The 230,686-nt window shown below is 47.7% G+C and carries 228 protein-coding genes, 1 tRNA gene, 1 pseudogene, 3 riboswitches and 2 other annotated features (2 of these 235 cut by a window edge); of the genes and pseudogenes, 52 read left to right on the plus strand and 178 right to left on the minus strand.

Annotated features, from left to right (window positions below; all coding sequences use genetic code 11):
* Positions 1–14 carry the beginning of a glycosyltransferase family 2 protein gene (locus ABIC15_RS02035; protein ID WP_012371009.1) on the minus strand. 1,435 nt of this gene lie to the left of the window's left edge, so 14 of the gene's 1,449 nt are visible here — the first part of the coding sequence; its start codon is at positions 12–14; its stop codon lies beyond the left edge, outside the window.
* On the minus strand, positions 1–1,023 hold the full coding sequence (locus ABIC15_RS02040; protein WP_354019604.1) for a HEAT repeat domain-containing protein: 1,023 nt from the start codon (positions 1,021–1,023) through the stop codon (positions 1–3). The genes ABIC15_RS02035 and ABIC15_RS02040 overlap by 14 nt, the downstream gene beginning before the upstream one ends.
* Complete coding sequence (locus ABIC15_RS02045; RefSeq protein WP_354019606.1) at positions 1,020–1,772, minus strand: response regulator; 753 nt, start codon at positions 1,770–1,772, stop codon at positions 1,020–1,022. The genes ABIC15_RS02040 and ABIC15_RS02045 overlap by 4 nt, the downstream gene beginning before the upstream one ends.
* A complete protein-coding gene (locus ABIC15_RS02050; RefSeq protein ID WP_354019608.1) occupies positions 1,773–4,820 on the minus strand; it encodes a hypothetical protein in 3,048 nt (1,015 codons plus the stop codon).
* Positions 4,821–4,970: 150 nt separating this feature from the next.
* Positions 4,971–5,552, minus strand: a complete 582-nt coding sequence (yihA, locus tag ABIC15_RS02055) for a ribosome biogenesis GTP-binding protein YihA/YsxC (RefSeq protein WP_012371013.1) — start codon at positions 5,550–5,552, stop codon at positions 4,971–4,973.
* A 1-nt stretch (position 5,553) separates the two neighbouring features.
* On the minus strand, positions 5,554–7,863 hold the full coding sequence (lon, locus tag ABIC15_RS02060; RefSeq protein WP_012371014.1) for an endopeptidase La: 2,310 nt from the start codon (positions 7,861–7,863) through the stop codon (positions 5,554–5,556).
* 71 nt (positions 7,864–7,934) lie between these two features.
* Positions 7,935–9,200, minus strand: a complete 1,266-nt coding sequence (gene clpX / locus ABIC15_RS02065; RefSeq protein ID WP_012371015.1) for an ATP-dependent protease ATP-binding subunit ClpX — start codon at positions 9,198–9,200, stop codon at positions 7,935–7,937.
* A 233-nt stretch (positions 9,201–9,433) separates the two neighbouring features.
* On the minus strand, positions 9,434–10,726 hold the full coding sequence (gene tig / locus ABIC15_RS02070; RefSeq protein WP_012371016.1) for a trigger factor: 1,293 nt from the start codon (positions 10,724–10,726) through the stop codon (positions 9,434–9,436).
* Between the two features lie 108 nt (positions 10,727–10,834).
* Positions 10,835–11,857, minus strand: coding sequence for a hypothetical protein (locus ABIC15_RS02075; protein WP_354019613.1), 1,023 nt, complete (start codon positions 11,855–11,857; stop codon positions 10,835–10,837).
* 21 nt (positions 11,858–11,878) lie between these two features.
* On the minus strand, positions 11,879–12,403 hold the full coding sequence (locus ABIC15_RS02080) for a hypothetical protein (protein WP_354019615.1): 525 nt from the start codon (positions 12,401–12,403) through the stop codon (positions 11,879–11,881).
* Between the two features lie 102 nt (positions 12,404–12,505).
* Positions 12,506–12,579 (minus strand) — tRNA-Arg (locus tag ABIC15_RS02085).
* A gap of 66 nt (positions 12,580–12,645) precedes the next feature.
* Positions 12,646–13,152, minus strand: coding sequence for a metallophosphoesterase family protein (locus ABIC15_RS02090; protein WP_354019616.1), 507 nt, complete (start codon positions 13,150–13,152; stop codon positions 12,646–12,648).
* A 6-nt stretch (positions 13,153–13,158) separates the two neighbouring features.
* Positions 13,159–13,755, minus strand: a complete 597-nt coding sequence (locus tag ABIC15_RS02095) for an XTP/dITP diphosphatase (RefSeq protein WP_354019617.1) — start codon at positions 13,753–13,755, stop codon at positions 13,159–13,161.
* The gene (gene rph / locus ABIC15_RS02100; RefSeq protein ID WP_290827281.1) at positions 13,752–14,504 is read right to left on the minus strand and encodes a ribonuclease PH; all 753 of its coding nucleotides are present in this window, start codon (positions 14,502–14,504) and stop codon (positions 13,752–13,754) included. Before rph ends, ABIC15_RS02095 begins: the two co-directional genes overlap by 4 nt.
* Positions 14,495–15,310: a glutamate racemase gene (racE, locus tag ABIC15_RS02105; protein ID WP_012371022.1), complete on the minus strand. Its 816-nt coding sequence runs from the start codon at positions 15,308–15,310 to the stop codon at positions 14,495–14,497. Before racE ends, rph begins: the two co-directional genes overlap by 10 nt.
* An 87-nt stretch (positions 15,311–15,397) precedes the next feature.
* A complete protein-coding gene (locus ABIC15_RS02110) occupies positions 15,398–15,661 on the minus strand; it encodes a phosphocarrier protein HPr (protein ID WP_012371023.1) in 264 nt (87 codons plus the stop codon).
* 65 nt (positions 15,662–15,726) lie between these two features.
* The gene (locus ABIC15_RS02115) at positions 15,727–16,182 is read right to left on the minus strand and encodes an acyl-CoA thioesterase (protein ID WP_026827779.1); all 456 of its coding nucleotides are present in this window, start codon (positions 16,180–16,182) and stop codon (positions 15,727–15,729) included.
* Between the two features lie 66 nt (positions 16,183–16,248).
* Entirely contained in the window at positions 16,249–17,055 is an 807-nt protein-coding gene (gene sdhB, locus ABIC15_RS02120; RefSeq protein WP_012371025.1) for a succinate dehydrogenase iron-sulfur subunit, read from the minus strand.
* A complete protein-coding gene (sdhA, locus tag ABIC15_RS02125) occupies positions 17,055–18,818 on the minus strand; it encodes a succinate dehydrogenase flavoprotein subunit (RefSeq protein WP_354019619.1) in 1,764 nt (587 codons plus the stop codon). The genes sdhB and sdhA overlap by 1 nt, the downstream gene beginning before the upstream one ends.
* A gap of 19 nt (positions 18,819–18,837) precedes the next feature.
* Complete coding sequence (locus ABIC15_RS02130) at positions 18,838–19,455, minus strand: succinate dehydrogenase cytochrome b558 subunit (protein ID WP_012371027.1); 618 nt, start codon at positions 19,453–19,455, stop codon at positions 18,838–18,840.
* A gap of 224 nt (positions 19,456–19,679) precedes the next feature.
* Between ABIC15_RS02130 and ABIC15_RS02135 the strand changes: the two genes are divergently transcribed.
* Together ABIC15_RS02135 and ABIC15_RS02140 are read left to right on the plus strand one after the other, a co-directional pair.
* Entirely contained in the window at positions 19,680–20,099 is a 420-nt protein-coding gene (locus ABIC15_RS02135; protein ID WP_354019620.1) for a YslB family protein, read from the plus strand.
* A 107-nt stretch (positions 20,100–20,206) separates the two neighbouring features.
* A complete protein-coding gene (locus ABIC15_RS02140) occupies positions 20,207–20,821 on the plus strand; it encodes a PH domain-containing protein (protein ID WP_354019621.1) in 615 nt (204 codons plus the stop codon).
* 331 nt (positions 20,822–21,152) lie between these two features.
* Here ABIC15_RS02140 and uvrC read toward each other — a convergent pair whose 3' ends face one another.
* Positions 21,153–22,937, minus strand: a complete 1,785-nt coding sequence (gene uvrC, locus ABIC15_RS02145; RefSeq protein ID WP_290827293.1) for an excinuclease ABC subunit UvrC — start codon at positions 22,935–22,937, stop codon at positions 21,153–21,155.
* Between the two features lie 82 nt (positions 22,938–23,019).
* Between uvrC and ABIC15_RS02150 the strand changes: the two genes are divergently transcribed.
* Together ABIC15_RS02150 and ABIC15_RS02155 are read left to right on the plus strand one after the other, a co-directional pair.
* Entirely contained in the window at positions 23,020–24,342 is a 1,323-nt protein-coding gene (locus ABIC15_RS02150; RefSeq protein WP_318927914.1) for a dihydrolipoyl dehydrogenase family protein, read from the plus strand.
* A 22-nt stretch (positions 24,343–24,364) separates the two neighbouring features.
* Positions 24,365–24,742 carry a VOC family protein gene (locus ABIC15_RS02155; protein ID WP_354019622.1) on the plus strand — a complete coding sequence of 126 codons (378 nt, stop codon included), beginning with the start codon at positions 24,365–24,367 and terminating at the stop codon, positions 24,740–24,742.
* Between the two features lie 59 nt (positions 24,743–24,801).
* Here the strand turns inward: ABIC15_RS02155 and trxA are convergent, their stop codons facing one another.
* The 11 genes from trxA to zapA all read right to left on the minus strand — a co-directional run bounded on the left by trxA (position 24,802) and on the right by zapA (position 36,018).
* The gene (gene trxA, locus ABIC15_RS02160) at positions 24,802–25,113 is read right to left on the minus strand and encodes a thioredoxin (RefSeq protein ID WP_354019624.1); all 312 of its coding nucleotides are present in this window, start codon (positions 25,111–25,113) and stop codon (positions 24,802–24,804) included.
* A 166-nt stretch (positions 25,114–25,279) separates the two neighbouring features.
* Complete coding sequence (locus tag ABIC15_RS02165) at positions 25,280–26,242, minus strand: electron transfer flavoprotein subunit alpha/FixB family protein (RefSeq protein ID WP_012371034.1); 963 nt, start codon at positions 26,240–26,242, stop codon at positions 25,280–25,282.
* A 15-nt stretch (positions 26,243–26,257) separates the two neighbouring features.
* Entirely contained in the window at positions 26,258–27,031 is a 774-nt protein-coding gene (locus ABIC15_RS02170) for an electron transfer flavoprotein subunit beta/FixA family protein (protein WP_354019628.1), read from the minus strand.
* An 81-nt stretch (positions 27,032–27,112) separates the two neighbouring features.
* Positions 27,113–27,691 carry a fatty acid metabolism transcriptional regulator FadR gene (locus ABIC15_RS02175; RefSeq protein WP_354019629.1) on the minus strand — a complete coding sequence of 193 codons (579 nt, stop codon included), beginning with the start codon at positions 27,689–27,691 and terminating at the stop codon, positions 27,113–27,115.
* A 71-nt stretch (positions 27,692–27,762) separates the two neighbouring features.
* Positions 27,763–29,436 carry an AMP-binding protein gene (locus tag ABIC15_RS02180; RefSeq protein WP_354019631.1) on the minus strand — a complete coding sequence of 558 codons (1,674 nt, stop codon included), beginning with the start codon at positions 29,434–29,436 and terminating at the stop codon, positions 27,763–27,765.
* 169 nt (positions 29,437–29,605) lie between these two features.
* Entirely contained in the window at positions 29,606–30,499 is an 894-nt protein-coding gene (locus ABIC15_RS02185) for a YitT family protein (protein WP_114595280.1), read from the minus strand.
* Positions 30,500–30,683: 184 nt separating this feature from the next.
* Positions 30,684–31,091, minus strand: a complete 408-nt coding sequence (locus ABIC15_RS02190) for a DUF350 domain-containing protein (protein ID WP_012371039.1) — start codon at positions 31,089–31,091, stop codon at positions 30,684–30,686.
* An 11-nt stretch (positions 31,092–31,102) separates the two neighbouring features.
* On the minus strand, positions 31,103–33,469 hold the full coding sequence (locus ABIC15_RS02195) for an endonuclease MutS2 (protein ID WP_214763397.1): 2,367 nt from the start codon (positions 33,467–33,469) through the stop codon (positions 31,103–31,105).
* The gene (polX, locus tag ABIC15_RS02200) at positions 33,470–35,185 is read right to left on the minus strand and encodes a DNA polymerase/3'-5' exonuclease PolX (protein WP_354019632.1); all 1,716 of its coding nucleotides are present in this window, start codon (positions 35,183–35,185) and stop codon (positions 33,470–33,472) included.
* A gap of 45 nt (positions 35,186–35,230) precedes the next feature.
* Positions 35,231–35,779 carry a CvpA family protein gene (locus ABIC15_RS02205; RefSeq protein WP_214763391.1) on the minus strand — a complete coding sequence of 183 codons (549 nt, stop codon included), beginning with the start codon at positions 35,777–35,779 and terminating at the stop codon, positions 35,231–35,233.
* Between the two features lie 2 nt (positions 35,780–35,781).
* Positions 35,782–36,018 carry a cell division protein ZapA gene (gene zapA / locus ABIC15_RS02210; protein WP_012371043.1) on the minus strand — a complete coding sequence of 79 codons (237 nt, stop codon included), beginning with the start codon at positions 36,016–36,018 and terminating at the stop codon, positions 35,782–35,784.
* 119 nt (positions 36,019–36,137) lie between these two features.
* Between zapA and rnhC the strand changes: the two genes are divergently transcribed.
* Complete coding sequence (gene rnhC, locus ABIC15_RS02215) at positions 36,138–37,058, plus strand: ribonuclease HIII (protein WP_012371044.1); 921 nt, start codon at positions 36,138–36,140, stop codon at positions 37,056–37,058.
* 18 nt (positions 37,059–37,076) lie between these two features.
* Here the strand turns inward: rnhC and ABIC15_RS02220 are convergent, their stop codons facing one another.
* Positions 37,077–38,546 carry a UDP-N-acetylmuramoyl-L-alanyl-D-glutamate--2,6-diaminopimelate ligase gene (locus ABIC15_RS02220; RefSeq protein ID WP_354019638.1) on the minus strand — a complete coding sequence of 490 codons (1,470 nt, stop codon included), beginning with the start codon at positions 38,544–38,546 and terminating at the stop codon, positions 37,077–37,079.
* Between the two features lie 276 nt (positions 38,547–38,822).
* Here ABIC15_RS02220 and ABIC15_RS02225 point away from each other — a divergent pair, with 276 nt between their 5' ends.
* The 4 genes from ABIC15_RS02225 to ABIC15_RS02240 all read left to right on the plus strand — a co-directional run bounded on the left by ABIC15_RS02225 (position 38,823) and on the right by ABIC15_RS02240 (position 42,559).
* Complete coding sequence (locus ABIC15_RS02225) at positions 38,823–39,485, plus strand: response regulator transcription factor (protein WP_012371046.1); 663 nt, start codon at positions 38,823–38,825, stop codon at positions 39,483–39,485.
* Positions 39,469–40,872 carry a HAMP domain-containing sensor histidine kinase gene (locus ABIC15_RS02230; protein WP_354019641.1) on the plus strand — a complete coding sequence of 468 codons (1,404 nt, stop codon included), beginning with the start codon at positions 39,469–39,471 and terminating at the stop codon, positions 40,870–40,872. Before ABIC15_RS02225 ends, ABIC15_RS02230 begins: the two co-directional genes overlap by 17 nt.
* A gap of 68 nt (positions 40,873–40,940) precedes the next feature.
* Positions 40,941–41,378 carry a MarR family winged helix-turn-helix transcriptional regulator gene (locus ABIC15_RS02235; RefSeq protein WP_012371048.1) on the plus strand — a complete coding sequence of 146 codons (438 nt, stop codon included), beginning with the start codon at positions 40,941–40,943 and terminating at the stop codon, positions 41,376–41,378.
* Positions 41,375–42,559, plus strand: a complete 1,185-nt coding sequence (locus tag ABIC15_RS02240) for an MFS transporter (RefSeq protein ID WP_354019644.1) — start codon at positions 41,375–41,377, stop codon at positions 42,557–42,559. The genes ABIC15_RS02235 and ABIC15_RS02240 overlap by 4 nt, the downstream gene beginning before the upstream one ends.
* 171 nt (positions 42,560–42,730) lie before the next feature.
* Here ABIC15_RS02240 and ABIC15_RS02245 read toward each other — a convergent pair whose 3' ends face one another.
* From ABIC15_RS02245 to infC, 10 genes are all read right to left on the minus strand, one after another.
* On the minus strand, positions 42,731–43,423 hold the full coding sequence (locus tag ABIC15_RS02245) for an ABC transporter ATP-binding protein (RefSeq protein ID WP_354019646.1): 693 nt from the start codon (positions 43,421–43,423) through the stop codon (positions 42,731–42,733).
* Positions 43,424–43,427: 4 nt separating this feature from the next.
* On the minus strand, positions 43,428–44,855 hold the full coding sequence (locus tag ABIC15_RS02250) for an ABC transporter permease (RefSeq protein ID WP_354019647.1): 1,428 nt from the start codon (positions 44,853–44,855) through the stop codon (positions 43,428–43,430).
* A gap of 183 nt (positions 44,856–45,038) precedes the next feature.
* The gene (pheT, locus tag ABIC15_RS02255) at positions 45,039–47,435 is read right to left on the minus strand and encodes a phenylalanine--tRNA ligase subunit beta (protein ID WP_012371052.1); all 2,397 of its coding nucleotides are present in this window, start codon (positions 47,433–47,435) and stop codon (positions 45,039–45,041) included.
* A gap of 12 nt (positions 47,436–47,447) precedes the next feature.
* Complete coding sequence (gene pheS, locus ABIC15_RS02260; protein ID WP_012371053.1) at positions 47,448–48,470, minus strand: phenylalanine--tRNA ligase subunit alpha; 1,023 nt, start codon at positions 48,468–48,470, stop codon at positions 47,448–47,450.
* Positions 48,471–48,778: 308 nt separating this feature from the next.
* Positions 48,779–49,534, minus strand: a complete 756-nt coding sequence (locus tag ABIC15_RS02265) for a TrmH family RNA methyltransferase (protein ID WP_012371054.1) — start codon at positions 49,532–49,534, stop codon at positions 48,779–48,781.
* A gap of 3 nt (positions 49,535–49,537) precedes the next feature.
* Complete coding sequence (locus ABIC15_RS02270) at positions 49,538–50,620, minus strand: M42 family metallopeptidase (protein WP_012371055.1); 1,083 nt, start codon at positions 50,618–50,620, stop codon at positions 49,538–49,540.
* Between the two features lie 12 nt (positions 50,621–50,632).
* Complete coding sequence (locus ABIC15_RS02275; RefSeq protein WP_012371056.1) at positions 50,633–51,115, minus strand: dUTP diphosphatase; 483 nt, start codon at positions 51,113–51,115, stop codon at positions 50,633–50,635.
* A gap of 116 nt (positions 51,116–51,231) precedes the next feature.
* Positions 51,232–51,591 (minus strand): 50S ribosomal protein L20, encoded by a 360-nt coding sequence (gene rplT, locus ABIC15_RS02280; protein WP_012371057.1) that lies wholly within the window; start codon positions 51,589–51,591, stop codon positions 51,232–51,234.
* A 37-nt stretch (positions 51,592–51,628) separates the two neighbouring features.
* Positions 51,629–51,823 (minus strand): 50S ribosomal protein L35, encoded by a 195-nt coding sequence (rpmI, locus tag ABIC15_RS02285; RefSeq protein ID WP_012371058.1) that lies wholly within the window; start codon positions 51,821–51,823, stop codon positions 51,629–51,631.
* A gap of 27 nt (positions 51,824–51,850) precedes the next feature.
* Complete coding sequence (gene infC, locus ABIC15_RS02290) at positions 51,851–52,381, minus strand: translation initiation factor IF-3 (protein ID WP_012371059.1); 531 nt, start codon at positions 52,379–52,381, stop codon at positions 51,851–51,853.
* Positions 52,382–52,815: 434 nt separating this feature from the next.
* On the opposite strand from infC, the gene ABIC15_RS02295 reads away from it, so the two are divergent.
* Complete coding sequence (locus ABIC15_RS02295) at positions 52,816–54,285, plus strand: catalase (RefSeq protein WP_012371060.1); 1,470 nt, start codon at positions 52,816–52,818, stop codon at positions 54,283–54,285.
* 45 nt (positions 54,286–54,330) lie between these two features.
* On the opposite strand, the gene ABIC15_RS02300 is transcribed toward ABIC15_RS02295, so the two are convergent.
* The 13 genes from ABIC15_RS02300 to ABIC15_RS02360 form a co-directional block, all read right to left on the minus strand.
* The gene (locus tag ABIC15_RS02300; protein WP_012371061.1) at positions 54,331–55,527 is read right to left on the minus strand and encodes a glycoside hydrolase family protein; all 1,197 of its coding nucleotides are present in this window, start codon (positions 55,525–55,527) and stop codon (positions 54,331–54,333) included.
* Positions 55,528–55,637: 110 nt separating this feature from the next.
* Positions 55,638–57,578 (minus strand): threonine--tRNA ligase, encoded by a 1,941-nt coding sequence (thrS, locus tag ABIC15_RS02305; protein WP_012371062.1) that lies wholly within the window; start codon positions 57,576–57,578, stop codon positions 55,638–55,640.
* A gap of 321 nt (positions 57,579–57,899) precedes the next feature.
* Entirely contained in the window at positions 57,900–58,817 is a 918-nt protein-coding gene (gene dnaI, locus ABIC15_RS02310; protein WP_354019648.1) for a primosomal protein DnaI, read from the minus strand.
* Between the two features lie 12 nt (positions 58,818–58,829).
* Complete coding sequence (locus tag ABIC15_RS02315; protein ID WP_012371064.1) at positions 58,830–60,185, minus strand: replication initiation and membrane attachment family protein; 1,356 nt, start codon at positions 60,183–60,185, stop codon at positions 58,830–58,832.
* A gap of 67 nt (positions 60,186–60,252) precedes the next feature.
* Positions 60,253–60,735, minus strand: a complete 483-nt coding sequence (gene nrdR / locus ABIC15_RS02320; protein WP_114595266.1) for a transcriptional regulator NrdR — start codon at positions 60,733–60,735, stop codon at positions 60,253–60,255.
* Between the two features lie 13 nt (positions 60,736–60,748).
* Positions 60,749–61,117, minus strand: coding sequence for a hypothetical protein (locus ABIC15_RS02325; protein WP_354019649.1), 369 nt, complete (start codon positions 61,115–61,117; stop codon positions 60,749–60,751).
* Positions 61,118–61,223: 106 nt separating this feature from the next.
* Positions 61,224–61,610: an adenosylmethionine decarboxylase gene (gene speD, locus ABIC15_RS02330; RefSeq protein WP_012371067.1), complete on the minus strand. Its 387-nt coding sequence runs from the start codon at positions 61,608–61,610 to the stop codon at positions 61,224–61,226.
* A gap of 258 nt (positions 61,611–61,868) precedes the next feature.
* A complete protein-coding gene (locus ABIC15_RS02335; RefSeq protein ID WP_012371068.1) occupies positions 61,869–62,912 on the minus strand; it encodes a glyceraldehyde-3-phosphate dehydrogenase in 1,044 nt (347 codons plus the stop codon).
* Positions 62,913–63,087: 175 nt separating this feature from the next.
* Positions 63,088–63,675: a dephospho-CoA kinase gene (gene coaE, locus ABIC15_RS02340; RefSeq protein WP_354019650.1), complete on the minus strand. Its 588-nt coding sequence runs from the start codon at positions 63,673–63,675 to the stop codon at positions 63,088–63,090.
* Positions 63,672–64,502, minus strand: a complete 831-nt coding sequence (mutM, locus tag ABIC15_RS02345) for a DNA-formamidopyrimidine glycosylase (protein ID WP_354019651.1) — start codon at positions 64,500–64,502, stop codon at positions 63,672–63,674. The genes coaE and mutM overlap by 4 nt, the downstream gene beginning before the upstream one ends.
* A gap of 24 nt (positions 64,503–64,526) precedes the next feature.
* The gene (polA, locus tag ABIC15_RS02350) at positions 64,527–67,124 is read right to left on the minus strand and encodes a DNA polymerase I (protein ID WP_354019652.1); all 2,598 of its coding nucleotides are present in this window, start codon (positions 67,122–67,124) and stop codon (positions 64,527–64,529) included.
* A 202-nt stretch (positions 67,125–67,326) separates the two neighbouring features.
* On the minus strand, positions 67,327–69,060 hold the full coding sequence (gene pnpS, locus ABIC15_RS02355) for a two-component system histidine kinase PnpS (RefSeq protein WP_354019653.1): 1,734 nt from the start codon (positions 69,058–69,060) through the stop codon (positions 67,327–67,329).
* Positions 69,057–69,764 (minus strand): response regulator transcription factor, encoded by a 708-nt coding sequence (locus ABIC15_RS02360; RefSeq protein ID WP_131502789.1) that lies wholly within the window; start codon positions 69,762–69,764, stop codon positions 69,057–69,059. Before ABIC15_RS02360 ends, pnpS begins: the two co-directional genes overlap by 4 nt.
* A gap of 215 nt (positions 69,765–69,979) precedes the next feature.
* Here ABIC15_RS02360 and ABIC15_RS02365 point away from each other — a divergent pair, with 215 nt between their 5' ends.
* On the plus strand, positions 69,980–70,411 hold the full coding sequence (locus tag ABIC15_RS02365) for a divergent PAP2 family protein (RefSeq protein WP_369835016.1): 432 nt from the start codon (positions 69,980–69,982) through the stop codon (positions 70,409–70,411).
* A gap of 85 nt (positions 70,412–70,496) precedes the next feature.
* On the opposite strand, the gene ABIC15_RS02370 is transcribed toward ABIC15_RS02365, so the two are convergent.
* From ABIC15_RS02370 to dnaE, 11 genes are all read right to left on the minus strand, one after another.
* Entirely contained in the window at positions 70,497–71,636 is a 1,140-nt protein-coding gene (locus ABIC15_RS02370; RefSeq protein ID WP_131502790.1) for a zinc-dependent alcohol dehydrogenase, read from the minus strand.
* A gap of 163 nt (positions 71,637–71,799) precedes the next feature.
* The gene (gene mdh / locus ABIC15_RS02375; protein WP_354019654.1) at positions 71,800–72,732 is read right to left on the minus strand and encodes a malate dehydrogenase; all 933 of its coding nucleotides are present in this window, start codon (positions 72,730–72,732) and stop codon (positions 71,800–71,802) included.
* A 22-nt stretch (positions 72,733–72,754) separates the two neighbouring features.
* A complete protein-coding gene (gene icd / locus ABIC15_RS02380; RefSeq protein ID WP_354019655.1) occupies positions 72,755–74,029 on the minus strand; it encodes an NADP-dependent isocitrate dehydrogenase in 1,275 nt (424 codons plus the stop codon).
* A gap of 70 nt (positions 74,030–74,099) precedes the next feature.
* Positions 74,100–75,212: a citrate synthase gene (citZ, locus tag ABIC15_RS02385; RefSeq protein ID WP_354019656.1), complete on the minus strand. Its 1,113-nt coding sequence runs from the start codon at positions 75,210–75,212 to the stop codon at positions 74,100–74,102.
* A gap of 217 nt (positions 75,213–75,429) precedes the next feature.
* A complete protein-coding gene (locus ABIC15_RS02390) occupies positions 75,430–75,900 on the minus strand; it encodes a DUF441 domain-containing protein (RefSeq protein ID WP_012371079.1) in 471 nt (156 codons plus the stop codon).
* 57 nt (positions 75,901–75,957) lie between these two features.
* Positions 75,958–77,706, minus strand: coding sequence for a pyruvate kinase (gene pyk, locus ABIC15_RS02395; protein WP_354019657.1), 1,749 nt, complete (start codon positions 77,704–77,706; stop codon positions 75,958–75,960).
* 82 nt (positions 77,707–77,788) lie between these two features.
* The gene (gene pfkA / locus ABIC15_RS02400; protein ID WP_326930248.1) at positions 77,789–78,751 is read right to left on the minus strand and encodes a 6-phosphofructokinase; all 963 of its coding nucleotides are present in this window, start codon (positions 78,749–78,751) and stop codon (positions 77,789–77,791) included.
* A gap of 153 nt (positions 78,752–78,904) precedes the next feature.
* Complete coding sequence (locus ABIC15_RS02405; protein ID WP_354019658.1) at positions 78,905–79,840, minus strand: acetyl-CoA carboxylase carboxyltransferase subunit alpha; 936 nt, start codon at positions 79,838–79,840, stop codon at positions 78,905–78,907.
* On the minus strand, positions 79,827–80,687 hold the full coding sequence (gene accD / locus ABIC15_RS02410) for an acetyl-CoA carboxylase, carboxyltransferase subunit beta (RefSeq protein ID WP_354019659.1): 861 nt from the start codon (positions 80,685–80,687) through the stop codon (positions 79,827–79,829). The genes ABIC15_RS02405 and accD overlap by 14 nt, the downstream gene beginning before the upstream one ends.
* Positions 80,688–80,708: 21 nt before the next feature.
* Positions 80,709–81,227, minus strand: coding sequence for a FadR/GntR family transcriptional regulator (locus tag ABIC15_RS02415; RefSeq protein WP_012371084.1), 519 nt, complete (start codon positions 81,225–81,227; stop codon positions 80,709–80,711).
* 102 nt (positions 81,228–81,329) lie between these two features.
* Positions 81,330–84,497 (minus strand): DNA polymerase III subunit alpha, encoded by a 3,168-nt coding sequence (gene dnaE, locus ABIC15_RS02420; protein ID WP_354019660.1) that lies wholly within the window; start codon positions 84,495–84,497, stop codon positions 81,330–81,332.
* Between the two features lie 154 nt (positions 84,498–84,651).
* On the opposite strand from dnaE, the gene ABIC15_RS02425 reads away from it, so the two are divergent.
* A complete protein-coding gene (locus ABIC15_RS02425) occupies positions 84,652–84,846 on the plus strand; it encodes a YtzJ family protein (RefSeq protein ID WP_012371086.1) in 195 nt (64 codons plus the stop codon).
* A 57-nt stretch (positions 84,847–84,903) separates the two neighbouring features.
* Here ABIC15_RS02425 and ABIC15_RS02430 read toward each other — a convergent pair whose 3' ends face one another.
* Positions 84,904–85,842 (minus strand): DHH family phosphoesterase, encoded by a 939-nt coding sequence (locus ABIC15_RS02430; RefSeq protein ID WP_012371087.1) that lies wholly within the window; start codon positions 85,840–85,842, stop codon positions 84,904–84,906.
* A gap of 66 nt (positions 85,843–85,908) precedes the next feature.
* Here ABIC15_RS02430 and ABIC15_RS02435 point away from each other — a divergent pair, with 66 nt between their 5' ends.
* Positions 85,909–86,226 (plus strand): YtpI family protein, encoded by a 318-nt coding sequence (locus ABIC15_RS02435; protein WP_012371088.1) that lies wholly within the window; start codon positions 85,909–85,911, stop codon positions 86,224–86,226.
* A gap of 44 nt (positions 86,227–86,270) precedes the next feature.
* On the opposite strand, the gene ABIC15_RS02440 is transcribed toward ABIC15_RS02435, so the two are convergent.
* The gene (locus ABIC15_RS02440) at positions 86,271–87,581 is read right to left on the minus strand and encodes a DRTGG domain-containing protein (RefSeq protein WP_012371089.1); all 1,311 of its coding nucleotides are present in this window, start codon (positions 87,579–87,581) and stop codon (positions 86,271–86,273) included.
* A gap of 156 nt (positions 87,582–87,737) precedes the next feature.
* Here ABIC15_RS02440 and ABIC15_RS02445 point away from each other — a divergent pair, with 156 nt between their 5' ends.
* The gene (locus ABIC15_RS02445) at positions 87,738–88,841 is read left to right on the plus strand and encodes a M24 family metallopeptidase (protein ID WP_354019661.1); all 1,104 of its coding nucleotides are present in this window, start codon (positions 87,738–87,740) and stop codon (positions 88,839–88,841) included.
* A gap of 59 nt (positions 88,842–88,900) precedes the next feature.
* On the opposite strand, the gene ABIC15_RS02450 is transcribed toward ABIC15_RS02445, so the two are convergent.
* Positions 88,901–89,626: an SDR family oxidoreductase gene (locus tag ABIC15_RS02450; RefSeq protein ID WP_354019662.1), complete on the minus strand. Its 726-nt coding sequence runs from the start codon at positions 89,624–89,626 to the stop codon at positions 88,901–88,903.
* Between the two features lie 152 nt (positions 89,627–89,778).
* Here ABIC15_RS02450 and ABIC15_RS02455 point away from each other — a divergent pair, with 152 nt between their 5' ends.
* Positions 89,779–90,216: a universal stress protein gene (locus tag ABIC15_RS02455; protein ID WP_026827730.1), complete on the plus strand. Its 438-nt coding sequence runs from the start codon at positions 89,779–89,781 to the stop codon at positions 90,214–90,216.
* Between the two features lie 108 nt (positions 90,217–90,324).
* Here ABIC15_RS02455 and ABIC15_RS02460 read toward each other — a convergent pair whose 3' ends face one another.
* Entirely contained in the window at positions 90,325–90,930 is a 606-nt protein-coding gene (locus tag ABIC15_RS02460; RefSeq protein WP_233494505.1) for a 3D domain-containing protein, read from the minus strand.
* A gap of 387 nt (positions 90,931–91,317) precedes the next feature.
* On the opposite strand from ABIC15_RS02460, the gene ABIC15_RS02465 reads away from it, so the two are divergent.
* Positions 91,318–92,256: an IS30 family transposase gene (locus tag ABIC15_RS02465; RefSeq protein WP_354019663.1), complete on the plus strand. Its 939-nt coding sequence runs from the start codon at positions 91,318–91,320 to the stop codon at positions 92,254–92,256.
* Positions 92,257–92,319: 63 nt separating this feature from the next.
* On the opposite strand, the gene ABIC15_RS02470 is transcribed toward ABIC15_RS02465, so the two are convergent.
* The 3 genes from ABIC15_RS02470 to tpx all read right to left on the minus strand — a co-directional run bounded on the left by ABIC15_RS02470 (position 92,320) and on the right by tpx (position 95,171).
* Positions 92,320–93,531, minus strand: a complete 1,212-nt coding sequence (locus ABIC15_RS02470) for an acetate kinase (protein ID WP_012371095.1) — start codon at positions 93,529–93,531, stop codon at positions 92,320–92,322.
* A 120-nt stretch (positions 93,532–93,651) separates the two neighbouring features.
* Positions 93,652–94,560 carry a class I SAM-dependent methyltransferase gene (locus ABIC15_RS02475; protein ID WP_012371096.1) on the minus strand — a complete coding sequence of 303 codons (909 nt, stop codon included), beginning with the start codon at positions 94,558–94,560 and terminating at the stop codon, positions 93,652–93,654.
* Between the two features lie 104 nt (positions 94,561–94,664).
* A complete protein-coding gene (tpx, locus tag ABIC15_RS02480) occupies positions 94,665–95,171 on the minus strand; it encodes a thiol peroxidase (RefSeq protein WP_318091171.1) in 507 nt (168 codons plus the stop codon).
* 164 nt (positions 95,172–95,335) lie between these two features.
* On the opposite strand from tpx, the gene ABIC15_RS02485 reads away from it, so the two are divergent.
* Complete coding sequence (locus tag ABIC15_RS02485; protein ID WP_012371098.1) at positions 95,336–96,151, plus strand: NAD kinase; 816 nt, start codon at positions 95,336–95,338, stop codon at positions 96,149–96,151.
* Positions 96,152–96,185: 34 nt separating this feature from the next.
* Here the strand turns inward: ABIC15_RS02485 and ABIC15_RS02490 are convergent, their stop codons facing one another.
* Positions 96,186–97,745 (minus strand): amidohydrolase, encoded by a 1,560-nt coding sequence (locus tag ABIC15_RS02490; protein ID WP_354019664.1) that lies wholly within the window; start codon positions 97,743–97,745, stop codon positions 96,186–96,188.
* A 66-nt stretch (positions 97,746–97,811) separates the two neighbouring features.
* Positions 97,812–99,518, minus strand: coding sequence for a septation ring formation regulator EzrA (gene ezrA / locus ABIC15_RS02495; protein WP_012371100.1), 1,707 nt, complete (start codon positions 99,516–99,518; stop codon positions 97,812–97,814).
* A gap of 220 nt (positions 99,519–99,738) precedes the next feature.
* Here ezrA and ABIC15_RS02500 point away from each other — a divergent pair, with 220 nt between their 5' ends.
* The 3 genes from ABIC15_RS02500 (at position 99,739) to ABIC15_RS02510 (ending at position 101,695) form a co-directional block, all read left to right on the plus strand.
* Positions 99,739–100,224 (plus strand): GAF domain-containing protein, encoded by a 486-nt coding sequence (locus tag ABIC15_RS02500; protein ID WP_012371101.1) that lies wholly within the window; start codon positions 99,739–99,741, stop codon positions 100,222–100,224.
* Positions 100,225–100,449: 225 nt separating this feature from the next.
* A complete protein-coding gene (gene rpsD / locus ABIC15_RS02505; protein WP_012371102.1) occupies positions 100,450–101,049 on the plus strand; it encodes a 30S ribosomal protein S4 in 600 nt (199 codons plus the stop codon).
* A 118-nt stretch (positions 101,050–101,167) separates the two neighbouring features.
* Positions 101,168–101,695 (plus strand): biotin transporter BioY, encoded by a 528-nt coding sequence (locus ABIC15_RS02510; protein ID WP_012371103.1) that lies wholly within the window; start codon positions 101,168–101,170, stop codon positions 101,693–101,695.
* A gap of 48 nt (positions 101,696–101,743) precedes the next feature.
* Here ABIC15_RS02510 and tyrS read toward each other — a convergent pair whose 3' ends face one another.
* Positions 101,744–102,991 carry a tyrosine--tRNA ligase gene (gene tyrS, locus ABIC15_RS02515; protein ID WP_012371104.1) on the minus strand — a complete coding sequence of 416 codons (1,248 nt, stop codon included), beginning with the start codon at positions 102,989–102,991 and terminating at the stop codon, positions 101,744–101,746.
* Between the two features lie 49 nt (positions 102,992–103,040).
* Positions 103,041–103,242 (minus strand) — a binding site (T-box leader).
* Between the two features lie 150 nt (positions 103,243–103,392).
* Here tyrS and ABIC15_RS02520 point away from each other — a divergent pair.
* The gene (locus ABIC15_RS02520) at positions 103,393–106,026 is read left to right on the plus strand and encodes a transglycosylase domain-containing protein (RefSeq protein ID WP_354019665.1); all 2,634 of its coding nucleotides are present in this window, start codon (positions 103,393–103,395) and stop codon (positions 106,024–106,026) included.
* Positions 106,027–106,158: 132 nt separating this feature from the next.
* On the opposite strand, the gene acsA is transcribed toward ABIC15_RS02520, so the two are convergent.
* The gene (gene acsA / locus ABIC15_RS02525; protein WP_354019666.1) at positions 106,159–107,862 is read right to left on the minus strand and encodes an acetate--CoA ligase; all 1,704 of its coding nucleotides are present in this window, start codon (positions 107,860–107,862) and stop codon (positions 106,159–106,161) included.
* Between the two features lie 146 nt (positions 107,863–108,008).
* On the opposite strand from acsA, the gene ABIC15_RS02530 reads away from it, so the two are divergent.
* The 4 genes from ABIC15_RS02530 to ABIC15_RS02545 all read left to right on the plus strand — a co-directional run bounded on the left by ABIC15_RS02530 (position 108,009) and on the right by ABIC15_RS02545 (position 111,343).
* Positions 108,009–108,641, plus strand: a complete 633-nt coding sequence (locus ABIC15_RS02530; protein WP_354019667.1) for a GNAT family N-acetyltransferase — start codon at positions 108,009–108,011, stop codon at positions 108,639–108,641.
* Positions 108,642–108,652: 11 nt separating this feature from the next.
* Positions 108,653–109,285 carry an acetoin utilization AcuB family protein gene (locus ABIC15_RS02535; protein WP_012371108.1) on the plus strand — a complete coding sequence of 211 codons (633 nt, stop codon included), beginning with the start codon at positions 108,653–108,655 and terminating at the stop codon, positions 109,283–109,285.
* A complete protein-coding gene (locus tag ABIC15_RS02540) occupies positions 109,282–110,475 on the plus strand; it encodes an acetoin utilization protein AcuC (RefSeq protein ID WP_214849446.1) in 1,194 nt (397 codons plus the stop codon). The genes ABIC15_RS02535 and ABIC15_RS02540 overlap by 4 nt, the downstream gene beginning before the upstream one ends.
* A 106-nt stretch (positions 110,476–110,581) precedes the next feature.
* Complete coding sequence (locus tag ABIC15_RS02545) at positions 110,582–111,343, plus strand: FixH family protein (RefSeq protein ID WP_354019668.1); 762 nt, start codon at positions 110,582–110,584, stop codon at positions 111,341–111,343.
* A gap of 158 nt (positions 111,344–111,501) precedes the next feature.
* Here ABIC15_RS02545 and ccpA read toward each other — a convergent pair whose 3' ends face one another.
* From ccpA to ABIC15_RS02565, 4 genes are all read right to left on the minus strand, one after another.
* Entirely contained in the window at positions 111,502–112,512 is a 1,011-nt protein-coding gene (ccpA, locus tag ABIC15_RS02550) for a catabolite control protein A (RefSeq protein ID WP_354019669.1), read from the minus strand.
* Between the two features lie 157 nt (positions 112,513–112,669).
* Complete coding sequence (locus ABIC15_RS02555) at positions 112,670–113,755, minus strand: bifunctional 3-deoxy-7-phosphoheptulonate synthase/chorismate mutase (RefSeq protein ID WP_012371112.1); 1,086 nt, start codon at positions 113,753–113,755, stop codon at positions 112,670–112,672.
* A 123-nt stretch (positions 113,756–113,878) separates the two neighbouring features.
* Complete coding sequence (locus ABIC15_RS02560; RefSeq protein ID WP_012371113.1) at positions 113,879–114,439, minus strand: YtxH domain-containing protein; 561 nt, start codon at positions 114,437–114,439, stop codon at positions 113,879–113,881.
* Positions 114,439–115,008: a DUF948 domain-containing protein gene (locus ABIC15_RS02565; protein WP_114595229.1), complete on the minus strand. Its 570-nt coding sequence runs from the start codon at positions 115,006–115,008 to the stop codon at positions 114,439–114,441. Before ABIC15_RS02565 ends, ABIC15_RS02560 begins: the two co-directional genes overlap by 1 nt.
* A 140-nt stretch (positions 115,009–115,148) precedes the next feature.
* Between ABIC15_RS02565 and ABIC15_RS02570 the strand changes: the two genes are divergently transcribed.
* A complete protein-coding gene (locus ABIC15_RS02570; protein ID WP_354019670.1) occupies positions 115,149–116,261 on the plus strand; it encodes an aminopeptidase in 1,113 nt (370 codons plus the stop codon).
* 52 nt (positions 116,262–116,313) lie between these two features.
* On the opposite strand, the gene ABIC15_RS02575 is transcribed toward ABIC15_RS02570, so the two are convergent.
* The 7 genes from ABIC15_RS02575 to ABIC15_RS02605 all read right to left on the minus strand — a co-directional run bounded on the left by ABIC15_RS02575 (position 116,314) and on the right by ABIC15_RS02605 (position 121,643).
* On the minus strand, positions 116,314–116,754 hold the full coding sequence (locus ABIC15_RS02575; RefSeq protein ID WP_012371116.1) for a Dps family protein: 441 nt from the start codon (positions 116,752–116,754) through the stop codon (positions 116,314–116,316).
* Positions 116,755–116,870: 116 nt separating this feature from the next.
* Complete coding sequence (locus ABIC15_RS02580; RefSeq protein ID WP_012371117.1) at positions 116,871–117,386, minus strand: DUF2179 domain-containing protein; 516 nt, start codon at positions 117,384–117,386, stop codon at positions 116,871–116,873.
* A 171-nt stretch (positions 117,387–117,557) separates the two neighbouring features.
* Entirely contained in the window at positions 117,558–118,853 is a 1,296-nt protein-coding gene (gene murC, locus ABIC15_RS02585; protein ID WP_012371118.1) for a UDP-N-acetylmuramate--L-alanine ligase, read from the minus strand.
* Positions 118,854–118,931: 78 nt separating this feature from the next.
* Entirely contained in the window at positions 118,932–119,783 is an 852-nt protein-coding gene (locus ABIC15_RS02590; RefSeq protein WP_012371119.1) for a hypothetical protein, read from the minus strand.
* A 37-nt stretch (positions 119,784–119,820) separates the two neighbouring features.
* On the minus strand, positions 119,821–120,429 hold the full coding sequence (gene ytpR, locus ABIC15_RS02595) for a YtpR family tRNA-binding protein (RefSeq protein WP_012371120.1): 609 nt from the start codon (positions 120,427–120,429) through the stop codon (positions 119,821–119,823).
* A gap of 53 nt (positions 120,430–120,482) precedes the next feature.
* Positions 120,483–121,280 carry a DUF1444 domain-containing protein gene (locus tag ABIC15_RS02600; RefSeq protein ID WP_012371121.1) on the minus strand — a complete coding sequence of 266 codons (798 nt, stop codon included), beginning with the start codon at positions 121,278–121,280 and terminating at the stop codon, positions 120,483–120,485.
* A 54-nt stretch (positions 121,281–121,334) separates the two neighbouring features.
* Entirely contained in the window at positions 121,335–121,643 is a 309-nt protein-coding gene (locus ABIC15_RS02605) for a thioredoxin family protein (RefSeq protein ID WP_012371122.1), read from the minus strand.
* Between the two features lie 124 nt (positions 121,644–121,767).
* Here ABIC15_RS02605 and ABIC15_RS02610 point away from each other — a divergent pair, with 124 nt between their 5' ends.
* Entirely contained in the window at positions 121,768–122,058 is a 291-nt protein-coding gene (locus ABIC15_RS02610) for a hypothetical protein (RefSeq protein ID WP_214767116.1), read from the plus strand.
* A 103-nt stretch (positions 122,059–122,161) separates the two neighbouring features.
* Here the strand turns inward: ABIC15_RS02610 and ABIC15_RS02615 are convergent, their stop codons facing one another.
* Together ABIC15_RS02615 and ABIC15_RS02620 are read right to left on the minus strand one after the other, a co-directional pair.
* Positions 122,162–123,175: a PTS sugar transporter subunit IIC gene (locus ABIC15_RS02615; protein WP_290827398.1), complete on the minus strand. Its 1,014-nt coding sequence runs from the start codon at positions 123,173–123,175 to the stop codon at positions 122,162–122,164.
* A 135-nt stretch (positions 123,176–123,310) separates the two neighbouring features.
* Complete coding sequence (locus ABIC15_RS02620; protein ID WP_012371125.1) at positions 123,311–124,381, minus strand: M42 family metallopeptidase; 1,071 nt, start codon at positions 124,379–124,381, stop codon at positions 123,311–123,313.
* A gap of 120 nt (positions 124,382–124,501) precedes the next feature.
* On the opposite strand from ABIC15_RS02620, the gene ABIC15_RS02625 reads away from it, so the two are divergent.
* Together ABIC15_RS02625 and ABIC15_RS02630 are read left to right on the plus strand one after the other, a co-directional pair.
* Positions 124,502–124,804, plus strand: coding sequence for a PepSY domain-containing protein (locus ABIC15_RS02625; RefSeq protein WP_012371126.1), 303 nt, complete (start codon positions 124,502–124,504; stop codon positions 124,802–124,804).
* Between the two features lie 60 nt (positions 124,805–124,864).
* A complete protein-coding gene (locus tag ABIC15_RS02630; RefSeq protein ID WP_012371127.1) occupies positions 124,865–125,221 on the plus strand; it encodes a DUF1304 domain-containing protein in 357 nt (118 codons plus the stop codon).
* A 74-nt stretch (positions 125,222–125,295) separates the two neighbouring features.
* On the opposite strand, the gene ABIC15_RS02635 is transcribed toward ABIC15_RS02630, so the two are convergent.
* Positions 125,296–125,811, minus strand: coding sequence for a hypothetical protein (locus ABIC15_RS02635; protein WP_012371128.1), 516 nt, complete (start codon positions 125,809–125,811; stop codon positions 125,296–125,298).
* A gap of 115 nt (positions 125,812–125,926) precedes the next feature.
* Positions 125,927–126,568: a tRNA (guanosine(46)-N7)-methyltransferase TrmB gene (gene trmB, locus ABIC15_RS02640; protein ID WP_012371129.1), complete on the minus strand. Its 642-nt coding sequence runs from the start codon at positions 126,566–126,568 to the stop codon at positions 125,927–125,929.
* Positions 126,569–126,741: 173 nt separating this feature from the next.
* Here trmB and ABIC15_RS15285 point away from each other — a divergent pair, with 173 nt between their 5' ends.
* The 3 genes from ABIC15_RS15285 (at position 126,742) to budA (ending at position 129,431) form a co-directional block, all read left to right on the plus strand.
* Positions 126,742–126,843: a cytochrome bd oxidase small subunit CydS gene (locus tag ABIC15_RS15285; RefSeq protein WP_413230418.1), complete on the plus strand. Its 102-nt coding sequence runs from the start codon at positions 126,742–126,744 to the stop codon at positions 126,841–126,843.
* A gap of 163 nt (positions 126,844–127,006) precedes the next feature.
* Positions 127,007–128,701 (plus strand): acetolactate synthase AlsS, encoded by a 1,695-nt coding sequence (gene alsS, locus ABIC15_RS02645; protein WP_012371130.1) that lies wholly within the window; start codon positions 127,007–127,009, stop codon positions 128,699–128,701.
* Positions 128,702–128,717: 16 nt separating this feature from the next.
* Entirely contained in the window at positions 128,718–129,431 is a 714-nt protein-coding gene (gene budA / locus ABIC15_RS02650) for an acetolactate decarboxylase (RefSeq protein ID WP_012371131.1), read from the plus strand.
* 83 nt (positions 129,432–129,514) lie between these two features.
* Here the strand turns inward: budA and ABIC15_RS02655 are convergent, their stop codons facing one another.
* From ABIC15_RS02655 to pepV, 6 genes are all read right to left on the minus strand, one after another.
* Entirely contained in the window at positions 129,515–130,318 is an 804-nt protein-coding gene (locus ABIC15_RS02655; RefSeq protein WP_012371132.1) for a phosphotransferase family protein, read from the minus strand.
* A gap of 51 nt (positions 130,319–130,369) precedes the next feature.
* Complete coding sequence (gene pulA, locus ABIC15_RS02660) at positions 130,370–132,514, minus strand: type I pullulanase (RefSeq protein ID WP_354019671.1); 2,145 nt, start codon at positions 132,512–132,514, stop codon at positions 130,370–130,372.
* 54 nt (positions 132,515–132,568) lie between these two features.
* Positions 132,569–133,435: a hypothetical protein gene (locus ABIC15_RS02665; RefSeq protein WP_214767108.1), complete on the minus strand. Its 867-nt coding sequence runs from the start codon at positions 133,433–133,435 to the stop codon at positions 132,569–132,571.
* On the minus strand, positions 133,410–133,961 hold the full coding sequence (thpR, locus tag ABIC15_RS02670) for an RNA 2',3'-cyclic phosphodiesterase (protein ID WP_012371135.1): 552 nt from the start codon (positions 133,959–133,961) through the stop codon (positions 133,410–133,412). The genes ABIC15_RS02665 and thpR overlap by 26 nt, the downstream gene beginning before the upstream one ends.
* A gap of 5 nt (positions 133,962–133,966) precedes the next feature.
* Complete coding sequence (locus tag ABIC15_RS02675) at positions 133,967–135,112, minus strand: MFS transporter (protein ID WP_012371136.1); 1,146 nt, start codon at positions 135,110–135,112, stop codon at positions 133,967–133,969.
* 91 nt (positions 135,113–135,203) lie between these two features.
* Positions 135,204–136,601, minus strand: a complete 1,398-nt coding sequence (pepV, locus tag ABIC15_RS02680) for a dipeptidase PepV (protein ID WP_354019672.1) — start codon at positions 136,599–136,601, stop codon at positions 135,204–135,206.
* A 306-nt stretch (positions 136,602–136,907) separates the two neighbouring features.
* On the opposite strand from pepV, the gene ABIC15_RS02685 reads away from it, so the two are divergent.
* The gene (locus ABIC15_RS02685) at positions 136,908–137,126 is read left to right on the plus strand and encodes a DeoR family transcriptional regulator (RefSeq protein WP_012371138.1); all 219 of its coding nucleotides are present in this window, start codon (positions 136,908–136,910) and stop codon (positions 137,124–137,126) included.
* A 109-nt stretch (positions 137,127–137,235) separates the two neighbouring features.
* A complete protein-coding gene (locus tag ABIC15_RS02690) occupies positions 137,236–137,868 on the plus strand; it encodes an SDR family oxidoreductase (RefSeq protein ID WP_318927793.1) in 633 nt (210 codons plus the stop codon).
* Positions 137,869–137,908: 40 nt separating this feature from the next.
* On the opposite strand, the gene ABIC15_RS02695 is transcribed toward ABIC15_RS02690, so the two are convergent.
* Both ABIC15_RS02695 and ABIC15_RS02700 read right to left on the minus strand, forming a co-directional pair.
* Positions 137,909–138,628: a pseudouridine synthase gene (locus ABIC15_RS02695; protein WP_012371140.1), complete on the minus strand. Its 720-nt coding sequence runs from the start codon at positions 138,626–138,628 to the stop codon at positions 137,909–137,911.
* Positions 138,615–140,279 (minus strand): putative polysaccharide biosynthesis protein, encoded by a 1,665-nt coding sequence (locus tag ABIC15_RS02700; protein WP_354019673.1) that lies wholly within the window; start codon positions 140,277–140,279, stop codon positions 138,615–138,617. The genes ABIC15_RS02695 and ABIC15_RS02700 overlap by 14 nt, the downstream gene beginning before the upstream one ends.
* Positions 140,280–140,463: 184 nt before the next feature.
* Here ABIC15_RS02700 and ABIC15_RS02705 point away from each other — a divergent pair, with 184 nt between their 5' ends.
* Positions 140,464–141,723, plus strand: coding sequence for a BaiN/RdsA family NAD(P)/FAD-dependent oxidoreductase (locus tag ABIC15_RS02705; protein WP_214767095.1), 1,260 nt, complete (start codon positions 140,464–140,466; stop codon positions 141,721–141,723).
* 32 nt (positions 141,724–141,755) lie between these two features.
* Here ABIC15_RS02705 and ABIC15_RS02710 read toward each other — a convergent pair whose 3' ends face one another.
* From ABIC15_RS02710 to ABIC15_RS02730, 5 genes are all read right to left on the minus strand, one after another.
* Positions 141,756–142,736, minus strand: a complete 981-nt coding sequence (locus tag ABIC15_RS02710; protein WP_012371143.1) for a hypothetical protein — start codon at positions 142,734–142,736, stop codon at positions 141,756–141,758.
* Between the two features lie 129 nt (positions 142,737–142,865).
* Entirely contained in the window at positions 142,866–145,271 is a 2,406-nt protein-coding gene (gene leuS, locus ABIC15_RS02715; protein WP_012371144.1) for a leucine--tRNA ligase, read from the minus strand.
* A 47-nt stretch (positions 145,272–145,318) separates the two neighbouring features.
* Positions 145,319–145,541 (minus strand) — a binding site (T-box leader).
* 39 nt (positions 145,542–145,580) lie between these two features.
* On the minus strand, positions 145,581–146,225 hold the full coding sequence (locus ABIC15_RS02720) for an HAD family hydrolase (RefSeq protein WP_012371145.1): 645 nt from the start codon (positions 146,223–146,225) through the stop codon (positions 145,581–145,583).
* Positions 146,226–146,277: 52 nt separating this feature from the next.
* Positions 146,278–147,309: a peptidoglycan bridge formation glycyltransferase FemA/FemB family protein gene (locus ABIC15_RS02725; protein ID WP_354019674.1), complete on the minus strand. Its 1,032-nt coding sequence runs from the start codon at positions 147,307–147,309 to the stop codon at positions 146,278–146,280.
* Between the two features lie 167 nt (positions 147,310–147,476).
* Complete coding sequence (locus tag ABIC15_RS02730) at positions 147,477–148,658, minus strand: MDR family MFS transporter (RefSeq protein WP_012371147.1); 1,182 nt, start codon at positions 148,656–148,658, stop codon at positions 147,477–147,479.
* Between the two features lie 178 nt (positions 148,659–148,836).
* On the opposite strand from ABIC15_RS02730, the gene mnmM reads away from it, so the two are divergent.
* A complete protein-coding gene (mnmM, locus tag ABIC15_RS02735; protein ID WP_290827417.1) occupies positions 148,837–149,427 on the plus strand; it encodes a tRNA 5-(aminomethyl)-2-thiouridylate-methyltransferase MnmM in 591 nt (196 codons plus the stop codon).
* A 52-nt stretch (positions 149,428–149,479) separates the two neighbouring features.
* Here the strand turns inward: mnmM and ABIC15_RS02740 are convergent, their stop codons facing one another.
* From ABIC15_RS02740 to metK, 3 genes are all read right to left on the minus strand, one after another.
* Positions 149,480–150,184, minus strand: a complete 705-nt coding sequence (locus ABIC15_RS02740; RefSeq protein WP_012371150.1) for an alpha/beta fold hydrolase — start codon at positions 150,182–150,184, stop codon at positions 149,480–149,482.
* Between the two features lie 83 nt (positions 150,185–150,267).
* The gene (locus ABIC15_RS02745; RefSeq protein ID WP_012371151.1) at positions 150,268–150,753 is read right to left on the minus strand and encodes a GNAT family N-acetyltransferase; all 486 of its coding nucleotides are present in this window, start codon (positions 150,751–150,753) and stop codon (positions 150,268–150,270) included.
* A 145-nt stretch (positions 150,754–150,898) separates the two neighbouring features.
* Positions 150,899–152,107, minus strand: a complete 1,209-nt coding sequence (gene metK / locus ABIC15_RS02750; RefSeq protein ID WP_012371152.1) for a methionine adenosyltransferase — start codon at positions 152,105–152,107, stop codon at positions 150,899–150,901.
* Between the two features lie 127 nt (positions 152,108–152,234).
* Positions 152,235–152,361, minus strand: a riboswitch (SAM riboswitch).
* 232 nt (positions 152,362–152,593) lie between these two features.
* On the opposite strand from metK, the gene pckA reads away from it, so the two are divergent.
* On the plus strand, positions 152,594–154,162 hold the full coding sequence (gene pckA / locus ABIC15_RS02755) for a phosphoenolpyruvate carboxykinase (ATP) (protein WP_012371153.1): 1,569 nt from the start codon (positions 152,594–152,596) through the stop codon (positions 154,160–154,162).
* A gap of 57 nt (positions 154,163–154,219) precedes the next feature.
* Here the strand turns inward: pckA and ABIC15_RS02760 are convergent, their stop codons facing one another.
* From ABIC15_RS02760 to ABIC15_RS02800, 9 genes are all read right to left on the minus strand, one after another.
* Entirely contained in the window at positions 154,220–155,473 is a 1,254-nt protein-coding gene (locus ABIC15_RS02760; RefSeq protein ID WP_012371154.1) for an EAL and HDOD domain-containing protein, read from the minus strand.
* Between the two features lie 167 nt (positions 155,474–155,640).
* Positions 155,641–156,384, minus strand: a complete 744-nt coding sequence (locus tag ABIC15_RS02765) for an alpha/beta hydrolase family protein (RefSeq protein WP_012371155.1) — start codon at positions 156,382–156,384, stop codon at positions 155,641–155,643.
* The gene (gene ytkD / locus ABIC15_RS02770; RefSeq protein ID WP_012371156.1) at positions 156,356–156,829 is read right to left on the minus strand and encodes an RNA deprotection pyrophosphohydrolase; all 474 of its coding nucleotides are present in this window, start codon (positions 156,827–156,829) and stop codon (positions 156,356–156,358) included. The genes ABIC15_RS02765 and ytkD overlap by 29 nt, the downstream gene beginning before the upstream one ends.
* A 131-nt stretch (positions 156,830–156,960) precedes the next feature.
* Complete coding sequence (locus ABIC15_RS02775; protein WP_012371157.1) at positions 156,961–158,310, minus strand: glucose-6-phosphate isomerase; 1,350 nt, start codon at positions 158,308–158,310, stop codon at positions 156,961–156,963.
* A gap of 112 nt (positions 158,311–158,422) precedes the next feature.
* Positions 158,423–159,589 (minus strand): iron-containing alcohol dehydrogenase, encoded by a 1,167-nt coding sequence (locus ABIC15_RS02780; RefSeq protein WP_012371158.1) that lies wholly within the window; start codon positions 159,587–159,589, stop codon positions 158,423–158,425.
* Between the two features lie 125 nt (positions 159,590–159,714).
* Positions 159,715–160,107 carry a S1 domain-containing post-transcriptional regulator GSP13 gene (yugI, locus tag ABIC15_RS02785; RefSeq protein WP_214766120.1) on the minus strand — a complete coding sequence of 131 codons (393 nt, stop codon included), beginning with the start codon at positions 160,105–160,107 and terminating at the stop codon, positions 159,715–159,717.
* A gap of 375 nt (positions 160,108–160,482) precedes the next feature.
* Positions 160,483–161,526 carry a ribonucleotide-diphosphate reductase subunit beta gene (locus ABIC15_RS02790; RefSeq protein WP_012371161.1) on the minus strand — a complete coding sequence of 348 codons (1,044 nt, stop codon included), beginning with the start codon at positions 161,524–161,526 and terminating at the stop codon, positions 160,483–160,485.
* A complete protein-coding gene (locus tag ABIC15_RS02795; RefSeq protein ID WP_012371162.1) occupies positions 161,495–161,983 on the minus strand; it encodes a flavodoxin domain-containing protein in 489 nt (162 codons plus the stop codon). The genes ABIC15_RS02790 and ABIC15_RS02795 overlap by 32 nt, the downstream gene beginning before the upstream one ends.
* A gap of 18 nt (positions 161,984–162,001) precedes the next feature.
* Complete coding sequence (locus ABIC15_RS02800; protein WP_483298751.1) at positions 162,002–164,227, minus strand: ribonucleoside-diphosphate reductase subunit alpha; 2,226 nt, start codon at positions 164,225–164,227, stop codon at positions 162,002–162,004.
* A 317-nt stretch (positions 164,228–164,544) separates the two neighbouring features.
* Here ABIC15_RS02800 and ABIC15_RS02805 point away from each other — a divergent pair, with 317 nt between their 5' ends.
* The 5 genes from ABIC15_RS02805 to ABIC15_RS02825 are packed head-to-tail and all read left to right on the plus strand — an operon-like array spanning position 164,545 to position 167,574.
* Positions 164,545–164,778: a DUF1871 family protein gene (locus ABIC15_RS02805; protein ID WP_214766124.1), complete on the plus strand. Its 234-nt coding sequence runs from the start codon at positions 164,545–164,547 to the stop codon at positions 164,776–164,778.
* A gap of 13 nt (positions 164,779–164,791) precedes the next feature.
* Positions 164,792–165,031 (plus strand): NifU N-terminal domain-containing protein, encoded by a 240-nt coding sequence (locus ABIC15_RS02810; protein WP_012371165.1) that lies wholly within the window; start codon positions 164,792–164,794, stop codon positions 165,029–165,031.
* Between the two features lie 58 nt (positions 165,032–165,089).
* Positions 165,090–165,884: a glycosyltransferase family 2 protein gene (locus tag ABIC15_RS02815; RefSeq protein ID WP_012371166.1), complete on the plus strand. Its 795-nt coding sequence runs from the start codon at positions 165,090–165,092 to the stop codon at positions 165,882–165,884.
* Complete coding sequence (locus tag ABIC15_RS02820) at positions 165,884–166,387, plus strand: Lrp/AsnC family transcriptional regulator (RefSeq protein ID WP_012371167.1); 504 nt, start codon at positions 165,884–165,886, stop codon at positions 166,385–166,387. Before ABIC15_RS02815 ends, ABIC15_RS02820 begins: the two co-directional genes overlap by 1 nt.
* The gene (locus ABIC15_RS02825) at positions 166,384–167,574 is read left to right on the plus strand and encodes an aminotransferase (RefSeq protein WP_012371168.1); all 1,191 of its coding nucleotides are present in this window, start codon (positions 166,384–166,386) and stop codon (positions 167,572–167,574) included. The genes ABIC15_RS02820 and ABIC15_RS02825 overlap by 4 nt, the downstream gene beginning before the upstream one ends.
* A gap of 46 nt (positions 167,575–167,620) precedes the next feature.
* Here ABIC15_RS02825 and ABIC15_RS02830 read toward each other — a convergent pair whose 3' ends face one another.
* Positions 167,621–168,511: a MazG nucleotide pyrophosphohydrolase domain-containing protein gene (locus tag ABIC15_RS02830; RefSeq protein WP_354019676.1), complete on the minus strand. Its 891-nt coding sequence runs from the start codon at positions 168,509–168,511 to the stop codon at positions 167,621–167,623.
* Positions 168,477–168,662 (minus strand): hypothetical protein, encoded by a 186-nt coding sequence (locus tag ABIC15_RS02835; protein ID WP_012371170.1) that lies wholly within the window; start codon positions 168,660–168,662, stop codon positions 168,477–168,479. The genes ABIC15_RS02830 and ABIC15_RS02835 overlap by 35 nt, the downstream gene beginning before the upstream one ends.
* Positions 168,663–168,746: 84 nt before the next feature.
* On the opposite strand from ABIC15_RS02835, the gene ytvI reads away from it, so the two are divergent.
* Entirely contained in the window at positions 168,747–169,871 is a 1,125-nt protein-coding gene (ytvI, locus tag ABIC15_RS02840; protein ID WP_012371171.1) for a sporulation integral membrane protein YtvI, read from the plus strand.
* Here ytvI and ABIC15_RS02845 read toward each other — a convergent pair.
* The 3 genes from ABIC15_RS02845 to ABIC15_RS02855 are packed head-to-tail and all read right to left on the minus strand — an operon-like array spanning position 169,855 to position 172,104.
* Positions 169,855–170,523 (minus strand): DUF429 domain-containing protein, encoded by a 669-nt coding sequence (locus ABIC15_RS02845; RefSeq protein WP_354019677.1) that lies wholly within the window; start codon positions 170,521–170,523, stop codon positions 169,855–169,857. The two genes, ytvI and ABIC15_RS02845, sit on opposite strands and share 17 nt — an antisense overlap.
* Positions 170,504–170,671 (minus strand): hypothetical protein, encoded by a 168-nt coding sequence (locus ABIC15_RS02850; protein WP_354019678.1) that lies wholly within the window; start codon positions 170,669–170,671, stop codon positions 170,504–170,506. The genes ABIC15_RS02845 and ABIC15_RS02850 overlap by 20 nt, the downstream gene beginning before the upstream one ends.
* Positions 170,671–172,104: a leucyl aminopeptidase gene (locus ABIC15_RS02855; protein ID WP_214849468.1), complete on the minus strand. Its 1,434-nt coding sequence runs from the start codon at positions 172,102–172,104 to the stop codon at positions 170,671–170,673. The genes ABIC15_RS02850 and ABIC15_RS02855 overlap by 1 nt, the downstream gene beginning before the upstream one ends.
* A 353-nt stretch (positions 172,105–172,457) precedes the next feature.
* Between ABIC15_RS02855 and ptsP the strand changes: the two genes are divergently transcribed.
* The gene (gene ptsP, locus ABIC15_RS02860) at positions 172,458–174,182 is read left to right on the plus strand and encodes a phosphoenolpyruvate--protein phosphotransferase (RefSeq protein WP_012371174.1); all 1,725 of its coding nucleotides are present in this window, start codon (positions 172,458–172,460) and stop codon (positions 174,180–174,182) included.
* A gap of 336 nt (positions 174,183–174,518) precedes the next feature.
* On the opposite strand, the gene ABIC15_RS02865 is transcribed toward ptsP, so the two are convergent.
* The 6 genes from ABIC15_RS02865 to ABIC15_RS02890 all read right to left on the minus strand — a co-directional run bounded on the left by ABIC15_RS02865 (position 174,519) and on the right by ABIC15_RS02890 (position 182,730).
* The gene (locus ABIC15_RS02865; protein WP_354019679.1) at positions 174,519–176,030 is read right to left on the minus strand and encodes an MDR family MFS transporter; all 1,512 of its coding nucleotides are present in this window, start codon (positions 176,028–176,030) and stop codon (positions 174,519–174,521) included.
* Positions 176,031–176,181: 151 nt separating this feature from the next.
* Positions 176,182–178,287 carry a glucose-specific PTS transporter subunit IIBC gene (ptsG, locus tag ABIC15_RS02870; RefSeq protein WP_214766143.1) on the minus strand — a complete coding sequence of 702 codons (2,106 nt, stop codon included), beginning with the start codon at positions 178,285–178,287 and terminating at the stop codon, positions 176,182–176,184.
* A gap of 132 nt (positions 178,288–178,419) precedes the next feature.
* On the minus strand, positions 178,420–179,943 hold the full coding sequence (ptsG, locus tag ABIC15_RS02875; protein WP_214766145.1) for a glucose-specific PTS transporter subunit IIBC: 1,524 nt from the start codon (positions 179,941–179,943) through the stop codon (positions 178,420–178,422).
* Between the two features lie 217 nt (positions 179,944–180,160).
* Positions 180,161–181,018 (minus strand): glucose PTS transporter transcription antiterminator GlcT, encoded by an 858-nt coding sequence (gene glcT / locus ABIC15_RS02880; RefSeq protein WP_012371178.1) that lies wholly within the window; start codon positions 181,016–181,018, stop codon positions 180,161–180,163.
* A 101-nt stretch (positions 181,019–181,119) separates the two neighbouring features.
* Positions 181,120–181,437, minus strand: coding sequence for a YuiB family protein (locus ABIC15_RS02885; protein WP_012371179.1), 318 nt, complete (start codon positions 181,435–181,437; stop codon positions 181,120–181,122).
* Between the two features lie 81 nt (positions 181,438–181,518).
* Positions 181,519–182,730 carry an NAD(P)/FAD-dependent oxidoreductase gene (locus ABIC15_RS02890; protein ID WP_012371180.1) on the minus strand — a complete coding sequence of 404 codons (1,212 nt, stop codon included), beginning with the start codon at positions 182,728–182,730 and terminating at the stop codon, positions 181,519–181,521.
* A 241-nt stretch (positions 182,731–182,971) separates the two neighbouring features.
* On the opposite strand from ABIC15_RS02890, the gene ABIC15_RS02895 reads away from it, so the two are divergent.
* Positions 182,972–183,967, plus strand: a complete 996-nt coding sequence (locus ABIC15_RS02895) for an NAD(P)/FAD-dependent oxidoreductase (protein ID WP_012371181.1) — start codon at positions 182,972–182,974, stop codon at positions 183,965–183,967.
* 61 nt (positions 183,968–184,028) lie between these two features.
* Here the strand turns inward: ABIC15_RS02895 and ABIC15_RS02900 are convergent, their stop codons facing one another.
* From ABIC15_RS02900 to ABIC15_RS02915, 4 genes are all read right to left on the minus strand, one after another.
* Positions 184,029–184,550 (minus strand): GNAT family N-acetyltransferase, encoded by a 522-nt coding sequence (locus ABIC15_RS02900; RefSeq protein WP_012371182.1) that lies wholly within the window; start codon positions 184,548–184,550, stop codon positions 184,029–184,031.
* Entirely contained in the window at positions 184,547–185,053 is a 507-nt protein-coding gene (locus ABIC15_RS02905) for a GNAT family N-acetyltransferase (protein ID WP_012371183.1), read from the minus strand. The genes ABIC15_RS02900 and ABIC15_RS02905 overlap by 4 nt, the downstream gene beginning before the upstream one ends.
* A complete protein-coding gene (locus ABIC15_RS02910; protein WP_354019680.1) occupies positions 185,050–185,916 on the minus strand; it encodes an NAD-dependent epimerase/dehydratase family protein in 867 nt (288 codons plus the stop codon). Before ABIC15_RS02910 ends, ABIC15_RS02905 begins: the two co-directional genes overlap by 4 nt.
* 133 nt (positions 185,917–186,049) lie before the next feature.
* Positions 186,050–186,400 (minus strand): HesB/IscA family protein, encoded by a 351-nt coding sequence (locus ABIC15_RS02915; protein ID WP_012371185.1) that lies wholly within the window; start codon positions 186,398–186,400, stop codon positions 186,050–186,052.
* Between the two features lie 117 nt (positions 186,401–186,517).
* Positions 186,518–186,658: riboswitch (FMN riboswitch) on the plus strand.
* A gap of 154 nt (positions 186,659–186,812) precedes the next feature.
* Here ABIC15_RS02915 and ABIC15_RS02920 point away from each other — a divergent pair.
* Complete coding sequence (locus tag ABIC15_RS02920) at positions 186,813–187,379, plus strand: ECF transporter S component (protein ID WP_131502143.1); 567 nt, start codon at positions 186,813–186,815, stop codon at positions 187,377–187,379.
* A gap of 63 nt (positions 187,380–187,442) precedes the next feature.
* On the opposite strand, the gene ABIC15_RS02925 is transcribed toward ABIC15_RS02920, so the two are convergent.
* The gene (locus ABIC15_RS02925) at positions 187,443–187,676 is read right to left on the minus strand and encodes a YuzB family protein (protein WP_012371187.1); all 234 of its coding nucleotides are present in this window, start codon (positions 187,674–187,676) and stop codon (positions 187,443–187,445) included.
* A 92-nt stretch (positions 187,677–187,768) separates the two neighbouring features.
* Between ABIC15_RS02925 and ABIC15_RS02930 the strand changes: the two genes are divergently transcribed.
* The gene (locus tag ABIC15_RS02930) at positions 187,769–188,821 is read left to right on the plus strand and encodes an NAD(P)/FAD-dependent oxidoreductase (RefSeq protein ID WP_012371188.1); all 1,053 of its coding nucleotides are present in this window, start codon (positions 187,769–187,771) and stop codon (positions 188,819–188,821) included.
* A 15-nt stretch (positions 188,822–188,836) separates the two neighbouring features.
* Here ABIC15_RS02930 and ABIC15_RS02935 read toward each other — a convergent pair whose 3' ends face one another.
* On the minus strand, positions 188,837–189,142 hold the full coding sequence (locus tag ABIC15_RS02935; RefSeq protein ID WP_012371189.1) for a DUF1462 family protein: 306 nt from the start codon (positions 189,140–189,142) through the stop codon (positions 188,837–188,839).
* 110 nt (positions 189,143–189,252) lie between these two features.
* Here ABIC15_RS02935 and ABIC15_RS02940 point away from each other — a divergent pair, with 110 nt between their 5' ends.
* Entirely contained in the window at positions 189,253–189,480 is a 228-nt protein-coding gene (locus tag ABIC15_RS02940; RefSeq protein WP_012371190.1) for a NifU family protein, read from the plus strand.
* Between the two features lie 45 nt (positions 189,481–189,525).
* Here ABIC15_RS02940 and ABIC15_RS02945 read toward each other — a convergent pair whose 3' ends face one another.
* On the minus strand, positions 189,526–190,290 hold the full coding sequence (locus ABIC15_RS02945) for a TIGR01457 family HAD-type hydrolase (protein WP_354019681.1): 765 nt from the start codon (positions 190,288–190,290) through the stop codon (positions 189,526–189,528).
* A gap of 6 nt (positions 190,291–190,296) precedes the next feature.
* A complete protein-coding gene (locus ABIC15_RS02950) occupies positions 190,297–190,740 on the minus strand; it encodes a DUF86 domain-containing protein (RefSeq protein ID WP_012371192.1) in 444 nt (147 codons plus the stop codon).
* A 154-nt stretch (positions 190,741–190,894) separates the two neighbouring features.
* Between ABIC15_RS02950 and glpX the strand changes: the two genes are divergently transcribed.
* A complete protein-coding gene (glpX, locus tag ABIC15_RS02955; RefSeq protein ID WP_012371193.1) occupies positions 190,895–191,875 on the plus strand; it encodes a class II fructose-bisphosphatase in 981 nt (326 codons plus the stop codon).
* A gap of 36 nt (positions 191,876–191,911) precedes the next feature.
* Positions 191,912–192,187 (plus strand): DUF3055 domain-containing protein, encoded by a 276-nt coding sequence (locus ABIC15_RS02960; RefSeq protein ID WP_012371194.1) that lies wholly within the window; start codon positions 191,912–191,914, stop codon positions 192,185–192,187.
* Positions 192,188–192,231: 44 nt separating this feature from the next.
* Here the strand turns inward: ABIC15_RS02960 and ABIC15_RS02965 are convergent, their stop codons facing one another.
* The 26 genes from ABIC15_RS02965 to ABIC15_RS03090 form a co-directional block, all read right to left on the minus strand.
* Complete coding sequence (locus tag ABIC15_RS02965; protein ID WP_012371195.1) at positions 192,232–192,684, minus strand: general stress protein; 453 nt, start codon at positions 192,682–192,684, stop codon at positions 192,232–192,234.
* An 84-nt stretch (positions 192,685–192,768) separates the two neighbouring features.
* On the minus strand, positions 192,769–193,149 hold the full coding sequence (locus ABIC15_RS02970) for a YutD family protein (RefSeq protein WP_012371196.1): 381 nt from the start codon (positions 193,147–193,149) through the stop codon (positions 192,769–192,771).
* A 104-nt stretch (positions 193,150–193,253) separates the two neighbouring features.
* On the minus strand, positions 193,254–194,153 hold the full coding sequence (gene lipA / locus ABIC15_RS02975; RefSeq protein WP_354019682.1) for a lipoyl synthase: 900 nt from the start codon (positions 194,151–194,153) through the stop codon (positions 193,254–193,256).
* A 63-nt stretch (positions 194,154–194,216) separates the two neighbouring features.
* A complete protein-coding gene (locus ABIC15_RS02980) occupies positions 194,217–195,512 on the minus strand; it encodes a bifunctional metallophosphatase/5'-nucleotidase (RefSeq protein WP_354019683.1) in 1,296 nt (431 codons plus the stop codon).
* Positions 195,513–195,532: 20 nt separating this feature from the next.
* Positions 195,533–196,378: a DUF72 domain-containing protein gene (locus ABIC15_RS02985; protein WP_354019684.1), complete on the minus strand. Its 846-nt coding sequence runs from the start codon at positions 196,376–196,378 to the stop codon at positions 195,533–195,535.
* Between the two features lie 182 nt (positions 196,379–196,560).
* On the minus strand, positions 196,561–197,127 hold the full coding sequence (locus ABIC15_RS02990) for a dihydrofolate reductase family protein (protein WP_354019685.1): 567 nt from the start codon (positions 197,125–197,127) through the stop codon (positions 196,561–196,563).
* An 85-nt stretch (positions 197,128–197,212) separates the two neighbouring features.
* On the minus strand, positions 197,213–198,610 hold the full coding sequence (gene sufB / locus ABIC15_RS02995; protein WP_012371200.1) for a Fe-S cluster assembly protein SufB: 1,398 nt from the start codon (positions 198,608–198,610) through the stop codon (positions 197,213–197,215).
* Positions 198,611–198,642: 32 nt separating this feature from the next.
* Complete coding sequence (gene sufU / locus ABIC15_RS03000; RefSeq protein ID WP_012371201.1) at positions 198,643–199,077, minus strand: Fe-S cluster assembly sulfur transfer protein SufU; 435 nt, start codon at positions 199,075–199,077, stop codon at positions 198,643–198,645.
* Positions 199,067–200,290 (minus strand): cysteine desulfurase, encoded by a 1,224-nt coding sequence (locus ABIC15_RS03005; protein ID WP_214766163.1) that lies wholly within the window; start codon positions 200,288–200,290, stop codon positions 199,067–199,069. Before ABIC15_RS03005 ends, sufU begins: the two co-directional genes overlap by 11 nt.
* A gap of 1 nt (position 200,291) precedes the next feature.
* The gene (gene sufD, locus ABIC15_RS03010) at positions 200,292–201,569 is read right to left on the minus strand and encodes a Fe-S cluster assembly protein SufD (protein ID WP_214766165.1); all 1,278 of its coding nucleotides are present in this window, start codon (positions 201,567–201,569) and stop codon (positions 200,292–200,294) included.
* An 18-nt stretch (positions 201,570–201,587) separates the two neighbouring features.
* A complete protein-coding gene (gene sufC, locus ABIC15_RS03015; RefSeq protein WP_012371204.1) occupies positions 201,588–202,373 on the minus strand; it encodes a Fe-S cluster assembly ATPase SufC in 786 nt (261 codons plus the stop codon).
* Between the two features lie 156 nt (positions 202,374–202,529).
* Positions 202,530–203,756: an MDR family MFS transporter gene (locus ABIC15_RS03020; protein WP_214766167.1), complete on the minus strand. Its 1,227-nt coding sequence runs from the start codon at positions 203,754–203,756 to the stop codon at positions 202,530–202,532.
* 72 nt (positions 203,757–203,828) lie between these two features.
* On the minus strand, positions 203,829–204,662 hold the full coding sequence (locus ABIC15_RS03025) for a MetQ/NlpA family ABC transporter substrate-binding protein (protein WP_012371206.1): 834 nt from the start codon (positions 204,660–204,662) through the stop codon (positions 203,829–203,831).
* Positions 204,663–204,696: 34 nt separating this feature from the next.
* Positions 204,697–205,362 carry a methionine ABC transporter permease gene (locus tag ABIC15_RS03030; RefSeq protein WP_012371207.1) on the minus strand — a complete coding sequence of 222 codons (666 nt, stop codon included), beginning with the start codon at positions 205,360–205,362 and terminating at the stop codon, positions 204,697–204,699.
* On the minus strand, positions 205,359–206,381 hold the full coding sequence (locus ABIC15_RS03035) for a methionine ABC transporter ATP-binding protein (protein ID WP_354019686.1): 1,023 nt from the start codon (positions 206,379–206,381) through the stop codon (positions 205,359–205,361). Before ABIC15_RS03035 ends, ABIC15_RS03030 begins: the two co-directional genes overlap by 4 nt.
* 80 nt (positions 206,382–206,461) lie before the next feature.
* Positions 206,462–206,567: riboswitch (SAM riboswitch) on the minus strand.
* 59 nt (positions 206,568–206,626) lie between these two features.
* Positions 206,627–207,793 carry a bifunctional cystathionine gamma-lyase/homocysteine desulfhydrase gene (locus ABIC15_RS03040; RefSeq protein WP_214766173.1) on the minus strand — a complete coding sequence of 389 codons (1,167 nt, stop codon included), beginning with the start codon at positions 207,791–207,793 and terminating at the stop codon, positions 206,627–206,629.
* Positions 207,786–208,709, minus strand: coding sequence for a PLP-dependent cysteine synthase family protein (locus ABIC15_RS03045; RefSeq protein WP_012371210.1), 924 nt, complete (start codon positions 208,707–208,709; stop codon positions 207,786–207,788). Before ABIC15_RS03045 ends, ABIC15_RS03040 begins: the two co-directional genes overlap by 8 nt.
* Positions 208,706–209,170 carry an S-ribosylhomocysteine lyase gene (locus tag ABIC15_RS03050; RefSeq protein WP_114595157.1) on the minus strand — a complete coding sequence of 155 codons (465 nt, stop codon included), beginning with the start codon at positions 209,168–209,170 and terminating at the stop codon, positions 208,706–208,708. Before ABIC15_RS03050 ends, ABIC15_RS03045 begins: the two co-directional genes overlap by 4 nt.
* A 3-nt stretch (positions 209,171–209,173) precedes the next feature.
* A complete protein-coding gene (locus ABIC15_RS03055; RefSeq protein ID WP_354019687.1) occupies positions 209,174–209,812 on the minus strand; it encodes a class I SAM-dependent methyltransferase in 639 nt (212 codons plus the stop codon).
* A 549-nt stretch (positions 209,813–210,361) separates the two neighbouring features.
* Complete coding sequence (locus ABIC15_RS03060; protein ID WP_131972339.1) at positions 210,362–210,640, minus strand: thioredoxin family protein; 279 nt, start codon at positions 210,638–210,640, stop codon at positions 210,362–210,364.
* Positions 210,641–210,741: 101 nt separating this feature from the next.
* Positions 210,742–211,125 (minus strand): glycine cleavage system protein GcvH, encoded by a 384-nt coding sequence (gene gcvH, locus ABIC15_RS03065; RefSeq protein WP_114595154.1) that lies wholly within the window; start codon positions 211,123–211,125, stop codon positions 210,742–210,744.
* 64 nt (positions 211,126–211,189) lie between these two features.
* Positions 211,190–211,543 carry an arsenate reductase family protein gene (locus tag ABIC15_RS03070; protein ID WP_354019688.1) on the minus strand — a complete coding sequence of 118 codons (354 nt, stop codon included), beginning with the start codon at positions 211,541–211,543 and terminating at the stop codon, positions 211,190–211,192.
* A 36-nt stretch (positions 211,544–211,579) separates the two neighbouring features.
* On the minus strand, positions 211,580–212,035 hold the full coding sequence (locus ABIC15_RS03075; protein WP_354019689.1) for a DinB family protein: 456 nt from the start codon (positions 212,033–212,035) through the stop codon (positions 211,580–211,582).
* A 75-nt stretch (positions 212,036–212,110) separates the two neighbouring features.
* Complete coding sequence (locus ABIC15_RS03080) at positions 212,111–213,895, minus strand: acyl-CoA dehydrogenase family protein (protein WP_354019690.1); 1,785 nt, start codon at positions 213,893–213,895, stop codon at positions 212,111–212,113.
* Positions 213,892–215,082: an acetyl-CoA C-acetyltransferase gene (locus ABIC15_RS03085; protein WP_354019691.1), complete on the minus strand. Its 1,191-nt coding sequence runs from the start codon at positions 215,080–215,082 to the stop codon at positions 213,892–213,894. Before ABIC15_RS03085 ends, ABIC15_RS03080 begins: the two co-directional genes overlap by 4 nt.
* Positions 215,083–215,099: 17 nt before the next feature.
* A complete protein-coding gene (locus tag ABIC15_RS03090; RefSeq protein WP_354019692.1) occupies positions 215,100–217,517 on the minus strand; it encodes a 3-hydroxyacyl-CoA dehydrogenase/enoyl-CoA hydratase family protein in 2,418 nt (805 codons plus the stop codon).
* Between the two features lie 185 nt (positions 217,518–217,702).
* On the opposite strand from ABIC15_RS03090, the gene ABIC15_RS03095 reads away from it, so the two are divergent.
* Entirely contained in the window at positions 217,703–218,344 is a 642-nt protein-coding gene (locus ABIC15_RS03095; protein ID WP_354019693.1) for a class I SAM-dependent methyltransferase, read from the plus strand.
* A 171-nt stretch (positions 218,345–218,515) separates the two neighbouring features.
* On the opposite strand, the gene ABIC15_RS03100 is transcribed toward ABIC15_RS03095, so the two are convergent.
* The 13 genes and pseudogenes from ABIC15_RS03100 to ABIC15_RS03165 all read right to left on the minus strand — a co-directional run bounded on the left by ABIC15_RS03100 (position 218,516) and on the right by ABIC15_RS03165 (position 228,922).
* The gene (locus tag ABIC15_RS03100) at positions 218,516–219,337 is read right to left on the minus strand and encodes a DUF2785 domain-containing protein (RefSeq protein WP_354019694.1); all 822 of its coding nucleotides are present in this window, start codon (positions 219,335–219,337) and stop codon (positions 218,516–218,518) included.
* Positions 219,338–219,571: 234 nt separating this feature from the next.
* A complete protein-coding gene (locus ABIC15_RS03105; RefSeq protein ID WP_354019695.1) occupies positions 219,572–220,489 on the minus strand; it encodes a proline dehydrogenase family protein in 918 nt (305 codons plus the stop codon).
* 84 nt (positions 220,490–220,573) lie between these two features.
* Positions 220,574–221,248, minus strand: a complete 675-nt coding sequence (locus ABIC15_RS03110; RefSeq protein WP_354019696.1) for a TVP38/TMEM64 family protein — start codon at positions 221,246–221,248, stop codon at positions 220,574–220,576.
* The gene (gene trhA / locus ABIC15_RS03115) at positions 221,245–221,910 is read right to left on the minus strand and encodes a PAQR family membrane homeostasis protein TrhA (RefSeq protein ID WP_354019856.1); all 666 of its coding nucleotides are present in this window, start codon (positions 221,908–221,910) and stop codon (positions 221,245–221,247) included. Before trhA ends, ABIC15_RS03110 begins: the two co-directional genes overlap by 4 nt.
* Positions 221,911–222,133: 223 nt before the next feature.
* Positions 222,134–222,749, minus strand: a pseudogene (gene hisIE / locus ABIC15_RS15290) (bifunctional phosphoribosyl-AMP cyclohydrolase/phosphoribosyl-ATP diphosphatase HisIE).
* Positions 222,746–223,495 (minus strand): imidazole glycerol phosphate synthase subunit HisF, encoded by a 750-nt coding sequence (gene hisF / locus ABIC15_RS03130; RefSeq protein WP_354019698.1) that lies wholly within the window; start codon positions 223,493–223,495, stop codon positions 222,746–222,748. Before hisF ends, hisIE begins: the two are co-directional and overlap by 4 nt.
* The gene (gene hisA, locus ABIC15_RS03135) at positions 223,489–224,193 is read right to left on the minus strand and encodes a 1-(5-phosphoribosyl)-5-[(5-phosphoribosylamino)methylideneamino]imidazole-4-carboxamide isomerase (protein WP_026832198.1); all 705 of its coding nucleotides are present in this window, start codon (positions 224,191–224,193) and stop codon (positions 223,489–223,491) included. The genes hisF and hisA overlap by 7 nt, the downstream gene beginning before the upstream one ends.
* Positions 224,166–224,753, minus strand: a complete 588-nt coding sequence (hisH, locus tag ABIC15_RS03140) for an imidazole glycerol phosphate synthase subunit HisH (RefSeq protein ID WP_028105794.1) — start codon at positions 224,751–224,753, stop codon at positions 224,166–224,168. The genes hisA and hisH overlap by 28 nt, the downstream gene beginning before the upstream one ends.
* Positions 224,750–225,331: an imidazoleglycerol-phosphate dehydratase HisB gene (gene hisB, locus ABIC15_RS03145; protein WP_012371230.1), complete on the minus strand. Its 582-nt coding sequence runs from the start codon at positions 225,329–225,331 to the stop codon at positions 224,750–224,752. Before hisB ends, hisH begins: the two co-directional genes overlap by 4 nt.
* Positions 225,304–226,275: a pyridoxal phosphate-dependent aminotransferase gene (locus tag ABIC15_RS03150; protein WP_114595142.1), complete on the minus strand. Its 972-nt coding sequence runs from the start codon at positions 226,273–226,275 to the stop codon at positions 225,304–225,306. The genes hisB and ABIC15_RS03150 overlap by 28 nt, the downstream gene beginning before the upstream one ends.
* Positions 226,275–227,492 (minus strand): histidinol dehydrogenase, encoded by a 1,218-nt coding sequence (gene hisD, locus ABIC15_RS03155; RefSeq protein ID WP_354019699.1) that lies wholly within the window; start codon positions 227,490–227,492, stop codon positions 226,275–226,277. The genes ABIC15_RS03150 and hisD overlap by 1 nt, the downstream gene beginning before the upstream one ends.
* The gene (gene hisG, locus ABIC15_RS03160; protein WP_012371233.1) at positions 227,492–228,100 is read right to left on the minus strand and encodes an ATP phosphoribosyltransferase; all 609 of its coding nucleotides are present in this window, start codon (positions 228,098–228,100) and stop codon (positions 227,492–227,494) included. The genes hisD and hisG overlap by 1 nt, the downstream gene beginning before the upstream one ends.
* A complete protein-coding gene (locus tag ABIC15_RS03165) occupies positions 228,101–228,922 on the minus strand; it encodes an ATP phosphoribosyltransferase regulatory subunit (RefSeq protein ID WP_026827608.1) in 822 nt (273 codons plus the stop codon).
* 130 nt (positions 228,923–229,052) lie between these two features.
* Between ABIC15_RS03165 and hisJ the strand changes: the two genes are divergently transcribed.
* Positions 229,053–229,847: a histidinol-phosphatase HisJ gene (gene hisJ, locus ABIC15_RS03170; protein ID WP_354019700.1), complete on the plus strand. Its 795-nt coding sequence runs from the start codon at positions 229,053–229,055 to the stop codon at positions 229,845–229,847.
* Between the two features lie 139 nt (positions 229,848–229,986).
* Here the strand turns inward: hisJ and hxlB are convergent, their stop codons facing one another.
* Positions 229,987–230,535: a 6-phospho-3-hexuloisomerase gene (gene hxlB / locus ABIC15_RS03175; RefSeq protein WP_114595137.1), complete on the minus strand. Its 549-nt coding sequence runs from the start codon at positions 230,533–230,535 to the stop codon at positions 229,987–229,989.
* A protein-coding gene (gene hxlA, locus ABIC15_RS03180; protein WP_026827605.1) for a 3-hexulose-6-phosphate synthase crosses the window boundary here: on the minus strand, positions 230,536–230,686 show its final stretch. 485 nt of this gene lie beyond the right edge of the window; only the last 151 of its 636 coding nucleotides appear in the window; its start codon lies off the right edge, out of view — the gene reads right to left on this strand; the stop codon is at positions 230,536–230,538.

Consider the following 230,686-nt stretch of genomic DNA (forward strand, 5'->3'; position numbering starts at 1 on the left):
TCAGATGACAACATGTTGTTTCATCTCCTTTGCTAACCGTTCCGTCGCTTTTTGTTTGGCATAACGGTCAGGATGATCTTTTGCGACGAGCGCCAGCTGTTCGAGACCACCACAGGCAAGCAGGGCATCAAAGGCTGCGGTCCGTACCCACCAGGAACGGCTGCCGACGAACGGCAGGATGTAGTCGACAGAATCCTTTGGTGTCACGTTTTCTAGAAAGCGCAATGCTAACATCTGCTCGACCCAACTCGTCTCATCCTCGAGATAAGGCGTATAAAGTTGCCAGTCTTCTTCGAGCCCGACACGCGTCAACGCGCGGAGTGCCCGCTTCCGGATTTCGGGATTGGCGTCGTTCGTCTTCATCCGAACCAGTTCTGCATACTGCGTCTCGTCACGGTCATAAATCAGTTGAAGAATCGCCATTTGAAAAGATTCCGTCAGCTGATCAAATGCTGTCACCCAAGGTGACAAATCGCGACTGCGACCAACAGCCAGTACAGCACCGAAAAAACTGATATCGTTTTGCTGTTTAGCTTCCTCAATTGCCAGATGCGGTGCAATCGATACGAGGGTACGGACAATGACGTCTTCTTCTTCTTTTGATAATTGTTTGTGCAATTTTTGCTGAAGGGTTTCTGCGACCGGACTCAACCGGAACTGAGCGATTGCTTCATAGGCATTCAGACGTCGGTCAATCCGCCGGTGCCGAATCTGTTTTTGATAATAGGTCAGCAGTTTCGTTTCGACATACCGGTAAATTTTCTCTTGATGCGACTCGGTCGCTGTCAAATTGGTCAGGGCAAACAATTCCAATTCAACCAAATCTTCATTTCCTGGTAAAATATCCGGCATCTTCGATTGTTTACTCGTCGCATAATCATAGATTTCATCCCGGAAATGCAGTTGCCAGGTTAACCGGTCATCCTCTTGTTTGGCACGCTTACGTTTTTGAATAACCAGATAAACTAAAGCTGCCACCTGAAGAATGACCAGGATAAGAATGAAAGTAAGAATCCATCTCATTCGTTCATCCCCTCCAGTTTTCTGAGCCATGCCCGAAATTCCTCCACTTTAAGCGGGAGCGTCATGATTCCGTCGACGCCGCGTTCGATTGCGAGCACATGATCCCGTTCCCGGTTGTACATCGAAATCATGATGGCATGAAACGGCATAACACTTTCGGTTTTGGCGCGCAAGAGTAACTCAAGACCATCTGCGCGCGGAAGAGCAGATGAAAAGACAAGAAGATACGGACGCATTGCCGCATGCTGCTCTAAAAATACTTCTGCTCGTTCATACAGGGAGAGGGTTTCAAAGTTTTTTGTCAATTCGCGTTCCAGCAATCGTCTGAGATGCGGATCGTCTGTGACGATTACCGCATCGACGACACGCTGAACACGTTTATACCGGACAATTCGATCCAACAGGACATCCTTGGCCAGATCAGCCGGTACGATTTCTCGTGCATTCTCCAGTAAGTAGAACGAGGCGTCATTCATATCCGGATTCAGGTAAACGACAGGAATCCGTTCCTCCTCTAGCGGTCGACTGGCGAGAATGACATCCGCATAGGACAAGTCCGTTCTTACACATCGCCCTTCTTCAATCAGATCATTGACCGTTTCCGGCATTACACCGACTGTATGAATAAAAATGACTCCTGATGTTGATTCGTTCACATCCTGTTCGGACAAGATATGTGATGAGCTTGTTTCTGTATCAATGGGTTCGATTGTTGCATTGATTAATTTCCACATTTCTTCCCGACGCATTTATCTCACTCCTTCTTTAAACGCCTGTTGCATCGTTTGATATACCGGTTTTAGCGCCTCGCGCTGTTGCGGGTTCGTCCATTCCGACCAATTATAAAAACCGCGGTCTTTTTCCGGAATCCGCGTTGTTCCGATTTGGCCGGTCACTTCAATCCCCTCCGTGATCATCTTCGCCTCAAGCCCATCTTTCCAAAAATCTCCGATGATTTCATGTTTGCTCGGGTCCCGCATATTTAATAACATCCATGGAATCCGAAGTTCGATCTGCTTTTGCTTGATGTCAGAGATATCGGTCAAAATACTTTCCGGCGGTCCTTCATGCAGAATACCTGTGTCCCACTTCACGGCCGGCTTGATGATTTTTTTAGTGACCGGATCTCTTCTTGCATAATCGAGCATTTGGTAGATCGGGTTAAAGTTTCCACTGTTTTGTTTATCTGACGGCGGCTTGACCATCTCAAACGGTTTTTTCAACCCGTAATGGTAGCGGAAGATGTCATACCGTTCATCGACATCCAGGCGCGCTTGATCGCCGATCGTCAAACGATACTCGGCACCTTCGTCCAATTTTAACGGTCCGACTTGCAGATTACCGTCATTCGGCTTCGTCGACAAGGCGAGTGTCATCGGTTCGGCTTTTTTCCGGTCGATCCGGACATACAGATAAGCTTCATCCGATGTCATGTAAATCGCTTGACCGTCCGTTTCCGCTACCGGTGCATAGCCTTTCCAGTCATCCATCTTACCGTCAATCGTAATATCGGCTCTTAAGAAACCAAGCATCCCGAAATGCTGCTCGCTCGTTTGGACATTTGACCAGCGCGGACGTGTGTTAGCGTCATCATAGTCCATCGTATTCCACGTCCGTTTGAACCATTCGTCCTGCCAGATAAAGACCAGTCCGCCGGCCATCTTCGTTTCGACGATGTCTTGATATAACTTGGCTACGAGTTTTCCTTGATTTTTTTCACTGACATGCCCTTGATCAAATCCATTCGGACCCAGATGGGTTTTCCCACGCGAACTCGGAATGCCGAATTCGGAAACGAGTAACGGCATATCATGATAGTCTTTCATCCGCTTCAGATAACGGCTGTACGACTCTGATCCGGTATCCGCTTTGCGTCCAAACTCTTCCTTGATGAACGATGGATAGTACGGGTAAATATGATACGAGGCAAAGACGCCGCCGGCAAAGTCTTTTGTGGCCTGGATATGGTTGAAATCAATCGATACCAGGTCCTGTTCTTCTTCCACTTCCTTCGGATGCGCAAGGGGATCCGTCGTCGGCCAGTTCGTTGCTGCGATGGGCCGGGTCGTTTTGTAGGTATCGAGCTCATGCTGTGTCGCACCGTCCATCCGGCCGGCTAACCATGATTCAAATGGCGAGGCGTCTTTGGTCGTCGTCACGTATTTGCCGTCGTACCGAAGCCCCTTGTTCTTCTTATTCGTTCCGATGACGGCGTCCGGTAACCATTCGATCCCGAACACAAATGCAGAGACGTACTGTGAAACGTCAGACGTATACGTACCGGAAGCATGACCGACAACTTCCTTGACGACAGCATTCCCGTGTATGACATCGACCATCCGTTCGGCTTCCGTATCCGTCATCTTTAAAAATTCCGGTTCGAAGGCATTTTTTAATTCTTCAAACGGTTTTTCTTCAACCCACATGCCTTGCATTAAGTAAATCGGTGTTTTTGCCGTTTCATTGTACGCTTTTAACGCATCATAAAAAGCGGGAGGATGAAGTGTATAAATCCGGATCGTATTGACGCCCATCTCACCCATCTGCTTCAGCCAGCGGTCGTATTCATTACGGCTGATGGCGTGTTCTCCCGGAAAAGCACCCGGGCGGCCCAGTCCGACGTTCACTCCTTTGACGATATATGGTTTCCATTTCCCGTCTTGATACATCTCAAGCGTATCTTGACCCGAGCGCGCCCGCGTCCGGACCGTTTGGTTGTTGATTTTTGTTTGTGCCAGCGGTTTAACCTGCGCCGCCTGCTGTTTCACGACTTTCGTTTCCTTTAAGATACGGCTGATGGTCGGTGCATAAACCTTCCAAAAGAATGCCGTTTCGCTGTCTGCACTGTCGAGAATGAATTGTTTACGGAACCAATCGAGTCCGGCATAACGATAGTAGCGCGGAATATCAGCGACATCTGTGAAATCACCTGCAAAATAATGGCCGCTTCCTTGTGTAACATAGGCGGGGAATTCAAGAGGCAATTGCCGCTCGCGTAACATGGCTTGTGTGTTTTTGGAGGGTTTCCAGGAAAAATGGGCCTGTTGTTCGCCCCCGTCGAGTTCCAATACTTCAAACCAATAGTTGTACCGGACTTCGTCCTTTGCCGATCCCTGATTTTTATCCCATTTGTACAAAAGAGGTGTCTCATCATTGACGAAAAAAACTTCTTCTGTTGAGTCATTGATGAAAACATATCCGGGTCCGGATAATTTAAACGTTTTATCTTTTGCCTGAATCTTTAATTTATCAATGACGGTTTGATCGAGACCTTGTAATTTCGTCAAGTCCGGGAAAAAGCGTCCGATCCAACCCGTCCATGCCGTTCCGAATAATTGCCGAAACGCATTCGAACGGTCGGATGGCGTTGGACTGGCTGCTGTATTGAACTCTGCGACTACTGTCTTCCCTTTTGAAATCGCGTCTGTCGCAAGTGCCACATCCTCAGCTGTCAGTCCGCCACGGTGTTGCTGTTTCCCGTCGACCGTGTAGGATTTTCCATATGTATCCGTAAACAGCAATACATCGGCCTTGGAAGCTTGTTTCAACATCGCTTCACCTTGTGTCCCGTCATACCGGTTGATGTAATCCGTGTATGTATAATTCTTTCCTTCATCCTTCGTGATTTTCAAATGATTCAACAACCAGGTCGTTCCTGCATGTTCCCGTTGTTGTTTTCCCACCGTGTAATCAAACAGGATTACGTTTAATGTCCGTTCCTTTTGTATGAACCAAATCAATAGCGGTGTCAGCATCAGAAGGACTACGATCGCGGCAATCCATTTATATCGCTTCATCTTTACACGTCCCTTTCCGTCACTTTTGTTTTTACCATTGTAACGTGAAAACAATCTACCGCATATATGGGAAGCGTTTATTTCTGAAATGGATATTTTGGATAAAAAAAGAAGCAACTGCCTTCCGGCGGTTGCTTCTTTTTATCTGAATCATAAATGACGATAGATGGCTTCCCATGCTGCGTCGACACCTTCACCTGTTTCTGAAGAAAACGGAATGAATGTGTCCTGCCCGTCAAACTGTAATTTCCGTTTAATCGCCGCAATCTGTTTATCGCGTTGACCACGCTTGATTTTATCCAGTTTCGTCGCTACGACAATGACCGATAAATCATAGTATTTTAAGAAGTCATACATGATGACATCATCCGCTGAAGGTTCATGACGGATATCGACGAGCAAGACGACTCCCTTTAGTATTTCACGTGTCGTGAAATACTTTTCCATCATCTTGCCCCATGCCTCACGTTCGGTTTTCGAAACTTTCGCATAACCATAACCCGGTACATCAACAAACATGACTTCATCATTGATGTTAAAGAAGTTTAACGTTTGTGTTTTACCCGGTTTTGAGGATGTGCGGGCGAGTGCTTTTCGCTGAACAAGTTTGTTGATGAACGACGACTTTCCGACGTTCGAACGTCCGGCGAGTGCCACCTCAGGAAGGAGCGGTTCCGGATAATGTTCCGGATTGACACCACTCGTAATAAAATCTGCTTTATAAATTTTCATGTTACTCTCCTTTTAATGCATGTTCGAGCACTTGATCCATTGTCGCGACCGGTATGAAGCGAATGCCATCCCGAACCGTTTCCGGAATGTCATCGATATCACGTGTATTGTCTTGCGGCATCAAAATCGTCGTCAAACCCGCACGATGGGCTGCCAATGACTTCTCTTTCAGACCGCCGATCGGCAAGACCCGTCCCCGTAACGTAATTTCTCCGGTCATACCGACATCTCGCCGTACCGGACGTTTCGTCAACGCGGAAATCAATGCTGTCGCGATCGTAATCCCCGCCGAAGGACCGTCTTTTGGCACGGCGCCTTCCGGAACGTGAATGTGGATATCTTGTGTCTCATAGAAATTCGGATCGATTTTAAACGCTTCTGCATTCGCCCGAACGAAGCTGTGTGCCGTTTGAGCGGATTCCTGCATGACGTCTCCTAATTTCCCTGTTAACTGCAGTTTTCCTTTACCTGGAGCGAGACTCACTTCAATCGTCAGTGTATCGCCCCCAAATGCAGTATACGCTAAACCAGTCACCGCGCCAATCGTATCTTCAAGTTCACTTTGACCATAACGGTAAATCGGTTTACCTAAGAAGTCCGGTAAATTACGTTTCGTGACCGTAACCCGTTTCTTTTCACCCATAGCGATTTGTTTCGCCGCTTTCCGGCACAACGCACCGATGACGCGCTCGAGACTCCGGACACCCGCTTCCCGCGTATACCGGCGAACCACTTCTTGTAAGGCATCCGGTTTGACCGTCAGCTGACTTTTCTTCAGTCCGTGCTCTTTTAGTTGTTTCGACAATAAGTGCCGGATTGCAATTTCTGTTTTTTCCTGTTCTGTATAGCCGCCGATTTGAATCAGTTCCATCCGGTCAAGCAAGGGTCCCGGAATATTTGAGACATCGTTGGCCGTCGCAATGAATAAGACATTTGATAAATCAAACGGCTCTTCGATGTAGTGATCGGAAAAACTGTTGTTTTGTTCCGGATCAAGTACTTCAAGCATCGCGGAAGACGGATCGCCCCGGAAATCATTTGCCATCTTGTCGATTTCATCGAGCAGGAATACCGGGTTGTTTGTTCCGGCCTGTTTCAATCCGCGAATGATCCGGCCGGGCATCGCTCCGATATAAGTCCGACGGTGTCCTCGGATTTCTGCTTCGTCACGTACGCCACCGAGCGAAACACGAACGAATTTGCGTTCAAGCGCCGTCGCAATCGACCGGGCGAGTGACGTTTTCCCGACTCCCGGAGGACCTGCCAGGCATAAAATCGGACCGCGTAACGAGTCCGTCAGTTGTCTGACCGCTAAGTACTCAAGAATCCGTTCCTTTACTTTCTCGAGACCGTAATGATCTTCATCCAACTGTTCCGATGCGGCTTCGACGTTCAAGAAGTCGTCCGTCGCTTCGTTCCATGGAAGGGAAAAGAACCATTCGAGATAGTTCCGGATTACACCGTGTTCCGGACTCGTTGCCGGCACGACGGAAAGACGATTGATTTCTTTTTCGATATTGATGACTGCCGTTTCTGACAAATCAAGCAGTGCCAGTTTTTCCTTATACTTCACGGCGTCACTTTCTGCCGAGACTGCTTCTCCGCCAAGTTCCTGTTGAATCGTCTTCAGTTGTTCACGAAGATAGTATTCGCGTTGCGACTGTTCAATCGTCTTTTTCGTCCGTTCGCGCATTTCGCGTTCGAGTTCGACGACTTCATATTCATGTTTCATGACATCAAGCAGCATGACCCCGCGTTCAACCGGATCATTTTCTTCGAGGAATTCCTGTTTTTTCGCGATGTCGATCGGCAATTTCGACGCGATGTAATCCGTCAATGAATCGAGTCGTTCATATGTCTCAAAACGACGTCGTTCGTCCGTTCCGATTCCTTTGATGCGTGACACCAATTGTCCGAACTGTTCCTTGATCAAACGGACGAGCGCTTCCTGCTTCGCTCCCTTGATGTCTGCTTTTTCAATCGGTTCGATACTCGCTTGATAGCCTTCATCTGTTTCCGTCACTTGATCAATCCGGACACGTTCTTTACCAATGACCCGGACACGAACCGTATCATTACCCAGTTCACTCATTTTTGCAATCTGGACGAGTGTCCCGATCGTATGCAAACCATCCACAGACGGTTCCGCTTCGGGATCACGTTGCGTGACGACAACCAAATCAATTTCATGCTCTTTCGACGCCAGCAGTGCTTTGAGCGAGACAGGACGCCCGACATCAATCGTCAGACCGATTAAGGGGTAGGCGACGACACCACGTAATGGCAATAATGGATATTGTTTTGTCTTCATCAAAAATCTCCTCCTAAACAAAAAGACTCGGAAAGGCGTACAAGTAGCCTCCGAGCCGATTTGTCACGGTGTTACGCCGTTTCTTTTTCTTTACCATGTTCAATTGTGCCATCCTTCAACTCGAGCGTTGGACCGCGTTTTCCAGTCAACGTTTCTGCTGTGATGATGACTTTCGCAATATCTTCACGTGATGGAATTTCAAACATGATATCGAGCATCGTTTCTTCGATGATTGAACGAAGACCACGCGCTCCTGTTTTCCGTTCGATTGCAAGTTTCGCAATCTCAACGAGTGCATCTTCTGTGAAGTCGAGTTCGACATCGTCCAGTTGAAGCATTTTTTTGTATTGTTTGACGAGTGCATTTTTCGGTTTTGTTAAGATTTGGACGAGCGCTTCTTCGTCAAGCGGCTCAAGTGTCGCCATGACTGGTAAACGTCCGATGAATTCCGGAATCAATCCGAACTTCTGTAAATCTTCCGGTAAAGCAGCCGCAAGAATTTCTTTTTGCGTCAGGTTGCGGTTCTCGGAATCATTTCCGAATCCGATGACCTTTTTCCCAAGACGACGTTTGATCGATTGGTCGATCCCGTCAAAGGCACCACCGACGATGAACAAGATGTTCGTCGTATCGATCTGAATGAATTCTTGATGCGGATGTTTCCGGCCGCCTTGTGGCGGAACGCTTGCAACAGTACCTTCTAAGATTTTCAGAAGTGCTTGTTGCACCCCTTCACCTGAAACGTCACGTGTAATCGACGGATTCTCAGATTTACGGGCGATTTTATCGATTTCATCGATGTAGATGATACCTTTTTCTGCTTTTTCGACATCATAGTCAGCAGCTTGAATGAGTTTTAGGAGAATGTTTTCAACATCTTCCCCGACATATCCGGCTTCCGTCAGACTTGTTGCATCCGCGATTGCGAACGGAACGTTCAGAATACGGGCCATCGTTTGTGCGAGGAGTGTTTTACCACTACCAGTCGGTCCAATCATGACGATGTTTGATTTAGACAATTCCACGTCGTCGGCACGTCCACCGGCATTGATCCGTTTATAATGATTGTACATCGCGACAGATAACGATTTTTTCGCTTTTTCCTGTCCGATGACGTAGTCATTTAAAGTCGCACGGATTTCATGCGGTTTCGGTACGTTTTTCAGTTCGACTTCTTCTTCTGTACCAAGCTCTTCTTCGACGATCTCATTACAGAGTTCGATACATTCATCGCAAATGTAAACGCCAGGTCCAGCAACAAGTTTGCGCACTTGCTCTTGTGTCTTTCCGCAGAAAGAACATTTTAGCTGACCTTTTTCTTCGTTAAATTTAAACATAAAGGTCCACCCCTTTAACGTGGAATTTGTATAGATCCGTTTCGCATCTATTCTCACGTTTTACTATTTATGATTGTAGCATGAACAAGGAAACTCTTTCAAATCTTGGATGAGCGTTTTACAGTTTGATTTGAAAAATATATTTTTGTTTGTCCTTGTTTGACCTATCGTACAAAAAAATCGACTTCAAGACCAGAGATTGGTCTTGAAGTCGATTCTGTTCGGTTGTTTGCTTATTTTGCTTTTGCGTTGTCAACGAGAACGTCGATTGCTTTACGGAACTGAAGATCACCTTTAAGTGTATCAAGTCCGCCTTGTGGTGCAAGCATCGTTTCAAGTTGATCTGCAGGAATGTTGTAGAGTTCAGACATCGATTGAAGTTCAGCTTGCGCTTCTTCTTCAGTAACTTCGATTTTTTCGTCTGCAACGATTTGTTTAAGAACGAGACGAGCTTTAACGCGCTCTTCTGCTTGTTCTTTCATTTCAGTACGCATTGCCTCTTCAGTCGTTCCAGTTAACTGGAAGTACATGTTAAGGTCAATTCCTTGTGACTGAATGCGTTGTGTGAATTCTTGGACCATACGTTCAACTTCGTTTTCAACCATAACTTCTGGAAGATCAACTGTTGCGTTTTTAGTCGCAGCTTCAACCAACTCATCACGCATTGAAGCATCAGCTTCTTGTTTGCGTGTGTTTTCAAGACGTGTACGGATTTTTGTTTTCAACTCATCAAGAGAAGAAACTTCTTCGTCCATTTCTTTAGCGAACTCATCTGTCAATTCAGGAAGTTCTTGTGCTTTGATTTCGTGGATTGTTACTTTGAACACGACTGGTTTTCCAGCGAGTGATGCTTCATGGTACTCTTCTGGGAACGTGACGTCGATATCTTTTTGCTCGCCTGATTTAAGACCAACCATCTGCTCTTCAAATCCTGGAATGAAGTTTCCAGATCCGATGACGAGTGAGTAGTTTTCTGCAGTACCACCGTCGAATTGGTTTTCACCATCGAAACCTGCGAAGTCGAATACGACTGTATCGCCATTTTCGATCGCGCCGTCTTCTTTAACGACGAGCTCTGCACCGCGCTCTTGCATTGTTTTGAGTTCAGCATCGACATCTTCGTCTGTAACGTCTGTTTCGACTGCTGTGTACTCAAGACCTTTGTACTCACCGAGTGTTGCGTCCGGCTCAATCACGAATGTGATTTTGAACTCAACTGGTTTTCCTTTTTCGAGTGTTTCGACGTCGATGTTATCAAGCGCGATTGGCTCGATTCCTGATTCGACGACAGCACCTTCGATTGTGTCTTGATATAAGATATCAAGTGCATCTTGGTAAAGTGCTTCTTCGCCGTACATTTTGTTAAACATTGCGCGTGGCATTTTTCCTTTACGGAAACCTGGTGTGTTCAATGTCTTAACGACTTTTTTGAACGCTTGGTCTACCGCTTTATCAAATGCTTCAGCAGGCGCTTCATACGTGAGAACGCCGAGGCTACCTGATTGTTTTTCCCATTTTGCAGTCATGCTGAGTCCCTCCAAAAATGTCAATTAGCGTACATGTGTGTACAACAAGTCACATTATAGCACAATCGTTCCGAGGATTACCACTGTTGAACGAGCCATTCCCTTGAATTAAAGAAGCAAGGCCTGCTCGTACTGTTTTCCTTCCGGTAACAGGAAATGGACAGCCTGATAAATCTTTTGCGCTTGTCCGCTCAAGTCAGGTGGCGGAGTTTCCGAGGCAAAGTCGGATTCCGCCAATTCTTCGACCGCATCCACCCATTCCTGCCATCTGTCTCCCTGTTCCAGCACTTCGGTCGGAAAGACGATTTGATACCAGTTCATGAACAACAGCGCCTTAAATGGATCCATGCGCTTCAGCCTGAAGGTTTCGTTACTGAAAGACTGAAGCTCAAGCGCCTGTCTCGTCACATGTCTCTCGAGTTGCTCCGGACTTTCAAATTCATGATCCAGCCCAATCGATGGAATCCGGATCCGGACGGGGAAAAGTGCACGATCCGCCGGAAGTTGCGGAAGCAATGTCTGGATGACAAGAGCACTCTGTTCGTTAACATCTTCTCCCGTGAAATAATCCTCGATGAGATAACGGACGAACGAAGGATCTGCCTGTAAATCGAATTGCCCGATCAAACGAAACTGTTCGTCCATCGTCCCGAGCCGGTAACGATCGACCCGATCCCCTGGTACTAGCCGTAAATGGGATTGTTCCCGTACCTTCACATATGAGGAATCATCCGTCTGCCCGATGTTACCTTTCTTACGTGAAAGCGACTGGGTCATTTCGTCTAATTTCAAGGCGAGACCGTAAGGAAGATAGGGAGAGGCTGTCCGCAGGGCCAGATCAAAGGAATACCTCTCTCCCTTCTCGTACATGAAGAGTGCGATCAGTTGCTCGACACCGTCCACTTCAAGGAAAGGGTTCACCACTTGCAGATAGGCTTCCACCTCTTGATCGTTTGTCAAAAAAGCTTCCTGAATTGTATAGAGCACATAAAGAATATCCTCTTCTGTTTCTAAACTTTTCAGTCGTTCCAGCTCAGTTGCCAATTCGTCCTGACTCAATCTTGCGAGCCGCTTCCGCTCATCTGACAACGGTTGTTCCATCCAACGTGATTGCGACTGATTCACGGTCATCCCACCTTTTTCATATCTGTCTTACTTCGTGAACGGATCCAGTAAAGACGTCCAGTTCGTGATTGCTTCCTGTAATTGTCCTGCCTGTTCGATTCCCATTTTATTCAATGTGTCCAAAGAAACATCGGTTTCGAGCAACTGCGTGATATCTTCCGATTGATTCACGTACTGCTCCAATTTTTCACTCAAGTTCTTCAGTTCCGCCGGCGGAGTATCTAAATTCGCAAGCCGTTCATCAATTTTGTTCAACTCTTCGTTCAACTGTTGAACTGTTCCGTCAGTCTGGAGTTTTTCAATTTGCTGATCAAGAGCCTGTTCCGGATTTGCGGCATCCCGCGCTTCAGTCGCTGCTTGATCGAGTTTCGTCGACAATTCAGATGTCACCTTGGACGTATCCTGGGCGATATCTTGCAACTGACTTGCATAATCAACACTGTTCTTTACGTCCGTCACTTGCTGTTTCGCCTGATCGACTGTATCTGTAACCTCGCTGCATCCGGCTAAAGCCACGGTCAGTACGAGGATTCCACTCATTTTCTTTAACATCTTCATCATCCCTTTCAAGTTCATGATACCTTAAGTATACTCGAAAAAACGGATAAAAAAAAGAGACCTCCCTCATAAGGGAAGTCTCTATTTTAATTATAGTGTCCCAAGAGGGATTCGAACCCCCGACCGACGCCTTAGAAGGGCGTTGCTCTATCCAGCTGAGCTATTGAGACGTGTCAACACGAATAAACTATACTAAAACAATTCTTTCGTGTCAATCACATTTGGTAAAACTCTTTTTAAAGTGTACCGTCGAGGTGCAAAGCATTGATTTTTTCACCTGTCAGATCGTAAAAGTCGACTGTGAATTGATCGTTTTCAACCGTCAACAACGCATACGTCTTTTCCGGGCGATGGCGCGGCATCCGGATCGAGCCTGGATTGATAAACAGTTTCCCGTCCCGTTGCTCTGCTTTTGCAACATGCGAATGACCGTACAGAACGATTGACGCCGCTTTTTGATCGGCATGGTGCACCAGCTGGTCGAGGCTGTATTTGACGTCTTGCCGGTGTCCATGGACACATAAGACACGAAACGATCCGAGTTCCTCGGTGACTTCGTCCGGGAAGTCATTCCCGTAATCACAGTTCCCTTTGACAACACGATAGGGATATAACGATTCAGTCGTTCCTGTCAGTTGGGAGTCCCCGCAATGAAAGGCAAAATCTGCTTCTTGGTGGCGGTTGAATATCGTCAATAGTTCCTGATCGAGACCATGGCTGTCACTTACGATTAACGCTTTCATCTAAAATCACTCTCCCAAAAAAGTAGTTAATGCCGCTTCAAGTTTTTTTAAAGCCTGCCCACGATGACTGATCGCCGCTTTTTCACTTTTCGTGAGTTCAGCCGCTGTCTGATTCAACGCCGGGATCAGGAATAACGGATCGTAACCGAAACCGTTTGTTCCTTTCTGCTCAAATCCGATTTGACCTTCCATTGTGCCCCGGACGGTCAGTGTTTCACCGGACGGTTTTGCCAGTGACAAGGCACAGACAAAACGGGCTGTCCGTTGATCGGCCGGTGTGTCCGCTAATTTTTCCAGCAACAATGCGTTATTGGCAGCATCTGATTTGTTCTCTCCCGCAAACCGGGCAGAGTAGACGCCCGGTGCGCCGTCCAGTGCATCGACTTCAAGTCCGGAGTCGTCCGACAATACGGCGTGACCAAAATAAGCTGCTGCTTCTTTCGATTTCAGTTCCGCATTTTCTTCAAAGGTTGATCCGGTTTCTTCCGTTTCCGGTGCCGTGTCGTAATCGAGTAACGATTCGACGTCGTATCCGAGTCGTCCAAGCATCGCTTGAAACTCACCGACTTTACCGGGATTTCTTGTCGCTACGATGATTTTCATTTGTGCTCCACCTCTTCTCCGACATACCACCACGAGGCCCCTAACGATTGTTCAGCCGCGTGAAGGAGTTCTTCAATACCCTTTTCCCCAAGTTCAAGCATATCGAGCATCTCTTTGCGAGAAAAGGTTGCTTCTTCCCCTGTCGCTTGCAGTTCGACGATTTTTCCGGACGAGGTCATGACAAGATTCAAATCGACATCTGCCGCTGCGTCTTCTTCATAACAAAGATCAAGCAATAACTCCGATCCGACTTTCCCGACTGATACTGCTGCAATTCCTTCTTTGATGGGGGTATCCGTTAGCTTACCGCTTTGAATCAATCCGTCGACTGCCAAGACAAGTGCCAAGAAACCGCCTGTAATAGCCGCTGTACGCGTCCCGCCATCTGCTTGCAGCACATCACAATCAATCCAAACCGTCCGTTCACCCAATTTTTCGAGATTGACGACGGACCGTAACGCCCGGCTGATCAATCGTTGAATTTCCATCGTTCGTCCCGTCTGCTTTCCCCGGACGGCTTCCCGTCCCGTCCGTTGTGCTGTCGCCCGCGGCAACATCGCATATTCGGCATTGATCCATCCGTGACGTTTCCCCCGTAAAAACGGCGGCACTTTTTCTTCCACCGTCGCGGTGCATAAGACACGTGTATCCCCGACCGATATCAGTACCGATCCTTCTGCATGCTTATTGACATCGGTCTCGAGCTGAATTTTCCGCATGTCCGATTGTGCCCGTTGATCTAAACGCATTTTTCTTCCTCCGTTCCTAACACTAACCGTTTCGCTTGGACCGGATGATGTAACCAGTCACTGGCGATTCGTTCAAAAGAGCGTGTATCGCCGGTCGCATGATAGACATGTTCCGGAATACGATCAAGATCTGCCGTGATGCCGTTATAATCAAGCAAGGCACTGACTTCAAGCGCCGTCTCGTCTCCTGAAGAAATCAGCTGGACGTTTGGTCCGATGACTCGTCCAATGACTTCTGCCAGTAACGGATAATGTGTACATCCTAAAATCAATGTATCCATATCATAGGAAAGCAACGGCTTTAACGTGTTGGCGACGACACGTTCAACGTATGGTCCACTTGTCTGAGACGATTCAACGAGCGGAACAAACGGTGGACAGGAAAGCGACTCAACGACGACCTGCCCTTCGACGTGACGCAAGGCTTTCTCATACGAATTGCTTTCAATCGTCATTTTCGTACCAATGACGCCGATCCGTTTCGAGCGTGTAACCTTGACTGCCGCCCGTGCTCCAGGATCGATGACACCGATGACGGGAATCGACAGTTTTTGTCGGGCTTCTTTTAGGACAACTGCCGTCGCCGTATTACAGGCGATGACAATCAATTTCACACCTTGAGCGACCAGAAAATCAATCATCTCCCATGTAAATTGACGAATTTCTTCTTCCGGCCGGGGACCGTACGGACACCGTAACGTATCTCCGACATATATGATTTGTTCATGGGGCAGCTGACGCATCAATTCACGCGCGACAGTCAATCCACCAACCCCAGAATCTAATACTCCAATTGATCTATTCACGATTTCCCCTCACTTTCCTCTCATCTCATATGGTAACAAAAAAGGACGACGGTGCAAGACCGGCGTCCAAGAATGTACGATAAAGGATTACTGAGCAAGACCTTCGCTTGTCAGCATATCTGAAAGAGTCGTGATAGCTTCAGAAGCATCGTCACCGTTTGCAACGATTTTGATGTCTGAGTCTTTTGCGATTCCGAGTGAAAGAACACCCATGATCGACTTGAGGTTTACAGTCTTTCCGTTGTATTCCAAGTTGATGTCTGATTGGAATTTAGAAGCTGTGTTGACGAGTTGTGTTGCCGGACGAGCATGAATGCCTGAATCCGCGATGACTTTGAATGTTTTTTCCATGATTAAGAAATCTCCCTCCACTAATAACGTACTAGTGAGTCGTTTTCGAATATGTGAACTCATTATCAAATGATAACGGATTCGAATCGATTCTGCAAGGAATTTTTATAGGCTTCATTCCACGGAAACGCATTTCCGGAACGATCGATTTGGACCATCGAGGTCCGACCTGTAAACATCAATTCCTCTTGTTCGCTGAACGCCGCGTAATGGACATCACACGAAGCCGTTCCGACCTGAACCGGATACGCATAGACGGCAAGACGGGCCCGCGGATAGACTTGGCGGATGTAGTTACACTGCGCATCTGCTACGACGACGATTCCGTCGTCAGCAAGCGAATAACCTGTTTCTTCGAGCATCAGCGTCCGGACATCTTCAAAATAAACGAACGGAACTCGATTATTCATGTGACCGTAAGCATCGGTTTCAGCGAAGCGGACCGCGACATCCAGCCGCGTGCCGTGCTTCATCTGTTCCAACCACTGGTCTAAATCATTGATATAACTGGGTACACGCACAACCATTGCCTCCTTAAAATATAAAAAGAAGGAGCATCGCCCCTTCTTTAATTTTACGTTTTCGTCTTAACGACTGACTGCTTCTCCCGTACGTCCTTCGTCACTGCCGAAGAATTTCTTGAAGGAATGCAATGTCGTCTGACGGTTCATCGCTGCGATGGATGTCGTCAATGGAATGCCTTTCGGACATACTTCCACACAGTTTTGTGCGTTTCCGCACTGCATGATTCCACCGTCTTCCATCAAGGCTTCAAGACGCTCTTCTTTGTGGAACGCACCGGTCGGATGCGAATTGAAGAGACGGACTTGTGAAATCGATGCCGGTCCGATGAAGTTCGACCGGTCGTTGACGTTCGGACATGCTTCGAGACAGACACCGCATGTCATACATTTTGAAAGCTCGTATGCCCATTGGCGTTTGTTTTCCGGCATCCGCGGTCCCGGACCTAAGTCGTACGTACCATCGATCGGTACCCAGGCTTTGACTTTCTTCAAAGCGTCAAACATCCGTTGACGGTCGACTTGAAGGTCACGGACAATCGGGAACGTCTGCATCGGTTGCAAACGGATCGGTTGCTCGAGCTTATCGACAAGTGCCGTACACGACTGACGGGGTGTTCCGTTGATGACCATAGAACATGCACCGCAGACTTCTTCCAGACAACCCATATCCCAGTTGATCGGCGTCGTTTTTTCTCCGGCTGCATTGACCGGGTTACGACGAATCTCCATCAAGGCCGAGATGACGTTCATATTCGGGCGGTAAGGGACTTCAAATGCTTCATCATAGGCTTTACCGTCCGGTCCATCCTGACGTTGCACGATGAACTGAACCGGTTTTTGATTCGTTTTCTGTTCGAGTGGTGTCGCCATTATGCCTTCACCTCTTTCTTCGACTTCTTGCTGTAGTCGCGCTTACGCGGTGGAATCAATGATGTATCGACTTCTTCGTAATAGATTTCCGGATGACCGTTCGTATAGCGGGCCATCGTTGTTTTCAAGAATCGTTCGTCATCACGTTCCGGGAAGTCCGGTTTGTAATGGGCGCCACGGCTCTCGTCGCGTTTCAAGGCTCCAAGTGTGATCGCTTCCGCAAGATCCAGCATATGATCGAGCTGACGGATGAATGATGCACCCTGGTTGCTCCAACGCGCTGTGTCCGTCGCTGAAATGCGTGTGAAGCGGTCGCGGAGTTCCTTGATTTTCTCAAGCGTCTGCTCGAGTTTATCGTTGTAACGAACGACTGTGACGTTATCCGTCATGACTTCACCGAGTTCGCGGTGGATTTGATACGCATTTTCTGTACCTTCCATTGCGAGGATGTCGTTGAAACGGTTGATCTCAGCAATTTTGTGTGCTTCCACGACTTCTTCCGGCATCTCATGAACGGATTGATCGAGATCGTTCATGTAGGCGATCGCTGCCGGTCCTGCGACCATTCCGCCGTAGACGGCAGACAGCAACGAGTTCGCTCCCAGACGGTTCCCGCCGTGCATCGAGTAGTCACATTCGCCGGATGCAAATAATCCCGGGATATTCGTCATTTGATCATAATCAACCCATAGTCCACCCATTGAGTAATGAACTGCCGGGAAGATTTTCATCGGTACTTTTCGTGGATCGTCTCCGACGAATTTCTCGTAAATTTCAAGAATACCGCCAAGTTTGACGTCCAGTTCTTTCGCATCTTTGTGAGAAAGGTCAAGATAGACCATGTTTTCCCCGTTGACACCAAGCTTCTGATTGACACAAACATCAAAGATTTCGCGCGTCGCGATATCACGTGGCACAAGATTTCCGTAAGCCGGATATTTTTCTTCGAGGAAGTACCATGGTTTACCGTCTTTATACGTCCAGACACGTCCACCTTCACCGCGGGCCGATTCACTCATGAGACGGAGTTTATCGTCTCCTGGAATCGCTGTCGGGTGAATCTGAATGAACTCCCCGTTCGCGTAAATAGCACCTTGGCGGTAAACCGCTGCTGCTGCCTGTCCTGTGTTGATGACCGAGTTGGTTGATTTTCCGAAAATAACACCCGGACCGCCTGTTGCTAAAATGACTGAGTCAGCTGCAAACGCTTCGATTTCCATCGAACGTAAGTTTTGACATACCGCACCACGACAAATCCCTTCTTCATCAATGATCGCACGAAGGAATTCCCATCCTTCATATTTTTCTACCAAACCTTGCGCTTCAAACTTACGGACCTGTTCATCAAGTGCATACAACAATTGTTGTCCTGTCGTTGCACCGGCATAAGCCGTCCGGTGATGCAATGTTCCTCCGAAACGACGGAAATCAAGTAATCCTTCCGGTGTCCGGTTAAACATGACGCCCATCCGGTCGAACATGTGGATGATTTTCGGTGCCGCTTCCGTCATTTTTTGAACCGGTGGCTGGTTGGCTAAGAAATCGCCGCCATACACCGTATCGTCCAAATGCTGGTAAGGTGAGTCACCTTCTCCTTTTGTATTGATGGCCCCGTTGATTCCCCCTTGTGCACAAACGGAGTGTGAACGTTTGACTGGCACGAGAGAAAATAATTTGACGGGTACACCTTGTTCTGCTGCTTTTATCGTAGCCATCAAACCGGCAAGTCCTCCGCCGATGATGACAAGATTCTTATTCGCCATGTTGTTAGTTCCCCTTTCCTTACAACACGCCTGCAAACGTCAAGATCGAGCGTACGCCTACAAACGATAATCCGATGAATACGAGGGCTGCCACATAAGACATCGCTTTTTGAGAAGCGGGTGACTGTGTGATTCCCCATGTGATGCAGAACGTCCAGAGTCCGTTTGCCAAGTGGAACGTCGTCGCCAGAATCCCGACGATGTAGAAGGCAAGCATGAATCCGTTATCGACGATATTTTGCATCATGCTCGCATCAACTTCCGTACCCATTGCTGCGGCAATCCGTGTTTCCCAAACGTGCCATGTGATGAACACGACAAGGAAAATACCTGAGAAGCGTTGTAGCACATACATCCAGTTCCGGAAGTATGTATAACGACCTGTGTTCGCGGAACCTGTAAACGCGATGTAAACACCGTAGATACCGTGTAGGATGATTGGAATGAAGATGACAAACACTTCCAAGAACAACCGATACGGAACGCTCCCCACGACTTCCGCAGCCTTATTAAAGTCTTCCTCCCCACGAACGATGAAATAGTTCGTCGTAAAATGAGAAAGTAAAAATAACCCGATTGGAATGACGCCGAGCAGTGAGTGTATTTTACGCCCCACGAAATCACGATGATTCGCCATCCAAATCCCCCCTTTTGTTTGCCAATCAAACGTTGGCGCATTTTGGTAGAAAAGCGCTTTCATAAGGAAATTCGTCTTTTCATCACTTATTCTACTCCTGTCCTTTTTATAAGACAACCCGAGCTGTTGCATTTAACTGCAAATAACTGCAAATTTTTTTAGGAAAACAATGACCGAGGAGAATTACCCCGCTATAATAGTTTCAGAGATAGGAGTGATTGTTGATGGATTCAGTACCAACCCCCTCTTCCACATTCGGAATCGAACTGATTCGTGACTATGTGCTGATGGATTTATTAGGAACAGATTACCGCCATGTCATCTATTGGGCAGGAAAGCGACTGGCACGTGAATTTCCGGTCTTGAGTGCCGAAGAAGCACCTCCCTTTTTCCATGAAGCTGGTTGGGGACATCTCGAACTAAAAAAACAAAAAGGGAACTCTTTGAGTTTTTTGTTAACCCCTCCTGAATCAACGCGTCTCGACCGACCGGCAGGCTACTTCCAGTTAGAAGCCGGGTTTTTAGCGGAACAATTCTCCAGACTGAACGGTTGTGTCGCTGAAGGATACGCGGAATTGAACAAAACTGATGTCCAGATTTTGATTGAGATCGATCCGAAAGATCCGATTGAACGCTCCATTTGAAATCCATACAGGAGTTTTAAGACAGACCTCGAATTCTTGAAACATGAAACCTTTTCGTTTGATTGCCGTATCAGTATTCAGTCGCATCTACTAAAGGAGGAATTTTTATGTTCAAGAAACTAGCAGCCGATTTAACAGGATTCAGTGATATTGGGCAAGTGATTCACCCGGACGATTTTGACAAGGCCGCCGCGGACGACTACGTGTTACACGAAGACGGCGAAAAAATTTATTTTTTAATCAAATCGAAAACAGATGAGTACTGCTTTACGAATTTGGCGCTCGTTCACCTGGACGGCGAAAGTGCGGTCAGTTCAAAACGTGTTCTCTACCGTTATCCATATGCACATTATCCGATTCGTCATGTCATGTTTGAAACAGCCGGCACCGTCGATCTTGATGTCGAAATCAAGTTCGAAATCGGCGGGAAACATTATTCGATTGATGTCGATAAAAAACAGCTCGAGCATGTGAAGGATCTCTACAAAGCACTTCTTGCCATTGCCGAAAAGCAATATGAAGGACAAAAAATGCTTGAGTTCGCCAACAGTTCCCTGAATCATTCCGTCACGATTCTCGGTGGTCTGCGCCAAAGCGATATGAACGTCCCGCAAACGTTCAAAGATTTGTCCCAAGAGTCATTCGACTGGTTACAAGGTCATTATTACAAGTGGAATCAAAAAGACTTTGGTTCATTCTATGAAAAATACATCAATAACTGAACAATTTAAATCAGGTACACCGAATTTCCGGTGTACCTGATTGTGTCTTTGGAATGGAGGAAACTTATGAGCTTTTGGACATGGTTCGCGATTGCAATTGTTTTGATCACCAGCGTGTCGGTAGCAACTTCTCAGAAAAAGGCTTCCCAAAAGCACGCTGCTTTTTTGATTGTCTTTGTAACAGCTGCTATCTTCTTTCTGATCTGGTGGTTCACAAAGTAATTACATACGGCTTGGATGGTACAGCTTTCTTCTGGTTACAAAAAAGAGGCGAACCCGCTATTAAATGATAGCCGGGTCCGCCTCTTTGTCTGCTTCTCTAATTCTAAGTTTATTCCTCATTTGTCTGACTGAGATATTCCGCCACGGTTTCTGCCAATTTGACCGGTAAACCGGCCTCCGTCAGCTGTTCGATGTTCGCTTTTTTTAAGCTCCGCATCGATCCGAAATGACGGATCAGTTGTTGACGACGTTTCGGTCCCACTCCAGGAATGTCGTCAAGCAGCGAGCGGGTCATTCCTTTTGAGCGCAGTGAACGGTGGAACGTGATGGCAAACCGGTGGACCTCGTCCTGCATACGTTGCAGCAAATAAAATGCACTCGAACGCGGATGGAGCTCAATCAACTGCCCGCCTTCCCCGAATAAGAGTTGACTTGTCCGGTGTTTATCGTCTTTTTTCAGTGAACCGACCGGCAGGGATAACCCTAATTCATCTTGAATGACTTCAAGTGCCGCATTTAATTGACCGAGCCCACCATCTATCAGGACAAGATCCGGCAACCGTGCGCCTTCGAGCAATAAACGCCGGTAGCGCCGTCTGACGATTTCCCGCATCGATTCATAGTCGTCCGGCCCTTTGACGGTTTTGATTTTAAATTTCCGGTATTCTTTTTTGAGCGGTTTCCCGTCTTCGAACACGACAAGGGCCGAGACGGCATCCGCTCCTTGAATGTTCGCATTATCAATGATTTCGATCCGCGATAGCGGATGAACGTCAATCGCATCAGCGAGTTCCTGAACGGCTTGAACGGTTTTCTTTTCATCCCGGGCGATCAATTCGAACCGTTCCCCGATTGCATTTTCGGCATTTTTCGTCGCAAGATCGAGCAATTTGCGTTTTGATCCGCGTACCGGCACATGGACACGTACATTAAGCGCCTCTTTGAGAAGCATCTGATTAACGAGGGGCGGGACATAAATCTCGCTTGGCTTGATGTTTTTTTCATAGAACTGGACGATAAAACTTTCAAGTTCTTCCGCCGGTGTCCCGTAAATCGGAAACAGCGAGACATCACGCTCAATCATTTTTCCGCCGCGCAGGAAAAAGACCTGCACACACATCCATCCCTTGTCGACATAAATTCCGAAGACATCCCGCGAGGTCAGATCTGCCGTAATCATATTCTGTTTGTTCATGATCGATTCAATCGCCCGAATTTGATCGCGCAGTTCCCCTGCCCGTTCGAATTCCATCGCTTCCGCTGCACCACTCATCTTGTGTTGCAACGACTGGACCAAGTCTTTTGTTTCCCCCGATAAGAAACGACGGATTTCCGAGACAATCTCTTTTTGATCCCCTTCGAGATTGGGGATTTCACAAGGTCCGAGACACTGGCCGATGTGGTAGTACAAACACAGTTTCTTCGGCATCGGCTGGCATTTCCGGAGCGGATACAGCCGGTCGAGTAGACGTTTGGTTTCATTGGCAGCATAAGCGTTCGGATAAGGACCAAAGTAATGTCCGCCGTCTTTTTTTAATTTCCGTGTCGTAATCAGACGCGGATACGTCTCATTCGTAATTTTGAGATACGGATAGGATTTGTCATCCTTGAGCATGATGTTGTATTTCGGATCATGTTTTTTAATGAGGGTCATCTCAAGAAGCAGTGCTTCGAGCTCACTTCCGGTGATGATGTATTCAAAGTCCCGAATATCGGCGACAAGTCGTTCTGTCTTTAAATCGTGTGCCCCGGTAAAATAAGACCGGACACGGTTCTTTAAATTTTTAGCTTTTCCGACATAAATGACCTCGTCGAATTGATTTTTATGCAGATAACAACCTGGTTCGTCAGGTAAAAGGGATAATTTCGCCTTAATATGTTCTTGATGACTCACAAAAATGTCTCCTTCCACCGTTTCTAGTTTTACGTTATAGGGTAAATATCATACATTGATTATGACACATGGGGGATAAAAAATGCGTACATACGATTGCATTGTAATAGGTACAGGGTCAGCCGGTAACCAAGCGGCTTATAAATTTGCTGAAAAAGGACTGAACGTTGCCATTATCGAAAATTTCACGCCGGGCGGAACATGCGCTCAGCGCGGTTGTGATGCCAAAAAGATTCTGTTGACCGGCAGCGAAGCGAAGGATGCCGTTGAACGTTTACTCGGTTACGGGCTGAAAGGGCTTGTCTCCATCGACTGGCGTCAACTGATGGAACGGAAAAATGAATATACGCGGGCGATTCCGGAACAAACCCGAAATCGGTACGATGAGTTGGGGATTGACTATTACCACGGGGAACCCCGTTTCCTATCCAATAAAAGACTTGTGGTCGACGACATCGAACTGGAAGCCGAACAATTTTTAATTGCGACAGGACTTCGTCCACGCGAGTTATCTGTTCCCGGAAGCGAACGTTTCCTCAACAGCAATGAATTTTTGGAATTGCGTGATGTGCCCCGTCGTTTGGTCTGTATCGGTGGAGGCTATATTTCTTTTGAATTCGCTCACCTGGCACGAATCGCCGGTGCTGAAGTGACGATTCTTCTTCGTTCCAATGCCCTGAAACAATTTGAGCAGGAACTGGTTTCCGTCTTGCTTGAAGCGACACAAGCACTCGGCATTGAGATTCTTCATGAAACAGAAGCGGTTTCCTACTCGGATACGACATTGACGCTTTCCGACGGGACACGCCTGGAAGCCGATGTCGTCTTGAATGCGACAGGCCGTATCGCAAGCATCAAACATTTGCAACTTGAAAAAGCAGGCGTTGTTTACGAAGAAAAAGGAATCCATGTGAATGACTATCTGCAGTCTTCCGCTCCGAACATTTATGCAGCGGGTGACGTCGCCGTCAGCGGAAACCCTGCCTTGACTCCTTTTGCGGGGACGGAAGGACGTCTTGCGGCTTGTAATATGTTGGAGGGTAATACACGACGACTCGAGTTATTGCCTGTGCCGAGCATCGTCTTTACGACGCCGAATCTGGCAAAAGTCGGACAGACGGAAGCCAGTCTAAAACAAAACAATACAAAATACCGCGGAAAATTGATTGATACTTCGGGTTGGCAAACAAATGTCCGGATTAAAGATCCGTTTGCCCGGGCCAAAGTATTGATCGGCGAAGACGATCAGATTCTCGGGGCGCACTTTATCGGCGTCCATGCCGCAGAACTGGCCAATTATTTTTCGTTCGCGATGCAACACCGGATCCCAAGCTCCGCCCTGCAAAAAACAAGTTTTGCCTACCCGACACCGGCATCCGACATTGCTTCATTACTTGAAGACTGATTAAGGAAAGTGAGGTTTCGACATGGTTCACTACGGCTATACGATTCTTTATATTACGGATCCCGTGAAGACCCGTCGGTTTTACAACGGTCTGCTCGGGTTGCCGATTAAAGTGGAGCACGGAAGTTATACGGAGTTTGATACCGGATCGACAATTCTTGCCTTCAACACAAAAGAAGACGTTCGTTCCATGATTCCCTATGAAATCCCGGATAAAACCGTTCAACAATCGATCGAACTCGGTTTTGTGACGGAAGATGTCGCTCATGTGTATGAGCAGATCAAAAATGCCGGTCACCAGACCGTTTTGCCTCCGACTGAAAAACCATGGGGGCAAACAGTCGCCTATGTGCTTGACCCGGACGGTCACTTGATTGAACTTTGTTCACTGATAGATTGATTCAATACAAAAAAGGCATTCCGTCGATTGACGGAATGCCTTTTGAATAGCGTTTAGAATTATTTAGATGTTTCAACGAATTCTTTTAAAGCATCTTTAGGCATGAAGCCCATTGTTTTGTTGACCGGTTGACCGTCTTTGAATAAGACGAGTGTCGGAATGCTTTGGACTTGGAAAGCTCCAGCGACTTCCGGGTTAGCGTCAACGTCGACTTTAACGATTTTAACGTTTTCCATGTCTGCATCAAGTTCTTCGAGAACCGGAGCAAGCATGCGACAAGGTCCGCACCATGTTGCCCAGAAATCAACGAGAACGAGACCTTCTTGTGTATCTTCTTTAAACGATTGGCTAGTTGCGTGTACGATTGCCATTGAGAAAAACCTCCTATTTTTAGACGAGATCGACTTGTGAATCCAACCCATCTTTTTACTGACTTGAGTATAGCACAGCCCTACCTTACAGCAAACGAAACTGCTCAGACAAGTTATACGCAAAAAAAGAAGCAAAGAAGTTGCTCTTTGCTTCTTCCCCCGCTTCTTAATGGACAAGCATTTTTTTGAATTCTGCCGTTAGTAACGGCACGACATCAAACAAATCGCCGACGATTCCGTAATCTGCGACCGAGAAGATGTTCGCTTCCGGATCTTTGTTGATGGCGACGATGACTTTCGCATTCGACATCCCGGCTAAATGTTGAATCGCACCGGAAATACCGCAAGCGATGTATAAGTCCGGTGTGACCACTTTCCCCGTCTGACCGATTTGCAACGCGTAATCGCAATAGTCTGCGTCACACGCTCCACGTGATGCACCTACTGCACCACCGAGCAAATCTGCCAACTCTTGAAGGGGTGCAAAACCGTCTGAACTCTTGACACCACGACCGCCTGCGACAATGACTTTCGCTTCCGACAGATCGACACCACCCGTTGCTTTTCGGACGACTTCTGAAACGATAGTACGCAGATCCTTCAACTCAACGGTTACGGATTCAACCGTTCCTTCTGAAGTTCCTTCCGCCAACGGCTCGATATTATTCGGGCGGACGGTGAAGAGCGTTTTTCCTTCTGAAACTTTTACTTTTTCAAAGGCTTTTCCGGAATAGATCGGTCGGATGAAAGAAGCATCTGCTCCGCTGCCTTCGATCGACGTCACATCACTGATTAATCCTGCCTGCAGTTTCGCTGCGATTTTCGGTGATAGATCTTTACCGAGTGACGTATGACCAAAGACGATGACGTCCGGCGCGACACGTTCCAACAACTGCATGAAGACTTGTCCGTATCCGTCCGGTGTATAATGCTGCAATCGTTCGTCTTCAACGACAAGAACCTGATGTGCTCCTCGTGTCGCGAGTTGTGCGGCATCTGCCGCCACATTTTGTCCGATTAAGGCAACTACGACTTCATCTGCAACGAGATTTGCCGCTGCGATGGCTTCAAATGACACATTTCGTAAATTCCCGTCCCGTGATTCTGCAAGTACAAGTGCTTTTGACATATCGTTTCTTCCCCCTTAAACAACTTTTGCTTCGTTGCGTAATAATGAAGCGAGTTCCTGGACTTGTGTCGACAAATCACCTTCTAGAATTTTACCGGCTGCTTTATTTGGCGGCAAAAAGCGTTCAATCGTCTCAAGACGCGGTGCCAACTCATCCTCGTGTAATTCCAGATCCGATAATTCAAGTTCCTCGAGTGGTTTCTTTTTCGCCTTCATGATACCCGGCAGGCTTGGATAACGAGGTTCATTTAATCCTTGTTGGGCTGTCACGAGCAACGGCAACGATGTTTTAATGACTTCCGTATCCCCTTCCGAGTCACGTGTCACGACGGCATCCGTTCCGTTCAACTCAAGCTTCGTGATTGTTGTGACGTACGGAATATCAAGCAGTTCTGCGACACGCGGAGCGACTTGTCCGCTTCCGCCGTCAACGGCGACGTTTCCGGCGATGATTAAATCGACTGTCTGTTCCTTGAGATATCCGGCCAATACTTCTGAAATCGAATAATGATCGGCTTCCTCAATATCGTCTTCAATTGAGATTCGGACTGCTTGATCGGCTCCCATCGCGAGCGCTGTCCGGAGTTCTTTGTCTGCATCTTCCGGTCCGACCGTTACGACCGTCACGGTTCCAGATTGGGCATCCCGTACACGGATCGCTTCTTCGACTGCATATTCGTCATAAGGGTTGATGATGAATTCCGCACCATCCTCTTCGATTTGACCATTTTCGAGCTGGATTGCTTCTTCCGTATCAAATGTTCGTTTTAACAAGACATAGATTTCCATTCTTCGTTCCCCCTCATATCAACTTCTATTGACCACCATCATTTTTGTATCCGCTTACAAAAAGTTTTTCATGAAAAGGGCTTAACTCAGCCCTTTAATTAGCATGCGATGAATACCGTGACGTGTCTCGAGCAACTCGTATTTAAATCCGCTCGCCATCCAGCTCGTCACGACCTCGTCAATCGTGCCGAATACCATTTGCCGTGCTAAACGGTAATCCAGCTCGTTTGAGAACTCTCCCGATTCCATCCCGTTTCGAATCACACGATCAATCAGATGAAGATACGGTTTTAAAACCGTTGCGATATTATGCCGCATATCTTGATTCGATTGGCGTAACTCGATTTGTGTGACGACAGCCAAATCATAATCAACCGACAATTGTTCGAGATGTGCCTCAATGAGCGCTGCCAGTTGTTGCGTCGCTGACTGATGATGTGCGATTTGCGCTTCTGAATATTCGATGAAGCTACCCATCTTGGCTTGGAACAAAGAAATCAATAAGTGCTCTTTGTTCTTGAAGTAAAGATAAATCGTTCCATCCGCTACGCCTGCTTCTTTCGCGATAGCTGTCACTTTGGCACCGTGGTAGCCGTTTTTCGCAATCACCTTCACTGCCGCATCAATGATGCGATCACTTTTAGACATCGTTCTTTTCATAAGGTTATCTCCTAACACATAAAATGAATGATGGTTCATTCATATTTATTCTATCATGCCATTTTGAACTGTCAACTGCTTTCTTCCAGTTGTTTTGCCCGTTCTTCCTCGACCAGGACACGACGCAGAATTTTCCCGACGAACGTTTTCGGTAACTCTTGTCTGAACTCATACTGCTTCGGCACTTTGAAGGAAGCCAGACTTTTCCGGCAAAACTGATCCAGTTCCTCTTCCGTCGTCTGCACATCGTCTTTCAGTACGATGAAGGCTTTGACGGTTTCACCCCGGTAAGCATCCGGCACACCGATGACGACCGCTTCTTTGACCGCCGGATGTTCGTACAAAATTTCTTCGACTTCCCGTGGATAGATATTGAATCCCGATGCGATAATCAAATCTTTTTTCCGGTCGACAATCCGGAAATAATGGTCCTCGCCGACATATCCAAGGTCTCCCGTATGCAACCATCCGTCACGCAGAACAGCCTGCGTATCTTCCGGGCGTTTCCAGTATCCTTTCATGACTTGCGGGCCACGGACAAGAATCTCTCCGATTTCTCCCGGTGCAGCAGGCGTCTCTCCGTCCGGTTGAACGATTTTAGAGATTGTATCCGGAACAGGAATTCCGACCGTTCCCGGAACGCGCTTATCCCAGATACAGTTCGTATGCGTCACGGGACTTGTTTCCGACAAGCCATACCCTTCGACGATGCGTCCGCCTGTCACCTGTTCAAACTTCTCTTGTACTTCGACCGGAAGCGGTGCTGATCCGGAAATACATGCTTCGATCGAGGATAAATCGTATTTTTTTAGTTTCGGATGATTTAACAATCCGACATACATCGTCGGAGCACCGGGAAACAGACTCGGTTTTTCTTTATCAATCGTCTTCAGGACCTGTTCTAAATCGAATTTCGGCAAAATGATTTGTTCATAGGCATTGAACATGCCGAAGTTCAGGTTACATGTCATTCCGTAGACATGGAAATACGGGACGACCGCCAACAACTTCCGCCCGTCTCCCCGAGAATATTTATAGAACCAATGACTGATCTGCTCGACATTGGCACTGAGATTAAAGTGCGTCAACATAACACCTTTAGGCGCATCGGTCGTTCCACCTGTATATTGTAACACTGCGATATCTTCTTTTGGGTTGATGTTCACCGGTTCAATCATCGTACTTCCGCGATGAGACAGAAACGGAATGGATCCCGTCGTATCAATGATGATGTTATTGTCTTTACGGGACTTGATCGGATACAGTTTATTTTTAGGAAATGAAAGGTAGTCAGCAATGCTTGTCGTGACAACGGTTTTTAAAGACGTCTTTGCTTTGACACGCGATGCTTTCGGATACAGCAAATCGAGTGTGACGAGCATCTTCGCCCCTGAATCGTCCAAAATCTGTTCCAGTTCGCGGTCGGTATACAACGGATTGACCTGAACGACGATTCCACCGGCGTACAACACCGCGTAGTAACTGATCATATACTGTGGACAGTTCGGCAACATCAAACCGACCCGGTCGCCCTTCTCAAGACCGGCATCCTGCAGGACTTTTGCAAAGCTCCGCGCTTCATGGCGCACTTCCTGGAACGTCATTCGTTTCCCGAGAAAGCTAAGCGCTCTCCGCTCCGGAAACTCATCTGCCGCCTCTTCTAGTGCTTGATAAAGCGGTACTTCACGATAATTGATCGATGCAGGTACTTGTTCCGGATAATCCTTTAACCATGCTGAATCCATTCCATTCCCTCCCTGTAACTGAATTACTATTCATTTTTATTATACGTGTATTTCAGCTGACACGGCTAGTCTTCTGTTAAAATAAATTTCATTTTTTCCAAATAATAGATATTTGAAACTCATCAAAAAGACCACTTGCGCTGTTTCACAAGTGGTCTTTAAAATCGGTTTAACGGGATGGATAGGTAAATCCTTCCCCGATGACTTCCCGTACTTTATGAATAACGACAAAGGCACGCGGATCCGCTGCCTCGACGATTTGTTTCAGTGGCGCGAGCTGGCGCTTGTCGACAATCATATATAACATATCGTTTTTCTGTTTTGTAAAATGACCGTGGCTGTGGATGACGGTCGCACTGCGTCCGAGTGTCTCGGTTAAAATCGTGGCGATTTCTTCCTGGCGGTGACTGATGATCGTCACGGCTTCACGGACATTCAATCCTTCGCTGACCAAATCAATTAAATACGAACCAATGATGATTGCAATCAGCGTATAAAGCATCGTTTCTTCTCCAAACAAAAATCCGGAGGCTCCGACGACTGTCACGTCGATGATGAACATCGACACGGCAATCCCTAAGTTTAGGTATTTGTTCATTAACCGGGCGATGATGACACCACCGCCGGTCGTCCCGCCTGCCCGGATGACAAGACCGATTCCAAGACCGATCAAGATTCCGGCATACACCGTCCCGATCAGCCGGCTGTCGGAGCTCGTCGCGAGCGACGCTGTCGACGACAGGACAAAGGATGTCGTTGCGACGGAAATGACGGAATAGATCATCGTTTTCCGACTTAAGAAACGGTAACCGACGACAAACAACAGTGCATTGGCAATTAACGAGACTAAGCCGGTATCCCATCCGTACAGGTAGTAGAAGATGACCGTAATCCCGATCAATCCTCCTTCTGACAAATCATTCGGAATCGTAAAGTAGTTGATGCCGAACGCCAAGATAGCTGAGCCGATGATCACCCAAAAAATATCTTTCCAGGAAATCAGTTGCATCGCTTCAAAGGCGCGGCGCCGTATTTCATTGGTATTGGTTTTTTTGACGTTCATAGTCGTCTCCTCCTTCATTTTTTTGTGTCCTACCAATAAAAATTCCGTACTGAATCGATCTCAGTACGGAATAATCACTTAGCAGAGCCAGTTCTTTTAATTCATAAAAACCCACAGCAGACCGACGACCAAAAAGGCAATCGATACGCCAAACATGATTTTCGCTAATCGTTCTAACACCTGTTCACCCCACTAACGCTGAACCGATCACATAAGACATCCCGATCGATAACGAACAGGAGATGATGCCGACAGCGATATTTCCTTTTTCGATCTCCCGGTCGACCGGAAGATTCGGAGTTAAGAATTCAAAAATCCAATAGGTCGAAATCAACAGTAAAAATCCGAAGGCACTTTCTAAAAAAATCGCCCCGACACGCTGTTCACTTTGGACGGCAAAATGGACGATATTTGCCAAACCGATGATTTTCCCGCCGGTCGCGAGAGCAACAGCAATGTTTCCACTCTTGATATGTTCCCAGTTCCGGTACCGGGTTGTCAACTCAAAAAGTGCCAACCCCATGATGATTAACAGTCCCGCAACCGAATATAAAGCTGTCGTGTAGACATAGACGTTTTCAAAAATATTCACCTAACCGCGCCTCATTTCAATTCGATGATTGTCACACCATGTCCACCTTCACCCTGACCGCCTAAGCGATGGGTTTTGACATGACGGTTTCCACGAAGGTATTCTTGTACTCCTTGACGCATCGCTCCTGTTCCAAGACCATGGATGACACGAATCTGTTCGTAGTTGGACAGCAGTGCCTGATCCATGAACCGATCGAGTTTTGCCAGTCCTTCCTCGACCCGGACACCGCGTAAATCCAACTCGGCTGAAGCAGCAGACTGCTTCGTGATACTTGTTCCGCCAGATCGTTTTTTGGTTTTCGAAGCCGATTTGACTTCCCCGACCTTGGCTAAATCACTCGGCTTGACGTTTACTTTCATGATTCCGACCTGTACTGTATATTCACCATTTGAATTTTGATTGATGATATATCCTTTTTGGTTAAAGGTCGTTACTTTTACTTCTTCGCCTTTGGCAAAGACCGGAGCCTGATTGGTTTTTGCTTTGACCTTGGCAATCCGTTGATCTTGTAACGAAGGTTTCGCTTGCTCGAGCTGTTTCCGGGCTTCAATCAGTTCGTGCTCTTTGACAGCTCCCGCGTCCCGTAATTCTTTCAGGCGCTTAATGACAGCTTCTGCTTCTTTTTGTGCCCGTTCGACGGCACGCGTTGCTTTTTCTTCTGCTTTGGCGAGAATTTCATTTTTCTCTTGATGAATCTCCGCCTGTTCCCGCTCGAACTCTTCCCGTTCTTCCACCAATCGTTGTTGTTCCTGCAGCAATTCCCGTTCCAAGGATTCAGCACGTTGTTTCGCTTCTTCCAGCCGTCCGATCATCGTTTCGACGGACTGCGCATCCGTTCCAACTTGATCACGGGCCGCATCGATGACACGGTCCTCTAGCCCAAGCCGTTTCGAAATTTCAAAGGCATTGGAACGTCCAGGTACACCAATCAGTAACCGGTACGTTGGACTAAGCGACTCGACATCAAACTCCATCGAGGCGTTCACGACACCTTCCCGGTTGTAACCGTATGCTTTCAGCTCCGAATAGTGAGTCGTCGCAGCGACACGCGCCCCGCGTCGTTTCACTTCATCCAAGATGGCAATCGCAAGCGCCGCCCCTTCTGTCGGATCCGTTCCCGCACCGAGTTCATCAAACAGGACAAGACTCATGAAATCAATTTTCCCCATCATTGAAACGATGTTCGTCATATGAGAACTAAACGTCGACAAGTTTTGTTCAATGGACTGTTCATCTCCGATGTCGGCATAAATCGCATCAAAGACACTCAACTCCGTCTCGTCCGCTGCCGGAACGTATAAACCGGATTGAACCATCAATTGCAGTAGTCCAATCGTTTTCAACGTGACGGTTTTCCCGCCGGTGTTCGGTCCGGTGATGACGAGTGAGGTGAATTCCCCGCCAAGCGACACGGTAATCGGAACGACCTCATCATCCGGAATGAACGGATGACGCGCTTCTTTCAGGACGATGTGGCGATTTTCATTTAAACGTGGTTCGACGGCACGAATCGTGTGTCCGTATAACGCTTTTGCCATGATGAAATCGAGCTCCGCCAGGACGTCGACGTTGATGCGAAGCGAATCGCCGACTGAGCCGACAAGCGCTGAAAGTTGAGCTAAAATCCGTTCGATTTCTGCCCGCTCTTTGAGGCGTGCTTCCTGGATTTCATTGTTGGCCGCAACGACGGCTTGCGGTTCGATGAACAGTGTCGCACCGGATGCCGATTGGTCATGGACGATTCCGCCAAAGGCTTGACGGTACTCCTGCTTGACCGGCACACAGTAACGGTCATTTCGCATCGTGACGATGGCATCGGACAACATCTTCGACTTACTGCGTAAGACGCCGTCGATTTTCGACCGGACTTGACCTTCGAGTGAGCGAAGCTGACTCCGTAAAGCCCGAAGTTTGTCGCTTGCCGAGTCTTGAACCGTTCCCTGGTCATCAATCGCATGACGAATACCCTGTTCGATTTCCACCAGCTTTGTAATCTGCTCAATCCGGCTGTCAAGCGCCGGTAAGCGGAGATCCGGATGATCTTCATGCAGACGTTCCTGGAAAGCCTTGACTTGACGTCCGGAATAGACGACGTCTGCCACTGCAAGTAACTCACTGGTTGAGAGGACAGATCCGATTTCCGCCCGCTTGACTTCACTGCGGACATCCGTCAGTCCGCCAAATGGATAACGGTCGCGCAATCGGTAAACGGTCGTCGCTTCTGTCGTCAAAGCGAGTAACGCTTTCACCTGCTCAAAATCTTCCGCCGGCTCCATTTTCCGCACGAACTGAGCCCCCAGTGAACTGGCGGTTTGTTTGGCGAGCAGTTCTTTTAATTTATCGTATTCTAATACACGTAGTGCATTGGCATTCATTTACTTCACTCCTAAACGTTTTCGGTCAAAAAAGGCACGTGCTTCTTTGGCAGTCCACGTATTGATGACATCAGATGGTTCCAAATATGCTTTACGTGCATGAAGGACCCCAAGTTTCATATCTTCCAACATTTCCGGACGATGGGTATCGGTGTTGATCATCAGTTTGACTCCAGCTGCCTTCGCTTTCGCCAGTGACGAGGCGGTTAAATCAAACCGTCCAGGATTCGCATTCATTTCCAGTGCCGTCCCGGTTTCAGCCGCCAGTTCGACCAGTCGATCGATGTTGACTGCATATCCATCCCGGCGTCCGATAATGCGTCCGGTCGGATGGGCAATCAAAGAGACATACGGATTGCGGCAGGCATTTTCAAGACGTTGCATGATTTCCTCTTCCGTCTGATCAAACTTCGAATGGATCGAAGCGATGACGTAATCCATTTCTTTTAAGAAGTCATCCTCATAATCGAGTGATCCGTCCGGTAGAATATCCATCTCAACACCGCATAAAATCGTCATCTCCGGATGTTTCTTTCGTGCCGCTTCAATTTCGACGCGCTGTTTCCGCAATCGTTCTTCCGTCAATCCATTGACGAACTTCATATATTTACTGTGATCGGTAATGGCCATCCAGGAGTATCCCCGTGCCGCACAGGCATCAACCAGTTCATCAACGGATAACGTACCGTCCGACCACGTTGTATGCATATGGACATCTGCTTGAATGTCCTTTTCCTGAATCAACATATTTAAATCCGCTTCGAATTCCTGACGTCCTGCCCGCAGTTCCGGCGGGATGAACGGCAGGTCATAACGGGCAAACAGTTCCTGTTCCGTTTTCGGTTGGAACAGTCCGTCTTTCGTTTCGACTCCGTATTCCGAGATACTTTCACCGCGTTCTTTCGCCAGTTGCCGCATCCGGACATTATGATCTTTTGATCCCGTAAAGTGATGTAACGTCGAAGCAAATGCCAAGTCGTCCACTAATCGGAAATCAACTGCGATGTAAGCATCATCCCGCTTCAAAACGATTGAGACTTTGGTCTCCCCGGCAGCAATGATTTCATCGATTTGTTCAATTTCAAGTAATTGCGCCTTCACTTCTTTTGGATGGTCCGTCGAGATGATGAAATCGAGATCCTTACACGTCTCTTCCGCGCGCCGGAAACTGCCCCCGACTTCAAAACGGATGATTTGATCGATCCCGGCTAACGTCCGCTCCAGCTCACTGACACTCTTTCGCATGACACCGTACGGTAACCGTTCCGGCCGTGTCTCAAATGTTTCCAGTGCCTTACTGTATTTTTCCACGGTCTTTTTCCCGAAGCCCGGCATTGCTTCCACTGTACCATCTGCCAGTTTCTCAGCGAAGGAAACTGCATCAATGACACCGACTTCATGCAGTTTCGCGAGTTTCTTTCCACCAAGTCCCGGAATCTTCAGTAAGGCAATCAATCCTTCCGGGACCTGTTGCTCAAGTTCCGTCAATGCGGTACTCGTTCCGGTTTCACGGAATTCTTCAAGGACCGTTGCCGTTCCTTTTCCGATTCCTTTCATCGCTGTAAAGTCTTTGATCGCCATGAAATCAAGTTCCGCTGCTTCGAGCAGACTTGCTGCCTTTCGAAACGCATTGATCTTAAACGGGTTTTCACCTTTTACTTCGAGATAAACTGAAATTCGTTCCAAATGTCGAATCGCATCTTGTGTCGTCCGCATGTTCAATTCTCCCCTCAAAAAAAGCTCCCATTCAACGGGAGCACGTTATTTTATCAAACCGACTTTTTGCATTAACCAATCTGCGAGGACCGGTGTATGTTGAATCATAAATGACGCTAAACTTGAATCTGCAATGGCATCTTGAATGGACTGAACCGGTGCAAAGGCTGCCAGGAACAAAACCAAGAAGATGAAGATATACATCTCGATGAATCCGAAGATACCTCCCAAGAGACCTTTGACCTGCTTGAGAACCGGAATGTTCGTCAGTGAATCAAACATTGCGATGATAATCGATAACACGATTTTCGTCGCAAAAAACAAGACGATGAACCAAAAGGCTTTATAAAATACTTCATCCAAACCAACCGAACTCGGGATGGAGAACATCGTTAAATCAATTCCGGCATCATCCAGCGTTGATGGGTAGGGAATCCATAACTTGAACTTCTCGGCCAACTCATCGTAAAACGACAAAGCGACAATAAACGAGATGATCAGGCTTAATAAATGACCTGCCTGTAACACAACACCCCGACGGACACCCGTCATCGTGCCTAAAGCTAAAAACAGTAAGATAACAAGAGAAATCATGTTTAAAGTTCACCCAAATTCTTTTTGATTTTGACATAGTCACTACCGATATTGAGAGCTGCTAGAACAGCAATTTGTCGCACGTCGAGTTGTGGTGCCTGGTCTCTGATTTCACGAATTTTTGTATCCACGAGGAGACCCACTTCGCGAACATGTTCAGGTGACTCCGTTCCGACAATCGTATAATCATTTCCTGCAATATGAATCGTCGTCCGGTTCAACCCTTCTGAATCAGCCATTTTCCTGTCCTCCTCATACTTTGCTTCTTTCATATAGTACCATCATTTTTGAAATAGGAAAAGAAGTCCACCATCCGACTTAAGGATGGTATGCTTATTTTCGAAAGGGTGATCATGTCATGGGAACAGTCGTTTTAAAGCTAACAAAAGAAAAACAGGAAACCGTCATTTCCGATTTCACGCGTCATCAAGTTTCGCCTCCGCCTTATGCACGATTCGCCGCACGAACGGCCGGATGTATCGTGACCGTCTATAACTCGGGAAAAGTCATGTTTCAAGGACAGGAAGCTGAAACTGTCGCTGTACGTTACGGTTCGCCGATAGCAAAAAAAACCGTTTCTCCGGCAAGCGGCTCTTTACCAGAAGGATTTGCCAACTGGTCGGTCGTCGGCAGTGACGAAGTCGGAAAAGGTGACTTTTTTGGTCCTTTAGTCGTCGTTGCCGCTTACGTTGACAAAACGAAAATCGAACTGGTCCGGGAGCTCGGAGTCCGCGACTCTAAAAACGTCTCCGATCCGGAAATCCGAACGATTGCTCGTGATTTGCATGCTGTGATTCCTTATGAATACCGGATCCTGCACAATCCGGATTACAATCGAATGCAACGGACGATGACACAGGGCAAGATGACCGCCCTGCTTCATAATTCCGCGCTCAATGGATTACTCACTCGACTGGATGAACCGCCGCAAGCCATCCTGATTGATCAATTCGCTGAAAAAGCTGTCTACTACAAACATCTTTCCGGAGAGACAAACCAGGTCAAGGACAACGTCTACTTTTCGACGAAGGCGGAAGGAATCCACGTCGCCGTCGCCGCCGCCTCAATTTTGGCACGGGCCATCTTCTTAAAAGAGATGGATCAGTTGAGCCGCCAGACCGGGACGGAGATCCCGAAAGGTGCCGGTGCAAAAGTCGATCAGGTCGCTGCTTCGCTCTTATTAAGATACGGTCCTGAACGTTTACAGGAATGGACAAAATATCATTTCGCCAATACTAAAAAAGCGGAAGCTTTAGCTAAGAAAAGAAACCGACCATAATGAAAAATGGTCGGTTTTTTACATGGCCGTCTCCTGACCGGATAACCGAATCAGTTCATCGGTTAAAATCTTGACTTCATCGAACGGCACGTGCTCCGTCCCAATCTGTTCGAACCGTTCATGCCCTTTCCCGACAATGACCATCCGCTTCCCGGTCAATGCAACCTTTGCTGCAATCTGGAGTGCTTCTTTTCGCGACTCATGACAGGTGATGATTTTTCGAGGCGGTATCTCTACCAGAAGCTCTTTAATGATTTGTTGCGGCTGTTCCCGCCTCGGATCATGTACCGTCACGATGATTCCCTCGCAATACTGACCGGCAATCCGTCCCATCACCGCTCGTTTGGAACGATCTCGTTCCCCTGCTGCACTCAGCACCATATATAAAGGTTCGCCCGGAACAGACAATGCTTTCAAACACTTCTCCAATCCGTCCGGTGTGTGCGCATAATCAATGTATACTTCGCACCCTTCAAACGGAATCTGTTCCAAACGTCCTTTCGGAAGACGAAGTTCCGGTATATGGCGGATCAGCTGATACATATTAACGTTACCTGCCTGCATCAGTCCGATGGCTGCCGCAAGATTCGCAGCATTGAAATCGCCTAGAAGAAAGACAGGAACTTCCGTCACTGTCCCGTCAATCCGGACACTGACAGTCTCCTCTTTCCACTCCACTGTGATTGGTGCTTCAGACAGCGCTTTTGTTGCGTACCAGATGACAGGCACGCCTTCTGCCGCTTTTTCCATGACTCGACTCTTCGGATCAGCCTCATTTAGAATGACCGCTTGCCCTCTGCTCGTTGCCACTTGTTTGAACAACAAGGCTTTTGCCTGCGCGTATTCTTCCATCGAGGCATGGTAATCAAGGTGATCGTGTGTCAGGTTCGTAAACGCTGCGGCATGAAACTTTACCCCTTCCACGCGACCTTCCATTAAAGCGTGCGAAGAAACCTCGAGTACACAATCGGTGACCCCCTGCTCGACCATCTGGTATAACAGACGATGCAAAATGATAGCTTCCGGTGTTGTATTCGGTGTATCGATCATTTCTCCGTCAATCATCGCTCCGATTGTGCTGATCATCCCTGCCTTCTGTCTGGCAGCACGAAATAAATCGTATGTCAGTTTGGTCGTCGTCGTTTTTCCGTTTGTACCTGTTATGCCGTAAACCTTCAACTTGTGACTCGGATGATCGTAAAATAAATCCGCCACTTTTCCGGCTGCATGTTTTGTATCCTGTAATAGGACGACGGGAACTTCCACTCCGTCGATGGGTTCTTCCGCTAAAATCGCAACGGCTCCGTTTGCAACGGCCTCTTCAGCGTACTGGTGTCCATCAACGGTATAGCCGCGGACACAAATAAACAGACAGCCTTTTGTCACTTCACGCGAGTCTGTTGCGATGCCCGTGATGGAAGGATTTACTTCGCATGTGAGATGAAATGGCGCAATTAATTCGGACAGGTGTTTATCTAAACGATTCATGATGTATGTTCTCTCCTCCTGAGTTTAAACGAACAGCGACAGTATTCTGACGGGCTTTACCGGTGAACTACTCACCACTTATTTGCTTCGCAAATTGAAGTTTCCTTTTGATTCGTTACACTGATTGTATCCAACAATCTCAGTCTTGAAACACAGGGCGATTCATCTTCCACCTATGCTGGGCTTCGCCCTGAGACGCTTAGAGGTGGGAGAATTCTCGCTAAATTCAGTTAAACTTCAGATAATGATGGTACAACTAAGTATGAGGTGAAAAAAATGACACATATTTTAATTGCGGAAGATGAATTTGATATCCGCGAACTCTTAACTGAACTGCTTGAATCGAGCGGCTATCATGTCACAAGTGCCGCTAACGGAATGGAGGCACTTAAGCTGCATCAGTCAGCGACATTCGATTTGATGATACTGGATATCATGATGCCTTATCTGGACGGTTTTGAAGTCGCGCAACAGGTTCGAAAAACGTCTCAAACGCCGATTATCTTTTTGACCGCTTTACAAGATGAAGACAATCAAGTAAAAGGGTTTGACCTTGGGATCGATGACTATATTGCCAAACCCTTTTCCTTACGCATTTTATTGCGCAGAATCGAAGCCGTCATTCGACGAATCCGGACAAATGACGAAGAACAGCTCTCTTTCCGTGAAATTACCCTATTTCCGGCAAGCTATAACGTTTTAATTTCTGGTAACGCTGTTATTTTGACGTTAAAAGAGTTTCAAATCCTTCATTTATTGTTGGAAAATCCAGGTCGAGTACTGGAACGAGAACAACTGATTCAACAATTATGGGGATTTGACGCTTTTGGGGATACACGTTTTTTAGATACACACATTAAAAACCTTCGCAAAAAAATCAACGTTCCCTACATTCAGACCGTAAAAGGAGTCGGATATAAACTTGAAGCGACTAATTAAACGCCATCGGATAACGTGGAAGTTGTTTTCATTAACGGTTAGTTTGCTGATGATTGCCGTCCTGTCGACTGTCGGCTTTCTATATGCAACATTACCGTCTTATTATCAAAGCTACCGGGAAGATCAGTTTCATACAACGATGTTAACGATCCAACAGACCGCTCAAAAAAAATCCAGTGCCCAATTGATTACGGAGCTCGACCGTCTATCGGATCAAGGAATTCGTTTTTCTCTTTGGACGGAAACCAATCAGTTGTATTATGCACCCGGCTTTGAACGGAGTCCTCTCCGGCAAGCGCGTCCTGTTTCTGACAATGCGCCAAAAGGTATGATTCAAGAATCCTTGACGCTCGACTTGACTGACCAGACTTTGATTTTAGAGGCCAATCAAATGATTCAACCGATTGATGAAGTGAAAAGTGTGATTTTGAATCTTGCCCCCTATATCGTTCTTCCGTTGCTGTTACTTGCTGCTTTAGCCGCTTTTTTGTATTCTCGAACCATTTCACGCCCTTTACTGACGATCAATCAAGCTACAAAAGAACTCGCCCACTTGAATTTTTCGGTACGGACACACCATACCTCGTCCGATGAATTAGGCGATTTATCAGAAAACATCAATCGTCTGGCAACAAAACTGGAATCGACGATGCAGTCGCTGCATACTTCGAACGAACGCTTGCGTCTCGAATCTGAAAAAGATCGGCAACGTGATGCGGAACGGCGTAATTTATTTTTAGCCATCTCACATGAGCTGAAGACACCGTTAACAATCATAAAAGGACAGGTTGAAGGGATGTCACTCAATCTAGGAGCTTACCGGGATCGCGATTATTATTTGGAACGCGCCGGACAAGTCATTGAAAATATGGAGCGATTGGTTGCAGAACTTCTTGAAGTCGCCCGCGTCGAACAAATAGAAGTCAAAAAACATGATATCTCCCTGCATGAAATCCTACAGCAACAACTACGACCACTTGAGAACCTGATTACGGAGCGTCGACTGGACGTCACAGTAACCGGAAATGATGCTTGGATTCAGAGTGATCCTTCTTTGTTGGGTCGTGCCCTTCATAATGTACTCATGAACGCCGTCTCTTACACCGCTGTCACGGGAAACATCCAAATTTCGACAGACACAACGGATACAGCTGTCGTCTTGACGATTACCAATGAACCAACCATTCAAGATACAAGTGAAACCGCAAACTGGTTTGATCCTCTCGTTCGTTCGGAGCAATCCAGAAATCGGATTCATGGCGGGAGCGGTTTGGGTCTGTTCCTCGTTCGTCAAATCATGGACCGGCTCGAAATCATGACTGAACTCAACGGCTCAATCAATCAGGTCACGTTTCAAGCCGTCTTTGCGCTTCCTTCCGAAAAATAACTTGTCATCGTGTTACCGATTCGGTATACTCCTTTAAGTTAACTAGTTAACTTAAAGGAGTTTTTTATATGACCACGTTTCAAGAAGATCTGTTAGGACAGTTATCCAAAGTAGCACGCCTCGCAAAACGTGACATCGATGCGGCGCTTCTGCCTTTTTCGTTACACACCGGACAATGGGGGTTAATCAAAGCGGTCGCCATTCTCGAACCCGTCTCGCAAGTTGCCTTATCCAAATACTTAGTCATTGAAAAACCCGCCGTCACCAAGACGGTTGCACGTCTTGAAGAGTTAGGCTACATCACGCGAACGGGTTCTGGACGTAAACGCCTGATTACTTTAACGCCTTCCGCCCGTCACGCTTATCGTGAAATCGATCAGGCCGTCCAGTCTGCTCATCATGCATTTCTGCAATCTGTATCATTCGACGATCAAAGCATCATTGCGGCAGTCATGACACAGTTACTCGCAACACACCGTCCAGATGAACAGGAGGATTCACTTTGAAAAACCGTTTATTTCATCGTCATTACGTACTGACTTTATTGATCAATCTGTTGTTATTCATTACGTTTTATTTACTCAATGCTTCACTTCCTTTACTTGCCGCTAAACAATTTGATGTTTCACAGGCTGCACTGGGTTGGGTCGTCACCAGCTTTATTTTAGCAACCGTTTGTTCCCGACCCTTGATTGGTCATTGGCTTGATCGCCACGATGTCAAACGGATGCTGTTGATTTCTGCATCATTGTTCACAATGATGAGTGTTTTGTATCTGTTGGTTCTTCCTCTGAATTCTTTTTTGTATCTCATCATCGTCCGTATTTTTCATGGTTTTAGCTTCGGCATGTTGTCTTCATCCATCAGCTTGGCCGTAACGACACTTATTCCGAAAACCCGTCAAGGTGAAGGGATGGGGTATTTTGTTTTATCCATGAATCTTGCCTCTGTTCTCGGACCGGTCATCGGACTTAGTTTGATTCAGCATGATGCCTTTTTCCTTTATTTCATCACGGTCGCATCGCTCGCATTCGTCTCATTCGTTCTGATGATTCGCTTACCGTTAACGAGTCAACATGTACCGAATACGCGCGTCTTCCGGCTTCATCAATCACTTTTCTTATCCCGTCCGTTATTATTGTTTGCCACTGTTTTAGCCGGTGTCGCCATCTCCAGTACAGCGGCTTTCATTTCATTGTATACGGATTCAATTGGTCACATTTCTTACGCGTCTTACTTTTATGCCCTCGTCGCACTTGGCATGGTAGCAATCCGTCCGCTTGCCGGCAAATGGTTTGACCAAAAAGGACCGGGTTTCGTTTTATTTCCTTCTTTCCTGCTGTATAGTCTAGGTTTTATTCTCTTAGGCGTTTTCCCTTCGTTACCCGGGTTACTTTTGGCTGCACTCATCATCGGAATCGGATCTGCTTCGATTTTCCCCGGACTCCAGACTGTCATGCTGACCTACGCTGCACCACATCAAAAAGGAAAAGCCATTTCTACCTTTTTCTTGGCTTATGACAGCGGATTTGGTCTTGGCGCATTATTACTGTCGGGCCTTGCTGCCAAAATCGGTTACTCGAAAATGTTTTTGTTTTGCAGTATCATCGTTCTTACAAGTGGTTTCATCTACTTCATTTTCAATCGTCGAAACGAACCACCGCATGAGCAGGAACTTGCTTCATGATGTTTAGATTTTATCCGGAAAGAAGATCGGTGGTTCACCTCCCACTTTCTTTTCGTTTAGAATCGGCAGTCCTCTCACCTAATTGGGGTAGATACAAAAAAGCACCGGCTGCCTTCCTGTTCTGTCAAGAACAAGAAGATGGCCGGTGTATTCTGTCTCCCGGAATAATGGTCATACCATCTGAGGCTCGGCATTTGTTCTGATTCGGAAGTGTTGTTGTTTCAATTCGATGATATGATCTGCTGCACGGGCAACTTCCGCTGAATGTGTCACGGTAATAATACAACGATTCGATTCATGTGCAAGTCGTTTAAACAGTTCAATGATATCGGCAGCTGTTTTTTCATCCAGAGCACCGGTCGGCTCATCTGCCAAAATGATCGGCGCCTCCGTTGCCAGTGCACGGGCAATAGCTACACGTTGCTGTTGACCGCCACTTAGTTGAAGCACTTTTTTCTCGGCATGTGTTTCATCTAGTCCGACTTGAGCGAGCAGATCTAAAGCGTGACTTCTTTTCGATTTGACCTTTCTCCCACTCAATTCCAGCGCCACGATGATATTGTCAATCGCATTCAGATACGTCAGTAAATTAAAGGCTTGAAATACGGTTGCAGCATGACGTGAGCGGTATCTTGTTAAACCAATTTTTCGCAAGTCTCGTCCATCATACTCAATTTGTCCTTCAGTAGGTGAATCGAGACCACTCAGCAAACTGAGTGCAGTCGTTTTCCCAGATCCCGATTCGCCAAGAACAGCGTAAAAGTGACCGGCTTTAAATTCAATCGATACATTTTTTAAGATATGTTGAATCTTACTTCCCGATGTATAGGCATACGAGACATCATTCATTTTTAAGATAGTCATTGGATTAATCCTCCCGTAACAAAATTTCTTTTGGATTCATACGCAGTAAGGCGACTGATGGGAACAGAACGGACAAGAAGACGATCAAGCTTCCGATCTCCATTACCTGAATTAGTGTCACCCAGTCGATATTAGTCGTCATTTCGGTGATTTGCGGAATACTGTTCAGCATTTGTTGTCCGGGACCGCCCGGACCTCCAAATCCGGTTTGTGTCGCAACCGTACTTGTTGCTTCCGTCACTTCTCGGCTGAGCAGTTGATCTGTCATAAACTGAGAGGTCATGCCGCCTGTTGCATATGTGATCAGGAAAGCAACCGTTGCAACCGCAAACGTCTCAATCAACAATTGTCCCATCAATTTGGAACGTTTTTCACCCATCGCAAGTAAAATCCCCATTTCTTTTCGGCGTTCACGAACAGACAATAAAATCAACAACGCTAAAATCAATCCCCCTGCAATGCTGACGAGATATACAACCGATTTAGAAAACGAAGCAACCTGTTCGATTGGTCCGACCATCTTTTGATAAGCCGCATCATTAGCATCAAGCATATACGTATCCCAGTCCAAATCACTTGCTGCAAGTTGCGCTTCTTTTTTAAAGGTCGCAATCGTTGCCGGATCTTTTAATGTATACACAACACTCGATACACTGACTTCTCCATCTTCTGTCGCAAAATCAGCTAACGTATCATTCGAGACATACATCTGGTTCATCGGATCCATGAAACCGGCGGCCTGGAAACCAGCATCGGATGTCGCTTCCGTCGATGACGACAGACCGATAATCGTCAATTTTTGAGATTGTTTTGTAGTCGTTGCTTTTAATTTAATCGTATCCCCGACCTTTAAATCGTTTTCTGATGCTAAGTTTTCATCAATGACGACACTGTTTTCAGGTGAATCGGTGGTCAACGCTTCCCCCTCGACTACTGTTAAGGTCCCTTCCGTGTAGGCATTTATCAGTTCCATATTCGTGACACCGTTCAGGGAAAAGTCAGGTGTTGTCATCCCTTCCGGCATCTCCATCGTACCAGGACCTTTTTGTTCGGAATCAGACGTTTCCGTCGATTCACTGGTTACTGGATCGACACTACTGGAAGTGGCGGTTGCTTGTGATAAGTAATTGACAGATTTGACTTCGCTGAGATTAGCAACCGCTTCAATCTCTTTCAGACTAATCGCCTGTTGTTCAGGTCGCCCCCGTTCTCCGGATGCTTGTCGTTCCTGCATCTGTTTTTGTCGGTCGACTTGAAGGGTGACGGTCGCTCCGAGTTCTTTTCGTGCTTCTTCCCCTGCATTTTTTGCAGCTTCCTGGATGGCAAATCCGGATAGCACAAGTGACCCAATCACTGTCAAGATGATCAGCATGATCAGCGTCTTTCCTTTTCGTGCAATAATACTTTTTCCTGCCCGTTTTAAAAAATTCATATATAAGCCTCCCTTTTTCTTCTGACTTCATCTTATCGAGCGGACCTGTAGCCAACCTGTAGTCCGACTGTATCTCAAGCGAAGAAAAAAATAGTTTATAGACATATCAAAAAGGGAGCTGGATTTTGATTCATCCAGCTCCCTTTTCCGGGTAATCATTCACTTTTAAAAAGGTATAAACGATTAAGAACGCAATTCGGCTTTAAACGATGATTGAAGGGCTTCAATGACTTGTTGATGAGCTGTCGTGACCTCTTCATCGACGAGTGTCCGTTCTTTATTTTGATAACGGAGCGAGAAGGCAAACGACTTCTGATCCGCTCCAACATTATCACCGGTATAGACATCAAACAGTTCCACTTGCTTCAATAATGGTCCTGCAGCTTGCATGATGACGGCTTCGACTTCGCTCGCAGATACAGAACGGTCGAGAACAATCGCGACGTCACGCGTCATTGACGGGAAACGTGAAATTTCCTGATAGACACGGGCTACTTTAGAGTGTAGTGCCATCGCATCGAGTTCGAAGACATAGACCTCCTTCAGACCGTATTCTTCTTTCGATAAGCCGGGGTGAACTTGTCCGACAAATCCAATCGCTTCCCCGTCAAGGAGAATTCGTGCCGTCCGGCCCGGGTGCATCGACTGCATTGCTGCCGCTTCATACGTTAACGGCACATCAAGCGCCTCAGCCAGCGTCTCGACGATTCCTTTTATGACAAAGAAGTCCGTTTTGACGTGCGTTCCGTGAACACGATGTTGCTCTGCCAGACCGACCATGATGCCTGCGAGCATTTCCTGTTCAAGCGGTAATGTCTCAAGTGAGGCATCACGTTGCAGATAAACACTTCCGAGTTCGTAGTAGGCAAGATCAGCATGTTGTCGTGCCACATTATGTTGTGCGACTTCCAGCAGTCCCGGAATCAAGGATGTCCGAAGCGTGGAACGGGCTTCACTGATCGGCATCGCCAATTTAACCGGATGCAAATCTTGCTGTTCATTGAATTGCATCGCACGTTGCTCACTTGTCAACGAGTACGTGATGGCTTGTGAAAGACCAGCACCTTGAAGAAGCTGACGCATCTTACGACGGTGTTGGTTACGTTTTGGTAAGAAACCGCGGCTTGCTTCGCGCGGCAGGCTCGACGTCAGCGCATCATATCCGTAAAGACGGGCAACCTCTTCCGCTAAATCGGCCGGAATCATCAAGTCTTGACGACGTGTCGGGACACTGACTGTCAATGCATCTGCCGACAATTCGACTTCAAGACCAAGACGCTCGAGCAGATCCTTCATGACCGTTCCTTCGATTTCCATACCAAGGCGGTGATTGATGTACGAAACACTGCCTTCAATCAGATGATCCTCCAGTTGAAGCGTACCGGCTTCAGCCGTTCCGGATAATACTGTACCTCCTGCCAGTTCAGCAATCAGCATCGCGGCCCGGTCCAGCGCTAACACGACACGACGCGGATCGACACCTTTTTCAAAACGCGAGCTCGAATCCGATCGAAGACCGAGAACACGGCTTGTTTTCCGAACCGATGTCGGTGCAAAATAGGCAGACTCAAGGACGATGGACGTCGTCGCAGAATCCACTTCCGTATTCGCGCCCCCCATGACACCGGCAAGCGCCACTGGACGTTCACCGTCTGTGATGACGAGCATCGACGGATCAAGTGTCCGTTCGACTTCATCAAGAGTTTGGAACGTTTCACCGGCTTTTGCCTGGCGAACGACGATTTGTTGCCCCAGTTTGTTGGCATCAAACGCATGCAACGGCTGTCCCGTCTCCAGCAAAACGAAGTTCGTGATGTCGACGACGTTGTTGATCGGGCGGATTCCGTTCGCGATTAGACGATTTTTTAACCAGAGCGGCGATTCCCCGATTGTAATATCGCGAATTTCACGGGCCGCATAAAACGTACAGGCTTCCGAATCCAGTTGAACAGTTACTGCAGTCGACGATGCTGCTTCCGGTACTTCGACAGACGGAAAAACAGGTGTCGTGTTCAAGATGCCGGCTACTTCATGCGCTACCCCATACATGCTCAAACAATCAGAACGGTTTGGCGTCAACCCGAGTTCCAGTACTTCATCGTGGAGTCCAAGCAATTCGAGGACATCTTGCCCGGGTGTGACCGGTTCACGGAACGTATGAATGCCGTCCTGTTCATCTTCCCGGATGTACTTCTTCTCGAAACCGAGTTCTTCAAGGGAACAAATCATTCCTTCCGAAACAACACCACGCAGTTTGGCACGCTTGATTTTAATGCCCGGCAGACGGGCTCCGACGCGGGCAACGATGACATCTTGTCCGGCATCGACATTCGGTGCACCGCAAACGATTTGAACCGGCTCTTCTTGTCCGATATCGACTGTCGTGACATTTAATTTATCCGCTTCCGGATGTTTTTCTTTCGTCAGGACACGACCGACGACGATATTGTTCAAGTCAGCGTCCCGAACCTCGACACCTTCGACTTCAATCCCGCTTTTTGTAATCAAGTCAGCCAATTCCTGACCTGTCTTATGACGAACATCAACAAATTCCTGCAACCATTGTTTTGAGACTAACATCTGTTTTCCCCCTTAAAACTGTTCGCTGAAGCGAACGTCATTCGTATAGAAGTGGCGAATATCATCAACACCATATTTCAACATGGCGATTCGTTCAATCCCCATTCCGAAGGCGAAACCAGACATTTTCGTACTGTCATATTCCGCCATTTCAAGCACGTGAGGGTGAACCATTCCTGCGCCCAAGATTTCAATCCAACCTGTCTGTTTACAGATGTTGCATCCTTTACCGCCACATTTGAAGCACGATACATCGACTTCGACCGATGGTTCCGTGAACGGGAAGAAGCTCGGACGTAACCGGATTTCGCGTGCTTCACCGAACATTTGTTTAACGAATGCTTCAAGTGTTCCTTTTAAGTCTGCCATTGAAATCTCTTCACCGACGACCAGTCCTTCCACCTGCATGAATTGGTGCGAGTGTGTCGCATCATCTTCGTCTCGGCGGTACACTTTTCCGGGACAAAGAATCCGGATCGGTTCACCTTTTGAAGCGAGCATCGTCCGAGCTTGTACCGGTGAAGTATGCGTCCGCATCAAAATCTCATCCGTGATGTAAAACGAATCCTGCATATCGCGGGCCGGGTGATCTTTCGGTAAGTTCAACATTTCGAAGTTGAACAGATCCTGTTCGACTTCCGGACCTTCGGCAATCGTATAACCGAGACCGACAAAGATATCTTCGATTTCATCTGTCACTTGTTGCAGTAAATGGGCTTGACCGACCTGTTTCGGACGACCGGGAAGGGTCACATCAATCGCTTCAAGTGCTAATTTTGCGTCCATTTCCTGTTGTTTGACATCAACAAGACGCTGTTCGAGTTCAGTTTGAATGACACTGCGGACAGCATTCGCAATTTCTCCGACGACTGGTCGTTCTTCAGCTGAAAGTTTTCCCATTCCCCGAAGCACTTCTGTAATCGGTCCCTTTTTCCCAAGGTATTTTACCCGGACATCGTTTAATTCTTTTTGTGTGCTTGCTTGATTAACGAGTTGCAACGCTTCATCACGTAAAGCTTCTAATTGTTCCCGCATGTTCCTCACTCCTTTTCCAAATAAAAAAATCGTCCCTCCGGCAAATGCCGAAGGGACGATTTAATATAATCGTGGTACCACCCTTGTTCAACTTGAAATTCTCAAGTCCTCAAGCGGCGCGGTAACGGGCGCCTCCCGTCACGATTTCTCGTGCGACTCCGGAGTGAATTCAGCTAGCAGATTCGTAAAAAAGCTCTCAGTCTAAGGCTTTTTCTCCCTGATCGAATCGTTTTCTAACCTACTCTGTTCCATCGTTGTCTAGTTAAATATGATGCTGTAACTCACTTTAGCACGAACGTTCCTTGGATTCAATCAGCCGGAGCAAAATGATACAGTAAAATTCCGGCAGCAACTGCCGCATTTAAAGATTCTGCTTTTCCGCGAATCGGGATGTATGCCCGACCATCACATTGGTCGAGCAACTCTGGAGCAACACCTTGTGCTTCATTTCCGATAATCAGACCGATTGCCCCAAGGTTCTCAACGTCTGTGTACGGTTGAGCGCCACGTAAGGCAGTCCCTAAAATGAAGACTCCAAGCTCATGTAAGTCTTGAATAGCTTCTTCAAGTGACATCATGATGACCGGTAAGTGGAAAATCGAACCTTGTGTCGCCCGAAGGACTTTACTGTTATAGACATCCACTGTCCCGTGACCAATGATGACACCGTCAAAACCGGCAGCATCTGCTGTCCGAATCATCGTTCCGACATTTCCCGGATCCTGGAGACGATCGAGTAAAAGATAACGCCCGCGTTCCAAACGTTCTGTCTGCTGTTTCATTTCACAGACAGCAAAAATACCTTGTGTCGTTTCTGTCTCAGAAAGAACTTTTGCGACGGATTCATCAATCGTAATTAAATCAGCAGCATTCTTTTTCCAAGAACCCGGTACTTGAACATCTTCGCGCACGATCAATTCTTTAATGATTCCGGCACGAACGGCTTCTTCCACTAAATGTTCCCCTTCAATCAGGAAACGTTTTGTTTGCAAGCGTCCTTTTTTAGTCAATAATTTTTTCCATTGTTTAACGATTTCGTTTTTTGGAGATGAAATGTGTTTCATGGTTTACCCCTCGTAAATCGCTTGGACCGTCTCTGCATCTAAACGTTTCGTCACCGCGACAATCAAGTCGACGGCAGCTTCGAAATCTGCTTTATGCATGATTGAAACGTTTGTGTGCAGGTAGCGGATCGGAACAGTCAAGGCAAGTGAAGGAACACCCGTATGAGACAGGTGGAACTTCGCTGCATCTGTTCCGCCACCCGGTGTCAGATCCAATTGATATTTAATGTTTTCTTCTTTAGCAACTGTTGTTACAAAATCAATCAATCCGCGATGCGCAATCATCGTCGCATCAAACAGGATGACTTGAACACCTTCTCCAAGTTTGGATAAGGCTTCACGATCCGTCATACCTGGTGTATCACCCGGAATTCCTGTATCGACTGCAAAAGCAATCGTCGGACGAAGCAGATTCGCAATCGTTTGAGCACCACGTAAACCGACTTCTTCCTGTACCGTAGCACCGGCAAAAATCGTATTCGGGTGACCCTCTTCTTTTAAGCGTTTGATCGCTTCGATTGCAATGGCGCAACCGACACGGTTATCCCACGCTTTTGCCATCAGGAAATTATCATTTTTCATCACAGTAAATTCGCAATGCGGAACAACCGTATCTCCCGGTCGGATTCCCCACCCTTCCACTTCTTCTTTCGAAGTGGCACCGATATCAATGAACATCTCTTTGATATCGACTGGTTTATTGCGCGCTTCCGGTGGTAAAACATGAGGTGGTTTCGCACCGATGACACCTGGAATGACTTCACCAGACGATGTGACAATATTCATACGCTGTGCAAGAAGAACCTGTCCCCACCATCCACCGAGTGGCTGGAAGCGAAGGAATCCTTTCTCATCAATCTTCGTGACCATGAATCCGACCTCGTCCATATGCCCGGCAATCAAAATCCGTGGTGCATCTTCTCCCGCTCCTTGACGTTCGGCAAACAAACTGCCTAATCCATCTTGATGGAAGTTTTCTGCATGCGGTTCAAGATATTCACGCATTAATTGACGTACTTCTTTCTCATTTCCGGGAACACCCGTTGCGTCCGTAAGACGTTTCAGCATATGTAATTGTTCATTCATCTGATTTCCTCCTCAGTAACCGTTGTCTTGGCGAACGTGATTCGCCTCGTTTTTTGCGACATAAGCTTTGAAAATCATTTCTTGTGTAAATCCAAGTGTAGCACCTAATGCGAGATAAGCACCAATCAGAACGTCATAACTTTGTTCTGTCCGCGAAATCGCAAACACGTTTGTCTTATTATAGACATCCAAAAACGCATCTGTCGCTGTCAGATAGTAATCCCCTTCGACAAAGTCGTTTTTACGATAGTCTAAAGAAAGTCCTAAAGAAAGTAGAAAATGGACACCGTCGACGTACTCTTCGAGAATCGTAACTTGAGCCGATGGTCCTTTTGTCGACCAGAATTTAAAACAACGCGTTTCGTTCGCAAGTTCACCAAGCTCCACTAATAGCGCCAGCAAACGTTCATCAAATTGATTTCCCGTCAAATTATGTTCTGACTGAATCCGTTTATCCAATTGTTCCTGCATTTCAAAAAGTGTCAACCAGTCCATCTTAATTCTCCTTTTAATCTAAAAAAATTGCCTCAGCCCATAAAATGCGCTTTTTTATTTTACCATGAATCCAAAAAAAACGTCGGAGAATTAAATTCCCCGACGAATTGTAGAACTTAAGCGTTCAATTTTGCTTTTGCTGTATCAGCAAGTGAAGCAAATGCAGTTGCATCTGTAACTGCGAGGTCAGCGAGCATCTTACGGTTAACGTCGATACCTGCTAATTTAAGACCATGCATCATGCGGCTGTAAGAAAGACCGTTGATACGTGCAGCCGCATTGATCCGAGTGATCCAGAGGCGACGGAAGTCACGTTTCTTTTGACGACGGTCACGGTAAGCATACATGAGAGATTTCATGACCTGCTGTTTTGCAACCTTGAAGAGTGTATGTTTCGAGCCGTAGTAGCCCTTAGCTAATTTGAGTTGTTTTTTACGACGTTGACGAGTCGTATATCCGCCTTTTACGCGTGGCATATAAATTCCCTCCTAAATCTGTGTACGATTGGGTAAATTACTTAGCGATCATGTGACGGATACGTTTAAAGTCACCCGATGATACCATGCTAGCTTTACGTAATTTACGTTTCGCTTTAGTTGATTTGTTACCGAATAAGTGGCTTGTGTAAGCACGACCACGTTTCAATTTACCAGAAGCAGTACGTTTGAAACGCTTAGAAGCACCGCGGTGCGATTTCATTTTAGGCATGAGAGATTCCCTCCTACTTCGATTCGATTAGTCTTCTTTCTTTGGAGCAAGCACTAGGAACATGCTGCGTCCTTCCATCTTCGGTCTCTGTTCAATGACACCGAACTCGCTTAATTCTGTAGCGAGACGTTCGAGGACACGTCTACCGATTTCTGAGTGAGTGATGGCACGTCCGCGGAAACGAATACTCGCTTTCACTTTGTTGCCGTTCTCCAAGAATTTCTTCGCATTACGGAATTTCGTTTGGAAGTCATTCTCCTCGATCGTCGGGCTGAGACGGACTTCTTTCATCTGAATCACTTTCTGATTCTTCCGAGTTTCTTTGTCCTTTTTTTGCAACTCAAAACGGTATTTACCGTAGTCCATGATTTTACATACAGGCGGTGTCGCTTGTGGTGCGACCATGACGAGGTCAAGGTCAGCTTCCTCAGCAAGACGTAACGCTTCCGTACGTGATTGGACTCCAAGTTGAGCGCCATCCGCTCCGATAAGACGAACTTCTCGAGCGCGAATGCCTTCATTGATTAACAGATCTTTGCTAATGGTTAGCACCTCCATCGTGCAGAGCACGAAAAATGAATGATATAAAACGCTATAAAAAAAGCGTCGGCAGTTTTTCCCGCCCACACTCATAAAGTATACAATAGTCAGAGAACACTCTACTATCACATATCATCATGATGGACCAGCATAGCTTGCTATACGTGGTGAGAAGCGGGATGCTTCTGCTTTGTTGTCATTTCACTTTGCTATCATAGCACTTGTTTTCCCTCGATGTCAAGCCGCTATATCTGTTCGGTTAGAACGTTGCTCAGATACTTGATTATAATAGCAATCCTCTGTCCGTTTAGCAAGAAGTTTCTAAGTTTGTTCGTCTGGGTAAATAAAAAAAATTCAAAACAAGTTTTCAGAATTTGCAGAGCATTATTCTTTATTTAGAATAATTATTGTTTTATAATCAATGTAATCTTATACATAAGGGGGAGTTATTAATGAGTGAAAAACGATTAACCACAAACCAGGGTGTCCCGATTGGTGACAATCAGAATTCGCGTACGGCCGGTCGTCGCGGTCCAACACTGCTTGAAGACTATCAACTGATTGAGAAAATGGCCCATTTCGACCGGGAACGTGTTCCTGAGCGTGTTGTACACGCCCGCGGTTTTGGTGCACACGGCGTCTTCACGGTAAAAAATTCGATGAAGAAATATACAAAAGCGGCATTCCTTCAAAACGAAGGGACCGAGGTTCCTGTATTCGCCCGTTTCTCAACCGTTATTCACGGTACACATTCTCCTGAAACGTTACGTGATCCACGTGGCTTCTCGGTTAAGTTCTATACAGAAGAAGGAAACTGGGATTTCGTCGGAAACAACTTACCGGTCTTCTTTATTCGCGATTCGATGAAGTTCCCGGATATGGTCCACTCGCTGAAACCGGATCCACGCACGAATATTCAAGACCCTGACCGCTACTGGGACTTCATGACATTACGCCCGGAATCTACAAATATGTTGATGCACCTCTTTACGGATGAGGGAATTCCGGCAAGCTACCGTAAAATGCGCGGTTCGTCCGTCCATGCTTTTAAATGGGTGAACGCTCACGGCAATACGGTTTATGTCAAGTTACGTTGGGTGCCAAAAGTCGGTGTTCATAACCTGTCTGCAGATGAAGCGACAGAGATTCAAGGAAAAGACTTTAACCATGCATCAAACGACACGTATCAGGCGATTGAAGACGGAGAATTCCCGGAGTGGGATCTGTTCGTCCAAGTTCTTGATCCGGCTGATGTCGACAACTTCGACTTCGATCCACTCGATGCAACAAAAGATTGGTTTGAAGATGTCATCCCGTTCCAACACGTCGGAACGATGGTATTAAACAAAAACGTCGACAACTACTTTGCTGAAACGGAATCGGTCGGCTTTAACCCGGGTGTACTGATCCCAGGCATGTTGCCGTCAGAAGATAAATTGCTCCAAGGGCGTCTCTTCTCGTATTCCGATACACAGCGTTACCGTATCGGAACGAACTATCAACAGTTGCCGATTAACTGCCCGTTCGCTCAGGTCAACAACTATCAACGTGACGGTGCAATGCCGGTCGGACAACAAACAAGCCCGGTCAACTACGAACCAAACCGTTACCAGGACGAGCCGAAACAAACGCCGGAATACACGGAAGAAAACCAGCCGTTGTATGATGACATTCACGGTCGTCTTGAAATCGAAAAAACAAATAACTTCGGTCAAGCCGGTGAAGTGTACCGTCGTATGACAGAAGAAGAACAAACGGCACTCCTGAACAATTTAGTGGATGACTTAAAACAAGTCCGCCATGAAAACACTGTCTTGCTTGCCATCTGTAACTTCTACCGTGCGGACGAATCGCTCGGCAAGAAATTATCAGAAGCGTTACAAGTCGATATCCAACCGTTCTTGCAACAGATGCAAAAATAATCTTTTCTATAAAAAAAGTCTATTCCGCAAAGGAATAGGCTTTTTTTAAGGAATAAAATTAAAGCGTTCTGATGTTTCCGCCGAGTAGACACCTAGCTTGGAAAACAATACGACTTGATTTACCGTTGCTTGATTCACTTCATTCTGACGGAAGCTCAGTTTTTCTTTATCTGTGAATCGATTGTAGAGCGGCTTGAATCCATAGTTGACGTGAGGCTGGAATTGAATTGCCCGGTCGACCTTTTCCAGTCGATTATGTTTAATGCTCCCACCGACTACTCCACGTCCTAAAATAGCAATCGCTTTCCCGTCTGCCCGATGTACGTTTCGAATCGTATTGTATTGAATGACGGGTTGGTTCCAGTTCATCATTGAAATCGCATAGTCTTTTGTCCCGTCAATTACATTATTCAAAATGCGCACAGCCGTATGCGGACGATCTTGAGAGTATTGATGTGTTCCGATTGCGACATTGATATTAGTGAAGTCATTGTTTCGAATCGTAATATCATGGTTTGGTGTCCGGTCTTGGGCTGACCATTTCCACTGGAATCCCTTTGTGACCGGATCCGGCGTATCAAGGTTAATCGATTCATTTGGTCCTGTCCCGGCAATCATCTTGGCATCGACAAAATGCATGTTTTCAATGAGAGCTGTTTTGGTCGCATCCAGTTCAATCGCATGTGATCCTTGCTGATGACGAATCGTAATTCCTCCAAGATACAGATTTTCATTATGTGCGATGGCGAAAGCCGAACCACGCGGAAAATAATTTAAATCGATTTGAGCATTTCCCTGCCCGATGATTTTAATATTTTTGGACCCGCTGTATGTCCCGACTGTTTTATTCAATCGTAAAACGGATGGCGGTACCAAATCAAAGATACTCGTCGTCGCTTGAAGTTTTGGTGTGCCGGTCTCATTCGTCTTTTTGATGATGACGCCATCCTCTAAAATGATGGTTGTATTGGAAGGAACGCCGACACGTAACGGAGATTGATACATCCCTTTCGACAAGACCAATGTTCCTCCGCCTTCCGCTTCAATTTTTTCAAGATATGACCGGAGTGTGTAATGATTTCTAGTTTGGGCATTATATGTGGAGTAAGCGCGAAGTACAGGATCGATCGGTTCTGTCTGCGGCGTAATCCGGTAACTTTTCATACTGACTGCATGTTCCGTATCAGGCAGGAGCAGAAAAGCAACAATCAGACATACTGCAAGCATCATTCTTGTTTTCATTCTTTCGTCTCCCTTCTCTGTTCCTATTATCGGTACTTCCATACAAAATCTGTAGAAGACACAAAAAGAGGATGGCTGACAGCCATCCTCTTTTTACTGGTAAGACATGCTTATTTTGAACGGTTCGCGATTTCTTGTTCCAAATCGCTGACGAACTGTTCGAGTGATGCGTTACTTGAATCTTTTGAACCGTAACGGCGGATATTGACTTCGCGCGCTTCAATTTCTTTATCGCCGAGGACCAACATGACCGGTACTTTATTGACTTGTGCTTCACGGATCCGGTAACCGAGTTTTTCATCACGGAAGTCCGTTTCGACACGAATTCCTTTTTTCAAAAGCATCGTTTTGATTTCACGTGCGTAGTCTTCATGTACGCTTGAGACCGGAATCAACTTGACTTGAACCGGTGCGAGCCACGTCGGGAACGCTCCTTTGTACTCTTCAATCAAGTAAGCGACAAATCGTTCCATTGTCGAGACGACACCACGGTGCAAGACGACAGGACGGTGATCTTGTCCGTCGTTTCCTTTGTATGTCAGCTCAAAGCGTTCAGGCAAGAGGAAGTCGAGTTGAACGGTCGACAGCGTTTCATCTTTACCAAGCGCTGTGCGGACTTGTACGTCAAGCTTTGGTCCGTAGAATGCAGCTTCGCCTTCCGCTTCAAAGTACGGCAGCTCGAGCTCATCCATTGTCTCTTTCAACTCACGTTGCGCCATTTCCCAAATCGCATCGTTGTCGAAGTATTTTTCTTTATCCGCCGGATCACGATACGAAAGACGGAATTTATAGTCCGTGATACCAAAGTCGGCATACACTTCTTGAATCAAGTGAACGATGGCTTTAAATTCTTCCTTCATCTGATCCGGACGAACAAACGTATGACCGTCGTTTAAGACCATGTAACGGACACGCTGAAGACCTGTTAACGCACCCGACATCTCATACCGGTGCATACCACCGAGTTCTGCGACGCGGAGCGGTAAGTCACGGTACGACCGCGGTTCATTTTTATAAATCATCATATGGTGTGGACAGTTCATCGGACGGAGAACCAACTCTTCATTGTCCATTTCCATTTTCGGGAACATATCATCTTGATAGTGATCCCAGTGTCCTGATGTTTTGTACAGTTCAACAGAACCAAGAACCGGCGTATAGACGTGCTCGTATCCGAGTTCAAGTTCTTTATCGACGATATAACGCTCGACCGTCCGGCGGATGGCCGCTCCTTTTGGTAACCACATCGGCAGACCTTGTCCGACATCTTGGGATGTGAAGAACAAGTCGAGTTCTTTCCCGAGTTTCCGGTGATCGCGCTCTTTGGCTTCCGCCAAGAAGTGCAGGTGTTGTTTTAACTGATCTTTGTTTGCCCATGCTGTTCCGTAAATCCGTTGCAACATCTTGTTTTTTGAATCACCGCGCCAGTAAGCACCGGCGATGCTCATCAGTTTAAAGACTTGGAGTTTCGCTGTCGCCGGTACGTGCGGTCCGCGGCATAAGTCGAAGAACTCGCCTTGACGGTAGAACGTTAAATCCTGATCGGCAGGAATCGATTCAATCAATTCGATTTTGAGCGGATCGTTTAATTCCTGATAAACAGCTAATGCTTCATCGCGTGAAACGACTTCCCGTTCGATCGGTAAGTTTTCACCGGCAATCTTATTCATCATCTTTTCGATTTCCGGCAGGTCTTCCTCTGTCAGACGACGCTCCATATCAATGTCGTAGTAAAACCCGTTTTCGATCGTCGGTCCGATTCCGAGATGAATCGTCTCGTCCGGGTACAGACGTTTAATCGCTTGTGCCATCAAGTGGGCAGATGAGTGACGGATTAAATCCAGTCCTTCTTCCGAATCCGGCATGACGAGTTCAATTGAACCGTCTTCCTCAATTGGACGACGATAATCGATGACTTGACCGTTTAATTTTGCGGCAAACGCTTTTTTCCGTAATCCCGGGCTGATTGAAGCGGCGACTTCTTCAGCTGTCGTTCCGGCTGTAAATTCTTTTACTGCACCATCTGGAAATGTAAGAGCAATGTTTGACATGACTGCTTCCCCCTATAAATTAAAATAAAAAAGACCCATCCCTCAAAAAGGGACGAGTCTCAATCTCGTGGTACCACCCTCGTTCCCGAACATGTTTCCATGCACCGGCTCGAACACGCGCTAACGGGCGTGACGCGCAAGCGGATTATCCCCGCCTGAGCTATGAGGGAGTAAAGAAATGACGGATTCCATGAGAAGCTTTCACCATCCTTCTCTCGCTTGTTTGGTCCCTGTTCATTTTTCATATCCTCAATCGTAGCTGACATCTATACAGATTGTGTCCTTAGTATAGCCAAAGTCGAACTTCTTTGACAAGAGAAATTAATACCGGCGTCGGTTTTCGCCTAAAAACTCAACCGGATTCGTCGTCGTCCGGATCCGCTCCATCAGACGCATGGCTTTCAGTTTGTCTCCCTGGTCATTCGTAATCCCGAAATGCAGCTCCAGTTCGTCGTACGACAGGTTGGAACTGAACAGGGTCGGCAAACGATGCATCATCCGGTACTGCAGGATGATGCCGAATAATTCGTCACGGACCCATGGACTGATCGACTCTGCTCCGATGTCGTCAATCAACAAAACCGGGACGGTCTGAAAACTTTCCAAAAACGTATCGAAACTATCCGACCGGATCCGCCGCTTCGCTTCCGAGACGAAACCGGGTGCGTGAACCAAAATCGTCGCAACCCGTTCCTTTTTCAACGCATTACCGATCGCTGCGAGCAGATACGTTTTCCCGACACCAAAACTGCCGTGCAGGTACAATCCTTTGACTTGTTGTTTGGAACGGACTGCATTTAAAAACTGTGAAGCGGCACGTAAAGCGAGCTTTCGGTCCGTCGTCGTTAAATCAAAGTCACTGAAGTTCGCATCCCGGACTTCATCCGGTAAGAAGAGACTTTTAAATTTCTTTTCGAGAGCCCGCTCGTTCTCACGGTCCCGTAACGCTTGGGTTTTTTCATAAGCGACCATGATCTGGCCTTTTTCTAAGTGCAGGACAGGCTGATAACCTTCGATGACGGCTTTCTTTTCAATGATTTGATTTCCGTTCATCTGTTCCGCATACTCGTTTAGTTTCAGCATGCCGCGTTCAATCATCCGTTGATCGATTTCAGGATGTGTCCGCAAAAACATGATGACTCCCGGGTGTGACAAGACACGCTGATGAATGGCCCGAACTGATTCTGCCACGTCCGGCCGGTTTAAAATCTTTTCAATCGATGATTGGATATGTTCCATCTCACTACTCCTTTATTTGCCTTTGAGTTCCCGCAGAATCCGTTCCATTTCTTCATCATCCGGCACCTCAGCTTCAAAATCGGCTTTTTTTGTCGCTTCATATTGCTGCTGTTTTTCTTTTTCTTCCTGCAACCATTTCGGATTTGGTCCGGTCGCATTGGAACGGCCTCTTCGTCCTCCGACGGTCTGCCGCGAACGTTCCTGTTTTTGATCCTGTTTTTTTGAAATCAGTTCGTCTTGCTCTTTCGTTTTGGCCAACGCTTCGGCTGCCGTTACGTATCCTTTTTGTTTCCAGTCATCGACGATCGACAACAGGAAGTTTTTACTGAAACGGTTATCCTTTTTAATGACCAACGCATAATAATAAGCGGCGTTGACGATTCCGGACGACATTTCATAGTCGATAATCAATTGCTGAATCAACTCTTCATCACGTTCCGACAACGCTTTAACTTTTCTTAACTTCGCGACGTAATGCTTCGGATGGGTTCCTTCCATCGTCTCGGTTTCACTGAGTTCCCCGACTTCCACCTCTTCGAGAACCGCAACTTTGGCTTTCTTTTCCCGACTGAGCTTTTGCTTCGCCGATAACATCATCTGTTTACATCGTTCCTGCTTTTCACTGTCTGTCATCGGCAGATAGGCTTCATGACGGAAACGGGCGTTCAGGAGTTCTGCCATGAGTGCTTCATTTGATTGTGTGACGTAAGCGAGTTTCAACAGCAGATGATCAATCGATTTCGTATAAAAACTGCGTGGCAAGAAGCGATCGGTTTGACGTTTCATTTCTTCAAGGTCAAACGAATAATCAAATTCATAAGCTGCCCGTTCTTGTTTCGCATATGATTTCGGCTGATGGGCGGAGGCGAGTCCCGCCTTGACGTCAAATACTTGATCAAACCGGACGGTCCGGTCGACGACGTTTTTCGGTAACGGGTCGGTCCGGAACCGATTCTGTAAAGCCCGGAAACGAATCTCCCCGACGCGGTAGAAGAGTAAGCTCGACAACACCCCGTCATTTAAAAATGTATTCGGTGCTAACGGTACACGGATTTGATAGACATAGCGGTAAGCGGCCTGTTTTGCTTCAAACGTCCGAATCAAACCGATTCCTTCGAGCTTAAACAGTTCTTCTTTAAATTCATCGACTGAAAATCCGAGCAGCGTTCCGAGTTCTGCATGCGAGATGTATTGTGATTTCGTCTTCCCCGGAATCATTTCACTCCAAAACGTTTGATACAGCCCAAGGGCCTTTACACCGATGATTGGTTGATACAGATAATAAAGCGATTGATACGCTTCCCGGTCGACGACACCATTACTCATGATCAAGCAGAGATCGGTCCCTGACAATTCACGTTCCATCATTTGCTTCATCCCTTCTTTCGTGAGAAAAAGAGAGGGCGCTCTGAACAGTCAGACGACCTCTCCTTCATTAGGTTTGATTTTCCCGTTCGGTGTCTTGATGACGTTCCATCAATTCGGATAATTCTTGGAAAAAGACATTGATGTCTTTAAATTGTTTGTAGACACTGGCGAACCGGACATATGCCACTTCATCGACAGACGCCAGTTCATTCAGCACGAGCCGTCCGACCTGTTCGCTCGGAATTTCATGTTGCGCCGTCGCCCGCAATGTTTTTTCGACCCGGCTGACGACTGTTTCCAATTGTTCGATGGAAATCGGGCGTTTTTCACATGCCCGGACTAATCCGCGCAAGATTTTGTCCCGATTGAATTCATCACGGGTCCCATCTTTTTTGACGATGATGAGTGGGGTTTGTTCGACCATCTCAAATGTCGTAAACCGGTAGCCGCATGATTCACATTCCCGACGTCTGCGAATCGAACCAAAATCTTGCACGGGTCTCGAATCTAATACTTTTGTCCCGTTATAGTTGCAGGCTGGACAACGCATGTCGTACCTCCATTCACGTAATTTCTTTAGTGCCGATCATTTTTAAACGGTAGGTCGAATCAAGATCCTGATAAATCAATTCAATCCATTTTTCTAAGTCCGGACCGAGCAGACCGTCCCGGTGCAGGAACAGATCCACCGCCGTGCGACCGGATCCGACCATGATGACCGTCGCAAGACCGTCTAATCCGGGTGCTGTAAAGGCCAGTTCTCCGCGCCCCTGATCAATACGTTTGACCGTTCCCTGCTGTTTCGTGACCGTCGCCTCTAATCCCGTAAACAGCATCTCTACCGTTGCTGCATAGTAATGGGTCCGTAACTTTTCATTTTTATGTGTATCCGACGTTTCCATTTGCTTTTGTAATCGTTCTTTCAGTCCCATTCCGTCATCACCTTTTTCTGTTTTCTTCTACTATTAAGAATAACAGACGTCAGACATATTAAAAAGCCCTCGCCATAAGACGAGAGCTTGTTCATTCGTGTTTTTGTCAGTTAACGTGCTGAACCGTAGCAGCTGGAACTTCAACAGGTCCCATACCACGTGGAATTTCGACATTTTCACGGATTTTCGCATCGAGTCCGTCAGCGATATAATGCGCTGCGATGGCTGGATCGATTCGATCGCCACATGTAAATACATCAACCGATGCATAACCATGCTCTGGGAAACTGTGAATCGTTAAGTGCGATTCAGAAATAATGACGACGCCGCTGACGCCGTGTGGAGCAAACTTGTGGAATGCGACTTCGCGTACTTCCGCACCTGCTTGAAGTGCTGCATCAACAAAAAGTCGTTCTACGTATTCCATGTCGTTCAATTTTTCAGGATTACAATCCCAAAGTTCTGCAATAATGTGTCTTCCCATAGTATCCATTTGTGGATCCCCCCTACATTCAATGGTCTTCAAAGTAGTTGATCACTTACTTTGCGCCTGAGTCGTTCGCACCCACGGGGGAAAGTTAGTCCAGAGAGGTCCTAACCCTTTAAGCTGCGATTGCCAGACCGATTGAAGTTCACGATTTGAATTATAGCGAGTATCAAAAAGATACACAAGGATAAATTTCGAATTTTATTATATTTTCTTGAAGAAAACGCTCTACACGTTGATGTAGAGCGATTCTTTGACATTATTTTATTTTAACTCCAGTTGTTTCGCTTCATTTCCAGTCGCTTCAATGTGTGCTCCGACGAGATGAACAAGATCGACGACACGGCAAGAGTAACCCCACTCGTTGTCGTACCAGGCGAGGACTTTGACTTGCCGTCCTCCCATGACCATCGTCGATAGGCCATCGACAACAGTCGACTTCTCTTCCCCGTTAAAGTCAATCGAGACGAGCGGTTCCATCGTTAAGCCGAGGATGCCGTCAAGCGCTCCGTCCGCTGCCTTGACGAACGCTTCATTGACTTCAGCGACCGTCGTATCACGACTGACCTCGACGACGAGATCGACCAGTGAGACGTTTGGTGTCGGAACACGCAGTGCCAGTCCATTGAGTTTTCCTTCGAGATGCGGCAAGACGAGTGAAATCGCTTTGGCTGCTCCGGTCGAAGTCGGAATGATGGACGATCCGCATGCCCGCGCCCGTCGTAAATCCTTATGCGGATTATCGATATTGTTCTGGTCATTCGTAAAAGCATGAATCGTCGTCACAAGACCTGACTCAATCCCGAATGCCCGGTCGATGACCTGGACGACAGGTGCAAGACAGTTTGTCGTACATGAAGCGTTCGAGACAATCGCATCCGTCTCATGGTCATACATCTCGTCATTGACCCCCATGACGATTGTACGTAAATCCCCTTTTGCCGGAGCTGTAATGACGACTTTTTTTGCACCGGCCGTCAAGTGTTTTTCAGCACCCGTTTTCGAATTAAATTTCCCCGTTGCTTCAACGACGATATCAATCCCCAGTTGTCCCCACGGCAATTGTTCCGGATCACGTTCGCTAACGATTTGAATTTGTCGTCCATTCACCATCAATGCCCCATCAATGATGTCGACTGGATATGCAAATTTCCCGTGAACCGTGTCATATTTGATGAGGTGTGCCAATGTTTCCACCGGATAACTTGCATTAATCGCGACGACCTCACTTTTCCCTTCAGCGATCAGACGTCGAAATACCATTCGACCAATTCGACCAAACCCGTTAACTGCCACCTTGACTCCCATTTGCGGATCCCCCTTCAATGTGACGGATAATGCTCCGTTTACAGATAGAACTATATCATGAAATGTAAGCGATTTCATTACGTAATCTAAAAAAAGTGAGAGAAGTTGGTAACTTTCTCCCACTTTGATTCCGAAAATACTTTTGCCGACAGAAAACGGTCATAAGAAAACGGCGTTAGACTGAACGAAGCGTTTTTAACCAGCTATCAATTTGCCGGTATAATGCTTCCCGTGTACTTTCATTGGTCAGAACGTAGTCTGCCAATTGCTTTTTCTGTTCGATATCGAGTTGCGAATTCATACGGGCCTGTGCCTCTTCCGCAGTCAGATGATTTCGTTCCATCAGACGCTGCTTTTGCAATTCGGCAGGACAATAGACGACTACGACTTGATCGACGAGTTGTTTCCAGTCTCCTTCTAGCAATAAAGGGATATCAAAAACGATGATCGATTGTCCGGCCTGTTCCTGCCGACTTGCCATTTCTAACATCTGTTGCCGAATTTTCGGATGCATTAATTCATTCAGTACAGTCCGCTTTTCATTATCGTAAAAAATGATATCGCCAAGCTTTGACCGGACGAGCGCACCGTCGGAAAAAGCAGTCGGAAAAGCGGCTTTGACTTCCTCATAAGCCAACCCGCCCGGTTCGATGACCTGCCGGGCGACAAGATCCGCATCGATGACGACGACACCCTGTTGTTGTAGATAGGCAGAGACCGTACTTTTTCCGGTTGCAATCCCTCCGGTCAGTCCGATTCTCATAAAGCCACCTGTTGACAGGTTGGGCAGAAGTGCGTTCCTCGTCCGCCGACTTTAATTTTTTCGATTGCCGTCCCGCATCTCGGGCAAGGTGCCCCGGTTTGACCGTATACAGCAAGCTGTAATTGAAACTCCCCTTTTCCGGTCGGAGAGACATAACTGCGAATCGTACTTCCGCCGCTTTCAACTGCTTTGGCGAGTACATCAACACCTGCCGCATGAATCCGGGAGATATCATCAAGCGTCAGTGCCCCGGCTTTCGTTAACGGATGGACCCGGGCGGTAAACAATGTCTCATCGACATAAATATTCCCCAACCCCAAAAAAATCGATTGATCTAGCAGAGCCGTTTTGATTGGACTGCGCTTTTTCCGGATCAGGTTCTCAGCCAGGACTTCAGCCGTAAACGTCGGATCAAACGGCTCACGTTCAAGCTGGGCCAGTGGAGGAACCGACATCGCCGTCTCCTTCTCACGCAGCTCCATCGTCCCGAATTTCCGGACATCGTTGTAATGCAGTTCCGAGCCGTCTGTAAAGCGGAAGATGACATGGGTGTGTTTATCTTTTTCAATCGCCTGCGGATAAGGGAAATACTTCCCTTCCATCCGCAAATGACTGACGAGATAAAATCGGTTAAATGTGAACAATAAAAATTTCCCCCGACGCTCCACTCGTTCAATCCGCTCCTGTTTCAAGGCATCAACAAATGGTGCGACTTCCATTCCCCGAATCATCTTCGGATGAAATACTTTAACGGAAGAAATCGTTTTTCCGGAGACCGTCCGTTCCAAGCTTCGTCTGACGGTCTCGACTTCAGGTAATTCAGGCAACTGTTTTCCTCCTCTGACAACTTGTTATTTGGTTTCATACCACGAATGACCGGCATCGCCGTCGACACGAAGCGGAACGGATAATTGAACCGTCTGTTCCATCGCTTGTTTGACCAGCGTCTTGAGGGCATCCAGCTCTTCATCCGGCGCTTCGAAAATCAGTTCATCGTGTACTTGGAGCAACAGGCGGGCACGCAACGGTGACTGTTCAAGCGCCGCATGGACATCGAGCATGGCTTTTTTGATGATATCGGCTGCCGAGCCTTGGATCGGCGTGTTAATCGCCGTCCGTTCCGCAAAACCGCGCAAATTAAAGTTTTTCGAATTGATGTCAGGAATATTCCGGCGGCGATTCATCAGCGTTTCGACAAAACCGTTCATCCGTGCTTTCTCAATCGCTGCATCCATGAACAACTTGATTTGCGGGAACAATTCGAAATAACGGTCGATGAAGTCTTGCGCCTCTTTACGTGAAATATTCAAGTTCTGCGACAAACCGTAGTCACTGATGCCGTAAATGATTCCGAAGTTGACCGCTTTGGCCTGACGGCGCATATTGCCGGTCACATCATTTGGTGCGACACCAAAGACACTGCTGGCTGTCTGCGTGTGGATATCGGCATCATCCAAGAACGCCTGAACAAGCGTCTTGTCTTCCGACATATGGGCCATGACCCGCAATTCGATTTGTGAATAATCGGCAGCGTATAACGACCAGCCCGGTTCGCTCGGAACAAACGCTTTCCGGATTTTTCGCCCTTCCTCGATCCGGACCGGAATGTTTTGCAAGTTCGGGTTAACGGAACTGAGCCGGCCTGTCTGGGCAATGGTCTGCGCAAATCGGGTATGGATTTTCCCGTCTTCTTTAATGACCTTCTGCAAGCCTTCAACATACGTGGATTGCAGTTTTTGAAGCTCCCGGTACAACATGATATGGTCGATGACCGGATGCAGCGGACGGAGTTTTTCCAATACGTCGGCGGCCGTCGAATAACCGGTCTTCGTTTTCTTAAAGGCAGGCAGTTCCATTTTCTCGAACAGGATGACTCCCAGTTGTTTCGGTGAGTTGATATTGAATTCCTCGCCGACTTCCCCGTAAATCAATTGTTCCAAATCGTGCAGACGTCCGGCTAAATCGTGTTGCATCTCCTGGAGCGTTTCGACATCGACACGGATGCCGGTCCATTCCATTTCAGCCAGAACACCCGACAACGGACGTTCAAGTGTTTCATATAACTCAAACTGTTGGTTGGCTTTCAGTTCTTCTTTGACCTTCGGGAACAAAAGCTCAATCATGCGGGCTTTTTCCGCCAAGTATGGATGCAGCACATCGTCTGCCGGAGCAAGACGTTTCGCACCTTTACCTAAGACGGCTTCTTCGTTCGGTGCCATCAGCATATAATGGCCGGCAATCGACGCCAGGGTCGTCCCGCCGCTCAGATTCAATAAATAACCGGCAAGCAGTAAATCATCGAATGCCGTTAATTTCAAACCGTGTTTCCGTAAGGCAAACGCAGCTTGTTTTGCATCCAGACAGATTTTTTGATGGTCCGATTCAATCCAGTCACGAAATGCCGGATCCTCGACGAGTTCAGATGAAGCGACGTAAATTTGATCGGGTGTCGCGATACCAAATCCGATGATATCTTCTTCCATATAGTCTTCACGAAGTTGTTCCACAACGAGAACGGCATTGGTCACATCATTCGGAAGCGAAGTAATCGTTTTGACATTCAACTGTTCTTTATCCGCTTCTTCAACGACAGGTGCAAACCGGTTCGTCAAAGACTTAAAACCAAGCGACTGGAATAACGAATACGGAACTTGTGTATCGACGTCGCTGATCTGTAAGTCGTCGAGCGTGACATCAAGCGGGACATCGAGTTTGATGGTCGCCAGTTCCTTTGACAACCGTGCCAATTCTTCATTCGCGATGACTTTTTCTTTTTGTTTCCCTTTTAAGTCTTCGACATGTTCGTACAGACCTTCGACTGATCCATAAGCAGAAATCAATTTGACGGCTGTTTTTTCACCGATTCCCGGAACTCCTGGAATATTATCGGATTTATCGCCCATCAAACCTTTCAGATCAATCATCTGAATCGGTTTTAATCCGCCGTATGTCTCGGCAAACAGTTCTTCTGTCATACAGAGGACATCGGTGATGCCGCGTTTTGTAATCAACACTTCGACCTGATTCGTCACGAGTTGAAGTAAATCCTTATCTCCCGTCACGATTCGGATTCGATCCGCCGGTATCGTTTGTGCCAATGTCCCAATCAAATCATCTGCTTCATAACGGTGCAGTTCCATCATTTGAATGCCTAACGCTTCACAGATGTCCCGCACAATCGGAAACTGTTCCCGGAGCTCGGAAGGTGTCTTTTCACGACTGCCTTTATATTCCTGATAGACGTCATGCCGGAACGTTTCGCTCGAGGCATCAAATGCGACAAGCATGTGTGTCGGCTGTTCCTCTTCAAGCAGTTTGAGCAGCATCATCGTGAAACCGTAAGCTGCGTTCGTATTGCGTCCTTGCGCATCCGTCATTGGTGGTAACGCAAAAAAAGCACGATACGTTAGTGAGTTTCCATCAATCAATAAAAGTTTGTTTTTCATCATCTACGCCCCTTTGGAAGATTTTCTGTTCTTATTGTATCACTCTACACACATTTGTTCGCTAAAAAAGCAGACAAAAAAAGACGACCGGCTAAAAAGCCAGTCGTCCCTGTGTATCCCGACATGGGAGCTGAACCAGTCGAGGCACAGATGATGAAGAAGGTACTTTAAGCATACGATTCTTCTGTAAAGGAAATATGAAGTCTTATCCCTTTTTCGGTAAACGTATCGTAAAAGTCGTTCCTTGATTTTCTTCGGATTCCACGTCAATCGTTCCGTGATGCAAATCGATGATATGTTTGACGATTGCGAGACCAAGACCGGTCCCGCCTGAATTTCGACTCCGCGCCTTATCCACGCGGTAAAACCGTTCAAAAATCCGTTGCATCTCTTTTGGATGAATCCCGATTCCATCATCCTTGATTCGGAGCATGACGGCTTCTTCCCCGTCCTCTAGACTGACCCAGACATTACCGCCGTTCGGCGTATAGTTCAAGGCATTCGCGACAAGATTGACGACGACTTGCTTTAAGCGATTTAAATCCGCCCGGATAAATACTTCTTCTTCTGTCTCGAGATGAATCGTCATCTGCTTTTCCGTTGCTTTTCGTTGTAACAGTGTTTCAGTTTCACGGAGTAAACTCGTAACGTCGACAATCGTCGTCTCCAGCTGATAATTGTCCTGTTCGAGACGCGACAATTCAAGTAAATCTTCGACCAGCGTCTGCATCCGCTCGGATTCATCATGAATGATGTTCAGGAACTGCTCCCTGATTTCCGGGACGTCCTGGGCACCATCGAGCAGCGTTTCGGCAAATCCTTTGATTGACGTCAGCGGTGTCTTCAGCTCATGGCTGACATTGGCGACGAAGTCCTTCCGCATCTGTTCAAGCTTTTTGATTTCCGTAATATCGTTAAATACGACTGTCGTCCCCTGAACGCGTCCGTTTTTCCCAAAAATCGGTGCCGCACTGACCATGAAAGTCCGACTGTTCAATCCAAACCGGACACTCGATTGTTTCCGGTTCGGTTTTTCCGTCAGATAGACATCTTCGATGACCTGACTCATCTTTTCATTCGGTAAAACCCGGTAGTACAATTGTCCATTCGACTGACCGTAGATATTAAACATTTCCCGGTATGTCCGGTTAACCAGAAGAACATACCCTTTCTCATCAATCAGCATCAAGCCGGCACCCATGTATTCAATCAATGATTCGAGCCGTGCCCGTTGCATTGCTTCGCCGGAAGACGCATTTTCTAAATTCCGGGCTAACAGATTGATTGATTTCCCGAGATCACGCGACTCGTCCGGTGCCGTCAATTCATAGACACGGGATTTATAGTTCCCATGTGACAATTCGTGTAAGACTTCTGTCGCTTCCGCAATCGGTCGTAAAAAACGTTTTGTCGAACTGTAGACAGCGAAGAAAATAATACAAAGCGAAGTCAGAAGAGATAAGATGATGACGGTCCAAATTCGCGAATAAATCATGTTCAAATCTTTTGTATAGCGGATGAAACTGATGTAGACTTCCCCACCGTCAGCCGTCAGGACGGGTTTCGTATATTGAAGACTCGTTTCATCGACTTTCGATTCGAATGTGCCATCGTTTGGGATGGCAGAAAAATTAATGGCCCTAACGTTTAGCTTCGTGACATCGACCGGGGTTCCGGCAATGATTTCCCCGCGACCGTTAAATAAAATCATGTCGAAATTCGATTCAGCATACATCTTATCGACGTAGGCTGCCATATCCGGCACTGTCCGCTCCCGTAAAATGGACTCCACAAGTGAAGTTTCATCCACTAATTTTTCTTTTTCATTATTGATATAAAAATCTTTAAATGATTGTCCAAGCAAAAAGCCCAGTGCGATTAAGACCAGGCTGATGAAAGACAACATTTTCAGAATGAATCGTTTGCGGTATTTACTCATTCCGCTTTCGGCTCCTCCATTTTGTAACCTAATCCGCGAATCGTTTTAATGTAGATCGGCTTTTTCGTATTCGGTTCAATTTTTTCTCGAACATGACTGATGTGCACATCAACGATTCGCGTATCCCCAACGAAGTCATAATTCCAGATGGCGGACAACAATTGGTCCCGCGTCAAAACACGTCCTTTGTTTTTTGCGAGATATACTAACAGCTCAAATTCCTTTGGTGTCAATTCGAGTCGCTCTTCTGCCTTGAATGCTTCGTAGTTATCCGGTACGATTTTGACGTCTCCAATCAGGATCGTTCCATCCGTCACTTCTTCCGCGACATTCTGCTGGTTCATTCGGCGCAGGATGGCTTTAACACGGGCGACGACTTCACGCGGACTGAACGGCTTCGTCAAATAATCATCTGCTCCGAGTTCCAGTCCGAGCACTTTGTCAAACTCATCATCTTTTGCCGTCAGCATTAAAATCGGGGTATTGATTTTTTGTTGGCGTAGTCGCTTGCAGACTTCCAGTCCATCCAGTTCCGGTAACATGAGATCCAGGACAATTAACGCTGCATCTTGTTTCTCCGCTAACTTCAACCCTGTCATTCCATCATGGGCCGTTTCAACAACAAAACCGGCTTGCTCTAAATTAAATTTTAAAAGTGTGGCAATCGAGAGTTCATCATCAACAACGATTATTTTATCTTTCAAGACAGTTAGCCTCCTCAGCACATTTCATCTTTGAATGAGGAATTCCGTGGAATCCGCTTCTTCTGTCTTCATCTTAACGACTTTCGCTACTAAACCACAAATCTTTCTGGTCTTTCTTTACATAATCTTTAAGGTCGGACACTTTCTTCCAGTAGTTTCCCGTGTTGAAATGACGGAATTGGGGAAACAGTTATATATCGTGATTATGTGGAGGAATGAATATGGAATGGAATCACCCGTTGTTTGCAGCAATTACGGCCTGGTTTATCGCACAAGCCGCCAAACTCGTCACCGGTTTAATCAAAACAAAAAAATTTGACCTTGAAATCATGTTTGCTTCAGGCGGCATGCCGAGTTCACATAGTTCGACTGTCGTCGCACTGGCTGTCGTGATTGGTTTTCAAGAAGGCTTTAGTTCTTCCCTGTTTGCACTTGCCGCCATTTTCGCTGTCATCATCATGTATGATGCGACCGGCGTTCGCCAAGCCGTCGGGTTACAGGCCAAGCTGTTAAATGATTATTTCAAAGGAATCCGGCACAAGACACCTTTGCTCAATGAACTGGTCGGACACACCGAGTTCCAGGTCTTCGTGGGTCTTCTGCTTGGTCTTGCCGTAGGTTTCCTTTGGCCCGTCTTGTTCTTTTAATCATACGCCCACCCGGTACATCAGATATAATTTTTCACACAAAAGACCGCTTCGGATGTCAGAAGCGGTCTTTATGCTGGTTGCGTTATGGTTTTAAGATGACTTTAATGCACCCGTCCTCATGATCGTTAAACGTTTGGTAGGCATGGGCTGCCTGTTCCAAATCAATTTTGTGCGTAATGATATCGGTTGGATCAAACTCCTGATTGATGATTTTTTGGAACAATTCGGGCATCAGATGAACGACCGGAGCCTGTCCCATCTTTAGCGTGATGTTCCGCGTAAAGAAATCTCCGAGCGGGAATTGATTGTATTTTTTGGCATAGACACCTGTCAATTGGACCGTTCCAAATTTCCGAACAGCATCTTTCGCGATATTGATGGCACTCAACGTTCCACCTTGCAAACCGATTTTTTGTTCGACTTTTTCAACAGCCGACATCTTACCGTCCAGTCCGACACAATCAATGACGACATCTGCGCCGCCCTGAGTCAGTTCCTTCAGATATTGACCGGTCTCTTTGTGATCCTGCAAATTGACCGTTTCGACGCGGTTCGTCATCTTGGCATGATTTAACCGGTATACTTGCTGATCAACGGCAATGACCCGTTTTGCTCCTTGCATCCAGGCAAATTTCTGTGTCATCAATCCGACCGGCCCCGATCCGAGAATGACGACCGTATCCCCTTTTTTAACGCCGGCATTCAAAACACTCCAGTAAGCTGTCGGAATGACATCGGACAGGAACAGTAAGGCTTCATCTTCCAGTTCACAAGACTCCGGAACAACGAGTGGCATGAAGTTTCCAAACGGGACTTTTAAGTACTCTGCCTGACCGCCCGGATGTCCTCCGAATTCTTCCGTAAATCCGAAGTATCCGCCTGTATCGACGTGCGGATTCCCGTTCGAATTGTCGCATTGACTCTCCATATCATGTTCACAAAAGAAACAATGTCCACACGCGACGTTGAACGGCAGGACAACTCGGTCTCCGCGCTTGACCTTCGTTACATCCGGACCAACTTCTTCAACGATTCCCATCGGCTCATGTCCAATGACATAATCTTTTTTTGCCGGCATATTTCCTTGATAGATGTGCAAATCTGACCCACAGATGGCAGTTGACGTAATTTTGACGATGATATCATCGTTTTTCTCAATCGACGGATCCTGAACATCTTTCACTTCGACATTTTTTGTACCTTGATACGTAACGGCGCGCATGAAATTTCCCCCTTTAAAGTTTTAAAAAACAGGTATACTGTAAAGGTTTACCCTAAAAAACAGACATTCATGTTACATGTTTCTTACAAAAAGAGGATTTTTTAATTCAATACAAAAAGACACCCAATCTTTTGATTGGATGCCTTGTTTACTAAAATTGAAGTCAGAGCATTTCCAACACAGAACGGACCGTTGAAACGGATCGATCCAGCCCTTGCTTTTCTTCTAACGTCAAGTCCAACTCAAGTACCCGTTCCACGCCGTTCCCACCAAGAATGGTCGGAACACCGAGATACAAGTCCTCATACCCGTATTCTCCTTCGAGATAGGCAATCGCCGGCAAAATTCGCCGCTGATCTTTTAGAATTGCTTCTACCATCTCGACGATGGCAGCTGCCGGTGCGTAATAGGCCGAACCGTTCCCGAGTAACTGAACGATTTCACCGCCGCCTTTGCGTGTCCGTTCGACGATGGCAGCTAATCGTTCCGGTGTCAGCAGTTTCTCCAGCGGAATTCCGCCCGCGTAGGAATAACGTAACAACGGTACCATATCGTCGCCATGCCCACCGAGCACGAATCCGGAGATATCCTTAACAGAGACATTGAGTTCCATTGCGACGAACGTCCGGAAACGTGCCGTATCGAGCACACCGGACTGACCGATGACGCGTTCTTTCGGAAAACCGGATGCTTGAAAGACGGTATACGTCATCGCATCGACAGGGTTCGTCAACACGATGATGATCGATTCCGGTGCATGGGTCACGATTTCTTTCGTGACGGCTTTCATGACGTTTGCATTCGTGCTGACAAGATCTTCACGACTCATCCCCGGTTTTCTGGCAATCCCCGCCGTAATGACGACGATGTCAGAACCTTGAATGTCTTGATAATCAGATGTCCCGTTGATCCAGGCGTCAAAACCTTGAATCGGTGCTGTTTCCTGCATATCAAGTGCTTTTCCTTTGGTCACGTTTTCCTGTTGCGGCATATCAACGAGCACGATATCCCCTAACTCTTTTTGAGCGAGGTACAGTGCTGTTGTTGCCCCTGTAAATCCGCTCCCGATGACCGAAATCTTTTTTCGTCGATTCATTGCCCCGTCCCCCTATTCAAGATTACATATTCTTGATGAGTTCATCTGCGAATTCAGAACATTTCACTTCTGTCGCACCATCCATGAGACGTGCGAAGTCATATGTGACGACTTTATTTTCAATTGATTTTTCCATTGATTGAATAATCAAGTCTGCAACTTCATTCCATCCAAGGTGACGGAACATCATTTCTCCTGAAAGAATGACAGAAGATGGATTTACCTTATCAAGTCCCGCATATTTCGGTGCTGTACCGTGAGTCGCCTCGAAGATCGCGTGACCTGTCATGTAGTTGATGTTAGCACCAGGTGCAATCCCGATTCCGCCGACTTGTGCTGCAAGCGCATCAGAAATGTAATCACCATTCAAGTTCATCGTTGCAACGACATCGAATTCTTTTGGACGCGTCAAGATTTGTTGTAAGAAGATATCAGCAATCGAATCTTTGACGATCAACTTGCCCGCTGCTTCTGCTTCAGATTGTGCTTTGTTCGCTGCATCAGCGCCTTCTTCATCCTTGATGCGGTCATACTGGTTCCATGTGAAGACGTGTTCTGCATATTCACGTTCTGCGAGTTCATAACCCCAGTTTTTGAATGCACCTTCTGTGAACTTCATGATGTTCCCTTTGTGAACGAGCGTCAATGAAGCACGTTTGTTTTCGAGTGCATATTCAATCGCTGCACGGACAAGACGTTCTGTTCCTTCTTTTGAGATCGGTTTGATCCCGAGACCAGACGTTTCAGGGAAACGGATTTTGTTGACACCCATCTCTGTTTGCAGGAAGTTAAGTAATTTTTGTGCTTCTTCGCTGCCTGACGCATATTCGATCCCAGCGTAGATATCTTCTGTGTTTTCGCGGAAGATGACCATGTCTGTATCTTCTGGGCGTTTAACCGGTGAAGGAACACCTGTGAAGTAACGGACCGGGCGAAGACATGTATATAAATCAAGTTCTTGACGAAGCGCAACGTTTAACGAACGGATTCCGCCGCCGACTGGTGTCGTGAGTGGTCCTTTGATCGCGATGATGTGTTCGCGGATCAGGTCAAGTGTTTCTTCTGGAAGCCAGTTGCCTGTTTTGTTGAATGCTTTTTCTCCAGCATAGACTTCTTTCCATTCAATCTTTTTTTCACCGTTGTATGCTTTTTCGACAGCAGCATCAAAGACACGAACTGCAGCATTCCAGATATCAGGTCCAGTGCCATCACCGATGATGAATGGAATGATTGGTGAATTCGGTACGTTAAGTGTTCCGTCTGTTACCGTGATGTTTTCGCCTTGAATTGTAGCCATTTGTAAAATCCCCCTTGAATATGATTGATGTCATCAAAAAGCAGGAGAGGATTTCTCCTCTCCGTCTTTTTTAACGTTCGTTCATGGACACGTATGTCCGGTGTGTTTCACCAATATAATCAGCGCGTGGACGAATGAGGCGGTTGTCACTATACTGCTCTAAAATGTGCGCTAACCAACCTGACATACGACTGACGGCAAAGATTGGCGTAAACAATTCCGTATCAAGTCCAAGTGCATGGTATGTGGAAGCGGAATAGAAATCGACGTTGGGTTTCAATCCTTTTTCCGATTGGACGATTTGGTCAATCTTGACTGACATCTCGTACCATTTCGGTTCTCCGATTTGAGCTGTCAATTGACGGCTCATCTCCTGGAGGTGCTTCGCACGCGGGTCGCCGTCTTTGTAGACACGGTGACCGAAGCCCATGATTTTTTCCTTGTTCTTAAGTTTATTATGAACATACTCGTCAACCTTTTCAACTGAATCAATTTCAAGCAACATGTTCATGACCGCTTCGTTCGCTCCACCGTGAAGCGGACCTTTCAAAGCACCCATGGCAGCTGTGACGCCTGAATAGACATCTGACAGGGTTGCAACACAGACACGTGCTGTAAATGTTGAAGCGTTCAGTTCGTGATCGGCATGCAAGACGAGTGCTTGGTTAAAGGCTTTTTCTGCTACTTCTGTCGGCTCTTCGCCTGTCAGCATGTAGAGGAAATTCGCTGCATATGAAAGTCCAGCTTTCGGTGCAACCGGCTCTTGACCTTTTTTGATTCGTGCATATGCAGTCACGAGTGTCGCAATCTGCGCTTGGAGTTTGATGGCTTTAGCGTAATTCGCCTCTGTCGACATATCTTCCGCCGATTCATCATATAATGCAAGTTGTGACAAAGCCGTTCGGATGGCTGACATCGCGTTAGCGGTTTTTGGCGCCACTTTTAATGTCTCAAGGACTGCCGGTGCAACCGTCGCTTCAGAAATCAAAGCTTCTGACAATTGCTTCAGTTCGTCTTCTTTTGGTAAGCGGTCATTCCAAAGTAAAAAGACCACTTCTTCAAATGAGGCGTGCTCCGCCAAATCATCAATTGTATACCCACCATACGTCAACTGACCATCGATGATCGAACTGATCTTCGATGATGTTGCGACGATTCCTTCTAAACCTTTTGTTTGTGTCATACAAAAATCCCCCTTTTTTCCCCCCAGAAATTTAAAACGCTTTCATTTCCGTATTGAAAAAAAGACGTCTAAGCAAGAGTCGTTCCCCACATCGAACCGTTTGCTCCTGAATAGACCATCTTGTTTCTGTTCTTAGTATAAACAAAATTAACCAAAAAGTGAACGAACTTGCATACTATTATCAAAAAATTAATTCTGTTCCCTATTGCAGCATCCCTTAGCCGCTGATTGCTTTGACGATGATGTCCCACATCCCGATGACAAGAGCGGCGATTCCCGCTCCGATTAAAGGACCGACCGGCACACCCCGAAACAATCCGACTGCAAGAATCGTTCCGGCAAGCAACGCTGTCGTGACCAGGGGATCTTCCTTCATCAGACCCACACCGTGGGCTGCAATGATTGCGACAAAAATTCCCGCTAAAAACGAAATGATACCGATATGTCCCCGTACGCTGTTGAGCAGTTCCCTGAATCCGATGTCTCCCGTAGCAATCGGTACCAGGATGGCCGCTGTGATCAACGTGACTCCCCAGGTGATGCCTTTCGCCTGTAAAGACGGAAACAGACGTCCGTCGAGACCAATCGCCTTAATGATCAGCAAAAAAGCAGCTGCAATGATCAATGATTTGTTTTGAGCGATGACACCGATCAACACGAGACCAATCAAAAACAGATAGGCTTCCATGTTAAAACCCCCGATTTGAAAAAACGGATATGGCTTTCGCCACATCCGTTTCAGTGATTATGCGTTGTACAATTTACCTGTTAACGGATCGATTGAAATACGTTGACCATCCGTGAAGATTGTCATGGCGTTTTCAACACCGACGATAACCGGTTTACCGAGTGAAGGACCAACGATTCCAGCATGGCTAGTCAATCCGCCGTCTACTGTGACCATTGCTGCAGCCATCTCGATTGCAGGCATCATGTCGCGATCCGTTGAGTTCGTGACAAGAATCATGCCTGGTTTTGCTTTTGCGTTTGCTTCTTCAGCTGTATGCGCGATGACGACTTCGCCAACGACACCACGTTCACCGATTCCGCGACCGTTTGTGATTTCTTTACCGACGATGTGAATTTTCAACATGTTTGTTGTACCTGCTGTAAGAGCCGGGATACCTGCAGAGATGACGACGAGGTCACCGTCTGTGACGAATCCTGCTTCTTTTGCTGTATCAGCAGCAAGTGTCAACATGTCATCCGTGTTGTCTGAGAGGTGATCGACAACGATCGGGTAAACACCCCAAACGATGTTGAGTTGACGTGCAACACGCGCGCTCGGTGTGACGGCAACAATGTTTGGCTCTGGACGGTATTTTGAAATCCGGGCAGCTGTGTAACCAGACTGTGTCGGTGTCAAGATTGCTTTTGCGTCCAGGTTGATGGCTGTATGCGTAACCGCTTGAGCGATCGCATCCGTCACAGTGTGCTCACTGCGTGTTTGACGATCTTTCAAGAGCATTTTGTAGTCGAGCATTTTCTCCGTACGCTTCGCAATCGTGTGCATCATTTGAACAGATTCAATCGGGTAGTCCCCGGCTGCTGTTTCACCTGAAAGCATGATGGCATCTGTTCCATCAAGAATTGCGTTGGCGACGTCTGATGCTTCCGCACGTGTCGGACGCGGGAAACGTTGCATCGAGTCAAGCATCTGCGTTGCTGTGATGACCGGTTTACCGTAATCATTACAGATTTTGATGAGATCTTTTTGTGTCGGCGTGACTTCTTCAGTCGGAATTTCGATCCCGAGATCACCACGTGCGACCATCAAACCGTCAGAAATCGCGATGATTTCTTCGATGTTGTCGACACCTTCCTGGTTTTCGATTTTCGGGAAGATTTTGATGTGGCTGGCATTGTGTTTTTCGAGCAATTGACGAATCGCAACAACGTCAGACGCACGACGCACGAATGAAGCAGCGATCAAATCGATGTCGCTCTTAATTCCGAACTCGATGTCTGCGATGTCTTTGTCTGTCAAAGCAGGCAAGTTAACTTTTACATTTGGTAAGTTAACCCCTTTTTTCGTTTTAATGATTCCTTCGTTTTCGATGTCGCAAAGAAGTTCACGGTTGTCGAGTTTTTCTGCGACACGGAGTCCGATTAACCCGTCATCAAGCATAATCATTGAACCGACTTCGACATCATCGTATAAACCGTCGTATGTGACAGAGAACTTGTCAGCTGTACCTACGATTTCGTTTGCGTCACCGCTGACGACGATAACTTGTTTGCCGCGTACGAGGAGGGCTTTACCTTCTTCAAACGTATGCGTGCGGATTTCCGGACCTTTTGTATCTAAAAGAATCGTAACTAATTTGTTTGCTTCTTCTGCTGCACGACGGATATCCGTGATGCGGGCACCATGTTCTTCATAGTCACCGTGTGAGAAGTTAAGACGAGCAACGTTCATACCCGCTTCAATCATTTCTGGAAGACGTTTTTCTGACGCCGGTCCAATCGTACATACAATTTTAGTTCTGCGCATATTCCATAAACCTCCTACAATGTTTGGCTGTTCGATCACAATGCCAATAAACCTATACCAATACGACGAATGTCAGTCTACCTTAGATGGATAGTTGTTTTGACAACTCTAAGATTTCGAGATCCAGTTCGTGTTTGTTTTCATCCAATGCTTCGTCGATATCAAGATCGACCATCTTACCGCCGCGTACACCTACGACACGTCCTTGCTTACCTTCAAGCAGGATGTCAATCGCATAGGCACCCATCCGGCTTGCCAGTACACGGTCAGCAGCTGTCGGCGCACCGCCGCGTTGAACATGACCTAATACCGTGACACGTGTATCAAGTCCTGTTTCCTTGGCAATCTCGTCTCCAACATCCTGCGCACGTCCGGCACCTTCCGCTACGATAACGATCGAGTGTTTCTTACCACGATTGACACCGCTTTGAATCCGGTTCAAGACTTCTTTTAAATCTTCCGGACGTTCCGGAACCAGGATTGATTCCGCTCCGCCGGCTAATCCAGCATATAGTGCGATATCCCCTGCGTCGCGTCCCATGACTTCGATGACATATGTCCGCTCATGTGACGACGCCGTGTCACGGATCTTATCGATGGCTTCGAGTGCCGTATTGAGGGCTGTATCGAAACCAATCGTGTAATCCGTACCCGGGATGTCGTTATCAATCGTTCCCGGAAGACCGATCGTCGGGAAACCGAGTCCCGTCAATTTTTGAGCACCACGATAAGACCCGTCACCACCAACGACGACGAGTGCATCGATTTCGAATTTCTTCAGATTGACGACAGCTTTCGCGCGTCCTTCTTCAGTCCGGAATTCCGGGCAACGTGCAGAACGCAGGAACGTTCCACCCCGTTGGATGATGTCACCGACTGAACCAAGGTTCAATTGGACGAGATCTCCGTTAATCAGACCTTGGTATCCGTTGTAGACACCAAACACTTCCAGTCCATGAAAAATCGCCTTACGTGTTACAGCACGCACTGCGGCATTCATGCCGGGTGCATCGCCACCACTTGTTAAAATAGCAATCCGTTTCAAACTCACGTTAATCACCTCTCTATTAATCTTAGTCTAAAATAGCACGTAGTTTTGTTGTTTTACAACAGGGCAGACTGCATAAACTTTCTACAGCAGTTTGTTCATCCTCTCACGAAATAAGGAATGCCAATCATGATAGCGATTACATGCAGGTTATGTGCCAATTTGGTGATATTTTTCTGTACGCTTCTCGATTAACTGTTTTGGTGTCAAACGGGTCAGTTGGGCAAGCTTTTGTTCTAGAACAGATTTTAGTTTGTCCGCCTGTAATGAAACATCTAAATGCGCTCCACCGATGACTTCTGAGATGATGCCGTCCGCAATCCCGAGTCGCAGTAAATCAGGCGCCGTGATTTGCATCGATTCCGCCGCTTTCTCCGCGAGACTGGCGTCTTTCCAAAGAAGGGCAGCTGCACCTTCAGGTGAAATGACGGAGTACGTGGAGTTCTCCAACATCAACAGCTGATCGCAGACACCGATTCCGAGTGCTCCGCCCGATCCGCCTTCGCCGATGACGATCGAAATAATCGGGACCGGCATTCCGGCCATTTCAAACAGGTTTTTCGCAATGGCTTCACTTTGTCCGCGCTCTTCCGCTGCACGGCCGGGATATGCGCCTTTTGTATCAATGAATGTAATGATGGGACGATTGAACTTCACTGCTTGTTGCATCAACCGTAAAGCTTTCCGGTACCCTTCAGGATGCGGCATACCAAAGTTACGGCGGATATTTTCCTTCGTATCTTTCCCCCGCTGATGACCAATCACCGTTACGGCTTGTCCATTCAGCATTGCAATACCTCCGACGATGGCTGCATCGTCATATCCATGCCGATCACCATGCAATTCAATGAAGTCGTCACAAATCAAGCGTACATAATCGAGTGTCGTCGGACGTTCCGGGTGCCGTGCCAGTTGCACACGGTTCCACGCTTTCATATTCCCGTAAATATCGAGTTCTAACCGACGCAGCCGCTCTTCCAATAAATTCAGTTCTTCTTTGAAATCAAGGCCTTGCGTCTCTGCCATATCGTGCAGTTCTAATATTTTTTTGCGCAATGCGATTACTGGTTGATCAAATGGTTGCATGATTGGTTTCCTCCGAGTGCATCATCAGAATTCGTGTGTAGTAGGTTTTCAAGTCGTGTCGCGATACGACATCGTCGAGTTGTCCCGCCTGCAGTAAGAACTCTGACGTTTGGAAGTCTTCCGGTAATTTTTCACGAATCGTCTGTTCAATGATCCGCCGGCCGGCAAAGCCAATCAAAGCGCCGGGTTCTGCGATATTAAAATCGCCTAACATGGCAAAACTTGCCGATACTCCACCTGTCGTCGGATGCGTCATACATGAAACGTACAGCAATCCGGCATCAGAATGCTGTTTCAGGAATAAGCTTGATTTCGCCATCTGCATCAGGCTGACCATTCCTTCCTGCATACGTGCTCCACCTGAAGCTGAAAAAATCGTTACGGGTAATCTTTCTTTTGTCGCGTAACGGATTGCTTCCGAAATCGCTGCTCCGACTGCTGCCCCCATTGAGCCCATCCGGAAACGGGCGTCCATGACACAGGCGACGAGCGGATATCCGTTGACTTGACCGACACCGCAGACAATCGCTTCTTCAAGTCCTGTCCGCACTTGATCACCTTTCAGCTTTTCAGGATAATCCTGAAAATCGAGTGGATCGGCCTTGACTGCCGGTAAATCAAAATACGTAATCGTTCCCCCATCAAATAATTGTTCAAATCGTTCAGTCGCTGTTAACGGATGATGGTAGCCACAGACACAGACTTTTAAGTTCGCTTCGAGTTGTTTCGTATATTGGATCAGTTTGCACTTCGGACATTTTGTCATTAAACCAACCGGCACATCGACCCGCTGTTCCTTTGACGTCAGAGTGACAAATTTTTTAGGTTTTCGAAAAAATGCTTGCACGTTAGTTCCCCCTTGTGGTTCCTACGAGCGTTTTAGAAAAGCTTCCCGTTCCGCTCGCGTATAGAGCTCCCCTTGACCAAAACTTTGATAGAAGGCATTCACTTGCCGCCAGATCCGCTCAAACAAATCATTATCGATTGTAGCGATCAGCGTTTCCCGAAATGCCGCATCGGAATCGACGTGCTCTTCTAGAATGGACACGTCTGCGAGTTGAACAAAAGCTGCCTGTTCAAGCAAACGAAGTGTTCCTGCCAAATCTTCAAATTTTGAATCGCCGGTCACTAAAAATTGTGCGATGATCTGAATGTAGGTATGGTCATCCCGGTTTAAAAGAAAACTGCCTCCCCCGTGCCTTGTCTCGATGATTCCGAGATAAGCGAGCGTCCGAAGTGCTTCCCGCACCGAAGGACGGCTGATCGACAGTCGTTCTGCCAATTCACGTTCTGATGGAATTCGATCTCCCGGCACAAAGCCATCCTTTTCGATCATCGTTTTGATTGCTGAAATATTCGTTTCAAAAGCATTCCGCTTTTTCTCCATTTTGTACAGCACCACCTTCCTGACGCATGCGTCATTTCCTTATTCCGGCGGTCATTGGTCAGACCAATTACCCCTTATTATAACAAATCTTATTACCTACTACTAGTTCGAACGCGGCACATTTTTCAGGATGATATTCGCTTCCCCGAAGCGAATCCGGAGTTGGGCCATCAATTCCTCTTCCTGCTGAACGGCATAAATTCCCGGCAACGGCTTGGTTTCATTCGTATCGGCATAACGTACGACGACCGGAATATCACCCGGGGCCGATTCGAGCATCCGTTCCAGAACAGCGAGATCATTTTTAGACGGCAGTTTGACGAATAAGACGTCCTGCCCCAAAGGACGCAACCGCTCGAGGACGAATTGACGATCTCCCTCACGTTCCTGCACCTTCACTTCAATCAACAGCACGTTTCCGATATACAACGAACGTTTGAACGCGGCATACTGTTGCGGAAAGACAACGACTTCCTCCGTCGTATACCCGTCGACGGCATGAATGACTGCCATTGTCTGGGCACGCTTCGTTTTGAATTCACGGATTTGCTCAATATAACAAACCAAGTAGTTGGTTTGATTCCCTTCCAGCGAGAGGGTTTGGAAATGTGTCGTCTCAACAGGCGGCTTCATCGCGGTCATCAACGGAGAATAGGTCAGCCAAAATCCAAGTGACTCGCGCTCAAGGCGTGCCCAATCGGTTGCTGTCCGGTTCGTTTGTGTTGTTGTTTTTCTCCGTCCAAGGCTTGCGAGTTCGTCCGGAAGCAGCGTATTCGAAGCCATCGTAAAGTAGTCGAGGACCTCCTGTTCTGCAAGCCCCCGGTCTCCATGAGTCGAACGATCAAACGCCCCGCTGTACAACAACAGCTCAATCTTCGCCCGTTCCTTTTTCCCCCACCCGACTGCCGACAATAACTGTGTGATCGTCTGCGAGGTTTTCGCGGCTTCACGTAACGTATGAAAGTCTTTTTCCGTAATTCCCCGAAGCGTCTGAATTCCGAGCCGGATTCCTTTGCCTTCTAATGTCGAACGGAAATCCGACATCCAAATATCGGGCGGCAATACCGGAAGCCGTTTTTCCCGCATGACGCGGACGAGACGTTCCAGTTGATCAATCGATACCAATGAAAAGATTTGCGGATAATGGGCTTTCATATATCCGAGTGCATAACTGATTTTGGTATAGGCAACAGCATGACTGCGATTAAATCCATAACCGGCAAACCGTTCGATTTGATCGTACAACGTTTCGGCAACCGTTAAATCAAAACCGTTTTGCAATGCCCCTTCGATAAAACGTTTCTTTTCCGCTTCTACAGACTGACTGCTTTTTTTCGAAATCGCCCGCCGCAGCAAATCGGCTTGAGCCAGCGTAAATCCGGCAACCCGGCGTGTAATCTCCATGATTTGTTCCTGATAGACGATAACGCCGTAGGTCGCGGTTAAAATTTCTTCTAAAATCGGATGAACCATTTGATAAGGTTGACCGGCTTTTCGTTTCGCATAGAGATCGATGAACTTCATCGGTCCCGGACGGAACAGTGACATCGTCGCGACTAAATCCTCAAACCGGTTCGGCTTGACTTCGCGCAGCGTCTGTTTCATCCCTGCCGATTCAAATTGGAAGATTTGATCCGTCTCTCCTTTGGCAAACAACCGTAACGTCGCTTTGTCCTCGTCCGGTATCCGTTCGACCGAGAAATCAGGGTACGCATGCTGAATCAACTGCTCCATCTGCCGTAACCGTGTTAAATTACGTAATCCAAGCAAGTCGATCTTCAGCAAACCTTGTTGTTCGATTGCCTTCATTAAATATTGTGTGACGAACCGTCCACTTGCATGTAAATCAACCGGTGTCGTCTCGATCAATTCCTCTGAACCGATGATGACGCCGGCAGCATGAATCGAACGTTGTCTCGGTAATCCTTCAATCGCTTGAGCCAGCTGTAACAATTGACGTCGTTTTTCACTGCCCGAGAACCAGCGGTAAATGGATGCTTGTTGCTCGAGCCCTTGTAGCGTCGTCACTTTTCCCAATTGTTTTGCCGCCGCGTCGGTTTCATCTTTCGAAAATTCCAATGCCCGTGCTACATCACGCAGGGCGGCTTTCGCTCCAAGAGTCGATAACGTTCCGATTTGACCGACATGTTGCTTGCCGTACCGCTCGACCAGGTACTCAAGCACTTCCTCCCGCCGCGCATCTTCAATGTCAATATCGATATCAGGCATCGTGATCCGTTCCGGATTCAGGAACCGTTCAAATAACAAACCGTACTTCAGCGGATCGACAGTCGTAATCCCGAGGGCATAACTGACGAGTGATCCGGCAGCCGATCCACGTCCCGGGCCGACACGGATTCCTTCACTTTTCGCGTGGCGAACCAAATCTTCAACAATCAGAAAATAGTCCGCAAATCCTGTTTTTTCAATAACTTCGAGTTCATACTGCAGCCGTTTCGTCGCTTCTTCCCCGACATGTCCATGTGCAAGTAAACCATCGTGCGCCAACCGGTTCAGGGCGTGATTCGAATCATCCGTCACCTGTGGAAGAGGACGCGATTGAAACGGTAACGTCAGCGTCTCCTGCGACTCCGCCCACCGTGTTAACAACCGCAATTCCCGGTCCGTAAACTGATCCTGTAATTCTTCCGTCAGTTTAAGATGAGCCGATCGGCTGACCTTTTGTTCAGCGAACATCGTACCTTCGTCAATGGCACGCAGGGCTTGAAACGCATCTGCCTCTTCGCGAAAGAGATAACGGACGGGATCAATCGGAATCGTTTCAATTCCCAGGGCATTTGCCGCTTGACGGTATCGTTCCCTGCTGTCGCGTTCAACAGTCGAACGGACTGCCTTGACACCAAGTAAAATCGTGGCTTTGTGTGCTGATCCCATCCACTGGGCGACGAGACGCCGCAAGCGCGCTTCATCTTCCGGTGCCTGACGTTTCGGTTCGAGGACGGCAATCAGCTCCGAGTAATCTTCAACCGGCATTTCACTGGCCAGCCGGTAAAGTACTTTTAATCCAAGGCTTGTTTTCGCATACCATAGAATCGTAAGTTCATCCGGTTCTATGACTTGTTCGAATCCGACGATCGGAATCAGTTCCCGTTGCTTACAGCCTGCCATAAATGCCGGGACGCCTGTCAAAGAAGTCTCACAAATCGCCGCAGCCGAAAAGCCGCGTCGCTTCACTTCATCGAGATAACGATCCATCCGAATCGTACTTTGCAACGGACTGTATGCTGTACGGACATTTAGTTGGACCATCCTGTTTCCTCCATCCTCACTTGATTATATTTCGCCTGTAAATGAAACGTTTTCAGAAGTTTCATATCTATGTGTTTCTCAGTCTCGCCATCCCTATCATTTTTCGCTACAATAAAAAGAGAACATCATGACTTGCACGGAAGGAGAGTTTGCCATGATTTTAAACCGTAGCCAAATCGCTCGTGAAAAAGTGGAACAACTGAAATTAGGGGTCACCGCTTTTACCGAGACTGAAGAAATCGCTGAAAAAATTCGTAAGTCTGTCAAAGAACTTGAATTGAATGTCATTGAAGATCATACAGAACGGGGAACTTGGTTCATCCCCCAGGAAGAGGCTACCACTCATTGATGCAAAAAAGGCTGTTCGCCATGTATCCGAAACAGGATGATGGCGAGCAGCCCTTTTTTATTCGAAAGTAAAGGCTTCTGCCACTTCATTTAAACGGGATACGACCTTATCAACTTCCGTTAAATTCTTGATTGTTGCACCTGATGCCATCGGATGTCCGCCCCCATTGAATTCTTTAGCCACCTCATTGATGACGGGCCCTTTCGAGCGCAGACGGACACGCACTTCCTTATCTGTTTCGAGGAACAAGGCCCATGCTTTTAAGCCTTTCAAGCCTGCAAAACTGTTGACAAGAAGAGAGGCCTGTTCAACGGTCGCATCGAACGTCGCCAACGTATCTTGCGTCAACACGACGTAACCGACGCCTGCTTCCGTCAACTGGATGTGTTGCAACACGTAACCTTGTAACTGTAAAGCGACTAGTTCCGTCTGATACATATTTCGATAGAGCCAATCCGTATCAATCCCTGTATCAAGCAGTTGCGCCGCGACGGAAAACGTCCGGCTTGTCGTCCCTCTGAATTGGAAACGACCTGTATCTCCAACGATTCCTGCATAAAATTGAATCGCTGCAGCGGCCGGGATATCGTACTCCCATTCATTTAAAAGATGGACCAACAGCTCTGACGTCGAACTGACGGTTGTATCGACAATCTGAACGTCTGCGTAAGGATCTTCATCCGGATGGTGATCGATTTTAATCGTCTGTTGCCCGTTCAAGGCTTCCGCTCCATCAATCCGACCTTGATTGGCTGTATCCAGTACAATGACAAGCGCCTGTTGATATTCTGTTGCGTCCACCGAATCAAGTTCTCCCATGAAGGAAAGTGAAGCCGCCATTTCACCCACGGCCTTTATTTTTTTATCAGGAAATCGTTTTTGTAAAACTCGTTGCAGTCCAAACTGACTGCCTAACGCGTCCGGGTCTGGACGTTCATGACGATGAATGATGATCGTGGATGCTTGTTCAATCAATTGTCTGATTTGTTCTTTCACAGTGCACAGCTCCTCTAAATATTGATATGATACAAACAGATACAGAAAGAAAAGGAGGTCATCCATATGCAGTTTGTTCTCATTCTGTTAATCGTCTTGTCACTCGGCGGATATCTGCTTGCCAAACGACGTGCGTTTCATACGAAAAGCACGAACCGAAAATTTTTATTTAATACGCAAGCGAGCATCTGGCTCAGCTTGTTCGTCATCTTGTTTGCCGTCAACCAATTCGTCTCCGGTGACGGATTGACGACGACAATCGGAAAAGTCGTCTGTTCGATTTTGATTGTCATCGGTGTTGCTTCGTTCATCGCCGGCTTCATCCGCTATAAAAAAATCTATCCGTATGTCGTCCGTGAAATGGAACAGACGGAACAGTCCTAAAAAAGACGGTATCTACCGTCTTTTTTTGTGGCCTGTTAGTTACGTTATCGATCAATCAGTTGCGAGGTCACGAGGGCTTTCGCAACGATTTGTGTGCCTTGATACATCTCGACATCTACTTTTCCGAACTTCCGCCCGACATCAAAGACATTTGCCCGGATCGTGATCGTACTCTCGATTTGGACGGGTTTGATGAAATAGATACTGACATTCTCGATGACCAGGTCGCCTTTTTTCATATGACGCAACATCCGGGTCGCCCCTTCGACGAGCAAAGTCGTCAACACGCCACTTGAAGCCGTTCCCATGAAGTTCGTCATTTGCGGCGAGACTTCCAGTGAAAGGTAAGGTCCTCTCGCATCTTCCGCCGCCTTGATTTGTCCGGTGATCAAATCATCAAACGTTTCACCGACTTGCGGCTGGCGGTTCGCAAGTTGCAGGGCTTTCAGTACATCCTGTCGGCTGATGATCCCGAGCAACCGGCCGTATTGATCGATGACCGGTAACATCTCAATTCCTTCCCACACCATCTGATGCGCGGAATTCGTCACACTCGTCCGGATTCCGACCGTGATCGGATGACGGGTCATGACTTTTTCGACGGGCCAATCGTGCGGACGGTCAATGATATCCTTCGCCGTCACGACACCGACAACCTTCATCTGTTCATCAATGACCGGATAACGATTATGTTTCGTCTGTTCATTGAGTTCATGCCATCTGGAAATCGGATCGTTCGTTTGTAAATAAAACGTATCGTGTAAAGGAATCAAGATATCGGAGACAAGCAGGATTTCTTTTTTGATCAATCGGTCGTAAATCGCCCGGTTGATCATCGTCGCGACAGTGAACGTGTCGTAAGACGTTGAAATGATCGGCAGCTCCATTTCGTCCGCCAACCGTTTTGCGTCTTCCGTCGTATCAAACCCGCCGGTGATCAGGACCGCTGCTCCTGCATCCAAGACCAGTTCATGTGCTTTTTCCCGGTTTCCGATAATGACGAGACTGTCGACATCGATGTAACGCATCATCGCCTCCAGCTTCATGGCGCCGATGACGAATTTCGTCAACGTCTTATGCAGTCCGTCACGTCCTCCGAGAACTTGTCCATCGACGATATTGACGACTTCCGCGAACGTCAGCTTTTCAATATTTTCTTTTTGTTTCTTTTTGATGCGAATCGTGCCGACGCGTTCAATCGTTGAGACGAACCCTAAATTTTCCGCTTCTTTGATGGCACGGTAGGCCGTACCTTCGGATACCGTTAAGTCCTTTGCAATTTGCCGGACGGATATTTTGGCGCCCACATCGAGATCCTCAATGTGCCGGATGATCTGTTCATGTTTTGTAGGCATGCTGTATCCCTTCTTTTTCCTATATTCTACTCTTCTGTCATTATACTGTACTACTCCAACGAATGAAAAGTGTACTAGTCTCGATTTACGAGAAATGTTTTCCATTTCCAACGATGGTATACTGAATCATGAAACGAACAGAGAGGTGGAAACGATATGTTAGAACGGACAAACCAGATTAGTCGTGTATTAAAAGAATCAGGAATTGACGTTGCATTGATTACGTCAAAAGCGAGTGTATTTTATTTTTCAGGTGTCTATGCGGAACCCCATGAACGCGTGATGGCTGTCATCGTTGATGCGAACGGAAAACGTGCTCTTTTCTGCCCTGCGCTCGAGGCAAACATCGTCGCCGCAAGTCCATGGGACGGTGAAGTCATTACGTATGCAGACCATGAACATCCATTTGATAAAATCAGCGAAGCCCTTAAAACATTTTCGATTTCCAATAACCGGATCGGTATCGAGGGTGAACATATGACGTTCAGCCGGTTCAAAGAGTTGGAAGCCCGCCAGGAAAATGCGGCGATTCTTGATATTGGTCAGCCTTTACAAGCATTACGCCTTAAAAAAGATGCTCAAGAAATTGAGATTCTCCGTGAAGCAGCCGCACTCGCGGACGAAGCGATTGAAATCGGCAAACAGGCGATTCGTCCCGGCGTCACGGAAATGGAAGTCATTTCAACAATCGAGTTTGAAATGAAAAAGAAAGGTGTCCGTGAGATGTCATTCGACACGCTCGTTTTATTCGGAGCGAACAGCGCCGATCCGCACGGTGTCCCAGGTGACCGTGTCATTCAAGAAGGCGATTTCGTTCTGTTCGACCTCGGTGTCGTATGGAAAGGATATTGTTCAGACATCACCCGGACTTTCGTTTACGGAGAAGCCAGTGAAGAACAACAAACCATCTACCAAACCGTTCTTCAGGCACTTGAAGCTGCAACAGAAGCCAGCCAGGTCGGCGTGACCCTCGGCACATTGGATCAAGCAGCCCGGAACGTGATTGATCAAGCCGGTTACGGAGACTACTTCACGCATCGTGTCGGACACGGTCTCGGCATCGACGTGCATGAATTCCCGTCACTCGCATCAAACAATTTGCTGACAGCAGAAGCCGGCATCGTCTATACGCTCGAACCGGGTATCTATGTTCCAAACGTCGGCGGAGTACGAATCGAAGACGATATTCATCTGACAGAAAACGGTCCTGAAGCTTTGACACACTATCCGAAACATCTTCAGTCCATCCCGTCCCACTAAAAAAAGAGATCAATTCCGGAATCAGTCGGAATTGATCTCTTTTTTTGCCTTCCTCTTCTTCAAGGACGTGATTGATGGACGACATTGACGCCACCGGTCACATCTAAAACTGCGCCTGTAATCAGACCGGACTCTTCCGCCAGTAAAAACGAAATGGCTCGGGCGATATCTTCTCCGACACCCGTTCGTCCGATAGGTGTCTGATCATCCGCTGCCGCTTCTTCAATCCGCTTCGATTTATTGTCCCCTACAATATTGCCGGGATTGACCATATTTACTGTGATGCCGTGTTCCGCCTCTTCAAGGGCAACACTTTTCGTCAGACTGACCATACCGCTTTTCGCAGCGGCGAAGGCAGCCCGTTCCACCCACCCGGGTGCAGAAGCGCTCTCCGGAAAACCGTATGTAACGATACGTCCGTATTGTTGGTCGCGCATGATTGGAAGGATTTTTCTTAACAACCAAAAACTGGCCGTCAGGTTACCGGTTACTACTTCATTCCATTCTTCATCCGAATATTCGACGAGCGATTTCCGTTCGAAGATATACGGCCCCGCATTTAAAATCAACGCATCAATCCGATCGTGGACAGCCATCGTCTGTTCAACCGCCTCCATCAATTGATCTTGATTTGTCACGTCTGCTTGAATCAAATGAAGCCGTTCATGGGAAAATGTCGGTTGCGAGCGGTGCAGTGCCGTAACGTGCCAACCTTCTTCAAGCAAACGGCGGGTCACCATCTCACCTAATCCTTTTGTTCCTGCTGTAATTAATGCGTGCCTCATCTCGGCATCGCCTCCTTTCATCTCTTTCCATCTTACGGGTTCCGCTGTCGAAGAACAATTTTAAAATCTCCTTAAATGTTCCTCACCTTCTATTTAAGGGAATGGTATAATAAGGGTGTAAAATCAGACGAACACGAAGGGATGGATACATGATGGCAATCGTATATCATAACATTTTAGTAGCAGTCGACGGATCAAAAGAGGCAGAACGTGCTTTTGAAACGGCGATTGACGTCTCACTTCGAAACAATGCCAAACTCGTCATTGCTCACGTCATTGATACGCGGACTTTCGCGACTGTCGAAGCATACGATCGGACGATCACCGAACGTGCCGAATCCTATGCGAAAGAACTGCTTGATGATTACGTCAAGACGGCTCAAGAACGTGGTGTCAAAGATGTTGAAGTTGCTATTGAATACGGTTCCCCTAAAGTAACCATCGCCAAAAAGCTTGCACCGAATCATAACGTTGATTTGATCATCTGTGGTGCAACCGGTTTAAATGCTGTCGAACGTTTCTTCATTGGTAGTGTCTCTGAAAGTATTACCCGTTATGCGAAATGTGATGTCTTAATCGTCCGCCTTTAATTGAACTTATTTTCAGCACTCCCTCTAAAAAGAGGGGGTGCTTTTTTAAGACAAAAAAAAAAAAAAAAAAAAAATCAATCGCACCGATGTACGATTGATTGAAAAAACTTATTTGTATTTAACAGTGACGTTACGACGACCCCAGTTAAAGGCTTCGGCACGTGAGTAGTACAGAATATCCATCTTCTTGCCTTTGATGGCACCGCCTGTATCTGCTGCTGTGTACGTCCCTTTTAATTTCCCTTTGTAATACACTTTTACTGTTGAGCGAAGCGGAATCACGCGTGGATCAACTGCTACGACTTTCTTTTTCGAACTCTTGATGTTCCAACCGATAGCTGTTAAGTTACCGCTGCCTGGATCATATGGTGTATAAGCTGTCGCACTGACGTTTGTGATTGTTTTCCATCCGCCTGTTGATTGTTTCTTCGAACCGCTTGATGTAACGACTTTAGAATAACGGGCACTGAGGTAAGCTGTTTTTCCTTTATAGCTGACTTTATACCAGTTTCCTGTTTTTGCTTTGTACGGCAATGTTTGATTCTTATATAGAAGACCGAGTTTCTTGGACGCTGTTGTGGCTTTCTGGCGAACAATCAGACTATCGACCGACGACTTGACATTTTTTTTAGTTGCAGCTTCCGCTTGAAGACCTGCAAACGAACTGAGTGCTAACAAGACTGCTAAAACACTAGCGATTATTCGTTTCATCATCATGTAATCTCTCCTCCATAATTGTTCCTGTTTTGTAACTTACATTAATATACATGACAAAATGGAGCAGTGCCGTTACATATAGACCACAAAAAGATGACGCGATTGTTACTTTTGTGTTACAAAAGACTCATTTTTAACGGTTTCGAACCGTTTTTACGACAATAACCGGTTTAACTTTCGTTTTCACGTTTTTTATATGACAACTGTTGTAACAAACGTTTTTAACAACAGCGGCAACCCTTCTGTTTTTAGTCTGTTCAGATGATTTTTTTCAAACGACGAATTGTAATATTAAGTGCAACACCTAGCTGAAAACACAAAAAAAACCCATAACGGCCTCGTGTAGAATAGAGTTACCACACAAAATTCAACGGAGGATTCGTTATGAGCTATATTCATCTTACCATATCAGAAAGAGTCAAAATAGAGACGTATCTCGAGCTAGGTTTCTCTGTCCGAAAGATTGCGGGACGCCTGGGGCGTCAACCTTCTACGATTTCACGAGAATTGAAACGAAATCCTCATTACGATTCTTCTCATGCTGACCAGCGTTATGTGGAGCGAAAGAAGAAGTGCGGTGCACGTACGAAGTTTACGCTCGAAAAAGGAATCTGCATCCTCGAAAAATTACGGGAGACGTGGTCCCCTGAACAAATTGCCGGACGATTATTCCAAGAAGAAGGACTTTCGTTCAAGACAATTTATCGTTGGATTTATAGTGGCCTCGTCGAGGCCGATTCTGGACTTCTTCGGCAAAAGGGAAAGCGTCAGAAACCACGTGAGACGCGCGGACGCTTCAACGTCGGACTGCCAATCAGTAAACGTCCGTCCGACGTCAAAGGGCGTCAAATGTTTGGACATTGGGAGCTTGATACTGTTGTATCGGGTAGAGGAACGTCAAAAGCCTGTGTCGCAACGTTCGTCGAGCGAAAGAGTCGTTTTTATCTCGCTGTACCGATGGAAAATCGGTCCGCTCAATCGATGGAGTCTGCGATTCAAGCATTACATCTTTCCTTCCCGTTGGGAACGTTCCAAACTGCGACGACAGATTGTGGAAAAGAGTTTAGCTGTCATGAACGAATTCGTGACACGTTAGGCTTACCCATGTATTTTGCAGATCCGTATTCTTCTTGGCAGCGTGGTAGTAACGAGAACGCCAATGGTCTTCTCCGTGAATTTTTCCCGAAGGGGACAGATTTCGGAAAGGTCAGTCGTTCTGAAATCGCTCAAGCGCTCGCCTGGATTAATGGGAGACCACGAAAATGTCTTAACTGGAAAACTGCATACGAGGTCTTCACGGAAGAAGTGTTGCACTTAATTTGACAAACCGTCAAACAAAAAAACGCCTGAACACAACTTTCGTTGTCATCCAGACGTTTGATTTACTTATGCGTTTTGTTCAACCAATCCACCTACACGAACTGTATCGCGGGCAATCATCAATTCTTCATTCGTTGGAATGATGATGACTTTGACCGGTGAATGCGGATAGTTGATGAATAATTCTTCGCCGCGTGCACCGTTGTTGAGTGATGGATCCCAGTAAACGCCCATGAACTCGAGACCGCGTAAGACACGCTCACGGATCGAATCCGAGTTTTCACCGACACCTGCTGTAAAGATGATCGCATCGACTCCGTTCATCTCGGCTGCATATTGTCCGATGTAGCCGTGGATCCGGTTCGCAAAGATGCGAAGCGCCATTTCTGAACGGTGATTTCCTTCTTTTGCAGCTGTTTGGACATCACGCAAATCGCTTGAAAGACCAGACAGACCGTAAATACCAGATTCTTTATTCATGACGTTCAAGACGTCTTCTGCTGTTTTCCCTGTCTTCTCCATTAAGAACGGAATCAGAGCCGGGTCAAGTGAACCAGACCGCGTACCCATTGTAATTCCTTCAAGTGGTGTGAAGCCCATCGTTGTGTCAATCGATTCACCGCCGGCAACGGCTGCGATTGACGCTCCGCTTCCGAGGTGACATGAGATCAGACGCAAGTCTTGTAACGGACGGCCGAGCAGTTCAGAGGCACGTTCTGTGACGTACTTATGGCTTGTTCCGTGGAAACCGTATTTGCGGATGCCGTACTCTGTATAGTACTCATACGGCAGACTGTAAAGGAAGTTTTCTTCCGGCATTGTTTGGTGGAACGCTGTATCGAAGACTGCGACTTGCGGTACGTTTGGCAAGATCGCTTGGAATGCGCGAATCCCGATCAAGTTTGGTGGAATGTGCAACGGACCGAGCTCCGTGTACGATTCGATATCTTGCATGACGTCTTCTGTAATGATGACAGAGTCCGCGTATTTTTCCTTCCCGTGTAAGACACGGTGTCCGACACCTTTAATCTCATCATATGATGAGATGATGCCGAATTCCATCAGCTTCTCAAGTGACAATTCAACTGCTTCTTTATGTGTTGCAAGTGGAAGAACGTCTGTGAATTTCTGTCCTTCTCCGTATTTAATCGTAAAGATGGCATCGTCTTTTCCGACGCGCTCTACTAAACCGACTGCAATCATCGTTTCGTTCGGCATCTCAAGTAACTGGAACTTCAGTGACGAACTACCGGCGTTTACTGCCATAATCTTTGCCATGATTTATTTCCCCTTTTCCATTCAAATCGATCGACATTCACATCTGTATGAGTCTTGCTCTTTTTCTGTTCTACACTAGAATAGTCAAATTAACGACAGATTTCAATCACTTTGCGCATTTCATTTTAATTCTGTGTTAATCCATTCATCAATCTGTTTCACCATTCCGCCAAACGCACGGGCATCCGTAAACGACGGTAACTCGGCCAGTAATGCTTGTTTCGGCATCGTCATGCCCGCCAAGTGGTTCCGGACTATCAGATAACTTTTAGCCGCTTGCTCCTGTTTAAACATCGTCAATGGTAATTGGAGGATTCCGACGACATGTGCTTTCGTTTCGAAATACTGCTTCAGTTTACCTTCTGTATCATGTTGAAAAAGTCCATTCGGAATGACAAACACACCAAACCCGCCCGGCTTAACATAATTCATCGCTTGTTCAATCAACAGGAAGTGACTGTAACTCATGCCTTCGTCCCGTTTTAAAACGTACGTTTCTGAAACTTCCTCATCCGGATAGTAGCCAATCGGCAAGTCTGCCATCGCCAAATCGACCGGATCAAGTAGGAGCGGACGTAATGCATCCTGATGCGTATAGTTGACCGGATAATCCATTAATTCCGAAACCGATGCCGATAATCGAATCAACGTTTCATCCACTTCGACGGCTTCGGCAACCGTATCTTTTGGAAGTTGACTGAGGACAGCATGCAACATGCCGCCGGTTCCGCTTCCGAGATCAAGTAGACGGACATCCTCCTTCTTGATTAATTTCCCGATTAAATAACCCGCAAACAATGCAACGCTGTCCGGTGTCGGCAAATGATTCGGTTGCGCTTGTTTCATTCCTTCAAGAATTGCGAGGGAAACCGCTTTGCGGACTGTTTCCGGTTCCACGTTTTCCGTATGCCGCTCATTTAAGCGGTCAATGACTTCCGTTAATCCTTCAAGATAAGGCATGTCCAAATCACGTTCTAACTTACGTGCTTGTTGCGTCAGTTCTTTATATAATTTTTCTAACGATTCCATATGTTTCCCACCCTTTCCAAAACGAAACGGCCCCCGCACTTCTTGGGAGCCGTTTTTTCTCATTACTTTCATTGTAGCGGTTTTACGCTGTTTGTAAACTATTCTTACTTCGTTGCTTTTGCACCTTTAGCAGCCGCAAGTGCCGAATCGAAATCAACTTCGTTCGTTGACTCTTCTAAATATTCCGCGTAGACGACTTCATTTGCCGCATCGATGACGAATACAGAACGGGCGAGTAAACGAAGTTCTTCGATCGCTACTCCGTATTGTGTACCGAATGACAGATCACGGTGGTCAGACAGTGTGACGACATTATCGAGGCCACTTGCTGCACACCAGCGACGTTGTGCAAACGGTAAGTCGTTGGAAATCGTCAAGACCGTCACACCTTCGATCGCTGCTGCCTCTTCGTTGAATTTACGAGTTTGGGCATCACAGACACCTGTATCGATTGACGGTACGACACTGATGATGCGGACTCCTTCATACGTATCGCGTGTCACCGGTGAAAGGTCGTTTGCTAGAACCTCAAAATCCGGTGCCTCTTGTCCGATTTCAACAGGTGTTCCGATTAATGTGATTGCGTTGCCTTTAAATGTTGCCATGTAAATTCCCCATTTCCCAATAGATTCATATGTCGTTTTCCATTCTACTATAAAAATACTGCCACGATAACACAAGATTTCTGCCCGTGCTTTAAGCTATCAGTACCGATTTTTGTCAAAGACAGGTATAATGAAAGAGTTCATGAAACGCTTTCAAGGGGGAATTGACCATGGCTCGAAACAATGTCTACCTGTATTACCGTAATAAACAAAGACACGAGACGCAGGTACGTAAACTGATTGAAGTAGGAAATCGGTATGGATTGAACGTCGTCCAGGATCACAAACAAGCCAACATCATTGTCTCTGTTGGCGGAGACGGTGCCTTTCTTCAGGCGGCCCGCTTCACGGGATTCCGGGAAGATGCCATTTATGTCGGGTTTGGTGAAGGACAAAATTCATTTTACTGTGATTTCGACATCAACGATCTGTCTTCAGTCGAAGCGATTTTCAAAGAAACCGGCAGCCGCGCTTCAGAAGGCGAAATTGAAGTCCGCCGCTATCCGTTGCTTGAAGCTTCGATCAACGGTGGTCCAGCCATGCTGTGTCTGAACGAGTGTTCCGTTAAATCGAGCATCATCAAGTCACTGGCAATCGAAGTTTACATTGACGGTTTCCTGTTTGAGACATTCCGCGGGGACGGTATGGTCATCTCGACACCAACCGGCTCAACGGCGTACAACAAATCATTGTCAGGTGCCATCGTCGATCCATTGATCCATTGTCTGCAAGTCAGCGAGATTGCGTCCGTCAACAACAACCGTTACCGGACACTCGGTTCAGCGTTCCTCTTAAACCGCGGTCGGAAATTGTCTTTACGTATCATCGAAGACGGCAACGACTATCCGATCATCGGAATGGATAATGAGGCGCTCAGCTTAAAACGGACAGATTCTGTCGATATTCAATTATCGGAAAAAGAACTGAAGACCGTTAAATTAACGAATAATACATTTTGGCATAAAATCCAACGTTCTTTCTTATAAAATAAAAAAACTGCCGATTGGCAGTTTTTTTATTTTAATTCATGACCGGTGCCGACTCAAAGACTGTTTTACCTGCTTGAACAGTTTCCAGCAAGCGGTTGTGCAAAACAGCTTCCCCGCGTAACGTATAAAAATCCTGTTCGAAAATGACGAAGTCCGCGTCGTAACCCGGAAGCAACATTCCTTTTCGTCCGTGGGTGTCCGTCGCGATATGCGGATTTTTCGTAAACAATAATAACGCTTCATACATCGACAAAACTTCATTCGTTTTATTGATGTTCCCTGCTGTTCCGGTCGTCGCGGCATACAAGGCCCGCCGGACATCCGGATTCGAGATCGGCGCATCCGATCCGCCACATAGAAGCGCTCCCGTTTCCCCCAGTGACTTCAATCGATAAGCCCAATCGAGACGGTTCAGACCAAGACGTTCCTGCGCAAAATCTGCATCATCGAGCAGGAAGACAGGTTGGACGTCAATCAAGACCGGCAATTTACGAATCCGTGCCAATAGTTCCGGACGGACGACCGTCGCATGAATGATCCGGTCCCGTGTTCCTTTTGGCGCCGGATATTTTTCGAGGACGGCGACAAAACGTTCGACCGCCAAATCGCCGATGACATGTGCCGCCACCGTGAAGCCGTAACTCCGGGCCCGTTTGACGAGTTGTTCCAATTGTTCCGGCGAATGGACTTCGATGCCGCGTGTCGTCGCATCATCCGAGTATCCTCTGCCAAGCAGTGCTGTTCGTCCGCCAAGCGCTCCGTCTACAAAAAGTTTCATTGCGCCGGTCGACAGGGTCGATGGCAACACGGGATTCATCTGAATGAGTTGATCGATGACTAAATGATGAACAAGCAGATGGGCATGGAAGCCTGTTTCTTCCGTCACCTCCCGGTATGCCTGCAGGACTTCTTCTAAATCACCGTGATACGCTAAATCTTCCGTATGCGCAGCAATAATTCCGTGACGGTACAAGTCTTTGATTGCCGACCGCAACGAGGATTTATTCCGCTCGACCGATCCGGATTGTAAGGCGTACAGCGGTTCAATCGCTGCATCGTAAAGGAATCCGTCTGCTTCTCCTGATTCAAGTAATCCGATTTTCCCGCCTTCGACGACAGTTGAGGCTTTATACCCCAGCTGTTTGAATAACACATCATTAACGAGGACTGTATGCCGATCCGTCCGCTTTAAGAGCGCTGGTTCTGTCGGGAACAGTTGGTTTAACCATGCTTTCGTCGGCGCCCGGTCAAGCTTCGTTTCATCGTACCCTTCCGCCACATGTAACCCGTTGATTGCCTCTGCCTCAACAAATGCTTTTCCTAATTCCTCAAGTGTCGCATAGTTTGATGCATCGACCCGCCCGATCGCTTCTCCGTATCCGATTAAATGAATGTGCGCATCCGTGAAGGCCGGGTAAACAGCTTTCCCGTTCAGGTCAACGATTGACAGAATCCGTCTTCCGAACCGCCGGCGTAACTTTCCTTCTTCCCCCATTGCAATGATACGCGTTCCTTCAACGAACATCGCCGAATGAATGTCTGTTTCATGCGACATCGTTCGAATGATTCCGTTCACATACAGTTTCCCCATCTCAATCGCTCCTTTTTTTACAAAAACAGGGTGACCTGGACGGCCACCCTGAATTGTCAGTGATGATTATGCATGCATCGTTTCCGGTTGACCGCATGCTTTTCGAATACGTTCAATCGAATTAGGATCAAACTGTTGTAACACTTGTTCCCCTAACGCAATCGTCCGTTCATAGTCTCCTGCAAGGAACTTCGTCTCAGCAATCGTCAACGACATATGTATCTCGTTATCTTGTCGACGGAATCGATTGGCGTATTGGACGAGTCGTTCTGCATACGTGACTTCGAATACTACTTTATCTATCCGTTCTTGCAATGTTTTAAACGTTCCGTTGACATCTTCACTTTGCGAAACGATGTAATGGACGTTAAACGGCAACTCTTCCAACCGCATCTCGAGTGTCTGCAGTGAACGGCTTGATGCCTGTAAAGCCTCTTCGACGTCTGCCGGAATTTTCGGGAGACCGAGTCGTTTTAAGCGTAATCGGATGGTCGATAACAGTTGGCGCCACTCGGCAACACGTTGACGTACTTCTGTTTCTTCCTTCCGTAATGCCTGCAGTTCAACGGCGAACCGTTCATATTGAAGCATCAGCTGTTCTTCCAAACGGACAGCATCCCGCATTTGATCTTCAAGCATGCTGAAAGGAATGATCCGGCTCGCAATCGATTCATCTAAATCTTTTGCTGCTCCGAACAACATTTCTTCATCACGCTGAATCGATTCGTAATGTTCCCCTAAATCTGCTGAAATCTCATAATTCTCACGGAGCATACTGAATTCCTGCGCCAGTTGATGGACCTTTTCCCGCATCCGTAATGCTTTTTGTTTCAATGATTGGTTTTCTTTTTTGACATGATGTCTTGCATCGACTTCCCGCCGGAACGTATCGTACATTTGATCAATATCCGAAGCGAGTTGTTGCACCTGCTCTTCAAGTCCCGCGATTTCCAGGAATTCGAGTTTTTTGACGAGACTCAGACGTTGTTCTTCAAACCGTTTGATATCCGACTGCATTCCGAGCGGTTCAAGCGGATAACCGTCAAGCGTCATTTCTTTGTACCCGGCACTGAGCTGGTCAATCCGTTGACGTAATTCATGTGCAAGTGTCTTCCATTGTTGTGGAATCACTTCAACGAGTTGGCGTGTTTCTTCTACTTTTGCTTCCAGTAACAGACTGGTCTCATAAGCTTTCGTCACTTCGCCCGCTTCTTCAAAGGCAACCATCTCGACGCGTAACCGGTCGATTTGTTCCGCCTGCTCTTCAAGATTGGGTAATGCAGGTCCGAATGACGTCGCCTGCAACAACAGTGACTTACGAACTTGGCTCGAATTTGTTTCGCCTTGCGCCTTGAGCTCCGCTAAGACCGACTGATTCGTCTTGAACGTTGACATCTCTGCCAGCATTTCATCAATTAATCCTTCCAGTTCGGCAATTAATTGTTCTGTCACTTCCAGATCATTTTTGACCGCAACAAACCGGTAACGATCCAATCCTTCTTCCGCTCGATATAATGTCTCGTCGATTTGTGCGACGTGGACTGTCACGAGTTCCTCCCATGCTTGATGCCAGGAAGTGAATTTCGTCTCCGTCTCACCCGCCATCGGGAGTTCCTTCAGTTCTTGCAACTCCTTCGGAATCGACGCGCTGATGATTCCTTGTTTCCGAAGATCAAGTTCATCGATTTTCGTATAATATTTTTTCCGACTGACCATGCTGAACAGCATGACGAGTAATACGATGACGATGACGCCAATCACCCATGCCCACATTTGCTACGACCTCCACCCTATCAAGCGACTTTATATTTTGAGAAATTCGCTTTAATCTTATCCTTATAATAGTATAGCGCAACCGATTTGCATAGATTTACTCGGGCTTTTACTAATTTCTTCCGGATTTTTAAGTCGGAATTCCTGAAATCAATTGTTTGTCAGTCGCGGGAAAACCCGATAAGATGAATGAAATATGATTTTTCAGGAGGAATTCTATATGTTTGAGACAACGACTTATGACGGCGATCGTACAAAACAATACGAGATGTTGAATAAACAGCTTGATGCTTTGCTGACGGGAGAAACAAACCAGATTGCCAATCTGTCAAATGCAAGTGCACTCCTCGGTCAATTTCTCGACCGAACAAACTGGGTCGGTTTTTATCTGATGGATCAAGAACAAAACGAATTGGTGCTCGGACCATTCCAAGGATTACCGGCATGTGTCCGGATTCCGCTTGGTCGTGGCGTTTGCGGTACAGCGGCACAAGATCAGACGACACAACTCGTCATGGATGTTCATGCGTTCCCGGGACACATCGCCTGTGACGCGGCCACGAATTCGGAAATCGTCGTCCCGTTGATTAAAGACGGAAAAACGATTGGTGTCCTCGATATCGACAGTCCTGAACTCAGCCGTTTCGATGAGACGGATCAAGCCGGTCTCGAAGCATTCAGCGAAATTCTTCTTCGTCATATTTGATTGACAGCACGAATCAGCAGACGTATACTTGTAAAAGTGCAGAAATGATAACGATAGCGGTCAAATCGCTTGCGTATCACATTTCATGACTCGGCTTTGCCGGAGGGGCATCGTGTAACTTTGCTATCAAGCGAGGGTGCCACATCATGAAATGGGCGTAACGTGGGTTTGATGGCGTTATTATTTTTATGCAAATAATAACGAACACTAAGGAGGAGTCTTATTATGGCTCGCTATACAGGTCCAGCTTGGAAACTTTCACGTCGTCTCGGTATCTCACTTACTGAAACAGGAAAAGAAATCGCAAAACGTCCGTACGCTCCAGGACAACACGGTAACAGCCGTCGTAAAATGTCTGAGTACGGTCTTCAACTTCAAGCGAAGCAAACGCTTCGTCACATGTACGGAGTAAACGAACGCCAATTCAACCGTATCTTCAACGATGCTGGCAAAATGCCTGGTATCCACGGTGAGAACTTCATGTTCTTACTTGAAGCACGTCTTGACAACGTCGTTTACCGTATGGGTATGGCTCGTACACGTCGTGCTGCTCGTCAGCTCGTCAACCACGGTCACATCCAAGTTGATGGCGCTCGCGTCGACATCCCGTCGTTCCGCGTGAAACCAGGTCAAACGATCTCAGTTCGCGAAAAATCGAAGAACTTTGTCGTTATCAAAGAAGCACTCGAAGTTGCACCAGCAACTAAAGACTTCGTTACTTTCGATGCTGAGAAGCTCGAAGGAACGTTCGTCCGTCTTCCAGAGCGTTCTGAATTGAACGATCAAATCCAAGAACAACTCGTCGTTGAGTACTACTCACGTTAATCAGTTGTTTCAAGCATCCACTCCGGTGGGTGCTTTTTTTATGTTTCCCTTTTGCTTTTTTTGTGTTAACCTTTATTTTATATTGGTTAACACAAAAACATAGAGGACGTGTCATCTTATGAAAACAAAAGATCTTACATTTATTGCGTTAGGTGCTGCCATCATTTCTGCGGTCAGTCTGTTGCCGCAACTTCAACTCGTCGGTCCTGTGCCGATCACACTGCAAATGCTGGCCATCATGACGGTCAGCGCCATTCTCGGCGCGAAACGCGGCGGACTGGCTGTCTTGATTTTCTTATTGCTTGCCGCTGCCGGTCTCCCGTTGCTCGGTGGAAAAGGAGGACTTGCCCCGTTCGTCGGTCCGACTGTCGGTTATCTGATTGCTTTTCCGATTGCCGGTTTCTTCATCGGTCTGGTCGCTGAAAAGACCCGCCGTTTCCTGCCGTTGTTCATCGGGATGATTGTGTTTGGACTTGGTCTTGTCTATGTCCTTGGTACATTCGGATTAATGCTGGTTCTCCACCTTTCCTTCATGGATGCCCTTGTCATCAACACACCGTTTATTTTGGGGGATTTCCTGAAAGCATTGCTTGCAACGACAATCGCGGTTCGACTGCTTCCGCTCCGGTTGTTCCGTGTCGCTTAAACAAAAAAACAACGCTGACGAAATCGTCAGCGTTGTTTTTCATTCTATTTAAGCATGTTCAAGCACGAAGTATTTCTTTTTCCCGCGGCGGATAATTGTAAAATCACCGATCGCATCTTGTTTTGTGATCTCTTTTGTTAATTCTTGTTCACGATCTCCATTGATGTAAATCGCACCGTTCGTTACATCTTCACGTGCTTGACGTTTTGACGGGCTGATTTTGGCTTCAACAAGGATATCGACCAGATTGGTTGCTTCACCGAGTGTGAAACGCGGCATGCCTTTAAAGGCATCGGCAATATCTTCTGCTTTCAACGATTTGATTTCCCCGCTGAAAAGTGCTTTTGTAATGCGTTCCGATTGTTCAAGCGCCTCTGCTCCGTGAACAAGAACCGTCATCTCTTCAGCCAACCGGCGTTGCGCGACGCGTTTTTCCGGTGCCGTTTCGACTTCCTGTTGGAGTGCGTTGATTTCGTCAGGTGTCAGGAACGTAAAGTATTTTAAGAACTTGATGACATCGAGATCGTCGACGTTGAACCAGAACTGGTAAAATTCGTACGGCGTCGTTTTATCGGCATCGAGCCAAACTGCTCCGCCGGCTGTTTTCCCGAACTTTTGTCCATCCGATTTCGTCACAAGCGGTACGGTAATCCCGAATGCCTTTTGATCGTGACCGACACGGCGGATCAATTCCATTCCAGCTGTGATGTTCCCCCACTGGTCACTTCCGCCGACCTGCAGGCGGCATCCTTCATTTTCATACAGCTTCAGGAAATCGAATGACTGAAGCAACATGTAAGAAAACTCCGTGAATGAAATCCCATTTTGCAGGCGCGAGTCAACGGAATCTTTCGCGAGCATGTAGCTGATCGGGAAGTGTTTTCCGATATCACGTAAGAAATCAATGATCGTCAAATCCTTTGTCCAGTCAAGATTGTTCGCAATCGTCACAGGATTTTCACCATCAAGCGGTAAAAAGCGGGATAACTGCCCTTTAATCCGGTTAGCAAATTCTTCAACGATATCTGATGTATTCAGTGAGCGTTCCGTCGAACGACCGCTTGGATCCCCGATCATCCCTGTCGCTCCGCCAACTAATCCAATCGCATGATGTCCTGCTTCCTGGAAGCGTCGTAAGACAAGAATCGGCAGTAAATGTCCGATGTGGAGCGAATCAGCTGTCGGATCGAATCCTGTGTAAAGTGTCGTCGGACTGGAAAGTAACTCCTTAATTCCTTCTTCATCCGTCATCTGGCTGATCAATCCGCGAAACTCTAAATCTTCAAGTAACGTCATCTGTCTTCCCCCTAAAATAGTCTAAAAAAAACCGTCCCCTCGTCTGAAACGAAGGGACGGAATATTCCGTGGTACCACCCTAATTGCATGAAAATCATGCCACTTAGATTGCCGATAACGGGGCAGTCCGCTTGATTTCTCAAGAAGCTCCTGGAAGCGTAATTCATGAAGCGCTATGTCCTAGTTCGCAGCACCACTAGGTCTCTGATACAGGGAGCGGTTCATTACTTTTTTCCAATCACAGCTGATTTTACTATACATTTGATGAAGCTGTTTCCATGATACGTTGAAGCAGAATCCACTGTCAAGCCATTTTCTAATACTTCAGTTATGGTATAATACGTCTATCTGTGATTTAATGTTAATTTACACCCAAGTTTAAGATGTAAAGGAGATCATTTATGCGCGAGAACTGGTTCAAGTTTTGGAATCATCCCCGGACGAAAGCCGTTCGGCACTGGTCAAATATCACATATGATGTGTCTTGGAATATCATTTTATTCCTCATTATAGGGGTCCTGTTGGTCGGAAGTTTTTCTGTCGGAGCAGCTGGCGGCTATTTCGCTTCGCTCGTCAAAGATACAAAAGCTCCGAAACTAACAGAAATGAAACAACAAGTAAACAGTTACGCCGTTACGAGTGAGATCTACTGGGGAAGTGGCGAAAAGCTGACGAACATCGCCACAGACGAAGAACGTCAACCTGTCAATATCAAAGAAATTTCTCCTTATCTGCTCGATGCTGTTTTATCAACGGAAGATGTTGATTTCTATGAGCATGATGGAGTCGTTCCAAAAGCCACTTTACGTGCCGTCTTACAGGAATTGACGAACTCGTCTTCTCGGACGGGCGGAAGTACGTTAACACAACAATTGATTAAAAACCAAATTTTGACGAATGAAGTATCTTTTGAAAGAAAAGCGAAAGAAATCATTTTGGCACTTCGTCTCGAAAATGCAATGACTAAAGATGAAATTCTTCAAGCATATCTGAACGTCGTTTCATTCGGACGGAATTCACTCGGGCGAAATATCGCCGGAATCGAAGCTGCGTCACGCGGTGTATTCAATAAACCCGCTAAAAAACTGACATTACCGCAAGCAGCATTCCTGGCCGGTATTCCAAAAAACCCTTACTACTATACGCCTTACCTTCAAGGTGGGGTCGTCAAAAAAGATTTGACGCCGAGTACCAATCGGATGAAAACCGTCTTGAAGCGGATGTATGTCGCAAAAAGTATTACAAAAGCCCAATATGAAAAAGCTGTAAAATACGATATTACAAAGGACTTTGCCAAAACCTCAAAACGTTCCCGCGATACGTATCCTTACGTCTATGATTTAGCCGAAAAAGAAGCACTTAAAATCATGACCAGCTATTTCATGAAACAGGACGGGATTAAAGAGGATGAAGTCAAACCTTCTGAACTGGCCGAAGTCAAAGCCAACTACCGGGATCAGGCGATGATTGCCATGAAACAAGGTGGATATAAAATTCATTTGACGCTCGATAAAAAGATTCATGAAGCGATGCAGGCACCGGCTAAAAATGCGGCCAATTTCCCAAGTGCGCCGCAATACAAACAAGTCGTTAATCCAAAAACGAAAAAGACCGTCACGAAAAAAGATCCGGAAGAGACCGCTGCGGTTATGGTTCAAAATGAAACCGGCCGGATACTGGGATTTGTCGGTGGACGTTACACGGATGGGACAGCGGATGACTTCAACCGCGCTTTCCAGGCGAAACGCCAAATCGGTTCTACCGCTAAACCGATTCTTGTTTATTCAAACGGAATTGAAAACGGATTGATCACACCGGCATCCACCATTAATGACGAAGAATATTATTACCAGACCGTTCCGCGTCAACCCGGTGATAACCCGATCAATAACGAAGGCGGACGTTACCGCGGAAACGTCACTGTCCGGGAAGCACTGGAACTCTCGCTTAACGTTCCTGCCGTTAAAACGTATGAAAAGATGAACATGTCGAACTCGATTCAAAAATTAGTGGATATGGGAATTGAAATTCCCGATAACATCCGCTATGCACCATCTGCCGCGTTAGGAACGATGGAAATCACACCGGTCGAACTGGCCGGCGCCTATGCGACACTTGCCAACTACGGGCAATACGTCAAACCGTATGTCATCTCGAAGATTACGAAAGACGGCAAAAACATCTATAAAGCAAAATCAAAGAAAAAACGGATTTACCAGGATCGGACGGCTTATTTAACGCTTGATATGATGCGAGGTGTCTTTGATAAAGGAACGGCGCAATATGCCAATTCATTACTCAAGGCACCTGGTGATTGGGCAGGTAAAACCGGGACGACGAATGAAATCAAAGACTCATATCTTGTCGGTTCAACACCTGGTGTCACGCTTGCCGTCTGGACCGGACATGACCAAAACAACTCCTTGATGGGTGCGACGACGTACTATCAACGGACACAAAATCTTTGGGCTCAAATGGCGAATCTGACATATAACGCAAACAGCAGTTACTTCAAGTCAGGTGCCCGATTCAATCAGCCAGCCTCTGTCAGTGCAGACGACTTCAAAAATACCGGTCGTTTCAAAGAGGAAGATCAAAAGAAAAAAGAAGCGGAAGCGGAAAAGAAAAAGCAAGCCGAACAAGATCGAAAGAAAAAAGAAGCAGAAGCCAAAGCCGACGCTGACGCGAAACAGAAAGCGGACGACTCAAAAGCCAAAGCCGATGCTGACGCCAAACGTAAAGCAGATGAAGCAAAAGCCAAGGCCGATGCGGATGCCAAACGTAAAGCGGACGAAGCAAAAGCCAAGGCCGATGCGGATGCCAAACGTAAAGCGGATGAAGCAAAAGCCAAGGCCGATGCTGACGCCAAACGTAAAGCGGATGAAGCAAAAGCCAAAGCTGATGCTGATGCCAAACGTAAAGCGGATGAAGCAAAAGCCAAAGCTGATGCTGATGCCAAACGTAAAGCGGATGAAGCAAAAGCCAAGGCTGATGCCAAAAAGAAAGCCGATGAGAATCGGAAAAATGCAGAGTAATCCAAGTTCCGTCACTCAAACACCGACTCTAAACAAGTCGGTGTTTTTTTAGGTTTCCTTTTAAAATTAAAAAATAAAACCACCTACTTCCGATTTTTCCGGAAATAGATGGTCTCGTTTTATGATGTTTCCTCAGTCTTCCATCGTCGACAAATCTCCCGTTTCAAGATTCAGCTCCCACGCCTTTAAAACACGACGCATGATTTTACCACTACGTGTTTTCGGTAATTTATCGCGGAAATCAATTTCACGCGGAGCAGCATGTGCGGCTAATCCTTCTTTGACAAACTTTTGAATTTCTTGTTTGAGCTCTTCTGTCGGCTCATAACCGTCTCTCAGCGAAATGAAGGCTTTAATGATTTCACCGCGAACCGGATCCGGTTTCCCGATGACACCCGCTTCTGCAACAGCCGGATGCTCGACTAAGCGGCTTTCCACTTCGAATGGTCCAACACGTTCTCCGGCAGTCATGATGACATCATCGACACGACCCTGGAACCAGAAGTATCCTTCATCGTCCATATAGGCCGAGTCCCCTGATACATACCACCCTTTAAAGAAATACGACTCGTACTTTTGCGGATTGTTCCAAATTTGGCGCATCATCGACGGCCAAGGTGTTTTTAATGCCAAATTTCCCATCCGGAACGGAGGTAACTCATTTCCCTGATCATCTACAATAGCCGCTTTTGTTCCCGGAATCGGTTTCCCCATCGATCCCGGTTTGATATCCATGGATTTGTAGTTACAGATCATCATGGCCCCTGTCTCCGTCATCCACCACGTATCATGAATCCGTTGATCAAAAGCTTCTTTCCCCCAGCGGATGACTTCCGGATTAAGAGGTTCTCCTACGGAAAGGACATGCCGTAAACTGGACAAATCATGTGTATTGGCGACTTCCGCCCCTGCTCCCATCAGCATTCGGAAAGCAGTTGGTGCGCTGTACCACACAGTTACTTTATATTTCTCGATGACACTGTACCAGAAGTCCGGGTTAAAGCGACCGCCTACGACAACATTCGTCGCACCGTTTAAGAAAGGTGCAAAGATACCGTAGCTTGTCCCCGTGACCCATCCCGGATCTGCCGTACACCAGTAGACGTCGTCTTCCTGTAGATCAAGCACCCATCGTCCTGTCATCATATGTTGGATCATGGCATTTTGAACATGTAAAACGCCTTTCGGTTTACCCGTCGAACCGGATGTATAATGAAGAATCAAACCATCTTCCCGGTCCAGCCAGACAGGCTCAAACGATTCAGATGCTTGTTGAAACGCTTGTCGGAAGTCCTTGATTTTATCGTCTTCCTCGACGTCTTCATCAACCAGGAAAATCTGTTCGAGAGATGTCAGCTCATCAACAGGAACACGCGGCAATAAGGCTTTTGTCGTAATCAGCATTTTTGCTTTCGAATCCAGCAGGCGATCCCGGACTGCCTGCTCCATGAAGGCTTCGAATAGTGGACCGACAATCGCGCCGACTTTCAACGCACCGAGTAAGGCAAAATACAATTCCGGTGAACGTGGCATGAAAATGAGAATCCGATCTCCCGCTTCGATTCCTGCGTCTTTCAGGACGTTCGCCGCTTTATTCGTCAGTCTTTTCATATCGGCATACGTAAACGTCTGTTCCGTTGTCCCGTCAAAATAAATCAATGCCGTCTTATTGGCACGTTCACCTTCTGCATGACGATCGATTGCTTCGTAGGCCATGTTGACTTTCCCCGTCGTCGACCACGAAAAATACTGTTCCGCTTCTTGCCAATCATATGAATCTGAACCATCATATTCGGATAACCAATGCTCCCCCGGAAGCGCTTTCAAAACTTTCATGTCTCGTTCCTCCCCTTCACTGTTCTCTCCTACATTATAAGCTAGTTATCGTGTAGTTCAATCCATTTGCCGTCAATTTGTTAAAAAATCCCTCTCTTTCTTTTGCTGCTTTCGATTATAATGAACAAGAAGGTGGTGACGCTTACATGTTTGAAAAACAATTCAATCATCGTACTCTTGAAACATCGCTTGGTCCGGTGGAAATCGAAGGACCAGTCACAAGCCAGATCCTTGCTACTTACAAACTCGATCCCGGGCTGACAGCTTTTCGACAACCAGCGGAGCAACACGAAGCACTCGTTGAGATCGCTGCGTTGGAAGAAGGACGCATCATCATCGCCCGACAAGGAAATGATATCATCGGCTACGTAACATTCCTGTATCCCGATCCGTATGAGACATGGAGCGAAGGGAACAATCCGTATATTTTAGAACTGGGTGCCATCGAAGTGGCAGCCCGTTTTCGGGGACAACAAATCGGTAAGAAACTCCTCGAAGTTTCGATGCTCGATTCGGCGATGGAACATTATTTGATTTTAACGACAGAATATTATTGGCACTGGGATTTAAAAGGAAGTGGTTTATCCGTTTGGGACTACCGCAAAATCATGGAAAAGATGATGAATCACGGTGGTTTGGTGTTTTTCCCGACGGACGATCCAGAAATCGCCTCGCATCCTGCCAATTGTTTAATGGCACGGATCGGTAAACATGTCGCACCTGAAGTCGTAGCGCATTTCGATGCCTTACGGCTCCGCCGTCGCTTCATGTACGATTAAGGAGGGATCGCATGTTAATCGAACAAATCATGAAGACACACTGTATCACCATCCAACCTACGAATTCAATTGCTCATGCGGCTGAGTTGATGCGCCGTCACAAAATCCGTCACTTGCCTGTGACGAACGCCCGTCAGGAACTGCTCGGGCTGATTGGTCTTCAGGAGATGCAAAGCGCAAGCAGCGTCTTTCACCCGGAAACTTTTTTGAAGGATCAGCAAAATGCTGTTTCAAGCATCATGCAACGAACACCCATCACCGCTCACCCGCTCGATTTCATCGAAGATGCGGCGGTCTTATTTTACGAACACCGTCTCTCCTGTCTTCCGATTGTGCGGGGACGAAGATTGGTCGGCTTAGTGACAGAGACGGATTTGTTGCGGACATTCGTCCAATTGACTGGTGCCCTTGAACCGAGTTCCCAAATCGAAGTCCGCGTCGAAAATACGGCAGGAACACTTGCTAAAATTGCCGGACTCCTGGCGAAAACAAACGTCAACATCCTAAACGTCCTGGTCTACCCGACAAATGATCCATACGTTCGGATCGTCGCTTTTCGTGTCCAAACAATGAATCCAATCCGCGTCATCGAAAAATTACGAAAGGAAGGATTCGACGTCGTCGGTCCTGACATGAGCCGATGAAGGAGTTTGCTTATCTTTACAGCCCGGAAGAGGCCGCCTACCGGTTCTCCGACTCCCATCCGTTTAATCCGATCCGACTCGAATTGACCTTGTCGCTGTTGGAAGCAACCGGTGCTCTCGAGACCGTCGATTGCATCGTCCCCCGTCCGGCAACCGACGAGGAATTGTCGCTGATACACGATGCGGACTACATACAGGCGGTGAAACTCGCAGGACACGGCGAACTTTCTCCGATGAAGGCGCAAATGTACGGATTAGGGACTGAGGATACCCCGCTGTTTGACCAGATGCATGAGAGTGCGGCCTTGCTCGTCGGCGGAACGATTGAAGCATGCGAACTCGTCCTGTCCGGTCAATACCGGCGGACATTCCATATCGGAGGTGGACTGCATCACGGCTTTCGCGGACGGGCTTCCGGTTTTTGTATCTACAACGACACTGCCGTCGCGATGGCAGCCATGATTCAAAAATACGATTGCCGGATTTTATACGTCGATACCGATGCCCATCACGGTGATGGTGTTCAATGGGCGTTTTACAACCGGGCGGATGTCATGACATTGTCGCTTCACGAAACCGGACGTTACTTATTTCCCGGAACCGGAATGGTGACGGAGCGTGGAGCAGAGGAAGGCTACGGCTGGAGCTGGAATGTTCCTTTTGACGCTTTTACGGAAGACGCTTCTTTTTTGCAGGCTTACCGGACTGTTTTGTTCGAAGCATGCGAACTCTTTAAACCGGATCTCATCATTACTCAAAATGGTGCAGATGCACATGCCCTTGATCCCTTGACCCATCTGTCGTTAACGATGGAAAGCTACGAACAGATTCCTCAAATCGCTGTTGAGGCTGCTGACCGGTACACAGACGGCCGGATTGTCGCTTTAGGTGGCGGCGGTTACGATTGGTACCGCGTCGTCCCTCGCGCCTGGAGTCAAGTATTTGCTGCTTTAACGAATCAATCTCCCTTCCACGGGAATCTTCCGGAAGAATGGATTCAGCGATGGCAGAAAGAGAGTCCGACGGTTCCGGTGACATGGGCCGATCCTGTTCCGCTGTATCCGATGATTCCTCGTCGTCCGGAAATCGAAGAAAAAAACTGGGAGACCGTTAAACGATTACTGTGGCCGTTCATCGATGATTCTAAAAAAGAACATTTATCATTCTCCTCCCCTTATTCAAATGATTAAAAATGTCTTGTTCTTTTCACAATTACTTCGTGGGCATTTCACAAGTTCTTGTTATACTGAATAAGCTTTCATTACTTTATTTAGTAAACGAAAATTGGGGGAATCCGTGTTGAAGAAAAAAACAATAGGCTTCATGGGGATGTTTTTCGCGACAGGACTTTTGCTTGCCGGATGCGCGAATGACAAACAAGCAATGGATCACGATACAATGCAAGGCTCGGGAAAAAAACCGGTCGACGTTACAGTTGATGTACCGGCGAAGACGATGGAAAACCAAAAAGTAGTTTTCCAAGCGACAGCACTTGAAAACAAAAAGGCTGTTAATCTGGAAAACGTAGCTTTTGAAGTCTGGAAAGCCGATGAAAAAGAAGCGGTTCATCAAAAATTCAAAGCAGCCTTAAAAAAGACCGGTACTTATCAAGCCGAAGCCAAGCTTGCCGAAGGCGAATACGAAGGTCTTTATCATATCAACGATAAGAACGGACTTCATCATATGGATAAAATCTCATTCGTCGTCATGGATCACTCCCATGAAGACACAAAAAAAGACACGACTGAACAGGCACATGAGCATGCGACCGTCGAAGGACTGTCTGTTCATTACATGGGCGCTAAAACAATGAAAGCCGGGTCAAAACTTCCCGTCTCCTTTCATGTCTTCCTAAACGGCAAACCGCTCCAGGCAGATGTTCAAATCGAAGTCATCGAGCCCGGTGTCGAAAAACATACATATCTGCTGCTCACTAAAAAATCAGATCAATACGTAGGGGAAGTTTCGTTAACACATCCAGGCAAGACCATCATCCGACTTCATGTCGAGAACGATCAATTACATCATCATCAGGATCAAACCATTTCAGTTAAGTAATAAAAAAGGGCGGCAGATTTGAAATCTGCCGCCCTTTCCCGTCTAAAAAGAATCACTCTTTTCACACGACTCCTCCAGGAAAGCGGGTCTTGTGTCTCGCCTGAGGAAAAGGCGTGAAAGAACGGGTGATTTCTTTTTGATTCATTATCTTTTTTTAATCAAGAACGTGTCGAATCACGTTGTTCGATACGGTGTGGTAACGTCACGTTATTTGTCTCGATTTCTTCTTTATTGAGGATTTTCGTCAATAAACGCATTGATACTGCGCCGATATCATACATCGGTTGTACGACCGTCGTCAGCTTCGGACGAATCATCGTCGCAAGACGTGTGTTGTCATGTCCGATGACTTCGAAATCTTCCGGTACTTGGTGACCGGCGTCTTGCAGAGCGTGAATGACACCAAGTGCCATTTCATCTGTTCCCGCAAAAATCGCACGCGGACAAGCATCCCCGAGTTCAAGTAATTGTTTCATCGCCTTCATGCCTGAATCATACGTATAGTTCCCAAGGACAACGTTTTGCTCATCAAACGGTAAATTAGCTTCTTCCAAGGCGCTCCGGTAGCCGGCAAATTTCTTTTCGCCATTAATTTGTTGTTCCAGTGGCCCAGTAATGAATCCGATCCGTTTATGACCATTGTCAATCAGAGATTTTACAGCATCATGTGCAGCACTTTCGTAATCAATATTAACGGCCGGCAAATCATAATCTTGGTTTAAAGTAGCCGCCAATACAATCGGAACAGGTGATGTTTTAAATTCACGGACAAGATCTTCATGAAGACGCCCGCCCATGAAGATGATTCCATCGACTTGTTTACCAAGTAACGTATTCAACAAATGAATTTCTTTTTCAGGATTTTGATCTGAGTTACATAGGATGATATTGTACTTATACATCGTTGCAACATCTTCAATTCCCCGCGCTAAATCTGCAAAAAAGATATTTGAAATATCCGGTACGATAACCCCGACAGTCGTCGTTTTCTTACTGGCAAGACCTCGCGCGACGGCATTCGGACGGTAGCCGAGCTGGTCGATGGCATCCTGTACTTTTTTCCGTGTCGACGGTTTGACGTTCGGATTTCCATTCACTACACGCGAGACGGTCGCCATGGAGACGGCGGCTTCCCGTGCGACATCATAAATCGTTATATTACTGTTCAAAACAAATTCCTCCTTATTTTAGACAACCTTTTTGTTTTCATTCTTGTTTTCATTTTTAGGCAACACGAAAGGAAGACAGGAAAAGATAACTTTCTTTTCCCATTCTTCCCTCATTGTAAAACGTTTTCATTCGCTAAAGAACAGTCTTTTTAGAAAATCATTGAACGTTTAGTGCCGGAAAAGTAGAAGTCAGATTCTCGATGAACGAATCGAACTCATTAAAATCTAATTGTTGGTTTGCATCCGATAACGCAAGCGCCGGAAACGGATGGACTTCTACCATCACCGCGTCTGCCCCGATGGCATACGCTGCTTTGGCAGTCGGAAGAAGTAAATCTTTACGGCCCGTCGAATGGGTTACATCGACCATGACCGGAAGATGCGTTTCTTGTTTGAGAATCGGAACGGCGGAGATATCGAGTGTATTGCGGGTCGCCCGTTCATACGTTCGAATTCCTCGTTCGCATAGGATCACCTGTTCATTTCCGCTTGCCATGATGTATTCCGCAGCGTACATGAATTCTTCAAGTGTAGCCGATAAGCCCCGCTTCAACAGCACCGGCTTGTTCGTCCGCCCTACTTCTTTCAATAAGTCAAAGTTCTGCATGTTGCGGGCACCGACTTGAATGATGTCGACGTAAGGAAGTGCTGATTCGACCGCGCTTGGCGTCATGATTTCAGAGATGACATGAAGACCATGCGCATCAGCTGCTTTTTTCAACATCTTTAATCCCTCTAATCCAAGACCTTGGAAATCGTATGGTGATGTCCGTGGTTTGTAAGCACCGCCACGCATGAATCGAACACCATGTTTCGCAAGTTGCTCTGCCACCTCAAACACCTGTTCTTCACTTTCGACTGCACATGGACCGGCAATCAATTGTTGGGAACCATCACCAATCACATCATCCCCGATGCGAATGATTGTATTCGTAGGTTTTTGTTTTCTCGAGACTAACAACTTCCGTGTCCGATCCTCCCCTTGAAGTTCAAGTGAGGCTTTAAAAATTTCTTTAAATACGTGCTGTAGGCGTCCTGTTTCAAATGGACCATGATTGCTCGCTGCAATCGATTCAAGCATCTGGCGTTCACGGACCGGATCATACCGGTCGATTCCCTGGGCACGTTTAACTTCACCAATTTCAACCGCTATTTCCCCTCGTTTATTAATTAACGCCAGCAACTCAGCGTTCACTAAATCAAGTTCATCCCGTAAACGTTTCAATTCTGCATGTTGATCCACTCTTCTACCACTCCCTAATCAGCATATAGCTCGTAATAGCAACTAATTATAGCGAACTCTTTTGCAATTGTATATAAAGAAAGCGTACTACCCGTTAAAAGTCAGGCAGTACGCTCCGATTCTTTATTTTTTAGGTTTCTTTTCATGGCTTAATTTTGACTGAGGATCGTTATCCTCATCTTCTGAATCATCCTGCTCTTCTTCGAGATGCTCACGGAAATCCGACAGTTCTGCAACGGTTTCTGTATCGAGTTGTTCTGCGACAGAAGCGCCGTCCACTTCATCCCCGATTTCACGTTCGATATCACGGACCAGTTGTTCCGCTTCTGCAAGTGCAGCATCGATGCTCGATTGGTCTTTTTCAAAACCGGCATATTGCGCCGCTTCCTGGACTGTCGGATTCTTTTTCGCTTTTTCAATGACAGGTGCTGCTTTATCTTTTGCTAATTGAATCCATTCGCCTACGAGTGGTTCTGCTTTTTCGCGAACGACCTGTGTCTGTTCGTTTAAACGTTGGCGTGCCGGTGCTGTCCGCTCATCAAGCATTCCGCGCATTTCACGACCCGATTTCGGACTTGATAATAAAGCCGCTGCTGCGCCGATTAGTCCACCGACGATGATGCCGGCAAGGAATCCGCCACCTTTAGAAGTATCTTGTGCTTGGTATGGATGTTGTTTTGTCATTATGAACGATCTCCCTTCAACTCATCTGGAATACTCTCGACATCCGGGACAGAAACGATTTCCGGTGTAACCGGTGTTTCTGCTTTTTTACGGAAGCGACGACGCGGTTTCTTTTCGACTGTTGTTGTAGCTGTTGTCGAAGAGGTCACGTCTTGGCCTGGTTCAGGCTTATTTTTTTTAAACAGTTCAACCGCGACTGATCCCCAACGGACAGCTTGTGCGATTTGTTCTTTGTTTGTATCGGCAGCACCTGCGACCGTGTCAGACACAGTACGAACTGAATCTGTTACTTTATTGAGCGATGTTCCGAGTTCTTCGATCGAGTTCGCAACCGGTGCAAGTAATTCTGTTTTTTCTTCAATCGTATCGACAAGACGGTTCGTTTTGTGTAACAACGCTGTCGTCTCCATCATGATGCCGTCTAATTGACGCTCAAGCCCTGCTGTCGTATCTGCTACGTTGTTAAGTGTCTTGCCTGCTGCGCTCAATACGCGTGCGAGGAAGATGACGAGTACTACGAATGCAATCGCAGCGACCAGTCCGGCAATTCCGCCTAATGTGATTTCCATGGTTCGTGCCTCCAATTTCTTTTGCTAGTGTCTAGTTGGTAGTTCGACGTAGAAGCGATGGTTCCTGCTACTCCAAATGGTTTATTTCCGTTACAATGATAAATGAAACCTACATACATCATTTTGAGGAGGAACTTTTCATGCGTGACCCACGTCTAACACAACTCGCAACGAATCTTATCAATTATTCAGTAGCACTTGCTCCTGGTGAAAAAGTCTTGATCGAGAATTTCGGAATCGAACGTGAACTTGTCGAAGCACTCGTTGATGCCGCTTATGAAGCCGGTGGCCTTCCATTCGTCCTCTTAAAGGATAACCGCGTGTTACGGAAATTGTACCGCAATGCGTCGGAAGAACAGCTTCAACTGATGGCGGACATCGAACAAAAACAAATGCAGGCAATGGATGCTTATATCGGGTTGCGTGCCGGCGACAATATCAACGAACTGTCTGACGTTCCGTCTGACAAGATGAAGCTGTACGGTCAAACACTCGGCAAGATGCATACCGAAGACCGGGTCAAAGGTACGAAATGGGTCGTTCTGCGTTTCCCGACCGCTTCGATGGCGCAACTGGCGAACCAGTCGACAGAAGCTTTCGAAGATTTCTACTTCGATGTCTGTACGCTCGATTACGCGAAGATGGGTGAAGCGATGACACCGCTTGTCGATTTGATGAATAAAATCGACCGCGTTCGTCTCGTCGGTCCCGGAACAGACCTGACTTTCTCAATCAAAGACATTCCAGCCATCAAGTGTGCCGGCAATGCCAACATCCCAGACGGTGAAGTCTTTACTGCTCCGGTCAAGGATTCCATCAATGGAACGATTGCATACAACACACCATCACCGTATCAAGGATTCACGTTCGAAAATGTCACGTTGACATTTAAAGACGGAAAAATCGTCGAAGCGACTGCGAATGATACGGAACGCATCAACCAAGTATTTGATACAGATGCCGGAGCTCGTTTCGTCGGAGAATTCGCAATCGGTGTCAACCCATTCATCCAACACCCGATGAAAGATATCTTGTTTGATGAAAAAATCGACGGCAGTTTCCACTTTACGCCTGGTCAAGCATATGCTGAAGCGTATAACGGAAACGACTCATCCATTCACTGGGATTTGGTGAACATTCAACGTCCGGATTACGGCGGCGGAGAAATCTGGTTTGATGATGTTTTGATTCGCAAAGACGGTCGCTTCGTTTTACCTGAACTCGACGTCTTGAATCCTGAAAACTTAAAGTAAGGGAAAACGGATGGCTTATTCCACATAGGATGAAGCCATCCGCTTTTTTAAGTTATTTTTTTAATGTCGCGCGCAACATCCAAATTTGTTTCTCGATTTCTTTTGCTTGTGCCAGCAAATCATCTTCAACCGTTACGTCTTGCGATTCAAGATGAACGATTGCATCTAGCATTTCTTTGCGAATCTGTTGGAAATCACTGATGACCGACTCCACCATTTCATCTGCCGATAAACCCGGTTTTGCTTCTTCAAGCGTCGTCTGCTCTAAATATTCCTTCAGCGTCGCAGAAGGCATTCCATTGTTCATCAACAGACGTTCTGCCACGACATCATATTGTTCTGAAACCCAAGTGTATAACTCTTCAAGTTTTACATGCAGCGTCAAGAAATCAGGACCTTTAATGTACCAGTGGTAGTTATGAAGTTTTACAAACAGTACCCCGTAGTTTGCCACCTGTTGGTTTAAAGCACTCTTAGCGTGATTACTAATCATGATCGATCTCTCCTCTCATAAAACTGTGTTTTGTTCTATATCGTCTTTATCCTTAAATAACAAAACTTAAACATGATTTCATGGGAGATTCTTTCAGAGACCGATGATGAAATTCCTTACTGGGATCGTTTTAATCCCTTGAGCATATAGCCTCCTTTGAAATCAACGGAATCAAATGCGACAAGAAAAGCTTTTGGTTCATATTCCTCGACCAGATTACGCAACACTTTCATTCTCGTCCGGGCTGCTAGTACATCCAGACGGTATCGAATTCCATCACGGCCCTGCCCTTGATAATGCGTAACTCCGAATCCGTTATCCCGGATGACCTGAATCAGCTCTGCTGGGAAGTCCTGTGTATGCACTTGAATCATGTTGTATCCGATTGCCAGCTTCCGTTCGACGAATCCTCCGATCAGAATTCCAAGCCCGAATCCAAGGGCGTAGACAATCATGCCGACTGTCGTCAAGTCACGGAATACGATTCCGAGCGCAAAGATATAAATCAACGTTTCAACCGTTCCTAACACACCTGCAATGATAGTTCTTCCTTTGACGAGCATGATGGTACGTAGTGTCAAAACAGGTACGTAAATCAGCTGCAACAGTAAGATGAGTAAAATTTGTCCCATGACGTCTTTCCTTTCTAAATAACATACCCCCACTATTCCAAAAATCAATTCAAGATGCAATCAAAAATTCAACAGATTTCTCCTCAAAATCACTTCCGATTTTTTGTTTCACGAAACCGACAAAAAAGACGCTGACAAATGAATGTCAGCGCCTGTTTATACTTCACGATATTACTTTGCGTTCTCGTACTGGTGTTGATACGTTTGAATGTCTCCTGCTCCCATAAAGAGCAACACGGCATTTTCATGTTTACGTAAAATCGATACATTGTCCCGCGTCAAAATATCAGACCCCGGCACTTTATCTTGTAAATCTTCTACACGGACTTGCCCTTCTTGCTCACGTGCCGATCCAAAGATTTCACACAGATAAGTAGCATCCGCCTCACGTAATGATGTCGCAAAATCATCCATGAATGACTTTAAGCGGGTATACGTATGCGGTTGGAAAATCGCTACGACTTCACGATCCGGATATTTCTTGCGTGCCGATTCAATCGTCGCACTAATTTCTTTCGGGTGATGCGCGTAGTCGTCAACAAGGATTTGCGAACCGAAGTTTGTTTCGCTAAAACGACGTTTCACTCCACCGAATGTAGACAGACGTGCAGCGACTTCTTCTTTGTTCAGTCCTTCATACTGGCAGATCGCAATGACAGACAACGCATTCAAGACATGGTGTCGGCCAAAACCAGGAATCAGGAACGTCCCGTAAAAATCATCCCGGAGATAGACATCAAATGATGTTCCGTCCGGCGTCGACGTCGCGTTTTCTGCACGGAAATCATTATTTTCTCCAAAACCATAATACAGAATCGGAACATTCGCCTGAAGGTTTTGCAGGTGCTCGTCATCTCCACAAGCAACGATTGCTTGTTTGACCTGCATCGCCATCTCTTGGAATGCCGAGACGACGTCGTCGATTCCCGTAAAGTAGTCAGAATGGTCGAAGTCAATGTTCGTCATGATGGCATAGTCCGGTTTGTAATATAAGAAGTGGCGTTTGTACTCGCACGCTTCAAAGACAAATGCTTTTGCTTCTGCCACACCGGCACCTGTTCCATCACCAATCAGAAATGCCGTTGGTGTAATTCCACTCAAGACGTGCGAGAGTAAACCAGTCGTCGATGTTTTACCATGTGATCCGGTAATCGCAACAGACCGATACTCATCTGCTAAATGCCCCAAGAAATCGTAATAGTGATAAATCGTCAAATCCAGTTCCTTTGCCCGAGCAATTTCTGGATGGTCATCCCCAAAAGCATTCCCTTGGATGATGACTTGATCTTCTTTAATGTTTTCCGCACTAAACGGGAAAAACGGAATTCCTTTTGCCCGTAAGGCATCCTCTGTAAAAATATGCTTGTCAATATCAGAACCTTGTACTTGATGATTCATTTCATGCAGTACTTGGGCGAGCGCACTCATCCCTGTTCCTTTAATCCCTACAAAATGATAATTTGTCATATATGAGCCCTCCAATTCACGTTCCGGTCCGTACCATCGGGCTTGGGTACAAAACCTGTACCATTATAGCAAACCGACTTATTTTTTACCATGTAAATTATTTTGTTCCCGACGTGCACGATACATCGCCATCAAGTCCTTCGTCGTCATCACGACGTTTACCGGCGGACCGACCGGCTTTTTGATTTGAATCGACTGGTTTGCCGTCGGTTCTGTTTCCACTGCAACTACTTGCTTCATTTCATCAACTGAAGCGTCGTCGGCAGAGAGCGGTTCTTCCATCTGAGAATCCACGTGTACCATATCTGTTGAGGACGGAATGGTTTCTGTTTCTTCCTGTACCGTCTGATCTGCTACAGGAACCTCAGGAGTCGCTTCGATTTGCGTTTCCACTGTTTCTTCTTTGTCCGTTTCTTCTGCACCCGGATTTTCTGCTTCTTCAACTGCATCCTCTTCTTCTTCAGGAAGAAGAGTTTCTGTTGACGCTTGTGCTTCGACTTGATTTTCGACAATATCCTCCGGCGAAGAATTTTCTTCAATCGACGGTTCCGGAACGAGAATCTCTGAATCTGTCATCGGTACTAAGCCAGCATCCGCTTCGGTTAGATCCGTCTGTTCCATCGTCTCGATCCGCGACTCTTCGTTCAATTCTTCTGTCTCATGTTCAAGCGACTCTTCTGATTTTTCCTCTTCCTGTACACTTGAAACATCGACTTCAGATTCTTCCGAATGGATTTCCTCTTGGATCGACCGTTGCTTTCTAGGCCGTTGGAATCCGTAAATAGGCGATGGAACATCCGTCAACACGAAACGATCTTCACGCTCTTCTTTTTTAGGCCGTTCAACGGGTTTTGTTTCTTTTTCGCCTGCTAATTCACGTCGAATTCGTGCTGCCTGTTCCTTTAACGACTGTTCATAACGATTGCTCATTCCCTCACCCCTCCATCTTGTTAAAAAATCGGCCGAATTATCGACCGATTAAAAATGCTTCTCCCGTTTTTGCCGTATCCTCGAGAACAAGAATTCCTTTTTCCTGCGGTGCATCCGGCAATGCGAGTTCCCGTGCAGAACAAAGCATTCCACTAGAAGCCACTCCACGTAAAGCGGACGGACGAATGATTAATCCGGACGGCATGACTGCGCCGGGTTTAGCGACGACTACTTTTTGTCCGGCAGCAACGTTTGGTGCTCCACAGACGATTTGCAATGTCTGATCATCCACCTCTACTTGACAGACCGACAACTTGTCCGCATCTGGATGTTTTTCAGCAGATGATACGAATCCGACGACGAATTTAGGTGAATAATCAATTTCACGTGGTTCGAAATCGACGCCGTTTTCTCCTAATACGCGTTGAATCGTTTCAACAATTTCCGGTGTCAAGTCGACCGGTCCTACAGCATTTAATTCAAACTGGTTTGATGCTTCGAAGATGTTATAGCCAATTACGTCTTCGCCATGGAAAATCGTTGCTACATCGCCTTTTCTTTCGGCAGTGATTTCAGCGCGGGGTGCATCTGCTAAGATGACCATCAAGACGTCTCCGACACCTTCTTTATTATAAAAAACATTCATGCAATCCATGACTCCCTTCAAACTTTCTCACAATGCCTATTGTAGCAGATTATTCAGCTTTTCGGATGCTTGTTTTTTGCAAGGACGAAGACAGGTTCGAGTCTGCCTTCTTCGTACATGAAAGGAAGTGCCGTTACCGGAACCCGTCCGTTCGTGAAGAAGTCAAACATCAATTGTTGCAGAACATCGTATCCCGCGTCGTTTCGAATGTCAGCAAAGATCAGCACGTCCTGATGCGGAATTCCGACAGCAAACTCTCCTGTCATTTTTTCAGCGTAATCGCTCAATAATTGTTTGTTTAAGACACGACTCGCTTCGTAGCCGTCACCCGTACTCAAGAAATAAAAGATATTCCCGGCCACTTCATCCATCTTAAACGGCGCTTCGAGTGATTTTAAATTAAACCGCGCTGCCTCTGACAAATGTTCGGTCGTCCATCCTGCTTGATTCAACAATTCTTCGTCAATCAACCGGTACGTAGCCCCTAAATCAAGCGCGTACATGATTTTCGTTTCACCGGTATGTGGTGTACTGATGATTTTTTTGCCATCTTTCGTCTCATCGGCAAAAGATTTTGCCCGAATGACAGGGAAGACCCGTTGTTCATGACCAATCAGCGAAACCGGTTCCGTCTGCTCCAAAACGGCTTTAATGTATTCGATCGTCTCTTCGACCGCTATGACACCGCGACGCTTTGCTTTCGCTACAAGCGGATTCAATCCCAGATCGACTCCTGTCCGATCCTGTTTGCGTTCGATGCGGAGAACCGATTTTTCCCGATCGAAATACGTTGTATATTGAGTGGTATCAAATGCCTCCGTAACGAGGCGGCGAATTTGTTGTAGTTCCATGAATCCATTTCATCCTTTCCTATTAAAAAAAGCGAGTCAGCGCTCGCTTTTGTTTCAGACTGTTTCTAAAAATGCGGTCACCTGTTCAGGTGTTTTTCGTTCTTTCCCGACATAACGACCCGTTTCTTCATTTTCACGATACGCAACAAAGCTCGGAATTCCGAAGATGTCCATTTCCTGGGCAATTTCAATGTGCTGATCGCGGTCGACGTAATAAAAATTAAATTCACTGAACGTCTGTTCCATTTCCGGCATGAAGGGATCTAAAAACCGGCAATCCGGGCACCAATCCGCTGAAAAGAGGAAAATCGATTTTTCTTTTTTCGCTTGATCAAATTGTTCTTTCGATTCTAATTTTTTCATCTGTTACACTCCTTCAATACTTGCTTTTTCATTGGCTCCATCATAGCATATTCGAATGTTTCTGTGCGTTTTCGTGCTCTGTTTGCTATACTGCAACTAGAAAATGTCCTGAAAGGAAATTATTATGACTGATCAACCTGTTAAGCATCCTTTTGAACGATTTGTTGGTTTTGTCGGCATGACAAGCTGTCTCCGGTACGGCTATTCGTTTATCGATTCCGAACGTAGCCTGCCTCAAATCCTGATCCTTCTTGTAGTCGGATTTGCCATCATCATGTTGCTCGAAGCAATCGGGAAACGGCTCGCCAGAAAATTGCCGATCGTTCGGATGCGGTATTTGATTCCGCTCTATCTTTTATACTTGTATGTCTTTTTCACCAGTTTTTACTCCAGTGCGTTCGGCTTTTCACTGTGAACATGAAGGGACTGACTTTTGAGTCAGTCTCTACAAAAAAGCAAGGGTGGCAGAATGATAATCTGCCACCCTTGCTTATCTACTCATCGAAAAAATTTGTTCATCAATACTCGATTTTCAGATCCCCGTCTTTAATCCGTCCCATGCGACGGAGGATACGGTAAATCAAATAACTGATCAGTGCTGGTGCCAGGAAACACAATACGAAAACCGCTAAGTAGTACTCGCCTTCGAATCCCATCGTCTTTAGCAACATCAGCGGACCGACCAGTCCGCTCGTCCCCATCCCCGACCCTTCAGGATTACTTTCGAGTGTGAGTAAGACAGTCGCAAATGGAGCGAGCAATGCGCCCGCCAGTGTCGGCGGAACAATCGTCCATGGATTTCGAATGATGTTCCCCACCTGCAACATCGACGTGCCGATTCCTTGGGCAATGAAACCCCCAATCCCGTTATCGCGATAACTGATGACACCGAAACCGATCATTTGTGCGGCACAGCCGATCGTTGCAGCACCGGCTGCCAGTCCATCCAGACCTAACATGATTCCGAGAGCTGCACTCGAGATGGGAGCCGTCAAAGCGAGACCCATGACGGTCGCTACAAAAATCCCCATGACTAAAGGTTCTCTTTCTGTTCCCCACCGGATGATTTCCCCTAAATCGGTCATCAGCGTTCCAATCCAAGCTCCGACATATTTTCCACTCACAAAACCGATGAGCAAGGTGATGAATGGCGTCAAAATGATATCGAGTCGCGTCGTTTTTGAGATCAGTTTTCCGATTTCGGTCGCAATGACGGCTGCCACGTAACTTCCGGCAGGACCTCCCGCTTCGTAACCAAAGGCACCGACCGCAACGGCTGAAAACAAGACAAGCGGCGGAGCTTCGAGCGCAAAGGCAACCGCTACTCCGATTGCCGGCCCTGTCAGTGCGATAGCCTGCTGCCCGACCGTGACGAGTATTTCCGCATCGATTCCTTTTGTGATTAACCCTTCACCAATCGTCTTTAAAATTAGTCCCATAATCAAAGAACTGAATAATCCTAATGCCATATAACTGAGTACCGTAATAAAATATACTTTCGGACTGAGTAAAATTCCTTTTCTTTTTAACAAGCTGCCACTTCCTTCTGTTTAAAATCAGATTCATTATAACAAACTCTAAAAAAAGGTCATACATTTGTTTTTCATCTGACAAGACAGTTGAAACCAAAAAAAAGAGGATCGCAACGATCCCCTCTTCTATCACGTTCATTTAATTTGTAACGTCGCAAGTGTCGTCGCATCCAGTTGCGTGACCAGTTTCTTCAGTAATTCTTTTGCCGCATCATAGTCATCCGTGTGCATAATTGAAGCATGTGTATGGATATAACGTGCCGGAAGACCGACGACCGTCGTTGGAATTCCGTTGTTCGAACGATGGATGACGCCTCCGTCCGTTCCACCTGCTCCGACGTAATATTGATACGGAATATTGTTCGATTCCGCTGTATCGAGCACATAATCCGTCATTTCTTTCGATAAAATCATGACGCTGTCTTTAATACGTAACAACGGTCCTTGACCAAGCTGACCGAATTCCGTTTTATCTCCTGAAGCATCGTTGGCCGGTGAGGCGTCGACGACAAAAGCAACATCCGGATCAATCAGATTGGTGGCCGTTTGTGCACCGCGCAAGCCGACTTCTTCTTGAACCGTTGCACCTGAGAATAAGACGTTCGGATGATCCGCTGCTGTCGTTTCTTCCAACAACTCAATTGCCATCCCGACGCCGTAGCGGTTGTCCCATGCTTTGGCCATGATTTTTTTCGGGTTCGCCATCGGTGTGAACGGGAAAAACGGGACAGCCGGAATACCCGGACGAATACCAAAGGATTCCGCTTCTTCTTTTGAGTCTGCCCCGACATCGATGAACATATCTTTGATCGCCATCGGTTTATTCCGGACTTCATCCGTCAGCAAATGTGGTGGTGTTGACGCAATGACACCGGGAATGATCCCGTTATCGCCGCAAATCGAAAAACGTTGTGCAAGCAGAACCTGACTCCACCAGCCACCGAGCGGTTGAATCCGGAGCATCCCGTTTTTCGTAATCTGTGTGACCATGAAAGCTACTTCATCCATATGACCGGCAACCATAACTTTCGGACCATCCGCCTGACCCGTGCGTTTTCCGAAAATTGAACCAAGACCGTCCATGACGATTTCATCCGTCACCGGTGTAATCCGTTCTTTCACAAAGCGTCTGACATCATGTTCAAACCCGGGTGCACCGTTCAATTCTGTCAATGTTCGAAACAAGTCTCTTGTTTTTTCATTCATATGTATCCCCTCCTGTTCATTCATTATACAAAATTTTGCTTCAATCACTTAACCTTTTGTTTCTCACTGGACGGATTATTTGGTACAGTAGGAATAGAACCTGTAAGGAGGGGAATTTTAATGAAAAAACGCTATTGGATTATCGGTCTTGCAGCAGCGGTCGTTGCCGCTTTCGCAGTCAAGAAGGCTGTCGACAACAAACAACTCTCTGCCGAGGAAGCGCTCGAAATCACGAAACGCACATTTTCAGCAAAAGGACGTGTCCAAGGTGCATGGATCTCTGCAACACCAGAGGCGTACGCATACGAGTCACGTGACTACCAAAGCTACAAAGGTGGCATCTCGGTCCTTGAAGGTGACGATGAAAAAACGTATCAATTCACAGTTGATGCGGAAACAGGTGCTTTACTCGAATACGCATAATAGACGGACCATACTTCGATCGACGAAGTATGGTTTTTTTTCAGAAAGGAGACACTCGACATGTCTTTACTCGCTACTCTCTTCGTTTTAATAGTCGCTGTGGAACATTTTTATATTCTGGCACTTGAAATGTTTTTCCTGTCATCAAAATCTGCCCGGCGTACATTCGGTCTGACCGAAGAAGCCGTCTCCAATCCGCAGATCCGGACACTGTTTGCCAACCAAGGTCTTTATAACGGTTTTCTTGCCGCTGGTCTGATTTTCGGGCTGATCCTTGATTCCTCAGCGGTCCAATTGTATTTCCTCGGTTGTGTCATCGTCGCCGCTCTGTATGGTGCAGCTACTGCCAACACCTCAATTCTTTTCAAACAAGGGCTTCCGGCCATCATTGCTTTTTTACTCGTCTTATTCGTCTGAATTCATCAAAAAAAATCCCTTGTCGCACCCGGTAATTCGGGTAGAAAAGGGATTTTCATTTAATTCATAAAAGATTAACGCGGGTTATCATTACGTTCGTAGATCGGGTTCATGTATTCACTTGTTGAATACAGACGCGGTACAACAACGTATAGCATGATAGCTGGTACTGCAATGATTAATAACATCAGTAACATCGGCAACCAGTAAACCACCTTTTGGTGCAGGTTATCCGAGTTGCTGTCGATGTATTCTTTGACGCCTTTTACTTTAGCCGCATCTGCGCTTGTAAGTAATTTACCGCTGTCTGCGTTGTAGAAATGAATTTCACGTTTGATCGTGATGAAGATTCCATCACGAACTGTCTCGATTACCGCGATTCCACCGATAATATTTTCACCTTTTTCACCAGTGAATGTTTTTGGATCTTCAATTTCTACAGAACCTTTTTTATAGTCGTAATGTGTACTCTTCAAATCCTCGTCAAGTGCTTTTTGCATAGATGACGTATCAATCGCAGCGAATACCGATTGTCCGATACTCAATGCGAGAAAGAGTGCCGTTACGAAGGCTAAGCTTTTTTGCCACATCCCCAATTTCCCCCTTTACCTGTAAATACAGTTCTTCAGTCAACAACATTGTACCAATTAATAAGAAAAAAGTGTGAAAGAAATGCTAGGAAAATAAGAAAACTTTTTGTCTAAATTATTTTGTATACGTTGCTTCCATCCGATAAATCGGTTGACCCATTGCTGAAAATCGTTCTTCGTATTCCGTTCTGACGTTATTTTCCGGCTCGTTGGCATGTAAATCAAGTGACATCCAATCAAATGTCATCCCGTAAGCAGACATCGTCATCAGACTTGATTCAAATAATTTCCGGTTATCCGTCTTGAAATGAATCTGCCCTTTTTCCGGTAAAATATCTTCATAGGTTGCCAAAAACGTTTTGTACGTCAAGCGGCGTTTCGCATGCCGTGATTTCGGCCACGGATCGGAGAAGTTCAAATAAACACGGGCCACCTCTCCTTTTTCAAAGAAGTCACGCAAGTCTTTGGCATCGACCGTCAAGACACGGACGTTAGCAAGCGGTTCTTCCACCATCTTTTGAACGATGGCGACTGCAACACTCTCAAACAGTTCGATTGCGACGAAGTTGACCTCCGGATACTGTTTTGCCATCCCTGTGATGAAGGCGCCTTTACCTGATCCGACTTCGATGTAAATCGGATTCTCATTCTTAAATTCATTCGACCAGTTTCCTTTTAGAGTCGACGGGTCTGCTATATAAATGGAGGATTGCTCTTTCATATAATCCAGTGCCCATGGTTTGTGACGTAAACGCATACTGCTCATCCTTTCGATTCTTAAATTATCCGCAGATAAGTTTATCATGATTCGGGTAAATATATAAGATGTTCTTCATTCTCCCAAAAGAATGTTCAGCAGATCGTCACTTGAGAATAAGTGAGCAATCTACTACACTTACAGTACGATGATTCCTAAAGGAGGTTTTAATGTTGGAAGACTTCTTGATTGCGTGGGGTTCTCCGATCGTTCTCGTCATGGGTGTAACGGCTCTTTTCGTCTGGGCGACGTTCGGAAAAGTGAATGCGGAATAAACAGTTAGCGGTAGACATCTTGTGTTGATCACAAGGTGTCTTTTTTAGTTTCTGAAGGATTCACCTTGGTTTCTCATTGAAACAGATGTATACTTTTCACGAAACAGTTTTTATATTACAGCTATCGAACAACCAAAACTACTGGTAGAAAAGGAGAATTGTAATGAAAGAAAAACAAAACAGTGATTCAAATGACTTAGTACAGAAGAAAACAGGAGCCGATTTGGTCGTCGATACCCTCATCGAACAGGGTGTCGACTATATCTTCGGGATTCCTGGAGCGAAAATTGACTCTGTCTTTAATGTTCTGCAGGACCGGGGACCGGAACTGATCGTCGCACGTCATGAACAGAATGCCGCGTTCATGGCACAAGCAATCGGCCGCTTGACGGACAAACCCGGCGTGGTACTTGTCACGTCAGGACCCGGTGCTTCCAATCTCGCGACCGGTCTTGTCACGGCCAACTCGGAAGGTGACCCTGTCGTCGCGATTGCCGGTGCCGTCACACGAGCCGATCGGTTGAAACGGACCCACCAATCGATGGATAACCAGGCACTGTTCAAACCGATTACCAACTTCAGCGCTGAAGTTCAAGATGCCGACAATATCCCTGAAGTCTTATCCAATGCTTTCCGGACAGCGGAAACGACGTCCGGTGCCGCTTTTGTCAGCATTCCGCAGGATGTCGGATTAAATGAAGCGAACGTCACTTCGTTCAAAGCGGTCGAAGCACCTAAACTCGGAATCGCTCCAGAAGAATGGATTGATGAGACGGCTACCCTGATTGAACAAGCGAAGTTACCGGTTTTGTTACTCGGTATGCGCTCGAGTCAACCGCGTGTCGTTCAGGCCATCCGTGCTTTGCTCGAACGCGTGTCGATCCCGGTCGTTCAGACATTCCAGGCCGCCGGTACGTTGTCACGCGAGCTTGAATCTAATTTTTACGGACGGGTCGGTCTTTTCCGTAACCAACCGGGAGACGCCTTGCTTGCTGAAGCCGATCTCGTCTTATCGATCGGATACGATCCAATCGGATATGATCCGAAATTCTGGAATCAACCGTCTCACGAGCGGACATTGATTCATCTTGATCAGATGCGGGCCGAAATCGATCACTTCTATCGTCCGGACCGGGAACTCGTCGGTGATGTTGCAGCAACCATCAATGCGTTATCAGAACGTTTGCATGCATTGACACTTCCGGCAAGCTCAACTGAATTTTTACACGGTCTTCAACAACGTCTAGAAGAACGGGACATCCCGCCAATCGTGAAGGACTCACCACTGACTCATCCGCTTTACTTCATGAAAACATTACGCGAACAAATCGCGGACGACGTCACGGTCACAGTAGATGTCGGATCGCATTACATCTGGATGGCACGTCACTTCCGGTCGTACGAGCCTCGTCATCTCTTGTTCAGCAACGGCATGCAGACACTTGGTGTCGCATTACCTTGGGCAATCGCCGCGACGCTCGTCCGTCCGGGTAAAAAAGCGGTCTCGATTTCCGGCGACGGTGGATTCCTCTTTTCCGCCATGGAACTGGAAACGGCAGTCCGCCTGAATGCTCCGCTCGTCCATTTCGTATGGCGAGACAGCGGGTTTGATATGGTAGCATTCCAGCAGGAAATGAAATACAAACGGAAATCCGGTACCTCGTTCGGAGAAGTCGATTTAGTAAAATACGCTGAAAGCTTCGGTGCAAAAGGACTTCGCGTCAATCATCCGTCTGAACTCATCTCGGTCATGGAAGAAGCATGGCAAACAGAGGGACCTGTCATCGTGGATGTTCCGATCGACTACAGCGATAACATTACACTCGGTAAAGAGGTACACTTGGATCAATTGAACTGATAAGGAGATGAAAGCGATGCAGCATGATGATACATTACTTCAGATTTCGACAATGATGGCCTTACTCGACGGTGTATTCGAAAGTGAAACACGCTATGAATCGATTCTTCCCGGTTATGATTTCGGAATCGGTACATTCGATCATCTCGACGGGGAAATGATTGGTTTTGACGGTTCCTTTTATCAACTGCGGTCGGACGGCAGCGCCCGTCCGCTCGACCTCAAAACGACAACTCCGTTCTGTTCTCTTACGCGATTCGTTCCCGAACAGTCGTTGTCCGTGAAGCAAACGATGTCTAAAGCTGATTTTGAACACTGGCTAAGTGAACAGCTTGGTACGATCAACAGCTTTTACGCCGTCCGGATTGAAGGACGATTTTCCGAGGTCAAGACACGAACTGTCGCTCGGCAGGAAAAACCATTCCGTCCAATCACTGAAGCCGTCGCGACACAAAGCGCCCGGACATTCGAACACATCGACGGTACGTTAGCCGGTTATTTCACACCCCGGTTTGGTCATGGAATCGCAGTCGCCGGCTACCATCTTCATTTCATCGATCAGGAACGAAGCGGTGGTGGACATGTCTTCGACTATACGGTACAAGACGTAACCGTTACATTCGAGGAAAAACCAAAGTTGGACTTACGTTTGCCGACGACAGCAGCGTACCGGACAGCTGATCTTGAAAGTCATGATATCGAAAAAGAAATCCAAATTGCTGAAGGCTAAAAAAACGTGCGGACACAGAATCACTTGTGTCCGCACGTTTTTCTTTAGTGTTTTAAAATTCTTGTCTTGAACAGATCGCCGCTTTAATCTTCCTGTTCCATTTCCAGCAATTGCGCTAAAAAAAGATAACTCTCTGTTGCATCAGGATGCATGGTATCTTCATACCAGTAAATCGAGAGTACTGCTTGCGCCACGACGTACCAGTACATGCGTTGTTTCAAATCTTTCGTCAACGGATGTCCGTAATGCGCAAACCATTCTGGCCAGCACTCTTCATCGACATAACTGTATAACATCATCCCCAGATCATACGCACGATCTGCGATAATCGCATCATCCCAATCATTAAGATACAGATGTCCGTCTGTTCCGACCAACCAGTTATTATGATTTAAATCCGAATGGCAGACGACTTGCTCGTCTGTCCGGACGTAAGGTAACCGCTCGGACAAATAGTCGATGGCCTGTTCAATCAATTCCGGTTGTGCCAGTTCAGCAGGTTGAAAATATAAACGACACTGCCGCAAGAGTTCATCCGGTTCGATCGGACGCTGATCCAATTGTTGTAACATGAACAACAGTTCCTTCGAATCATGAATCTTTCCGAGCAACCTTGCGACTTCCGGCCGTTCCATCATTTCCGGTTCCAACTCTTGACCTTCGATGAATTGCTGGGCGCTGATGACATCTCCGCTGTAAATCCGCTTTGTCCAAAGCAGCTTCGGCACGATACCATCCGCTGATAAAATCGCCAAAAATGGCGAGGAGTTTCGTTTTAAAAAGAGTTTTGACTGCCCCGTTGAGGCAATGTATGCTTCTCCCGTAATTCCGCCTGCTGGCGTAAGGGTCCAGCCTTCGCCAAGCGCATCTAAAATATCTAATTCCATTATAATCCGCTCAACTTTTTAGTAGATTTGCCTTAAGGCACAATGATTATCTTAACATGTGGCGATCGTTGTTGACAACGGAAGGACCGTGATCTGCGAAACACCCTTCTCAATCGGTGTGATAGATGCTTCGTTTCCATAAACATGCACATTCCATCTAGGATGATCCAGCGCGATATCAATCTTCTCAGACGTCACATTATGCACGACAAGCGTCCGTTGCCAGGCATCGTAGGAATGAACAGCCCCTACTTCATATGCGATGACTCCAGGTTGCATCGGCAAAAAATGCATCAGTTCCTGCACTTGGTTAGCTCGGTGCAACCGGAATCCACCGTGCATCCGACGGATTTGCAAGATGTTTTTTAAATACTCGACCATCTGTGCCTGGCGGTCCCGTAACGTCCAGTCCACCCGATTAATCGCATCAGGTGCATTATAGCTGTTCTCGACGCCTTGTTTCGTTCGGCCGAACTCTTGTCCGGCATGAAGAAACGGGATGCCGGCTGATAAAAATATAATCGTTTGGGCCAGTCGGCTCATCTGTAACCGTGTCGTTTCATCGAGGTCCGGCCGGGCGAGTGTCAACTTGTCGTACAAGGTGTGATTGTCATGTGCTTCCACATAATTGATCGAAGACGTCGGCTCAGGGAAACGCCCCGTCGTCTGACCATTCAACGTGATACTGCCGGCCATTCCGTTGCGTACTTCCCCTTCCCACCAACCGTTGCCCGATACAAAACCACAATCTGTTTCATTGAACGTCGAGCCTTTTAAAGCATCCCGGAAAACATCATTAAAATGACCGATTCGCGGCATTTGTGAAGCGACTGAACTGATTGCCTTTTGACGTTGCGGTAATGGTGTCGCCAAGTCCCATCCTTCGCCGTACACAAGAATGGTCGGATCAATATGATCTAATGCTGACCGGACATGATTCATCGTCTCAACATCATGAATGCCCATCAAATCGAAACGAAAGGCGTCCACATGAAAAATGTCTGCAAAATAGGTCAGGCAGTCCACAATCATCCGTCGCATCATGAACCGTTCCGATGCGGTGTCATTCCCGACTCCAGTTCCATTGGCAAGTGTTCCGTCCATTTCATAGCGGAAATAGTAGCCCGGCACCAGGTATTCGAGCGCTGACCGTTCCCGGATGTAGACATGATTCATGACTACGTCAAACGTCACTCGAATTCCCGCTGCATGAAGCCGTTCAATCATCCCGACATACTCAAGAATCCGGACCTTTGGATCGATTGGATCGCTGGCATAACAGCCTGTCAGTGAAAACCACTGAACAGGATCGTATCCCCAATTGTAAGGAAGGCGGCTCACTTCTTCCGTCGTCGTAAACAAATGAACCGGTAACAGTTGGAGATGGGTCACACCGAGGTCCAGTAAATAATCGATGCCTGTCGAGCGTCCTTCCGGTGATACGGTCCCTGTTTCCGTCATACCGAGGTATTGTCCGGGATAATGAGAACCGGAAGACGGATCAATCGTGAAATCCCGAATATGTGCTTCATAAAGGATGGCATCTGTCGGTTTGATTAACAACGGCCGTTTTTGCCGGTGAGGAAACTGTCGGTTGATTTCTTGCTCGACATCAAGCAGAACCGCGAATTGTCCATTTACGCTGACAGCCTTGGCATAAGGATCAACAACTTCCTCTGTTCCTTGATACGTCGTGACCTGGTAACGGTACAGGCTGTTCTCCCATGAACGGGGAACCACTAACCGATACGCGCCGCGTTCTTGCCGTTCAAAGTCCCGGCTGTCCCTTTCGACACCGTCTTGATCGTAGCGGATACATTCCAACCGTTCAGCCAGCGGGGACCAGACGTATAAGGAAATCATGTCGGTTTCATAGACCGCACCCAAAGGTCCTTCATAACTGTATTTGCGATCAAATCCTGCCGTCTGTACAATCCGATTTGGCAGCACGCGGACTCGTTCCTGATCGGGTAAGATGATTTCATAACAGCGTTCCAATTCAACCGCCCGGTCGAGCAGCAGTGTCAGTTTGATTGTTCCGTCCATATCTTCCCGATTTTCGATGGAGTAGTCCATCGGCTCACCATCACAGACGAGCGAAAACTCACCTTGTCCAAACGGTGTTTCGGTTTCCATTAAGATGGTTTGAAATGTCACGAACTCAACTGAATACAATCTGACTTGTTGCGTTTCCAATTCATTATTTATCATCTGTTTACGCGACAAGCAAACATCTTGCCGCTTCCCTCCCTATTTTTGAATCCGCCCGTTTTCCTGACTGTTCAGTGCCATTTGGAATGTCACCGAAACGGTCTCTTTTAAAATCTGTTCGCATACGCGCATCTGAAAAGCTTTTGTATGCACAGCCGACAGATTCATTTTCCGCAACCACTCTGTAAAATCAATCTTACTGACGTAAGTCGTCGTTGTCTCTTTTGGCATTTGATCGAAATAGCCTTGTGACGCTATGACGACACGCTCGATTGGCAATATGAATTCGGAACCTAAAATCAATCGCAGGATATCCTCTGTCCGTTTTAAACTGATTAACGGATTAACGATGTTTTTCGGCGAGGCTTTGAATGGTTGTTCGCGCCACAGTTTACTGCGTTTGATGTGATAGATGCTCTCTTCGCCGTCTAACCAATCCAGTATATAGATGGCAGAAGGCCCTACGACAAACGGACTGAGTTCCACTTCTCCTTGCTGGTACTGAATGACGGCACGGTAAAACATACCGAATTGATCATTCAAGAGATGCAGCATCTGATAAAAATCCAGGTGTCGTCTTAAAGGAAGCCGCCAGATGTCATCCTCCGTCGCTCCGCCCGCGACATAAATTAACTTTTGAACTTCCACTCGCTTTTTGTACCATTTATCAAAAGCAGACTTCGAGATTTGTTTTCCCGGCACCTGAAACATTTCCGGTTTCTTAAAAGGCTGCCACCATTTTTTCGGCCGGATGATCGTCTCACCCGGGAACAATTCACCCGTCTCCCATTTTTTCAAGACGTTCGCATAATCAACAAGCTGCTGATCTTTAAAACGTTTTGAAGTTTCGAGCGGATTTCTTTCGTAACGGCTTTCTAAATCATAAAGTTTCATCAATAATGCCAATCATATCACCTCGTTCATTCTTCCCAAATTGAAATCGTGTATCTGCCTGATACCGCGGTTGATTGTCCGGGCAAATCTGATACAGAACGATTTCTTTGACATGTAAGCTGGCGGCAGGTGTTTGTTCGGGTGGGTGGAGCGACACTTCTTGATTCCACTTCTTCGCAAGGGTAATGTGTGGAACAAACGGTTTAGCCGGATTCGGATCAATCTGCCGGGCAAGCTGAAACAGTTTTTCCTCATATGCCGGTCCGGCAGCAAAGACACGGGGTCGTTCTGCTAATCCAAATCGTTCAAGGTGATCTAATTTTAAAGTAAAGGCGGAAGTCATTTGCGTAATCTCCGTCAGCTGACGCCGCCAGTTTCTCAACTCGTCATTGGTTAGTGAGCCTAAAAAACGCAGTGTCAGATGATATTCGTTCGGTTCATATACCGTTTTGTAATAACGCTCAAGTTTCAGGGAAGACGCGAATCGCGCCAACGTCTCGTCAGCAACCGGAATGGCGATGAAAAAGTGTTTTTGCATACGGATCACTCCTTGATTTTTGAGCTGATCAGATACAAACAAGCACCTAACAGGCTACTACCTGTATATACCCAAAATACCGCGTAGATGGTCCATTGATCCAAAACAATCCCGCTCATTAAATTGAATAATGCCGTCGCAAGACCGGTCGTCGTCGCCATATACGTACTGACTGCCGTCGCCACTGTTGAAGGCGGTACCAGCGAACGGACATAATCAAGAGCGACAGGAATCAACAGACCGATGATGAATCCTTGTAATGCCGCCAAAATCCAAAGTGTAAAAATTGGCGGCTCAAGCGCCAAGATTCCGGTCCGCAACGCGGATAAGACGGAAATAAACACCAAGACAGGAATCGGCCCAAACCGCATCATGACTCGTGTCGCAATACGCATGAATGGAATTTCGCATAACACCGCAACAAAAAACAGCGTTCCGACGAGTGCCGTCGACTCTCCACGAATCGTCACGTAACTGCCGAAGTAATAATTGTTGGCAAAAATCGGTCCAAACACTAAACTGCCGCCTGCTAAAAACAGTAAAAAACGTTTATTCGAAAACAAGGCCTTCAATGGAATGTGTTCACGTTCGACCGTCGAAACAGGGGTTTCTTCAATTCCAATCAACACCAGAAATCCGAGAACGAGTGCTGTTCCACTCGCATAAAAAATTGCACCGAGCGAGCCCTGTTCCGTCACCTGTCCGAGAATAAAGACAGCGAGCGCAAAACCGGCGGAGCCAAATAAGCGTAACGCCCCGTAGTCGACTGATTTTCTTTTGGAGAATTCAATCGCCAATGTATCGACGAGCGGAATATGTGCGCACTGGAACAACGCCCAGAGTGAAGAAATCAATAACAGAAATAAGTAAATAGAAGTCAGTAAATAACTGATGGTTAAGAGACCTGCCGTGAGTAAGGCCACCAACAGTAAACGTTTCGGTCGCCCGAACCGGTCGGCGGCCATTCCCCAAATCGGCTGTAAGACAATCGATAATACGGGACCTACTGCAACAATCGTTCCGATTTCCGATGCTGATAATTGAAACGCATCATTGGAAAAATACAGTGCCAAATAGGGAATAAGTGCACCTTGCCCAAAGAAGATGAAAAAATACAGGGCTTGAAAATGATATTTTTGACGATGGATCACAACTGACTCTCCTTCAAGAATCAATCCCCCTATCACAATGGATTCGGGGGATTCATTTCCTTATAAATTGGTTTTTCAGATGAACAGATGTTTATTTCGCCAATTCGTAAATCGCTTCTGCATAGATGGCGACGGCTAATAACAACTCTTCAAAATCAACATACTCATCCACTTGGTGCGCGACTTCCGGTCCGCCCGGGAAAACAGGTCCAAATGCAACACCAGCTGTCAATGAACGGGCGTAGGTTCCGCCACCGATCGCAATCAAGTCGGCCTTTTGATTTGTTTGCCGTTCATAGACCGCACTGAGTGTCCGGATTAGTTCATGGTTCGGATCGACATGATGCGGCGGCATATGTGTGCGTGTTTGAAGTTCGAACCCGTATGCGATGGCTGCTTCTTTAATCAACTGTAAGCGTTCTGTGAAATCAGCACTATAAGGATAACGGATATTAAGCGAAGCCGTTCCTTGCCCCTGTTCGTAACGGAAAACACCTCCGTTGATCGTCAAGTCGCCCGTTTCATCGGATGCAGCCACACCAAGCGCCACACCACGTGAATCACGGAACATATGCACGACCATCTCAAGATAACGGCGGCCATTGTAATCAAGATGAAGGGTATGCAGGAAACGTGCCAAATGAAGGGCTGCGTTTTTCCCGTTATCCGGTTCCATCGCATGCGCCGCGACGCCGATGACATCAAAGACAAGTCCTTCAGCCGTCTCCTTGACTGTCCCTGTCACACCTTGTTTCTCCAGATACTGATGGAAATCTTCTTCGATTGTTCCCCGTTCAGCGACATGAACCGTAGCCGTCGCGTGACCCGGTACCATATTCGGACGCTCTCCGCCTTCGAAACGAACGAGTTGATAGCCTGTATCTGCTGCTTTTACGGGTTTACCTTGAACGAGTAATCCGTCATACAATCCTTTTTCAGCGTTAATGATAGGGAAATCAGCATCCGGTGCAAATCCAAGCGTCGGCATTTCTTCATGCTTGAAGTAATGATTCACACAGCGCCATTCGCTTTCTTCATCCCCACCGGCAATCAAACGAATCCGTTTTGAAAGCGGAAGTCCCAACTCTTTGACGATCTTCAAGGCATAATACGCCGCCATCGTGGGTCCCTTATCATCGATTGCACCCCGCGCAATCAATTTCCCGTCGGCTAATGTCGGATTGAACGGGCCGTATGTCCAATTGTCACCGCCTGCTGGTACGACGTCCAGGTGGCAGAGGATTCCGAGTAATTCATCTCCTTGACCATACTCGAGGTGACCGGCATATCCGTCGACGTTCTTCGTAATAAATCCATCCCGTTCCCCCAGCGCAAGCATCCAATCGAGTGCCCGTTTGACTTCCGTCCCGAACGGAGCACCTTCTTGAATCGTCGTTTCATCGAGAATACTCGGTATGCTTAATAGTTCCTTTAAATCAACTAAGAGATCTTCACGTCGTGCCATGACTTCTTCTTTCCAATTGACCATTTGACTTCTCTCCCTTGTCCGCTAATTCGTTCACCTTTAAGTATAGCGAAAATTTGACAATTACGAACATCCAAAATACCAAATCTTTTGTTATTACGTTTTTAACGAACATTAAAATGAATAAAAGACGTTTCATTCGCTATTAAATATTGAAAGTTTATGTGTTTTTTGAAAACGTTCGGTTAAATTACTTGCATTCTATATTAAAAGAGTTATACTAAAGGCGAAACAACTTAATTCATCATCGTCTTTTGTCACCCGAAGCTTTAGAACACTATTCTATCCATTGGGGGAGTGGTTATACCAATGAAAGATTCTACAGACCGTATGTTGACCCGGATTAAATCGATTTATCTCTATATCAATGAGAACGGAGCTACTACGACAGCAGACTTGGTTGAAGAGTTCGGCATTACTTCAAGAACCGTCCAGCGTGACTTGAACGTGCTCGAATACAACAACCTCATTGTAAGCCCAAGACGCGGTACTTGGACATCAAGTAAAAAACAACGACAAGCCGGCTGATTAAGATGTTTCACCAAACTATTTTCTGTAACGACGCGAATCCTTCGCGTCTTTTTTTGTTATTTTTTTTTCAGGCAGGGTATATCTAGTTTGAGAAGGAGATGATGAGATGAATATTTTAATCATTGGAGCAAACGGAACAACCGGGCGAAAAATGGTTGAACTGATCGGAAAACAAGGTCAGCATCAAGCTATCGCCGTCGTACGGGAAGAAAATCAAATCAATGACTTAATCGCCCTTGGCGCATCCGAGGTCCGTCTTGGTGATTTAACGAAAGATGTGACAGATGTCGTCAAAGATGCGGATCTCGTTATTTTTGCAGCCGGTGCCGGCGGAGCTTCGGAAGAGTTGACGCGCGCCGTCGACCAGGATGGAGCCATTAAAGTCATCGATGCGGCCAAAGCAAGCGGGATTGAGCGTTTCTTGATGCTCAGTTCAATCGGTGCCGATCATCCGCAAGGTGATTTAAAAGTTTATCTGGAATCAAAAGGTGCGGCCGACCGTCATTTAAAAGATAGCGGTCTCGATTATACGATTGTCCGTCCGGGTCCACTCAGTTATGATGAACCGAGCGGTACGATCGAGACAAAAGAACACTTTGATTCGTATGAAGGACGCGAAGTCTCACGTGATGATATCGCGGCCCTCTTCGTAACCTTGATTGATCACCCGACTCAAACACGTCAGTTCGAAGTATTAAGCGGTCCCTTCCCGATTGCAGAAGCGTTGCGTAATCAATAATTCAAAAAGGGCGCCCTTCTATAAGAAGAGCGTCCTTTTTTCATTCCGGTTTCCAGTCAAACAAGGCTAATTCGCCACGTGTGAGTTCCCGGTATTCTCCTGCTTCAAGTGTCGGATCAAGCGGCAATTGTCCGATTGACAACCGTTTCAGATACGTCACTTCTTTTCCGAGAGCAAGCATCATCCGTTTGACCTGATGGAACTTCCCTTCGGTAATCGTCAGCTCGAGTGTTGATGTTTCGTCCGTTGCTTCCAAGATGATCAGCTTGCCCGGCTTTGTTTTATAGCCGTCCTCAAGTGTGACCCCTTCTGCAACTTCCTCCACGTCCTCTTCTGTCAGCGTACCGATGACTTCCGCATAATAGACTTTCTCGACGTGTTTTTTCGGTGACATCAATGCATGATTAAATGATCCGTCATTCGTCAGCAAGAGCAACCCTTCCGTATCCTTGTCGAGTCGTCCGACCGGGAACGGTTTGAAGTACGTCACGTCGTCAAACAGTAAATCAATCACGGTTTGATCCCGCTTATCTTCTGTCGCACTGATTACGCCGGGCGGTTTGTTCATCATTAAATAAATGAATTTTTGATACGTGACCGGTTCGCCGTATAATAACACTTGTTGATTTTCTGTATCGACGTGCTGTTTCGGGTCGTAGACGATTTCGCCATCGACTTGAATCGCACCCGATTTGAGTAATTGTTTTACTTCTTTTCGGGATCCTGCTCCCATGTTTGAGAGTAATTTATCTAGACGCATTTCCTCGTCCTCGTTTCATTGAAAATTTTCGTCCAAGTACGGCTTCCGCAAGACCGCTCCAAATGGCAAGACCTGCAAAGACGACAATCCCGATTCCGGCTCCGACGATTAAGATGATGAGTGAACCGATCGTCGTAGCGGGAAGCAGAGCTGCTAATCCCCATTTGACGAGCGCGACGCTCGCACCCATGATGGCACTGATGATCATAATCAGTGACGTCCGGCGCAAGACTGTGCTGAACGGGAACTGAACCGTTTGTGTAATCCGGAAGAACATCAATCCGATTGCGACGACGTATCCAAGGATGGTTGCATATCCGGCCCCTGTTCCGTCTCCGGTCCAGTGAATCAACGGTGCGTTCAACAGATACTTCGTCAGCAATCCTGCCAGTGTCGCAATAATCGTGAAATACTGCCGGTTGATTCCTTGCAGTACTGCCGCTGTCACGGAATACAATGCGAGGAATAACGCACTTGGTGCATAACTTAATAAATAGACCCATGCCGCCTGATCTCTCGGGAATAAGACATGGAATGTCTCTTCACTCAGTAAAATCATACCGACGACCGCTGGGATCGTTACGAAAAAGGCCAGCTGGTAAATTTGCGAAATTTGTTTCCGGACTTTCCGCATATCCCCTTGTGTAAACGAGGCCGTCAAAAGTGGTGTCGCGGATAAGGATAATCCTGTCGCGACCGAAACCGGAATCAAGACAATTTTATGACTATCTGCAATCAGATAGGCTGTTGCGTTTCCGGCGGCTTCAAGCGTGTATCCGATGCTTTGTAAAGCCGCATTCATCGTGTTTTGATCAATGACCTGATAAAGCGGTGTCGACAGACCGACCATGACGATCGGAATCGCATACGTCAACAGTTCTTTATACAACCCTGATAACGGGCGATCCGGCGATATCGTCGTCTGACCGTCGCGTAACGCTTTTAAGCCGGGAGCACGTTTCCGGAAATAATAAACGAGCACAGCGACACTGCCGATTGCCCCGATGAAGGCACTGAATGTCGCAATCGTTGCTGCCCAGGCTGCATCGGTATCAAACAGATAAATCGCGATGCTGACGCCGGCCAGTAAAAAGATGATCCGGACAATCTGCTCCAAGATTTGTGAAATCGCAGTCGGCCCCATCGATTGATACCCTTGGAAATACCCGCGCGTCATACTCATCGCCGGAATCAGAATCAAGGCGAAACTGACTCCGCGAATCGTCATCGTGACGGCATCGACGTAAGAGGCCGAGTCGACATCTCCTCCGGGAATTGCCCGGTGAGCCAGATACGGAGCCAGTAAGAATAAGGCCAGAAAGGAAACGACACCGGTGATGGACATGATTTTTAAGCCAGATCGATATAAACGCTCGCTCGTGTCATATTCCCCCATCGCATTGTACTTCGCGACAAACTTCGAGACGGCGACCGGGATACCGGCTGTTGCGAGACCAATCATGATGGCATAATAATTATAGGCATACGTGTAAAACATGATTCCCGTCGCTCCGACCATGAACTGAAACGGAAACAGATAAATCAGACCAAGGGCACGGGAGATGAGTGATGCACCGGACAACAACATCGTTCCACGAACGAATCCGGTATTACTGGATGAAGTTTCTTGCTTTTTGCTCACAGTCGACATGGATAACCTTCCTCGCACTTTCTATTTTTTCTTGACTCGATAAACGTCTCAATATACAAGTTCTCTCTTGCACAATTGCAAATCATTATACCGCTCAGCTTCCATAAAAGAAAGAGACGGTTTGTTTACAGTACAAACTTCTGCTAAAGTGAAACAAGCAGAATCCAACAAATGAGGTGACCACATGTATGATGTAATCGTAATCGGAGGCGGACCAAGCGGCTTAATGGCAACGCTCGCCTCGTTACAAGCAGGCGCAAAGACGCTTTTGCTCGATAAAGGAAGTAAACTCGGACGAAAATTGGCAATTTCAGGCGGCGGTCGATGCAACGTCACGAACCGCAAACCATTGGAAGAATTGGTTCAATCGATTCCCGGAAACGGCCGTTTTCTCTACAGTGCCTTTTCTCAGTTCAATAATGAATCCATCATTGAACTGTTCGAGGGCTTTGGTGTCGCTCTGAAGGAAGAGGATAATGGACGGATGTTCCCGGTTTCCGATAAAGCAGCTGACGTCGTCCGGGTATTGATTGATCAAATCCGCCAGCACGGCGCTGAAATTCAAATCAATGCGGAAGTTGCAACACTTGACTTCCATCCGGACGGTTCGTTCGCAGCCGTCCTGCTTGCGGACGGATCCCGCCTCGAAGCGAAGAGTTGTGTCGTCGCTGTCGGTGGACAATCGGTTCCCCATACCGGTTCAACCGGCGACGGTTATCCTTGGGCACGTAAAGCCGGTCATACGATCACGGAACTTTTCCCGACCGAAGTGCCGATTTTACTGAACGATACGTTCATCCAAGAAAAGACACTTCAGGGTCTTTCGTTACGTGACGTCGCGCTGACGGTTCACGGTAAAAAAGATAAACCGATCAAGACGCACACCGGCGATCTGTTATTTACCCATTTCGGTCTGAGTGGTCCGATTGCTTTACGGTGCAGTCAGTACACGATCAAAGAAAGAAAACGGTCCGGTGAGCGTGTTGTCCATCTTTCGATCGACTTGTTCCCGGAAGAATCGATTGGTGCCCTGACGGAACGGTTCCAAGCTGCCCTTGCCGCTAACCCGAAAAAAACGGTCCGCAATGCGTTAAAAGGATTTGTTCCGGAACGATTGCTCGATCTGTTATTTGCCCGGATCGGTTTTGGAGATGAAGTCTGTACGCAAATTAAAAAACAGGACTTCACTCAATTGCTGGCGACGCTCAAACGCTTCCCGCTTCAAGCAGTCGGAACACTCGACTTTGATAAAGCGTTCGTCACCGGCGGCGGTGTTTCGATCAAGGAAATCCAACCAAAAACGATGATGTCGAAAAAAGCAGACGGTCTCTTTTTCGCCGGCGAAATCCTCGACATCCACGGCTATACAGGCGGTTATAATATCACAGCCGCTTTCGTGACCGGACATTGCGCCGGCACGAATGCTGCACTGACCGCGTTATGACAAAAAGGCTAGTTCCACACGGAGCTAGCCTTTTAGTCGATTGGTGTAAACGAACGGCTCGAGAATTTATCTGTTTGGATCAAAGCAAACAACTCATTGTCCTGAACAAATATGCCTTCTGCCCCGTAGACTTTCGGGCTTGCCGACTCCCCTGTAATCGTCACATCTTTCGTGTCAATCGAATACAGGAATAATGCTTCCGAATCCAACGTGTAAATCCGCCCTTGCCGTTCAGCAAGACCAATCGGACGGAAATTTTCCGTGAAGGCTTTTTTCGCATCACTGCGCATGCCGCCGGCCGTGTCAATCCGCTTTCGCTCTACAATCGTCAAATACGGCGGTTTTCGTTTTTTCTTTAAAGCGCGTTTTTCCTTTGCGGTCGCATCTTTATCGATTTTTATTTCATCTTGTTTCGTCGTGAAATACGTCAGTTCACTTCGCGCTAACGAACGAATGTGATTGATCGTGTAGAATTGTTTTTTCTTGGCATCGTAACCGAGTCCGTGGAAACTGTCGCGGATCGTCGTACCTGCCACCCGTTCCCGTTTGTCTTCTTTCCAGACGCCTTCTTCCCGTTTAACGGTCACGAGAATTTGATTGGACGTCAATAAGGCGACGGTCTCGCCGTCAACGAGCGTCATACCGTCAAGTCCCGATAACATCAATTTGCCTTCATCCTCGATTTGGAATGACGCATTGATTCGTTCGCCGGTCCCGCTGATTTCGAAAAAGTGATAATCTTCCGTTACGACAAGATAGGAACCGATCGAATCATCGTACAACATCTGTTGGACGTTTTTGATCAATGGTTCTTCCGGATTCGGAATGGAAGACGGTGTTTTCGTCGGTACTTGTTTAACTGCTGCTTGGTGTTTCGATTGTGTCTCAATTTTGGCAAACGTCTCTTTGATTTGTGCGACGGTCTCAGGTCTCGAAAAGACGAGCGACACACAAAGGATCAGACCGGAGACGACGGCAAAAATCGTTGTATAGACTATATAAGTTCGTTTCATTTACACAAATCGCCTTTCTGTCTCGGTTTCTGATTCAGTTTAGCAGAAGGCGCCCTAAAAAAAAAGCGGACTTGCGACGGAGGTAAACGAAAACCCCTCAATCTGACGAATCAGATGAGGGGTTTTACCTTAGTTCGCTACGATATTGATCAGTTTTTTCGGAACGACGATGACTTTCCGAACCGTTTTATCGCCAATCCACTCTTGTGTTTTTTCATCGGCAAACGCAAGGGCTTCAATTTCTTCTTTTGTTGCCTCCATGCTGATGACGAGCTTCGAACGGACTTTACCGTTGACTTGAATGACGAATTCCATTGTATCGCTGACGAGTTTCGTTTCGTCAAATGTCGGCCATGCCGCATATGTCAATGTATCCTCAAAACCAAGCTGTTCCCATAACTCTTCCCCAAGGTGCGGTGCGACCGGGGTCAGCAATTGAATGAATCCTCGAAGGAAGTGACGCGGTAAGACCGGTTGTTTATTGGCCTCGTTGACGAAGACCATCAACTGCGAAATCCCGGTGTTGAACTGAATGTTCGTGAAGTCTTCCGTTACCTTTTTAACCGTCTGATGGTAGACACGTTCAAAGTCTGCATCGACTGTCGTCACGTCCTGAATGTCCGCTGTCCGTTCGAACAGACGCCAGACGCGGTCAAGGAAACGACGTGCCCCGTCAAGACCGTTCTCCGACCACGACACCGAAGCATCAAGCGGTCCCATGAACATTTCGTACAAGCGGAGTGTATCTGCACCGTGCGATTTGACGATTTCATCCGGATTGATGACGTTTCCGCGTGATTTCGACATTTTTTCATTGTTTTCTCCAAGAATCATCCCTTGGTTATACAACTTTTGGAATGGTTCTTTCGTCGGTACGACACCGATATCATACAAGACTTTATGCCAGAAGCGGGCATACAGTAAATGAAGCACGGCATGCTCGGCTCCTCCGATATAAATATCGACCGGAAGCCAGTATTTTAGTTTTTCCGGATCGGCAATCGCCTCTTCATTATGCGGATCAATGAAGCGGAGGTAGTACCAGCAGCTGCCGCCCCATTGTGGCATCGTATTCGTCTCGCGGCGTCCTTTAAGTCCCGTGACCGGATCCGTGTAATCGAGCCAGTCTTCTGCAAGGGCGAGTGGTGATTCACCTGTGCCGGACGGCTTGATTTCCGGAATCATCGGCAATTCAAGCGGAAGTTCCGATTTATCGAGTGTCTTCATCGTTCCGTCTTCCATGTGGACGACCGGAATCGGTTCACCCCAGTAGCGCTGACGGCTGAATAACCAGTCACGCAATCGGAACGTGATTTTTTTGCGTCCGACTTGATTCGTCTCCAGTTCAGCGATGATCGTTTCAATCGCCTCCTGTTTTGACAATCCGTCGAGCATTTGTGAATTGACGTGTTCGCCTTCACCCGTATACGCTACTTCGTCAACGTTACCGCCTTTGACGACTTCGATGATCGGAAGGTCAAACTGTTTCGCAAATTCATGATCACGCTCATCGTGTGCCGGAACGGCCATGATCGCGCCTGTTCCGTATGTCGCGAGGACATAATCGGCGATCCAGATTGGCAGACGTTCGCCTGAAATCGGGTTGACGGCAAAAGCTCCCGTGAAGACGCCTGTTTTTTCTTTCGCAAGATCCGTCCGTTCCAAATCTGACTTCGTCTGGACAGAAGCGATGTATGCTTTAACCGCTTCTTCGTGATCCTCTGTTGTGATATCCGTGACAAATGGATGCTCCGGTGCCAGAACGAGATACGTTGCGCCGAAGACGGTATCCGGACGTGTCGTGAAGACCGTTACTTGTTTTTTATGACCGTCGATCGTAAAGTCGATTTCCGCACCTTCCGATTTTCCGATCCAGTTCCGTTGCATTTCCTTGACGGATTCCGGCCAGTCGAGTTCATCCAAATCTTCGAGCAAACGGTCCGCGTACTCGGTAATTTTTAAAACCCACTGCCGCATCGGGACGCGGACAACCGGATGATTACCACGCTCGGACAGCCCGTCGATGACTTCCTCGTTCGCAAGCACCGTTCCAAGAGCCGGGCACCAGTTAACGGCGACTTCGTCAACGAAAGCGAGTCCCTGTTCATACAATTTCGTAAAAATCCACTGTGTCCATTTGTAATATTTCGGATCCGTCGTATTGATTTCACGATCCCAGTCGTACGAGAATCCCAAGTCTTTTAACTGACGTTTAAAGGTTTCGATGTTTTGGGCAGTGAACTCCCGCGGGTCATTTCCTGTATCAAGCGCATACTGCTCCGCCGGAAGTCCAAACGCATCCCATCCCATCGGGTGAAGGACGTTGTATCCTTGCATCCGTTTCATCCGGGCCAGGATATCGGTTGCCGTGTATCCTTCCGGGTGACCGACATGAAGTCCTGCTCCCGATGGATAAGGAAACATGTCTAACGCATAAAAGCCTTCTTTTTCCGGATCTTCTGTTGTGACGAACGCATTGTCCTGTTCCCAACGCGCTTGCCATTTCGGTTCGATTTCACGATGATTGTACGGCATCTTTATTCCTCCTCTGAATATACAAAAAACCGGTCTCCGCCCCTAGGAATAGGGACGAAAGACCGGTTTGTCTCCCGCGGTACCACCCACGTTGTCTGCTGAAGCAGACCACTTGATTCACAGATAACGGTGTGAAGGACCGGAGTTCGCTACTTGGTTTCACGAATCATGCTCCCTGACGAGTTCACGGACGATTCCGACTGGTTTGCACCGACCACCAGCTCTCTAAAACGGAATGACTCCCTTACTACTTCAGTTCGTCGCAATGGACTATCTATGTGTAAGTGTAAGCCGAACCTTCCCTTACCGTCAACGGTTGCGTAAAATTTCTCCAATCGCGGCGTGCGATGATACGGCATGATCCGCATGATGCAAGACTTGTGCCGGCATCCGATCGTCGAGCAGGGCAATGACTTCCATGCCCGCTTTTTTGGCACCAATCATCCCGTTTGCGGCGTCTTCAATGACGATACAGGCCTCGGGTGACTGATTGATCCGCTCTGCCGCCAGACGAAAAATCGCCGGATCCGGTTTGGAACGCGGGACTTCAAATCCGCTCGTATAAGCATCGACCGTCAATTCATAATGCGTAATGACACGTTTAATTTTTTCAAGTGAACTCGAGGACGCAATCGCAATCCGGTATCCTTCCGTCCGGGCCAGTTCCATCAGTTCTTTTACGCCGTCCTTCAAACCGCAGGTCTCCGGCTTCGCATGCTGTTGGAATAATTCGTGTTCGAGTGCCAGCAATGCTTCCGTCGAGTGCGGTAACGCGTGTTGTGTGATCAGTTCCTCCCACATCTCATCCCCGGTTTTCCCCATGAATGTCGCATACTGCGTCAAATCCAGCGGAATTGATAACGTGTTGAACATCTGTTGATGGACTTTAAAATATTGAATTTCACTATCGAGGATGACCCCATCCATATCAAAAATCAAACCTGTTTTTTTCATGATTTCCCCTCCTGTTATCAGCCTACCAAAAAACCTGATCATCTGCAGATGATCAGGTGGCTAAAACCGTCTCCTGATAACGGTATTCCGGGAAATAATTGGCTGCTTCGTCGCTTCCGTACCGTTGACACAATTGTTCATAGACATGGGGAAGAAGAATCGTCTTTCCTTGGTGGTATTCAAACATACGGTAACCTGTATAACGACATTTGCTTTCAAACAGACTGTCCCGTTCCTTATAGCCGCCACCGAGGTGCTGCTCGACCATGCCGGCTGACTTGGAATGTAAAATCGCCTCATACTCCAGGCGCTGATTCGGAAAAAGTTTATGTTCATCACGTTGACAACCGATCAGATGTCCGTGTGCATACTCGTTCCCGAGCAGGACGAAATATCCACCGACCGCTTCTCCCTGCCACTCCGCGATTAACAATAACGGTTCACACAATTCCGTCGGTTGAAACAACTGTTCAAAATATTCGGTCGTGAAATAGTAATGCGACGAAGCATCCTTCCGGTCCATCGTTTGATAGTAAAGACGGATGAAGGTTGGCAAATCTTCTTTCGATCCTCTTCGGACCGTCAGCTCTGACGCCAAGGATTTCCGGATCATACTCCGGTTTTTTTTATGAAAGGTCTGCATGATTTCTTCTACAGAAGGCCGAAGATCGATGCTTGTCGTGTGGCGAATGAATTCCGTTTTCGTCCAATCCGCTACACGTTTATGGTTTTCCGTCAGCGGATTAAAACGAATCAATTCGGAAACAATTTTTTGACGCATCGCCCATTGTCGAAACGAACGTTTGGCACCGGTCAGCTCTTCTGAAGTCAACTCACCAATGATTTCCGGACCTCCGTATCCGTAAGGCGTAATCAAATCAAAGTATTCGGTGTCAAAAATCCGCCGCTTCAAGAAGGGATAAAATAATTCACCTGATGCTCCTTGAAAATAAATCAGTCCGGCCGCTTCATCGGTCCGGGCATTCAAATGAACATATTCATAGCTATAAAAAATATCAAGTGATTTATTTTCCACAAGTGATGCCCACGTCAACTGATCTTCCACAAAAATACATCGCCTCATCTTTTTCCACCTCCGGCATATGACACGTCGAACATAACTATTTTCCCTTTAATTTGGTTAATCAATTAATTTTTACCTTTTAATTCAATACCCATTTTACATGTTTAATATGCTTCTTCAACAAAAAAGACAGACAGCGGAATCAAGCGATCGCTTCTGTCCTTTTCTCATTTTACCGCCTTGTTTGGTATAGCCCGAACGAATGTGAATCCTGCCAGCAGGATCAATCCAATCAATGTCATGAACACGGCATTCATACCGGATAAATCATAAATCAGCCCTCCGACAGTCGGACTGATCATCCGCCCTGCCGAAGCGGCGATATTGACATACCCCTGAAACTCGCCTTCTTTCCCGATCGGAGCCAAGCGGGCTGCCATTGCCGGAACCGCCGGCCAAATGAACATCTCACCGATCGTCAAAATGACCATCGCTACTAAGAACATCTTGAATCCGCCGGCAAAAGGCACGATCGCGTAGGACAAAAGAAAAATGCCGGTTCCCGTCAGCAACTGACGTTTCAAGTCGTCACCAAACCAGCGCAGGACAGGTGTCAATAACGGTTGCGCAAATACGATCAGTGCACCGTTGATCGTCCATAAAATCGAGTATTCGGAAATTGTCACACCGAGGGATTTTGTATGCACGGCAAATGTTCCCTGCCATTGAACATACACAAACCACAAGAGCGCATAGCCGACCGAAACGTACAACATCGTCCGGACTGAACTCTTCGAGAGCGGCTCCCGCACTTCTTCCCCTGCCGATACCGATTGACGTTTGACCGGATGCACTTGAATCCAGTTCAGCCCCACAAAAAGGACGACGGCAAACAATAAGTAAAGGATCAGATTGGCGATGAAGATGAACTGGATGTCGATTGCTGCAATTTGTCCGCTGATTGCGGTCCCCAGTGCCACACCGACATTTTGGGCAACATAGATTGCATTAAATGCCCGTCTTCCACCTTCCGGCCAAATGACACCGGTCAAAGCATAGATGGTCGGAAACACCATTCCTCCGACGAATCCGATCAATCCTAACATCAGCACATACCCGGTGAAGGTCTGATGGAACAGCCAAAGACCAATCGAGGCAAGGACCAGTCCAATGACACTGATGACAAGCGTCCGTTTCCCGCCTAACCGGTCAAATGCTTTTCCGCCGATATAGTTTCCGACAATGGCGAGAGCCGAGTTGACGAATAAAGCCATTCCGGCTTTTGTCATCGACTCTCCTAAATAATCATGAATGTATAATGTATTAAACGGCCATAAAAAAGAGGATCCTGTCGTATTGATCGCCATCGCCAATACCAGAATCCAGACCGCGCGAGGTAATTTCGGCATGGTAAGCATCCTCCAATGTAGTTTCCAACCTTGCCACTTTACGAAATTATTCTCCTCTCTGTCAAGGAACTTCGTTATTAAACGAACAATCGGAAAAATGATACACTTGACTAAAGGGTCAATTTTCCGGGTACTTAGAAAAAAATAGAGCATATTATCAGAAAGAGGAGTTTTTGCCATGTCACTTGCACGTGTATTACCTTACGCCAAAGAATTATTGGAATCAGTCATCCATGAAGGGGATTGTGTCGTCGACATGACTGCCGGGAACGGTCATGATACGCATTTTCTTGCCGAACAGGTCGGACCGAGCGGACGGGTCATCGCGTTTGATGTCCAGGAGCAGGCCATCGAAGAAACGACACGCCGTCTGCAGGCGGCTCACGTCTTGGACTGGGTCGATTTGTACCATGAAAGCCATATTCATGTCGGAGCCCGCTTGTTTGCTGAACAACGCCCGATCCGTGCCGGAGTATTTAATCTGGGGTACTTACCGGGGAGTGATAAATCCGTTACGACGACCGGGGAAGAAACACTCGAAGCACTCCGTGCCCTCCTTCCGGTTCTTGTCCCCGGCGGTCTGGTTGTCCTCGTGATCTACCATGGCCACTCGGAAGGACGACGTGAACGCGATGCGGTATTGGAACATGTCTCTTCCCTCCCGCAACAGGATTATGCCGTCCTGCAATATCGTTTCTTGAATCAGCAAAACAATCCCCCGTTCATCGTCGCGATTGAAAAAAAATTAAAGAAACAAACAATCGACTAAACAAAAAGAGGAATCCCGATGCTATCCGGATTCCTCTTTTTCTTGTTGCCGTTTAATCTTCCACCATCTTTAGAAACAGCAATAGCTTTTCAGCAAACCGCGTATTCAAACGTTCAAAACTGAAGTGCGGGAAACCGTGCAGACGTTGCAGATAAATCTGGTCTCCGCCCATCTTCCGGCACACTTCAAGCGTCAACTTGACGTCGGCGAACTGATCATCCGGTGCATAAAAACAAGCGAGATGGACCCGCGGCAGTTTCTTACGTTCTTCGTCATGGATGACGATTTCTTCTTCAATCTCGCGATATTCCGCATACGTCAATTCACCAAGACGTGCAGCATCCTCATTGTTCTGTCCGAACGGCAATGTGCCGAGCGGAGCATCCGGACGGAACCGGTCGAAAGCACTTGCAAACACTTGTTTGACGCCGCCTAGTTGCTTCGAGTTGTGCCAATCAAATAACGGCGAGATGAATGTCAGGCTCGCCATCGGCAACTCATATTCTTGAAGCAGCCGATTGACGACAAGTGCCCCCATACTGCAGGCAATGATGTGAATCGGTAATTTTCGTTTACCGGCTTCACGTAATGCTTCTTTTAACAGCTGTTGATGTTCTTCAAACGATACACGACGGGGTGCATCGACCAGGAGAACTTCGTATTCGCGTTCTAATACACGAATCAGCGCCTCACTCGGCCGAGCACGTAATTGGAGTGGATATACAAGAACGATCACTCCGGTTGGTTGTTCTACCACAAACTCACCTCTTCATTCGATATCTGTTTAGTATGCAACAAATCCGACTCCAGCCAAACCGCCTTAAGTCGGATTCCATTTCTTTAATATATACGTTGCAGACGCGTCACAGGTTCCACTTGTCCGAAGACTTCCTCTGTCGTCTCACTGATTTCCTTGAATCCGTACGACGTTAAAAAGTGGCGGGCTTTATAGTTCCGAGATTCGACATACACTTCGATCGGAGAGGCTCCCTGCAATTCCAGTTCGCGGATCAGCCGGCGTCCGATCCCGTTTTGTTGGTATTTCGGCAAGACATACAATCGGACGATTTCCCATGTTCCCTCAACATCAATCGCGTGAATGAAACCGACGATTTCCCCGTCAATCAGTCCGACGTTGAAATATTCTCCACGTGCTTCCTCCGCTGTCCGAATCGCCCGGACCACTTCTTCCTGCGGGTACGCTTCTTGAACGAAATGGGCTTTCGAGCGTTCTGAATAGATTTCCTCATATGTGTCCATCCAAGACGTGAGCGCAATATCATGAATGCGTGCTGCATCAGTCGGAACCGCTTCGCGTATCTCCATACCGAAATCCCCCTTTTCCTTTTACAGAATACAGACTCATGTTCTTTTACCCTTTTCTAGAAATTTCAGTCGTATCCCTGCAAAGTTCAGGAGAAACAAAAAAAGTTCAGAAACACCCTTTAGAAGGATGTTTCTGAACAATGAATTATGCGAAACGTTTTGCCTGCTCTTCAAGAGTAGCGGCTTTATCTGTCTGCTCCCATGGTAACTCGATGTCTGTACGACCGAAGTGACCATAAGCTGCTGTCTGACGATAGATCGGACGACGGAGATCAAGCATGTTGATGATTCCAGCCGGACGAAGATCGAAGTTTTCAGCAACCAGTTCAACCAGTTGTGCTTCAGGAAGTTTTCCTGTACCGAATGTATCCACCGCGATTGATACCGGATGTGCGACACCGATTGCGTACGCGAGTTGAACTTCCGCTTTGTCTGCAAGACCTGCAGCTACGAGGTTCTTCGCGACGTAACGCGCTGCGTAAGCAGCTGAACGGTCGACTTTCGTTGGATCTTTACCAGAGAAAGCTCCACCGCCGTGACGTGCATATCCGCCATACGTATCAACGATGATTTTACGGCCTGTTAATCCAGCATCACCTTGTGGTCCGCCGATGACGAAACGACCAGTTGGGTTGATGAAGAACTTTGTATCGGCATCGATGTACTCAGTCGGAATGACCGGTGCGATGACATGTTCTTTCAGATCAGCTTGGATTTGCTCAAGCGTCACTTCTTCTGCATGTTGTGTTGAGATGACGATTGTATCAACGCGAACAGGTTCATTGTTCTCATTGTATTCAACCGTGACTTGCGTCTTACCATCCGGACGGAGGTAATCGAGTTGTCCGTTTTTACGAACTTCTGCAAGACGACGAGCCAGTTTGTGTGAAAGTGAGATCGGAAGTGGCATGAGTTCAGGTGTTTCTTTCGTTGCATAACCGAACATCAGACCTTGGTCTCCTGCTCCGATTGCATCGATTTCTTCATCTGACATGTTTCCTTCGCGTGCTTCAAGCGCTTGGTCAACACCGAGAGCGATGTCTGCTGACTGCTCATCGATTGATGTCAATACAGCACAAGTGTCTGCATCGAAACCGTATTTAGCGCGTGTATAGCCAATTTCGCGAATCGTTTCACGAACGACTTTCGGGATATCCACGTAAGTTGATGTCGTGATTTCTCCTGCTACTAATACGAGTCCTGTCGTGACAGAAGTTTCTGCCGCAACACGTGCGTTTGGATCGGCTGCAAGAATTGCATCCAAAATTGAATCCGAAATCTGGTCACAGATTTTATCCGGGTGACCTTCTGTTACTGATTCCGACGTAAACAGTCGGCGATTAAGGTTTGTCATGTTTGACCCTCCCAAAAAAGAATTTGACGGTGTACTCATTTCCCCTAGTTGAGTGGGACGGTAAAATGAAAAAAACCTTTCCATGTCCAAAAATGGTCAGGGAAAGGTTGTGCGTTCTTCCTTTACCCTCTTATCGTTCGAAGTGTTTACTTCGCTTCAGGAGAGCACCTTTTCCTACATTAATGATGAAATTAATATAAGACGGTTGCCGGGTTTCTTCGGGCCTTGTTCCCTCCACCTGCTCAGAATAAGAGTATCCGTTACGAATTACATGATATAAACTTGTGCTCACTCTGTCAAGCAACGTTTTAATTTCTAGTCGAAAAATTTCGGAAGAGATGTTAAACTGTTAATGCTGAAAGCGTTTCCAGATAAATAGAAATCAGCGCATGAAAATGATTGCTCTATCATTAGTATGTCATATATAATAAATGTGTCATACTAATAGTAGAGCTAAAACCAACGTAGGGGAAAGGTGGGGTCAGGATGCCGATGACGGTCCTGAATATCGAAGAACTACTCAAGAAGGAGCATGTGTTCAAACAACTGTCTGTTGCTGAACTAGTCGAACATGCAATTCGCAACAAAGAAGGAGTTCTTGCAGAAAATGGTGCTTTGTCTGTAGAAACGGGGAAATTTACAGGTCGTTCACCGAAAGACAAGTTCATCGTCCGTGATGACTCATGTGAGATGCATATCGATTGGGGTCATGTCAATCAACCGATGGAGTCGGACAAATTCGAGCAACTGTTACAAAAAGTTCTTCGTTATATGAACGAAGCAGATCAACTCTACTACACAGAAGCTGCTGCTGGTGCCGATACGCATTTCACCCTTCCAGTGCGCGTCGTAACCGAATATGCTTGGCATAATTTGTTTGCGAAACAGCTGTTTTTACGTGAATATCCTACGGTTGCGGCCTTTGAACCGTTTACGGTCGTCTACGCACCACATTTTAAAGCGGATCCGGCGGTTGACGGCACAAACTCCGAGACATTCATCGCGATGTCATTCGAACACCGGATCGTCTTGATTGGCGGAACGGAGTATGCCGGAGAAATCAAAAAATCAATTTTCTCTGTCATGAACTATCTTTTACCCCAACAAGAAGTCTTGTCGATGCACTGTTCAGCAAACGTCGGACACGGCGGCGATGTCGCCTTATTCTTCGGACTCTCAGGAACTGGTAAGACCACGCTGTCTGCTGATGACAGTCGCCAATTAATCGGTGACGATGAACACGGTTGGTCTCATGACGGTGTCTTCAACATCGAAGGTGGCTGCTATGCGAAAACAGTTAATCTGTCACGCGAAAAAGAACCACAAATCTTTGATGCGATCCGCTTCGGAACCGTTCTTGAAAATGTCGTCCTCGATGATGCGCGGATTCCGGATTATGATGATACTTCATTGACTGAAAATACACGTGCCGCTTACCCGATTACAGCAATCGACAACATCGCCATTCCGTCACGCGCCGGTCACCCGAAAACGATTGTCTTTCTGACGGCGGATGCCTATGGTGTCTTGCCTCCAATCAGTAAACTGACGAAAGAACAAGCGATGTATCACTTCTTATCCGGCTACACATCAAAACTGGCTGGAACGGAGCGCGGCGTTACAGAACCGGAAGCCACATTCTCGACGTGCTTCGGTTCACCATTCCTGCCGTTGATTCCGGAAAAATATGCGACGATGCTCGGGGAACTGATTGATCGTCACGGTGTCACAGTCTATCTCGTCAACACAGGCTGGACCGGCGGCGCTTACGGTACAGGAAGCCGGATGAAACTCTCCTATACACGAACGATGGTCAATGCGGCCGTCAACGGTCTGCTTGCAGACATCCCGACAGAAGAACATCCGATTTTCGGTCTGCATATGCCGATCGAAGTACCTGGTGTTCCGACTGACTTGCTCAATCCGGTCAAGGTCTGGGCGGATGCATCTGTTTACGAACAACAAGCGACCGCACTCGCACAAAAATTCACACAGAACTTCGCACGTTTCGAAAGTGCGACCGATGCGATCAAAGCAGCCGGTCCCCGCGTGTAAAAACGATTGATGGTACTAAAAAGGTTGAGCTCCTTAACGGATGCTCAACCTTTTGTGTTAGACGATGGAATCTGTCTTATCTTGTAAATGAAGTTCTTTTTGAGAAAGCCAAACTTGGCTTTCTTTTAATAATTCATAAGCCCGGTGCTTCATAATCCCGAACCGATTACTGAGCATCTCAAACCGTTCAAACTCGCCCCGGTCTGCGCTGATCGCAAGCAACAGGCAATCGCGAAACGGGTGATCTTCCCCTTGCAAGACATTTTTCAAAGCCGGTTCAATCGGAAGCTGATCGATGATTTCACCGATATCCACGGAAAGCAAGGCATCGATGTGTGACAGTAAGCCGATCATGTAGGCACTTTCTGCTTTCAGTGTCTTCGTTTCCGTCGCAAACAGTTGGCATAGTTTTGCGCAATGCAAGGATGAACGCAATAATTCGTCCGACCATTGATACGGACTCGCTAGTTTCATCTCACGCAAGACGATCAACGAAATCCAGCTCTTCAGTTGGGAAAAGCCCAGCAAGGAAATTGCTTGACGGACGGAACTGACCATGTTCCGAAGACCGATGCCCGGAGAGTTGATCAATTGCAGTACTTGCACACTGATGTAAGGATTGCCCTCGATTTCATCCACGACGTCATCATAATGGTCATCCGTATCAAGCCACTTCAACATTTTCAACAGGACAGGCACTTGCGGAGGAACGGCCTTTCCTTTCATCAGCATCGGTTTGGCGTAAAAGTATCCTTGGAACCAGTCATACCCCATCGCAAGGCTTCGCGTGTGGTCCTCGTGTGTTTCAACCCGTTCAGCCAAAAAGCGGATATGCGGATAGTTCCGTTTTAAAATATGTAAGATTGCACTTTGTTCGCGTGGATTGATGGCTTCGATATCAATTTTTATCAAATCAATCAAATCAAACAGCTCCGGACCGTGGTGACGCAACAAATCCGTTACGAAATCATCAAGCGCCAGGACGAAGCCGGCTTCTTTCCATTTTTGCAGCGTCTGGAGCATCATTTCATCGATCTGAACCGTCTCCAATACTTCAATCACGAATTGAGTCGGATTCAGATGATCAATCAGTTCAGACTGCAACAGATCGCCTGTGAAATTAATGAATAATCGTTTTCCTTCTGCTACACGGTCTACTCCGAGATGAATCAGTGTATTCGTCAACACATCCATCGTCGCCAAGTCACCATCAAACACTGCAGGTGTTTCAACGGAACGATAGAGCAGCTCAAAAGCGTCAATCGAACCAAACCGGTCTACAATCGGTTGTCGCGCAAGTAAGATTTCCATCTCATATATCCCTTCTAAATCCGTTAATCTGGCTTATTTTATATGTTCTAGTATACCAAATATCGTTTTCCCTTAAAAAATCTCTTTTTTAAAACATATCAATGTTCCCATCATTTGGAGAAAAAAACATCTCAATGCAAGGCATCAAGATGTTTTGTAAGTCTTTTCTATTCAGATAACATCCAATCAATGACTTGTTTCGTCACAAGCATTTTTTGATGGATTGGAAATTGATGCGCGTACTGATAGATGATCAAGCGGGTCTGTTCCGGATAACGGGCCGCATAGTTCGTCGCATGACGCAGTCGGACATTTTGATCATATAATCCGTGAATCAGCAAGATTTCCCCTTGAGGCGGAAAATACAATGGCGACCGGACACGGTATGCCTGCAACTGTTGTTGCGGAACTCCCCCCGTAAACCGTCTGAGCATTTTTCGCATCGTCTGTTGTTCTTCATACGTCCAAGTCAGATTCGTTACACCGGCCCATGAAACCGTCCGGGCGACTTCACGATGGTGCGCAAGTAAAAGCGCCATCTGTCCGCCACGGGAAAAACCGAAGACCGATGTCCGCTCGACATATTGATCGAGCCAATCAAACGCACTGATGGCGTCGAGGATATCCCGGTGTCCGAAGTCTTCTTTCCCCGTCCCTCCTAGATTACCGCGGTAAAAAGGAGCCATGACGAGATAACCGGCTTGCGCGAACTGCATTAAGCGGGTCGGCCGAACCATGCCGATATTACGTGTCCCACCACGTAAATACAAAAGACCTTGCCCGTTCGCGTGAACCGGCAGGATGACATACGCTCCGACCCGTTCCCCGTCGGATGTTTCATAAAAGACCCGAAAGGTGCGGAACGGTCCCTGCCGCGGGAGCTCAAACCAATCGGCGTTCGGCGAGTACACGAAGAGTCTCCGGAAGGACACGGTCCTTCATCATGAAGCTGTATTGGCGGTTCGTATCTAAACGTTTCGGGATATCGTCTAGTAAATAGGCTCCGTCCGTCTCATCGACAGCCAGGTGTGGAACCAGTGATTCGATTTGAGCGAAGTAGATATTTTTGATGATCGTGTCTCCTCGACCCTCGACCCGGTATTGTCCGATGTACTGGAGACGTTCGATACGTCCCCCTGTCTCTTCCATGACTTCCCGGTATGCGGCTTCCTCCGCCGTCTCCCCCGGCTCGACTTTTCCACCCGGAAACTCATATCCCCGTTGCTTGTGATGCGTCAGTAACCATTTCCCTTCGTACACGGCAATGACCCAGACATGAAGCGGATGGACTGAAAACGGATGGTCTTCAAAACTCAGTTCAACCCGATTTTGATAATAATCTAAAAACGTAATCACATGCGTGCACCTCATTTCTTCTTCTCTCTTCACTTTACCTGTTTCGAAAGCATTCTAAAAGTGAAAGTGCGTAGGAATTTGCCAGAATGACAAAAAAAGACATCCCTCTGAATCGAGAGATGTCCGGATGCTTATTTCAAGCGAGCTTCAAGCTCTGCTTTTTCTGCTTCAAATCCAGGTTTACCGAGTAAGGCAAACATGTTTTTCTTGTACGCTTCAACACCCGGCTGATCGAACGGGTTCACACCAAGCAGGTATCCACTCATGGCACATGCTTTTTCGAAGAAGTAGAACAAGAATCCGAGATGATACGGTGTCATCTCAGGCAATTCGACCGTCAAGTTCGGAACTTGTCCATCTGTGTGGGCAAGCAACGTTCCTTCCGCTGCCTTGTCGTTGACGAATTGAATCGATTTTCCTTCCAGGAAGTTTAAACCGTCGAGATCCTGGGCGTCTTTTTCAATCGTTAATGCATGACGCGCTTGTCCGACTTTAATAACTGTTTCGAACAAATCACGACGTCCTTCCTGGACATATTGTCCCATCGAGTGAAGATCCGTTGAGAAGTCGACGGCAGCCGGGAAGATTCCTTTGAAGTCTTTTCCTTCTGACTCTCCGTACAACTGTTTCCACCACTCGGACACATAGTGTAAGGCCGGTTCGTAGTTAACGAGCAACTCGATCGTTTTCCCTTTAGCGTATAATGCGTTCCGGACGACTGCGTACTGGTACGCTTCGTTTTCCGCCAAGTTCTCGTTTGAGAACTGAACCTGGGCATCACGTGCACCTGCCATCAACTCTTCGATCGAAATGCCGGCTGCTGCGATCGGCAACAGACCAACCGGTGTCAAGACAGAGAAACGACCTCCGACGTCATCCGGGATCACAAATGTCTGGTATCCTTCCGAGTCCGCAAGTGTTTTCAAAGCGCCGCGTGCTTTATCCGTCGTTGCGTAAATCCGGTCTTTCGCACCCGCTTTACCGTACTTGTCTTCCATGAACGTTTTTAACAGACGGAACGAAATCGCCGGTTCTGTCGTCGTGCCTGATTTCGAGATGATGTTGACCGACACATCTTTTCCTTCAAGTACTTGGAACAAATCGTGTAAGTACGTCGAAGAAATGTTATGTCCAGCATAAATGATTTGCGGAGCTTTCCGCTCTTCTTTTGACAATAAGTTGTGGAACGAATGACCCAGCATCTCGATTGCAGCACGTGCACCAAGATACGATCCGCCGATTCCGACGACCAACAAGACGTCTGAATCCGACTTGATTTTTTCAGCTGCTGCCTGAATTTTTTCAAATTCCGCTTTGTCATAGTTTGTCGGTAAATCGACCCATCCTAAGAAATCACTGCCGGCACCTGTGCCGTTGTGGATTGCTCCGTGTAATGTTTTTACCGTATCCGCCATATAGTCTACTTCATGTTGTCCTACGAATTGTAGGGCCTTCGAATAATCAAAACGTACCGTTGTCATTCACTCGTCCTCCTTATTCATTCGCAAACAAATGCGACCTTCCTTTTCATTAAAACGCAAGAAGGAAGGTCGTTCAAGTCTTTTGTGAAAAGATTAGCAAATGTTATGGCGCTTACAAAGCCGCTGTTACGATTTGGCGGACATCTTCGTTGCCAAGTGATTTGAAGTTACCGAAGTCTCCGCGTGTCATTGCTGATTTTACGATTGAGTCGACTGTATCTTCTTTGATGTCGTAATCTGCAAGACGGTTTGGAGCACCGAGTGACGTCCAGAACGCACTGATGGCATCGATTGTAGCGTGTGCTGCTTCCATTTCTGATTTACCAGTCGTATCAACGTCAAAGACATTTTCACCGAGCGTGACGAAACGGTGTGCGTTTGACTCGTCGAGGACATGACGCATCCAGTTCGGGAAGAGAATCGCCAGACCACCTGCGTGCGGGATATCATGAACAGCTGAAACCGCATGCTCAATGTTGTGTGACGCCCAGTCACCGCGTGCGCCCATTTGCAGGACACCATTGAGTGCCATCGTACCGGCAAACAGGATGGTACCGCGGAGTTCAACGTTCTCAAGATCGTTGACGAGTTTCGGTGCTGCTTCGACGACCGCTTTCATGACGCCTTCCGTCATCCGTTCTTGAACCGGTGCATGTGCCGTATGGAAGTATTGCTCAAGGCAATGACTCATCATATCGACGATTCCGTAAATCGTTTGGTCTTTCGGTACACTGACTGTGTACTTCGGATCAAGGACTGAGAACGTCGGGAATGTTAACGGGCTGCCCCAACCGTATTTTTCTTGTGTCTTCCAGTTCGTGATGACCGAGCCTGAATTCATTTCCGAACCTGTTGCAGCAAGCGTCAAGACTGTTCCGAACGGGATGACCGTTTTTGGTGTTGCTTTCCCGATGACGAGATCCCATGCTTCGCCTTCGTACGGGATACCGGCAGCAATCAGTTTCGTACAGTCGATGACTGAACCGCCACCTAGTGCAAGCAATGCGTCAACGCCAGCTTCACGTGCGATTTTAATACCGCGTTCCGCTGTTTCAATACGCGGGTTTGGTTCGACGCCGTCGCATTCAACGTATTCGATCCCTGCCGCACTCAGTTCGCGTGTCACGTCATCATAAACACCGTTGCGTTTAATACTGCCGCCGCCAAATACGAGCATGACTTTTTTAGCATCTAAAGCTTTCAATTCGTCTGTAATTTTGCTGACTTGACCGTCACCAAAAATAAGTTTCGTTGGATTACGATATTCGAAGTTTTCCATTGTGTGTTGCCCCCTTGATAAGTAATGAACACCTTACATTATCCACACATTCCCCTTTTCCATCTATTTTAATGCTTATAACGCAAAAAAAGAGAACCGACCGATGTCGATTCCCTTTCAAAATCTTATTTTTGGAAGTTTGATTTTTCAATCCATTCTTCCAATTTGCCTTTTAACACGTTGAAGCCAGGAGCTTCTTCTTGTTTGAAAGCAGGACCCGCATCGCGACGGCCAGCGTTTTTGCGTGGGCCTTTAGCGCGTGCTTCGCGTTTTGGAGCTTCTTGTGTTGCTTTGATCGAAAGCTTCATTTTTTTGTTAGCTTCGTCGATGTCGAGAACTTTAACAGTTACTTCATCGCCAACTTTTACGTAATCGTTGATATCTTTTACGTAATCGTGTGAGATTTCTGAGATGTGGACGAGACCTTGTGTTTGCTCGTCAAGTGCTACGAAAGCACCAAAATTTTGAATACCAGTTACTTTACCAGTAACGATTTGGTCTTTTTCAAAGTTTGCCATAGTTTATACACTCCCTAACTAAATTCATCAACTTATAATAACATACTTTTTACGGATGGTAAAAAATATTTTTCAAATTGTTTATTTTTTATTTTACGAGGGAACAAATTAGTAGCAAGACTTCAAGTATTCCCCCTGATTCTGCCGGACTTTTTGAGTCCGGCCCTTTTTTTGTTTCTTCTTACTTTTCAACGCAAAAAGGACCGATTCGGTCTGCTCGCTTTCCGCTGACAAGTCATCCTGCCGCTTCAGATGCAGTGCATCTTCCAGGGTCAGATCGGCTTGTTTTCCGCAGGAGTCGAGCATGACCTCACCTGTCCTAGCGTAAAGGAAATTGCATGGTGAAGCAATCAAAATTTCTGTCCGTTTACAGACTTACAAATCATCAAATCCGTTTGCATCCGTTACTTTTGCATACGAGCGCGATTTTTGCTCGAAGAAATCGGATTTCGTCGCATTCATCGAGTCGTCGGAATAGGCGCGGATCCATGGCATGACGTCTTCATCATGTCCTTCATACAAATCGTCAAGTCCGATGACACGGAGACGCTTGTTGGCGAGGTATTTGACATAGTCACGCATTTCGCTGACATCAAGTCCGTCCAAGTCACGTAACACGTATTCGCTCCACTCGATTTCAAGATCAACGGCACGCTCGAATGTCGCGTAGACAAATTTCGTGAATGAACCGTCGGCGTCGATATCCGGATGTTCTGTCAAGACGGCACGCAACAGCTGACTGATGAAGTATGAGTGTTGCAGTTCGTCACGCTGGATATAACTGATCATCGTCGACGTTCCGACCATTTTCTGATGGCGCGCCAAGTTATAGAAGAAAGCAAATCCGGAATAGAAGTTGATTCCTTCAAGAACGATCGAGGCCACCAGTGACTTCGCAAAGTTTTCCGGTGTCCGGTCGTTTTGGAAATCTTCATACAGATCCAAAATGAAGGCATTTCGTTTCATGACCATATCGTCGTCTTTCGCGATGTCGAAAATCCTGTTCTGCTCCGACAGTGGGACAAGACTCGACAGCACATAGCTGTAAGATTGGTTATGAACGACTTCCTGTTGGGCGACAATCGCGAGAATCGCATGAATTGACGCGTCCGATGTGAACATCGCCGACTCCAAAATATAACGGGTCTGGACGGAGTCGAGAATCGACAATAAGCCGATGATGCGTTTGAAGGCATCCTGTTCCCGCTCGCTTAATTGATTCCATTGTTGCATGTCTTTTGACATTGAAATCTCATCCGGAATCCAGAAGTTCGATAACAGCTGTTTATAGATGGAATAGAACTGCGGATACGCAATGTCGTTCCAATTGACGATTGAGCTTGTTTCCCCGCCGATGATCGCGGTCGCGCGATTCGGGTGTCGGGCATCAAGCAGTTTGATTTTTTGTAGTTGTTCCATGTTGTTCGGCTCCCTCTTGCTGTAATTGCAGTAGTGTTCGACGTGTCCACTCTTTGACCGCATGCGGTCGGTTACGCGGCGATTGTTCGATTTTGAGTAATTCACCTGCGAGCGGAACCCCGAACTTCGCGAGATGGTACGCCATCTCATCGACGGCACGGCAATATTTGACGAACATCTTATCGCCCGTCCCGAAGACAGCCGCCTGCGGAATCGCGTGCGGGCTTTCTTTTAAGACGACCTTCAGACAATCCCGCATCTCATCCGGCAGTTGTCCGTCTCCCCATGTGTAAGAACCAAAATAGACGATATCATAAGGGACCAGCTGATACGTCGTCACATCATCGGCAAAGATCATCGTCGGTTCGACCTGCATTTCGGAACATGCTTTTGCAATCAGTTCCGCAACCTCCTCTGTATTTCCGCTCATTGACGCATATACGATTGCTGCCTTCATGATATCGTCCTCCTTCTCTTATGATGAACACGACTCACATTCATCGATTTCGACAGTCGTCGAACGTGTGTAGTAAATCGTCTTCATCCCGAGTTGCCATGCTTCCATGTGCATCTCGAGTAACTCTTTTGCTTTGACGCTGTTTTTAACGTAGAGATTAAAACTGATCGCTTGGTCAATATGACGTTGACGTGAGGCATTTTGACGAATGCTCCAGAGTTGATCAATCTCAAACGCTGATTTATAGAACCAGTTCGTTTCCGGTGTTAAATCGGGCACTGTGACCGGAATCTTGTAGTTTTTCTTTTCTTCCGCGTAAACTTTCTTGTAAATCGGATCAATCGACGCTGTACTGCCGGCGATGATCGCCGTCGACGAGTTCGGTGCGACCGCCATCAGATAGGCATTCCGCATACCATGTGCTGTGATATCTGCCTGCAGACGATCCCAGTTCAGTTCAGGCGTTGTTTTGTAGTGACGGCGGGCAATGTATTCCCCGGTCTGCCACTCCGATCCTTCAAAGAGACGGTAAGCCCCTTTTTCTTTCGCCAGTTGCATCGACGCGTCAATCGTCAAATAGGCGATTTTTTCATAAAGACGGTCGGCGTACTGGACGGCCTCGACCGACTCCCAGCGGATGCCTTCGAGAGCGAGCAGATGGTGCCAGCCGAATGTCCCGAGACCGACGGCACGGTATTTTTGGTTCGTGATCTGTGCTTGCGGTACGTCGATCGTATTGAGATCGATGACGTTATCGAGCATCCGCATCTGAATCGGAATCAACCGTTCGAGCACATTTTCACGGACTGCACGTGCGAGTGCGATCGAAGACAAGTTACAGACAACAAAATCGCCCGGTGTTTTCGTGATGATGATTTTGCCGTCTTCCGTGTACTCTTCCGTCACCGTCGTCGGACTCATGTTTTGCATGATTTCCGAACAGAGGTTGGACGAGTAAATCATTCCCGCATGTTTATTTGGGTTGGCACGGTTCACCGCATCGCGGAAGAACATGTACGGTGTACCCGTTTCAAGCTGCGAACGCATATAACGTTTGACGAGATCGATCGCCGGTACTTTCGTCCGGCTCAGACGCGGTTCGTTGACACAGGCTGTATATTTTTCCGTGAAACTGCCACCTTGTTCCGTTTCGTCAAACGAATCTTCAAGGCTGAAGCCCATGACGGTCCGAATTTCGTGCGGGTCAAACAAGTACCAGTCGCCGCGTGCTTCGACCGTCCGCATGAAATGGTCCGGTAAGCTGACGCCTATGAACAAATCGTGTGTCCGTAACCGCTCGTCCCCGTTATTTAATTTCGCATCAAGGAACTCAAGGATGTCTTTATGCCAGATATCGAGGTAAACAGCAATCGAACCTTGGCGCATACCAAGCTGATCGACACTGACTGCTGTATTGTTTAATTGTTTCATCCACGGAATGACACCGCTCGATACGCCTTTAAAGCCTTTGATATCCGATCCGCGTGACCGGATTTTCCCCATGTAGACGCCGATTCCGCCGCCGCCTTTTGAGAGCGTCGCGACATCGGTGTTGGAATCATAGATGCCCCGAAGCGAATCATCGACCGTGTCGATGAAGCATGAAGACAGTTGGCCGTATGATTTACCGGCGTTTGATAAAGTCGGTGTCGCAACCGTCATGTAGAGGTTCGACAGTGCCCAGTAAGACTCTTTGACGAGCTCGATCCGGCGCTCTTTCGGTTCTGTCTGCATGAGTGTCATGGCGATGATCATGAAACGTTCCTGCGGCAATTCGTATAATTTTTTGACGTGGTCGCGCGCTAAGTAACGGTCGGATAATGTCCGGAGTCCGATATACGTGAACAGATGATCACGTGACGGATCAATCGATGCCGCAAGTTCTTCGACTTCTTCTTTCGTATATGTTTCTAAGAGGTGTGGCGTAAAAATACCAATCTCCGTTAATTTTTCAATCAAGTGATAAAGTGAACCGTACCGTTCGTCCGCTGCGTAGCCGCGATTTTCACTTGCTTCCAAATACAACCGGTTCAAGTACGTTGCTGTCGCAACGAATGTCCAATTCGGTTCCTCTGCCTTTAACATGTCAAGTGCATGCATTGTTAAGAGTTCATAGACTTGATCCGCCTGTAACGTCTTCCCTTCGAGTGCCCGAATCGCCCGTTCTGTATAACGTTCGACGTCGAGCTCTGAGTACGCTGCCGTAATCTGACGGATCACCGTATATACATCTTCTATTGTCATTGCACCTTGATAGATGCGTGCTGTATTCAGTGGAGATGCCACTATGAACCACTCCCATTCTCTAACTTTAAAATAGGTTCCGTTACCGTAAAAAATGCGCTAAACTAAAAAAAGACGCCCTACATATAGAAAGAACATTTTAATCCTCACTCTATATATAGACGTTTCAGGCATTTTTAAACCTATTTATCTACAAGATATAGGTTATCACTGAATGACTAAAAAATAACCCCTTGCATTGAAAATCAGGTCAAACAAATTTGAAAAGGCGGATTACCGCCTTTTGAGATATATTGAGATAAGGAGTTTTATTGATTATGAGTTCAGAAGAACTTTTAAAAAAATATGATCCATTTCACCTAGGAGAAGGAAATTATCCGACGGAAATGTCTGCTATACTAAGCTTACTGACGGTTCATGATCAAATAAGCCCGCTTGCGGAAGCAATCGGGATCGTTTTTGAAGAATCTTTTGATGAAAGACCGGATCAGCAGGAATTGATTTTACTCGCAACGAACTTACTTTTATGTGAAGATTCGTGTGAACTTTGAAAGGAGACTGATTATGCAAGTTGATTACACGCCTAACCCGAACTCAGTAAAAATCACCCTCGACGGAGACCGCTTCGGTGCCAAGAGCACCAGCGTCAAAAAAGGGGATACACCGGAAGACGCTTTGCTCGCATCACTCATCACGATTGACGGCATCGATAATCTATTTGCATACGGTGATTTCGTCACCGTCACAAAAGAAGCTGACGCTGAATGGAATGTCTTACTTCCGACAATCGAAGAAAAAATGTAAATATCTCACAAGGACACCTGAATTTCAAGGGTGTCTTTGTTCTAAGGAGACGACTTAAATGCCGATGGTCTCAGTCATCATCCCCACATATAACCGGTTGCGTGAGTTGCGCGAAGCACTGACCGCACTGACTAAACAAATCTATCAGGATTTTGAAGTCATCATCTTGAACAATAATGGAGAGCCGCTGACTTCCGTCGTTGCCGATTTTCAGGACAAGCTGACGATCACGGCAATTGATTTGCCGGAAAATCACCATGTCCGGGCAAGAAACCACGGTGTCTCGTTAGCAAACGGAAGGTATATTCTTCTCCACGACGATGATGATTTATTGTTACCTTCACATATCGAAGAAGCCGTCGGCGATCTCGAAGCCGGAGCGGACTTAACGTACGTCGATGCGGAACTGTTCACCTACGAATGGCAACAGGATCATCGTGTCGTCAAAACAACGGAACCGTTCGCTTATCCGTATGACCGGGAAGCGATGAAAGAGGATTCGACTTATATCCCGTCCGGTTCACTTTACCGGAAGTCGCTTCACGAAGAGCTTGGTTTATTTGACGAAGACGTCTTCAACTATTGGGACTGGGACTGGATTTTACGTGTCGGGCAGGATCATCTCGTTCTGCACCCGGCCCGGGCGACCGTCCTGTATGCGTTTAATCCTTCGGGTAACCACCAATCGGCGAAGCAGGATGCATCGCGCCGCGTCTATTTCGACCGTCTCGTCGAGAAGCATCATCTTCCGACAACTGATATGAAAAATTTCCACATCGTGCAAGAGGAACGCCGCTCGCGCCTGCGCGAGACACGCCGGACGTTCAATGGTTGCCTGACAGAAAGCGAGTGATGATTGTGTATACAGACAAACAACTGGAACTACTTGAATTATTGACACAGAACGGACCGGTCGATCCTGTCCTGGCCGCTCAAATGCTTAATTTGACAGAGGATGAGGTGTTATCCTCACTCGAAACATTTAAACAAGACGGTGTCCTGCTCGGTTATACAGCCGTCATCGACTGGCAAAAAATCCACGCCCATCATGGCGTGACCGCCTTTATCGATGTTAAAGTGACGCCGAAACGGGGGCGCGGTTTTGATGAAGTCGCAGAACGGATTCATCGTTTCCCGGAAGTGACATCACTCTACCTGATGTCAGGAGCCTACGATTTACAAGTCGTCCTCGATGGAAAATCACTGCAGGAAGTCTCACAGTTCGTCTCGGAAAAACTATCGACACTCGATTCCGTGATTTCGACGACAACACACTTCCGTCTGAAAACGTATAAACATGATGGTGTTTTATTCAGCCAGGATGATGAGGACAAACGATTGAAGGTGTCTCCATGAAACATTTATCTGAACGTGTCGAACGGTTGGCACCCTCCGGCATCCGGCGTTTTTTCGATTTGGCCGGTTCGATGGAAGATGTCATCTCGCTTGGTGTCGGTGAACCCGATTTCGTTACGCCTTGGAACGTTCGGGAAGCCAGCTTCGCGGCGCTCGAACAAGGTTATACAGCATACAGTGCCAATGCCGGATTAGTCGAATTACGCCAAGAAATCAAGTTGTACATGCAAGAAAAATTTTCGATTGATTACCGGGTCGCAGATGAAATCATCGTCACGACCGGTGCGTCGGAAGGACTGGATTTAGCCTTCCGGACCTTGATCAATCCGGGTGATGAAGTCATCGTCGTCGAACCTGCCTTCGTCTCCTATGCTCCGTTGATTGAACTAGCAGGCGGCATTCCGGTCGCGGCAGCCTGTCGCGCAGAGGACGGGTTTACGATTCAGCCGGAAACGATTGAAGCCGTCATGACAGAGCGGACAAAAGCCATCATCTTTTGTTTCCCCTCGAATCCGACCGGTTCCGTCATGACACGCGATCAATTGGCCGATCTTGCGTTACTCGCGAAGAAACATGATCTTTATGTCATCAGCGATGAAATCTACGCCGAACTTTCGTATGAAGATGAGCCGACCTGTTTTGCGACTCTCCCTGACATGCGGGAGCGGACGATTGTCATCAACGGATTCTCTAAAGCCTTTGCAATGACCGGCTGGCGGCTCGGTTTCACCTGTGCCCCTCCCGCGATCAGCCAGGCGATGCTTAAAGTCCATCAGTACGGGATGATGTGTGCCCCGACGCTCGTTCAGTTTGCCGGAATCGAAGCGTTACGTTCGCGTCACAAGACCGTTCCGGATATGGTCCGCAGTTACCGCCAACGCCGGAACTACTTTGTCAAGGCGCTCAACGATGCCGGATTGCCGACGCATTCGCCGGGCGGAGCATTTTATGCCTTCCCGTATATCGGTGGGACGGGTTTGACGAGCGAAGAGTTCGCAGAACAACTGTTGCTCGCGGAACGCGTTGCGGTTGTCCCCGGTTCTGTCTTCGGCGCAAGCGGTGAAGGGTATGTCCGGGCCAGTTATGCCAGTTCGATCGAACAGCTCCAGCAGGCGATTCACCGGATCAACCGTTTCATGCAACACTTGAATCAAAAGCAAGTCGAATTATCGAATCCTTCAAGATAAACCATACAAAAAATGTCCGTTCCGACTGGAATGGACATTTTTTGATTTACTCATCGACATGTAAAACGAGGAACATCCGGTGATCATCTTCCGCATGATACGGTGACACGGGACCCAGTTGCGGTGCGTAGACATCAATCCGGTACGGTGCTTCTTTAAACGACAACGGTGTCTGCTCTTTAACGATCCGGCCGATTTCATCCGCTTGATTTTTGACGCTCCGCAAACTGTCCGTCCGTTCCATCGGAGCTTCGATGACGAATCCGGCAATCCCTTCGATCCGGGCGCAACGCAGGAACCGGCGGAGCGACGGTAAAGCCGCTTGAATGTGCGCCTCAAGCGCGAGATCACTTTCATAAGCCGGTGCCCCCCAGAGACGTTCCGTATTACCGGTCGCACTCCGGAAATGATCAATCGTCGCTTCCGTCACCGGATCACGTGTTAACGCAAACCGTTTGCGGTCACGATTTAAATTCTTTTCGTTTGTACGATCGATTTCCTGCAGAAGATTGATGCCGTGAGGACGGACCAGTCGGAACAACTCCCGTTGAAGACGGGCAAGCGACATCCCGATCGGAATGATATCTTCCGTCTGTTTTGGGGGTTTGTCCCCTTCATATCCGTTCATCACACGGGCGACCTGCCCCGCTTCATGAACGAGGCGGTAAAACGAACCTTGCCCCTCGTCTTCCATCGTTCCGAGCTGTTGATGCTGCTGTGCCAAATCCGTAACGTATTGATTCGCAAGACAGGTCGAGATCATCAGGACATCCACCAGTTCCGCCTGAAATGACAACTCATCTCCAGTTTCGAGCGCTTCCCCCACTTCACCGACTTCCTCAATCAAACGGGCTAGTCCAGACAATGGACGAAAGTATCCGCCAAGCGCCCGAATCGTTTCATCAACCTTTTGCTGAAGAAGAATCATCTCCTGCATCGTCCTGCACCTCCGCCATTCCTTTCACGATTCGGTCTTCCGATTGTTCCTTAAATCGTTTGGCAAACTGTTTATTCTTACGCCATTCACGGACAGCGAGACCGCTTGCAACGGCGAGTGAGACGAGTACTCCCATTTCTTTTCGTTTCATCTGAATTCCTCCTTTTGAATGATACGTTCGTCTGGCAAACATGATATGATGATGACATTACATACATAGTAAGAGGTGTTGCTTATGTCGACTGAACGTTTATGGCAAATAGCCCGTTTCATTGGCGTCATCCTTGCCATCTTTTTCACCGGTTGGCTGATAATTCGCTTGTCTTCTTTCATGTACCCGTTCGTCTTTGCTTTTTTACTGGCTTTATTCAGTCGGCCGCTCGTCGACTTTTTCCAAAAGCGGCTTCGGATCAACCGCGGTTGGGGCGCTCTGCTGTCGATCATTTTAATGAGCGGTTTGTTGATCGGCTCACTCGTCCTGATCATCATGCAGTTGATTCGTGGACTTGTGTTTGTCGCCAATCAGTTGCCGGCCCAAATCCAGGAGCTGAGTCTTTATTTCCAGAAACTCTACAATGAAAAGCTGGCTCCGATTTGGAACGATGCGTCGGAAGCCCTCCGGTCGCTTGAACCGTCACAACAAAACACCGTCCAAAACAGTATCCAGTCACTCGGCAGTTCACTCGCCAGTGCCATCGGTGAAGGCTCGAAAAGCGTCGCCGGGATGTTGCAGACGGTTTTAGCCACGCTGCCGTCCATCGCGTTGATTTTAGTCATCGTATTGCTCGCCTGGTTCTTCATCTCCAAAGACTGGCACCGATATGAACTGCGATTGAAAAAATACGAGATGTTGCCGTGGTTCGCCCGTGCCGAATCGGTCGTCACGAGTCTCCGGTCTGCTTTATTCGGTTATATTAAAGCGCAGCTGACATTGATTACGATCACCTTTTTCATCGTCCTGATTGGACTGTTGATCATCGGTGTCGAGCATCCGTTTGCCATCGCCTTTATCGCAGCATTTTTTGATATCCTGCCCTACCTTGGAACCGGCTCCGTCTTCTTGCCTTGGATTGCCTATTCCATCATTACGGGAGATACGGGTCTCGCCATCGGTCTCGCTATCCTTTATGCAATCGTCATCTTACAACGCAATATCATGGAACCTAAAATCGTCGGCGATAATATCGGTATCCAACCGATCACCGCTTTGATCGCCTTGTTTGTCGGCATTCAGGTATTCGGTGTCTTCGGATTAATTTTAGGCCCCTTGATTGCGGTCATCATTAAAGCACTACACAACGCTCAAATCTTTCATTATCTTTGGGACTTTATCAAAGGATCACCTACACCGTTTCGGTGAAGGTGATCTTTTTTGGTAAAGCTGCATATAAGGGAAATCCGGTTATATCAACGGGGCAATCAGCCGGCAAATAAACCGCCGGTAACGTTGCCGCAATCGCAAGCAGACAAGCATCGATCCAATCGTCCGTCGCGACACCACGCACGTTGAGTTCCCAGTAAGCCGGACAATCATACCGTTGCAACAGTGCAATCCGTTCCGCCACTCCCTCGACCGTCCGTTTACTGTGACGTGCCGGATGACCTGTCAAACGGGCAAAACAGACTTCCGGATGGGATTCGACCCAACCCGGTTGGTAATGGGTCCGGACCTGCTCGATTTTCGGCAACAGGTACCAGGCTTGTTTCGATAAACCGAAACCTGCGTGCTGCTTCGAATAGTCGTTTGCTGTGTGATAGTCCGGTTGTTCAAGTGCTGTGCGCAACGGGGCGTTAAAGACACTGCTCGTCCGACCGGTTTTCAATTCTTCCCGTAGTAACCGGTCGACCGCCCGCCGTTTATTTTCTTCCAGTCCGACCGGCATGTCGATATAGGTCCGGGTTCCGCATTTAATCTCGTCGAGTGACGAAGCGACCGTCCAGGAAAACTGACCGTCTTTAATTGAAACGGCGATCCATCCGGCTTTTGCCGCATCAATTCCGGTGACGTCCATTGGACTTCTCCCGCAGACTCTTGAGCAGCGATAATATCGTAAAGACGCCGAAGAAAGTTGCTGCTGCTAAAGGAATCTGTTCCCGTGAATCCAGGTACCAAACAATACTGATGATCGTTACCAACACGAGGACACTGTTTAGGCGCATCATTTTTCGCGTTCGACGAAATGATAGAGACTGCGGACCATGACACCGGTCGCCCCTTTTGGACCGAGCTCCGTCGCGGCTTTCTGTTCGGACGTCCCCGCGATATCAAGGTGGAGCCATGGTGTGTCGCCCACAAATTCACCAACGAACGCACCACCGAAAATCATATGTCCCATTCGTCCCGGTGAATTGTTTAAGTCGGCGACATCCGAGCGGCGGACTTGCTTGATGAACTGATCGACGTACGGCATCTGCCAGACCATCTCATTCGTCTCTTTTGTTACGGCTTCGAATCGTTCGTACAGACCGGCATCATTCGTCAAGGCGCCGGTAATTTCTGTCCCGAGTGCCACTAACACTCCGCCTGTCAGCGTAGCAAGATCAATGATCATCTTCGGTTTATATTCTTTCGCATAGGTGACAGCGTCTGCGAGGACAAGTCGTCCTTCTGCATCCGTATTCAGAATTTCAATTGTTTTCCCTGCCATCGACGTGATGACATCATCCGGTTTGAAGGCGTCACCGGAAATCATGTTATCCGTCGCCGGAATGACACCGAGGACATTGACGTTCGGTTTTAGGTGACCGAGCGCTTCGAATAATCCGAGGACGGCTGCCGCTCCCCCCATATCCCCTTTCATCCCGACAATCCCGTCTTTTGGTTTAATCGAGTAACCGCCGGTATCGAACGTCACTCCTTTTCCGACGACTGCAATCGGAGCGTCGTCGCCTGCTCCTTTGTATTCAAGGACAATCAGCTTCGGTGGAATTGTTGATCCTTGATTGACCGCAAGCAATGCGCCCATTCCGAGTGCTTCCATGTCGGCTTTTTCAAGAATCTTCAACTCATGCCCGTGACGCTCGGCAATAAAGCGGGCTTCATCTGCCAAAGCCGGTGCCGTCAATAAGTTTCCGGGCATCGTGACAAGGCGACGCGCGAGATTCGTCGCTTGTGCGAGTGCCGCTCCACGTTCGACCGCCTGTTCGCCGGCGTCTGACCAGATTGTTACATCCAGATCATATGTCGCACGGGTGTTGGTTTTGTAATGTTTGACTTCATATGTAGCTAAGCCAAACGTCTCGGCAATCAGTTCGACCGGTTGATCCGGGAAGGTCGTCGCGTCAATCGTTACTTTGGACAGCTGGCGTGCCTTCAGGAACTGAGCCGCTTTTCCGAATAACCGGCGCAGACCGTCCGTCGTAAGTCCTTCCGCCTTGCCAAGACCGACGAACAACACTCGTTCCACCGTTCCCGTCAGTGTCGGCAGCAAACGGAGTTCTCCTTGTTTCGTTGAGATATCCCCGCGGCGTACCCATTCATCCAAACGATCCGGATATAGTGACCGGATCCGTTCCTCAACCGGCTGGTTTCCTGAAATACCGACAACGAGTACTTCGACATGAGCTTGTGGATCTACTTGATTCCATCGCATATTCAAATCCCCCTTTAGTGATAGGTATAAGTATGAAGCGTTTGATCTGATTTTCCAACTGATAGCCTTCGAGACGAATGAAACCGCTCTCAAAAAAGACGTTCTTTAATTTGTCGATTTGGAACGTTTCAAACAATTGTTGCCCGTTTCACAATATGATAGGATTAAACAGGTGAAAAGGACAGGCACTTCTATTTAACGGTCATTTGGCAACGACAGAAATGTCTACGTTTTCATTCAAAGGGAGAATCCGCAAGCGACCCGTTAAGAGAGATGCGTTTATGGGTATCTATAGATAGCAAAGAAATGACGTCGCTGCGGCGAAAAAACTTACTGAAAAGAGGGTAATGCACATGGCACAGCACATCAAAGGAATTGGCGCTTCTGCAGGGATTGCGATTGCAAAGGCATTCGTAATGGAAACACCTGTCTTTGACATTCCGACGCATAAAATCGAGGACTCGGCAGCAGAAAAGGAACGTTTCCAAGCCGCCATCGTTAAGTCGAAGGGTGAACTTGAAATCATCCGCGAAAACACATTAAAAGAACTCGGTGCAGACAAAGCGGAAATCTTCTCCGCTCACTTGTTGATCCTGGAAGACCCGGAAATCGTCAGCCAAGTCAACGCAAAAATTGACGATGAAAAAACCAATGCAGCACAAGCACTTGATGAAGTGTCACAGATGATGGTCATGATTTTTGAATCGATGGATAACGAATACATGCGCGAGCGTGCAGCCGATGTCCGTGACGTTACAAAACGGACAATGGCCCACTTGCTCGGTATCACATTCGTTACACCGGCTCAAATCAATGAAGAAGTCATCATCATTGCCGAAGATTTAACACCTTCAGATACAGCACAACTCAACCGGAAGTATGCAAAAGGATTTGCTACGAACATCGGTGGACGGACTTCGCACTCGGCGATCATGTCCCGTTCTCTTGAAATCCCGGCTGTCGTCGGAACAAAAGTCGTCTTGACGGAAGTCAAACACGGTGATTTCTTGATCCTTGACGGAACAGAGGGTGACGTCATCGTCAATCCTTCAAGCGAACAAATCGCAGAATACGAAGAAAAACGTTCAGCGTACATCGCGCAAAAAGAAGAGTGGAAAAAACTCAAAAACGAAAAAACAGTCACTGCTGACGGACATCATGTCGAGCTTGCAGCAAACATCGGAACACCAAACGATGTTAAAGGTGTCCTTGAGAACGGCGCGGAAGCAGTCGGACTCTACCGGACAGAGTTCCTTTACATGGATGCGGAAACGTTCCCGACGGAAGACGAGCAGTTCACAGCATACAAAACGGTTCTCGAATCGATGGGCGATAAAAAAGTCGTCATCCGGACGCTCGACATCGGTGGCGACAAGGAATTGTCTTACCTCGATCTCCCGCATGAGATGAACCCGTTCCTCGGATACCGCGCGATTCGTCTTTGCCTCGATCAAACGGATCTCTTCCGGACGCAACTCCGTGCCCTTCTCCGGGCGAGCGCGTATGGAAAACTTGCTGTCATGTTCCCAATGATCGCGACACTCGAAGAATTCCGTGCAGCAAAAGCACTTCTTCTCGAAGAAAAAGCAAACCTTCAAGCAGAAGGTGTGACAGTTTCAGAAGACGTTGAAGTCGGTATGATGGTCGAGATTCCTTCAACAGCTGTCATGGCGAAACAATTCGCAAAAGAAGTCGACTTCTTCTCAGTTGGAACAAACGACTTGATCCAATACACGATGGCTGCTGACCGGATGAATGAAAAAGTTTCGTATCTCTACCAACCATTCAACCCGGCAATCTTGAACCTCTTAAACAACGTCATTACAGAAGCACACAAAGCAGGCAAATGGGTCGGCATGTGTGGTGAGATGGCAGGAGAAGAACTCGCGCTTCCAATCCTTCTCGGACTCGGACTCGACGAATTCTCAATGTCAGCTTCTTCAGTCCTTCGCGCACGTAGCTTGATGACTCGCTTGAACAAAGCAGAGTGTGAAGCAATCGTCGAACAAGTACTCGATATGGACACAGCGGAAGATGTCGTTAACTTCCTCAGCACAACGTTCGATATCAAAAAATAAGGTGTTTCGGACACGTCCCATCTCGGGGCGTGTTTTTTTGTCGTGTTAACAAAGTACTCTCTTTTCCTTATACTTTGTGCGGGAACTCGGATTAGCCTACTTCGAAATCATCCCTCCCTGCACTCGCTTTCCTCAGGCGAGACACAAGCCAGTTTTCCTGCCCAGTGTGGGCAGAAAAGCGGGTCTTGTTTTTCTCTGACAGCGCAGTTTGCACGTGCGCTTTTTCCTGTAGGAGTCTCATGCATCGAATGATTTCAAACAACAAAAAAAGGAAAGCGGATTTGACACCCCCTTTCCTTTTTTGTTGATGCTTGACTAAACAGATTTACCTACATGTTATGCTTGTTTTGCTTTCGGTCGTTCACCTTGTCCTTCTTTTAACGTCGGGCGTTCATTGCCCATCAGGCAGACAAAGACGACACCGAGTACGGCTGGAATCATTGCCCACAGATAGACCGACGAAATCGATTCGGCAAGTGACGATTTGATTGCATTTGCTACTTCCGGCGGCATTTTCGCAAGGGCTGAAGCCGTCGGGAATTGTCCGCCGTCCGGTGCGTTTCCACCCGGCAACTGTTCACTGATCGTCGATGAGAAGGTCCGCGATTGGACAATTCCAAGGACCGTTACACCGAGCGTCATGCCGATCGTCCGGAACGTCGATCCCATTGATGTGGCTGCACCACGTCGTTGCATCTCAATCCCGTTGATACTTGCCAGGTTGAGTAACGAGAAGCTGAAGCCGACACCAAATCCTAAAATGATCATATAGATTGTGATGGCGGTGCGCGATGTTTCAAGCGACATCGTACTTAAGAGATACACTCCTAACAAGAAGAAGACCGCTGAGACAAGCATGACATTCCGGAATCCGTATTTATTCGGTAATCGTCCGCCGAGCTGGGCAGAGACAACGGATGCAATCAGCATCGGCATCAAGATCAGACCCGAGTTGGTCGCACTGCCCCCGAAGACACCTTGGACAAAAATCGGAATGAAGACACTGGCAGAGATGAAGACAAAACCGTAAAAGAAGGCTACGCCTTGTGTCGCGGCAAACAGTTGCCGTCTAAATAAACTGAACGTGATGACCGGATCCGCTGCCCGGCGTTCGATGAACCCGAAGACGATGAAGGCAACAAGCGCCCCGCCAAATAAACCGAGAATTTGCGGTGAGTTCCACGCATAATCTTTTCCGCCCATTTCAAGGGCCAGCAAGAACAAAACAAGTCCTGCTACCAACGTTACAGCACCGGCATAATCGATTCTTTGTGTCCGGTGAATCGGTGACTCCTTGTAAAACAAAGAAACAAGGGCAAGCGCCAATAATCCGAGGGGAATATTGATGTAAAAGACCCAACGCCAGTTGATGGCATCTGTTAAGACGGCACCCAGCAACGGACCAAAAATACTTGAAATTCCGAAGACGGCCCCGAACAAACCACTGACTTTCCCACGTTTTTCAGGCGGGAAAATATCAAAGATGATGGTAAAGGCAATCGGCATTAACGCTCCGCCACCCAAACCTTGAATCGCACGATACACGGAAAGTTCAACAATCGAGTCTGCCATTCCACACAGGATACTCCCTGTGATGAACAGCAACATGCCGAATAAGAAGAATCGCTTCCGCCCGTACATATCACTTAACTTACCAAAGATCGGCATCCCCGCTACAGTCGCAATCATGTAGGCCGATGTGACCCACGCATATTGGTCGAAGCCGTTTAATTCGCTGACAATCGTCGGCATCGCTGTCGCAACAATCGTATTATCCATTGCTGCCACTAAAATCCCGATCAGTAATCCTAACACGACATAACGTGTTTTTGTCGAAGTCGTAGCCATCGACTCACCTCTTTCTTATCAAAAAATAGCTAATCTTCATAATAGCTTATTCATTGTATCATCATATGTGCAAAATCTCATTGTTGAATGTTCACGGAATACAAAAAAAAAACACGACTCCAAAATCGGAGTCGTGTTCAGCATCCACTTCTTATTTAATGTCATACGAAATCTTTTCACCCGCTTCAACGGTTTTACCAACATCAACGGAGACTTTCCGGTCGCCGCTGTTCGTGACGATGATTGGTGTGAGCAATGATGGGACAAGTGGTCGGATTTGTTCCAGATCGACGTTCAATAACGGTGAACCTGGTTCGACCCGGTCGCCGGCTTTCGCGAGCGCTTCAAATCCTTTTCCTTCGAGCGATACTGTATCAATACCGATATGAATCAAAATTTCATCCCCGTTATCGGCCAAAATACCAATCGCATGTTTGGTCGGGAAGAAGGTCGTAATTTCACCGGAAACAGGTGACACGACATATCCTTCCGTCGGTTCGATGGCATAACCGTCACCCATCATCCGTCCGGAGAAGACTTGATCCGGTACATCATCGAGAGAACGAATCACACCGCTGAGTGGCGAGACGTATCCTTCGCTCGGGACATAGGCACCATCTGTTCCGGCTAATCCGGATCGGTCATCTGTCCGGTTTTCCGTCCGTGCTTCCGCGCCTGTCGGAACCTGCGGAATCGGATCGGCTTCCGGTTTGGCTGGTGGTTGGTAATTCGGATCGTTCATGATTTCTGCCATCTCAGTTTTAATACCATCCGATTTCGGACCGAAGATAGCCTGAACGTTATCCCCGACTTCGAGGACACCGGCAGCACCCAACTGTTTCAAGCGCTCTTTATTGACACCGGATTTATCATTGACGGTAATCCGGAGCCGTGTGATACAGGCATCCAAATGTTTGATATTGGAAGGTCCGCCAAATGCCTGGAGAATTTCATATGGCAATTCACCAGCTGTCGCACCGGCTGTCGCTGCCCCTTCCTGAATCGCTTCACGTCCAGGAATCTTCAGATCAAATTTCTGGATGACGAAACGGAAGCCGAAGTAATAAATGACCGCGAAGACAAGACCGACCGGAATGACGAGCCACCAGGAGGTTCGGTTTGGTAAAATACCGAACAACGTATAGTCAATCAATCCTCCGGAGAAGGTCATCCCGATCTTGACGTTTAAGATGTCCATGATCATGAATGACAATCCGGCAAACACAGCGTGAACTGCAAACAATAACGGGGCAACGAATACGAATGAAAACTCGACAGGTTCAGTAATCCCTGTCAGGAAAGAAGTCAGGGCAGCCGAGAAGTATAACCCTTCAACCGCTTTCCGGCGATCCTTCGCAACCGTATGATACATCGCAAGACACGCAGCAGGAAGTCCAAACATCATGAACGGGTATTTCCCGGTCATATACGTTCCGGCTGTAAATGGAACACCATCTTTTAACTGGGCGAAGAAGATCCGCTGATCCCCGTTAACGAGATTACCGGCTTTATCGGTATATTCACCGAACTGGAACCAAAAACTTGAATACCAAATATGGTGGAGACCAAACGGAATGAGAGAACGTTCGACTAATCCAAAGATGAAGGCAGATAACGTTTCGTTTGATTCGATGATGGTTTTCGAGAACGTGTTGATTCCCGTCCCGATTGGTGGCCAAATATAGGACAGGGCAAAACCAGCGACTAAACTGAATAGCGCTGTAGCAATCGGTACAAATCTTTTACCGGCAAAGAATCCAAGGAAATCCGGAAGTTTAATCTTAAAGAATTTATTATAGCTGTACGCCGCAATCAACCCGGCGATAATCCCTCCGAACACCCCCATTTGCAGGGTCGGAATTCCTAAAACGGTCGCATACGATAAATCACTCGATTTTTGTGCTTCTGTAATCTTTTCAGGCGTAATCTGTAAAAATGAACTGATAACTTTGTTCATGATCAAAAATCCGACGATTGCGGCCAATCCTGCGACCCCTTCACCGTTCGCAAGACCAATCGCAACCCCGACGGCAAACAGTAATCCTAAGTTGGCAAAGATGATATCCCCTGCATCCTGCATGACCCGCCAAATGACGACCAGTGCGTCATTTTCGAGAAACGGAAGATACTGCGTCAGATTCGGATTTTGAAACGCCGTACCAAACGCCAGGAGCAACCCCGCTGCCGGTAGGATTGCGACCGGTAACATCAAAGCTTTACCGATCCGTTGCAATACACCGAACACATTTTTCCACATCAGTGATTTCCCTCCTTTTTTTGACCAAACTACTTACTTCATACCCTTAATGTTTCTTGCGCAAAACTATTTGTCTGATGTTTCTTTCCACAAAAAAAGAGCCTTCCCAAATTGGGAAAGCTCTTTTAAATATTAGACTGACTTTTCTTGTTTACGTGAGTTGATGACGGCTTGAATCTCAGATTTAATGTTATCTGATTTTGGTCCGTAGATGGCTTGAACGTTGTTACCAACTTCAAGTACTCCAGCCGCACCTAATTTTTTCAATTCGTTTTTATCAACTTTTGATTTATCAAGAACTTCAACACGAAGACGTGTGATACATGCGTCAAGGTGTTTGATGTTTGATTCAGAACCGAGTGCATCAAGGATACCAGCTGCGAGTTCAGAACCTTGTGCCATTGATGTCTCTTGTACTTCGTCTTCACGACCTGGTGTTTTCAAGTTGAACTTGCGGATTGCGAAACGGAATCCGACGTAGTAAACAACTGCAAGCACAAGACCGACGACGATGACGAGCCACCATTGCGTGCGTCCTGGAAGGACACCGAAGAGAAGGAAGTCAATCAATCCACCTGAGAATGTCATACCGATTTTAACGTTCAACAGTTGCATTGTCATGAACGAAAGACCTGCGAAGACTGCGTGAACTGCGAACAGGATCGGAGCAACGAACAAGAATGCGAATTCGATTGGCTCTGTGATACCTGTCAAGAAAGCTGTAAGTGCTGCTGATCCAAGAAGACCACCAACGACTGCGCGACGCTCTGGGCGTGCTTCATGGTACATAGCAAGTGCTGCTGCAGGAAGACCGAACATCATGAACGGGAATTTACCAGTCATGAATGTACCAGCTGTCAATGCAACGTTATCTTTTAACTGAGCGAAGAAGATCGCTTGGTCACCGTGAACGACTGTACCGGCTTTGTTCGTGTACGAACCGAACTCGAACCAGAATGGTGCGTAGAAGATATGGTGAAGACCAAATGGAATCAATGAACGTTCAATGAGACCAAAGACGAAAGCTGCAAGTGTCGGGTTTTTCTCCATCATGAAGTGGGAGAATGTGTTCAATCCGTCTTGAGCGAACGGCCAAACGAAAACAAGTACAAGACCTGCGAATAATGAAACAACTGCTGTAACGATTGGAACAAAACGTTTTCCTGCGAAGAATCCGAGGAACTGCGGCAATTCGAGATTATGATACTTCCCGTAGGCCCAGGCTGCGATTAAACCGATGATGATACCACCGAACACACCTGTTTGAAGTGTCGGGATACCGAGTACGTTAGCGTAACCTTGTCCGTTAGCGACCATTTCTGGTGTAACGCCGAGCCAAACGCTCATTGTTTTGTTCATGATCAGGAATCCGACGATGGCTGCAAGTCCGGCTGCGCCGTCCCCTGCTAATCCGATCGCGACACCGACCGCGAATAAGAGTGCTAAGTTACCGAAGATGATGTCCCCGGCTGCTTCCATCAATTTTGCAACCTTAATGATTGCATCATTTTTTAAGAACTCGAGTTTTGACGTCAAGTTCGGATTTTGCATCGCGTTACCGAATCCAAGTAAGATCCCGGCAGCAGGCAAAATCGCAACAGGAAGCATCAACGCTTTACCAACACGTTGAAGAACAGCGAAAATCTGTTTGAACATGTGTGTTTCCTCCTTTTGATGTACGAGCTAAGAATAAGGAATAATACCAATGACAGGTCGAAAAAAGTCAGACATCTGACCGATTTTTACAGAAAAAAATCAGGCACGAGCGGATTGTAGACAAAATACACTTATCCCGTAAAAATAACGGAAATAAATCATCTTGCCCGACATCCCACTCATGCCTGATCGTATCAGTAACACGTAGTCCGTGCGGTCATTTACCTAAATCGTACTGCACTAAGCGTTGCAGATGCATCGTAAGATACGTCGCTTCACCGCGCGGTACCGCTTTCTTCAACTGACGTTCCATGATGGACATCAGCTCCCAAGCAGTATCATAGCACAGCGGATATTCTTCGCGCAATAGCTTTTCTACTTTTTCTGGCGCCTCTAGGTACTCCCCATTGGAAACCCTTTCAATCGCTGAACGCAAGTGCCGGATTAAACGCTTGTAATCCAGTGATTTCCGGTCGATTTTAATCTGTAATCGTTGTTCAATATGACTGGCAATCAATCCGACCAATTGATGATGCCGGTTCACTTCGAGGACATCTTTGAAGTTCGTCGCCGAGTGAATATGAAGGGCGATAAATCCTGTTTCGGCCGGAGGTAAATAAAAGTTCATCTCGGCACTGATGAATTCGACGATTTCTTCAGCGAGCGCATACTCTTCCGGATATAACGCTTCCGTTTCCGCAAGAAACGGATTTGTGACTTCCATTCCCTGTTCGAGCCGCTTGAACGTAAACGTCAAATGGTCCGTCAGTCCGATATGAATGTGCTCGTCGACCCGTTTTCCGAATCGCGTTTCGATCATTGAAACGATCTCATTCATCAAAGCGATGAAGTTTTCATCCAGATGTCCGACAAGCGCCTTGTACTGCGCTTGCTCGTCTTTATCTTTTAACGTATACACTTTTTCCAATTTATCAAGATCCGTTAGTTGATCGCCTGGCTTCCGACCGAAGCCAATCCCTTTTGCGAGGATAATGACTTCCTGGTTGGCACCAGTCGAACAAATGACGACATTATTATTTAAGACTTTGATAACGTGGTACATTTGTTTATCCATTCGCTCTCAACCCTATCTGCTCTTACACATTTTTTTAAAGACACTGATTTTATTATAACGTGTTTTCACATACTAAAAAAGCCTACTCACTCAAGTAGACTTTAAAACATTTGGTAACCGCTCTTACGCAGGAAGCGAATTGACATTCCGGCGATGATGATTCCGGCAAGACCGGCAACGAACATCGTGATATCCGCCGTCTGCAGACCCATGATGCGTTCCCCGAGTTTCGGGATCGCTTCACGCGCATTCGTGAAATAATCTAGTGTCGACTGATTATCAATCATCATGATGATGATAATCGGATACAGGACAAGCATGATCCACGTACTGCGTAACAACATGTTTAAGATAAAACCGATACTAAAGAACATGACGAGATATAGAACACTCCCGATCACGGCTTGAATGATATGCATAATGTTCCCCCTTTGAATCTCTTTTAGTATAACCGACAAAAAAGGCAAATGCACGAGTGTACATTTGCCTAAAACGTGAACTTAGAATTTACCTTTTTTGATGGCAAGACCAATCTTTTTAAGCTCAAGGAAATGTTTGTTGTCGATGACTTTTTTCATGAACGATGCGTTACGGCCGTAAATCTTCTTACCGAAGACCATTCCGATTCCATCTTTATGACCAAGTGAAGCGACAGTTCCTTTGTTTTCGTATGTGAATGTCGATGTTTGACGTCCACCGATGAGTGCAGCAATGTTTTCAGCCACTTTATGTGCCTGTTGTGTTGCGATTTGTGCTGTCGGCGGGTATGGGCGGTTTGAAGCCGGATCCATAACAGCTGAACAGTCACCGATCATGAAGACATTTTCATGCCCAGGAACGCGGAGGTCTTCTTGAACGACAACACGGTTACGCATTGCTTCAAAACCAGACGCTGCAACAACAGGGTTACCGCTGACGCCACCAGTCCAGATGATTGTGTTCGCTTCGATTGTTTCTGTTGTATCCCCTTGGAGCGGTCCGAATGTAACGCTGCCCGGTCCACATTCCTTGATGCCGTTACCGAGTTTAAACTCGATGCCTTGGCGCTCAAGCCATTTATGTGCGTAGTTTACGAGATCTGCATCGAATCCTGGAAGAACAGTCGGTGCAGCTTCGATGTTGACGACACGAACGAGTTCGCGCGGGATGTCATATTGTTTGCACAGTTCAGGAATCCGGTTGACGAGCTCACCCATGAACTCGATACCCGTGAACCCAGCGCCACCGACGACGATCGTCAAGAGTGAACGGTTTGTTGAACCTGTCGTTTTGTACTCTGCGAATGAGTAGTCGATGTGCTCTTTGATTTTACGGACACTGTTCAATGAACTGATTGTTAGAGCGTTCTCTTTCAATCCTTTGATTCCGAATGTTTCAGGAACTCCGCCGAGTGCCACGACGACATAATCGTAAGGGACTGTTCCACCGTCGACGAGTTTCACTGTGTTGCTTGCTGTATCGACTTTTTCGACGATTCCTTTTACAAGCTTGACGCGTGAAGGGTTGATGACATCGTTGATATAGATACGCGCTTGTTCAGCAGACATCGTACCTGCTGCTGGTTCATGTAGCCACGTTGTTTGGTAATGGTAATCGTGTTTGTTGATTAATGTGATGTTGGCTTGGTCGACGCCAAGTTTCTTTTGAAGGTTGACTGCTGTGATCAATCCACCGTAGCCGGCTCCAAGAATAACAATGTTTGGTGTGTTCATGTTCTGATACCCCTTACGCATAATAGTTTTGTTGTGATTTTCTTCACATTCAATTGCAGATAAATGCTCAAAAACTTTGTTCAAATAATGTTCACACGTCTATACGTTTATTGAACCATTTTCTATCATAGATTGCAAAGGGAAATTATGCAAACCCAAAAAAATGTGAGATGTCCCGTACTTGCAACATCGAACCCTACTTCCTATATAATAGAGGTATCCAATTTTAGGAGGGACTCAGATGCACCAACCATATGATGTCACGATTATCGGGGGCGGTCCGGTCGGGCTGTTCACCGCGTTTTACTCAGGGATGCGTCAAATGAAGACGAAAGTCATCGAAAGTCTGCCGCAACTCGGCGGACAGCTAGCGACGCTCTACCCTGAAAAATATATATACGATATTGCCGGCTTCCCGAAAGTCAAAGCCCAGGACCTGGTCGATCGGCTGCTGGAACAGGCAAATGAATTTGATCCGACGTATGTGCTCGGCGAAACCGTCCTTGCATACGAACGTCTCGATGATGGACTGATCCGTCTTGTCACGAACAAGGGGGAACATTATACGAAAACCGTCATCCTGACAGCCGGGAACGGTTCATTTGCTGCTCGTCCCCTCGGTGTCGCGGACGCAGAACGATTTGAAGGCAGTAACTTACACTACTTCGTCAACGAGATGGACCGCTTCAAAGATCGCCAGGTCGTCCTGCTCGGCGGTGGTGATTCCGCAGTCGACTGGTCGCTGATGCTCGAGCCAATCGCGAAATCCGTCACACTCGTTCACCGACGCGATAAATTCCGCGCCCATGAGCATACGGTCGAATTGTTGCATAACTCGTCCGTCAATGTCATGACACCTTATACCCTTGAATCCGTCACCGGAGAAGACAGTATCGAGACGCTGACATTCAAACATGCCGAAACGGATGAAGTGATTGTCGTCGGTGCTGATGATGTCGTCTGTAACTTTGGTTTCGTCTCATCACTCGGACCGCTTAAAGAGTGGGAGGTCGAATTCGAACGGAATTCCATCCGTGTCAACTCGAAGATGGAAACTGCGATTCCCGGCGTATTTGCCTGCGGCGACATCGCGACGTATGACGGTCGTGTCAAATTGATCGCGACCGGTTTCGGAGAAGCACCGATTGCCGTTAACCAGGCGAAGTTGCTTGTTGATCCATCAGCCCGCCATCCGCAACACTCAACAAGTCTGTTCGAAAAAGTGAAAAATCATTAAGTGATCACGAACAACAGCGTCCCTTCGATTTCGGAAATCGAAGGGACGCTGTTTTTTGGGCTTATGCGTTGGATACGGGATCGAGTGTAATTCGGTACGTCCACTCACTCAGCTGTTTCCCACCCCGCTCGATGGTTTTTTCGGAAACGAGTCGTCCGCCGAAACGTTCGTAAAAATGACGGGACGGGTTATCTGCCAGCACACTTACCATGCAAGACAAGAAGCCTTTCCGCCTGAGATCTTCCAACACGTGATCAAACAACCGTTTACCGGTTCGTTGCCCCTGATGGCTTTTCAACAGATAGAGCGCGTACAGCTCTCCCTCCGTCGTATCATTTTCCCTATTTGGTCCACCATTCGCAAAACCGACGATTTCGTTTGTCTGATCAAGTGCCACGAAAACCGGACCTTCGGCAAGACTGTTCCGCCAACCCGGTTCCCGCTTCTCCGCAGATAACTGATCGAGATATGCATCCGGAATAATCGTCCGATATGTTTCCCGCCAAGATGCGACATGAATCCGGGCAATCGCAGCAGCGTCTTCCATGTCGGCTCGTCGAATCGTTAAAAATCCGGTATTCATAGTGGAATGATAAATCGCCGGACCCGTGTTCCATCTTCTTTGATGTAAGATTCGATTTCTTGACCACCGTTTGTCAAAATGACACGACCGGATGCGGTGTTATCCGCACTACAGGTGATCAAGACGAAGGCAAGTCCCCGCTTTCGCGCAAATTCAAGCGCTTGCCGTAATCCTTCCGTCGCATACCCCTTATTGCGCGCACTCGGTCGAATGCCATAACCGATATGCCCTCCGACTTGTTGCAATTGATCGTTTAGATCATGCCGGAAATTGACTGCACCGACAATCGTTTCCCCGTCATACAACCAATACGTCGAGTGGGTCACCCAGTTCGTCGGGGCCACCCGTTCCTCTTGTTCCTGTTCTTCCAAAAAATCCTCCAACGGCAGAAACGTTTTACTGACGACACTCGGAACGATGCTTTCACCGGACTCTTGCCACTCTGATACATAATCAAGGTATTCCGGTTCCAAGTGCAGCGATGGTTTAATTAAGGTAATCATTTGTGGTTCCGGACCTCCTCTTCAATCAAACGATCAAGCCAGTCATCAACATGTTGGAAGAGATATCCCGCTTGTTTGGCTGCCGTCGTATCCATATAGAAATCGTGATCCGGTGCAAGCGGTGACGGCTCTTCGCCTGTCGTCTCAAACCGTGATGTCGTTCCTGCCACGTGATCAATCTTATCCATTAAGTCCTGAATCGATAATACGCCGTCACTCGCGGCATTAATCGGTCCTGTGATCGTCGAACGGCCGCACCACTCGAGGAAAGCTGCCGCTTCGTAACTCGAGATATATCCCATCTTCGCATACAGATTTTCAGCGATGACCGGTTGATCGGCTAGTGCCCGTTTGACATGAAAGATCAGCCGTTCCGTGTAATCATCCGGTCCGAGGACAACCGGGAAACGGACGGCAATGACCGGGAAAGTCGCACGTTGGAAGAAATAACTTTCCGCCTGACGTTTTCCTTCGCCGTAATCATGTTCTTTTTCAAGATCATATTTCCCGGGAAACGGATTATAGGACCGCTCGGAAATGTTTGTCCCGCCCTGCTCATAGACCGACATCGTCGACGTCAGAATGTAACGACCGACTTTTCCTTCGAAGGCATCGACCGCAAGCTTCGCCTGATACGGATTAAAACAGATATTGTCATAGATGATATCCCAGTTTTGACTTCCAAGATCCTTCATCGTACTGCTTGATGTCCGGTCCCCTTTAAAAAATGTCAAGCCCTTCGCGACCGGCGGCGTATGTTCCCCACGCGTGACAATCGTCACATCGTCCCCCGATTCCGCGAGCCGTAATGCCAACCGTCGACCAAAGTAGCGTGTTCCACCGAAAATCAGTACCTTTCGCATCGATAGTCCTCCCTCATCATAGCGTGCTAACGTTCCTGTTAGTCCTTCTCCATCTCCATTGAAAAGTCCTGTCAATCGCTCGTGAAAACAAAAAAATCGCAGACGGCAATCGTCTGCGATACAAGTCATTTCATTAACAGCCGCCCGGTGTGCCGGCATTCGTCGCCGTTCGGAACGACGTCCCGCAACCGCATGTCGCGATTGCATTTGGATTCGTAATCGTGAATCCGCCTCCGAGCATGGATTGTTTATAATCTACTTCCAGTCCTTTAACGACCGGATAATCTTTTTGATCAACGATGACTTTGACTCCGTGTTGCTCAAAGGTCAAGTCCGTCTCTTTTTCACTGTCAAACCCCATGCCGTAGGAGAGACCACTGCATCCGCCGCCTTGGACGAGCATGCGCAGATTTTGTTCATCGTCCGGCGCCTGCAACATCATTTCTTTGACTTGCAGTGCGGCCGCTTCTGTTAAATGAATCATGTCATCACCTTCCCTTTTTTATTAGTATACGCAATTTTAAGGGGAATCGAAACCTAGTTGCTTGAAACAATCTTGAATTCGTTGTATAAATAAGTTGTATTAAAAAAAATTAAATCGTTCCATCTTCAGGGCAGGGTGAAATTCCCGACCGGCGGTAAACAGGCGATTCGCCTGAAGCCCGCGAGCGAATAGGGCGCTATTTGCTGATTCTGTGTAACTCAGGAGCCGACAGTATAGTCTGGATGGGAGAAGATGGCGGCATGTTTCTTTCTTGAACCGATTTTGCAAAAATCGGTCAGGCTTAGTTTACTGCGGACTTCTCCCCCATCGAACACTTCGATGGGGGTTTATTTTGAACGCAGACATGCCAATACTTCATCGAGAGGAACGAGCAAAAGGAGATTATACTCGTATGAAACGCACACAAAAAATGGTCACATTATCGATGTTAGGTTCAATTTCATTTGTTCTTATGCTACTGAATTTCCCGCTTCCGTTTTTACCGAACTATTTGAAGATCGACTTCAGTGATGTTCCTGCTTTGATCGCCGCAATCATGTTCTCACCTGTTGCCGGCGTCATCGTCGAAGCACTCAAAAACGTCCTGTACTACATCTTCCGTGGAAGTGGTGTTCCGGTCGGTGAGCTTGCCAACTTCGCAGCTGGCGTTGCCTTCATTCTTCCGGTCAGTTGGTTCTATCATAAAAAGAAATCGACAAAAGGTCTCGCAACCGGTCTTGTCGCAGGTACGATCACGATGGCACTCGGTCTTGCCATCCTCAACTATATCTTGATTCTTCCAGCGTACGCTTGGTTCTTCGGTATGGACTACATGCTTGACCCTGCCGTCAAGTGGACGACGATTACAGCCGGTATCTTACCGTTTAACATCATCAAGGCGATGTTCATCTCAGCACTCTTCATCCCGCTGTTCCTGAAACTAAAACCTTGGATGACACGTCGTCAACAAACTGTCTAAGTCCGAAGCCGCGCCCGCTGACAGACACAAATCCCCGGTCTCTTGTGAGACACGGGGATTTTTTTAGAGCTCGTTTTCTTCGATTTTCTGATAAATCTTTTCAAGCAGTTCTTCCGGTGTCTCCCCGACAACGGTTTCTCCATCGACGAGACAAAAATGGTCAAGCGAACAAATCCCGCAATAACCGAGGCAACCATATTCGACGACATCGACATTCGGGTCCCGTTCGAGCTGTTGCATGACGACCTGAGTCCCTGTCGCTAAGTTACTGATACAAAATTCAATAATCGGATTCACTTTTTTTCCTCCTTCAGGCAGGAATTATCTTTCCTCATGTCGTATTATACAAGGTCAGACTGATTTAGGGGAACTAAGGGGGATTTTAAGTTATGAAGCAACTGGTTGTTTTAGGTGGCGGATATGGTGGCATGCGGATTTGTGAACGATTCAAGGATGAAGATGTCGCTGTGACGCTCGTCGATCGTTTACCGTACCACGCGTTAAAAACAGAGTACTATGCACTTGCTGCCGGAACATTGTCGGACCGGGATGTCCGGATCGCGTTTCCGGAAGGGGAACATCTCTCATATAAGTATGGACATGTCGTAAAGATTTCACCAGAGACGAACTCCGTTCATCTGCAAGACGGAACGGAATTGTTTTATGATGATTTGATCATCGCCTTAGGTTGTGAAGATAAATACCATAACATACCGGGGGCACAAGAGTTTACTTACAGCATCCAGACACTCGAAGAGTCACGGAAAACACAACAGGCGATTTGCGGACTTTCACCCGGTGCGATCGTTTCCATCGTCGGAGCCGGATTATCCGGAGTCGAGCTCGCGAGTGAACTGCACGAAAGCCGGAAAGATTTGAAAATTCGCCTATTCGACCGGGGACCGTCCGTTCTGTCCTTCCTCTCGGATAAAGTGTCGACCTACGTCCAGGAATGGTTCGAGGAGCATGACGTCGAAGTCATCAATAACTCGAACGTCACCTTCGTCACGGCGGATGATGTTCAAAACGGGGATGACGCCTATCCATCGAACTTAACGATTTGGACAGCGGGTACGCAACCGGTTAAAGTCGTCCGTGATCTTGGTTTTGAAGCTGACAGCGGCGGACGGATCAAGCTGACGGAACACCACCATGTGCCGGAACATGAAAATGTGTTCGTCATCGGGGATTGTGCCAGTCTCCCGTATGCGCCAAGCGGTCAGCTTGCGGAGCATCAAGCGGATCAGGTCGTCGATGTCCTGCAGGCAAAATGGGCCGGCAAGAAATTACCGAAACTGCCGGAAATCAAATTGCGCGGTATGCTCGGATCACTTGGAAAGTCAGACGGCTTCGGCATCGTCATGGGGAAACAGGCGTTGACAGGGAAAGTTCCACGTCTTCTGAAGTCCGGTGTGCTCTGGAAACATAAAAAAATTAAATAAGAAAAACGGCGCCGGTCATTCCGGGGCCGTTTTTTCAAGTCTTCTGTCAATTGCCTGCGTGATTTTTTTCAACTGGACGTATCCTTCATCGACCATCTCACCGTCAAGCAGAACAAGCGGATAAAAATAAACATCGTCCTGAAGAGCCGTAATCCATTCATCCTCGACCGGTGCCGCTTCGAAATCCACATATTCAAAAGTCAATGCCGTCTCGTACTTCCGTCCAAGAACGGCCTGCAGCCAACTGTATGTCTCCTCTGAACTTGGTGCCCCGACGCAACTCGGACACGTCTGTGCCGCCCCATATACCTTGATTTCCATCTGTGGTCCCCCCTATTTGTTACACTTCTTTTTTAGTATACAAGTTTTCCAGATTGAGAACATTTTTCAACCCTGTTACAATGATTCTATAAGAAAGGATGTGTTTACGCATGGAAATGTTTGATCAAGTAAACGAAGTACTCGAAAAATTGCGTCCGTTCCTTCTTCGTGACGGAGGAGACGTTGAACTCGTAGATGTAGAAGATGGTATCGTCAAACTCCGTTTGATGGGAGCTTGCGGCAGCTGCCCAAGTTCAACAATCACACTGAAAGCTGGTATCGAACGTGCCCTGCTTGAAGAAGTAGCCGGCGTCGTTGAAGTCGAACAAGTTTTCTAATGAAGTAAAATCCCCACTGACATCCGTCAATGGGGATTTTTTTGTTTAAAGAATCCATTCTGCCAACGTATCGACCATGTAGGTCGGTTGGGCATCCTGTCCTTGAATGAAGACCGGTGTATGAACGCCGGAATTGACATGCATCGTCCGGATTCCGCCGTTGATCCCGAATAAAATGTCGGTATGGTAATTATCCCCGACCATGATGAGATCTTCTTTCGCAAGACCAATCATCTCAGCCGCAATATTGACCATGACCGGCTCCGGTTTCCCGATATAAAACGGTTCTTTTTCCGTCGTCACGCGTAACACCGATGTCAACGCCCCGTTCCCCGGTAAGAAGCCGCGCTCTGTCGGAATCGCGATATCTCCATTCGTCGAGATAAAACGGGCGCCGGCCCGAATCGCGAGGGCTCCGATCGCTAACTTCTCATACGTGATCTGACGGTCAAGACCAATCACGACATAATCGGCATGCTCATCCGCAACGACTTGTAAGCCTTGACGCTCAAGAGCATCAACCAATCCGCCTTCTCCGATGGCATAGACTTTCGCACCCGGATCGAGTTCTGCGATGTAGCGACCTGTCGCCATCGCACTGGTTAAGACATGTTCCGCATTCGAGTGAACACCCATGCCGCGTAATTTCTCAGCGACGGCTTCTGCCGTCATCGAAGCATTATTCGTAACGAACAGATACGGTACATCTTCTTCCTGCAACCGGTTGACGAAATCAACCGCTTCTTTGACGGGTTCTGTCCCGTTATACATCGTACCGTCTAAATCAAATAAATAGCCTTTTGCCTTCATGCTGACTCACTCCTCATTTGGTAAAAATGCCGAGACGGGTCCGAGTTCTGTCTCTAGATAATGTCGGACCGCGTCCGGGAAACGACGTAATTGTGTTTCTTCCTCAAACAAAACGTTGCGGATTTCCGCTGTACTTGATGTCGTAAATTCACGGACGATTTGTGTCCGGAGTGCCACGATGCGCTTCAAACTCGTCGCAAGTGACGCGTCGATGACCCGCTCATCTTCTAAAATCATGACGATATCTTCATAACTTCCCGGATCACGCATGATGAAACCATCAATCATACTGTTTCCGATGTCGATGATGCTTTCAATCACTAAAAATCCAATCCGTTCCCACGCCAGTGAAACCGTCAAAGCGTCCCCCGTTAACTCTTTACTTTGACGCAATGCCGTTTCCAAACAAACTACGGTTTGTTCAATCTTTTCACGATTCACAAAATACATCTTCCATTCCCCCTCACACCCTTCATTTTAGCTCTATCGGCGAAACATGAAAAGCAGAAAGGCTGTTTGCATCACATTGCGCAATGTGTTATCCTCAATTTAGATTTTTACGAAAATAGTATGTCACATTAGGTGACTTGGAGGTTATTCATAGATGGAACGCGAATTAGCACTAGAAATCGTCCGAGCAACAGAAGCAGCTGCACTGGCATCCGCCAAATGGATTGGCCGGGGCAAGAAGAACGAAGCCGATGATGCGGCAACAACAGCCATGCGCGAAGTCTTAAACACCGTTAACATGGCGGGAACAGTCGTCATCGGTGAAGGGGAACTCGACGAAGCACCGATGTTATTCATCGGCGAAAAAGTTGGTACGACAAGCGGTCCTATCGTCGATATCGCCGTCGATCCGCTCGAAGGAACGAACATCGTGGCAAAAGGTCTCGGTAACGCCATGGTCGTCATCGCAGTCGCTGACCAGGGAGCATTGTTACACGCACCGGATATGTATATGGATAAACTGACAGTCGGACCAAACTTAAAAGGACATGTCTCACTTGACGATCCCCTTGAAGTCATCATTCAAAAAGCAGCAGAACTAAATCAGAAAAGGATTGAAGATGTCACGGTCATCATGCAGGATCGTCCGCGCCATGATCACTTCCGAGAAGCGGCAATGCGTGTCGGCGCACGTGTCCGTCTGTTTGAAGACGGCGATGTATCAGCCGGAATCGCTCCGCTCTCACCATCAACGGGCATCGATATCTTCATTGGAACCGGTGGGGCACCGGAAGGCGTCATCACAGCAGCTGCCGTCAAAGCAATGGGCGGCGATATGCAGGCACGTCTGCACCCGATGAACGAGGAAGAAACAGCACGCGTCATCCGGATGGGGCTTGCGGATCCGTTGCAATTGTTGACGCTTGATGATCTGATCAAAAGTGACGACTGCATCTTCGCAGCAACAGGCGTGACGACAGGTGAAATGCTCGACGGCGTCCGCTTCTTGACGGATGATATCGTCGAGACGACATCACTCGTCATGCGTTCAAAAACACGGACGATCCGGAAAGTCATCGCCGAACATAGCTTGTCACGTAAACCGTACTTGCAAAAGGTTCCTCAAACCCTTTAATCTAAGCAGAGATGAAGGAAATGAGGGAACTGACAGATGATGCAAGAACGCGATTTTTTATATGATGACGTCGAACAGACAAAAACCCGATTCGTTTGCTGGATTGGTGAGACGAGCCGGTTTGATTTAGCGATCACCCATTCCGAACATTTTTTCGGAAAGATTTTAGTGTTGAATCTCTTATCCAACCGGTTTGCCATCATCGGTCCGGATGACTTCGATGAACCCGGCTATATCGCTCATGCCTTTGATCTTGAGGATGAAGTGGCGGATGAACTTGAAGGATACTTACGCGACTATATCGGATTATAAGCAAAAAAACAGCCAATTCCCGAAGGGAGTTGGCTGTTTTACTGTTACAGTAACCGGTCGTTACGCTCGTTGAGTGTGTTGGGACCGCTGAAGACATTCGTATTGTCGGATTCATCATGGGCTTTACGTTCCGAATGTTGATCCGCTTCATCGCCGACGAGTAAGACGAATTGTCCCTCTTCCGCTGCTTTATTGGCACGGTTGACATCATCTTTCGTTAATCCACTCGCTTCGAGGACATCGCTGTGTGAAGAAGGTCCGTTGCTGTCTTTTTTAAAGATTCCTTTGATCTCCTGCCACAGATTCATATGTTCTTCCTGCGACAGACGTGTTGATGTTTGATGATTTTTCAAATCGGCCAATTCCTCGATCTGTTCCAGATCATATCGATCATGGGCAACGACTTTCAAATCTGTTGATACAACACCTGCGACACGTAAATCATGAACAGCACTGACAACTTCTGGTACAGACTTGTAAATCCCGACGATTCTCATGGATAGTTCCCCCTATAGGTGCGTGATACTATACTATTAGCCGAAAACACCCAATCAGAAACATCCTTTCAGATGTCATTTTGATTACTGCTCGTCCTGTGTCTCTTCTTTCGTCGCTGAAAACTTCCGTTTCAGTTTTAACGTATTCGCTGAAGATCCGTCGAAGCGAGGTGGTGCTTCTTCTCCTTCTACGAATTCCATCCGTTTGACGATAAAATACGCACAGCCGAAATTGCAGTATTCATACAAATAATCCGCCACGTGGGAGATTTTTGTATCAAACGTTGCTTTTTCATGGTTGTCGTCATAGAAACCACGGAGGCGCAATTGTCCGTGTCCCCAATCTCCGACGATGTAGTCGTATTTTTCGAGCACATCACTAAACCGGCCGATGAAGGCTTCTTCGTTGAATCCTTCTCGTTTTTCTTCCACGATTTCATATCTTTCACGATTGACTTGTATCATTTTTCCACCCCCTGCTTCCTTTATCTTACCATAATCATACTTGAAAACGAATCGTCAGACAGCAGAAAACCGTCCTCGCACGCGGCGTGGACGGTCCTTGATCATCAATCGATCGGCAGAGCCGCTTTATTTTTTTTCGCCGCGTTGACTTGCTCGTCAGCATGGTACGACGAACGGACAAGCGGACCGGCCTCACAATGCGAGAAGCCTTTTCCGAGCGCAATCTGTTTTAATTCAGCAAATTCTTGTGGCGTGTAGTACTTGATAACGTCCAAGTGCTTTTTCGTCGGTTGGAGATACTGACCAATCGTCATGATGTCGACGTCGTTCGCACGCAGGTCGTCCATCGTCTGTAAGATTTCGTCCCACGTCTCCCCGAGTCCGAGCATCAGACTCGATTTCGTCGGAATTTCCGGTGCGAGTTCTTTGGAACGACACAGGAATTCAAGTGTCCGATCGTACGTTGCTTTCGCCCGGACCGTTGGTGTCAGACGGCGAACCGTCTCGATGTTATGGTTCATGATGTCCGGTTTGGCTTCAATCAGCGTCTGCAACGCCTCGAAGTTCCCACCCATGTCGGACGGTAAAACTTCAATCGATGTTTCCGGGTTCATGCGACGGACTTCCCGTACCGTCTCCGCATATACCCCTGCCCCGAAATCATTTAAATCATCACGTGCAACCGCTGTAATGACGGCATGCTTCAGATTCATCAGACGAACGGATTCCGCTACGCGTTTCGGTTCTTCTAAGTCAAGTTCATTTGGACGTCCTGTCGTCACGGCACAAAAACGGCAGGCCCGTGTACAAATGCTTCCAAGAATCATGAATGTCGCCGTCCGGCGAACCGCCCAACACTCGTGAATGTTCGGACATTTTGCTTCCTCACATACCGTGTGAAGCTTTTTTTCACGCATCATACTTTTGAGTTCTGTGTAAGTCTCATTCGTGTTCAGCTTGATCTTCAGCCATTCTGGTTTACGTTGTATCTCTCTGCGTCCCATGAATCGGTTTCCCCCTTTATCCGTAAAAAACTGACCTGATTTCTGTTACAGTATAACAAATATTCAGTGTTTGCGGATGGGTAATTCACCAATTTCTGACTTCTCCGATAGGCGATCAAAGAGCAGATCCCGTAACAATTCCGGCATGAAATATTCTTTCGGCATTTCTTTGATTTCCGGAAATAAAGGACCAAATGTAAACATATCCGGAAGGACCACGGTGTAATGTTTCGCATCGTCCAGATGTTGCCGGTTTCCGGCATAATGCATCTTGCCCATCAGCTTTCCCCGGAAGCCGAGTCCGCGGACTTTTAACTGTTCAAAGCGGTTCGTATCGACTTCGGCGATGAATTGTTTTAATTCTTTTCCGGTCATCGTCACTTTACACGGATTGATCGGATGCGGACAAAGCCGGTGTAAATCGTAAGACGAAACCGGTCCCGGGGACAACGAACCGAGCAGCATACCGGCCGGCACACAGGCAAGATCCGCCTGACACCAGTCCCGCATCGTATCAGCAAGCAGTTGTGTAAACGGCGATGGATTAAACCAGTCATTCGCTAGACCTGATGTCCGGCCAATCGGTTGTTTCATCTGACGTTCTGCCAAATACTGTTCCTTATCAAGCAGAACGGCTGTCGCTTCATCTTCCGGATAGGATTCGAGCGGATGAAGAACCGCTTCTTTTTCGCCCGTATCCGTATTCAGATAAATCTCACCCGCATATTGTCCGTGTTTTCCTGCCTGGGCAATCAGTACACCGTTTCGGACGACACCATCATCGAGAACATGATGCGTATGCGATCCAATGATCAAGTCCAGTTCCGGGAACCGTTCCGCCAAGTCTTCATCCTGATAAAAACCAAGATGACTCAGACAGATCAGCACATCGACCTGATCCCGCAAGGCTTCGATTTCGCGGGCCGCTGCTTCAAACGGATTCTCAATCGACCAACCGAGTAACTCGTACAATTCATAATACGGCGCCGTCAGTCCAAAAATACCGACTTTCCCAGTCGGTAATTCCTGAATCATCCCGGCTTTGGCGAATGGGGCCGACAAGTTCGAGACAAGCACCGGGAACGTCGCATCGCTGTATAGTTCTGCCAGCCAGTCATGCGGAAATGTGATGCCTTCATTGTTTCCAATCGTGACAGCCGTCGGCGATAATTCGTTTAAGAGATGGGTGTTAATTTTTCCTTGCGTCGCTTCCGTTGCCGGGGCAACCCGGTCGGCATGGTCCCCCAAGTCAAAGACGAGGGAGTCATATGTCCGGTGTTCTTTCATAAACGACATATAGCGAAGCCACATATCAAAGTGTGAATGCAGATCGTTATAATGAATGACGTGTAACTTCACGCATAAGCCTCCTCCAGGTATTAAAACAGTGAAATTTGCCGGGGCGCGAGCGATTCATAATCGAGACCTAAAATCTCGATGAGACGTTTCGCATTCGGTACGGCATCCCCTGCCGAGTTGTTATTAAAGAAAACATACACGTCTTTTGCCTGTTCGGCAAGTGAACGGATATGTAAGGCCAACTCTTGTAATTCTTCTTCTGAATAACGGTATAGACACCGGACTTTCCGCCAGTCCTCACTGCTTTGTCCGGGCTTCTTCAGCCATCCGGCGACATTTCGGCCGTGCAGACGCACAAATGCTGTCTCCTGTGTGACGACCGGGACGAAGGGCACCGATCCGTCTTCCGTCTGCGGCTCATCACAAATCGTATGAATGAACTGATGCTCGGCTAAGAACCGGAGCGTTCGTTCCTGGTAGGCGTCCGAATACCAGGACGGATTCCGAAATTCGATTGCGACCGGGAGGCCGGCAAGCGACTTCCGAATCGTCTGAAGATATTCAAGATGTACTTTGCTGACGTCAAACCACGGTGGCAGTTGGACGAGAATCGCGGCAATCTTGCCACTCTGCCGCATCGGCTCGATCGAAGCGAGATACTGTTCAAAGATGGGACCAAGTGGATCCTTGTTTTCCCGGTCATGACCGCTCATCGCCCGATGGACCTTGACGATGAACCGGAAATCATCCGGTGTTTCCGCGACCCACTTCTGATAGTTGCGTTCCGGCTGAATCGCATAATACGTTGAATCGACTTCGACTGCCGGAAAGTGTCCCGCGTAGGCAGCGAGCTTCTCTTTCCGATCCTGTGGTGTCGGATAGAGGCTGTCATGATCGCCCCAACCGGTCACGCCGACATAAATCATCCTGCTCCCTCCGTTCCGTTTTCTCTGCTTATTGTTCATCATAGCATAGCAGAATCGGGAATTTCTTCTTCAAGACTCTTCTCGGAAAACACGTGTGTTTTTCATATAAAAAACAAGCAATTCCTTCCTACTCCTTGAAAAATAAGGAGGAAAAATTGCTTGTTTCATGATTCCACTGAGGGTTATAAGAAGTCGGTTCGCATCCGTTTATACGTCAAAGCGATGCAACCGGAAGCAAAGGTCTGTTGATCTACAAGCTGTAAGGACAACGATTGCTCAAACAGCGGAAACATTCGTTTCCCTCCACCGAGTAAGACGGGATAGATGACGACATGATAACAGTCCACCAAATCCAAACGGATGGCTTCCGCGGTAAGGGTCGCCCCGCCGATCGCAATCTGTTTACCCGGTGCCTGCTTTAATGCCGCGAGTTCCTCGGCAAGCGGCCAGGTCGCAAGACGGGCATTGCCCTCGACGGCCGTCAACGTTTGCGAGAAGACGACTTTTTCAAGGGCCTGCCATGTTTTCGCATACTCGATGATGATCGGTTCATCTTCCTGATCGGCTGTTTCCCAGTAGTGCATCATCTCATACAGACGACGGCCGTACACATGGGTATCAAATGCTTTTTCATAATCATTGAAGTACTGATGCAGTTCCGCATCCGGTGACGCAAAGGCGATGCTGCCCGATGCATCCTCGATGTAGCCGTCGAGCGAGACTTGAAAAGAATAGACGATATCACGCATGATGAATCCCTCCTTTTTCAATCCTTTACCCGCTTTTGCCTGTGTACAAAAAACTCTCTCATCCAGAGATGAGAGAGCAGAAACATTATCCGATTGAACCTTCCATCTCGAACTTGATGAGACGGTTCATTTCGACCGCATATTCCATCGGCAATTCTTTTGTGAACGGCTCGATGAAGCCCATGACGATCATTTCAGTTGCTTCTTCTTGTGAAATCCCGCGGCTCATCAGGTAGAACAATTGCTCTTCCGAGACCTTCGATACTTTCGCTTCGTGTTCAAGCGAAATGTTGTCGTTGAGAATTTCGTTGTACGGAATCGTATCTGATGTCGACTGGTTGTCCATGATCAACGTGTCACATTCGATATTCGAACGTGCGCCAGTTGCTTTACGGCCAAAATGGACAATCCCACGGTACGTGACTTTCCCACCGTGTTTCGAAATCGATTTCGAGACGATCGTGGACGACGTATTTGGTGCGAGGTGAATCATTTTCGCGCCTGCGTCCTGGTGTTGTCCTTTACCAGCGATGGCGATTGATAATGTCATACCGCGTGAGCCTTCCCCTTTAAGGATGACGGCAGGGTATTTCATCGTCAATTTCGAACCGATGTTACCATCGACCCATTCCATCGTTGCGCCGGCTTCACAGATCGCACGTTTCGTAACGAGGTTGTAGACGTTGTTTGCCCAGTTTTGGATTGTCGTGTAACGGCAATACGCGTTTTTGTTGATGAATATCTCAACGACCGCCGAGTGAAGCGAGTTCGTTGTGTAGACCGGTGCTGTACATCCTTCGACGTAGTGAACCGATGCTTCTTCGTCAACGATGATCAACGTCCGCTCGAATTGACCCATGTTTTCCGAGTTGATCCGGAAGTAGGCTTGAAGCGGCGTATCCATCTTGACGCCTTTTGGTACATAGATGAACGATCCACCTGACCAAACCGCTGTATTGAGGGCAGCGAATTTGTTGTCTGTCGGCGGGATCAATTTACCGAAGTACTCACGGAATAAATCTTCGTTTTCTTTCAGTGCTGTATCTGTATCTTTGAAGACGATCCCTTGATCTTCCAGTTCGCTCTTCATGTTGTGATACACGACTTCTGATTCGTACTGTGCCGAAACACCTGCAAGGTATTTTTGCTCAGCTTCCGGGATTCCGAGTTTATCAAACGTACGTTTGATTTCTTCCGGTACTTCATCCCAAGATTTTTCAGCACGTTCTGACGGCTTAACGTAGTACGTGATGTCATCAAAACGAAGATCTGATAAATCGCCGCCCCATGCTGGCATCGATTGTTCGTTGAAAATCTTAAGTGATTTCAGACGGAAATCAAGCATCCATTGCGGTTCTTCCTTCATTTTCGAAATCGTCTCGACAACTTCTGTCGTCAAGCCGCGTCCTGAACGGAAGATCGAGATATCGCGATCGTGGAAACCATATTTATAATCGCCAATTTCAGGCATGTTCTTAGCCATGTTCGTTTCCTCCTCTTACTTACTGACCGAAGTTACTTCCCTTCTTCGACGCCGCGTTCGAGCGCCTTCCAGGCAAGTGTCGCACACTTGATTCGCGCCGGGAATTTTGTCACACCAGACAGTGCTTCGGCATCCCCGAGATCAAATTTTTCATCGTCGTAGTCTTTTCCTTGAACCATCTCGGAAAAGACGTTGGCGAGTTGTAATGCTTCTTCGACTGTTTTTCCTTTGACAGCCTGTGTCATCATCGACGCAGACGCCATACTGATCGAACATCCTTCACCGTCGAACTTCGCATCTTTTACGATATCGTCCTCGATTGCGAGCTGCAGACGGATTGTGTCGCCACATGTCGGATTGTTCATATCGATTGTCACACCACCGTCAATCGCACCACGATTGCGGGGCGTTTTATAGTGGTCCATGATCACTTGACGGTACAAGTGATCGAGATTGTTAAAATCCATGACTGAAATACTCCTTCGTTTGGCGAAGTCCTGTCACTAATGCGTCTACTTCTTCCTTTGTATTATACAGGTAGAAGCTGGCTCGTGCCGTAGAACTGGCTCCAAGCCAGCGCATCAGCGGTTGCGCGCAATGGTGACCGGCACGGACTGCGATACCTTGCATATCGAGAACCGTCGCGACATCATGCGCGTGAACATCACCGAGATTAAAGGTGACGAGACCAACACGTTCTTCCGGACCGTAAATCGTCAGTCCTTCGATGTCACGCATTTGTGCCATCGCATACTGAGCGAGCTCACGTTCGTGGGCTTCGATGTTACCGAGTCCGACTTGTTCCAAGAAATCAATCGCTGCCGATAAGCCGACTGCGCCTGCAATAATCGGTGTTCCTGCTTCGAACCGGTACGGAGAAGGTTTGAACGTCGACTCTTCCAGCCCGACGTAATCAATCATCTCACCGCCGAATTCAACCGGCTCCATCGCATTGAGCAATGCTTTTTTACCGTACAGGACACCGATGCCGGTCGGTCCGCACATTTTGTGAGCGGAAAACGCGAGGAAATCACAATCGAGATCTGTAACGTCAATCTGCTGATGCGGTGCGCTTTGCGCTGCATCGACCACCATGACGGCGCCGGCAGCATGGGCGAGTTGCGTGACTTCTTTAATCGGGTTGATCGTTCCAAGGACGTTCGAAACGTGGGCCATTGCCACAATCTTCGTCCGATCCGAAATCTGTTCTTTGACCGCTTCGATCGTTACACGACCGTCTGCCGTCAAATCCACATATTTCAGTTTCGCTTTTTTCTTTTTCGCGACCTGTTGCCACGGAATGAGATTCGCATGGTGTTCCAGGTACGTGACGACAATCTCGTCCCCTTCTTCCACATGCTCCATTCCGTAACTTGAGGCGACGATATTGATCGCTGTCGTCGTCCCGCGGGTAAAGATAATCTCTTCATGGTGTTGCGCCTTGATGAAACGACGTACGTTCTCACGCGCACCTTCGTACGCATCCGTCGCTCGTGTTCCGAGCGTATGGACGCCACGGTGCACATTCGAATGAACCGTCTTGTAGTAGTTCTCAATCGCCTCAATGACGACGAGCGGCTTTTGTGACGAAGCCGCACTATCTAAATAGACGAGTTTCCGGTCATTAACCTGTTGGTCAAGAATCGGAAACTGATTGCGGATGGATGCATCGATTCCCATATTAGTTTACTTTCCCTTCGATCACTTGAACGAGGCGTTCTTTGACAGAGTCAATCGCGAGTTCCGAAACAACCGGTTGTAAGAAACCGTGAACGACGAGACGTTCTGCTTCTTTGCGTGAAAGACCACGGCTCATCAAGTAGTAGAGTTGAAGTTCATCGACACGACCGACAGATGCCGCGTGTCCTGCCATGACATCATCTTCGTCAATCAAGAGGATCGGGTTTGCGTCTCCCCGTGCCTTTTCAGACAACATGAGGACACGTTCCGTTTGGACACCGTTTGATTTTGAAGCGCCATGGTGAATCATTGATGTTCCGTTAAAGATCGATGTCGCTGAATCTTTCTGAACACCGTGAATCAAGATGAAACCTTCCGAACCTTTACCAAAATGGTCTGTCCGGACGTTGAAGTTTTGTTTTTGCTCGCCACGACCAACCGTTACGGCTTTCGTGTCCGAGAACGAATCATTACCGACGAGGTGTGTTTTCGTTTCCGTGATCGTGTGTCCGTCATTCATGTGACCGAGTGCCCATTCGAGCTTCGCGCCTTGTTTGACGACACCGCGACGGTTCATATACGTCACAGCACCTTTCGCAAGCGTATCGACGCCTCCGAAAAGAACTTTCGCATTGTCTTCGACGAAGACTTCTGTCACGACGTTGACGTTATGGGCTTCTTCGCCGTAAGAGACGAAGTTTTCGATATACGTCAGTTCACTGTCGACATCTGCGATGATGATCGCATGGTGGTACAACGCACCGCCTGTTTGTTCCAGCGTATAGATGGCCTGCATCGGAACAGTCAACTTCAAGCCTTTTGGTACATACAGGAATGTACCGCCGTTCATGAGTGCTGCGTTGAGTGCTGCGAGACGATCTTCGTTGACGTTGACGCCTTCTGTCATGAAGTATTTCTCGACGAGCTCCGGATGGTGCTTCATTGCGTCTTCAAGCGTCGTGAAGATGACGCCGTTCGTCGCTTCGCTGTTTTGCGCGTGGACGAGTTGTCCGTTACGCGTGATCAGCATATGGTCACGGTTTTCACCGATCAACGATTCGATATCCGGTGTCAGACCAGTTACCGTTTCGAGATCTGCTGTACCTTCTGTGAAGTTCCAGCCACCGATTTTAATTTTTTCTACTTTTGGCAATGCGAGCGTCGGGGCAAGATCAAGTGCATCTTGACGCTTGGTAATCATCCAAGCCGGTTCCCCTAAGCGAGTCGCACGTTCTGCCACTGCCTCGCGATTTACGGCAAGATTCAGTTCTACAGTCATCATGCTTCCTCCCTCGTCTTACGCTTTTGTTTCGATTTCGACTTCTTCGATGCCGAGTTCTTTTTTAACCCAGTCATAACCTTCTGCTTCGAGACGGTGAGCAAGTTCTTTACCACCAGACATGACGATTTTTCCGCCCATCATGATGTGGATGAAATCAGGCTCGATATAGTTCAAGAGACGTTGATAGTGCGTGATGATCAAGCAGCCGAATTCAGGTGAACGCATTTCGTTAACACCTTTTGCGACAACTTTAAGCGCATCGATATCAAGACCTGAATCGATTTCGTCAAGGATGGCGATGGCTGGTTTCAGCATCGTCATTTGGAGAATTTCATTCCGTTTCTTCTCTCCGCCCGAGAAACCTTCGTTGAGGTAACGGTGTGCCATTTCGCCCGGCATTTCGAGAAGACCCATTTGCGCGTCGAGTTGACGGATGAATTTCATGAGTGAGATTTCATCGCCTTCTTCGCGGCGTGAGTTGATTGCTGAACGCAGGAAGTCTGAGTTCGTGACACCACTGATTTCGCTTGGGTATTGCATGGCAAGGAACATACCTGCTTGCGCACGTTCGTTGACTTCCATTTCGAGGACGTCTTCGCCGTCGAGTGTGACTGATCCTGATGTCACTTCATACGTCGGGTGACCCATCAATGCAGATGCGAGTGTTGATTTACCAGTCCCGTTTGGTCCCATGACCGCGTGGATTTCGCCGCCTTTGATTTCTAAGTTGACGCCTTTCAAGATTTCTTTGCCGTCGATTGCAACGTGTAAATCTTCAATCTTTAAGTGTGAAGCCTTCATGTAGAATCCCTCCATCTATTCATTTCGTGTCTGACGATTCAGTTCACGAGAGTTACTAATTTAGTATCATTCTAATCTTAATGAATCATACCACATTATTCAAGCGTCATCGCTCATGGTTTTTTCTCAAAACCGAGCCTTTTAGTGAGAATGACTTTAAAGTGAGACGACTTCCTTCTCTTCTTCCGGTTTCGTTTGACGATGAACCCGCTGTGACAGTAAGAGCAGTGGTATTCCGAGAACTGTCAAGAGGGCTAAAATACCGAAAATCGGCAGCGGACGTTCCGGTCCAAAATAAAGTAACAATTGTCCGCCGATGACCGGTCCGACCGATTGACCAATCGATGTCAAGCCCATCGCCCCGAAGTAACTTCCCCGTAATTCCGGTGTCGCAAAGCTGTCCGTTAAAATGTCCGTCATCGTAAACATCATCACTTCCCCGCATGTGAAGATGAACATCGCGCCAATCATCAGCCAGACCGTACCGGCCGTTCCCATGACGAATAATCCGACGGCAACGGTCGCAATACCGACCGTGATCGAGACGAGCGGTGATGTCTTGACACCGAACTTCATGATCGGGTACTGAACGACGAGCACGGTGATCGCGTTAATCGTAATCAACAAGGCAAACAGACTCGTTCCCCCGGACAATAAGGTCGTCGTCGTTAAAAACTGCGGCAACGTCGAGTTGAACTGACTGTAGCCGAAGACACCGAAGATGATTCCGGCGAGTGCGAACGTAAAGGCGACGTCGGTCTTCAGCAGACGGACCGTTGCCCCGAACGACACCTTTTTCCCGCCGTGACTTTCCGTGATCGGATGACGTCGGAACAGAATAAAAATTGCGACGCCGTAGCCGAAGTAAACGAACGCCGTAATATAGAAGGTAACCGCCGTATTGCCGGCACTGAGCAACAAGGCGATCCCCGGTCCGATCGCAGCTGCAATATTGATGCAGGTGTAACGGATGTTAAAGACGAACAGCCGGTTCTTTTCATCGGTCGTATCACTGATCAACGCCCGGGCGGACGGTTCGAAGATGGACCGGAAAATACCGTTTAAGGCACTCAGGATGAAGAATGCCCAAAAGGTCTCGACCTGGGCCAGTCCGATAAAGACAAGCACAAAACCAAACGTTCCGCTGAGCATCATCGTCCGGCGGCCGTAGCGGTCGGATAATGTCCCGCCGACGAAACTCATGACCAGACTGGCGATGGCCGAGATACTGAGGATCCAGCCGACATCAACCGGACTGAACTTCAGAACGACCGACAAGTAAATCGCAAAAAACGGCATCGTGATGAATGTCCCGAGTCTTGCAAAAAACGTTCCGAGCAGGACGCCGACCGTCAGTGGATGAAGCTGTTTCAAACGTTGCATGGAAATCCCCCTTTCGCACAAAAAACAATGCATCCTTCCATTATATAGGAAGAATGCATTGAAGGAAGCAACTTATTTGCTGACCGGTACGACTGCACCTTTGTATTCTTTTGTGATCCAGTCCTGGTTCTTTTTCTCGTGGAGAATATCGAGCAATGTCGTGACGCGCTTGTCTTTTTCATCGCCGTCACGTGTGACGATGATGTTGACGTACGGTGAAGACTCGTCTTCCAGTGCAATCGTATCTTTCAACGGGTTCAACCCGTTGTCAATCGCATAGTTCGTGTTGATGAGGACCGCGTCGCCTTCGTTGTTTTTGTAAGCTTGCGGTAAGAGTGACGCTTCGATGTTTGTTTTGAACTTGATGTTTTTCGGGTTTTCCGCGATGTCTTTGAGCTGTGCATCGGTTGTTTTACCGTCTTTCAACTTGATCAGTCCTTCGTTTTGAAGGAACGTCAAGACACGTCCGCGTTCAGCGACGTTTGAGCTCGTTAAAATCGTTGCACCTTTTGGCAGTTCATCCAAAGACTTGTATTTTTTAGAGTAGACACCGAGCGGTTCGACGTGAACGCCGCCGGCACTCGCGAATTTATAGTCTTTGTTTTCTTTTTCCTGTTGCTCCAGGTACGGCACGTGTTGGAAATAGTTCGCATCGATTTCTTTTTCAGCAAGTGCTTTGTTCGGCAGGACGTAATCCTGGAACTTTTTGATTTCGAGTTTATAGCCTTTTGCTTCATATTCTTTTTGGACGTGCTCGAGAATTTCAGCATGGGGAACATTTGACGCCCCGATGACGAGTGTTTTTGAATCGCTGCTGCCTGATGAAGATTCTTCTCCACATGCTGCAAGACTGACTGCTAAGACCGATACGGCTGCTGTGCCGACGAATTTTTTCCAAAGTTTCATGAATGATTCCTCCCAAGGTTAAATAAGATAGGTGTTACCGTTTATCGATGGCTTTGACGAGCAGGTCACCGATAATTTGAATGATGAAGACGATGACAAGAATCAACAGTGTCGCGATGACCGTGATGTTATTTTGTGAACGCTGGAATCCTTCGATGAAGGCCATGTCTCCCAGTCCACCACCACCGGCTAACCCGGCCATTGCCGTGTAACCGACGAGTGCGACGAGCGTCACGGTGATACCGGAGACGATTGCCGGAAGAGCTTCCGGAATCAGGACTTTATAGATGATTTGGAACTTCGTTGCTCCCATCGATTCAGCCGCCTCAATGACACCCTTATCGACTTCACGAAGCGCCAGTTCGACCATCCGGCCGTAAAACGGTGCTGCACCTAGAATTAACGCAGGTAGCGCAGCCGTTGGTCCTAAGAATGATCCAACGATGATTTTCGTGATCGGGATTAACAGGATCAATAGAATGATAAACGGGATCGAACGGAAGATATTGACTAAAAAGCTGAGCACGGAATACAGTGTCCGATTTTTAAACAATAATTCTTCGTTCGTCGCATATAACAACAGACCGATTGCCAGTCCAAGGACAAACGTTGCAAGTCCCGCAACGGCCGTCATATAGATCGTACTGCCTGTTGCTTCCCAGACCATATCCCAATCCACATCTGCAAAAAATGTACTCATCGGTGATCCACCTCCACTTCAACGTCACTCGCTTGAAGTTTGGCGATGACCACTTGTGCTTCCTGTTCCGAACCGAGCAACTGAATGAACAGCGTTCCGAGTGCTCCGTCCTGCGTCTGTCCGACGTTTCCGCCGATGATATTGAATAATAAGTTCGAATCTTTCATGACTTCGGCAAGGATCGGACTTTCCGCTGTCGAACCGACAAACGTCAGCTGGACGATTTTCCCGGTCGGATACCGCTCGCGTAATTTCGCAAACGTCAATTCGTTTTCAGACGGTGACGTCAATTGTTTGACGAACTCTTTGGTCATCGCCTGTTTCGGGTGACGGAATACTTCAGCAACCGGTCCCTGTTCGACGATTTTCCCGGCTTCCATGACGGCGACCCGGTGACAGATTTTTTGAATGACATGCATCTCGTGTGTGATCAAGACGATCGTCAGTTTTAATTTTTTGTTGATGTCGACCAACAACTCGAGGATCGAGTCGGTCGTTTTTGGATCCAGCGCACTGGTCGCTTCGTCACAGAGTAAGACGTCCGGATTGGATGCCAGTGCCCGGGCAATCCCGACCCGTTGTTTTTGTCCACCAGACAGTTGCGACGGATAAGCGCCTTCACGTCCGTCGAGTCCGACGAGCTGAATCAGTTCGGCAACCCGTTCTTTACGACGGGCTTTCGGATAACCGCCGAGCTCAAGCGGGAACATGATGTTTTCTTCGACTGTCCGTGACCAAAGCAGATTAAAGTGTTGGAACACCATTGAGACGTTTTTACGGACGCCCCGTAATTCTTTTGGTTTGAGCGTCGTCATTTCGACACCGTCGATTTGAATCGAGCCGCTCGTCGGTGCCTCCAGCATGTTCAGCAAACGAATCAGTGTTGATTTCCCTGCCCCTGAATAACCGATTATTCCAAAAATTTCACCGCGCTCGATTGACAAGTCGACATTGACGACGGCTTCAACCGATCCGCGCTTCGAGCGATAAATCTTTCCTACATCCTGTAAGCGAATCAATACGGTCCCTCCTAAACATAAAAAAAGTGCGCACGTTTTAGAGCAAACGCGCGCACTTTTTCAGTACACAAAACCATTTGCTCTCATCTTGCAGACAAATGTCTGCTGGAATTAGCACCACTTCGGAATAAATTCCGCGGTTGCCGGGTTTCATCGGGCCAGTCCCTCCACCACTCTCGATAAGAGTTATCGGTATTAAGTTATTTTTAATATAATCTGAATATTAGCAGGGGTTATTTTGCTTGTCAAACAGTTTTTTCTGAAACCGGTTGAAGCAGACTGAAAGCACGTGCCAAATCTTCTTTCAAGTCTTCCGCGTCCTCAAGACCTACCGAGATCCGAACGAGACCATCCGTAATTCCGAGTTCTGCGCGACGCTCTGCCGGAATCGACGCATGTGTCATCCGTGCCGGAACGGAAATCAGACTCTCGACCGCTCCAAGACTTTCAGCCAATGTGAAGAAATGTGTCGCTTCGACGAGTTTCTCCGCATTTTCTGCTGAACCGACATCAAAGCTGATCATGCCGCCGAAACCGGTCGCTTGTTTTTGTTGTGTCGCGTGACCCGGATGTGATGCCAGTCCCGGATAGAAGATGTTTGAGACGACGTCCTGTTCCTGTAAGAACTGAACGAGATCGTGTGATGTTTCTTCGATTGCATCCATCCGGATACCAAGCGTCCGTAATCCACGGACGAGCAGGAAGCTGTCCTGCGGTCCAAGAATACCGCCGGTCGAGTTTTGGATGAAGTGAAGATCTTCTCCGAGCTCGTCGCTGTTGACGACGACAAGTCCGGCGACGACGTCCGAATGACCGCCGATGTATTTTGTCGCGCTGTGCAGAACGATATCTGCACCGAGTGCGAGTGGTTGTTGCAAGTATGGTGTCGCGAATGTGTTATCGACGACGAGTTTCAAGTTATTGCGTTTCGCAATCTCAGCAACTGCTGCGATATCTGTAACTTTCAACAACGGGTTCGTCGGTGTTTCGACATACAGCATCTTCGTGTTGTCTTGCACCGCAGCTTCCGTCGCCGCGAGATCCGTCGTATCGACGAACGTCACTTGGATGTTGAACTTCGGCAGGACACGTTGCATCAAACGGAACGTTCCGCCGTAGACGTCATCCGTCATGACGATATGGTCACCTGACTCAAGCAGGTTAAAGACAGCGTGAATCGCCGCCATTCCTGATCCGAAGGCAAAACCGCGTGCGCCGCCTTCAAGATCGGCAATCAGACGTTCGATGCTCGTCCGTGTCGGGTTCGCTGTCCGGGAATACTCATATCCTTCTTTTAACTGACCGATTTTTTCCTGTTTGTAGGTACTTGTCTGATAAATCGGGGGTGTAACGGCACCTGTTGCTCGATCGACGCCTGTTCCTCCATGAATCAATGCTGTCTTTTTACGCATGTGTCTCGTCCACCTTTTCAAAGATTTGTTGGCTTAAATACCGTTCGGCACTGTCCGCAAAGACGGTGACGATGGTACTGCCGGGAAAACGATGTGCCAGATCAAGTGCTGCAACGAGTGCCGCGCCGGCCGAACTGCCGACGAGCAATCCTTCACGGGCCGCCAGTTCATGGACTTTCGTAAAAGCGTCATGATCGGAAATCGTATGAATTTCATCCACTAAGTCACGGGAAACGAGACTTGGCCATTTGGCCGTCCCGATGCCTTCCGTCTTATGCGGTCCGGCTGGTCCCCCGTTGAGGACCGATCCTTCCGGTTCAACGATTGCACCTTTTGTCCCGAGACGTTCTTTTAAATACGCCGCTGTTCCGGCAAACGTTCCACCTGATCCGCATCCGGCAACGAACCAATCAATCTGATCCAGCTCCGCCATCAGCTCAGGACCAAGTGTCCGCTGATACGTAACCGGATTTTCTTCGTTTTCGAATTGAAGCGGAACATAGCTGTTTGGAATCGTTTGTCCGAGTTCTTTGGCTTTATCGATCGCACCCTGCATATCGAGCTCAGTCGGTGTGTTGACGACAGTCGCGCCGAGTGCACGCATCAACGTCTGTTTCTCCTGGCTGAACTTTTCCGGAACGACACAGATGACTTGAAGGTCATATTTTTTAGCGGCGAGCGCCAAACCGATGCCGGTGTTGCCGGCAGTCGGTTCGATGATTGTTCCGCCTCGTGTCACATATCCCTGTTCGATCGCGGCATCAACGAGTTGAATGCCCAGGCGGTCTTTGACGCTGCCCCCAGGGTTCATCCATTCGAGCTTCGCCAAAATCCGCGTACCAGCAGGCAAATCGAATGAAGTAATCTCGTAGAGCGGCGTATTTCCGACGAGGTCGCGGACTGATTTCGCGATCATCCGAAGACGATGTCCCATTCATCACGACCGGCAAGCATTTTCTCGGCATAGTGCTTCGCTCCTTTAAGGTCGTGGGCGCTTGCGAATCCGCATTGGACTTCGTTTTGCGCTGGAATTTCTTCTGCTGCTAAGACGTCTTTTAATGTTTTCTCAACGAGTTCGCTCATTTTTTCGACCGAATCGAAGTTCATCATCGCCATGTAGAAACCTGTTTGGCATCCCATCGGCGACACATCGATCACGTCATCCGAGTAGTTGCGGATGTTTTCAGCGAGTAAGTGCTCGAGTGTGTGCATCGCACGCATCGGCATTTGTTCGACGTTCGGTTGTGTGAAGCGGATGTCGTATTTGACGACTTGGTCGACTTTACCGTCTTTGTAACCGGCAACACGGATATATGGTGCTTTGACTTTCGTATGGTCCAGGTTAAAGCTTTCTACGTTCATTTTTTTGAGTGTCATGATTTATTCCCCCATTTTCTCGGCTTCTACGAGCCAGACGAAGTGATTGTATTGTGTGAATGAAACATCAAAACCGCGTGACGCAAAAATCTGTTCCATCACCGGAATCAGTGGATAAAACTCACGTTCCAAATCTTCCGCCAGTCCGTTAAATCCTTGTGCTTTCGCTTCAGCAATCGTTTGTAAGCGGGCTTCTTCCGAAACAAACATCGTATCGGCATAAACGATTTTTCCGTCGTGCGGCAAAATCTTCGCCATCAAATCAACAGCTTCTCCCTTTTCCTCATCCGTCAGATGATGAAACGCATACGTCGAAACAAAGCTTTTCGCATCATCTGCCGTAAACGACAGGAAATGTCCGTCCTGCACCGGAAGTTCCGGAATCTTGTTGATGAGAATATCCCGCATCTCCGGACTCGGTTCGACGGCGAGGACATGATCATGTCGCTCCAGCAACCGTTGCGTCAGGTTACCAGTTCCCGCACCGAACTCGACGACCGGTGAGACAGCTTTCGTTGCGACTGTATCCAATATTTCTTCATAACGACGAAAGACTTCTTTGTACTCCGGATCATGCCCCGTTACCGTGTCGTCGTATGTTGACGCCCACTCTGTAAAAACATCCATAAAACGTACTGTCATGCCTGTTCGTCCTCCGTATCTCTCTTTTAATTCCGACTAATCGGATATGAATTAAAGTAATTTACCTTAATCGCATTGTAGCAGGGACATTTACGAATGGCAAGACGACTGCTTTAAATTCTTTTGAAAACAAAAAAAAGGCGCTGCCGGAGAACCGGCAACACGAATAATGTGGTTAGAAATGCCACGAAGGAAAACCCAGCTCTGACACGAACTTCTTCGTTCGTCGTATCAGAGGGCGGCGCCTTTTCGACATATCAGTTGAACTGGACTCTCATGACAGATCTCCTGCTCGAATCCCGAATGGTTTCCTTGCGCCGCTTCGTCTTTGGGGGACGACTTAAGGGGAGACAAGCAAACAACACAGGATTTTTTTGAACGGTTCTGGAATGAAAAACAACAGCCAACTCATATCTCTGCCAGACTTCCTATAAAAGCATTTCTAGAAGTTGATATGAATATACCATTCATAATTTAGCATTGTCAATGAATTATTGTAAATATTCCGACAATTTAGCGTAAAGAGAAATCTCAGACGGATTCCTCTTGTTATTCGGCACAGAATGCAAAGACATTTTGAACCGATTGAAACGCATAAAGCCTTGATACGACTTGATTTTCTTCAATCTTCAACAAGGCCGGCACACTCATGACCTGCGCTTGCTCTAAAAAGTCCGGAATGAAGTTTCCGTTTGCCTGCACGATCCATTCTTCCTCTTTTGTCGCTTCGACGATCTCAAGCATCCGACTGGCGATGGCGCATGTCCCACACATCGGTGCATAGACATACAAAAAACCGTTTTCCGGGACTTGTGTGACTTCTTTCATCCGTTCCATTCCCCCTCTGTTTTGTTTTATCTTGTGCCAGTATACAGAAAAAAAGACGACGAGGAAACGATATCGTTTCCTTGCCGCCTTTTCCGTAAGTATTACTCGTTAATCATCGATTTGTAAGCAGCTGCGTCCATTAACGCTTCTACTTGTGCATCATCTTCGATTTCGATATCGACCATCCAAGCACCTTCGAATGGTGATTCGTTGACGAGTTCCGGGGAATCAGACAGTGACTCATTGATGGCAACGACTTTCCCTGAAATCGGTGCGTACAATTCGGATACCGTTTTAACCGATTCAACTGAACCAAACGGCTCGTTGGCAGAAATCGTATCGCCGACTTCTGGTAATTCGACGAAGACGATATCGCCAAGTTCGTGTTGCGCAAAATCCGTAATCCCGATTCGTGCCTTGTTTCCTGTTACTTCGACCCATTCATGCTCTTCCGAATAACGTAGATTGTCTTTGACTTGACTCATTTGCGATTCCCCCTGTGATCTATAGTGGACTAACGCATTCAGTATACCAAATGAACTAGCCTTCTTAATACCATTTTCCTTGATAGAGTTCTTCTTTGAAGCCGATTGTCACGTCTTGTCCGTCTGTGACGATCGGACGCTTCAGCAACATCCCGTCACTTGCAAGCAATTCGTATTGCTCCTGTTCGGACAGATTCGGCAGGCGGTCCTTGATGCCTTGCGACCGGTACGACTGGCCGCTCGTATTAAAAAACTTCTTCAGCGGTTCGCCACTCTTTTGATGAAGTTCCCGAATCGTCTCGGCACTCGGTGTCTCATTGACGATATGCTTGTAGTCAACTTCGACACCGTTCGTTTCCAGTGCTTTTTTTGCTTTGACACACGTACTGCATTTTGGATAACCGTACATCGTTACCATTTTTTCATCACCTCTGTCTTCAGATTAGCAGATTGGTCAGCCCCGTTTCAAGCGTGCCAATGCTGCATCGATTTGATCCTGATGGTGGTGGTCATGGGCAATGAAGGAGTCGACAAACGCCTTTGGCTGAAATGTCCCTTCATATGTCCGCTCATACTGTTCGTCCGTCAGCCGGTCGAGGAGCGTAACCAGTTCCCGGCGTACACCGATGGCTTTTTTCACTAAAGCGAGGGCATCGATATGATGGGCATATTCGACCGCCAGGCGATTGAACTCGTCATAATCGGTCTGAACGAGCGTCAACCGTTCATCCGGCAGCTTGGATACGGCATGATCGAGATAGTACCGGTCCCATAAAAACAAATGACTGACACATTCCTGAACGGTCCATTTATCGACGGCAAGCGGTAATTCCCATTCTTCCTCGGAAAGCCGTTCGAGTGATTTGTAGTAGTCGATGGCAAACTGGAGTTCCGTCAATTCTTGTCGCATGTTTGCTCCCTCCTTCAATGAAAAAATTCGCCCTTACAGAGATTTTCCCTGCAAAGGCGAATCGGTAAACCTGACTTAGACTGTATATTTGTTCGCTTCGATCAAACGTTTCGCAATCAAACGTTTTGTTCCGATCGAGTTGATCGGCTGGTACCGGCTGAACTTCTTCAGTGCCGACAGTAGCATCCGTAACTCGTCGCCGCTCGCTGCCGCGTACAACGTTTCCTTCGCGTCCCGCTCCACGCCTTCAAAGGCTTGTTGTGCGAAGACTTCCGTGTAACGGATTTTCAATTCGTTTTTCTCGACGCCTTTCGCGGCAATCGCTTTTTCCGTCCGGACGATGGCTGACTCCAGTGCATAGATCGCACTCATGATGTCTGCCGTGTTCGCGAGGATTTCCTGTTCGCCTTGGAGCTTGTCCTGATACTTCTGAACGGCTGTTCCGGCCGTCAACAGGAAGATCTTTTTCATCATCGCGAGCAGATGACGTTCACGGTCGAGTGGTTCCGATCCGACTTCCGTCGGCATGAAGCTCATGACTTCCTGTTGCAGACGCTGGGCTTCTGCGAGCAACGGTAAGTCCCCTTTCATCGCTTTCTTCAGCAACGTGCCAGGTACGAGCAGACGGTTGATTTCGTTTGTACCTTCGAAGATCCGGTTGATCCGCGAATCACGGTACATGTTTTCGACTTCATATTCGGCCATGAAGCCGTATCCGCCGTGAATCTGAACCGCTTCGTCGATGACGTAGTCAAACGTTTCCGATGCAAACACTTTGTTCATCGAGCATTCAATCGCGTATTCAGCGATTGAATCGGCGATCTTCTTGCCGTCTTTGCTCTCTTCTTCCGACAACTGATCGAGACTGTCCTGGAATAATCCGCCGGTCCGGTAGACCGAGCTCTCCATCGCATACGTCTGCGCTGACATCGTCGCCAGTTTTTCCTGGATCAACGGGAATGAGCTGATTGGTGTCTTGAACTGTTTCCGCTCATTGGAATACTGCACGGCAAGGTCGATTGCCCGTTTTGATGATCCGACCGCACCGACCGCTAATTTATAACGACCGACGTTCAAGATGTTAAAGGCGATGACGTGTCCGCGACCGATTTCACCGAGGACGTTTTCAACCGGTACTTCCGCATCTTGCAGGATCAACGTCCGGGTTGACGAGCCTTTGATTCCCATCTTTTGTTCTTCGAGTCCGGTCGAGACACCCGGGTACTCGCCTTCGACGAGGAATGCTGTAAATTTGTCACCGTCGATTTTAGCGTAGACGACGAACAGGCTGGCAAAACCGGCATTCGTGATCCATTGTTTTTCCCCGTTCAGGATGTAGTGTGTGCCGGCTTCATTCAGGACAGCCGTCGTTTTCGCACCAAGGGCATCCGAACCTGAGCCCGGTTCTGTCAACGCGTAAGACGCAATCCATTCACCAGACGACAGTTTCGGGAGATACTTTTGTTTTTGCTCTTCGTTCCCGAAGAAGACGATTGGCAATGAACCGATTCCGACGTGAGCACCGTAACTGAGGGCAAACGAACGGCCGCGGGCAAACTTCTCCGTGATGATCGACGATGAAATCTTGTCCATCTGATAGCCGCCGTAGGCTTCCGGAACGTCTGCACCAAGCAAGCCGAGCTCGCCTGCTTCGCGCAGAAGACCGACCGACAACTCGAACTCATGTTTTTCAATCCGGTCGAGGACTGGAACGACACGGTCTTCGACGAACTTCGCCGTCATGTCACCAATCATTTTGTGTTCTTCCGAAAAATCTTCCGGTGTAAAGAGACGATCCGCTTGTAACTCATCCAGTACAAAACTTCCACCTTTAATCAATTCGTTTGTCGTTTGGCTCATTGTCCTGTTCCTCCTTCAACTAGTTCGAATACACCGGCAGCACCCATCCCGCCGCCGATACACATCGAGACGACGCCGTATTGGACGTTCCGTCGTTTCATTTCATGCAAGAGTGTTAATGTCAGTTTCGTTCCCGTACACCCGAGTGGATGACCAAGCGCAATCGCGCCGCCGTTGACGTTGACGATGTCTTCATTCAGTCCGAGTTCACGGATGACACCGAGTGACTGGGACGCAAACGCTTCGTTTAATTCAATCAATCCGACGTCTTCGAGCGTGATGCCGGCAAGTTCCAGTGCCTTCGGAATCGCGACGACCGGTCCGATTCCCATGACTTCCGGACGGACACCGCCGACCGCAAACGATTTGAACTTCCCGAGAATCGGCAGTCCCTGGCGTTCCGCTTCTTCCCGTTCCATGATCAGGACGGCAGCTGCACCGTCTGATGTCTGCGACGAGTTCCCCGCTGTGACACTGCCGCCGAGACGGAATGCCGGACGGAGCTTGGCAAGACCTTCCGGTGACGAATCGGCACGGACACCTTCGTCATGTTCGACGACCCATGTCTTTTCTTCAATTTTCAACTCATCGTTGACGTACTGTTCCGTGACCGTCACCGGGACGATTTCATCGGCGAATTTGCCGGACGCGATTGCAGCGGCTGCTTTTTGATGGCTTTTCAGGGCAAAGGCATCCTGATCTTCCCGTGAGACGTGGTACGTCGCGGCGACCTGCTCTGCCGTGTGTCCCATGCTCATGTAATATTCAGGCTCCGTTTCGACGATTGACGGATTTGGTCGGACGACGTGTCCCGGCATCGGTACTTGGCTCATCGACTCAAGACCACCGGCAATGACGGCTGTCGCTTGCCCCGTCATGATTTTCATCGACGCATCGGCAATCGACTGGAGACCGGACGAGCAATAGCGGTTGATCGTGATCGCCGGCACTTCATGTGACAGTCCGCCGAGGACGGATGCGTACCGGGCGATGTTCATCCCTTGTTCCGCTTCCGGTAAGGCGCACCCGAGAATGACGTCATCAATTGCTCCGGTGTAGTTCGCCCGTTTCAACGTTTCCTTGATGGCGATACCTGCGAGTTCATCAGAACGCATTGACTTAAATGATCCTTTTTTTGCTTTGCCGACCGGTGTTCGTGCACCGGCGACGATTACTGCTTCCTTCATTCGAATCCCCCCAGTCATCAGTTACGGAGCGGCTTGCCTTTGACAAGCATATGTTGCATCCGTTGTTGTGTTTTCAGTTCGCCAATCAAGCTCAGGAAGGCTTCCCGTTCGATATCGAGCATATATTGTTCGTCGACTGCCGTTCCGAACGAAACGTTCCCGCCGGCAATGACGTGTGCGAGTTTACTGGCAATTTTTAAATCATGTTCCGAGATATAGCCGCCGTACAACATTTCACGGGTCGCGAGCTCAAGTGTCGCTTTCCCGGCCCGGCCGACGACCGGAATCTTGGTATGGGCCGGCGCCGTGTAGCCTGTCCGGTCGAGTTCGAGCACCAATTGTTTTGCATCAAACGTCAAGTGATCCCGGTTCATCGAAATCTGATCGACGGTCCGGACATACCCGAGTTCCCGTGCTTCAAAGGCCGATTTCGAAACCTTCGCCATCGCGACGTTCTCAAACGTCTTCTGCGCGGCTTTTTCGATGTTGACGAGTCCGTCCGGTGTATTCTCAAGCAGACGGCGATACGTGTTGACGTTTCCGCCGCCTCCCGGAATCAGACCAACACCGACTTCGACGAGTCCCATATACGTTTCAAGACCTGCCTGCAACCGGGCTGCCGGAAGCGAAATTTCCGTTCCGCCGCCAAGCGTCATCCCTTGCGGCGCGACGACGATCGGACGCGATGCATAACGGATTTTCTGAATCGATTGCTGGAACTTGTTGATGATCCAGTCGAGTTCGAACCAGTTTTCATCCTCTGCTTCCATCAACATCATCGCCAGGTTCGCCCCGACACAGAAGTTTTTGCCGTCGTTGGCGATGACAAGACCCCGGTGATTTTTTTCAACGAGATCAATCGACTGTTCGATCATCTGCATGATATCGACGCCGATCGCGTTACTCTTCGACGTGAATTCAAGGACGGCGACATCGTCTCCCAGATCCATCAGACGCGCTCCGTTGTTTTCAAGCAGGACGCCGTTTGATTTGCGGACGTCGCGTAAACGGATTTCTTTCGGGTTGACCGCACTGCCGACATATTTTTGTGACTGCGCATCGTAAAACTGACCGTCTTCGTTATAGAAGCTGGTGACGCCTGCTGCGAGCATCTCATCGACCCAGGCCGGGACATCGTATCCGTCCTGTTTCATCTTCGCGACCGTCTTCTCGACGCCGAGGGCATCCCACGTCTCGAACGGTCCCATCTTCCAGCCGAAGCCCCATTTCATCGCTTCGTCAATCGCTTTGATGTCATCCGCGATTTCGTGTGTCAGTTGAGCCGAGTACAGTAACGTCTTCGCATGGATTGGCCAAAGTAACGCACCGACACGGTCCTTCGCAAAGACAACAGCTTTCAGTTTATTTTTAGCGCCCGGAAGAGCTTTTGCTTGACCGATCGACGGTTCAGTAAGCGCTTTCTTTCCAACGTATTCAAAAGTCGTTAGATCGAGTTCGAGGATCTGCTTGCCGGCTTTTTTGTAGAAGCCTTGACCCGACTTCGCCCCGAGTGACCCTTCGTCAACCAATCGTTTCATTTCTGCCGGTACGGCAAATGTGTCTTTTTCCGCTCCGTCCGGTAACAGGTCATAGACGTTGTTCGCAACGTGAACGAACGTATCAATCCCGACGACATCAAGCGTCCGGAATGTCGCGGAGCTTGGACGACCGAGCAATGGTCCAGTGACGGAATCGACCTCTCCGATCGAATAGCCGCCTTTTTTCATTTCATCCATCGTGACGAGCAACCCGTATGTTCCGATCCGGTTGCCGATGAAGTTTGGTGTGTCTTTTGCGATGACGACGCCTTTACCGAGACGTTCTTCGGCAAACTGTTTCATGAACTGGACGACTTCCGGATTGGTATCACGTGTCGGAATCAGTTCGAGCAGCTTCAAGTAACGCGGCGGATTAAAGAAGTGGGTCCCGAGGAACCGGGTATTAAACGATTCCGAACGTCCTTCGCGCATCGCTTCGATTGAAATCCCTGACGTGTTGGAACTGACGATTGCATCTTCTCGTAAGAACGGTTCGATTGTTGCGAATAACTGTTGTTTGACGTCAAGCCGTTCAACGATGACTTCAATCACCCAGTCGGCTTCTTTGAGACGTCCGAGATCGTCTTCGAGATTTCCGACTTCGATTAACTCAATCAATTGTTTGGAAGCTAGTGGTGCCGGATTTTGTTTGAGCAACTTTTGCCGGTTGTCACGGGCAATCCGTGAACGAACTGATGCATCTTCCAGCGTCAATCCTTGTTTCGTCTCCTGCGCCGTTAATTCTTTTGGTACGATATCAAGCATCAATGTCCGGATTCCCGCGTTCGCGAGGTGTGCGGCAATCCCTGCACCCATGACCCCTGAACCGATAATGACGGCGAATTGAATATGTTTCGTCGTGTGTACTGTGGTCGGCTGACCGATTTGACTCGCCATGATAGACCCCCTGATTCGTAATTGAATGAACAACCATTCATTATTCTGACAAAAAAAGAAGCCGTCCGTTTTTCCACTGCTTCCTTCTACATCTCCATCATAAATGAATTATCATTCAGTAGCAATAAAAAATCAGCTATTGGTCAAATTTTCCTGTTAGACTGAAATCAAAAGGGGGAGTTCTCATGAAATCGACAGAACAATTATGGGATCAAAAAGCGACCGACTGGGCGGAACGATCGGAGATGATGTGGACGACAGGCAGCCGGAAAACGATCATTCCGTTTCTGAAGTCCGTCATTACGTCCGGCAACTTACTCGACTTGGGATGCGGTGACGGTGCGGCCTGCCGGTTGCTCGCAGACGCGTTTCAAGTATCAGGACTTGATCTGTCCGAAGAAATGATCCGGATCGCCCGTGACAAATCACCGGCACTCGACTTCGTCGTCGGAACCGGCGAAGCGTTACCGTTTGCGGATGATACGTTTGACGTCGTTCTCGTCGTCAATTCACTCGAATGGTCAACGCGTCCCGTCACGGTACTTAAAGAAATCAGCCGCGTTTCCCCACTCGTCGTCATCAGTCTGCTCGGACCAACAGCAGCACCACGGGCATTATCCTACCGTCGTCTGCACGGGGAAGAGGCACCGATGGGCAATACGATGATGCCGTGGGAACTGGTCCAACTGGCAGACGAACTCGGCTGGACGTTGCTTGAGGAAGCCGTCATTCAAAAAGAAGGTGCCGTCATGACCGGTCACCGGTTGCTTGATCAGGCCCATGCGTTTTCCTGTTTATTTGCGTTTCGGACGCGGGAAACGGATTGAGTGCTGAAGAACTAAAAAATCATAAGTTCTAAAGCAGACGTATGTCCACCCGCTTTTCTCGGGCGGGACGCAAGCGAGCTGTCATCTCAGCGATGACCGGGTCTTGCCTGTCTCTGACGGAAGCTAGCTTCCTTTTCCCGTAGAAGTCGAGTGGACACGTCTGTTTTTCGTTTACTGATACCGTTGATGGATTTGAAACAGCAAGTGTTCGATCCGTTCCGGAAGAGTCGACGTCTTGTCCTGCCATTTAACGCGGAAGTAAAAGGCTTGTAACAACTGTTTGGTATTCCGGAGCAGATTAAATCGTTCCTCACTCCATGTCACCGGTACATCGAGCCAGGGTTTAACCGCTGACTCCAATCCTGCAAAAAATGTCTCGTCTGCAATACCCTGCTCCCTTGCCACCATCCAAGCGGAAATCACACGCTCGTGCTCTTCATCTATGAAATGATATACAGGCGTTGTCAAAATTTCGATAAAGCGGACGATTGCCGGCTGTTGTTCTGCTACTCTACAACGGGGATGAGCCAACCAGACCTGGTACACATCCGCAATATGGGCAATGCTGTGAGCCCAGCCGTAAGATGGCACCTGTCCCCGAAAATCAGTTTCGTTATTCAGATACAGCAACAGCTGATCAGAAAGCTGGTCGTAGATTGTCTCATCCAGTTGCGGTGTTGCAGCGTCTTTTTCCAGCACAACCGCAAGGAGCAGTGCGGAGAAGGACCGGGTGAACACGGCCGTCTCATCCGAAGTCGTCAATTGATAAAACAATCCGTCCGAACTGAGGACAAACGACACAATCCGTTTGGCAGATGCCGCTGTAAATGTTTCTGACATGATCCATTCCGCAAGTCGTGAAAAGATCAGTTCATCCCGAAGGACCGGATCCAAACTGCCGATATGATACAACATCTGTTCCAGCAATTCCTCCGAAATCACTGTGTTCTCTTGTTGCAATTGCTCTTTCAACTGCTGTTCCGTTACGTACATGACCATACCTCCTATGTAATAAGTGAAGAAAGATTTGCTTCCCGTGACTTCTACGGGGAAAAGTTTTTTGTGCTGTCAGAGACAGGCGAGACCCGGCTCGTTGATCCTACGGGTCAAAGAGTCGCGACTTGCGTCTCGCCCGAGGAAAGCACGGGAAGAGAAAAATCTTTCAAACGATAAAACAAAAAGATGAAGCTATGACAGCTCCATCTTTCATTTCTCTATTATTCGTTATTATCCTTTAACCATACCTTTAAGGACAAACGCCACGTTTGCCGGACGTTCCGCTAAGCGGCGCATGAAGTAGCCGTACCAGTCACGGCCGTAAGGGACGTAAACACGGACTTTATAGCCGAGCTTCACGAGTTCAAGCTGACGTTCGACGCGGATGCCGTACAGCATCTGTAATTCGAACTTGTCGTTGCCGATGCCGTTTTCTTTTGCATAACGGATGATCTGTTCAATCATCGCGTCGTCATGCGTTGCGACCGCGGCATAGTTACCGAGTGACAGTTGAAGTTTTACGAGTTTGATGTAGTTGTGGTCCACATCTTCTTTTTCCGGGAAAGCAACCGTTGCCGGCTCTTTATAGGCCCCTTTAACGATCCGCAAATTCGTCTCGAATCGTCCGACACGTTTGATGTCGTCTTCCGAACGGTACAGGTATGACTGGATGACCGTTCCGATGTTATCAAAGGATTGACGCAATTCTTCAAACAATTGGATCGTTTTTTCACAACGCGGCTCGTCTTCCATATCAATCGTCACGAACACACCGACTTCTTTCGCCCGTGTCAAAATCCGTTCCATGTTCGAGCGAATCAATTCGTCCGAGATATCAAGACCAAGTGACGTCAGTTTCAGTGAAAGTTGCGAGTCTAATTTCTCTTCCGCAATCATTTCCACCGCCCGAATACATTCCTGCGTCATCATTTCCGCTTCCGCAACCGTCGAGATGAACTCACCGAGGTGATCCATCGTGACGCATAATCCCTTGGAGTTCAAATCTTGAATTGCCCGTTTTGAAGCTTCAAGTGAGTCCCCTGCCACAAAGCGCCCTGCGCCGAACTTCAGGCCGTACCGTTTTGCCAGACCATTCAATGTCTTATTTTGCGATAAGAAGATAAAACCATCCCGTAATACTCGTTCCATCACTCATTACTCCCCCTAAATAAATGCTAGGCTGTTTTACCGTGTCGGTTCACATCTCTGCATTCATATTATGACATAAAGCGCTTACATGTGCTCGATGTTTTGTTTTTTTCGTAGTTTTCGTTGGGCAAAAAAACCGACGATGAAAAAGAACAGGTACAAGAAAATCGCAAAGAAAAACTGCCAGGAAAACGGATCGCGCAGGCTCGCCCCGATATTGTTGTAAACGAAAGCTCCGGGAATGATGCCGAGGTAACTGGCGAGCGCAAACTGACGGAATTTAATTTTCGACAGACCGGACGCATAACTGATCGCGTCAAACGGAAACAGCGGAATGAGTCGAACTGTTAAGACGACGAAGAATCCATTCGTGGCAATCCGTTCATCAAGAATCGTCAACTTACCGGTTCCAATGATCTTTTCGATGCCGCGCCGACCGAGCAGACGGGCAATCCAAAAACTTAGCAAACTGCCGGTCCCTGCCCCGACGACATCAAGAATCGTTCCAATCCACGGACCGTAGGTATAACCACCAAACACCGTCAGCAGACTCGCCGGGAAAAAGACGAGCGGACGGATCGTATACGCCAATATGTACAGCAACATGCCGAAAGCGCCCTGCTGACGAATCCAGTCAGACAAGGCCTGAATATCAAACTGCTCCATCATTCCCGATAAACGGAAATACAGGAGCAGTCCGGCACCCATCAGCATGTAGAGGGTAAACGGGAGCCAGTCCCGTAACTTTAAGTTTTTCAAGACAGCGGTGCCGGTGCCGGAGCAACGTAATAGAAAATCGATAAGAAAATCAGGACGCTGCCGGCAAGGACAAACAGATGCCAAATCGCGTGATTATAAGGCAAGCGGGCCCAGACGTAAAAGATGACGCCGAGTGAATAGGCGAGACCGCCGCCAAGCAAAAGTAAAAATCCTTGTAATCCGAGTGCTTCATACATCGGCTTGATCGCAAACAGACAACACCAGCCAAGAATCAGGTACGAGGCATTCGAAATCCAGACATGTTTACCGGTCGAATACAGTTTCCAGATGATGCCGAGTATCCCGACACCCCAGACGATTCCGAGCAATGTCCAACCGAGCGGTCCCCGTAACGTAATCAGGGCGAACGGTGTATAACTGCCGGCAATCAATAAGTAGATTCCCGCGTGATCAAGGATCTGCAACACTTTATTGGCACGCGTATGCATGAGTGAGTGCATCAATGTCGAGAACAGATAGAGTAAAATCATCGTCGCGCCAAAGATACTGACGGCGGTGATGTTCCAGGCACTGCCCGACTTCGAGGCTTGCAGGACTAGCAATACTAAAGCGACGATGCTGAAGATGACACCGAGTCCGTGCGTGATGGCACTGGCCACCTCTTCTTTAAGCGAGTCGCCTTTCGCAAGCAACTCTTCAATTGTTTCTTTTGATTGCTCTTTGATCGTTTTCGTGATTTCTTTTTTTGTGATCAAGATGACACCTACTTTCTGGACAAACAGACTATGCTCTTGATTATACGCCCGCTTTCTACTAAATGCCTATCAAAATGTTCTGACGATTTGATGACACTTCTTTTGTTGTTTTCCCACTTTTTTCAGCAAAAAAACTCTGCATCCCGTTTGAGGAATGCAGAGCCGTGGATTACCACTGTTCAATATCCGGTCGATCCTTGAACGTCGACTTCGTCCCATGACGTTCGTTCAAAACAGCTTCAACGTCCGTAAACGATACTCCGCGATCAGCAAGCAACACCGTCAGATGATACAGCAAGTCCGCTGTCTCTTCCGCGAGGGTGTCATCCCCCGCGAGGACGACTTCAAAGGCTTCTTCGCCAAACTTCTTGGCGATTTTTTCACGCCCGGCTTTAACCAGGTAGTTCGTATAAGACGCCTCATCTTGCGACGCGATTTTTTCTTTTACTGTACGTTCGAGTTCATGTAGCATGCGGCACCTCCACTTCTGTATAGAAACATGTCCGATTGCCGGTATGGCACGTCGGTCCGGTCGCTTTGACGGTAATCAATAAGCTGTCCTGGTCACAATCAATCCACATACGGCGTAATTCAAGCGTATGTCCGCTCGTCTCGCCCTTCGTCCAAAGACGGTTCTTCGTCCGCGAGAAAAACGTGACGAGTCCGGTCGCAAGCGTCTTGTCGTAAGCCGCCTGATCCATAAAACCGACCATCAGGACATCGTTTGTCGTTTCATTCAAGATGACAGCCGCGACGAGTCCCTTCGAAAAATTCAATTCGATCATCGGACGTCGACTCCTCTCGCCTTCAAGTAGTCTTTTGTCTCCGGCATCGTATAGGTCGCTTCGTGGAAAATCGATGCCGCCAGTGCCGCATCGGCTCCCGCTTCGAGACCTTCCGCCAAGTGTTCGAGTGTCCCGACACCACCGGAGGCGATCAACGGCACATTGACGACTTCGCGTAAGCGTTGGATCAATTCCAAATCGTAGCCATCCTTTGTTCCGTCGGCATCCATCGACGTGACAAGCAGTTCACCGGCTCCAAGCGAGACGGCTTCCTTCGCCCATTCAATCGCATCCCGTCCAACAGCTTGTGTGCCGCCGTGCGAGAAGACGCCCCATGAGTCACCGGTCCGCTTAGCATCGATCGCGACGACCGTCGCCTGAACACCAAACAGACGGCTGATGTCTTGAATCAGTTGCGGGTTCTGTAACGCCGACGAATTGAGGGAGACTTTATCGGCACCGGCGCGAATCAAGCGTTTCGCGTCTTCCAGCGTCTTGATGCCGCCGCCGACCGTAAACGGCATGTAGATGACTTCTGCCACCCGCTCGACGATATCGAGCATCGTGTCGCGTCCTTCTTGCGTTGCCGAGATATCAAGTAACACCAGCTCATCGGCACCTTGTTCGTAATAGTATTTCGCGACGGCGACGGGATCGCCGTGGTCGCGCAGATTTTGAAACTTCACGCCTTTGACGACGCGCCCCTCCTTGACATCGAGGCAAGGAATGATCCGTTTCATCAACATACGCGAAGCACCTCTTTCAACGACAATGAACCGTCGAGCAAGGCACGGCCGATGACGGCACCGTCCATCCCGATCTCTTTTAAGCGGGCGACGTCTTCGACCGTCGTTACACCACCGGACGCAATAAGTTCAACGCCGTCCCGTTTTAAACGGTCGAGTCCGTCAACATCCGGTCCCTGCATCATTCCGTCACGGGAGATGTCCGTGTACAAGAACGTCTTAATGCCTTTTTGAATCAAATGTTCAATCGCCCGTTCGAGTGTCCAGTCACTCGCTTCGAGCCAACCGCGTGTCTGAACGATTCCGTTTTTGGCGTCAAGCGCCACAGCCAGCTTATCACCGGCCCGCTCAATCATCTGTTCAAGCAACGCTTCGTCTTCCAGTGCAACCGTCCCGATTAGAATCCGGTCAATTCCGGCGCCGACGTAAGCTTCGACCGTTTCGATGTTCCGGACACCGCCGCCGGCTTCGACAAACAAACCGGTTTCTTTTTTGATGTCCGCAATCAGGCTCAAGTGAAGCGGTTCACCGGCTTTGGCGCCATCGAGATCAATCAGGTGAATCGCTGTCGCACCGTCTTCTTTAAACCGTCTTGCGATCGTCAACGCATCTCCGAAAAAGGTTTGCTGTTGAAAATCACCTTGTTTGAGCCGGACGGCCTGTCCGCTCATTAAATCGATTGCTGGGTAGAGTTGCATGTCGTCTCTCTCCATTCCTTAAGTAATTTCAATCCGACTTCCCCACTCTTCTCCGGGTGGAACTGCATCCCTGTCACCAAGTCCTTTTGGACGATGGCCGGGACGAGTCGTCCATATTCGACCGAGTCGACGATCCAGTCCGGTTCACAGACGGCACCGTACGAGTGAACGAAATAAACGGCTTCCCCATGATTCGTCAACTGGTGCCAGCCCATGTGCGGCAAGCGGACGTCACTCGGTAACTTTTCGACCGTTCCCGGTAAAATACCGAGCCCTTGTGTCTGTCCATCTTCATCACTTGATTCAAACAACAGTTGCATCCCGAGACAAATCCCGAGGAACGGTTTTTTCGTCGCTTGTTCCTGTAAGAACTCAATCAGTCCCGTCTCTTCTAACCGGGCCATTGCCGGGGCATAGGCACCGACACCCGGTAAGACGAGCGCTTCCGCCTGTCCGAGCAATTCCAGATCACTCGTGACGATGACGGCTTCTCCGAGCTCTTTTAACGCCCGTTCAATATTGGCGATATTGCCGACACCATAATCTACAATCGCGATCATTGGTCAATCAGTCCTTTCGTCGACGGGACGCCGTCACCGGTCACGGCAACTGCTTGACGGACAGCCCGCCCCAGTGCCTTGAACAGTCCTTCGATCATGTGGTGTGTGTTCGATCCGTAAAGGACTTGGGCATGAATCGTCATCCGGGCACTGCGGGACAAACCTTGGAAAAACTCTTCCGCCAGTTCCGTATCGAAATCACCGAGCTTCGGATTTTTGAATTCGGCGAGGAAGACCGTATACGGACGACCGCTGAAGTCGAGGACGACCGAGGCAAGCGTCTCGTCCATCGGCACACGTGATTCGCCGTACCGTTCGATGCCGGCTTTGTCGCCTAACGCTTCCGTCAAGGCAGCTCCGAGAACGATGGCCGTATCTTCAACCGTATGGTGGGCATCGATCCAGAGATCGCCCTTCGCTTCAATCACAAGACCAATCCGGGCCTGGAAGGCAAACAACGTCAACATGTGGTCAAAGAAGCCGACACCTGTCTTAATCTCAACCGGTCCGCCACTGAGGTCGACCGCCACCTTGATTTCTGATTCTGAACTTACTCGTTCACTTGTCCCACGACGCATTGCAGTTCCTCCTCTACACATTTCTCTAAGATTTCCATCGCTTCCGTCGAGCCGCAACTGACGCGGAAGGCTCCGTCAAACAAACGGATCCGCAGTCCGGCGTTGGCACAACGTTCGGTGAAGCGTTCAGCTTTCTCGTATTCAACGTAAACAAAATTCGCAGCACTCGGATACGTTCTACCAAGCGGTTCGACCAGACGGGCAATCGTGTCCCGGCTCGCGAACGTCTCTTCCAAGACGAGATCCAGTTCCGGCTCGGCCATGATGGCAATCCCGACGGCAGCTGAGAGTCCGGAGACATTATACGGTGACTTGATTGATTCGACTTCCGCGACGATCTGTTCACTCGCAATCAGGAAGCCGAGTCGCAAGGACGCGAGGCCAAACGCTTTCGACAACGTCCGGAGAATGATCGCGTTCGGATATTCGTCGAGTAGACCGACCATCGATTGTTCAAGGGCAAAGTCGATGTAGGCTTCATCAATCACGACATATTTTCCGCTGTCGAGCAATCGGCGGACATCCGCTTCCTTGCGTAAAATCCCCGACGGATTATGCGGGTGACTGAGGAAGATGATGTTGCCCGGTGCAGCGAGCAGTCCGTCGACATCAAGTGCCATCCCGTCGAGCAACGGGACTTTACTGAAGTCGGCCCGTGCGCGGTCGGCATAAAACTGATACATGACGAAATCCGGTTGCGAGGCGATGACCGGTGACTCTGGACCGGCGTAGCGGGCACAGAGGTAACCAATCAGTTCGTCGGAGCCGTTCCCGGCTACGAGTTGCGTCGGACGGACACCGGCATAGGCGCTGTACGATGCTTTCGCTTGGTCGATGACTTCGACCGGGTATTCATTGATCGGAAACGTCTCGACGAGTTGTTTGATCGTCTCGATGCCAACCGGGCTGTGTGCCGTAAATCGTTCGTTTTGGTGTAGTCGCATCAGTTCTCCCTCACTTCTATCGCTTGTGCGTGTGCTTCGAGTCCTTCGACCCGGGCAACGGTTTTCGCGGCATTTGCTAGTCGAGCGACACCTTCCCGTGTCGCTTCGAGCATCGTCTGGTGACGTAAGAACGTTCGTGCCGATAAGCCGGACGCAAAGCGGGCTGTCCCGGACGTCGGTAAGACGTGGTTCGTCCCGGCGACATAATCACCCAGTGTTTCCGGTGTTTCGTGTCCGAGGAAAATCATCCCGGCGTGACGGATCAACTTGACGACCTCTTGCGGGTTCGCGACAGCGAGTTCCAAGTGTTCGGCAGCCAAACGGTTCGCTTCTGCAATCGCATCATCAAGTGAAGCGACGAAGACACCACCGTTTTCCATCGCCCGGCGTGCAATCTCCTGGCGCGGTAACTGTTGCAGACGGCGTTCGATGTTCGCATCGACGTCCGCTTTCATTGCTTCCGTTGGGACAAAGGCAATCGCGACTGCGTCACGATCGTGTTCCGCTTGCGCCAGGAGATCGGCAGCAATCCGGTCCGGATGCGCCGTCTCATCAGCGATGACGACGACTTCTGACGGTCCGGCGACTGAGTCGATACCGACAATGCCGTAGACTTGACGTTTCGCTTCGGCAACAAACCGGTTACCCGGTCCGACGATCAAATCAACCGCTTGAATCGATTCCGTACCGAACGTCAAGGCAGCGACGGCTTGAGCGCCACCGATTGTATAGATTTCCGCCACACCGGCGATTTTCGCCGCGACCAACACTTCTGTGCTGAGTCCGGTGACCGGTGTTACCATGACGACCCGCTCGACGCCGGCGACTTTAGCCGGAATCGCGTTCATCAGGACGGTCGACGGATAACTTGCTGCTCCGCCCGGGACATAAATCCCGACCGAGTCAACCGGAACAAACCGTTGGCGACGGGTGACGTCCGCTTCGACGAGCTCGATGTCGGACGGCAATTCTTGTTCGTGCCACTCAACGAGTCGGGTCGCCATCAGTTTTAACGAGTCGACCAGATTCGGATCGGCTTGATCAAACGCTTCTTGAATCTTCGTTTCATCCAAACGGAAATCTGTCAAATCCACACGGTCAAATTCACTTGTATAGCGACGGACGGCCGCATCGCCGTCGTTTGCCACTTGTTCCAGAATCGACCGGACGGCTTGCTCCGTCTCACGGTCAACACTGAAGTTTTTTGTCGTTGCCATTACCGAGTCACTCCTTCTGTCAGCTGTTCGAGTAATTGAATCACTTCGACGCGTTTGCGTTTCAACGTCCACTCGCTTGTAAAGAATCGGGCGTTGATATCGATGATCTTTTCATATTCGTTGAGACCGTTCGCCCGGAGTGTTTCACCCGTTTCGACGATATCGACGATTGCATCAGCAAGTCCGAGCAATGGTGCCAGTTCAACCGAACCGTTCAGCGGCACGATATCGACATCGACACCAAGTTCACTGAAGTAACGTTTCGCGATGACCGGATATTTGGTCGCAATCCGGACCCGACGTCCGCCTTCGAACTGCAACGGTTCTTTCGCACAAACCGACATCCGGCAAATCCCGAATGGCAATTCTGCCAGTTCCGACAATTCCTGATCCGATTCGAGCAGGATGTCGCTGCCGGTGATCGCAACGTCGAGGACGCCTTGGGCGACGTACGGAATCAAGTCCGATCCTTTCATGAAGACGAATTCATGTTCGCCGCGCTTGACGATCAATTCACGTTCGATCGCTCCCCACGTTTCGACGCCTGCTTCTTTTAAATACCGTTCCGTCGTTTTCGACAGCCGGCCTTTCGTAATCCCAATCCGCATTTAGAGCACCTCCGCGAGTCGTTCGACGGAAAATCCGATCCCGAACGCTTGTTGTTCCTGACCAAATTGTTCGTACAGCCGGTCGTATCGTCCTCCGACCAACACCGGCTCGGTCACACCTTCGATGAAACCGTGAATCGTCACGCCATCATAGTATGTCTGCAGCCCCATCTGTCCGAAGTCGAGATCGGCATTGACGGCGTCTGCTAAATCGATGACGGCATTCAAGCGGGTTTCGTCAACATACGGCAAGATCTGTTCCGCCCCTTCCCGACCAAATAAGAGCGGGAGTTTGGCGAGCAAGGCATCATCGAGTTCCCGGGCAATCCGTTTCAGTTCGATGACGTTCCGTAACCGCAACATCTGTGTCACTTGATCCCGCAGGTGGTGATCACCGACCCGCGTTTCAATCAAGTGTTCAATCAGTCCGGCGTCGCCGATCGACAACGTCACTTCTTTACCGGTCAATTCTTCGATCAACCGGACACCGAGTTGGATTGCTTCGACCTCGGCAATGACGCCCCGTTCTTCAAAACCGACTTGGAACTTTTCTTCCGGCTGGAAGACCGAACCACTGTAAAAGACGCGCTTATATTGTTCGCGGCCCCGCTCACTGAGCGCCCGCGCGACACTTGTCGTAAAATCCATCCGAATTTGTTCCCGGCCACCGACTTCTTCAATTAAAGGGGTGATTAATCGGGTATAGTTAGATTGTTCGAGCCCATCCTCGAGTTGGCGGATGACACGTTGCAGGCGTTCAGCTGATTGCCCGACGTAGTCCGTCGCCCCGTCTTTGAGTCGAATCGTAGAAAATGATTGCATGTCGCCACTCCTTTATCTTGTTATCACTGTACCACGCTAAATTATTTAACGATAAGATACCTTTTTTGTGGTTCGATTGTCAATCCTTTTGCCTGTTTTCGTACTGAAAAAACATATTGGAGGTTTTATCATGCAATTAATTAAATGGGACGGTCACGTCCACAGCCCGTATTGTCCGCACGGAACACAGGATCCACTCGAAGCGTATATCGAACGCGCCCTGTTACAAGGTCTCGAACGGATCAGCTTCACCGAGCACGCCCCGCTGCCGGAAGGACTCGTTGATCCGGCACCCGATAACGATTCCGGGATGTCGTTTGCGACAGCCGAACGCTACATCGAAGAACTGAAGACGTTACGCGACACATACAAAAACGATATCGACATCCGGATCGGGATGGAGTTTGATTACTGGGAGCATGACGTCGACGGCACGCGCGACATCATCGCCCGTTACGGTCCCGAGCTGACGGACGGCATCCTGTCGCTCCATTACCTCTGGATCGAGGACCGGTATTACATGGTCGACTTCAGCAAAGAAAGTTTTGGTGAGATCGTCACGGCGACAGGCAGTGTCACAGCGGCCCACGAACGCTATTACGAAGGCATTCAGGCACTCGTCATGACGAACCTCGGGACACATCAACCAAAACGCCTCGGTCACTTGACGTTGCCGACGAAGTTCATCCAAGCCTATCCGCTTGAGCAGACGCCGGCGAACTTGGATGAGACGGTCCGGAAAATCCGGCAGGCAGACTTTACGCTCGATCTCAATACGGCAGGATTGCGGAAACCGTTGTGCGGTCTTTCCTATCCTTACCCGGAACTCCTGCAACTCACGCAGTCTTTAGGCATTCCGCTCGTTTACGGATCAGATGCGCACCTGGCAAAAGATGTCGGTGCTGATTTTGACATGAAGTGGTAAGACATTAAATATGTAAAAAAAAGAATCGCTCGTTTTCATCAACTCTGTCAGGAGTTGCGGGAAACGGGCGATTTTTTCATGCCAAACAAAAAAAGACCGGCAAACGTGACGTACACGTCTACCGGTCTTGTAATCTCTTCTATTCTAAATTGGCATGTTTGCCGTACATCGTTTTTGAATCAAGTTGTTTCGCCGCCATGATGTGGAGAATCAACGCATCATAGAACAGCAACATCGTTTGCTCAAACAATGATCCCATCGGCTGAACCGTTTCGTCTGCTGTGGCTGTCCGTTCTTTCGGCACGCCCGGTAGCTTCACGGTTAAGTCCGCTAACTTCGCCAGTGTCGACGTCGGCTCAATCGTAACGACCGCGACGGTTCCACCGAGTTGTTTCGCTTTCTCGACGATCGGGACGAGTGTTTTCGTCTCACCGGATCCTGATCCGATGATCAACAAGTCCCCTTCGCGCAAGTTCGCGGTAACCGTCTCACCGACGACGTATGCATCAAAGTTCATGTGCATCAGGCGCATGACAAACGCTTTGCCCATCAAGCCGGAGCGACCGGCTCCAGCGAGAAAGATCCGGTCTGCCTTCAGAACGGCTTCCGCGAGTTGCGTCGTCTCGGCTTGATCAATCGCTTCGACCGTCGACGTCAGCTCTTGTAAAATCGTTTGAATATGTGTCATTTACGCCTCTTGCAGCATCCGACGCATCGTTGACGCTGTTCCTTGTTTGTCGTCTTGTCCGGTAATTCCGCCACCGACGATGATGAGGTCTGGGCGTGCTGCGATGACTTCAGGTAATGTCTCCATCTTGATTCCGCCAGCAACTGCTGTT

Origin of the sequence: Exiguobacterium sp. PvP048 (assembly GCF_040549175.1) — a bacterium.
Classification (GTDB): Bacteria; Bacillota; Bacilli; order Exiguobacteriales; family Exiguobacteriaceae; genus Exiguobacterium_A; species Exiguobacterium_A artemiae.

Coding starts and splice junctions, on each gene's coding strand:
- ABIC15_RS03020 (WP_214766167.1), bottom strand. CDS start 203,756: ATGCAACGTTTGAAACAGCTTCATCCACTGACGGTCGGCGTCCTGCTC.
- ABIC15_RS02520 (WP_354019665.1), top strand. CDS start 103,393: ATGCGCGAGAACTGGTTCAAGTTTTGGAATCATCCCCGGACGAAAGCC.
- ABIC15_RS02465 (WP_354019663.1), top strand. CDS start 91,318: ATGAGCTATATTCATCTTACCATATCAGAAAGAGTCAAAATAGAGACG.
- rph (WP_290827281.1), bottom strand. CDS start 14,504: ATGCGTTTAGATCAACGGGCACAATCGGACATGCGGAAAATTCAGCTC.
- ABIC15_RS02620 (WP_012371125.1), bottom strand. CDS start 124,381: ATGAATGAAAAAACAAGAGACTTGTTTCGAACATTGACAGAATTGAAC.
- ABIC15_RS02180 (WP_354019631.1), bottom strand. CDS start 29,436: ATGGATTCAGCATGGTTAAAGGATTATCCGGAACAAGTACCTGCATCG.
- ABIC15_RS02250 (WP_354019647.1), bottom strand. CDS start 44,855: ATGAATTTTTTAAAACGGGCAGGAAAAAGTATTATTGCACGAAAAGGA.
- infC (WP_012371059.1), bottom strand. CDS start 52,381: ATGGAGGTGCTAACCATTAGCAAAGATCTGTTAATCAATGAAGGCATT.
- ABIC15_RS03025 (WP_012371206.1), bottom strand. CDS start 204,662: ATGAAACTTTGGAAAAAATTCGTCGGCACAGCAGCCGTATCGGTCTTA.
- ABIC15_RS02625 (WP_012371126.1), top strand. CDS start 124,502: ATGAAAAAACGCTATTGGATTATCGGTCTTGCAGCAGCGGTCGTTGCC.
- alsS (WP_012371130.1), top strand. CDS start 127,007: ATGAAAGAAAAACAAAACAGTGATTCAAATGACTTAGTACAGAAGAAA.
- ABIC15_RS03055 (WP_354019687.1), bottom strand. CDS start 209,812: ATGACAGTACGTTTTATGGATGTTTTTACAGAGTGGGCGTCAACATAC.
- ABIC15_RS02220 (WP_354019638.1), bottom strand. CDS start 38,546: ATGAATCGTTTAGATAAACACCTGTCCGAATTAATTGCGCCATTTCAT.
- ABIC15_RS02845 (WP_354019677.1), bottom strand. CDS start 170,523: ATGGACGTCACCGGAATTGATGCGGCAAAAGCCGGATGGATCGCCGTT.
- ABIC15_RS02835 (WP_012371170.1), bottom strand. CDS start 168,662: ATGAAACGAAAAGAAATGGGAGTACTCGTCTCACTCGCCGTTGCAAGC.
- ABIC15_RS02810 (WP_012371165.1), top strand. CDS start 164,792: ATGCAAGTTGATTACACGCCTAACCCGAACTCAGTAAAAATCACCCTC.
- ABIC15_RS02050 (WP_354019608.1), bottom strand. CDS start 4,820: ATGAAGCGATATAAATGGATTGCCGCGATCGTAGTCCTTCTGATGCTG.
- ABIC15_RS02270 (WP_012371055.1), bottom strand. CDS start 50,620: ATGAATGAACAATTACATATGCTGAAACGTCTTACGGACGCAACGGGT.
- hisH (WP_028105794.1), bottom strand. CDS start 224,753: ATGATCGCGATTGTAGATTATGGTGTCGGCAATATCGCCAATATTGAA.
- ABIC15_RS02930 (WP_012371188.1), top strand. CDS start 187,769: ATGAAGCAACTGGTTGTTTTAGGTGGCGGATATGGTGGCATGCGGATT.
- ABIC15_RS02440 (WP_012371089.1), bottom strand. CDS start 87,581: ATGCCTACAAAACATGAACAGATCATCCGGCACATTGAGGATCTCGAT.
- ABIC15_RS02535 (WP_012371108.1), top strand. CDS start 108,653: ATGTTAATCGAACAAATCATGAAGACACACTGTATCACCATCCAACCT.
- pheS (WP_012371053.1), bottom strand. CDS start 48,470: ATGCGGGAACAATTAGAAGCTTTACGTGATGAAGCGTTGCAACTCGTT.
- pheT (WP_012371052.1), bottom strand. CDS start 47,435: ATGTTAGTCTCAAAACAATGGTTGCAGGAATTTGTTGATGTTCGTCAT.
- hisD (WP_354019699.1), bottom strand. CDS start 227,492: ATGGCAACGACAAAAAACTTCAGTGTTGACCGTGAGACGGAGCAAGCC.
- acsA (WP_354019666.1), bottom strand. CDS start 107,862: ATGAAAGTTTTGAAAGCGCTTCCGGGGGAGCATTGGTTATCCGAATAT.
- ABIC15_RS02590 (WP_012371119.1), bottom strand. CDS start 119,783: ATGAGCAATCGTTATGAACAGTCGTTAAAGGAACAGGCAGCACGAATT.
- ABIC15_RS03005 (WP_214766163.1), bottom strand. CDS start 200,290: ATGGGAATCGATGCATCCATCCGCAATCAGTTTCCGATTCTTGACCAA.
- ABIC15_RS02635 (WP_012371128.1), bottom strand. CDS start 125,811: ATGTGGCAAAAAAGCTTAGCCTTCGTAACGGCACTCTTTCTCGCATTG.
- rpsD (WP_012371102.1), top strand. CDS start 100,450: ATGGCTCGCTATACAGGTCCAGCTTGGAAACTTTCACGTCGTCTCGGT.
- dnaI (WP_354019648.1), bottom strand. CDS start 58,817: ATGGAACATATCCAATCATCGATTGAAAAGATTTTAAACCGGCCGGAC.
- ABIC15_RS02510 (WP_012371103.1), top strand. CDS start 101,168: ATGAAAACAAAAGATCTTACATTTATTGCGTTAGGTGCTGCCATCATT.
- ytvI (WP_012371171.1), top strand. CDS start 168,747: ATGTCGACTGAACGTTTATGGCAAATAGCCCGTTTCATTGGCGTCATC.
- hisF (WP_354019698.1), bottom strand. CDS start 223,495: ATGTTGATGAAACGGATCATTCCTTGCCTCGATGTCAAGGAGGGGCGC.
- ABIC15_RS02760 (WP_012371154.1), bottom strand. CDS start 155,473: ATGGAAATCTTACTTGCGCGACAACCGATTGTAGACCGGTTTGGTTCG.
- ABIC15_RS02600 (WP_012371121.1), bottom strand. CDS start 121,280: ATGGAACTACAACAAATTCGCCGCCTCGTTACGGAGGCATTTGATACC.
- ABIC15_RS02170 (WP_354019628.1), bottom strand. CDS start 27,031: ATGGAAATCTATGTCTTGTTAAAACGAACATTTGATACGGAAGAAGCA.
- pyk (WP_354019657.1), bottom strand. CDS start 77,706: ATGCGCAGAACTAAAATTGTATGTACGATTGGACCGGCGTCAGAAAAA.
- ABIC15_RS02940 (WP_012371190.1), top strand. CDS start 189,253: ATGGAAATGTTTGATCAAGTAAACGAAGTACTCGAAAAATTGCGTCCG.
- pepV (WP_354019672.1), bottom strand. CDS start 136,601: ATGGTCAATTGGAAAGAAGAAGTCATGGCACGACGTGAAGATCTCTTA.
- ABIC15_RS02175 (WP_354019629.1), bottom strand. CDS start 27,691: ATGAAAAGAACGATGTCTAAAAGTGATCGCATCATTGATGCGGCAGTG.
- ABIC15_RS02780 (WP_012371158.1), bottom strand. CDS start 159,589: ATGGAAAACTTCGAATATCGTAATCCAACGAAACTTATTTTTGGTGAC.
- ABIC15_RS02225 (WP_012371046.1), top strand. CDS start 38,823: ATGACACATATTTTAATTGCGGAAGATGAATTTGATATCCGCGAACTC.
- ABIC15_RS03100 (WP_354019694.1), bottom strand. CDS start 219,337: ATGTACGTAACGGAACAGCAGTTGAAAGAGCAATTGCAACAAGAGAAC.
- ABIC15_RS02470 (WP_012371095.1), bottom strand. CDS start 93,531: ATGGCAAAGATTATGGCAGTAAACGCCGGTAGTTCGTCACTGAAGTTC.
- ABIC15_RS02415 (WP_012371084.1), bottom strand. CDS start 81,227: ATGGAGAAAAAGCGGAATGCTTTTGAAACGAATATTTCAGCAATCAAA.
- mnmM (WP_290827417.1), top strand. CDS start 148,837: ATGTCACTTGCACGTGTATTACCTTACGCCAAAGAATTATTGGAATCA.
- ABIC15_RS02370 (WP_131502790.1), bottom strand. CDS start 71,636: ATGCGCGCCGTTACGTATCAAGGTACAAAAAATGTCGAAGTGAAAGAT.
- hisB (WP_012371230.1), bottom strand. CDS start 225,331: ATGCGTCGTGGGACAAGTGAACGAGTAAGTTCAGAATCAGAAATCAAG.
- ABIC15_RS02790 (WP_012371161.1), bottom strand. CDS start 161,526: ATGGAACAACTACAAAAAATCAAACTGCTTGATGCCCGACACCCGAAT.
- ABIC15_RS02275 (WP_012371056.1), bottom strand. CDS start 51,115: ATGGACTGGTTGACACTTTTTGAAATGCAGGAACAATTGGATAAACGG.
- ABIC15_RS02335 (WP_012371068.1), bottom strand. CDS start 62,912: ATGGGAGTCAAGGTGGCAGTTAACGGGTTTGGTCGAATTGGTCGAATG.
- budA (WP_012371131.1), top strand. CDS start 128,718: ATGCAGCATGATGATACATTACTTCAGATTTCGACAATGATGGCCTTA.
- ABIC15_RS02865 (WP_354019679.1), bottom strand. CDS start 176,030: ATGGCTACGACTTCGACAAAAACACGTTATGTCGTGTTAGGATTACTG.
- ABIC15_RS02965 (WP_012371195.1), bottom strand. CDS start 192,684: ATGAGAATCGTCGGGATTTACAAGTCTGTACCAGAAGTTGTCAGTGCT.
- ABIC15_RS02815 (WP_012371166.1), top strand. CDS start 165,090: ATGCCGATGGTCTCAGTCATCATCCCCACATATAACCGGTTGCGTGAG.
- ABIC15_RS02090 (WP_354019616.1), bottom strand. CDS start 13,152: ATGAAAGCGTTAATCGTAAGTGACAGCCATGGTCTCGATCAGGAACTA.
- ABIC15_RS02490 (WP_354019664.1), bottom strand. CDS start 97,745: ATGGGGAAACTGTATGTGAACGGAATCATTCGAACGATGTCGCATGAA.
- ABIC15_RS02130 (WP_012371027.1), bottom strand. CDS start 19,455: ATGGCGAATCATCGTGATTTCGTGGGGCGTAAAATACACTCACTGCTC.
- ABIC15_RS02315 (WP_012371064.1), bottom strand. CDS start 60,185: ATGATGGAACGTGAATTGTCAGGGACCGATCTCTGCTTGATCATGAGT.
- ABIC15_RS02475 (WP_012371096.1), bottom strand. CDS start 94,560: ATGGAATCGTTAGAAAAATTATATAAAGAACTGACGCAACAAGCACGT.
- trxA (WP_354019624.1), bottom strand. CDS start 25,113: ATGGCAATCGTACACGCAACTAGCCAATCGTTTAAAGAAGATACACAA.
- dnaE (WP_354019660.1), bottom strand. CDS start 84,497: ATGGTCCAACTAAATGTCCGTACAGCATACAGTCCGTTGCAAAGTACG.
- ABIC15_RS02075 (WP_354019613.1), bottom strand. CDS start 11,857: ATGACCGTGAATCAGTCGCAATCACGTTGGATGGAACAACCGTTGTCA.
- mdh (WP_354019654.1), bottom strand. CDS start 72,732: ATGAATCGACGAAAAAAGATTTCGGTCATCGGGAGCGGATTTACAGGG.
- ABIC15_RS02710 (WP_012371143.1), bottom strand. CDS start 142,736: ATGAAACGAACTTATATAGTCTATACAACGATTTTTGCCGTCGTCTCC.
- ABIC15_RS02040 (WP_354019604.1), bottom strand. CDS start 1,023: ATGAGATGGATTCTTACTTTCATTCTTATCCTGGTCATTCTTCAGGTG.
- ABIC15_RS02540 (WP_214849446.1), top strand. CDS start 109,282: ATGAAGGAGTTTGCTTATCTTTACAGCCCGGAAGAGGCCGCCTACCGG.
- ABIC15_RS02140 (WP_354019621.1), top strand. CDS start 20,207: ATGTTCAAGAAACTAGCAGCCGATTTAACAGGATTCAGTGATATTGGG.
- ABIC15_RS03075 (WP_354019689.1), bottom strand. CDS start 212,035: ATGCGACAAGAATTGACGGAACTCCAGTTTGCCATCGACTACTACAAA.
- gcvH (WP_114595154.1), bottom strand. CDS start 211,125: ATGAGTCAAGTCAAAGACAATCTACGTTATTCGGAAGAGCATGAATGG.
- ABIC15_RS02960 (WP_012371194.1), top strand. CDS start 191,912: ATGATGCAAGAACGCGATTTTTTATATGATGACGTCGAACAGACAAAA.
- nrdR (WP_114595266.1), bottom strand. CDS start 60,735: ATGCGTTGTCCAGCCTGCAACTATAACGGGACAAAAGTATTAGATTCG.
- ABIC15_RS02425 (WP_012371086.1), top strand. CDS start 84,652: ATGATTTTAAACCGTAGCCAAATCGCTCGTGAAAAAGTGGAACAACTG.
- ABIC15_RS02700 (WP_354019673.1), bottom strand. CDS start 140,279: ATGTCGACTGTGAGCAAAAAGCAAGAAACTTCATCCAGTAATACCGGA.
- ABIC15_RS02825 (WP_012371168.1), top strand. CDS start 166,384: ATGAAACATTTATCTGAACGTGTCGAACGGTTGGCACCCTCCGGCATC.
- trmB (WP_012371129.1), bottom strand. CDS start 126,568: ATGCGTTTACGTCACAAACCATGGGCACTGGATTATATGAAAGAGCAA.
- ABIC15_RS03050 (WP_114595157.1), bottom strand. CDS start 209,170: ATGACACTCAAAAAAATGAACGTAGAAAGCTTTAACCTGGACCATACG.
- ABIC15_RS03105 (WP_354019695.1), bottom strand. CDS start 220,489: ATGGAACGAGTATTACGGGATGGTTTTATCTTCTTATCGCAAAATAAG.
- sufD (WP_214766165.1), bottom strand. CDS start 201,569: ATGACTGTAGAACTGAATCTTGCCGTAAATCGCGAGGCAGTGGCAGAA.
- ABIC15_RS02800 (WP_483298751.1), bottom strand. CDS start 164,227: ATGACAATAGAAGATGTATATACGGTGATCCGTCAGATTACGGCAGCG.
- ABIC15_RS02910 (WP_354019680.1), bottom strand. CDS start 185,916: ATGCGAAAGGTACTGATTTTCGGTGGAACACGCTACTTTGGTCGACGG.
- ABIC15_RS02405 (WP_354019658.1), bottom strand. CDS start 79,840: ATGCAACCATTTGATCAACCAGTAATCGCATTGCGCAAAAAAATATTA.
- ABIC15_RS02820 (WP_012371167.1), top strand. CDS start 165,884: ATGATTGTGTATACAGACAAACAACTGGAACTACTTGAATTATTGACA.
- metK (WP_012371152.1), bottom strand. CDS start 152,107: ATGACAAACCTTAATCGCCGACTGTTTACGTCGGAATCAGTAACAGAA.
- ytpR (WP_012371120.1), bottom strand. CDS start 120,429: ATGAATGTTTTTTATAATAAAGAAGGTGTCGGAGACGTCTTGATGGTC.
- ABIC15_RS02990 (WP_354019685.1), bottom strand. CDS start 197,127: ATGCGTGATATCGTCTATTCTTTTCAAGTCTCGCTCGACGGCTACATC.
- ABIC15_RS03165 (WP_026827608.1), bottom strand. CDS start 228,922: ATGCAATCATTTTCTACGATTCGACTCAAAGACGGGGCGACGGACTAC.
- ABIC15_RS03080 (WP_354019690.1), bottom strand. CDS start 213,895: ATGAGCCAAACGACAAACGAATTGATTAAAGGTGGAAGTTTTGTACTG.
- ABIC15_RS02855 (WP_214849468.1), bottom strand. CDS start 172,104: ATGCGATGGAATCAAGTAGATCCACAAGCTCATGTCGAAGTACTCGTT.
- ABIC15_RS02900 (WP_012371182.1), bottom strand. CDS start 184,550: ATGAATACCGGATTTTTAACGATTCGACGAGCCGACATGGAAGACGCT.
- thpR (WP_012371135.1), bottom strand. CDS start 133,961: ATGCAAAAACACTTTTTCATCGCCATTCCGGTTGCTGACGAGACGTTG.
- ABIC15_RS03060 (WP_131972339.1), bottom strand. CDS start 210,640: ATGAAAGAAGTCACACAAGTCCCGGAAAACGGTTTTTTGTATGTCTAT.
- sdhB (WP_012371025.1), bottom strand. CDS start 17,055: ATGGCGACACCACTCGAACAGAAAACGAATCAAAAACCGGTTCAGTTC.
- ABIC15_RS02110 (WP_012371023.1), bottom strand. CDS start 15,661: ATGGAAAAAACATTCAAAGTCATCGCGGATTCAGGCATTCATGCTCGT.
- ABIC15_RS02080 (WP_354019615.1), bottom strand. CDS start 12,403: ATGTTAAAGAAAATGAGTGGAATCCTCGTACTGACCGTGGCTTTAGCC.
- yihA (WP_012371013.1), bottom strand. CDS start 5,552: ATGAAAATTTATAAAGCAGATTTTATTACGAGTGGTGTCAATCCGGAA.
- ABIC15_RS02300 (WP_012371061.1), bottom strand. CDS start 55,527: ATGAAAACAAGAATGATGCTTGCAGTATGTCTGATTGTTGCTTTTCTG.
- ABIC15_RS03095 (WP_354019693.1), top strand. CDS start 217,703: ATGAAATCGACAGAACAATTATGGGATCAAAAAGCGACCGACTGGGCG.
- sufC (WP_012371204.1), bottom strand. CDS start 202,373: ATGAAGGCTTCACACTTAAAGATTGAAGATTTACACGTTGCAATCGAC.
- ABIC15_RS02570 (WP_354019670.1), top strand. CDS start 115,149: ATGCGTGACCCACGTCTAACACAACTCGCAACGAATCTTATCAATTAT.
- ABIC15_RS02455 (WP_026827730.1), top strand. CDS start 89,779: ATGGCAATCGTATATCATAACATTTTAGTAGCAGTCGACGGATCAAAA.
- ABIC15_RS02950 (WP_012371192.1), bottom strand. CDS start 190,740: ATGTATTTTGTGAATCGTGAAAAGATTGAACAAACCGTAGTTTGTTTG.
- thrS (WP_012371062.1), bottom strand. CDS start 57,578: ATGTCAAACATTGCTCTTACATTTCCAGATGGTGCAGTAAAAGAATTT.
- sufB (WP_012371200.1), bottom strand. CDS start 198,610: ATGGCTAAGAACATGCCTGAAATTGGCGATTATAAATATGGTTTCCAC.
- ABIC15_RS02920 (WP_131502143.1), top strand. CDS start 186,813: ATGAAACGCACACAAAAAATGGTCACATTATCGATGTTAGGTTCAATT.
- ABIC15_RS02745 (WP_012371151.1), bottom strand. CDS start 150,753: ATGGAGATACGCGAAGCGGTTCCGACTGATGCAGCACGCATTCATGAT.
- ABIC15_RS02575 (WP_012371116.1), bottom strand. CDS start 116,754: ATGATTAGTAATCACGCTAAGAGTGCTTTAAACCAACAGGTGGCAAAC.
- ABIC15_RS02485 (WP_012371098.1), top strand. CDS start 95,336: ATGGCTCGAAACAATGTCTACCTGTATTACCGTAATAAACAAAGACAC.
- ABIC15_RS02605 (WP_012371122.1), bottom strand. CDS start 121,643: ATGAAAAAATTAGAATCGAAAGAACAATTTGATCAAGCGAAAAAAGAA.
- ABIC15_RS02830 (WP_354019676.1), bottom strand. CDS start 168,511: ATGCAGGAGATGATTCTTCTTCAGCAAAAGGTTGATGAAACGATTCGG.
- ABIC15_RS02450 (WP_354019662.1), bottom strand. CDS start 89,626: ATGAGGCACGCATTAATTACAGCAGGAACAAAAGGATTAGGTGAGATG.
- ABIC15_RS02165 (WP_012371034.1), bottom strand. CDS start 26,242: ATGTCAAAAGCACTTGTACTTGCAGAATCACGGGACGGGAATTTACGA.
- lipA (WP_354019682.1), bottom strand. CDS start 194,153: ATGGGACGCAGAGAGATACAACGTAAACCAGAATGGCTGAAGATCAAG.
- ABIC15_RS02460 (WP_233494505.1), bottom strand. CDS start 90,930: ATGATGAAACGAATAATCGCTAGTGTTTTAGCAGTCTTGTTAGCACTC.
- ABIC15_RS02390 (WP_012371079.1), bottom strand. CDS start 75,900: ATGGAAGCCTATCTGTTTTTGATTGGTCTCGTGTTGATCGGTGTCATC.
- coaE (WP_354019650.1), bottom strand. CDS start 63,675: ATGAGAATCGGACTGACCGGAGGGATTGCAACCGGAAAAAGTACGGTC.
- ABIC15_RS03150 (WP_114595142.1), bottom strand. CDS start 226,275: ATGCGACTACACCAAAACGAACGATTTACGGCACACAGCCCGGTTGGC.
- ABIC15_RS02805 (WP_214766124.1), top strand. CDS start 164,545: ATGAGTTCAGAAGAACTTTTAAAAAAATATGATCCATTTCACCTAGGA.
- rpmI (WP_012371058.1), bottom strand. CDS start 51,823: ATGCCTAAAATGAAATCGCACCGCGGTGCTTCTAAGCGTTTCAAACGT.
- ptsG (WP_214766143.1), bottom strand. CDS start 178,287: ATGTGGAAAAATGTGTTCGGTGTATTGCAACGGATCGGTAAAGCTTTG.
- clpX (WP_012371015.1), bottom strand. CDS start 9,200: ATGTTTAAATTTAACGAAGAAAAAGGTCAGCTAAAATGTTCTTTCTGC.
- ABIC15_RS02885 (WP_012371179.1), bottom strand. CDS start 181,437: ATGCATATCATTCAAGCCGTGATCGGGAGTGTTCTATATCTCGTCATG.
- ABIC15_RS02725 (WP_354019674.1), bottom strand. CDS start 147,309: ATGAGGCGATGTATTTTTGTGGAAGATCAGTTGACGTGGGCATCACTT.
- ABIC15_RS02245 (WP_354019646.1), bottom strand. CDS start 43,423: ATGACTATCTTAAAAATGAATGATGTCTCGTATGCCTATACATCGGGA.
- ABIC15_RS03085 (WP_354019691.1), bottom strand. CDS start 215,082: ATGAAGGAAGCAGTAATCGTCGCCGGTGCACGAACACCGGTCGGCAAA.
- hisA (WP_026832198.1), bottom strand. CDS start 224,193: ATGCAACTCTACCCAGCAATCGATTTAATGAGCGGACAGGCCGTCCGG.
- ABIC15_RS02985 (WP_354019684.1), bottom strand. CDS start 196,378: ATGATTTATGTCGGCGTGACCGGTTGGGGCGATCATGACAGCCTCTAT.
- pckA (WP_012371153.1), top strand. CDS start 152,594: ATGCCGATGACGGTCCTGAATATCGAAGAACTACTCAAGAAGGAGCAT.
- ABIC15_RS02695 (WP_012371140.1), bottom strand. CDS start 138,628: ATGCGTCTAGATAAATTACTCTCAAACATGGGAGCAGGATCCCGAAAA.
- ABIC15_RS02155 (WP_354019622.1), top strand. CDS start 24,365: ATGGTTCACTACGGCTATACGATTCTTTATATTACGGATCCCGTGAAG.
- ABIC15_RS02850 (WP_354019678.1), bottom strand. CDS start 170,671: ATGCGCCTAAACAGTGTCCTCGTGTTGGTAACGATCATCAGTATTGTT.
- ABIC15_RS02580 (WP_012371117.1), bottom strand. CDS start 117,386: ATGGGACAAATTTTACTCATCTTACTGTTGCAGCTGATTTACGTACCT.
- ABIC15_RS02150 (WP_318927914.1), top strand. CDS start 23,020: ATGCGTACATACGATTGCATTGTAATAGGTACAGGGTCAGCCGGTAAC.
- ABIC15_RS02185 (WP_114595280.1), bottom strand. CDS start 30,499: ATGAACGTCAAAAAAACCAATACCAATGAAATACGGCGCCGCGCCTTT.
- glcT (WP_012371178.1), bottom strand. CDS start 181,018: ATGGATAAACAAATGTACCACGTTATCAAAGTCTTAAATAATAATGTC.
- ABIC15_RS02195 (WP_214763397.1), bottom strand. CDS start 33,469: ATGAATGCCAATGCACTACGTGTATTAGAATACGATAAATTAAAAGAA.
- ABIC15_RS02795 (WP_012371162.1), bottom strand. CDS start 161,983: ATGAAGGCAGCAATCGTATATGCGTCAATGAGCGGAAATACAGAGGAG.
- ABIC15_RS02095 (WP_354019617.1), bottom strand. CDS start 13,755: ATGAAAATCATCGTAGCGACAAGAAATCCCGGTAAAGTCGGTGAGTTT.
- ABIC15_RS03070 (WP_354019688.1), bottom strand. CDS start 211,543: ATGGTAACGATGTACGGTTATCCAAAATGCAGTACGTGTGTCAAAGCA.
- ABIC15_RS02895 (WP_012371181.1), top strand. CDS start 182,972: ATGCACCAACCATATGATGTCACGATTATCGGGGGCGGTCCGGTCGGG.
- ABIC15_RS02445 (WP_354019661.1), top strand. CDS start 87,738: ATGTTAGAACGGACAAACCAGATTAGTCGTGTATTAAAAGAATCAGGA.
- ptsP (WP_012371174.1), top strand. CDS start 172,458: ATGGCACAGCACATCAAAGGAATTGGCGCTTCTGCAGGGATTGCGATT.
- ABIC15_RS02655 (WP_012371132.1), bottom strand. CDS start 130,318: ATGGAATTAGATATTTTAGATGCGCTTGGCGAAGGCTGGACCCTTACG.
- ABIC15_RS02500 (WP_012371101.1), top strand. CDS start 99,739: ATGTTTGAGACAACGACTTATGACGGCGATCGTACAAAACAATACGAG.
- ABIC15_RS02135 (WP_354019620.1), top strand. CDS start 19,680: ATGGATTCAGTACCAACCCCCTCTTCCACATTCGGAATCGAACTGATT.
- ABIC15_RS03040 (WP_214766173.1), bottom strand. CDS start 207,793: ATGCGTAAAAAGACAGCATTGATTCATGGAGGAACAGGCGTCGATCGA.
- citZ (WP_354019656.1), bottom strand. CDS start 75,212: ATGACACAAACAAAAGGTTTAGAAGGAATCGTCGCAACATCATCGAAG.
- ABIC15_RS02435 (WP_012371088.1), top strand. CDS start 85,909: ATGCAGTTTGTTCTCATTCTGTTAATCGTCTTGTCACTCGGCGGATAT.
- hxlB (WP_114595137.1), bottom strand. CDS start 230,535: ATGACACATATTCAAACGATTTTACAAGAGCTGACGTCGACGGTCGAA.
- lon (WP_012371014.1), bottom strand. CDS start 7,863: ATGAAGACAAAACAATATCCATTATTGCCATTACGTGGTGTCGTCGCC.
- ABIC15_RS02365 (WP_369835016.1), top strand. CDS start 69,980: ATGAATATGGAATGGAATCACCCGTTGTTTGCAGCAATTACGGCCTGG.
- leuS (WP_012371144.1), bottom strand. CDS start 145,271: ATGCCGTACAATCATCGTGAAATCGAACCGAAATGGCAAGCGCGTTGG.
- ABIC15_RS02235 (WP_012371048.1), top strand. CDS start 40,941: ATGACCACGTTTCAAGAAGATCTGTTAGGACAGTTATCCAAAGTAGCA.
- ABIC15_RS02905 (WP_012371183.1), bottom strand. CDS start 185,053: ATGATTACCTTAATTAAACCATCGCTGCACTTGGAACCGGAATACCTT.
- ABIC15_RS02630 (WP_012371127.1), top strand. CDS start 124,865: ATGTCTTTACTCGCTACTCTCTTCGTTTTAATAGTCGCTGTGGAACAT.
- ptsG (WP_214766145.1), bottom strand. CDS start 179,943: ATGTTCAAACAGATTTTCGCTGTTCTTCAACGTGTTGGTAAAGCGTTG.
- rnhC (WP_012371044.1), top strand. CDS start 36,138: ATGGGAACAGTCGTTTTAAAGCTAACAAAAGAAAAACAGGAAACCGTC.
- ABIC15_RS02775 (WP_012371157.1), bottom strand. CDS start 158,310: ATGACAACGGTACGTTTTGATTATTCGAAGGCCCTACAATTCGTAGGA.
- ABIC15_RS02890 (WP_012371180.1), bottom strand. CDS start 182,730: ATGAACACACCAAACATTGTTATTCTTGGAGCCGGCTACGGTGGATTG.
- ABIC15_RS02730 (WP_012371147.1), bottom strand. CDS start 148,658: ATGCCGAAATTACCTCGCGCGGTCTGGATTCTGGTATTGGCGATGGCG.
- tig (WP_012371016.1), bottom strand. CDS start 10,726: ATGACTGCAAAATGGGAAAAACAATCAGGTAGCCTCGGCGTTCTCACG.
- rplT (WP_012371057.1), bottom strand. CDS start 51,591: ATGCCACGCGTAAAAGGCGGATATACGACTCGTCAACGTCGTAAAAAA.
- ABIC15_RS02325 (WP_354019649.1), bottom strand. CDS start 61,117: ATGGGACTGAAAGAACGATTACAAAAGCAAATGGAAACGTCGGATACA.
- ABIC15_RS02935 (WP_012371189.1), bottom strand. CDS start 189,142: ATGGAAATCAAGGTATATGGGGCGGCACAGACGTGTCCGAGTTGCGTC.
- ABIC15_RS02705 (WP_214767095.1), top strand. CDS start 140,464: ATGTATGATGTAATCGTAATCGGAGGCGGACCAAGCGGCTTAATGGCA.
- murC (WP_012371118.1), bottom strand. CDS start 118,853: ATGACAAATTATCATTTTGTAGGGATTAAAGGAACAGGGATGAGTGCG.
- ABIC15_RS02560 (WP_012371113.1), bottom strand. CDS start 114,439: ATGACAAAACAACATCCATACCAAGCACAAGATACTTCTAAAGGTGGC.
- ABIC15_RS02205 (WP_214763391.1), bottom strand. CDS start 35,779: ATGATTTCTCTTGTTATCTTACTGTTTTTAGCTTTAGGCACGATGACG.
- ABIC15_RS02690 (WP_318927793.1), top strand. CDS start 137,236: ATGAATATTTTAATCATTGGAGCAAACGGAACAACCGGGCGAAAAATG.
- hisG (WP_012371233.1), bottom strand. CDS start 228,100: ATGCGGATTGGGATTACGAAAGGCCGGCTGTCGAAAACGACGGAACGG.
- ABIC15_RS02610 (WP_214767116.1), top strand. CDS start 121,768: ATGACTGATCAACCTGTTAAGCATCCTTTTGAACGATTTGTTGGTTTT.
- sdhA (WP_354019619.1), bottom strand. CDS start 18,818: ATGGCGAATAAGAATCTTGTCATCATCGGCGGAGGACTTGCCGGTTTG.
- ABIC15_RS03045 (WP_012371210.1), bottom strand. CDS start 208,709: ATGATCGCGAAATCAGTCCGCGACCTCGTCGGAAATACGCCGCTCTAC.
- ABIC15_RS02720 (WP_012371145.1), bottom strand. CDS start 146,225: ATGAAAAAAACAGGTTTGATTTTTGATATGGATGGGGTCATCCTCGAT.
- ABIC15_RS02915 (WP_012371185.1), bottom strand. CDS start 186,400: ATGATTCATTTAACAGAAGCGGCCGCACTGCAAGTCAAAGAAATGATG.
- ABIC15_RS02265 (WP_012371054.1), bottom strand. CDS start 49,534: ATGAAACACATTTCATCTCCAAAAAACGAAATCGTTAAACAATGGAAA.
- ABIC15_RS02970 (WP_012371196.1), bottom strand. CDS start 193,149: ATGATACAAGTCAATCGTGAAAGATATGAAATCGTGGAAGAAAAACGA.
- ABIC15_RS02045 (WP_354019606.1), bottom strand. CDS start 1,772: ATGCGTCGGGAAGAAATGTGGAAATTAATCAATGCAACAATCGAACCC.
- ABIC15_RS02945 (WP_354019681.1), bottom strand. CDS start 190,290: ATGAAGGCAAAAGGCTATTTATTTGATTTAGACGGTACGATGTATAAC.
- polA (WP_354019652.1), bottom strand. CDS start 67,124: ATGATGAAAAACAAACTTTTATTGATTGATGGAAACTCACTAACGTAT.
- ABIC15_RS02295 (WP_012371060.1), top strand. CDS start 52,816: ATGAGTGAAAAACGATTAACCACAAACCAGGGTGTCCCGATTGGTGAC.
- ABIC15_RS02565 (WP_114595229.1), bottom strand. CDS start 115,008: ATGGAAATCACATTAGGCGGAATTGCCGGACTGGTCGCTGCGATTGCA.
- ezrA (WP_012371100.1), bottom strand. CDS start 99,518: ATGTGGGCATGGGTGATTGGCGTCATCGTCATCGTATTACTCGTCATG.
- glpX (WP_012371193.1), top strand. CDS start 190,895: ATGGAACGCGAATTAGCACTAGAAATCGTCCGAGCAACAGAAGCAGCT.
- icd (WP_354019655.1), bottom strand. CDS start 74,029: ATGGCTACAATTCAAGGCGAAAACATCACGGTAACAGACGGAACACTT.
- ABIC15_RS03030 (WP_012371207.1), bottom strand. CDS start 205,362: ATGAGTACATTTTTTGCAGATGTGGATTGGGATATGGTCTGGGAAGCA.
- pnpS (WP_354019653.1), bottom strand. CDS start 69,060: ATGAGTAAATACCGCAAACGATTCATTCTGAAAATGTTGTCTTTCATC.
- sufU (WP_012371201.1), bottom strand. CDS start 199,077: ATGGATTTTAACAATCTCGATCACTTGTACCGTCAAGTGATCATGGAC.
- ABIC15_RS02530 (WP_354019667.1), top strand. CDS start 108,009: ATGTTTGAAAAACAATTCAATCATCGTACTCTTGAAACATCGCTTGGT.
- ABIC15_RS03090 (WP_354019692.1), bottom strand. CDS start 217,517: ATGGCGAGTCAAATCGGTCAGCCGACCACAGTACACACGACGAAACAT.
- polX (WP_354019632.1), bottom strand. CDS start 35,185: ATGCGGACGACACAAGATGCGATTCGACATTTGGAACGAATTTCAGTT.
- yugI (WP_214766120.1), bottom strand. CDS start 160,107: ATGGCAAACTTTGAAAAAGACCAAATCGTTACTGGTAAAGTAACTGGT.
- tyrS (WP_012371104.1), bottom strand. CDS start 102,991: ATGACGTTACTTGAAGATTTAGAGTTTCGCGGATTGATCAGCCAGATG.
- zapA (WP_012371043.1), bottom strand. CDS start 36,018: ATGGCTGATTCAGAAGGGTTGAACCGGACGACGATTCATATTGCAGGA.
- ABIC15_RS02685 (WP_012371138.1), top strand. CDS start 136,908: ATGAAAGATTCTACAGACCGTATGTTGACCCGGATTAAATCGATTTAT.
- hisJ (WP_354019700.1), top strand. CDS start 229,053: ATGCAATTAATTAAATGGGACGGTCACGTCCACAGCCCGTATTGTCCG.
- speD (WP_012371067.1), bottom strand. CDS start 61,610: ATGGATACTATGGGAAGACACATTATTGCAGAACTTTGGGATTGTAAT.